We start from the raw sequence: 230,686 nt of genomic DNA, 5'->3' as shown, positions 1-230,686 counted from the left end.
TTTCACTTCACCGTGCAAACGGTCAGTAAAGCCATTGCTGCCTGAACCTATCCATCTGTTGTTAAAGCTGTCTGACAAGCTGAAATACGCTGTGGTATTGCCACCAATCTGGCCTGTGTCAAAACGGGTGTAATAACGGCGGGCATTGTGATCGCCGCCTGTCACACCAATGGACAGGTTTTCTTCGGCCAGTGGGTTAGCTGATACAAAGTTTAAAGTGCCACCTAAAGCGTCCAGTGATGCCGATCCGATATCGGACGTACCCTGACCCACTTCAACATAAGCGGTGTTTTCTGTATCCAGGTAACGGTTGGCTTTACTGCCTCCACCATAACCTGAACCACCATTAGGTAAACCATCGACGGTAATACCCAGCTGCTGTTCACTGCCGTTCACATTAAAACCGCGCATTGAAATAGTGGTTGACCAATCATCACCACCAAAGGCATCACCCTGGCCGATACTGATACCAGGCAGTTGACTGACTAAATCCAGCACGTTGCCTATAGGCGCTTTGGTATGTTTTATGGCTTCGTCTGTGCTGTTATTGGCATAACTAATACGTTTGCCTGTGATGGCCAGTACTTCGACTTCCTGCTCGTCAGCTGCAGCAACTGCGGCTTCTTCTGCTGCCACAGATGCTGATAAACCCAGGGCTGTACTGATCGCCAGAGCGAGCAGATGTTTGTGATGTAATGCCACGTTGAACTCCATTTTGTTGTTTGAATTGAGGAAAACGCGAACATTCTGGAGTGGTCTGATTACAGCCCAGTGAAAGGCAGGTGACAAAATGAAGTAATTAAAGTGTAAGTTTTATGAAAACTCCTTGGCCTGATCTGCAGTTTACGCAAAGAAAAAACTGGAGTTTTCGCATGACTCTGGCCTATGCTGGAATTGAACTGTGGAAGGTGAGTTTGATGCAACAACTGCTGTATCTGGGATTGATTTGTGTTGCCTTATGGGCTGCTCCTGCAAAGGCGCAGCAACTGCAGCTTTTGGTGGGGATGGAAAAACCACCTTATATTCAAGTACAGAGTCAAACGGGCTATGAGCTTGATTTACTTAAAGCTGTGGTTAAACGTATGGGGTTTGACAGCCAGTTTATTCATGTACCAAACGGCAGGTTATTAACTTTATTCAACGATGGCCAGGCTGATTTAGTCTCCTTGCAGCGTGGCACGCCTGCTGGCCTTTATGCCACCCAGCCTTATATCAGTTATCAGAATATTTTGATTGTCCGCCAGGACCTGCACAAAGATATTTTAAGCCTGAGTGATCTTGTCGGGCTTCGCGTTATGGCCTTTCAAAATGCCAGGCAATTTTTGCCACCCGACTACGCCGAAGCCATAACCAGAACCAGCAGCTATCTGGAAGTGGTAGAACAACACCAACTTCCTGCGCTGCTGTTAAAAAACCGGGTCGATGTGCTGGTGATGGACCGAAATATATTTCTGCACTATTACCGTAAAACAGCACCTAGTGACAACAGCCTGAAAATTTTGAGTTTTTTTCAATCAAATCATTACCATATGTTAGCCCGTACTCCGGAAGTGGCAGAGCGCTTTAACAAAGCGCTGGCTGAAATAAAACAGTCGGAGTTATTTAGTCAACTGCAGCTGAAATACTTTGCGGAGTTAAATCAATAGGGGAAAGGCCTGGTACTGTGTTGTTGCGAAAGTGTGGACATGCATTTAGTTGAAAAGGAATGTTGTCGATGTTTAACAAATTTGTTTTTTCGTTAGTGATGATTGCATCACTGTCAGGTTGCAGTGCAACGGGCCCTAAGTTTACTCAAACGGAAGCGGCCGAGGCGAATAAAGCTAAGGTCTATTTCTATCGACCTTGGGCCATGCTGGATGGCGCTGCCGCTCCGACAGTGCAGATCAATGGGGTCGATAGTTTTAGCATCAGCAATGGCGGCTATCATGTTTTGGATCTTACTCCTGGCAATACGGTAATTGCAGTTAAAGAGGGGGGGCTTATGTCTAACTGGCGTGCCGGGCCATTGCAAATAGTGCTCGATGTTCAAGCCAATAACCTCTATTTTGTGCGCTTATCTGCTGAGCTTGCTAACGCAGCTTATGTTGGGAACCTGGCGAGTTTTTCTGGTAAATACTCGCTTGGACTGGTGACTAAGGAAACTGCATTACAAGAGTTGCATGAGACGAAGAAAAATTAACAAGGCAGCAGGTACATTCATGACAGAATTTGCTATGGCTTGCCGCAAAGCACAAGGTTGTGGTGTGTAAAGGAGTTTTTATGTTTGGTCCTAAACTTAAACATAGAGTTTTTTCTTCTCTATTGTTTTGTCTGGCTGCTGCGGTTTTGGGAAATGTCATGTTAGAGATATATGAGCAAGGAACAGTGACATTCAAAACCCTTTCAGGTTTTGGTGCTGTGTTGTTTGTTTTATCTATTGCAATAATTCCTGAGTTTGCTTTTTTGAAACTAGCAGACGCATTCAAAGTAAGGCGTAAAAGCCGTAGGGAGAAGATCTCTGAAAGGTTTTTATATAGCGGCATGGTCATGGTATGTATCGGTTTTATGGGAAGGTTCTTGCTGTAATAAGCGGGTTGCGTCCCTCAAGCTTAGCCCTATGCGCTGGATGTACTATTTCAAGGAGTAGTCTTGAAGATATTCTCTTTTATTTCGTGAGTTGGGATTATGGGTTGTACTTCTGACTTGGATGACTATGCCTTTTTATTAGCCGCCGTGTTAAACCAGTGCAGCACAGGGTTATAGCTTCACTTACGGTCAACTACGGACTTTTTGTAAGGGCAAAGATTGCATGGACAAAAACAAAACTAAAGCCACTGATGCCAGTGTCGGTGACTACATTGCTTCCAGAGCCAAAGCGCAGCAAGGCGACGATTGTCAGGCGTTGATGGCGCTGCTTGAAAAGCTCACAGGGCAGGTTGGTACAATGTGGGGCCCAAGCATAGTGGGTTATGGCTCCTACCGATACACCTACGATACTGGCCGCACTGGCGAAGCGCCTTTAACCGGATTTGCCATTCGTGGTCGGGAACTGGTGCTTTACTTATCGGTGGATAGTGCGCAACAGCAAGCTTTGTTAGTCAGGCTGGGTAAACACAAAATGGGAAAATCTTGCCTGTACTTTAAGCAGCTTGCTGATTTGGATCGCTCAGTGTTGGAGGAGTTGCTGCTTGGTTCTGTTACAGAGATCAAGGGGCGTCACGCTTAGGGCGTTTGTGTTCTTTAGTGGGATGACGTAATGCTGTATCGCGGCGATAGCTGAATCGACCAGACTTTCTTAGACAGTTTGTTGCCTCATAAAGTACTGCTTTTCAAATACAGCAGGAGGCAGATCACCACTGTACCCATGTTTGCGTTTGATGTTATAGAACATTTCGATGTAATTAAAGATATCCGACTTCGCTTCTTCTCTGGTTACATACACTTTTCGCCTGACCCGCTCTCGCTTTAACAACTGGAAAAAGCTTTCTGCACACGCATTGTCATGGCAATTACCGCGACGACTCATACTGGCTTTGAGGTTGTGTTCTTTTAAAAAGCCTTGCCATTCGTAGCCAGTAAACTGGCTGCCTTGGTCGGAATGAACAAGGACTTCCTGCTTGGGTTTTCTGCGCCAGATCGCCATTAGTAACGCTTTGAGCACCACATCCGCATCCATTCTCGGCTGCATCGACCAACCAACAACCTGACGCGAGAACAAGTCCAGTACGACCGCCAGATACAGAAAGCCTTCATGGGTTTTGATGTAAGTTATATCGGTGACCCAAACCCGATTCGGTTCTGTGACATCAAACTCGCGTTGCAACACATTCTGCGCCACCACCGCAGGCTTGCCATGGTAGTGGCCTTTCCGTCTGCGGTATCCCACTTGCGCACTCAGCGTTTCCTGCTTCATCAGCCTGGCCACGCGGTTTTTACTGCATCGTTCGCCTAAATCTTTCAAATCGCTGGTGACTTTGCGATAGCCATAAACACAGCCACTTTCCAGCCACGAATGCTTAATTAACCCTAACAAGCGGTTGTCTTCCAAGGTCCGGCCAGAATGTGGCTGTTTTAACCATGCATACAACCCGCTGCGCTGAATATTCAGCACCTGACACATCAGTTGCACCGGATAGTGAGCCAGTCTGGATTTTATGAACGTGTACTTTTCTTTGACTCCACGGCAAAGTACACGGCGGCCTCCTTTAATATATCGCGTTCCATCGTCACCCGTTTCAGTTGTTTCTCTAACTCACGGATCTTGGCTTCCTGCTCAGAAACCTGTTGATAATGTTCGCTGTTGCTGCCGTATTTTTTAAGCCACAGGTAAAGACTGTTTGTAGAGATGTCTAAACGCTTCGCAACGCTCGCCACAGAATGGCCGCGCTCCGTAATTTGCTTGACTGCTTCAATCTTAAATTCTTCTGGAAACCGTTTTGTCGTCATTTGTCCCCCTTAACACACTGCATTGTAATGCTATTTTGTGTCTAGGAAACTCTGGTCGATTCAAGCTGCCTGCTGCCAGGTATTAAAAAAGGACCCGAAGGTCCTTTTTCACAACGTCAAATCAATACTTAGCCGCCTGATCCGGCTTAGGTAAAGTGGCTTTGATAAAGTCACGTAAGTCTTGGTTCGACTGGCGTAAGTCGTCGTAACGCAGGTACATCATATGACCGCTGCGGTAGCCTTTGAAGCTTAATCTGTCTTTCATTTTGCCACTTGGGTCCAACTGCCACATATTGTATTTGGCATCAAAATAGTTGGTGGCACCGTCGTAGTAACCCGATTGAGTCATCACATGCAGGTAGGGGTTTTGTGCCATGGCCTGACGCAGGTTTTCGCCTGTATTGTCATTGCTTCTGTCCCACGGATGCACATTACCGAACATATTGTATTTCACGTCGGTTTTGTAATTTAACTCGTTTTTCAGGTAGTGATTAATAGCTGGAGTAAATGAGTGCAGCCATGAGGTCAACTCGGCGTTGTAATCCGGCTCTGAGCCTGCATCTTTTTTGTCGATACCTAAATAACGTGAGTCTAAACGGCCCACAGTCTGGCCACGCTCACGCAGCAATTCTTTCCAGAAAAAGTCTGTATTAATATCCAGATTATTCTGCAGCACAGCTTTGACAGATAAACCTGAATACTTCGCCACTTGCTCGGCGATTTGTTGCTTTTCAGCTTGTGGTAAAGAGTTGCCTTTGGCCAAAGCCGGCAGGTAGGTATTGAGCGTGAAGGCTTCTACTTCCGGCAGATAGTCTGTTAAGTCTTTTTGCTGGAACTCACTGCTTAGCGCTTTGTGGTACCAGGCAGTGGCGGCAAAGTAGGGCAGGCGGTTGGCTGCATCAACAGGGCCGTCACGTTTAATACCAATCTCAGTTGGAGACACCAGCACTACGCCGTTTAAATACATCCACTGTTGGTTTTGCAGTGCTAAAGCTAAACCTGAAACCCGTGTTGTGCCGTAGCTTTCGCCGATCAGATACTTAGGCGATTCCCATCTGTTATAGCGACTGACAAAGGTATTCACCCACTCGGCCAGGTATTTGATATCGGCATTCACACCAAAAAACATTTTACCTTGTTCGTCGCGGCTTGGCATTTTGCCATCTTTACCAGGTAAAACGCGGGAATAGGCTGTGTTCACAGGGTTTACAAAGACGATGTCAGCCGTATCTAGCACTGAATACGGGTTTTGTTTTACGCCATAAGGTTGCAATGGGTAGCCTTCGCTATCTACATTCAGCGCTTTAGGACCTGTGTAAGCAATTTGCATCCAGACGGAAGCTGAACCAGGGCCGCCATTAAAGGAAATCAGCAAAGGGCGGCTTTTTCTGTCCTTCACATTCTGACGTTCGTAATAAGTATAAAAAATGGCAGCAGTTGGCTCGCCTTGTTCATTCCAGACGGGCTGAGTGCCAGTGTAGGCTTTATAGTTAAAGCTTTGATCCAGCACTGTCGTTTTGTGTTCTGTAACGACCACTGAGTCAGCGTCTATTTGCACTGTGGCATTTTTTTCGGTTTTGGTTTCTTCGGCCTGAACTGTGAGGTTTAAACTGGTTGCACTCAGACACAGGCTGAGCAACAGAAGTGGACTGATTTTCATAGATTTCCTGCTGGTACTTTTATTGTTTGTTGTTCTTTGGGTGGTCATTCAGTTTACTGTGTAACTCACTAGCAGCAAAATGACCACCAGACTTGAGACTAATTACTAAGATTCAGGTTAAAAGGGCCTATCCCTGACTCTGGCCCATCTATCGAATACAGCTTAGTAACCTTTTGATTCGGCTTCGAACTAAGGCTAGGCGGCCTTTGTCTGTTGCTCCGCACTTCTTGCCTAAAAGTCCAGATGAGCGGTCTGGCAGATGCAGGCCTTGTGCTTTGCTTTTATACTGGGTTTAAATATTTTTTTGGGAGTCAGGGAATGAGCATTTCAATAGAGCAGCAACTTGATCAGCTAAAAACACAGCTTATACCCCACATGCCTGTTTATGGTGGCATAGAAACTCCGATCCCGAATTTGTTTTTGTATCGTACTGAAGTCACCACAGAAGTCACCCCTGTTGTGTATGAGCCTTCTTTATGCCTGATGCTGCAAGGAGAAAAGGAGGTTTATCTGAATAATGACCAGATAGTGTATGACCCTTTAAGTTATTTGCTGGTGCCTGTGACAGTGCCTGTCAGTGGTAAAGTCACAAAGGCCAGCAGCGATAAACCTTATCTTGCGCTTCGTATGACGATCGATTTAAAAGAGCTGGCCGATTTGGTGATAGATATAGGTGGCCGGGTTGAACGGAGTAAGTCGCAGGTCAAGGCGATGAGCGTAGGGCGGGTAGATGAACCTTTATTATCGGCAATGGGCCGTTTGGTGCAGTTGCTGGATAAACCTGCCGATATAGCTGTGCTGTATCCTTTATTGAAGCGAGAAATTTTATACCGCTTATTGTTGGGGGATTTAGGCAGCCAGTTGCGTGATTTTATGCTGCTGGACAGTCAGGGTCATCGTATTAGTAAAGTGATTGAATTGCTGCGGAAAAAGTACAATGAGCCGTTGCGTATTAAAGATCTCGCCGATGAAGTGCATTTAAGCGAGTCGGCTTTATTTCAGGCCTTTAAGGCGGTAACGGCAATGTCACCTTTGCAGTATCAGAAGAAATTACGTTTGAATGAAGCGCGCCGCATTATGTTGCATGAAGGTATAGAAGCGGCTACCGCCAGTTATAAAGTTGGCTACGAAAGCCCGTCGCAGTTTAGTCGTGAATACAGCCGTTTATTTGGTGCACCACCTAAAGCCGATATTGAACGAGTGCGCTTACAGGGCAGTTGAGTCAATTTTGTGAATTTTTGTTATTCAGATCAATATAACGCAACACCGCTGTGCCATAATCGCCACCACAAAAAGCTGACGTCAGCTTTATGACTGCACTTATGCTGCAGTCTTATCCTTTTGCATCAGGTGTTGAACATCCATGTTTAAATCTACCACTATAAGTCTGCGTTTGATTCTGGCTTTTGCTGTTCCATTGCTGTTATTAGTCATTTTGGGCAGCCAGAGTTACTTTTCAGTTCGGGCTATGCATCAGCATATTGATACCTTATATGACGATCGAATAGTGCCTTTAACCGAACTAAAATTGATTGCCGATGCTTATGCGGTGAACGTGATAGATGCAGTGAATAAAGCCAATGCCGGGGTTTTTACCGCTGAACAGGCAGTACAGGAGCTGGAAAAAGCCCAGCAAATTATTAAAGAGCAGTGGACTGTTTATCAGTCACACGCGATGCAAGCCGAAGAGCTGCAACTGATCAGTCAAACCCAGCAATTGTTCAGTGCTGCTGATCAGCAAATTATTGCGGCTATTGAACTGATTTCGTCGAAACAAGGTTCTGTAGTGCGACAACTGGATAGTATGGACGGGCCTTTGTACCAAAGCATAGATCCTATCAGTAACCAGATTTCAGCCTTAATTCAGTACCAGTTGGATCAGTCTGCGGTCATTGATCAGCAAGCCACTGCTTTGTATGACGCAGAGGTTTGGGGTATTTGGATTATTACTTTGCTGGCATTTGCCGGTAGTGCTGTGGCTGGTTATATAGTGAGCCAACGCATTTTACGCCAGTTAGGCGCTGAACCTGTGCATGTTGTGCAACTGGTGAAAGACATTGCGGCAGGGCGTTTGGACTTGAGTATTCAGTTGCAAAAAGCCGATGAACAGAGTTTATTGTTTTCATTAAAACAAATGGTTGAACAGCTGATTAGTGTGTTAACGCAAGTGCGTCTGGCTGGCGATTTAGTCAATCAGAACTCAGTGGCGCTGGAGCAAAACAGTCATCAGGCCTCAGCTCAGCTAACACAGCAAAAAAATGAAGTAATGTCGGTCAGTGCTGCAATGAACGAAATGACCACTACAGTGGCTTCGGTTGCTCACAATGCCCGTCAGGCTTCGTTAAAGGCGGAATTTGCCAGCCAGGAAAGTGTCAGCAGCGGTAAGGTGATGAGTCAGGCGCTGGCTGCTATGCAGCAGTTGCAGCAAAATATTCATCATTCAACCCAGGCTGTACAAAGCCTGTCGGCAGAAAGTGAGCAAATTAGTCAGGTGATTGAGGTGATCCGCGGCGTTGCTGATCAAACCAATTTATTGGCATTAAATGCGGCCATTGAAGCGGCCAGAGCAGGTGAGCAAGGCCGCGGTTTTGCTGTAGTGGCTGATGAAGTTCGCACCCTGGCCAGCCGCACTCAGCAATCGACTCAGGCTATTCAGAAAATTATCGGCACTTTGTTAACTGGGGTGGACGTGTCGTTGCAGTCGATGGAAAAAAGCCGCGATGAAGTGCAACAGGTGGTGGTATTAGTCAATCAGTCCAGCGACAGGTTGCAGCAAATTAACCAAAGCGCGCATTTGGTCTGGGACATGAGTTCAGAAATAGCCAGTGCCGCAGAGCAGCAAAGTGTGGTGGCTGAAGATATTAATAAAAACGTCAGTTTTATTCACCAGGGGGCAGAGCAAAGTTCTGCGGCTGCGGCCACTGTATTGGCATCCGCAGGGCAGCTGCAGCAGTTGTCCGTTCAGCTGAAGCAACAAATTGCCTACTTCCGTTTACCGTCCTGAACGCCATTGCTCTAACCAGTTCCAGACTTGTTGTTGCTGTTGCTGGTTAAATTCGTGGCGGGCTTCACTCCAGAGTTCAGTGCGTAGCGCGGATCCGGCGCCAAAAGCCTGCCAGACTTTTTTCAGTTGTTGTTGACCTTGGATAACTCCTTGCACCGGCATTAATGGGTCTTGTCCGCCATTGATTAAATACAAAGCTTTGGGTGCCATTAAACTGACCTGATCCGGTATATCCAACTGACGGGCCAAGCCTGGATGCAGCATGTAAAAGGACGACTGACCTTTGGTTAAATTAGCACCAGGTTGTAACAGCTGTTGATAGGTGTTAAACCAGCAAATTGCGGCGGCGGCTTGAATATGCTCAGACAGTGCAGCCACTTGCCAGGCGCGGTAAGCGCCCATCGAAAACCCTATGGCGGCAATTTTGCCTTTGGGCACATCAGGCCGTTCTGCTAAAAACTTCGCTAACTGCATATCTTCGTAAGCCGACAAGCCGGAGAGCGAATGGCCTGTTGCTATAAGATTAGCCGCCAGTTGTTGTTGCTGTTCGTATTGAATGGGCCCACGTTCACCAAAACCTAAAGTATCAGCGGCCAGCACCAGATAACCCAAAGCAGCCAGTTCATCACCAATAAAACGGCCACTGTAGTGTTTGTCCACCCAGTTTTTGGCCGCTTTTTTCAAGGTGGAACCGGCAAAAGGCCGGATCATTTTTTCTTTACCAATGACAAAATAAGCACCGTGATCGTGCAGCAATAATACTGCTGCTTTGATCGGCTGATTTTTTGGTACCAGCATTATGGCGTTGCTCTGACTGATGCTGCTGAGTGGAACTTGCCACAGTTCTGCTTTGTAGTTGCCCCTGTCTTCTTGTTGCAGCAGGAATGGAGCAGCCAGATCCGTTGCATCCGGAGCGAGCAGGGCGTCCAGATAGGACTGCTGTTGCTGCTGGTGCCATTGCGCAGGAGTGCTTTTTTCCTGCCAGCTCCCTGAATAGAAAGGCGCAGGGGCCAGGGGTAAAGTGACATCGGCACGGGCAAACCAACTGATACTACAAAGCCACAACACAGCACTGAATCTGAACATGAGGACAAGCTCCAAAGTCTTTGCCTGAGCATAAAGCATGGCCAACATTTAAGTTGAAGTTCTGTCTTAAAATTCCATAAAGCGAACTTTACAGGTAAATAAACTCCTGTTGTGTTCCGTTCGTCGTAAAGGATGCTTTGGGCCAACAGTTTTGTTATGCTCGGCAACGACTTTATTCACACACTACCCAAAGTAATTGAACCATGGTTAACAATGCTGTGGCTTCAATGAAGAAGGGAACAACATCCGGGGAACAGGATCGATGAAATACGCATTAAGCGCAGTGGCTTTGGCTTTATTAACAGCCTGTGGTCAACCAAGTGATACCAGTAAAAGACAAGAAACCGTTATGACAGAATCTCAGGCCGCTCACCCTTTTACTTACCCTGTCACTGCTAAAGGTGACGTGGTTGATAGCTATTTTGACAGCAAAGTAGCGGATCCATACCGCTGGCTGGAAGATGACCGTAGTGTCGAAACCGGCAACTGGGTGAAAGAACAAAACAAAGTTACTTTTTCTTATCTGGATCAGATTGGTTACCGCGACCAAATCAAGCAACGTTTAGAAGCGCTGTGGAATTATGAAAAAGTAGGTGCGCCTTTTATTGAAGGTGAATACACCTATTTCTTTAAAAACGATGGCTTACAAAACCAGTCCGTGTTGTACCGCAAAAAAGGCGAAGGCGAAGCTGAAATCTTTTTAGACCCAAATACCTTCAGTACTGATGCTACAACCTCTCTAGCTGATGTATCTTTTTCAGATGACGGTAAAACTCTGGCCTACTCTATCTCTGAAGGTGGTAGTGACTGGCGCAAAATTATTATCATCGATGTTGAGACGAAAAAACCAATTGAAGAAACATTGGTAGATGTTAAGTTCAGCGGTGTGTCGTGGAAAGGCAACGAAGGTTTCTACTACTCCAGCTATGACAAGCCTGAAGGCAGTGAGCTTTCTGCGAAAACCGATCAGCACAAGCTGTATTACCATAAATTAGGCACGGCACAAAAAGACGACCCAGTGGTGTTTGGTGGTGTTGATGCGGAGAAACACCGTTATGTCGGTGGTGGTGTCACAGATGACGGTAAATACCTGATTGTCTCTGCCGCAAATGCAACCTCTGGCAACAAAGTCTTCCTGAAAGATTTAACTAAAGCCGACAGTGCTTTTATCACCTTATACGCTGAAGGTAATGCCGATTTTGAGTTTGTCGACAGCCGTGACAACGCCTTGTATTTTGTCACCAACTTAAATGCACCTAATAAAAAGCTGATCAAAATTGATGCAACGGCGCCTGCTGCTGATCAATGGACTGATGTGATCCCGGAAACGGCAAACGTGCTGGATGTGAACAAAGGTGCAGGTTTCTTATTCGCCAACTACATGGTGGATGCGATTTCCCAGATCAAGCAATACGATTACGAAGGCAAGCTGGTGCGTGACGTATCTCTGCCGGGTTTAGGTACTGTGTCTGGTTTTGGTGGCAAAACCAAAGACAGCACCTTGTACTTCAGCTTCACTAACTACAATACGGCACCTAGTACTTTTGCTTTTGAGCCAAAATCTGGCGAAACCAGTACGTACTATAAAGCTGCTGTGAAGTTTAACAGCGACGACTACCAGTCTGAACAGGTGTTTTATACCTCTAAAGACGGTACTAAAGTGCCGATGATCATCACCCACAAAAAAGGCATCAAACTGGATGGGTCTAACCCAACCATGTTGTACGGCTATGGTGGCTTTAACGTCAGCCTGACTCCATCATTCAGTGTGGCTAACCTGGTGTGGATGGAAATGGGCGGCGTGTATGCTGTGCCTAACCTGCGTGGTGGTGGCGAATACGGTAAAGCCTGGCACGACGCCGGTATCCAGCTGAAAAAACAAAACGTGTTTGATGATTTTATTGCCGCAGGCGAATACCTGATTGCACAGAAATACACTTCAAGCGACAAACTGGCTATTCGTGGTGGTTCTAACGGCGGTTTGTTAGTGGGCGCTGTGATGACCCAAAGACCTGATCTGATGAAAGTGGCCATTCCGCAAGTGGGTGTTTTGGATATGCTGCGTTACCATACGTTCACAGCAGGTGCTGGTTGGGCGTACGACTATGGTACATCTGAGCAAAGCAAAGAGATGTACGACTACATCAAAGGCTACTCGCCAGTGCATAACGTCAATGAAGGCGTGGCTTATCCGGCAACTCTGGTGACCACTGGCGATCACGATGACCGCGTAGTACCAGCGCATTCCTTTAAGTTTGCAGCTGAACTACAGGCTAAAGCAAGCGGCCCTAACCCACAGATGATCCGTATTGAAACCAATGCAGGTCACGGTGCAGGTGTGCCTGTATCCAAGCAAATTGAATTAGCTGCGGATATTTTTGGTTTCACCTTGTTTAATATGGGTGTCAAAGAGTTACCTAAGCAGTAATAACCAAAAGCCAGCTCAGTTTTGTATTTAAGCCTGAGCTGGCTCTTATTTGGTCGTGGTATTTTTGTCCTCTGTTTTTATATCAGCCGATGCTCTTTTCCGCCTCGTTTTTTCTAGCTCCGCTTTTATTAAAGGTGCCAACTCTGCGTTGGATTTATGCAGCACATGGTACAGCGCTAACTGCGGTGTTTTGATCAGCAGACTGTTGGTTTGAGGCAGCTGACCGGTTTTTAGCCTGTGGCCTTCCAGCCAGAAAAAACGGTCTATCTTTCCTTCATTATATAAATCAATGAGTTGTGACCAATCGCGCACAGTATAGACCTGTGCTTTGTAGTTAAGCTGTAACATTCGGAAAACCTGGTTCTGCGCCGGAATAAAGAGTAGGTTTTCCGGATCTTCTAAATCTGCTTCAGTACAACTCAGGCCTGGTCTGCACTGTAAGGTCAGTTCGAGTTGATCAAATTGATACACCAGCAGCATAGATGGCAACACAGAGGTCAGTTGTCCTAATCTGGCAACATCGCCGTCTACAGCCCCTGATTCAAATTGCCGGATAAATCTATCGCTTGGCATATTTACAAAACGTACCTTATAGCCGAGTTTGCGATAAGCATCTGAGATCCGGGGTTTGAGGTGCAGTTCTATGATTGGATGGCTGACATAGCTGAACACTAATGGCTTTAATCTGGCTGTTTCCTTTGCGTCAGAGAAAAAACAGCAAAACAGCAAACAGTGAACGAAATAAAAAACCATTTTCATAGGTCATCAGCTCTGTAGGCACTGCAGAGGCGCAGAGGGAGATTTTTGTCGCTTTAGTAAAGACTAGTGTGGCACCCCATTCAACCGCTTTGAGCTTTATGCGGAGAAAAATTTTAGGCTTGTGTTTTGTTTCAGCCTAAAAAAAATCAACCAGTTGCCTGATATAAGCTGCGTCTGGCTACCTGCAATACATTCTGCCGTAATTGATACAGCAGTGGGCTTTCGCTTTGCCAATAGTGCCAATACAACTCTGTGTCGAGAAAATAACCCGGCGTTAAATCCACCAGTTCACCGCTTTCCAGCTGCGACTGCATTTGTAGTTCTGGCAATAAACCAAAACCTAATCCGGCCAAGGTCGCTTTTAAAAAACCTTCAGACGATGGGCACAAATGAAAACGTTGAGGTACAGCTTGCGCTACATGCTGCAGATATTGGTGTTGCAACTGATCGTCCTGATTAAACACCAGACAAGGCGCCTGACGGATCCTTTGTTTAAACTGCTGATTTAATTGATAACGCTGAATAAAAGCCGGACTTGCCACAGCTCGGTATCGCAGTGCGCCTAATGCCATCACTGCACCACCATTGACCGGCTGAGGACTGGCACAAATACAGGCCATGACATCGCCTTGTTTCATCCGTTTTAAACCAACGGACTGATCTTCTACCACCATATCAAAACGCACAGCCTGCTGTGCTGGCAACACTAAAGCTTCTGGTAACCAGGTGGCTAATGAGTCGGCATTGGTGGCCAGCCGGACCAACAAATCCTGAGGATCGTCCGACAAGCCCAATGCAGTCTCCATCTGTCGCACTTGCTGTAAATGGTTTAACAAAAGCTGTCCCGCTGCAGTGGGTACTGGCGGGGTGCTGCGCATTAACACTGGTTGTCCCAGCCTTGATTCCAGTTGCTTAATGCGACGACTGACAGCGGATTGAGTTAAATGCAGCGTCGCAGCGGCTTTTTCAAAGCCACCTTGTTCAGTCACAGCGGCAAGGGCCTGCAATAAACGGTAATCCATCATCATTTTTTTTCATGATATATAAAATATATTCGTTGGATTCATAATAAGCCTAGTGGTTATGCTTATACCAGTAGTTTTTGCTGGAGACGGAACTGATGCTGTCGTTTTTTACTGGTTTTACCGTGGGTTTGAGTTTAATAGTAGCGATAGGTGCGCAGAATATCTGGGTGTTAAGTCAGAGTATGGCTGGCGCCAACAGGTTGGTGATAGCTGCGGTCTGTATTTTGTGTGATGCGGCATTAATAGTGACAGGAGTCTACAGTGTGCAGCTGATTCAACAGTGGTTGCCGCCACTGGTACCGGTCCTGACCTGGGCCGGTGTTGCCATGCTGTCATGGTTGGCTTTTGGTGCTGCTCAACGAGCCTGGCAAGGACAGGGTGCTTTACTGGCAAACAGTAGGGTGCAGGTGCATAGCTGGCAAAAAACGGCACTGACAGCTTTGGCTATTACCTTATTAAACCCTCATGTCTATCTGGATACAGTAGTGCTGATTGGCAGTGTTGGCTCAGCACAGTCAGAGCCTTTCTGCTTTACGTTAGGGGCATGTCTGGCGTCTTTGTGTTGGTTTAGTGCCCTAACAGGCCTGGCACCCAAACTGAAAGTCTGGCTTAGTTCGCCTTTACGCTGGCGGTTATTTGATGCTTTGGTGGCTTTGGTGTTGACGGGCATAGCCCTAAAGCTGGCGGTGTAAAGCGATAGCTGGTTGATAAAATCTGCCGTATTGCTCTTGCCTGATCGGCCGTGATCAGGTCTGATAGAACCTTGTTTTTAGCAAAGCACAGATGTCAGGAAGGCACAGATGGCCGATTTTCGCAGTGACACAGTCACCCAACCTACAGAGGCTATGAAAGCCGCTATGCTGGCCGCACCTTTGGGTGATGATGTATTTCAGGACGATCCAACGGTCAATGAGTTACAGCGTTATGCTGCTGAACTGTTAGGTTTTGAAGCTGCATTATTTGCGCCCAGCGGCACCCAAACCAACTTAATAGCACTGATGGCGCATTGTCAGCGGGGTGACGAAGCCATTGTAGGGCAACAATGGCATACCTATCGCTGGGAAGCTGGTGGTATGGCGGTGTTGGGTTCTATTCAGCCGCAACCTATTGAACACCAGCCAGACGGTACTCTGGCGCTTGAGCACATTCGTGCTGCGGTAAAACCGGACGATCCACATTTTGCCCGTACAAAATTGATTGTGATTGAAAACACCACTGGCGGTAAGGTGTTGCCTTTGTCATATATGAATTCAGTGGCAGCTTTGGCCAAAGAGCTGGGGTTAAACTGCCATATAGATGGAGCCCGGCTGATGAATGCTGCTGTGGCTTTGGCTACAACTGATGGTTCAGATCCAATTCAAAAAGCCAGGCAGCTTTGTGCAGGTTTTGATTCCGTATCTTTGTGTTTATCCAAAGGCTTAGGTGCTCCGGTAGGCTCTTTGCTGCTGGGGAGTTTTGCGTTTATTCAGCAGGCAAGACGGCTGCGTAAAATGTTGGGTGGCGGTATGCGCCAGGCTGGAGTGCTGGCAGCAGCAGGTTTATATGCGCTGCAACATCATATAGAACGCCTGGCAGAGGATCATCAGCATGCACAGCAACTGGCTGAAGGTTTGCAGCGGATAGCCGCTGAACATCCGCGACTTAAAGGCAAGCTGGAGCTGGTGTCAGTGCATACCAATATTTTATTTACTGATATTGCCCTTGAGGTCGCAGAGCCTTTATTGGCTCATTTAGCTGCCCATGGTATCCGACTGACCAGCAGTAATTACAACAAGGCTGATCAGCACTACAAGCGGGTACGTTGGGTGACGCATCTGGACATATGCTCCATAGATATTCAGCAAGCGCTCGATACTGTCAGAGGTTTTTAAAGAAGAAAAAATGCGCTGAAGAAGGCGCTTTTTTTTATATCAAAAATACCTCAATAAGGTAAAAGCATAATAAAAATATCACAAATATATAAAGGTGTTGTTATTTTGCGCTTCTATAGTGTGTTGGCCCAATATCGGGCACAATCACAGCTATGGAGAACTGAAATGGAACAACAATCTTTAGTCTGGTCTTTACCTCCACAAAACCTGAGTGCTTGTCATGCCACTATTCAAGGCCTGAAGGATTATCAAAGCCGTTTTTGGGCAATAGGTTTAAATGGTGACACCCTGCAACCTGATGGATTTCTGAAGTTTTTTGAAGACCGCAGCCTGCCTTTTGCGTATTTTGTGCGTAGCCAGGGCGTTTCTGCAGGAAATGAGTCTGCTTATGATGCGAACATCAATACTTTACAGAGCTATATTAATCAGCAAGTCACAGCTGAAACTAATCTGGTGAATGCTATTGTGACTCAGCTTAAAGACTATCAGTCTCGTAACTGGGCTATAGGTTTAAATGGTGATACGCTGCAACCTGATGGTTTTGTTGCATTTTTTGGCCAGCGCCAATTGCCATTTGACTATTATGTGCGCAGTCAGGGCCTGTCTTTAGGTGAACCTACGGCGTATAACAACAACATTCAAACCTTGCAGAAATACTTACAGGCAGTGAAGTAATTCAAGGGGGCTACTAATGCCCCCTTTCTCTTTAGTGTTCCGGAATGTTGGCATGGGATTAACTGTCTGATTTCTGAGGTGGTACCCTCTGCTTTTTTTATGTTGAAGCTGATATGGTAAAAACAAATAAAAACATCCGGGGCTACCATGAAACTCACTTTAATCGCTTGTCTGACGGCCGCTGTTTTTACCAGCGCTTATACAAATGCTGCTTATTACCGCTCTCCTGCTGTGCAACAAAACCAACTGGTGTTTACCGCCGAGGGGGATTTATGGCTCAGTTCAATAAATGGCAGTGAAGCGAAACGCCTAACAACTCATCCTGCTGAAGAAACTCAGGCCTTGTTTACACCAGACGGTAAAGCGGTAGTTTATGTTGCGGCTTATGACGACACAGCGGATGTCTATTATTTAGCCTTAGCCGGTGGGGCTCCAAAGCGTCTGACGGCGCTTAATGCCAAAGTAAAACTACAAGGCTGGAGTCTGGATGGCAAGTTGCTGTACAGCACAGATGCGATGACAGGGCCGGTAAATAGTTGGGTGCTGAAACTACTGGATCTGGAAACTCAACAGACTGAAACTCTGCCGCTTTTAGATGCTGTCGAAGCAGCTCTGGACCCACAGAATGGCTATGTATATTTTATCCGCTATGGTTTGCAACTGACCGGAGATAATGCCCGCCAGTATCAGGGCGGGGCCAAAGGCCAGTTGTGGCGCTGGAAACTGGGGTCGCAACTGGAAGCAGAGCGGTTACTAACCGATCATCAGGGCTCTTTACGCAACCCAATGATGTGGGAAGGGAAACTGGTGTTGGTTAGTGATGCGGGTGGCAATGCAAATTTGTGGTCTTACGATCCGGTCTCAACACAATTAAAAGAGCTGACTACCCACCAGGATTTTCCAGTACGTTCAGCCCGCATTGATCAGGGTAAAGTGACTTATCAGTTGGGTGCTGATATCAAACTGTTAGATTTAAACTCGGGCCAAAACGATAGTCTCGCCCCGGCTTTAATTACAGACTCCCCGCAGCAACGTCAGCGTGTATTGGCAGAACCTATGAAGTATTTAACTGCGGGCTCAGTTGGCTTTGCCAAAGAAAAGCTGGTGCTTACGCTTCGCAGCAAGGTGCTGGTATTATCCCGCGCCCCCCAACGAATTGTGGAATTAGCTGTGCCTGAAACTGCTCGTGCCCGCAGTGCAGTGGTCAGTCAGGATGGCAAATGGGTGTATTTAATTTCCGACCAGTCTGGTGAGCCTGAAATTTGGCAATACGCTGCTGATGGTTCAGATAAAGGCAAGCAACTGACCAAAGATGGCCGTGGGTTTCGTTGGAATTTAGCCTTATCCCCCGATGGTCGTTATCTGGCTCATGATGATAAACAAGGTCAGCTGTGGCTACTTGATGTAAAGAGTGGCAGCAATCAGTTGCTGTATAAAAGTGGTTCTGGTTTAAGCCCATACAGTGACCTGAGCTGGAATAAAACCAGCAGTTTGCTGGCTTTTACCACTGAAAAAGATGGCGTGGGCCGGCAGCAAATTGGCCTGTATTCAGTCAAAGAACAACAAGCCAAATTGCTCACTACAGATAAATACAACTCGTTCAGTCCGGCATTTCATCCGGATGGTGATTGGTTGTATTTTTTGTCACAACGTGAATTAAAACCAACCCCGGGCGGCCCATGGGGGGATCGCAACATGGGACCCGCTTTTGATAAAAGAGCGCAGGTGTTTGCATATGCATTAACCAGTGCCGCACAGTTTCCATTTGCCGCTGAAACTGAATTAACGGCAGGGCTAGACAACCAGGCGAAGCCTGTCTTATTCAAAGACTTGCCTGGCCAGTTATGGCAAGTGCCTGTTGCGGCCGGAAACTATCAGAAATTGCAGGCCGGTTCTGATTACCTCTATCTGCAGGAATTTGAATACAGTGGTCATGCGGCGGCAGCGCGTGCTTTAAAAATTGAACCAGATAACAAAAAACTGTTGAGTTTTGCAGGTAAGGTACGGACCTTAGAAACCAGTACAGACGGTAAGTCGTTGTTTCTGCACTATGAAACCGAACCTGGTCAGCACAGGTTTTTCTTAGGTTCTGCAACAGCTAAAGCTCCGGAAGGGGAAGACTCTGAGCCTTGGGCTATTGATAAAATAAGCCTGACAGTAACGCCCAGAGCAGAATGGCAACAAATGTTCCATGACGCCTGGCTGATGCACCGTGAGTTTTTGTTTGATCCGGCCATGCGTGGAGTGGACTGGGGCAGCACCAAAAGACGATATCAGCCTTTACTCGACAGAGTCACAGACAGATTTGAGCTGGATGATTTGCTGGCACAGTTGATTGGTGAGTTGTCTGTATTGCACTCGCAAGTACGGGGCGGTGATTATGCCAAAGCCAGTGAAAGCAGCAAAGCAGCCAGTCTTGGGGGCGAATTTATCAGCCGCGATGGCAAACTGGTGTTGCAAACCATTTACCAGACCGACCCGGATTTACCTTCTATTGCCAGTCCGCTTAATAGCCCCGGTGTAGAGCTGAAATCGGGAGATACCTTGTTGGCCGTTAATGGCAAGGCTGTGGCTTCAGCGCTGGATTTGCATCAGGTGTTACAGCAGCAACAAGGTCAGCAAGTGTTGTTGCAGTTAGAGCGGGATGGCAAAGCATTTAAAAAAGTGGTGGTGCCAGTCAGCCCACAACAAGAACAGATGTTGCGTTATCAGCATTGGGTGCAACAGAAAAAACATCAGGTGGAGCAGCAGGGTAAACAGCAACTGGGTTATCTGCATTTATACGCCATGACAGCCAATGATATCAGTAACTTTGCCCGCGAGTTTTATGCCAATGTAGATAAACCAGGTTTGATTATTGATGTGCGCCGAAACAGAGGAGGCAATATCGACAGTTGGGTCATTGAAAAACTGTTACGTCGGGTCTGGTCCTTCTGGCAACCCACTCAGGGCAAAGCCTATGGCAATATGCAACAAAGCTTCCGTGGCCAACTGGTGGTACTGACTGATCCGCTGACCTATTCTGATGGCGAAACTTTTGCCGCAGGGGTAAAAAGCTTAGGCTTAGGGCCAGTGATAGGACAGCAAACTGCAGGTGCCGGTGTTTGGTTATCTGGTCGTAATTTGTTAGCTGATATGGGCGTGGCTCGTGTCGCCGAAACCGCGCAGTTTGATAAAGAAGGACGCTGGATCATCGAAGGCCGTGGTGTTAGCCCTGATGTACTGGTCGATAATCTACCCTACGCCAGTTTTAGTGGTCAGGATGCACAGTTATCTTATGCCATCAGTCTGCTACAAAAACAGTTACAGGAAAAAGCAGTGCCACAACTGAAAGCTGAACCTTTAAAACCAGGGATGGCCAAAGACGCTCAAAAGCTGAACTGGTAATATACTCGTCGTACTTGAAGCTGCAGCTTTGTTGACTGCATGCTCTCGCCCCAGTCACATAGTGTACCTATGTGACTGGGGCCTCCCTGCAATTCCAAGTTACTTGGGTATACACTCAAAATGGGGGGAGAGCAGGTTACGAAAAAACGTAATATGCTTTACTTCTACACTTCAATGTAAGCGCTTTACATTTAATGATTAAACTGGTATCCAATTGAAATCACTCATTATTGGATAAAAGCAATGACACTTAAACTCCTGTGTTTTTCTATCGCCTTTTGTAGTTATTCAGCATTGGCAGCGGACTGGCAGCCTTTGCTGGATAAAAATCTGAGCCAGTGGGACACCTATTTAAGTTATAAACATAAAGAGTCTTACGATGGTTCTGTGCCAAAAGACGAACAGGGTAAGCCGATAGCGCCTATAGGTTTTAATACCGGCAACGACAGATACAAAGTCTTTACTATACAGCAAGAAAACAACGAACCTGTACTTAGGGTCAGCGGTGAAATTTATGGCGCAGTCACCAGTAAAAACTCCTACAAAAACTACCATTTAAAACTGCAATTTCGCTGGGGTGATAAAAAGTGGCCACCTCGGCTGAATAAACTGAAAGACAGCGGTATTTTGTATCACGCCATTGGTGAGCATGGGCAGGAGTATTTCCGCTCCTGGATGATGTCGCAGGAATTCCAGATCATGGAAGGTCATAACGGTGACTACTGGCAACAAGCTGGTTCAGCCATTGATATTCGTGCTTTTATGCCTGAGTCTATTATGAATGCTGTCGCTGATGAGAGTCAGCCATTTCTCAAGGTCGGCAAAGGCGAAGAGTTGCAGGGCTTTGTGCTGCGTAAAGAAAATCATGAAAAACCAGCAGGGCAGTGGAATACAGTGGAGCTGATTAGCTTTGAAGGCCAGAGCCTGCATATAGTCAACGGTCATGTAGTGATGGTGCTGAGAAATTCCCGTTATGTGACGCCGGAAGGCAAAACCGAACCTTTAGTCGAAGGTAAAATTCAGCTGCAAAGTGAAGCCGCTGAAGTGTTTTACAAAGATGTGAAAATTAAACCGTTACAGCAGATGCCTGCGCAATACACAAGTTTGTTTTTATAGCATGATGAAGAAAGGCTGCCATCGGCAGCCTTTCTTCATTTGAACTCTGTTGGTCGAACCATCAATCAGAATTTATAACCGACGTTAAATACTGCCACAGTTTTGCTGTCGCCATTCCTGCGGCCTCCATCGTAATCTGCAGTGCCTAAACCACCACCTAAAGTCCAGCCACGGCCACTAAAACCGCTAAAGTGGTAATCATAAGTGGCAAGTATTAAATCTTCACTGTCGAACACATCGGATCCAGAAGCATACTGAGCACCAAATACGTGCTGGCTGTTGGCTGATGGGGCGATGTGAAAACCTACAGCAGCTCCACCTACACCTGCACCCACATAAAGAGCCATATTGTCTTCACGATACATAAACTTAGCGCCTAAGTCGCCGTACTGAGAGCCAAAACCTGCGGCCGGGACAAATACACCAGCCTGAGCAAAGCCTGTTGCCATTGTGGTTGCAAATACGAACGTGGCCAAAGCTAATTTAATTTTCATTATTGTGATCCTTCTTGTAAATCAAGCAGACGTCCAGTGACGATAAGGCGGCAGTCTACCTTTGTTAACTGAACGGCAGCTTACTGTTGTTTAACTGTGCTCTGAGCGGGGATTGGGGGGGGTATTTTGTGGTTAAAAAACAGTTAGCCAGTTCAGCTAGCGCTCATCTTTAGCGGGTTAAACTTCAAATTCGCCTGCTGTTGGGAAGCCCGAATCTTACCCGGCAGTGTCAACCAAAAGAAGACAGGAGTGCATCTTATGAGTGCAATCAAACAACAGCAAAGTGCGCAACCCTTTGGATACAGCGCAAGTAATGGAAAGGACGATTTAACCCAGCAAGAACGCAGAGCGCTAAGCTTGATCTGGCGTGACGATGATTGCGAAGCTGTGAAAGCAAAACGCTTTGACCCGACCATAGAGCATTGTGCAGAACTGGGTTACAACTGATTTTAAAATGGCACCTGTTCGTGATCAGGCAAAGCGGGGGGTAACTATGAACCCGCAACTGTCCCTTGTTTTGCCTGTTCTTTCCATTCCTGCTCAAGCTGAATAAAGTCAGGTCGTTTTAGTTTGCCGCTGCACTGATAGCTGATAAAGACCGCCAGGCATAAGCTAAAACTTATGGCGAAAAGTGCAGGGCCTCCCCACAAGTCCAGTATCACGCCGCCTAATACTGGGGATAACGAATAGCCTATGGCGTACAAACTGGCGGCGCCAAAGTAGCTGCCACGTAACGAAGCCGGTGCCAACTGATCCAAATGCACATTCATATTGGCAAATAAAATAGCTTCGCCAAGACTTAATACAACTACAGCTGCTATCCAGCCCCAAAACCACGCGGGTGGATTGAGCGCGAAACCAAGTTGTGATGCCGCCAGTAACAACAACCCCGCGTAAATACGTGATACCACAGGCCAACTGGCCATTAGCCGTAATAACGGAAACTGAAATAGCACTATGACGCTGGAATTCAGAATAATCATGGCTGAGATCAGTGCTACCAGCTCCGGTACTTCCGCCCGGGTCAGGTATTGGATCAGACTGGAGTCACAGTGCGCATAGATAAAAGTCACTAAAATATTGGCCACAATCACCAGTAAAAACAGCTGGTCTTTTTTTAATAAAAATAAGGTTTGGCCAAAGCGCATCGGATTGTGACTTTGCGAACTTTGTTTCGGTTTACGGCGAAAAAACAGCACGGCCACACCTAATAGAAAATACGAGAAGGCTGTAATAAAAAACGTCAGAGGATTACCCGTCAGACCTGCAGAAAGACCCAACAGGGGCCCAATAGCTGCGCCTGCATTCACCATAAAGTAAAGGCCTTGCAACGCCAGTTCACGATCTTTGGGGTCGGGTAATGAATCGCCCAGCCATGCTTTACTGGGCGCATCCCATAACGCCCGTGGCAAAGTGGATAAGAAAATACAACAAATAAAGCCTTCTTTGCTTTGGGCTAAAGCGAAGCAGCTAAATGTAAAAGTGCCTAGTGCGGCTGCGGCCAGCAATAATGGATAACGACCAAAGCGGTCAGATAAATAACCTGCATAAAAGCCAAGCACCACAGCAAGCATAGCTGCACTGGTAAGCCAGAGGCCTATTTCGGTCGCACTGAGCTTAAACTTTTGATAGAGCAATACAGAGATAAATGGCCAGACCATAAAATAGCTGCCGCGAACAAAAAAATTGCCCAGCAACAATACCCAGGCGGGGCCGGGTAAATTTTTTATACGGGACCAACTGACCAGATCGGACATGATTACAACTCCCAAAGCCCGTAGCTATCCTATATGAAAAACTCAAACTAAGCGTCTGAGTTTTCTGGATAAATTAGCTTGTTTTCGGAAACTCAAGGTTGCTTTAACTGCTTTGATACAGCCCCAGTTGTTGCATTAATTGCCAGACGCTTTTGGATTGCTCTGTCGATTGCAAATAATCCCCAACTTTCTGGCGTTGTGCTGCTGATTTATTCTGCGACAGTTTCATTTTGCCAAGCCAGCTACTGATGTCTATCCGCACCCCACAGATGCCATTGACCAGTTTTTGCTGATAGTCAGCAGATTGCTGCATATCAGGTGCAGAAAAGCGTTCCTGCCTGCGTGCTAAAGCCAGAGTTTGCTCAGTGTTCAGCGTATAGGCTGTGCCTTTGAGTTCAACCAGGCTGTAGTTCCAGGTTGAAACAGCCTGCGCATCACCATAACAGTCGCCTGCGACAAAAGCATGAGGCCCCATAATGACAATTTGCACCTGCTGTTCATTAAGCTGCTTTAATTGCGGATTATTGCGTGCCATATGGCAGTGCGCAGTCAGTTGGCCTTCATGCCAGTCAAACAAAAAAGGCAAAGGAGTGTAAAACAAATCCGGACTGTTGCTGAGCAGTAAACCAAAATAATGCTGCTGCAAAAAAGCACGGATCTGATCAATATCCTGATTTTGAAAGTGTGTTGGTAAATACATAGTTGCTTAACGTTCTCTTTTCAGCACAAAAGCATTGTGGCATAACTGATAACCTACTTTGGGGTAGTAACCCATCGCACTTTCAGCACTGTGTAACAACTGCTGGACTTCAGGGCCCGTAACTTGCTGCACCTGATGCAACAGCTCTTTGCCAATGCCTTGTTGTTGCAGATGTTTATCCACCAGCAAATCGCAAATATACACCACCCAGGCTTTATCCGTCATGCAGCGCGCCAGGCCCACCAGCTTGCCGTTTTGCCGTGCCGTTACCAATAAATTGGCGCTGGCAAGCAGGGTTGCCATCCGGCTTTTATTTTCTATGGGCCTGTTAATACCAGAGGCTTTATACAACGCCAGCATTTCTTCTAAATCAAAACCGGATTCCACTTGATAACTTAGCATATAGACTCCTCTGTGCTTGTGTCTGCTGCAGTTTTATCGCTAAACTGGTTCTGTAGAAAGTGCCAGTTTTATTAAAATGAGAGATCCAGTTTGCGAATTGAGCTTGGAAGTTTTTTTCTGTCCGGTCAAGGGACTTTGCAGCAGCAGTTGTATCAGGCGCTGCGTGAAAAACTATTAACTTCTCAATGGCCTGCTGATGCGTTATTGCCTTCCAGCAGACAGTTGGCTGCGGATTTGGGGCTGAGCCGTAACACCATTAATCAGGTATTGCAGCAGTTGGTGGCTGAAGGTTATCTGCTGGGGCAACAGGGACGGGGTTATCAGATTATATCCACAGCTCCTGATCATTTTTTCCAGGCCAGCACCGAACCACCTTTAGGCGAAGTGCAAACAGAACTGACACTATTTGATTACGGTGTAACCGCCAAAACCGGGCCTGCCTCGGGCTTATTGCAGCCAGGAGTGCCAGATTTATCTGCCTTTCCATTCGCGTTATGGCAAAAATTGACTCAGCGCCATAGCAGCAGAGCAGCTTTGGCTGGAATGGCTGATGCTCTGGGGTATTTACCACTGCGTTTGGCACTGAAAGACTATTTACGTCAGTCCCGTCAGGTGGTCTGTAACGAGGACTGTATTCTGATCACCCCAGGCGCTCAGGCCGCTTTATTTATAGCGGCAAAGCTGGCCAGTAAAGCTGGCGACAAGGTGGCTATGGAATCTCCGGGTTATCCACGTCTACGTCAGGCCTTGCAGCTGGCAGAAGCAGAGATCCATTATATTCATGCCAGCTCAGAGCATGGATTAGCGATTTCAGATCTCCACCAACTGAATGGCTGCAAAGCTTTGTTTGTGACTCCCGCTCATCAGTATCCTATGGGAGGCATTATGCCGCTGTCAGAGCGTCGGCATTTATTGGATTGGGCACGGCAGCAGCACTGTGTTCTGGTGGAGGACGATTACGACAGCGAGTTTCAGTTCAAACACAGGCCCTTCGCCAGTTTGCAAGGTTTAGCACAAGGCCAGGGAGTGCTTTACGTTGGATCTTTTAGTAAAACGCTGTTTCCTGCATTACGTTTAGGCTATCTGGTGTTGCCGAAACCCTGGATGCCCAAAGCTGCAGCTTTGTTGCAGGCTGTGTATGGAGATGTGGCTTTATTGCCTCAGGCAGTAACAGCCGATTTTATGTTGGAGGGCCATTTTGGCCGGCATTTACGTAAAATGCGGCAGTTATACCAGCATAAACAACAGTATTGCCTGCAGCTTATTGCAGAGTACTTGCCAGAGGTGAAGTTGCATGCCCGTTATGCAGGTTTGCACATCAGCATCGAGTTTCCCTACAGCGTTGCCGATCAGCACCTGACTGCCGAATTGTTAAAACAAGGCTATAGAGTGCAGCCGTTAAGCCGTTATGTATTTTCCGGTCCAACGCGTACTGGTTTTGTGATAGGTTTAGCCAATACAACTGAATCGCAGCTTCATGCGGGTGTACAGTTAATTGCGCGCTTATTGCCGCTGTTTGATAAAGGCAGTGAAGCATAAAAAGTTGCTCATTTTGCAAATAGGAATTATTATCATCTAAGTTGAATTTAATAACCTTTGTTAACACCTGATGATTAAATCTAAACCGCAAAAAACGCTATTAAAAACTATTAAAACTGCCCGGCAATGGCTTGGACTCCTTGTTGTGCTGGCGGGGGCTGTGTTGTTACTGCTTGAAAGTACTAAAGTGATCCCCGCCTGAAATCTTTGAAATCCCAACCCTATGTATTGGCATTGCGTAATAGTGATAAAAACGCTAAGTTTGATTGTAGGTATTTATTGATGGACGTTGATCTCAGGGATGGTTCCGCTGAGGACTGTCTGATGCGTTTGTTACTGCTGTTTTTTAGTTTGTTTAGTCTGGCGTGTTTCGTCGGGGCTAGCGCCAGTACTGCAATTCATGTGGCCACGCCACAATCTAAGCTGGAAGCCAGCACTTCGTATTACTTTGATTTACTCCGTTTGGTGTTGCAAAAGACGTCCGCTGATTATGGCCAGGCCCATTTGGTATTTGAACCAATGCCTGCTTCTGGCTCCTTGTGGAAACTGATGCTGAAAAAAAACCGTATCGACGTACACTGGCTAACGCCAACAGCTGAAATAGAGCACAAATTACAGCGTATTCCGGTCGTTATTTTATATGGAGGTTTAGGTTTAAGAGGTCTGATAATCAAAAGCAGCCTGCTACAGGAGTTTCAGCATGTAAAAACTGTAGACGACTTACGCCGCTTTACCGCTTGTCAGGGAGAACATTGGCCTGACGTACAGGTATTGCAATATGCTGGACTTAAAGTTCATACAGCGCAAAAGTTTGATTCGATACTGGATATGCTGCACAAAGGTCGCTGTGACTATTTCCCTCGCAGCATCATTGAAGGCGACGCTGAACTTGCCAGCCAGCCGCAGAATTATCAAGGGTTGATTTTTTTTACATCAGTGCTGCTGTATTACCCTCTGCCTGTACATTTTTATGTAGACCCAGAGAATAAAACACTAGCCAGACGACTGGAACAAGGCTTGACGGCAATGCATGACTCAGGAGAGTTGCTCCGGTTTATGCAGGAACATCCGGTCACCCGACATGTATTTGAACCTCAACGTTACAGTCAGTCTTTAGTGCTAAAACTACATAATCCTGTGTTGCCAGCCTCGCATCAGCAAGACCAATCTAATGTTTGGCTGGAACTGCTGCAGCTGAAACAAAAACCTTCAAGATGAACCCCCTGGTAGAAAAGATCTGACTATACTTAGCTTTTTGTAGGTAATTATTTGATTAAGCAAGAATAAATCTTTGTTTTGGCTCAAAGGTGCAGTGGAAAAGGCAAAGGATCATCACCAAAAGGGAGATACATGATGTTACTGAGTTTAAAAATCCAATTCAGGTTATTGGTGTTAGTTTTGCCTTTGTTTGTATTATTACTTTGGTTTGTTAGTCAGCAGGCGATCGGGCGCTGGCAACAAACCCGGCAAAGTAATGCGGTCACAGAGCAAATGACTGTGCTGGTAAAGGCGGTGGACCTGGTGCATGAACTGCAAAAAGAACGGGGCTTAAGTGCAGGTTTTCTGAATAGTCAGCTGCCGGATTTACCTGCGGAACTTGCTCAGCAACGGGCATTAGTGGATCTGCAACTTCAAATGTTTTTGCAGCAATTAAAGCAAAGCCAACAAAGTTTCCAGAGCACAGATCAATTCACTCTGCTGCAACAAATAGAATCCAGACTTAGCAACTTATCGCAAAACCGGGCGCAAGTAAGCAGTAAAAATCTCACTGTAGCTGCGATGATCCGCTACTACAGTGAGTTAAATCAGCAGCTGTTATCTATAGCACCATCAATCCTGAAGTTTAATACTGACATGCAGCTGAATGGCATTCTGAACTCCCTTTATAGCTGGAGTGAAGCGAAAGAACGTGCCGGATTAGAACGGGCGCAGTTAAATGCGGCGCTGACAAAAGGCAGTTTTACTCCGCAGAGCTTTGCTTCTTATCTGAGCAATAATGCAGAGCAGCAACTGTTTTTCTCACTATTTCAGCAATTTGCTACCAAAGAACAAGTACAGTGGCTGGACAATCAGCAATCGTCATTTAGTGAAATGTTAAGTATCCGCCAGCAGGCGATGCAGCAACAATTGACTGTTGAACCCAGGCGGTGGTTTGAACTATCTACAACCCGTATTAATCAGTTAAAACTGATGGAGCAGCAACTTACAGAGCAAATAATGCAGCTGGCTGGTCAGAGTTATCAGCAAAGCTATCAAAGTTTTATCTGGTTAGTGGGACTGAACCTGCTGGTGCTGATGCTTGTGAGCTTTTTAGCCTGGAAAGTGATCGGGGGGCTAGTGATGCAAGTGAATACGCTGGTGCTGGTGATGCAACAATCTGCTCTGCAAAAAGATTTGCGCGTGACAGCACCGCAATGGGGCCGGGATGAATTCAGCCAGATTGCAGTAGCCTTGAATCAAATGCTGCAGCAATTCAGAAGTACTGTAGATCAACTGTTGCATGCCAGTGTGCAGCTCTCTGCCGTGGCAGAGCAAACAGCTGCTACTGTGGATCATAATGCGGACGCCTTACACAAACAAAATGAAGAAACACTGACAGTGGCTTCTGCTGTTGAACAACTGAGTGTTTCGGTGAAGGATGTGGCCTCTCATGTACACCAGAGCTCAGCAGCGGCAGAAGATACGCATCAACTGACTGCTCATGTGAATGAAAGAGTAGAGCAAAGCCATCAGGCGGTAGTACAGGTGGTCAGCAGGTTAAATCATGTGGCCGCTCAGGTTGGTCAATTGAATCAAAGCAGCCAGAGAATTAATGAAGTGGTGTCAGTGATCCGTGCTATTGCCGAACAAACTAACTTACTGGCGTTAAATGCGGCGATAGAAGCTGCAAGGGCCGGAGAGCAAGGTCGTGGTTTTGCTGTAGTTGCTGACGAAGTGCGATCTTTAGCGCAACGTACTCAGCAATCTACTTCAGAAATTCAGAGTATGGTCAGTCAATTTCAACTGGATATGTCTGCGGTTACAAACTCTATGCAGCAAAGTGAACAACTTGCCAGTTCCAGCCTGGAGCAAAGCGAGTTTGTTAGTCAGGCGATGTCTGGTATTTTTCAGTCTATTGAACAAATCCGCGCTATGGCTATTCAAATCAGTGCTTCAGTGGAAGAACAAGCAACAGTTGCTGAACAAATTGCGCTGAGCGTCCAGCATATCAGCGATCAAACCGAGCATGCAGCCGAAGGCGGCCGACAATTATCTGCGACTGTGTCTGAACAGGCTAAATTGGCCAGTTCGTTACAACAAATGGCTGCAGCCTTTCAGGTGTAAGCTGGTCGATGCAGATAAGGCCTGTACCCCTCTGTAACTGAAATGACAGAGGGGCGCAGGCTTTGTGATCTGCTCTCTTGTTGTTCTTCTGTACACTGATTACAATCGCCGCCATTTCTGCTGTTTGTTTGGAGTTTTGATGAATAAGAGTTTTATAACCAATCTGTTGTCTTTGGTGATAATGGCCTGTGGCTGGTTTTTCGCGCTGCCCTGGTTATGGGCTATGGGATTGTTTGCTTTTTCCGGTGCCGTGACCAACTGGCTGGCTATTCATATGCTGTTTGAAAAAGTACCTTTGCTTTATGGCTCTGGTGTCATTCCTGCGCGTTTTACTGAGTTTAAACAAGGTATTTATGATTTGATCATGGGGCAGTTTTTCAGTAAAGAAAACCTGCAGCGTTTGCTTGCTGAGCAGCATGATCAGGATGCCGTCAGCTTAAAACTGGCTCCGGTTATTCAGGCTATCGACTTATCTCCTGCTTTTGATGCGTTGCTTGAAACAGTGCAAAAATCCTCTTTGGGTGGCATGCTGGCGATGTTTGGCGGAGCGCAGATGCTTGTGCCACTGAAAGAACCTTTTATTGAGAATTTAAGTCGTTCCTTAGCAGAGCTGGCCGATAGTCCTGAAGTACAACAGCACATCAAAAACCAACTGCATCAGGGCGATACTATTGATTTGCTGCAACCTAAAATTGCTGCAGTAGTCGAAGGGCGTTTAGCCGAGCTGACACCAGAGATGGTGAAAGACATAGTGCAACAGATGATCCGCCAGCATTTAGGCTGGCTGGTTGTGTGGGGCGGTGTGTTTGGTGCTCTGATAGGCTTGTTAAGTAGTATTTTGCCCGCGATTTAAACTGACATTCACAGCAGGGCAAAGCCTGTTGCCCTGCTGATTAGCCTGTTACGACAGGTAAATCTCACCGTGCAGATACAACTTAGCCTGACCTGATACCAGTACTCTGTCTTGAGTTAATTCACACGCCAATACACCACCTCTGCTAGACGCCTGATATGCCATCAACTGGTTTTTACCCAATTGCTCTGCCCAATAAGGCACGAGCCCAGCATGGATAGAGCCGGTCACCGGATCTTCATCGCCACCATTGGCTGGCCAGAAATAACGGGAAACGAAGTCATAGTTTGTGCCAGGAGCCGTAGCTACAACATCATAAGGTGCAAGCTTTTTAAGTTCAGCACTCTCTGTAGCTAATTCTTTCACCTGCTGCTCATTTTCATAAATCGCAAAATAAGCCTGAGCGCTTTGCAAAACTGCAGCCGGAGCTATGGATAATCCGGCAAGCAGTGCCTCTGGCGCTATAACGGGGCTGGCAGGGCGTTTGGGGAAATCCATTTGGATCCAGTGATCAGCTTGCTTGCTGACTACCAAGTCACCTACAGCTAAAGTACTGAAGCGAAGCTTTGTACTGTCGCTTTGAGCAAACAACACAAAAGCAGCTGCTAAAGTGGCATGACCACAAAAATCAATTTCAGTGACAGGAGAAAACCAGCGGATCTGATAATGATCTTTAGCAAGCTGCAGTACAAAAGCGGTTTCCGACAGGTTGTTTTCGGTGGCAATCTGTTGCATCAGCTCATTGCTGATGGCCTGTGTTAATGGCACAACTGCGGCATAATTGCCTTTAAAAAGCTGATTGGTAAATGCATCGACCTGATAAATCGGCAGTTTCATCGGTGTCTTTTCTCTGTCTGACTTTAAGTTGCAGCATCATAGCTCAGAAAAGCACTGCACGAGGGCCGAACTTGCTTATAATAAGGCCGTTTTTTTAAGAGGATTCCTGATGAAAGTAGTAATGTCTGTGCTGTTAAGTGGTCTGTTGTTGTGTAGCTCTGTATCTGCAAGTGATGTGGATATGGAAAAAACCATGAAGCAGATGGCGCTGAGTTTTAAACAAGCCAAAGAAGCGCAATCCGTCGAACAAATGACGGCTGCTTTAGCCAGTTTTGAAGGCCAGTTGCAGCAAGCGCAACAAGGTCAATTCCAGCCGGAAAAATCAGAGTTGTATCAGCAAGGACTGAAAGAATTAGCGATAGAGCTTGATCAGACTCAATTGCTGTTGGAGAAAAATGATTTAGCTGGTGCACAACAACAACTGGTAAAAATGGATGATCTGCGAAAAAAATATCATAAACACCGTAGCCCCAGTTTCTGGCAACTGATTTTTGGTTAGGTCCATAAGCTCGATTTTAGAGCTGAACTCAAGTATATTGCACACAATTCAATTGAGTCAGGCAAGGCCATGAATGCAGAGAACGAAGATTATTTAGTGCTGGAAAAGCAACTGTGTTTTTCACTGTACAGCGCCAGCCACCGGCTGGTACGCAGTTATCGTCTGCTGCTGGAACCTCTAGATTTAACCTATCCACAGTATTTGGCTATGCTGGTGTTGTGGCAGCAGAGCGAGCTGAACGTCAAAGAATTAGGTGAAAAACTACATCTGGATTCTGGTACTTTAACCCCTTTATTAAAGCGGCTGGAAAGCAAAGGTTTAGTGAGCAGAACCCGCAGCCAGCAGGATGAACGTGTGGTGCAGATTGCTCTGACCGAGCAGGGAAAAAAACTAAAGGCAGAGGCGAGCCATATTCCTATAAGCATTTTTCAGCAGTCAGGTATGCCTTTAGAGCAGTTACTTCAGTTAAAACAAAGCTGTGATTTATTGTTTCATCAGCTAGAAGCCTTGTAATCCTCTTGTGCACCCCCATTTCAAAGAGCAGATCTTGCAAAGGGCAGGATGGCTTGAATGAGGCAAATAATATGAGTTTATCTTTTTACAGCGCGTCAGTGCCGGTATTTAAACAGTTTCTTACCAGCTTAAAAGACTTGTTAGCTAAAGCTGAAAAGTTCAGCCAACAGAAAGATCTGGCTGACGCTGTATTATTGCAATCACGTTTATACCCTGACATGTTTCCGCTGGTACGTCAGGTGCAAATTGCCGCTGATTTTGCCAAAAGTGTGTCGGCTCGTTTAGCTGGTGTTGAGGTTCCGGGCTATGAAGACAATGAACAGACTTTTGCCGAACTGCAGCAACGTTTGGATAAAACTCTGGTTTTTCTGGATAGTTTAACGGCAGAGCAATTTGCCAACGCTGCGGACAAAGAAATTGTATTGCGCCCAGGTACTCCAAAGGAAAAACGTTTTACCGGTAGTCAGTATTTAGCCCAGTATGGTTTACCTCAGTTTTATTTCCATGTGACCACCAGTTATGCTTTGTTGCGTCACAACGGTGTTGAAGTAGGTAAAAAAGATTACATGGGTCAAATCTGACGCTGTTTGCAGTTGCGAGAAATCCCAACTGCGCCAGCTAGACTAAGAAAGCACAGCTTTGGTTTGCTGATTGAGCAAACCAATCTGTTCTATCAATTCGGTGAGAGCTATTTGCTCTTCTTCGCGCAGATAAGGATTCCAGATATCTGCCAGTATGACGGCTCTGGTGTTGTCACTTTTGTTCCAGGCTTCATGCAGATAGGTGTCGTCAAACGCAAATATTTTGCCTTCCTGCCAACTCAATTCAGCAATACCGGGTAAATTAAGTCTGCAATGATCCGGGATATCCAGACCCAGATGCAATACGGCTCTGCTGTTTGTTGCCCCTCTGTGCGGCAGTATATGAGTATGTGGTTGCATGATAGAAAAACAGACTTCAGGTGCATGTTCCCTGATATGAACTAAGGGAAGTTGGCTCAGGGCCTGAGCAGTAGCAGGGCATTGTGCTAAATGCTCAGTGTAGGTCTTGCCGTGACGGTAGAAGAAGTAGGCATCCCATGCCCCTCCTGCGGTCAATGATTTTCCTTCTTCGCCTTCCTGAAAGGGTTTGAAATCCTTCGATTGCTCTTGCAGTTGTTTCAGTTCAGCTTGAATACTGGTGGTCGCACTTTCGTATTGCTCAGCAAAAGATAGAACATTACGGTCAAAAACAGGAGTCAGAGGTAAATCTGGTACATACAAATAGTTGGGTTGTTGTCTTGGATCAGCCAGCACTAAGGGCCGCTCGCCAGTGTACATTTGTATAGCTTTAGTGACCCGCTCCATCTCGGTTTTGCCGAATCTTTGCCATAAAGGCTCAAGCCACTGGTAACCCAGGTTTACTTTGTATTTATTGATAAAGCCAAGAGCATACGCGACATACTGGCGGCACCAGGGTGCTGTGGATGCCTCATTTAACCAGAATCCTTTAGCCTGAGCTGTTTTAACTGCCTTCAGGTATTGACGGCCAGCGCCAAACATATCTCCCTGTAATTCCAATGCTCTGCCATACAACAAACGACTGGAATAGGCCCCAGGCAGTTTTTCCAGCACTGTGGCTAAAGACGAGCCTGAAGGGTCTGAACTTGATAACTGCTCCAGACTGCGGGCCAAGACTTGATGTAACTGTAGGTTAGCAGGTTGAATGGCCAGTAGTTTTTCACAATAAAAAATAACCTGATTGTAGTTGTTCTGAGTCAAGTCGATTTGGATTAATGTAGTTAATGCATAAATATCATTGGGTTCCTGTCTGAGAAGGTTCTCACAAAGAGGGCGAGCTTCCTCCAATGAATTAGATGACATAAGTTTTTGAATACGAGAGACTAAATCTGATGTGCTTAACATTGCAGCAAAGATCCTGACGGAAATATCGAGCCAGACTGCCATAAAGTTTTGCCAATAACCAGCGCCTGTTTTATAAAAATTGAGCGGGATCAATATTTAAGTTTATTCAACGGCTCCAAGCTTTGTTGATACTAAAGCTCTGCTGGCTAAAGCTTGTATATCGCTGCTATCTGGTATCTTATGGAAAAACCATAACGCCATTTAGTGTTTGAGTTTCAACGCCATGGTAGTGCCGCAGTATCATCTGCCATTTCTCGGCGATAAATTGCTGTTCGCCGCTGGCTTTTAGCTTGTTCGCTGCATGACGCCAGCGTTCCAGCAAAGTTATATCAGTGCCTTTTTTTGACATTAGCAAATAAACATCGGAGCGTTTTAGCTGATAGACGGGTTTGATATCCTGCGGATCGAGCCCTTCTTCTAATAACAAATGCTGAATACCCTGACTTTCGTAAGCTACTAAATCTAACCGGCCAGAGCGTAACCTGTGCATATTCTGCTGGTGATTAACCGATGGGTGTAGATTTCTAAAGCCTTGCTCAGTCAACCATTCTTCCCTTATATCACCGCGAACAACACCAATGGCTTTCACTTTACGTAACTCTTCCAGTGATTGAATTTGTACAGGATTAGAACTTAAAGCATAAACAGACCAGGCTTTAACACTTAACTGCCCAACCCAATAAAACTCATCTTCTCGTTTGGGTGTTCTGGAAAAGCTGAATAGCAGTACGTTAGGTTCAGTGCGGGCAATATGAATAGCGCGGGCTTCAGGCAATACTTCAATCACAGTTTTGTCGTCCAGGTTGCGCTGAATTGCCTGCACCACTTCGACCGAAAAACCTGTCAGTTGACCATGGCTATCCAGATAACTGGCTGGCGGCTCGACTACAGTGATGATCCGTAAATTTTGGCTTTGAAGCTCAAAACTTATACAGAAGAGCAAAAGGCTGACTATCCATCGCATGCTTTGCGTTCTCTGATAAAGAAACACTGCTTTAGGTATAGTCAGATTTAATAACTCTAGCAACACGAAGAGTGGTGACAGCTTATGAAAGCCTGGCAAGGCGTTTTAGTTGCGCGCCAGGCAACAAGATAATTAAATTTCCCAACGCAACAATACAAACACCAATCAGGGCAGACCAGCTCCAGTGGTAATTCTCAAACAGGGTGGATATGCCCAAAGCGACAATAGGGAATAACACCATGGTGTAAGCCGCTTTGGCTGGACCAATACGACCCACCAGCGTCAGGTAAGCACCAAAGGCCAGCACTGAGCCGAATAATGACAAGTACAACAAAGACAAGTTAAAACTAAGACTGCTATCAAAAACCGGCATGATGCCCTGAACTAAGGCCAGTATGGCCATCATAATCGCACCGTAGGTCATACCAAACACATTACTTTGCACCACAGGCAATTGCTGCTGTTGATTTTTTGATGAGAGCATATTGCCAAGTGAGGCGATATAAGTACCGGCAATACTCAGTACTAAACCCCAAAAAGCCGAGCCGTTGCTCTCCAATCCTGCCAGTTCCGGCCAGAATACAAAGGCTATACCGAAGATACCTAACAAAGCTCCCAGCAGTGTTTTAACTTCAATCGGACGACCAAAAAACAAGGCACCGTTGAGTATATTCATCAGCACTATGCTGGAAAACACCACTGCGATCAGACCGCTGGTTAAATCAGAGGTGGCCAGATAAATCAGCAGGTAGTTTAAACAAAATAAAAACAAGCCTTGCAGTGCCATCCAACCATGCTGGTGGCGATTAAATTTCAGTGGCAGCTTACGCCACAGACACCAGAACCAGAGCAACAAAGCTGCTAAACCAAAACGATAGGCAATAGACCACATTTCAGGCACATCACCGAGTTGAAATTTAATAGCAAAAAAGGTCGAGCCCCAAATCAATACTGTGGCCAGATACAAGGTAATGGAATGGGTCAGCATACAGCCTCAGGATAAATAAGAAATTAATCAGCTTGTTTAACAGGTTTTGCCAGTTTTTTCTGGAAATCGCGTTGTACTATGGTCAGAGCAGCCAGCACTATTTCTGTTGGCAAATCCTGTTGCTCAAGCAACAGGATCAGTTCCACTGCAAGTTGCACCTCAAGGGGCGCATCAGATAAAGCCGGAGTCTTATTTTTTGTCACGTTGGGTGTCTAAGAAGCCTTTGGCTTTGGCAACAGCTTCGCGCACTTTCATCACCATTTCAAAACGTTCGGTCTGAGGCAGGTAAAACGCCATATCCACTTCATAACGAATGTACTTAGGCGGTAACTGATTCAGCACTATGCAGCATAAATCGGCCAGATATTCGGTGTCGTACTCATCATCCAGACGTAGCTCAACTAAATGGTCCAACAGAAGTTTTTCGTAATAGTTATGGATATCGTCATCTAACTTCATCTGTTACTCCTTGTGTGCCTGAGCTTTGTGCCCCTGCCGCTGACTACTTAACTGAGCCTAAGCATAATCAGTTCGGTTATAAAACGCTACCAGCAGATGTTAACTTCTGGTCGTGCTGATAGAATAGCGCGGTCAAAATAACAGGCCATGGCCTAAGATTAAAAAAATGCAAAAGAATACAACCCCTTGTTACTACGGTGACTACCTGCAACTGGACAAAATTTTAACAGCCCAGGCCCCTGAAAGCGCAAAGTATGCCAATGAAGCCCATGATGAAACCTTGTTTATCGTGGTGCATCAGGTCTACGAATTATGGTTTAAGCAAGTACTACATGAACTAAAAGCCGTCTTGGCGGTTTTTGCTGGTGATGAAGTCAAAGATCAGCAGTTAACAGGAGTGGTGCATAAGCTGAAGCGGGTCATTACCATTCAACAGTTAATGAACCAGCAAATTGGTGTAATGGAAACCATGACACCTCAGGACTTTATGTCCTTCCGCGACTACTTAGTGCCAGCTTCTGGTTTTCAGAGTGTGCAATTTAAGATGCTGGAAATTGGTCTGGGTTTAAAAAGTGAATACCGCATCGACTTTGATAAAAACTCCTTTTACAGTCGCTTAAATGAAAAAGACCGGCTGTTTTTAGAAGGTTTGGAAACTCAACCGAGCTTATTTGAACAAGTCGAAAAGTGGCTGGAACGTATGCCATTTTTACAGTTCGGCGACTTCAGCTTCTGGCAGATGTACCAAAGCGCAACAGAAAAAATGCTGAACGAAGATGAAAGCACTGTGCTGTCTATTGAACAGATTGCTGAACATGAACGTGAAATGCAGCTGAAAGAAATCATCAATACCAGAGCTAAGTTTGCGGCTTTGCTGGATAAAGACAAATACGCTGAACTACAACAACAGGGGAGCTTCCGCTTAAGCCAGCGCGCTATGTTGGCCGCTTTGTTTATTACCCTGTATCAGGAAGAACCTGTGTTTAACCTGCCGTTTCAGGTGCTAACCTGCCTGACAGAAATAGACGAAAATATGACGATATGGCGCTACAAACACGCCATGATGGTACAGCGTATGCTGGGAACTAAAATTGGTACCGGCGGTTCTTCGGGCCATGATTATTTAAAACGCACCACGGAGAAAAACCGCATTTTTACCGATTTATTCCATATGGCTACTTTCTTACTGCCAAAATCGGATTTACCTGAACTGCCTTTGGCTGTGCGTAAACAGCTGGGGTTTTATTTCTCAGGCGCACAGCAGATTTGAGTTGTAGGGGCGAGGTTTATCCTCGCCCGTCTATGGATACCGCGGGGCCCGTTGATGGGCCGGGACAAGCCGCGGTCCCTACAACCCGCCCGTCTTTCAATTCAGGTTCGAAGGGCATGAAACCAATGGTTTGTATCAGGTAATGGCAGTCCGCTGAGTTGAAAGGCTGCATAAAACAGTTGCAGGTGAATTTGAGTTAAAGCCTCAAGATCTCGCTGATAACCACCCCCTATCACGGCAGCAACCGGAATACCGCGCTTGTGACATTCGTTCAATACATACCAATCGCGCTTGGCCACTCCTGCTGTGCTGATATGTAAAAGCCCTAAATCGTCCTGCTGATGAATGTCAATGCCCGCATCATAAATCACTAAATCCGGCTGATAGATTCGTAACAAATAATCCAGACTTTGTTTTACTGCTGCCAGGTATTCGTCGTCGGCACAGGCCGTGGGCAAACCTAAATCCCAGCTGGATTGCTGTTTGCGGGATGGAAAATTCTTTTCGCCATGCAAAGAGGCGGTAATGATAGCTGGCTCATCAGAAAAAATGGCGGCAGTGCCATCGCCCTGATGCACATCACAATCAAAAATCAGCACTTTATCCACGCCTTGAGTTAAGGCGTAACGTGCTGCCACTGCTAAATCATTAAATAAGCAAAAGCCACTGCCTTCACCAGCAAAAGCATGGTGATAACCGCCACTTAAATGCAAAGCTAAACCTTGCTGTAGTGCAAGCTGAACCGTTTGCACTGTGCCACCAACCGAAGTTAAAGAGCGGGTTACCAATTGTTCCGACCAGGGAAAACCTATACGACGCATCGCCTTAGTATCCAACTGACCGGAGATTAGCTGTTCTGCATAAAAAGCCTGATGTACTGATAATAACTGTTCAACGCTGGCAACTTGAGATGACGTGAACTGCTCGGCCAGCACACCCAGCTCGAGCAAGGCTTGATACAAAGCCTGATATTTACCTATCGGATAGCGGTGTTTAAAGGGCAGTTCGAGCTGACTGTAAATCGGGTGATAGATCAGCCCCGGCGGTTTTGTTCTGACCACTGAATTTCTACCTCTAATTCGCTTAAGGCTTTGCGGCAACGACCTAAACGGGCATGTATGGCCAGTACTCTGTCGGCGCTGGTATCCGCTGAACCTCCGGACAACTGGCGTTGTTCCAGTTCCAGCATATCCAGCAAACGCCTTTCAAAACCCTGATATTCAGAGAGCTGTTGATACAACTCCTGAGTGGAGCGACGTAATTGTCCAACCATAGCCTGAGCTTGTTCTGAAGCATTTGGGGAAACGGCGTGCTTTTTGACTTTACCAGGCAAATAACGTAAGTCTTTGGTTTGAAATGCCCGGCTTAATGCCTGAATTTGGGCGCTAAGTTTAGCGGCCAAGGCTTGGGCTGAGCTGGTGCGCTGCTCTGTGCTTGCCTTCAGGCGTTTGAGCATGGCTTCGGCTTCTAACACATAGTCGGTTAAAAAAGGCGAGTGGGATTGAAATAAGTCGCTATCAAACCAAGCTTTTTGTTGCCAGCTACTTTGTTTGCCATCTATGGTTTTAGCTTGCTGCGTTAGTTGCTTCAGTTGTAGCTCCAATGCAGCCAATAAGTCTTTCATCCATTGCTCCAGGCTTGCCATAACAAGCGGGCGGTAATAGCTAAAACCATAGTTAAAAAAATCGGCCGGATAAACTTACTGCCAAAACGTATCGCTGAACGGGCACCAAAATAGGATCCGAGCATTAAACAAGCACCCATGGCTAAACCCAAAGCCCAATAAATATGACCCAACCAGGCAAATGTCACTAACGCAAAAACATTACTGACACAATTCATCGAACGCGCCACGCCGCTGGTCAAAAGCAAATTGATTTTATACAAGGCCATGGTCGACACCATCCAAAACGAACCTGTGCCAGGGCCCGCCAGACCATCATAAAACCCCAAGGTAAAGCCCTGGGCTCTTTGCTGCCAGAAGTGTTTAGGGGTTTGTTCCGGCAGGGTCAATTGGTCGTCTGGCTGCATTTTTACCACTAAACTGTATAAAGCTGCGATGACGATAAAAAACGGAATGATACGTTCCAGCCATTCTTTGCTAATTAAATCCACCACTAAAGTGCCACAAATGGCACCAATAGCAGTGAATATCAGCGCCGTGCGCCAAAACGCAGGATCAAAAAGTTTGCGTCTGTAATAAGTGATTGAGGCTGTAATGGAACCAAAAGTCGCAGCCAGTTTATTGGTGCCTAACACCAGATGAGGCGGTAAACCTGCGGTCAGTAGTGCAGGGACAGTCAGTAAGCCACCGCCTCCGGCTACAGCGTCAATAAAACCTGCGACTAAAGCGACTGCGCATAAAGCGGCGACTACCCAGAGGTCTAAACCTAATTCCATCTTTACTCTTCAATAGTTTGTGAAAAGGGAGGCAAAGCGTTGAGCATGGCCTTGCCATAAGTTTTGGTCACTAAGCGTCTGTCTAATATAACAATACGGCCATGATCCTTCTCCTGGCGTAGCAGTCTACCACAGGCCTGCACCAGTTTTCGTGCTGTGGCTGGTACTGTCATTTGCAAAAATGGATTGCCGCCTCTTTTAGTAATAGCTTCAGATAAAGCTTCTTCTAAAGGTGAGGAGGGTACAGCAAAAGGTAATTTAGTGATCACCAGATTAGTCAGCAAGGCGCCCGGTAAATCCAAACCTTCAGAAAAACTCTGGGTACCACATAAAATACTGCCTTCGCCTGCTTTTACTTTCAGGGCATGAAGTTCCAGCAGTGACTGGCGGGATGCTTCACCTTGTACTAAAAAAGACCAACCTTTAGCTCTCAGAGCCTCTACTACTTTTTGCATCTGCCAATACGACGCAAACAGCAGTAGGTTACCGGCTTTTTTATCCATATACTGTGGCAGTTTTGCTATTAATTCATCAGTAAAGGCGTCACTGCTGGGGTCTGTCTGCATTTTGGGCAACAGCAAACTGGCTTTGTTTTGATAATCAAAGGGGGAGTCGACTTTGAGGGTTTGCAAACCTTGGTGCAGGGAAAGCCCCAGCTCCTGCTTGATATAGTCAAAACTATTTAGCGTCGTTAAGGTGGCGGAACAAAGTACTGTTGCAAAAGCCTGACTGAATAACAAATCGTCTAACAGAAAACTCACCGACAAGGGGCTAGCATAAGCGCTGCTTTGCTGATGCTCTTTTTGATCTTGTGTGACCCAACGCGCCTGATTGACGTGTTTTTGCTGCGGGACTGAATACAGTCGCCACAGTTCCGATTGCTGCTCAAATCTATGCTCTATCGCGGTTAATTCAAACTGCAGTGGCAGTACCAACTTAGTTGCAACTTTATGTTCAGTAGCAGCTTCAGATAAAAACTGCTGCAGCTTCTCTATAGCGGATAAGGCTTTACCACTTAACTCGGCTAATCGGTTAGCATTAGAAGCAAAGGTTTCCGGCAGTACTGCATCTGCAAAACGGTAATGCGGCTCTTTCGCAAACCAGTGGTGCTGATTCAATTCAATTTGATGTTGCACGGGTTTGAGTTGTTTTAAAAAGTCGCTTGCCAGTTCATCAAGTTTTAATACCTCGGTCATAGCGCCGTGCTGTGGTAATACACCGGCGAGCTGCTGAGTGGTCTTTTTTAGTTTTTCCAGATACTGGGCCGGGAAACTCAGCGGGGCATGGGCTGAAAAGAAATCACGACCACTGTCGGGTAAGTGATGAGCTTCATCTATGACATAAATACAATCAGCAGGCGGCGGAAGTATTTGCGAGCCAGCATCCAAATCTGCCAGTAACAAAGCATGATTGACCACTAGTACTGTGCTGCCTTCTATTTCGGCACGAGCTAAATGAAAAGGGCATTGATGATGCACCGGGTTGGCTTTGCTGCAATGTGCAGGATCAGAAGCGATAGCATACCAGTGTTCATCAGCTACCGGCTCTTTTAAGCTGTCCCTGTCACCTAGCCAATGCCGTTGCTGCCAGTTGCTGAGTAACTGCTGTAACAAAGAAGCAGGCGCTGTACTTTGGAATAAAGGCAATAAATCTGGCTGCTGCAGTTGCTGGCGGATTTTTTCTATACAGGCATAACGCTGCCTGCCTTTCACCAAGCAAAATTCAAATTTCAGACCGCTGTATTTCAGGAAAAAGGGCAAATCTTTTTGCACCAACTGTTCTTGCAAAGCCACAGTCGCTGTTGCTATCACCAGCGTTTTTTTTTGTTTTAATGCAAAAGGAATTGCCGCCATTAAATAAGCCAGCGACTTGCCCGTGCCTGTTCCTGCTTCCACTAATAAGGTTCTGTCATAGCTGTGGTAGCTACCTGCCAGAGTATTGGCAATTTCGGCCACCATTTTATTCTGGCCAGGGCGAGGCTGGTAATTCGTCAGATTGCTTTTTAGCTGCTGGTGAATGTCGCGGATTTGGTTTTTGAGAGCATCAGTAAGCATTAAAACATCTGGATAAAAAAACAGGTGTTCATGATAAGTCAGCTTTCAGTGGATGGCAATATTGGTATTAAGGTTAAAAATTGACATTTTCTTCGTCGGATAAATGAAAAAAATTGACTTATAGGTTGTAGAGTTAAGTTTACAAAAATTAGCGACGAAATGAAGGAGAAAATTAAAATGGTTAAAAATGAGGCCGGTATTGGCTGGTAAATGAACTTTTTGAGGGTTAAATAGAGATAAATTTAAAAAAAACACCCACTCTGTTAACTATATTTACTTAACGCTCTTTGAGTCTTGGCGGCGGTTGACAACACCAATGGCAATTCGTTCCGTAAAAGCTGTTGACCGTGCTGAAAAATTGCGTTTATTATCGGGTCGTTGTTTTCGACGTCTGCCCAGATTGCGAAACGTTCGGAGTTCCAATCGCCGTAAAGGTTGGTCATCGTAAAAATAGAATCACTATATAGTGGTCCAGGGAGAAAAACATGTTTACAAATACTAAGTTGTCCAAAGCAGTGCGTTTAGCAGTTGCTTTTGGTGCTGCCTCTACAGCTGCATTCACGGGATCAGTAAATGCACAAGAAGCTGAAGAAGCTAAAGATGTTGAACGGATTGAAGTTACTGGTTCTCGTATCAAACGTACTGACTTAGAGTCAGCAAGCCCAATCACAGTATTTACTGCTGCTGATATCGAAGCTTCTGGTCACGTTACTCTGGAAAAATTCGTTCAGTCTTTACCAGCAGTAAACGGTGCAGCTCAAGGTTCTAACGTAAACAACGGTAGTGCTGGTAATGCTACTGTGTCTTTACGTGGTTTAGGTTCAGGTCGTACTCTGGTACTGATCAACGGCCGCCGTTTTGCTTCAAGCGATTTAAACTCTATTCCTCTGTCATTTGTTGAACGTGTAGAAGTTCTGCGTGATGGTGCTTCAACTGTATACGGTTCTGATGCTATCGCTGGTGTTGTTAACTTCATCACCAAAACTAACTTCGAAGGTACAGAAGTTAGTGCTCAGACAGATATGACTGGCAAAGGTGACGGTGAAACTTATAAACTTTCTGTTACTACAGGTGCTTCCAGTGAAAAAGGTAACGTTGTTCTTGCTTTAGAATACAGCAAGCGTAATCCTATTTCTCAAGGTGACCGTGACTTCTCAGCTTGTGCTTACGCAGATGATGGCGAAGGCGGTGTTGAATGTGTGGGTTCCGGTACTGGTGCTGACGGTACGTGGCGTTCTAGCGTTCCGGGCAACTACTACACTCAGTCAGGTGCCGGTGGTTCTACAAGCTGGATCGTTGATCCTGTGACTGGTTTAAACCGTAAGCTGACAAGCGCAGACACCTTCAACTATGCAGCTGTAAGCTACATGGTTACTCCACAGGAAGTGTTCAGCATCAACGGTTCTGGCCGTTATGAATTAACTGACAGCACTCGTATTTTCACTGAAGCTGGTTTCACTAACCGCCAATCTAACCAGTTAATGGGCGCTGAAGGTACATTCTGGGGACAAGTTGTTCCTGCGGATCACCCGGACAACCCAACTCGTTTTGATATCAACGGTAATGCAGCAACTCCTACTGCTGTTACAGTAAACCGTCGTTTATTCGAAACTGGTGGTCGAGCCTTTACTCAAGACTTCTCTGATTACCGTATGGTTGTTGGTTTTGAAGGTGACTTCGAAAACAACTGGTCATGGGATACATCTTTTAACTACGCTCGTTATGTAGATTCACGTATTGACTTCGGTCGTGCTAACCCTAAACGTTTCCTGACTTTAACTAACCCTACTGCTTGTGCGGCTGATGCAGCTTGCCCAGGTTTATGGAACCCGTTCAAAGCCGGTACTTTAACTGATGCAATGATCGATTACGCTTTCCTGCCAAACTCACCAGTAGTTCGTGGTGTAACTAAGCAGTTCCAGGCTAACTTAAGCGGTGACTTTGGTGATTTCGAATTACCAGCAGGTCCAGCAGCTTGGGCTTTTGGTGTTGAAAGACGTTGGGAAGATTACCTGAACCAGCCAGACGGCGCTGCTATAATCGGCGAAATCTACTCAGTAGTAGGTGAGAAGACAGAAGGTCAATACGATCTGAACGAAGCTTACTTAGAATTAAGCGCTCCGTTACTGGCTGACTTACCTATGGTCGAAAGCCTGAACTTATCTGCAGCTGTACGTCGCACTGACTACAACTTCCTGAGCGCGGCGTCTAACACCAAGTTAGGTTTAGAGTGGACTCCTTTTGATGGTTTATTAGTACGTGCTACTAAAGCTGACGGTTTCCGTGCTCCAAGCATCTCTGAACTGTATGCTCCTCAAGCTGAGTCAAACCTGAACTACGCAGAACCTTGTACTAACTATGCAACTGGTACTCAGTCTGCAAACGTAAAAGCAAACTGTGCTGCTGAAGGTTTACCAGGTAACTTCACTCTGACGTCTAACCAGGCTAGTGCTTTAACTGGTGGTAACCCAGATTTGACCCCGGAAGAGTCTGAAAGCTTAACTATGGGTTTCGTCTACACGCCATTTGATAACTTCAGCTTTGCACTTGATTATTTCGACATCGAAATTACCAACGGTATAGGTACTGCTGGTACTAACAACATCGTTACCGCATGTTATGAAAGTGCAAACTTCTCTAGCCCGCTGTGTGCTCTGATGGTTGGTCCTGGCGCTTTGCCAACTCCGGCAGCTCCGCACCCAACTTCACCACGTCGTGATGCTTTAGGTGCTATCTCTGGTGTTCTGGTTACAAATGCTAACCTGTCGACTTTCGAAACTTCAGGCGTTGACTTTGATACGTCTTACCAATTCGATTTAGGCGCTGGTCGTTTGAAAGTTCGTTTAGATGGTACTTACTTAGAGAACTACTCCTACGTTCCTTTCGCAGGTGAAGCTGAGCTGAAATATGCTGGTAAGTATGCAGAAGACCAATGGGAAACCAGCCCGGCTGCGTTCTCTAAATTACGTGCTAACTTAACAACGTCTTACACTACAGATGCATGGTCTGCAACCTGGATGATGCGCTCTCTGTCAGGTGTTGATGCGTTAACTCCAACAGAAGGCAACACTAGTGATAGCACTGGTACAGTTGTGTATAACGACCTACAAGGTAGCTACTACTACGAGAATATGACCTTTACATTGGGTGCTCGTAACTTATTTGATAAGAAGCCACCATACGTAACAGATTACGGCGATATGAACACTCTGAACGCGTCATACGATACTGCTGGTCAGTACTGGTATGCTCGTGTGTCAGCTAAGTTCTAAGCTGAACTCTTGAAAAAACCAGCCATATGGCTGGTTTTTTTTACCTTTATGCGGTGGAAAATGATCTGCCGCAATAAGCGGCTTTGTGGTAAAACCTAGACTGATGAAAACAGACTGCGATAATAAGAAGTGATGAAACAGTTAGATTCTGCTCAGTTAATGCAGCAAGCGCTGGGCTTGTATCAGAGCCAACAATACCAGCAATCCATCCGGTTGTTACAGCTATTGGCTTCACGCCACAAAGAGCATGCACAAGTATGGCATTTAAAAGCATTGACAGAACGTAAGTTAGGCCAGGAGTTGGATGCTCTTGCCTCCTTTGAACATGCCTTTAAGCTGCAACCTGATAATCCTGAGTTGTTAAATAACTTTGCAAACTTACTCAAGCGGCATAAACAGGAAGCCAGAGCTATAAGTTTGTTCCATCGCGCTATTGAGCTACAGCCTCAGTATTTTGACGCTTACTATAATGCTGCTTTGCTGCTACAAAAACAGCTCAGATTGCGTGAAGCTATTCCTTTGCTACAGAAAGCACTTAGCTTCAAGCCAAAACATCCTGACGCAATTTTGGCTTTGGCGCAGGCCTTCGAAAAAAGCGGCAGAGTGAATGACGCAGAAGTTTTACTTGAAGCTACCGTGGCCGAACAGCCGGGCCAGCTTAAGTTATGGCTAATGTATTCTTCCATATTAAGACATCAAGGAAAGTATCAGTATGCACTTGAGCAATTAGCTCAGGCTATGGCAAGGAACCCTGCTGATCTGTCGTTAAAACGAGAGTATGCGACCATCCTTTATTTAACAGGTGATACAAAAGCAGCCATAATGCAGGTTAAATACTTACTGCAGCAGTTTCCAACCGATGCTTCTTTGCATCATTTATTATCGGATTTTAGCTGGCTGACTGGCGATGACGATTGTTTTAGTCATTATGAACAGCTGCTGGTGCAGCAACCGCAACTACTGCATTTATATGGACCTTATATTCAAAAGCTGATTAAAGCCAATGCATTGGTCAAAGCTGAACAGATCACAGATTTGTATCTGGCTCAAAAGCAGACAGCTGAAGCTTTAGTATACAAAGGCTTTCTACGCCGTAGCGCCGGAGATGCTGGGCACGCCTTGAGTTTTCTTAGCGCCGCATTTCAGCAACAGCCGACAGACTCGGAAATTCGTAACGAAATGGCACTATGCTATTTGTCTTTGGAAGAAAATGAACATGCATTACTGCAGTTTAAAGCGCTCATCAAGGATTTCCCTCTGAATCAGGCCTGGTATGCGCATTATGCCGCTGCGTTAAAGCACCTCGGCCAAAGCACCGCCTATCGACATTTGTACAATTACGATAGCTTTGTGCAGGTAAGAGCGGTTGAACCTCCTGCTGGTTATGCGTCCATACAGCAGTTTAATCAAAGCTTAGCCTCAGTGATAACCCCTCTTCATCAGACACAGAGACATCCTCTGGATCAATCTCTCCGGCACGGTACTCAAACTGATGATCACTTGTTTTTAAGGCAGGAAGAGCCGATCCAACAGTTGGAACAACAAATTCGTCAACAGGTGTTGTTATATATTCAAAGCTTGCCACAGGACAATTCTCATCCGTTTTTGTGTCGTAAATCCGACAGATTTTTATTTACAGGTGCCTGGTCTGTGCGTTTGAATCAAAGTGGGTTTCATAAGAATCATTACCACAGCGAAGGTTGGATCAGTGGTTGTTATTATGTGGATATACCGCCGGCTGTTGAAGAAAAAGGGCAGGGGTGGATTAAGTTTGGTCAGGCTGAATTGACTGAACAACTTGCAATGCAGCCTGATATTTTAGTTAAACCTCAGGCCGGAACTGTAGTATTGTTTCCATCAATGATGTGGCATGGCACTGAACCTTTTGCAGGCCAGCATTACCGTCTAACAGTGGCGTTTGATTTAATTCCATTGGATTAACTTTTTAAAGGAGGATTTATGTTTTGGGGACGATTTAGTGAGGAGCAAGCTGCAGACAATAAGCTAAAAAATCATGCAGATGCGATCGAAATGCCCAAAGGTGAAATGTATCTTGCTTCATGTATGAATATTTTGCGCAATGTGTATGGTTATGTGTTTTCGGTTGAAAAGGGGGTTGCGGTAGATAAAAGTGGCGGCTATTTACCTCTGTATACCTATCCGACCATTGAATACCTGACGCAGTTCGATTTCAGGAAAAAGCGAGTGTTTGAATTTGGCGCCGGAGCTTCCACTTTTTTCTGGATGGAGAGGGCTGCTGAAGTTGTCAGCGTCGAAAATAATCAGGATTGGTACACCAAACTCAAATCGCAAATCAAACCTAATGTGCAGCTCATTTTTGCACAGAACCGTGACTTTCCTTTGGCGATCAGCAAGCAGGACGGTTTGTTTGATATCATCATCGTTGATGGCTTTGGTTATCGTTATGATTCCGCAGTGCAAGCTTTAAATAAGCTGGCACCTGGAGGCTGTATTGTGCTTGATAATGCAGACTGGCATCCAAATACAGCGGCTTTACTTAAATCGTCTGGCTTGCTGCAGGTCGATATGACTGGTTTTAAGCCTTGCGAATCCCATACTTCGACAACATCAATTTTTTTCCGGCGTGATTTTGACTTTGAGACTTTAGAAAAACGTCAGCCTGTTTATGGCAAAGGCGCTAAATGGATTAATTCTACCGAGTGGGATAAAGCTGTACTCTGATGTCAGGATTTGCGGCACCTGTTGCACCTTTGCTGGGCTGGGTCGAGTTCAAGTAGCTCAGCAGACAATTCGGCTTCACAGTCAGCACAGTAACCGTATAATCCAATTTGAATTTGGCTTAATGACGCTTCCAGTTGCTCTAGTCTGTGCCGGTAATCTTTTAGTTGCTCTGAAAATACACCAGACATCAACTCTGGCCATTTCATAACTGAATCAGCTTGCAGTTTTTTTGCAAGCAGCAAATAGTCAGAATCATGGCTTTGCTGTAAGCAACTGATGATTTTCTGCTGAATTTGAGCAAGCTCAAGTTCTAGTTTTTGCTGATAGTACTGGGTTGTGTGCAAAGGCATGACGAAAGCTCCTGATGAAGCTGTTAGTTTGTACCTGAGTGATGCTGTCTGCCGTGATGTATATCAATAAATTTTGCGTAATGTGAGAAGTATTGAAATTTTTTTGTAGTTAGTCTGGTCTGTTTGAAGCAACTTAATGCAACCACAAGGAACATTGTTATGAAATCAAATAAAACTACTGCTGTTGCCGTCAGTGCTTTAGTACTGGGTTCTTTAGCTACGCTGAGCTTAAGCGCAAATGCGAATCCGTTTTCTGCTGAACAGCTGAATGCAGGTTACCAGTTAGCGTCCGCTGAAGCTTCTTGTGGTGCTGATAAAGCCAAAGATAAAGAAGCTAAATGTGGCGAAGATAAAGCCAAAGCGAAAGACAAAGAAGCCAAGTGTGGTGAAGGTAAATGTGGCGACGAAAAAAAAGACGCTAAAGACAAAGAAAAATCCAAAGAAGCTAAATGTGGTGAAGGTAAGTGCGGTGGTGCTGCGTAGTACCACAGATAGTCAGCCTGCACTCGCGGGCTGACTGCTTTTAAGGAGACTGTATGTCTGATTTTGGTTTAGCTGCTTCTCATGTGGGTTTAGGCTTGCGGCGTGAAATGCTGAATGCTGTGCTGGAGCAGCAACAAACAGATATTGATTTCTTTGAAGTGGCACCGGAAAACTGGTTGCCTTATGGTGGGGGTTACCAGAAAAAATTCCGCCAGCTCACTGAACGTTATCCTTTTATCTGTCATGGTTTATCTTTGTCTTTAGGCAGTCCTGATCCATTAGATTTGGATTTTGTCCGTCAAATCAAAGCCTTTTTAAAAGAGCATCAGATTAAGCTTTACAGCGAGCATTTGAGTTACTGCTCAGCTGCTGGCCATCTGTACGATTTATTACCTATCCCTTTTACCGAAGAAGCTGCTGTTTATGTGGCAGATCGTATTCGTGTAGTGCAGGATATTCTTGAACAGCCATTGGTCGTCGAAAATGTCTCTTATTATGCAGCGCCTGGCCAGGAATTAACGGAGCTTGAATTTACCAATGCGGTGTTAGAGTTGGCCAACTGTAAGCTGCTATTAGATGTGAATAATATTTACGTGAATTCAGTCAATCACGGCTATGATGCTCTGGCGTTCTTAAAAGGACTGCCAACACAACGTATTGCTTATGGTCATGTCGCGGGGCATTACCGCCAACATGACAGCTTACTGATTGATACCCACGGTGCTGATGTGTCTGAACCGGTCTGGTCTTTATTATCTGAAGCTTATCAGCATCATGGCTTATTTCCGACTTTGCTAGAGCGGGATTTTAATATTCCGGATATGCAGCAACTGCAACTTGAGTTGGCGCATATTCGTCGCCTGCAGCCAACTGACTCTATGAAGTTAAGGGCCTGATATGAAGTTTCAACAGGTTCAACATCAGTTTGTTGCTTATTTACGCTCTCCAGAGCAGAGCGAGAAGCCTGCAGATGTCGATCAGGAACGCCTGGATGTGTATCGGGAGTTATTGTTTAACAATGTTTCGGGTTTTGTCAGCAGCGCTTTTCCTGTGCTGAAGTCTCTGTATGCAGATCAGGCATGGCAGCAGCGGTTACAGCTGTTTTTCGCAAGCTATCGCTGCGAGAGTCCGTTCTTTTTATCCATAGCCCAGAGCTTTTTAGATTTTTTACAAGAGCAATACGAGCCCGAGGGCGATGACCCGGTTTTTATGCTGGAGCTGGCCCAGTACGAATGGCTTGAGCTTGAACTTGCAACCCGTAAGGCAGAAGTAGTGCATGCGGTGACGGATCTAAAACAGCAGGCATTGCAATTGTCTGAACTGGCATCTGTTCAGGCCTATCAGTACCCGGTGCATAAAATTTGTGTTGAGTTTCAACCCACTGAAAGCGAAACCAGCTTTTTACTCATTCATCGTAATAGTGACGATGAAGTGAAATTTATTGCCCTCAACCAGCTGACTACTTTATTGTTGCAACTATTAGCGCAGCAACCCGGCTTGACATTGGTAGGGCTGGTTGATGAGTTAGCGCCTTATGTGCCACAACTGGATGCTGAGCAATTATTGTCAGGCGCTGAACAAATACTGTTGAATTTTGCGGCGAAAGGCATAGTGCATGCTTTTCAAGCTGACTAAAATTCATTACCATGTTCCACCTTTTTAGCGAGTGAGCTCCGATCATGGCAGACGAAAATTTTAAAGAATCTTTTGGCATCGGCCAATTAGTGTTATTGGTAGTCGCTTTTCTGGCGTGTTTATGCCTTCCTCCAATTATCAGCTGGGTTCGTTTTTTCAGCTAAACCTTTTGCGAGTGATAAATGAACCGCCTTGTGGCGGTTTTTTTATCTATTTTAGGTCGGTCTGATTGTGCCCGACTTTGGTTACTATTTTAGGATCAGGAAACTGAGAATGACTACAGAATCTCTTTCTGCTTTATTAAGCCAGGTGATCAAAGCCGTACCTGACTATCCAAAACCAGGTATTTTATTTCGTGATGTCACCAGTCTGATGCTGGACGCCGATGCGTTTGCGAAGGTGATTGATGCCTTCAAACTAGAGTATCAGGGCAAAGGTTTTACTAAGATTGTTGGTACTGAATCCCGCGGTTTTATTTTTGGTGCACCTTTAGCTTATGCGATGGGATTACCCTTTGTGCCAGTGCGTAAACCGGGTAAATTGCCACGTGAACGTATTGCCCAGTCTTATCAGCTGGAATACGGCGAAGACACGCTGGAAATTCATAAAGACGCTATAGTGGCCGGAGATAAGGTGCTGTTAGTGGATGACTTATTGGCTACAGGTGGTACTATTGCTGCGACAACCAGTTTAGTCGAGCGTTTGGGTGGCAAAGCAACAGACGCCGCTTTTGTGGTGAATCTGCCGGACTTGGGCGGACAAGCGCGTTTAGAAAAGCTTGGGTTGAACCTTTACAGTCTGGTTGAATTTGCAGGCGATTAATTCCAATAAAACACAGGCGCAGGTGGCATGAGTTATCAGGTACTGGCAAGAAAATGGCGACCTCAACATTTTGGTCAACTGGTTGGTCAGGACCATGTGAAGACTGCGTTGACTAATGCGCTCAATCATAACAGATTACATCATGCCTATTTGTTTACTGGCACCCGTGGTGTCGGTAAAACCACCATAGCCCGTATTTTTGCTAAAAGTTTAAACTGCGAAACTGGCGTGACCTCCACGCCTTGTGGTGTCTGTAGTGCTTGTATTGAAATTGATCAGGGTTTTTTTGTTGATCTGTTAGAAATTGACGCTGCCTCCCGCACTAAAGTGGAAGACACCCGCGATTTACTCGATAACGTGCAGTACGCGCCAAGCCGCGGTCGTTATAAAGTCTACTTAATAGATGAAGTGCATATGCTGTCGCGCCACAGCTTTAATGCGCTTTTGAAAACGCTGGAAGAACCACCACCACATGTGAAGTTTTTGCTGGCGACTACTGATCCACAAAAGCTGCCTGTCACAGTGTTATCCCGTTGTTTACAGTTCAGCTTAAAGGCGTTAAGCCCAGAACAAATTAAACAGCACTTGTCTTATGTATTGGCGCAGGAAGGTATTTCGGCCGCCGAAGAAGCTTTAGCTTTGTTAGCTCGTGCCGCCAAAGGCAGTTTACGCGATTCGTTAAGTCTGACTGATCAGGCCATAGCCCAAAGTAATTCCAATATTACAGTGCCGCTGGTGCGCGATATGTTGGGGTATCTGGAGCAGCAATGGGCTGAGCTTTTATTAGCTGCTGTGATTAACCGCGATTTAGCTGCACTGAAACAGCATCTGGATCAATTAGTGCAGCAGCACAGTCATTTTGCCCATGTGCTGGATGATATGCTGGCCTTACTGCATTTAGCGGCCTTAAGTCAGTTTAATTGGCAGGCGGCTGACTTAGTGACAGATCACAGTGCTTTTGTGCAGCAATTAGCGGAGCAGCAAAGCCCTGAGCAGTTACAGTTGTTTTATCAGTTACTGATTTCCGGCAAAAAGGAACTGGCTTTTGCACCAGAGCCTCGTATTGGTCTGGAAATGGCATTATTACGAGCTGTGGCTTTTGTGCCCGGCGCTGATACTTCTCCAGCGATGCGCGCTTCAACTCCTGTATCGCATGCGGCTGAACTCAAAGCTAAGTTTAATTTACCTGAAACCGCAGCGGCAATTCCGGCTAAAGAGCACGAACCTGCGCCTGAGATGGCAGAATCAATGCCTCAAATGCTTGAAGCCGCAGTCGAAATGCCGCCAGAGCAGAATGTTGCAACAGAAGCTGTGGCCGTTGTTGCGCAGCCAGCTGCTTCAGGTATTGCCGCTTCTATTTTGGCGCGCCGTGGTATTAAAGCTGATAATGTGAGCGTAGATAGAGCTGTGGAGACTCAGACCGAAAAAAAGTCTGAACCCACTCCTGCTGTAGCCAAGGCTGCAGAGCCATTTGTTATGCCAAGAGCACAAGTTGCTCCAGTCGCCGCTTCACAGCCAGCAGTTTTGCAGCCCGTTGTACCGCAACAAGCGCCGATTTTACCTCCAGTCGTGCCTGAACAGTCAGAACCGGCAATGTCTGCTTATCCAGATGAATCTGATTCGTCAGATATACCAACAGAGGATGCTGATTTTGCGGCCGATTGGGCCTGGCAGGAATTTCAGCAACAGCATCAATCTGAAGCTGTGCCGGAACCACAGCCTGTTGCTGCCGTACCAGAAGCGAAAGCACAGTATCGTTTTGATGGTGTGATCACAGCCGAAAACTTCTCTGTGCGTCTTGCCGCTCAGGTGGATGAATGGGCTGCTTTAGTAGACAGCCTGAATTTAGGTGGATTACTGCGTTTGTACTTATTGCATAGCTGCATCAATTGGGCAGGGGATACTGTGCAGTTGCTGGTCTGCCAAAGCCAGCAGCACCTGGATAAAGAAAAATTCCGTGCTGAAATTGTCAAAGAGTTGAGTCAGGCCTTTCATAAGGCGGTTCAGCTGGATATTCAATACCAACCTTGGGTAGAAACTTGCCCTGTGGCTATTCAGCAGCGTATTGAGCAGGAACGTTTGGTTTATGTAGAGCAGTTGTTGCAGCAGGATCCATGGGTGGTGCAACTGCAGAAAGATTTTGGGGCGGAAATAGTCGCTGACAGTATTATTGTCAACTAATTCGTCTTGTATTTTGGGGCTCAAGTCATTATCTTGTCGCCAGTTTAATTGAGTCATTTTTTAAGAGAGTACAGTTATGTTCAAAGGTGGTGGTGGCGGTTTAGGCAATATCATGAAGCAGGCGCAAGCCATGCAGGATAAAATGCAAAAGGCCCAGCAGGAATTGGCTAATCTGGAAGTGACAGGCGAGTCAGGTGCTGGTCTGGTCAAAGTGACTATGACAGGCAACCACAATGTACGCCGTGTCAGCATAGACGACAGTCTGATGCAGGATGACAAAGAGATGGTGGAAGACTTAGTCGCTGCTGCTATTAATGATGCGGTACGTCGGGTGGAAGAAGCCAATAAAGCCAAAATGGCTGCAGTGACCGGTGGTATGCAATTACCTCCTGGTTTTAAGATGCCGTTTTAAGTGGTGATTTGATCCACTATGAGCAAATTTAGCCCATTGTTGCAGCAACTGATCGACGCCTTGCGTATATTGCCAGGCGTAGGTCCTAAGTCGGCACAACGTATTGCCCTGCAGTTGCTGGAACGCAATCGCTCTGGAGCCGTGCAGTTGTCTAAGGCTCTGGCTGTGGCTATGGAGAAAGTAGGGCATTGCCAGCAGTGCCGTACTTTTTGCGAAACTGATTTATGTGCTATTTGCTCAGACCCGAGGCGCAGCGACAGTCAAAGCCTTTGTATTGTCGCTTCGTCTTCTGATCAGTTTGCCATAGAGCAAACCGGCCAGTTTAGAGGTCGTTACTTTGTCTTGCAGGGCCAGTTGTCGCCACTTGATGGCATAGGTCCTTCAGAATTGGGCCTGGATTTACTGCAAAAACAGCTGGGTACAGGTTCGGTGCAGGAAGTGATACTAGCCACTAACCCGACAGTGGAAGGTGATGCCACAGCTTATTACATTGCCGAGCAGTGTAAAAAGTATCAGGTGAATGTCTCCCGTATTGCCCATGGTGTGCCTGTGGGGGGGGATTTAGAGTATGTGGATGGGACTACCTTGTCACACGCCTTTAGTGGCCGCAAACCTATCTGAGCTTCGTCCTTGAAGCTATAGCAGCGTTGCTGCGTTCTTGCTACAACTCCAATGCCTTTGCTCAGAACTTTCGTCCTTGAAGCTGCAGCTTTGTTGGCTGCGCTCTTGCATTACCAAATAACAGCTTATTCTTTATCCAATTGCCTGATGCTCTATTTTTGTTCTCTGTTTTGCCGCTATTGCCCCCTTGATATTTGTGGGTATTAAACCCATATCCTTGCCAGCACAATTGAAAGTCATTCCACGAAAGATAAGGAGCTGTATATGACTGAGACAGTACAAAAACAAAAGCACGGCTTTCAGGCCGAGGTCAAACAACTTCTGCAGCTGATGATCCATTCGCTGTATTCCAATAAAGAAATTTTCCTGCGCGAGCTGGTATCTAATGCTTCAGACGCGGCGGATAAATTGCGCTTTTTAGCTTTGTCAGACAGCAGCCTGTATGACAATGATGGCGAATTACGCGTTCGTATCAGTCTGGATGAAGCTGCCAAAACCATTAGCATCAGCGACAACGGTATTGGTATGACGCAAGATGAAGTGATTAGCCATTTAGGTACTATCGCCAAATCCGGCACTAAAGAATTTTTTGGCCAGCTCTCAGGCGACCAAAGCAAAGACTCTCAGCTGATAGGTCAGTTTGGTGTAGGTTTTTATTCCGCTTTTATCGTGGCCGACAAAGTGACAGTCAAAACCCGTAAAGCCGGTGCGCCAGCTGATTCTGCTGTTGAGTGGGAATCTACAGGCGAAGGTGAATACACTATTACACCTATAGTCAAAGCCAGCCGTGGTACAGAAATTATTCTGCATTTACGTGACGAAGAAACTGAATTTTTAAACCAGTGGAAAGTCGAGTCTATTGTCACTAAATACTCAGACCATATCAGCATTCCTGTTGAAATGTATCAGGAAGGCACGCCAGAGCAGGACGGTGAAGAGGGCGAAAAAATCCCTGCTACTGAAGGGTTCTGGAAAGCAGTCAACAAAGCCACAGCGCTTTGGATGCGTGATAAGTCTGAAGTAACAGAAAATGAATATCAGGAATTCTACAAGCATATTTCGCACGACTGGAGTGAGCCATTAAGCTGGACTCACAACAAAGTCGAAGGCAATACCAACTACACCAGTTTATTGTTTGTGCCGAAAAAAGCACCTTTTGATATGTGGAACCGTGAAGCCCGTCATGGCTTAAAATTGTATGTGCAGCGTGTATTTATTATGGATGACGCTGAACAGTTTATGCCAAGTTACCTGCGTTTTATCAAAGGTGTGTTGGATTCAAGCGATTTACCATTGAACGTGTCCCGCGAGATTCTACAGGATACTAAGGTGACGCAAAGCTTACGCAAAGGCTGTACCTCTCGCGTCTTAAAAATGCTGGAAAAAATGGCCAAAGCTGAAGATCAAACTGAGTACCAGACCTTCTGGAACGAGTTCGGTCAGGTGATGAAAGAAGGCCCGGCTGAAGATGCGGGTAACAAAGACAGCATAGCTAAGCTGCTGCGTTTTGCTTCTACTCATAACGACAATGCCGATCAGACGGTTAGCTTAGAAGCTTATGTCAGCCGGATGAAAGAAGGTCAGGACGAAATTTATTTTATCGTTGCTGACAGTTATGAAGCCGCCAAACACAGCCCACACTTAGAAGTGTTGCGTAAAAAAGGCATAGAAGTGCTGCTGTTATCCGACCGTGTTGACGAGTGGTTAATGCAGCATCTGACTGACTTTGAAGGTAAAAAGCTGCGTTCTATCGCCAAAGGTGGCTTGGATATCAGCAAGTTGGATGACGAAGAAACCAAAAAAGCTCAGGAAGAAACAGAAAAGCAATTTGCTGCTGTGACTGAACGCTTTAAAACAGCTTTAGGTGATCAGGTCAAAGCAGTGAAAACCAGCCATCGCTTAACCGACAGCCCAGCTTGTATCGTCACTGACGAGTTTGACATGAGCACGCAGATGATGAAGCTGATGGAATCTGTTGGTCAGAAAGTACCGGACGTAAAACCTATTTTTGAACTGAACCCGGACCATGCACTGGTGAAGCATATTGCCGATGTGCAGGACGAAACGCAGTTTAAACAGTGGGCTGAAGTCTTGTTTGATCAGGCCTTATTAGCTGAGCGTGGCAGCCTGAAAAATCCTGCAACTTTTGTTAGCCGCTTAAACGCGCTGCTGTTGGATTTATCAAAAAAAGCTTAATCTCTTGATGAGTTAAGTGCGGGTAGAAGAGTCAGCTGTTAAGGCTGACTCTTTTTTTTGCCCCAATTTGAAAGATTATTTCGCACTTTCCTGTCTCTTGTCACAACGGCATTATGCGGAGCCTGCTTGTGATACAACAAGGTATTCTCTTTTATCAAAAACTAGTGAGCCAACTACAGCAGCTGGATTTTATTCCATTGTTGTTACTGCGGTTGTACTTAACGCCTGTGATGATGCAGGCGGGCTGGACTAAGCTACAAAACTTTGACAGCACCTTAAGCTGGTTTGCCAACCCGGACTGGGGCTTAGGTTTACCTGCGCCTGCGCTGTTATTGTCTTTGGTCATACTGCTAGAGCTCGGCGGCGGTTTAGCTCTGCTATTCGGGGTATTCACCCGACTGACTGCTTTGGGATTAAGTATGACCATGCTGGTGGCTATGCTAACAGTGCATGCGAAAAACGGCTGGCTGGCGATAGCGGATGCGTCAAGTTGGTTAGCCGATGGCACTATTTTTCGCAATGACGCTGTGATAGCTGCACCAGAGAAACTAGCCAAAGCCAATCAAATTTTGCAGCAACAGCCAGATTACCACTGGCTTGTCTCCAGCGGAAAATTAGTGGTGCTGAATAACGGTATTGAGTTTGCCGCCACTTACTTTGTTATGTTAGTGGTATTGGTTGTGTATGGGGCTGGGCGCTGGTTAAGTCTGGATTATTGGTTAGGGCGCAAAGTCGTTCAGGTAGCTATACCGCAGGAGACAGAAGCTTGAGTTTTCTTCGCTCTATGTCCTATAGTGAGCAGCCTGAACCGACAGAACCGCCGGATTTAAGGCTCTTGGCTACAAGGACAAAAAAAATAATGTGGTGGTCAACTCTCAAATCAGCACCTAAGAAACAAATAACGGAGAAAGAGCAACGTCAGCATAGCTATATGCAGTTAGTACGTTTATATCATGCGGATTTATACCGTTATAGTTGCTGGATTTGTCGAAATGCCGATGTTGCCGAAGATTTAGTTCAGGATACCTATTTGCGTGCCTGGAAAAGTATTGATTTGCTGCAAAACGAAGCCTCTGCCAAAGCCTGGTTATTTACTATTTTACGGAATGAAAATGCCCGGCGTTTTGAACGTAAACAGTTTCAATACCAGGAAGTAGAGCAGGATTTACTGCTGGATGAACATCAGGTGAGCCCTGAGCAATTGTATTCACAGCAGCAATTATTAAAGCAAATTGAGAGTCTGGAGCCTGAATACAGCGAGCCTTTGATCCTGCAAATTATCGGCGGTTTTAGTGGGGATGAGATAGCACAATTGCTGTCTCTGAATCTTAATACAGTGAACACCCGTTTATTCCGCGCCCGTAAGCAGTTACGGGATTTGTTAAGCCATGAAAGCGTCAGGGAGCAAAGAAATGGATGAGTTAGAAGTTCGTCGTCGTTTGCTGACTGATCCCTATCATTTGACGCCTGAACAACGACAGCAGTTGCAGCAGGATCCGGATAGTCAGCAATTTCATCAGGATGTACTAGAGCTGGACCAGCACATCAAGCAGTTGTTAAGCCCTCCGGTGCCAAAAACGCTGGAAAACACATTGTTGATGCAGCAGCACAAACACAAGCAACAACAGCAAAAGCGCTTTTATCAGAATTTGATTGCGTTAGCGGCTTCAGTGGCGTTTTTAGCTGGTTTTGCGCTGAACTGGTCGTTTTTCCTGTATGGCTCGCAAAGTCTTGGCGAAAATTCGCTGGCTCATGTCTACCATGAAGAGCCATATATCCAGCATATGACGACGGCTTTGTCGTTGTCTGATGTGAATGCAAAACTGGCTGAGTTTGACGCCAGTCTGGTTGAAAGCAGCCATGCTGTTGTTTATGCCAACTTCTGTAACTTCCGCGGCACCCGTTCTTTGCATCTGGTCGTTGAGACTGAGCAAGGATTGATGACGGTTTTTGTGGTGCCCAAAGAGAACTCATTGGATTATGAAGCAGAGTTTCATGATGATAAATATTTGGGACGTAGTATCAATAGCCATAAAGCTATTCTGGTAATGGTGAGTGATAAAGCAAAAGTGCTGCAACAGGGCGAACAGCAACTGCTGCAAAACCTGCAATTTAAAGCCTGAATAAAAGCGGGGTTTCGGGGCGTTTTCTATGCTTCCGGAGCCTTTCTGTATAAAATTCCTGGTTTTATTGATCTCAATCAATTTTGTTGAGGCTTTGCGCGCAACCTGCTGATTTAGTCCTTTAGAATCAATTATTTATTTTGAATTCTCTTTGGTTGTTATTTCGGCAGTTTTACAATTTAATCTTAAATGCCTTGCGATAGCTACTGCGCTGAAACGCAGTAAATATGCACTACCTTAGTCGAATAGCTTACTGTCTTTATTCGACTTTTTTTCCTGTCAGTCCTATTTCCGCTCTCCAGATAGCCCAAAAGGCTATTGTAGCAAGTTATCCTACCAAAGTAGGCTTGACTGCGGCCGATCAGGTAAGACAAGCAGACAAATTCCTTGTCTGATGATGCACATTATGTAAAGATTCACCCCTTATAACAAATGGATCAATCCCAGGTTAATTGAGGATCTTTGTATGCGTATTATTTTGTTGGGTGCCCCGGGTGCTGGTAAAGGAACTCAGGCGCAGTTTCTGATGAACAAGTATGGGATCCCACAAATTTCGACTGGTGACATGCTGCGTGCTGCCATCAAAGAGGGTAGTGCTTTAGGTTTGGCTGCTAAGCAAGTGATGGATGCTGGCCAACTTGTGTCTGACGACCTAATTATTGGTTTAGTGAAAGAACGGATCAGTAAAGAAGATTGTGCCAAAGGCTTCTTATTGGATGGTTTCCCGCGCACTATTCCACAAGCTGATGCCATGAAAGCCAATGGTGTAGTGGTTGATCACGTCATTGAATTTGATGTACCGGATGATGTGATTGTTGAGCGTATGAGCGGCCGTCGTGTGCACCCGGCATCAGGTCGTGTTTATCATGTCAGTTACAATCCACCAAAAGTGGATGGTAAAGACGACTTAACGGGTGAGGATTTAGTGATCCGTGAAGACGACAAGGAAGAAACTGTGCGTAAGCGTTTAGGTATTTATCACGAGCAGACAGAACTGCTGGTCGGTTATTACCGTAAAGAAGCCGAGCAAGGTCGCACTCAGTACCATTATATGGTAGGTACTTTACCAGTTGAGCAAGTCAGTGCAAAACTTGAGGCGTTATTAGGTTAACCCACAGCTGTTTCATCTAAGCCCACCTAGAGTGGGCTTTTTATTAAATTCTGTAGCGATTTCTGTGGTTCTAAGGATTTAATGAGCTTCAGTCTCTTCGGCAGGATATTTCAGTCGATAGTTCTGCAACAACTTTAAGGGCATAAATGTGACTTTAGCTATTACCTCTTTTTACGCTGCGATTCTGGCACTGTTGTACGTCGTCTTGGCTGGTTTTGTGATACGCCAGCGTTTTAAGCACAGAGTTGGGCTGGGTACAGGTAAAGAACCACAGCTGTTACAGACGGTGCGGATGCACGGTAACTTTGCTGAATATGTGCCGTTTTTGCTTATTCTTGTTGCGTTGCTGGAGTTACAACAAAGCCCTGTCTGGCAACTGCATCTGGTGGCTGGATTAACTTTAGCTGGACGAGTACTGCATGCCGTAGGTTTGTGGCGCAGCAGCGGCACGTCGGTGCCTCGTTTTTTAGGTATGATTTCCACTTTCGCTGCACTTATTGTAGGTGCTGTGTTTTTGCTGATGAAATAACTTATGCAAACTACGGTTCTGATGCTGCATAGTTCGCTTTCCAGCGGGCGCCAATGGCAGGGCTTGAAGCTGGCTCTAAAAGCAGATTATCAGGTACTGAATCCTGATCTGCTGGGTTATGGCGGTAATACAGAGAGTTACCCCCGCCCTATGCAACTTGCTGATGAAGCAAAGCAGTTGTGGCCTTTGCTGGAAGGGAAAGCAGCTGCTTCAGTGATTTTAATTGGCCACTCCTTTGGTGGTGCAGTCGCTTTGCATATGGCGCGCTCAAGGCCAGAATTATTTAAAGCCGTGTTAGTGTTTGAACCTGTGGCCTTTCATTTATTTAAAACGGCAGAGGTGTCGTTGTATCAGCAGGTGCAACAGTTAAGTCAGCAGATGCTGAATGTAAGCCCAAAAGACGCGGCAGAGCTTTTTATTGATTATTGGCAAGGTGAAGGTTATTTCCGTCATTTGCCGGATGTTATGCAGCAGAAACTCACAACGCAAGTGGGGAAAGTGGCCGCTGATTTTGAAGCTTTAAGTGCTGAGCCCGCAACGCTTACCGACTATGCCACAGCTATTCACTGTCCTGTGTTGCTGTTAAGTGGCGAGCAAAGCCAGTTATCAGCACAACGTTTGGCTACCATGCTGGCTGGCGCTTTGCCTTGCGTTGAGTTCCAAATAGTAAAAACGGGCCACATGGGGCCCGTTACAGATGCAGAACTGGTGAATTCGGTTCTGCTTGAGTTTATTCAGCGTTTAGCCGTTACTAAACCTAGCCATTATTAAGCTTATCCATTACTCACTTGGGCCAAATGTTCATTCAGCAGTTGAGGTTCAACTTTGGCCGTCGACTGCTGATTAATACTGATTTTGCGTGGTTTTAACGCCTCCGGCACTTCACGTACCAGCTCAATATGCAGCAGGCCATGGCTCATCTGAGCGCCAGTCACTTTAATGTAATCAGACAGCTGGAACTTACGTTCAAAGTTACGCTCTGCTATGCCCTGATGCAGAAAGCGGCGACCTTCGGTTTTATCGGCTTTCTGACCACGTACCACTAAGTTGTTGTGTTCAGTCTCAATCGACAGTTCGTTTTCATCAAAGCCGGCAATAGCCATGGTAATACGGTACTGATCTTCACCTGTCACCTCAATATTGTAAGGGGGATAAGCAGGCTGCTTTTCATTGCGGGCAGCGGCATCCATCAGGTTAGCTAAATGATCAAAACCAATAAATGAGCGGTAAAATGGGGTGAAATCTACGGTATGCATAGTTAAAATCCTCTAAGGCGATTTATCTGTTCTGCTCTTCAAATGAACGAGCAATTGTTCCTATACTTTCCTAAGTAATTGCAGTTGCAAGGCAACTTCAAGTCTTAAGGACACAGCAGGTGCCGGATGGCCACCTGCTGTTTTAATATGTTCGTTTAGAGAATTTTCAAGAGAGGGGCAAGCAAATAATTAGGATTTTTTGCCAGTAATTTGCGCAAGAGCAGCCATGCTGTGGGCGTAATCCGGCTCCTGTGCCAACACGGGAACCAACTGTTGATAGGCCAAATTTCCTTTACTATCAATGATTAATACCGCACGAGCCAGAATGCCCATATCTTTAATTAATAAGCCGTAATTACTGCCAAAATCGCGCCAGACGGCATCAGATAACACCATTAACTGATCTACTTTTTCCTGAGCACAATAGCGCTTTTGTGCAAAGGGCAAGTCAGTAGATATGGTCATCATCACCACATCGTCAGACACCTTACTGACTTCCTGATTAAATCTTTTGGTTTGCAGCGAGCAAATTCCTGTGTCGACACTGGGCACCACACTGATCAATACGGTTTTGCCTTTAAAGTTGCTTAATTTGATGGTTTTAAACTTCTCATCTACTACTTGAAAATCAGGTGCTTGTTGCTGCAACTGCACCTGATGGCCTTGCAATTCAACGGCTTTATTACCGACTTTTACCTCAGACAAACGGCTTGGCAACTGAGCATTTAAATCGACTGCCCAAGCCACAGGACTTAAGCTCAGACAGCAGATGATTGTTTTTATCAGATTAGTTGACATTCGATGTCTCCCAGATTGGTAATAGGGCTGAAAGTGAAAAAATAGTAGGTATTGCTTATTTTTTGTCAGATACTACACGGGGTTAGCGCAGAGCCATCTTTCTGACTACACTGAAAAATAACAATACGTGAAGTGAGCCGTAAATGGTAGCAGCAGTTTTGATATGTGACGATTCCAACCTGGCACGTAAGCAAATGGCGAGAGCTTTGCCATCTGAGTGGCAGCAAAATGTACAGTTTGCTGGTCATGGTGGAGAAGCTTTGGATATTTTGCAGCGCCAGTCGATAGACTTACTTTTCCTCGATTTAAATATGCCGATACTGGATGGTTATCAGGTGCTTGCTGCTATCCAGAAACAACAGCTTTCCGTCAAAACCATAGTGGTATCAGGTGATATTCAGCCGGAAGCCCGGGAACGGGTTTTATCTTATGGCGCATTGGATTTTATTAAAAAGCCAGTTGATCAACAAAAGCTGAATCATGTGCTGGGTTTGGTTGAACAAAAAACAATTCAGCAGCAAGAGCAAGCCAAAAACGAACCCAAAGTAGCAGTAAAAAACAGCGGCTCTTTTGTTCTTTCCAACGATTTACGTGATGTGTTCCAGGAGCTGAGCAATGTGGCTATGGGCCAGGCCGGTGACTTATTAGCACGTTTGTTGAACGTATTTGTCAAACTGCCGATCCCTAACGTCAATGTGATTGAAGTCAGCGAATTGCATATGGCCATCGCCTCGGTGGAGCAAAAAGAAAACACCTCTGCAGTCTGTCAGGGCTTTATTGGCGGCGGTGTTGCTGGTGAAGCGCTGCTGATATTGAATGACTCCAGCTTTGTCGATATAGCAAGATTGATGCAGTTCGATGGTGAGCTGACCACTAAAGTCGAGCTGGAGCTATTGATGGATATCGCCAATATTCTGATTGGTGCTGTGTTAAAAGGCCTGGCCGAACAAATTGATATGACCTTTAGTCAGGGTCACCCTGTGGTATTAGGCCAACATGCGCCTGTCAGTGAGTTAATTAAAGCCAATGCCAGACGCTGGCGCCGTACTTTAGCGATAGAAATCAGTTATGGTATTGAAAACTATAATATCAGCTGCGATTTATTACTGTTGTTTACCGAAGACAGTATTAAAACGCTGAATTATAAAGTCGAGTTCCTTCTGGAAGATTAAATGTCACAAAACAACGTAGATGTATCCGAAATCCATTGGTTGATGGACATGTTCCAAACGGTTGACGTTGGTCTGGTGGTGTTATCTGCTGATTACCGCATTCAGGTGTGGAACGGCTTTATGGAAAACCACAGTGGCCTGACGCCCCGTCAGGTGCGTGACAGATACCTGTTTGATTTATTCTCCGAAATTGATGAAGACTGGCTAAGGCGTAAATGCGATCCGGTGATTTTGTTGAAAAACCGTGCTTTCACTATTTGGGAGCAACGACCTTATATTTTTAAATTCCGTAACTACCGGCCTATTACAGGCTCGGCTGAATACATGTATCAAAACAGCACCATATTCCCGCTGAGCGATACTATGGGCAGAGTGACCCACCTTTGCCTGATTATTTATGACGTCACTGACGTGGCTGTCAGCAGGTTAGAGCTGGAGTCGATGAATGGCCAGCTCCGTACTTTATCCAAAACTGACTTCCTGACCGGTTTAAATAACAGAGGCTTTTGGGAAGAGGCGTTGATTAATGAATACAAACGCATCAAACGCAGTGGCCATCACAGTACTTTGCTGATGTGTGACATTGACCACTTTAAAAGAGTGAACGACACCTTCGGCCATGCAGCCGGTGATGCAGTGATCCAACAGGTTGCTGTTGCTGTGAAAAAAAATCTGCGCAGCACTGATGTGGCTGGCCGTTATGGCGGTGAAGAGTTTGCCGTTTTGTTGCTCGATACCACTGTTGAGCAGGCGATGTTTTTTGCTGAACGTCTGCGTAAAAACGTTGAAGCTATGGCTGTGGAGTACAATCAGCAAGTGTTGAGAGTAACCGTCAGTATAGGCGTGGCTGAATACAGTGAAAATATGGGTGAATATCGGGACTGGCTGGAGGCTGCTGATAAGGCTTTGTATCAATCCAAGGCGGCAGGGCGCAACTGCATTACTAAAGCCAGCGGATCAGACCCACTCTGACCCACTACACAAATTGCTTTGGTTGCTTTCTGGTCCCTCAAGCTATTTTTGTAGTTTAATCTGAATCAGATGTTTCACTCGAATTTTGATATCTGGGTCAGAGCAATCTGACCCAGTCTTACAGCGGGCAACTCCCTAAGAGTTTCACGCTACCATCTTCGTTTTGTTGCTCCAGTTGCACATTAAAACCCCAAAGCCGGTGTACGTGCTTCAGCACCTGCTGGAAATTGTCTGACAGTGGAATACGCTGATTAGGAATAAATCTTAAGGTGAGGCTGCGATCCCCTGTGATATCAGCGCTGTACACCTGAATATTGGGTTCAATATTGCTTAAGTTATACTGAGCTGACAAGGTTTGGCGGATTTGCTGGTAGCCCTCAGCGTTATGAATAGCAGCCACTTCCAGCGTGCTTTCTTTGTCATCATCTGTGATGGCAAACAAATGAAAATCCCTGATAATTTTTGGTGATAAATACTGGCTGATAAAACTCTCATCTTTAAAGTTTTGCATGGCAAAATGCAAAGTTTCCAGCCAGTCCGAGCCCGCAATATCCGGAAACCATTCTTTGTCTTCTTCGGTCGGGTGCTCACAAATGCGGCGTAAGTCGGTAAACATGGCATACCCCAAAGCATAAGGGTTAATTCCTGAATAGTATTTACTGTGGTATTCGGGCTGGAATACTACATTAGTGTGATTGTGCAGCACTTCCAGAATAAACTTGTCTGTGACTAAATTCTCCTGATACATATGTTGCAATATGGTGTAGTGCCAGAAGGTTGCCCAGCCTTCATTCATCACCTGGGTTTGTTTTTGCGGATAAAAATACTGCGAAATTTTCCGTACTATACGCACCACTTCACGTTGCCAGGGTTTGAGCAGTGGCGCATTTTTTTCAATAAAATACAAAATATTTTCCTGAGGCTCGGAAGGAAAACGGTATTCATGTTCGGCAGACAAATCGCCTTTATTCGGAATGGTTTTCCACAGCTGATTGACCTGAGACTGCAGATAAGCCTCTCGATCTTTCTGACGCTTTTGCTCTTCGTCCATTGAGATTTTTTGTGGTCTTTTGTATCTGTCAACACCGTAATTCATCAGTGCATGGCAAGAATCCAGCATATCTTCCACTTCGCCGATACCGTATTTTTCTTCGCAGTGACTTAAGTACTGTTTGGCAAATACCAGATAATCGATAATGGACGATGCATCAGTCCAGGTACGAAATAAGTAATTGTTTTTAAAAAAAGAGTTATGACCATAACAGGCGTGCGCCATCACCAGCGCCTGCATAGTCATGGTATTTTCTTCCATCAGATAGGCGATACAAGGGTTGGAGTTGATCACTATTTCATAGGCCAACCCCATAAAACCTCTTTTGTAGTTTTGCTCGGTCTGGATAAACTTTTTGCCATAGGACCAGTGGTTATAACCAATAGGCATACCGACACTGGAATAAGCATCCATCATTTGTTCGGCGGTAATCACTTCAATCTGATTGGGGTAGGTGTCCAGTTTGTATAGTTTGGCGACCCGTTCAATTTCTGCCTGATACTGGCCTAATAATTCAAAGCTCCAGTCCGGGCCATCGGATAAAGGTTGTTTTTGTTCAACAGAAGACATAAGCAACTCCCTGAAGTCAGTAGCTAAGCAGCCTGTTTTTTGAAGAGCTCACGAAATACAGGATAGATGTCTGCTACTTGCCGTATCGGCTGAATAGCAAAGTTATCAAAACTCTGCTGCAATTTTTCGTACTCCAGCCACAAGCTCTGGTGGGGCCTTGGGGTAATTTCGATATAGGCGTAATAACGCACAAAAGGTAAAATTTGTTGTGCCAGTAAATCGGCACATTGCGGGCTGTCATCGGCCCAGTTATCACCGTCTGAGGCCTGAGCTGCGTATATATTCCATTGTGCCGGGTCATATCTGTCTTTGACTATATCGGCCATCATTTTTAGCGCACTGGATACTATAGTGCCGCCAGTTTCTTGTGAGTAAAAAAACTCTTGCTCGTCCACTTCCTTAGCTTGGGTATGATGGCGGATATAGACTACTTCGACATTTTTATAGCTGCGGCTTAAAAACATATAAAGCAGGATATAAAAACGTTTGGCCATATCTTTTGTCGCCTGATCCATAGAACCTGACACATCCATCAGGCAAAACATCACTGCCTTACTGGTAGGTTCAGGGCGCTTCTGGAAATTGCGAAAGCGTAAATCAAAGCTGTCGATAAAAGGTACTGCGCCTATGCGTTTTTCAAGCAGCTCAATTTGTTCGCGCAGTGCCATGAGTTGATGCTGATCCGGCACAGGTTCAGCTTCGACTAAGGCTAATTTTGCCTCCAGTTCATGCAATTCGCGTTTTTTACCGGCCGTCATAGCGACACGGCGGGCTAGAGAGCCTTGTAAGGAACGCACTATATCAATATTGGTAGGCACGCCTTCAGAGCGAAAACCAGCCCGCACATTTTTGTACTGTACCAGTTTATCCAACTGATTTTTTTTCAGATTAGGAAGTTCCAGATCTTCAAATAACAAATCCAGGTATTCGTCTTTAGAAATCGAGAATACAAATTCGTCTTCGCCTTCGCCATCAGCGCTGGCATCGCCTTGGCCAGAACCTGCCCCTTGTCCGCCCTGAGGGCGTTTGATTTTGTCGCCTGGGCTGAATTGGTCATTGCCAGGATGCACCCGTTCTCTGTGGCCACCCTGACCCTGATGGAAAAAAGGCTCCGTAATGTCTTTGCCCGGAATAGAAACTTTTTCACCGTTGTTGATATCAGTGACGCTGCGTTTGCTGATGGCATCGGACACAGCTTGTTTAATTTGCTGCTTATAGCGGCGAATAAAGCGCTGTCGGTTAACAGCACTTTTGTTTTTGCCATTTAAGCGTCGGTCAATAAAATGCGCCATACAACCTCCAAGGCTCTGACCTTACTGCGATTTACGAACCCGTAAATACCACTCGCTCAGTAAGCGCACTTGTTTACGGGTGTAGCCTTTCTCCATCATCCGGTCGACAAAATCATCATGTTTTTTCTGATCGTCTGTGGAAGTTTTGGCGTTAAAGGAAATCACAGGCAACAGCTCTTCGGTGCTGGAGAACATCTTTTTCTCTATCACAGTGCGAAGTTTTTCATAGCTGGTCCAGGTTGGGTTTTTGCCATTGTTTTTGGCTTTGGCCCTCAGCACAAAATTGACGATTTCATTGCGGAAATCTTTTGGATTGCTAATGCCTGCTGGCTTTTCAATTTTCTCAAGCTCAGCATTCAGCGCAGCTCTGTCAAACAGCTGACCAGTTTCCGGGTCTCGGTATTCCTGATCCTGGATCCAAAAGTCTGCATAAGTGACATAACGGTCAAAAATATTCTGGCCATATTCAGAGTACGACTCTAAGTAGGCCGTCTGAATTTCTTTGCCAATGAACTCGATGTATTTCGGAATTAAATAGCCTTTTAAATGCTCCAGATAACGCTCGGCCACATCGGACGGGAATTGCTCCCGTTCTATTTGTTGCTCCAGCACATAAAACAAATGCACTGGGTTAGCTGCTACTTCGGTGGAATCAAAGTTAAACACCCGTGACAAAATTTTAAAGGCAAAGCGGGTCGATAAGCCCGACATGCCTTCATCCACACCGGCGTAATCACGGTATTCCTGATAAGACTTAGCTTTTGGATCTGTATCCTTTAAGCTTTCGCCGTCATAGACCCGCATTTTTGAATATAAACTGGAATTCTCTGGCGCTTTTAAACGCGACAATACGGCAAACTGTGCCAAGGAGGTTAAAGTCGCCGGAGAGCAAGGTGCGACTTTTAATTCGCTATGCTCCAACAGTTTTTCATAAATTTTGACTTCTTCAGACACCCGCAGGCAATAAGGCACTTTGACAATATAAACCCTGTCTAAAAAGGCCTCGTTGTTTTTGTTGTTGCGAAAGGTCTGCCATTCCGACTCATTACTGTGTGCCAGAATAATGCCTTCAAAGGGCAGGGCGGCTAAACCTTCAGTACCGTTGTAATTACCTTCCTGAGTGGCAGTTAACAGTGGATGCAGCACCTTAATAGGCGCTTTAAACATCTCAACAAACTCCATCAGGCCTTGATTGGCTCGGCATAAAGCGCCTGAGTAGGCGTAGGCATCCGGGTCGTTTTGGGCAAAATGCTCCAACTGGCGGATATCCACTTTACCCACTAAAGATGCGATGTCCTGATTGTTTTCATCACCAGGCTCAGTTTTAGCTATACAGATTTGATCCAGAATAGAGGGGTATTTTTTTACCACTTTAAACTGGCTGATATCGCCGTTAAATTCATGCAGACGTTTACTGGCCCAGGGTGACATAATGGTTTTCAGGTAACGTTTGGGAATGCCGTATTCCTGCTCCAGAATATTGCCATCTTCGTTCACATCAAACAGACACAAAGGACTGTCGTAAACAGGTGAGCCTTTAATGTAATACACAGGAACCTGCTGCATCAGCGATTTTAGCTTTTCAGCTAAGGATGATTTACCGCCCCCGACCGGACCCAATAGGTATAAAATTTGTTTGCGTTCTTCCAGTCCCTGAGCTGAGTGTTTCAGGTAGGAGACAATTTGCTCTATCGCGTCTTCCATGCCATAAAACTCGGCAAAAGCCGGATAACGGCCTATCACACGGTTTGAAAACAGGCGGCTGAGTTTTGAGTCCTGTGCTGTGTCAATCAGCTCAGGTTGACCTATGGCCATTAACAAACGCTCGGCAGCGCTTGCATAACAACTTTTGTCTTTTTTACACAGCTCCAGATATTCCTGGATGCTGTATTCCTCTTCTTTGGCTGCTTCGTATCTAGATTTGTAGTGCTCAAAAATGCCCATAGTGCACCTCCGAAACTGGTCTGTGGGAACTGAATGCAAATAAAGCCACTGATGTAAGGTTAGACAGTAAAAAAGCGCTTCGCTCAACTAATTCACAGAAAAATATGAATTTTTTTTGTAGCGATGGGTGAACAGAACAGTAAGGCAGAACTTTAATTGAGGGCTGGTTTTTAATTCGGAACAAAAGAAAAAGCCCGGCAAGCCGGGCTTAAAGATTTACAACAACAGCAAATTAAGCAGCGAAGTTTTTCGCAGCAAATTCCCAGTTGATTAATGCCCAGAAGGCATTTAAGTAAGTTGGGCGAGCATTGCGGAAATCGATGTAGTAGGCATGTTCCCACAGATCCACTGTCATCAGCGCAGTGACTGAAGTATCAGTCAGTGGCGTGCCAGCGTTGCTGGTGTTAACGATATCTAAAGAACCGTCTGCTTTTTTCACTAACCAGGTCCAGCTTGAACCGAAGTTGTTAACAGCTTTGTCATTAAAAGCTGTCTGGAATGCAGCAAAAGAGCCCCACTGTGCAGTAATTGCAGCAGCTAAAGCGCCAGTTGGTTCACCGCCACCATTTGGTGATAAGCAGTTCCAGTAAAAGGTGTGGTTCCAAATTTGCGCTGCGTTGTTAAATACCGGACCCTGAGAAGTACGGATAATATCTTCTAAAGACTTACCGGCAAATTCAGTACCTTCAACTAATGAATTCAGCTTCACAACATAGGCGTTATGGTGTTTGCCATGGTGATAATCCAGAGTTTCAGGAGAGATGTGAGGTAATAATGCGTCTTTTGCGAAAGGTAATGCTGGTAATTCGAAAGCCATTGTCGTTCTCCGTAGGCGTTGTTTATGGGGTCTGCATCGCGTAGACTACAAAACCCGACTAAATTACTCAAGTTTTAGTCGTAAATTTCACAGCCTGAGCTTATTGCAATGCAAGTGTCTGCTCCCCATATTCTTGGGGCACTTTGTAAAATCTCAAGTGCGAAATAAACGAACTCAGCGTAAAATGAGATAAATTTTTAAACCCAGTAGTGCCAGAGGCTGAAGATGGAAACCATTGAGAAAATTGAACAACAGTTGGCTGATAATCCAATCATTCTTTATATGAAAGGTTCGCCGAAATTCCCGAGTTGCGGTTTTTCAGCTCAGGCTTCTCAAGCCCTGATTGCATGTGGCCAACCTTTTGCGTTTGTCGACATTCTGCAAAACCCGGATATCCGTGCTGAATTACCAAAATATGCCAACTGGCCAACTTTCCCGCAGTTATGGGTTGAAGGTGAGCTGATTGGTGGTTGTGACATTATTCTGGAAATGTTCCAGCGTGGTGAATTGCAGCCGTTAATTAATGAGACTGCAGCTAAACACAACAGCGAAAGCGCAGAGTAATTTTGCGTTTGAAGCAAAAAGGCAGCTCAGGCTGCCTTTTGTATTTCTACATCATTATTTATAAATTCGAATCGATTAAGCCGGATCAGACAGCGTACTTTCTTGTGGTTCACTATCATCCATCAGCATAGGTGGCGGCCAGCCGCCAAGTTGATGCCAACGGTTGACTATGTAGCAAAACAGTTCAGCCGTGCGTTCTGTGTCATACAAAGCGCTGTGCGCTTCTTTGTTATCAAAATCAATACCGGCTTGTTTGCAGGCTTTGGCCAAAACCGTCTGACCTAAAGCCAGGGCTGACAAGGTCGTAGTATCAAAAGACACAAAAGCATGAAAAGGCGATCGTTTTAATTTAATTCGATCAATAGCTGCATTTAAAAAACTTTGATCAAAAGCAGCGTTATGAGCCACAACCACAGCACGCTGGCAGTCGGCATCCTTCTGAGCTTTACGTACAGCACGACAAATTTCAGTCAGGGCTTCCCGCTCTGAAACCGCGCCACGAAGAGGGTTGTAGGGGTCTATACCATTAAAAGCCAAAGAGCTTGCTTCCATGTTGGCACCTTCAAAAGGTTCAATATGAAAATGCAAAGTCTGGCTTGGAACAAGCATGCCTTTTTCGTCTATAGTCAACAAAGTTGCAGCGATTTCTAACAATGCATCTGTTTTTGCATTAAAGCCTGCGGTTTCTACGTCGATAACAACAGGGAAGTAGCCACGAAAACGTTGTGCTAACGGATGTAAAGCTTGAGTCATAAGGCCTGTGTCCTGATAAGATTGGCAGGTATTATGCCAAATAAATTGCGAAGCGTCTTGTTTGAGTACCTTGTTTGTCCTGGTTGAAGTTGAAAAACAACGGGTGTTGAGATGAAAAAAGGGAAACCTATGCGATATAAGCTCTGGCTGGTGCTGTTTTTGCTTTCTGCTACGCAAGCGGAAGCTGGATTGCGTCAGTATTCGGCTACATTGGACCAGTCCACCTGGGCTTTAAAGCAAAATTCGCCTTTAGTCTGTGAGCTCAGCCATCCTGTTCCTCATTTTGGTGAAGCTTTTTTCAGGAGTATGGCTGGCAAAGAGCTGAATATGCAGTTTGAACTGAATATGCTGCGTTTACCTGACCATTACGCTTTGGCAGAAGTGCTGTCAGTACCACCGGTCTGGCGTCCGGGCGAGCAGGCGAAAGCCATCAGCAGCATGAAAATGCTAAAACAGTTTGATGGTGATTTAGGCAAGGCGGAAAGCTGGATTATGCTGACGGAGCTGGAGCAAGGTTATAGCCCAACTTTTTATTTCTCTGATTGGTACAGTCCTTATGACAAGGTCAGCGTATCACTGAATCCTGTGCATTTTATTGAAGCAATGGATCAGTTTACCCAGTGTGTCAGTGCCTTGCTGCCCTACACCTTTGACGATATTGCCTTTACCGTATTGACCTATGAATCAGGTGGCGATGAGCTGACCAAAGCCTCTAAAAAGCGTTTAGAACAAATAGCACAGTATTTAAAGCATGATCAGAGCATCGAGAGTATTGATATTCAGGCTTACAGTGACTCTTTTGGTGGTCGTTGGATGAATGAGCAGCTGTCGATAAAACGCGCTGAAGCCATCAAAACCAAGCTGGTCAGTTTTGGTCTGGAGAAAAGCAGAATACGCACCGAAGGTTTGGGTGAAAAACGTCATGTGGCTTCGAATGAAAGCTCATTAGGCCGCGCCAAAAACCGTCGTGTAGTGATTCAAATGGAAAAGCCCTGATGGTTCAGGGCTTTTGGATCAGGGGTTCGGAAGCAGCTTTTGGTAGCTTGTCGTAGTAACGATCAAACTGTTTTAACACCGCCAGAATTTTATCTGCGGTAAAAGGTTTGACGATAAATGAGGCCGCGCCTGAAGCTATGCTGGTTTTGACATTTTCCAGCGTGCTTACGCCGCTGACCATCACGACAAAACAATCTGGTTTTTGTTCTTTAAAGCGCGTGAGCAATTCAAGACCTGAACCATCAGGTAATTCAATATCCAAAAACACTATATCTGGTAGTTGCTGGCTGAAAGTGAGCAAAGCTGAAGAAGCGTTATGAGCCTGAAAATAGCTGAAGGCTTTGTATTTTAATTTTTCTCTGGAAAATAACGCAGTCAGATTGTTGCGTAACAATTGTCTGTTGTAATCCAGATCGTCCACCAGCAATATTTTTTGTTCCCGCACTTTTACTTTAGTTTGCATGCCTTGCACTGCTCCAGAAAATAGGTGGCGCGCTCTGTCCTTTGCCCTAACGGTATAGTTTCCCATTCACTTTGTAATTGAGCGGCCAACTGACTCAAAGGGGCTAAATCAAAGCTGGCGGCACTGCCTTTAAGTTGATGCACAATTGCCATAAAATCAATCCAATTTTGTTGTTCTGAGAGCACAACCAGTTGCTGCAATAACTGTTTAGCATGTGCCAGATAAGCCTCTTTCAGCTCTGTTGGCAGTTCTAATGTTATCGAAGGAATAGCTTTAAACTTTGTCAGTTGCTGTTGAACCTCTGGCCACAGCAGTGGTTTTTTCAGTACTAAATCAAAGCCAACAGCTGTCACCTCTTCGGCCGACATGGCAACAATAGGCCTGTCGTAGCCCAACTTACGTAGCATCTGCATTGCGCTGACGCCATCCAGTATTGGCATCTGAATATCCATAAAAATCAGATCAAACTGGTAACTTAACGCCTGCTGCACTGCAGCATCACCATTGTCTGCCCAAATAACCTGATGGCCCGCACTTTCAGCTTGTAACTGAAACAACTGGGCCAGTAGTTTATCATCTTCAGCAAAAAGTAAGTTCAAAGGGATTATTCCACAGTGCTGTGGCGAAGATAGCGTTGTATATCAATGCTATCCAGCTGTTGTACCGTTAAAGGTAGTGGCTCTTTCATAATGACACAAGCCAATACTTCAGCCAGTAGTGGGGCCCAGGTTAACCCCCGAGCGCCTAAAGCGCCAAACCTCCATAGCTGTTTTTGCTTACCAAGCACAGGCATATGATCCGGTACAGTGGCACGTAAACCTGCTTTGGCAGACATCACTTCAACATCATCAAACCAATCGGGTTGCCCTAATGTTTGATTGACTAAATCGAGGTTTTGTTGATTGTCTTCTGCCAGAACTTCGCTGTGTCCACTGCTGCGGTCAAAGGTCGCTCCAACGCAATGCAGTTGCTGGTGGGCTGGGGTGATATAACCCTGATGGCACACCACAGTTTTTAGTGGCGTCATAGTCCTGCTTTGCAGATGACTGACCTGGCCACGAATTTGTCGAAGTGGAAAGGACTCCTGCTGCGCAAGAGCATTTAATAGCGCCCCTGTGGCCAAAACCACTGTTGTCGCATGCAATGTTCCAGCGGAGCTTTCCAGTTCACAGTAGTGCTTATGCTCTTTAATTTGATGCACCTGAGTACTGTAAAGAATCTCAACGCCTTGGCTGCTAAGCCAGTGCGCCATCTGCTGGCAATAGTCTTGAGGACATAACCAGCCTGCGGTTGGAAAAAATAAGCCGTCATAAGGCAATTCAAGCCCTGCGATTTGTGAGGCTTGCTCTTTGGTGACAGGACTAAACAAGCCGCTTAAGGCAAAGGCTTGCTGCTGGATTTTATGTTGACGTTTAATAAGATTTTCGTTGCAGGCAAGAGTCAATACACCACACCAATCAGCCGCTACTGCTAATTTTTCCAGCCAGGTCTCATAAAACTGCCTGGCATATAAAAAGCTCTGGCAACTTAAAGACGACATCAGATCGTAAGTCGCATGCAGATTAGGGTAAACAGCGCCCTGGCGGTTGTGGGATGCCCCCATACCCGCTTCTGCATCCGCACACAGCAACTGAACTTTTAATCCTTTTTGCCATAACGCAAAAGCAGCATTAATACCCGCGACACCAGCACCTATCACTGTGATTTGGTTAGGCTGATCTGCAGTCAATTCGGCTGCCTGCTCAGCAGTTGCAATTAGCATTTCGCGTTTTTGGCCATGGCCTTTGGTTTTTCTGGCAAAAAAACCTGCGTCATTTAAACCACGACGGACAAAACCTGCGCAGGTAAAGGTGGAAGCTGTTGTGCCGCTGTGACTCAACCTGAACATCTGATTAAACAAATTTTGTTGCCACATATCCGGGTTTTTACTGGGGGCAAAACCATCTAAATACCAGGCATCAACTTTATTATGCTCCGGCACTTGCGGCAGCAATTCATTCACATCTCCCAGCCATAAATCCAGTACCACAGAGCCATCATCAAAAGTCATTCGATGTGGGCCTGGCAAAGCTACAGGGTAGTTTTGTACTAATAAAGTTGTCAGTTCAGCCAGTTGGGGCCAGGCGGTTAAAGCTTTGGTTAAGTCTGCTTTACTAAAGGGATATTTTTCGAAACTGCTGAAGTATAGACGCTGACAAGTGGTGGACTGCGCTTTGTACTGGCGAAACCGCAACCAGGTCAGCAGAAAGTTTAAGCCTGTGCCAAAACCAGTTTCTGCGATATGAAAAAATGGGCGCGGATGAGTAAACCAACGTTCAGGTAACTGATTTTTATGTAAAAACACATAATCGGTTTCGTCCAGGCCGCCATTGTCGGAAAAATAAATATCGCCAAACAGGTCGGAAACCGGTGTGCCAGCGTCGTTGTAGTGAACTTGAGCCTGTTGCAATGAAGTCAAACCCTATCGAAAAAGAATAAGGTATTGTAACTTAGCCGCAATATAAATAGATAATAGTGTACAGCTGTGCGCTGAAAGCGGACCAGTTTCGAAAAGAAACTCCGTACAATGTGGCGCAATTACTAAAAGACATCCGATTTTTTGTTTGGAGCAAGCATGAAAAGAGCAGTGATCACAGGGTTAGGCATAGTATCCAGTATTGGTAACGATAAACAGCAAGTGCTGGAATCGTTAAAAGCCGGACGCTCAGGTATTAAAGCGTCACAGGAGTTTGCCGACATGGGCCTGAGATCACAGGTCTGGGGCCAGATTGAAATTGATACTGCGGCGTTAATCGACCGCAAAGCCTTACGTTTTATGGGCGATGCAGCAGCTTATGCTTATATCTCTATGCAACAAGCCATTGACGACGCGGGATTAACCCCTGACCAAGTGTCGAATTTTCGCACTGGCTTAGTGGTAGGTTCTGGCGGTGCTTCCTCTAAAACTCAGATTGAAGCAGCAGATACTTTACGTGAAAAAGGCGTAAAACGTGTGGGCCCTTATGCAGTGCCAAAAACTATGTCGAGCACCTGTTCAGCATGTTTAGCTACTCCTTTTGAAATCAAAGGTGTGAACTACTCCATTAGTTCTGCCTGTGCGACCAGCGCCCATTGTATTGGTCATGCTGTTGAGCTGATTCAGTTAGGTAAACAGGATATTATTTTTGCCGGTGGCGGTGAAGAAGTGCACTGGACTTTAGCGATGGAATTCGACGCTATGGGCGCTTTGTCTACTAAATACAACGAAACGCCTGAACTGGCGTCCCGTACTTATGACGCTGACCGTGATGGTTTTGTCATCAGCGGTGGTGGTGGTATTTTAGTGGTTGAAGAGCTGGAACATGCGCTGGCACGTGGCGCTAAAATTTACGCTGAAATCGTAGGCTACGGCGCAACTTCAGATGGGTACGACATGGTAGCGCCAAGTGGTGAAGGCGCAGTGCGTTGCATGGAAATGGCGATGAAAGACGTGAAAGGTCCAATCGACTACGTCAATACTCACGGTACCAGTACTCCGGTTGGCGATGTCAAAGAATTAGGTGCTATCCAGCAGGTGTTTGGTGGCAAATCTCCAGCCATCAGCGCAACCAAAGCCATGACAGGCCATGCCTTAGGCGCTGCTGGTGTGCATGAAGCCATTTATTCGCTGTTGATGATGGAACATAACTTTATTGCACCTTCTATCAACGTCAATACGCTGGACGAAGCTGCTGCTGGTTTAAATATCGTGACTAAAGCGACAGAAGCTCAACTGACAACAGTGATGTCAAACAGCTTCGGTTTTGGTGGTACCAACGCCACCTTAGTGATGCAAAAATACCAGGGCTAATTTTTTCCGCTGTCAAATAACGCTGCCTGGTGCAGCGTTTTTTATTGGCGAGTCAAAAATTAACAAATCCGATAGCTCAAAGGATTGAGCGTAGTTACAATACCGCCATTCTGGCTGTGGACTGATACAGATGAAGATATACGCCGACGAAAATATGCCGTACGTCAAAGACTTCTTTGCCGAATTAGGCGAAGTAACGCTGGTCAATGGCCGCACTTTAACTGCTGAGCAGATTGTTGATGCAGATGTGCTGCTGGTGCGCTCTGTGACCAAGGTCAATCAGCAGCTGTTATCAAAAAGCCCGCAGCTGAAATTCGTCGGCACTGCGACTATCGGCACCGATCACATCGATCAGAGTTATCTGCAACAACGGGGTATTGGTTTTAGCAGTGCGCCTGGTTGTAATGCTCAGTCTGTGGTTGAGTATGTATTGAGTAGCATCTTTGTGCTGGCTGAAAAATACCAATGGAATTTGCAGCAAAAAACTGTGGGTGTAGTAGGGGTTGGCAATATAGGTCGTTTACTGGTGAACGCTCTGGAGGCGTTGTCCATCAAGGTTTTATGCTGCGACCCACAGCGTGCTGCCGCCGAGCCTGATTTTCCGCATATTCCGTTTGAGCAGTTATTACCTCAGGCGGATGTTGTCAGTTTTCATGTGCCTCTAATCAAAACAGGTCCTGACGCCACTGTGGATTTACTGAACAGCCGGACCTTAAAGTTACTTAAGCCTGATTGCGCCGTGATCAATGCCTGTCGTGGTGAAGTGACCAATAATCAGGATTTATTGGTCGAAGCTCAGTCTGGTCTGAAAAGACCGCTGGTGCTGGATGTTTGGGCTAATGAGCCAGAACCGGATCTAAGGCTGATTCCTTATACAGATATAGCCAGCGCTCATATTGCAGGACACAGTATTGAAGGCAAAGCCCGTGGTACAGAAATGCTGTATCAGGCATTTTGCCAGCAGTTGGGGTTAAGCCCGGCAAAGACTCTGGCGCAAGTGCTGCCAGAGCCTCAGGTTTCAGAGCTGAAAATAAATTCAAATTTTGGACTTTTAGATGTCCAAAATCTAAGCCGGCTGTTATATGATGTGCGCCGGGACGATGCTTTGTTTCGTTTCTACATGATGCAAGATAAGAAAACACAAGGTTTTGACTGGCTTAGAAAGTCATACCCACCGCGGCGTGAATACAGCTCGGTGCGGCTGACAGGACAAGAGGTGCCTGAGTTTTTAACAACATTAGGTTTTAACACCCAAATTAATTGACGTTGCAGCGCGGCGACAAGCGAACGAGACCCCAGGAGCATAGTAGTCCTATGTGACTGGGGCGAAGAGCGTAGTCAACAATGCGGCAGCGTCAAGTAAGAAGGGTAAAGCAGCCAGTAACAAATGAAAGGGGAATAACCATGGCTCAGCAATACGACGTCGCTGTGTTAGGTGCTACAGGTTTAGTAGGCCAGCATTTAATTGAAATTTTAGAACAGCGCGATTTTCCGGTAAATAAACTTTATCCTTTAGCCAGCAGCCGCTCTGCCGGTGGTTTTATCACCTTTAAGGGTAAACAAATCGAAGTACTGGATGCTGAGACCTTTGACTGGACTAAGGTGCAGATTGGTTTGTTCTCTGCGGGTGGCAGTGTTTCTGCAACTTATGCACCTCGTGCTGCCGATGCCGGTTGTGTGGTGATCGACAACACCTCACATTTCCGCTACGAAGCCGATATTCCACTGGTGGTGCCAGAAGTGAATGCACACGCTATTGCTGAGTTTCGTAACCGCAATATCATCGCCAACCCAAACTGCTCCACCATTCAAATGCTGGTGGCCTTAAAGCCTATTCATGATGCCGTAGGTATCAGCCGTATTAATGTGGCCACTTATCAGTCGGTTGCTGGTGCTGGTCAACAGGGCGTTGAGGCATTAGCTAAAGAGACAGCTCAGTTGCTCAACGGTCGCCCTCTAGAAGAAGGCGGCAAGTTTGCCCGCCAGATCGCTTTTAACTGTATCCCACAAATTGATGTATTTCTGGACAATGGTTACACCAAAGAAGAAATGAAAATGCACTGGGAAACCCAAAAAATTATGGGTGACGCCAGCATTTCCGTAAATGCTACTGCGGTTCGTGTGCCGGTGTTTTATGGCCATGCCGAAGCTGTGCATCTGGAAACCCGCATGCCAATCAGTGTTGAGCAGGTCAAAGCTTTGTTAGCTAACGCACCTGGTGTCACGCTGATGGAAGACAACGCAGATTATCCAACTCAGGTGGGCAATGCTGCGGGTCAGGATGACGTCTTTGTTGGTCGTATTCGTCAGGACTTCTCGCACGAAAATGGCATTAACTTATGGGTTGTTGCAGATAATATCCGTAAAGGTGCTGCCACCAACAGTATTCAGATCGCTGAGCATCTAATTCGCGATTATCTGTAAACGCAGATTAAAACTAAACAAAGGCTCCTGATGGGGCCTTTGTTGTTTTCTATACGCAAATTAATCTCAACAAAGCTGCAGCTTCAGGTGAGAAGAGGATAAAGCATTTGATTCTGCAGCCGATATAAGCAACAGAGCAGATTATCTATAAGCGTAGCCAGTGGCATCCTTCTGGTTTACTATTCAGGTATGGAACGATGCTTGCAGTGTTTTTGTGTCAGAAAAATAATCTCCGGCCTTAAGGGATCATCGATGCGTTTAGTTGGGCTTCTCATTTTTAGTATTTTGTTGCAGATCTGCAGTGCTAACGCCACTGCGGACACCACTGTGCGTCTGAAGGGCCCTAAAAGCACCGAAAATCCGGATCGCAGCAGGGTCGGTCCTTTAACTCCAAACGACACTTTATGGCGTATTGCCGAAGAAGTTCGCCCTCATCCAGGTTTAAACATTTATCAGGTGATGTACGCCATTTACCTGAAAAACCCGCAGTCTTTTCTTGATGACAACTTTAACCATCTGAATGTTGGATCATTTTTAGCTATTCCTAATGTAGATGAAATACTGCAGGTGGATGCGGTAGATGCGCAGCGCAAATCGGAAGAAGATGATCGGATTTGGGCAGATCGGGTACGCGCAGCAGCTGCGGCTAAAGTGAAACAAGGGGTTAATACAGCACAACAGAAAGATGTTGATAAAGCTAAGCAAGAAATCAAACAGGAGTTAAGCAGAGTTGAAGGGCTGCAAAAAGGGCAGCTGGTTGATCTGCAAAGAAAGCTCGCGGAATCTAAAGTTACGGTTGAAGCTGTTTTAGCTGATAACACAGCCTTAAAAAATAAACTGGATCAACTGGCTGATCAAATGCTGTTGATGAAGTCTCAGGTTGATAAAGACAGTGAAATTCAGCAGCAACTGCAATTACTGGTTGCGCAACAATCCGAAATGCTTGCACAGCAAAAGGCCCAAATTGAGCGGGAACAGCAAGGGATGAATTTTGCCGAACTGTGGCAAAATATTTCCTCCAGTAGCCTGTCCTGGGTGCTGTTGGCTACTTTACCTACTTTGTTTGTGTTGTTTGCTGTAGTGGGCTGGATTAAGCGCCGAACCAGAAAATCGGAGCAGATTGTGAATGCGGCCACTGCTGTACCTCAGCAAGAACCAGGTTATCGCTCACCCTTACCACCTTTGGATGAAAGTCTCGACTTTGACGAAAGCAGCCTGATGACGCTGGATGAATCTTTGTTAGATTCTGGCAGCAAAAGCATACGTCTGGATGACGAGCCGATCGATTTACATGATGATATGTTACTGGATACCAGAGCTGATGAGTTTGACGACATTCTGATGAATGACGATGACCTGCTGGACAGCAAAGATTTGCTCGACGCCAGTTCAATGGATGATGAGTTATTGGATGATTTGCTAGATCAACCGGTAAAAGAATCAAACAAGGATTTTGATCCAAACAATATTTTATCCGGTGCTGATTTATCGGCCTTATTTGACGAAGAACCTGAGCTGGATGACAGCGAAGATATATTCGCTCAGGCGGTGGCTGAGCAGTTAGCTGAAGAGCAAAAACAAAAACAAGCTGAACAGAATGAAGACGAACTGGATGAGCTGCTTGAAGAAATTGAATTAGATGAGCCGGATAGCGATACCTCTGATCTGAGTAACCCGGTTTCTGTCGAAACGGACGAGTTCAACCTGGATGAAATAGAAGAGGTTGAAGAAGTCGACTTTGATTCGTTACTTGATGAACTGGTGGTGACAGAAGATGAGCCTGAAGCCGTGGGCGGGGCAGAAGGTGCATTGGATACCTCATTGGATAAGACATTCGACAGTCAGGCAGAAGACGCAGAAGATGTTGTCGATGTAAATCCTGAACAGCCTCATTTTGACAGTTCAGAATTGGACGAGTTCGCCGAATCGTTGGCTGATGAAGAATTATCAGAACCAGAGGTTCTGTCTCTTGAAGATGAAAGTGATATTGATATTGACGCCTTGCTAGAAGACACAGTGAACAGGCCTGATGCCTCAGACTTTGATGCTGTTAGTGAGCCTGAGCCAGATGAATTTAATGTGCATGAAGATGATGTTGCAATTGACTCTGCTGCATCCTTTGATACCAGTCTCGAATTTGACGAAGATGATTATCCGCTAAGTCCGGATGATGTTGCTTTACTGTTGTCGGATGAGCCGGTACAGGAACAAGCCGTGGATATGCCACCCAATTTTCACGCAGACCATGGTGATTTGGCCGAGTTGATCGACGAAGTTGATTCGCAATCAGAGCAGTTAGCAGAAAACAGTTCCGAGGTTAGTGACGAAGACCGTTATGAGGTTGAGTCAAATGAAGCCTGGCAAGAGCTTGCCGATCAGGCCATTGAGCCAGCTTTAAGCGAGTCGGTTCCCGATCTGGATTTACAGGAAGATTTAACTGTCAGCCGCATATCTGCTGCAACGTTGTCAGTGGAGAACCCAAGCAAAGTACTGGAAGAATACCCAGATCTTGAATTCTCAGACGAAGCCGCACCAAGCGATGAGTCAGAGGATGAGTTGGATGACGACCAGATCCAAAGCTCTGATGTCTTAGCTGTGGATGCGGCAGCTACACAGCAGGCAAATGAAGATATCTCAGCTGAACTTGATGCTTTGGAAGGGACTGATTTTGATGCTTTGTTGGCCGACTATGCGCAAACAGACACTGAAATCAGACTGGCTGACGAGCAGATAGCTGATGCTGTGTTATCTGAGTTAAATCCAGTGGAGCCTCATATTGAGCCTGTGGATAGGACAATTGAAATAGCAGAACAAGAACAAAGTTCAGCGCAAGCGGAGCAGGTTCAGTCGAATGATTTAGAGTTTTCATTACTGGCGCTCGATAAATTACTGGATGATTCTGAAGATGAGTCCGATCAGCATCAAAATCCGGTTCGCAATATAGATGTTGGGCTGGAAGATTATCAGGATTTCATTGCTGCACAACACGAACCGGAACTGGACCCTGCTGAGCAAGGCTATGCTGCTGATCTGGATTTGATCCGTGCTTACATTGAAATTGGTGAACAGGATGGTGCTGAACACCTGATTGACAAAGTACTCAATTCTGCAGCACCAGAGCATATCAAACAAGAAGCTCAAAGCTTAAAAGAGCAGCTTTAAAGCAAAGGGGTAGAGTCTTAGCTCTGCCCTTCAATTCTTGAATTTTTCCACCGCATGATACGAACCAAAGCCAAATTAACCCGCCATTTTTATCGTCGGATGAAGGCTCTGACCGTTAAAACTCGTGAGTTTCTTTCCATGCCTGAGTTATACTTCAGCTCCTAAGAGATAGGAGTCTGAATGCGAATTGCGTTAGGTATCGAATACAACGGTGTAGGTTTATTTGGCTGGCAAAGGCAACGTGAAGTGCCAAGTGTACAAGGTCATCTGGAAGCTGCGTTATCCAAGGTTGCCAATGCAACTATTGAATTATCCTGTGCTGGTCGCACTGATGCCGGTGTTCATGCAACAGGCCAGGTCGTGCATTTTGATACTGATGCCAACCGTGACATGCGCGCCTGGATCATGGGGGCCAACTCCAATCTGCCGGATGGCATTGCAGTGCGCTGGGCAAAACAGGTATCAGATGATTTTCATGCCCGTTTTTCCGCCACAGCCCGCCGTTATAGATACGTTATTTACAATAATAAATTCAGGCCTGCCATTCTGGGTGCAGGTTTAAGTCATTATCATCAGGAATTAAATATTGAACTGATGCAACAAGCTGCTGTCCATCTACTGGGTGAAAATGACTTCACATCCTTTCGTGCAATTCAATGCCAGTCACATAGCCCCTTCCGTAATCTGATGCATCTGCATTTAAGTCGGGTCGGGCAGTTTATTGTGCTGGATATTAAAGCCAATGCTTTTTTACACCATATGGTGCGTAATATCACAGGTAGCTTGCTACAAGTGGGAATGGGCTTAAAAGATCCGGATTGGATTGCAGACTTGCTGGCAGCGAAAGATCGGACTTTAGCCGCTGCAACGGCCAAAGCAGAAGGCTTATATCTGGTGGATGTGGATTACCCCGAACACTTTGGTATTCCTAAAATGCCTCTTGGGCCACTGTTCCTGCCAGACAGTTTTTGCTAACTACTACGACCAGTTAGCTATAGGTTCTATCATAGCTTTGTGCTTTAATAAGCGCCGTTAGCCGCATGATCGGCGCTTTTTTACACAATAAACTAAGTTTGGGCTCAAGCCCTGCTGCGATACCAAGGAACAACTATGAGTTGGTTAGAAAAAATTCTGCCCAGAACTTCGTCTTCATCCCGTCGTAATATTCCTGAAGGGGTCTGGACTAAATGTACCTCTTGTGACGCTGTATTGTACAAGGCAGAACTGGATCGGAACTTAGGTGTTTGTCCTAAATGTGACAACCATATGCGTATCAGTGCCAGAGACAGATTAAACAGTTTCCTTGATACCGGTGGTATGGTGGAACTGGCTGCAGAGCTGGAACCTCAGGATCTGCTGAAATTTAAAGACAGCAAAAAATACAAAGACCGTATTGTTGCTGCACAAAAAGAAACCAATGAAAAAGACGCCATGGTGGTGATGCGCGGCACTTTATTGGGCATGCCAGTGGTTGTGGCTTCGTTTGAATTTGCTTTTATGGGCGGCTCAATGGCGTCTGTAGTAGGTGCCAAGTTTGTCAAAGGTGTTGAATACGCCCTTGAAAACAAAGTGCCTTTTATCTGTTTCTCTGCCAGTGGTGGCGCCCGTATGCAAGAAGCTCTATTGTCTTTAATGCAAATGGCCAAAACCAGCGCTGCTTTGGCTAAGCTGAGTGAAGCAGGTTTACCTTATATTTCTGTGCTGACCGACCCTACTATGGGTGGTGTATCTGCCAGTCTGGCGATGCTGGGCGATTTGAACATTGGAGAGCCAAAAGCTCTGATCGGTTTTGCCGGCCCCCGTGTTATCGAACAGACAGTACGTGAAAAATTACCTGAAGGTTTCCAGCGCAGTGAATTCCTGCTGGAACACGGTGCTATCGACATGATTGTTGACCGCCGCCAAATGCGCGATACAATTGCGCGACTTGTGGCTAAATTCATGCGATGGCCAGCTCCTGCTAAGGAACACCGCGTCGCCTAATAAGGTGTTATGACCAATTTTTTATCGCCTGCAAGCCAATCCTGTCAGACTCTGACGGATTGGCTTTGTTATATAGAACAAAAACATCCTCAACATCAGATCGAATTGGGATTGGGCCGTGTGCTGAAGATTGCACAGCGTGCCGATTTGCATCTGCTGCCGGGCAAAAAAATACTGATCGCCGGTACCAATGGCAAAGGCACTACAGCCCGGACTCTTGAACAGCTCTGCGCTGTGCAGGGATTGTCTGTGGGTGTATACAGTTCTCCCCATTTATTGCAGTTTAACGAGCGCTTACGCATCAATGGCACAGATGTAGCCGACAATCTTTGGTGTGAGGCTTTTGCTTTTATTGAACAATTGCGTGGCGACATTGAACTGACTTATTTTGAGTTCACCACACTGGCATCTTTTTATCTTTTGAAACAACAACAACCGGATTTATGCCTGATTGAAGTGGGGTTAGGCGGTCGACTGGATGCCACCAATATTATTGAGCCGGATTTAAGTATTCTGACCACAGTCGATTTAGACCATCAGGATTATTTAGGGCCAGACCGCGAAAGCATTGGCCGCGAAAAAGCCGGCGTGTTCCGCGCAGACAAGCCCGCCGTGATAGGTGAGACTGATATGCCGCAGTCGGTATTGAAGTACGGCCAGGATATTCAGGCCCAACTGCTCTGCATCAATACGGATTACCTTTATAGCGTCACAGAAGCAGGCTTTCATTGGCAAGGTATAGAGACTCGCCTCGAGGCGTTACCTCTGACAGCAGTGCCACTGCAGAATATAGCCACAGCTCTTACTGCACTTGAAGTTTTGGCTTTATTGCCTTCAAAGCAACAGGTTGCAAAGGTGTTGTCCGCTTTAAGTCTGCCCGGTCGGATGCAGTGGCTGAGTAAAACTCCGGGTATTTTATTGGATGTGGCGCATAACCCGCAGTCGGCCGGTTATTTGGCGGCTCAGCTTCAGTTCATCAAAGGCCGTTATGCTCGGGTTCATCTGTTGGTTGGGATGTTAAAAGATAAAGATATTGAGCACAGCCTGGCACCCTTTCATTCGTTAGCAGACCACTGGCATTTGGTGAATTTACCTGGCGCTCGTGGGGCACAGGCCAACATGTTGCTTGAGCAGTTGCCAGCACAAAGCAGTTATTCATGTTATTCAGATTTGGAGTCGGGTTACCAACAGGCGCTGCTATCGCTGCAGGCTAATGATTTATTGGTGATTTTCGGCTCTTTTGTTACAGTGTCGGCAGTTCTAGCGCTGCAAAAGGAGACAGATGTATGACCAGCGCCTTTAAAAACCGCTTAATTGGCAGCAGCATTTTAATTATTGCTGCCATCGTTTTTTTACCTGATTTGTTGGATGGGCAAAAGCAAGTGGTCAAAGATGAATTTAAGGCCATACCGGAGCGGCCGGAATTTGCCACAGTGCAACAGGAACAGGTGTTTACTAAACAGCAACTAGCGGAAAAACAGCAGGAATTACTAGCGACTCCGGTGAATGATACTGCTGTTGATGCGGGTTTGCCGGATGATAGTTTTGCTGAGGTTACTGCTGGGGCTCCGGGCAGCGAAGCGGCTACAGACAGCGCTGATATGGTTGCAGTAGCTGCAGGCGGAACAAGCACAGACTCCATTCCTGTGCCAACAGAAAATCCTCTGGCTCCAGTTCCTGTTGCTGACAGCTCTGCACAAACCACAGCCTCTACTGCGCCCGTTACAGAAAAAACAGTTGAACCCAAAGGCAACCCGGCTCTGAACGAAACAGCCTGGATAGTACGTGTGGGGAGCTTCAGCAAAACAGATAACGCCACGGCTTTGGTAGCAAAATTAAAAGAAGCGGGTTTTACTACCTTTACCCGTTCAACCACTAATGCGCAGGGCCAGTCTATGGTCAGTGTGGTGGTTGGGCCTGAACTGAAAAAAGAGCGTCTGGAACAAAAACTTCCTCAATTGCAGCAACTGACCGGAATAGCGGGTCTGAAGCTGACTGCTTTTAAGCCTATCGAAAATAATTAGGTGTTCGGGCGCGTGTTTTGGTAGAATGCGCGCCGTCCTTAAGCATCCTTTGGTAGCAAATGGTTTGGATTGATTATGCCATTCTGGCAATTATCGGCCTGTCGACTGTGATCAGTCTGGTCCGGGGATTTGCCAAAGAAGCGGTTTCACTGATTATCTGGATACTGGCCTTTTTTGTTGCCAGTTATTACTACCCCTATCTGGCAACCTATTTCACTGAATTGCAAGACGCACTGGTGCGTAATGCGGTTTCTATCGCTGTTCTGTTTATCTCTACTCTTATTCTTGGTGCCTTAATTAATTACCTGATTGGCCGTTTGGTTGAATCTACAGGTTTGTCTGGCACCGACCGTTTACTTGGTCTGATCTTTGGCGCCCTGCGTGGCGTGTTGGTGGTCAGTGCATTGTTATTTTTCCTGGATGCTTTTACTGGCGCTGATCAAAGCGAGTGGTGGCAAGCGTCCAAACTAATACCCGAATTTGGTTTTATCATTGAATGGTTTTTTGAGTACATCAAAAACCATTCCAGTTTTATGCAGCGACCCTAAGCGTGGCGAGGAAATAATCGATGTGTGGTATTGTTGGAATCGTAGGTAAGTATCCGGTCAATCAGGCGTTGTACGACGGTTTAACTGTGTTGCAGCACCGTGGTCAGGATGCCGCCGGCATAGTGACAGTAGACAACAAAACCTTACGTTTACGCAAAGCCAATGGCTTAGTGAAAGACGTATTTGAAGCCCGCCATATGCAGCGTTTGTCTGGCAATATGGGCATAGGCCACGTGCGTTACCCAACAGCGGGTTCAGCCAGTACGGCCGAAGCTCAGCCATTTTATACCAATAGTCCATTTGGTATAGCCCTGGCGCACAACGGCAACCTGACGAACTCTGAAGAATTAAAAGACGAGTTATTCCGTACCGCTCGTCGTCATGTTAATACCAACTCAGACTCAGAAGCGCTGTTAAACGCTTTTGCCCATGAGCTGGATATTCATGCCGATATGCATGTAAACCCTGACCATATTTTTGGTGCAGTCACTAATTTACATCGTAAAATCCGTGGTGGTTATGCGGTGGTGGCAGTCGTTATTGGCCATGGTTTAGTGGCATTTCGTGATCCAAACGGTATCCGTCCTTTAGTGATGGGGAAACGCGAAACTGCGCTTGGCACTGAGTATATGGTGGCTTCAGAAAGTGTGGCTTTAGATGCGGACGGTTTTACTGTTCTGCGTGATGTAGCGCCTGGTGAAGCTGTGTATATCACCGAAGATGGCGAGTTGTTTAGCCAGCAATGTGCTGAAAACCCAAGTTATGCCCCATGTATTTTTGAATACGTGTATTTTGCCCGTCCGGACTCCACCATAGACAATGTGTCTGTGTATGCATCCCGCGTGGCTATGGGTAAAAAGCTGGGTGAGAAAATCAAAAAAGAATGGGCGCATTTAGATATTGATGTGGTCATTCCAATTCCTGAAACCAGTAACGATGCTGCGTTGCAAATTGCGCATGAGTTAGGTTTGCCATACCGTCAGGGTTATGTGAAAAACCGTTACATTGGCCGTACTTTTATTATGCCGGGTCAAGGGGAGCGTAAAAAGTCAGTCAAACGTAAACTGAACGCGATTTGGCAGGAATTCAAAGGCAAAAACGTCTTGCTGGTGGATGACTCTATAGTTCGTGGTACAACTTCACAGCAAATCATTGATATGGCGCGTGAAGCCGGTGCAAAGAAAGTGTATTTCGCCTCTGCGGCTCCGGAAATTCGTTTCCCGAACGTCTACGGTATTGATATGCCATCGGCCAACGAGCTGATTGCTCATGGTCACGATGTTGAAAGCATCTGCAAAATTATTGGTGCAGATGGTTTGATTTTCCAGTCACTGGAAGATTTAGTGGACGCAGTGCGTTCACAAAATCCGGAACTGAAGCGTTTTGAAACTTCAGTGTTTGATGGTGTTTATGTGACTAACGACATTGATCAGGCTTACCTGAACCGTTTGGATGCACAGCGCAACGAAGCGGCAAAGAAGAAAAAAGAAGCTGAATTATCTGCCAGTTTAGAGTTACATAACGAAGGCAACTAATACTGCTCAGAAGTTGAATAAAAAAGGGCTGTCACAGACATAATGCCGATCAGTTAAGCAAATATCAGATCGGTTGACCGATCCAGTGGTTAATGTATAAAGGCCTGCAACAGAGATGTTGCAGGCCTTTTTCTATGCAATTAGTTACCGCTTTAACCCTTGCCAATCGCTATTTCCCAACGAACCTGAATACAGGTGCGTTACACCAGCTTTTACCCGAAGAATTTATCAGCCAGTGCCTTGAAGAGGCTGGTATCGCGACCGTGCGTCGCCGTCGATTGCCCTTAGAATCCTTAGTGTTGGTTGTACTTGGTATGGCGCTTTATCGTGGTAAAGATGTCTGGAGCATTGCAGATAAAATGCAAATTATGCTACCCGGTCGACGTGAATTGGTGGCCCCAGCGCTGTTGTTCAGGGGAGGCAGCGGTTGGGTTTTGAAGCGATGCGGCAGGTGTTTCATCACACCCAAAGGCTGTGGCACAAGGAAGCCGAACACCCACGCTGGTGCGGTCTGCAGTTACTGGGGGTGGACGGAGTTGTCTGGCGTACACCAGATACAAAGGAAAATACAGAAGCCTTTACGAAGCCAAAAACCACAGCTGGCGAATCGGCCTGGCCCATGGTCAGAATGGTGTGTCAGATGGAGCTGACCAGTCATTTGCTGGTGAATGCAGCCATGGATGGGTACAGCACCAATGAAATGGTGCTGGCAGAGCAATTGGTTGAAAATACGCCGGACAACAGCCTGACGTTATTTGACCGTGGGTTTTATTCGTTAGGGCTGCTGCACGCATGGCAGAGCAAAGGGCAAAGCCGGCACTGGCTTATCCCGCTGAAAAAAGGCACTCAGTATGAAGTGATAGAAAAGCTTGGAAAGCAGGACTACCTGGTACGACTGACAACAAGTCCTCAGGCAAGAAAGAAATGGCAGTGCTTGCCGGAGTATATGGAAGCGCGGTTACTGCAGAAAAAAATCAAAGGCAATGAGTTAATGCCAGTCAGCTTAACTGACTGGCATTACTGTCACAGACAGCCTTTTTTATATTTGTTTGACCAGCTAATGAGTAAAAGCCGGACCGAAGCCGGAACTCCATAAAATAGCTGTAGCTGTCATCACACAAACCAGCAGAATCAGGCCTGTGGTCACCACTGAGCTGGCGTAAATAAAGCCACGTTCTTCAGGTATATGCATCAGGATCGGCACACCCACATACAACAAATACACCGAATAGGTTAAGCCAGCCAACCCTACCAGCATGACAAACCAAAGCTCCGGGAATAATGCAGCAAAACCTACCATAAAAAGTGGCGTCGAAGTATAAGAGGCCAGCTCTAGTGTTTGGGTATAAGTGGGTTCAGAACCAAAAGTATGAGCCATCCAGTGTGCCAGATAGGCCAATGCAAAGACCCCGCCTATTAAAGCCACATACATTGCAACAGAAAGCATCATGGCGCTTTCTGCAGTTAAACGTATAGCTTCACCCACACCAATGCTCCAGCCGATGTGCACCGCCGAATAATAAGCACAGACGGAGGGAATTAAGGCGACAAGCAGGATGTGAATTAAACTGTATCTGAAACTTTCGTGACGTGCGTCTATCGTATGCCATTCTTCTTTGGGATGGGCATACAGCCCCCATAAGTGATTTAAAATCATAGTTGTTATCCTTGGCTACTACGTTGTTCATTACAGGGCCACACAACAAACCCTTACCTTTGTTATGGCTAATAGATACGGGTTCGTCAAGTTTAGGACAAAAAATCTCTGTGGAAGAAAACACGCATGCATCAGGCAGACTGACGCATGCGTCAAATGAGAGAAAAATATCGGTTTAAACGGCAGTCTCAGGGGCGCCGCTGTGGAATTTAAAATCCGGATCCGGGCTTGAAATCAGCTCTGCTTCAAGGTTACCAAAAAAGCGTACCCGCTCTGTAATATCTGATTTGGAGATCACCTGAGCCAGTTCCAGATAGTCGGTAAAATGCCGGGCTTCTGAGCGTAACAAGGAGGTGTAAAAGCTGGCTAACTCCGGGTCAACAAATTCAGCGAGTCTGGCGAAACGCTCACAGGAACGGGCTTCGATGTAAGCACCACAGATCAGTTTATCGATCAGAATTTGTGGTTCATGGGTTTTGCAGTTCTGGATAAGTGTCCTGGCATAACGACTGGCGCTAATATTTTCATAGGGAATGCCGCGAGCCTGCATAATCTCCAACACTTGGCAAAAATGGTGCAACTCTTCGCGAATTAACAACACCATGCGGTCGATAATACGATCGGAGTGTGCAAAATCAGAACGGCCAATAATGCTTTTGTTTAGTTTTTCAGCCTGCTTTAACCCCTGAATATCACCGTCAAAACGATAGGCAAAGTCTTCAAAAGGTTTCAGCCAGTTTAGTAAGGTTAAAGAACTGTCTTTATCGCAAGCATAACGGCGCAGCAGATACATGGCAGTTTGCGCTGCTTTTAATTCACAAATTAAGTGGTCTTGTAAAAGAGCGGGCAGCCTTTCTGGCTTCTTTGCTTCGTTGAGCCAAATCTGGGGGGTTGGACATTTTAAAAACTGATAGACCGGTTGAAGCAGAGTATCAAATGGCATAGTTATAAAACTCGATTTTTTGTTAATTTTAACAGCTCTTGATAAGGCAGGAAAGGACATAACAAATAGGCGGGTAGGTGCGGTAATTAGAGTTTAAGCTATGAAAATTTACTGGAAAGTTAAATTGCGAGGCTGTATGGAGTGTGGCTGGTATCAATTGTTTTACAAAAAGTTAAATTAACCTGAGGTCTCCATTGTTATTTAATGCGCAAAGCAATACATTAGAAAATGAATGTATTGGGAACAAAAAATCAAGGAGATATTTCATGGCGGTACTATTATTCAGAGCTGCGAATTAATGCGTTTTCCAGATGACCTCAGTGGTCATTATGTCATTGAGAGAAATGGCAGTTTTCAGCTGATTCCATAAAAATTAAATCTATTGTTAGATTACATCAGTTACATAGGAGAATAATATGATCACATGGGGTTCTATCTTTATATTGTCAGTTTTGTTAGGTGTTATTATTAGCTATGTACCTTCAAAATGGTCTTGGTTGCTCATCATCCCGATCACACTGCTGACTCTCTTTGTACTGAACTATTACTATGATCGGTTACCTACAACTTCTATTGGTGCTTCAATGAGTGAACTTGCTTATATCTTTGTTGGCATTCCCTCTATTAGTATCGCTCTATGTAGTTATTTTTTTAAGCGAAATTTTAGACGCAGTTAACAGGTTCGTTTATTAAATCATGACGAAATAATCTGAAATCTGGAACCCTCTTCGTGACTGGATTTTTTGACTAGCAAATCATCCAAATCCAACGCAAAGAGGGCTTTTACACAAGCTAGTGGAGTTAAACGGTTGAAAAGGCTGAAGATATAAGGTAAATCCATACGCAGTTCAGTGTAGAGTTCAGTTGGAACCCGGCGGCAGGGCGTTAAAGTGCAGTTGCCAGCCGTCCACTGACACATCCAGATAAGAGCTTTGGCTGTACCAGTCGCCTAACACATAACGTTGTGCTGCACTGCCATCGGCCAGTTGCAATGGGTGCACTGCAGGTCTGTGGGTATGACCATGAATTAAATGCTGCACCTGATGTTGAGCCATCACTTTAGGGACTTCATCTGGCGTTACATCCATAATGTCAGAGGTTTTACCTTTTTTATCCATAGCGCTGACACGGCGTGCTTTGCGTGCCAGATGTTGCCGGTACCATAGCGGTAACGACAATATGAGCTTTTGCCACCATTTTTGGTCCCACCAGGCTCGAAACTTCTGATAGCCAATGTCCAGAGTGCAAAGCGAATCACCATGCATCAATAAAGTGGCAGTGCCGTACAAATCGACGACGGTCAGAGGCGCAAGCAACTGCATGCCTGAGCGCTTAGCAAATTTTTTACCCAGTAAAAAGTCGCGGTTGCCATGGCAAAAATAGATGGGCACAGATTTAGCGGACAGGGCCTTGATAGCGCCAGCAACTTCAGTCAGTAAAGGCGAGGGGTTATCATCACCAATCCAGACTTCAAACAAATCGCCCAGAATATAAAGCGCATCAGCATTGGCAGCCTTTTGCTGTAAAAAAAGCAAAAACGCCGCGGTAATATCCGGGCGTTGTTCGCTTAAATGCAGATCGGCAATAAAAAGGCTGTGGCCTTTAGCCATGGATTTCTGCTTTTTCGATGATTACAGCGTCAGTTGGTACATCAGCATGACCAAACTTACGACCTGTAGACACAGTTTTAATCTTGTTTACAACGTCCATGCCTTCCACTACTTCACCAAACACACAGTAACCCCAGCCCTGAGAAGTTTCTGAGCTGAAATCTAAAAAGTCGTTGTTAGCCACGTTAATAAAGAACTGGCAGGTGGCTGAATGTGGATCGCTGGTGCGGGCCATAGCAATAGTGCCGGCTTTATTAGCCACTTTGTTGTTTGCTTCGTTTTTGATGGGTTTGCCCGGCTCTTTTTGTTCCATTTCAGGAGTGAAACCACCGCCCTGGATCATAAAGCCATTGATCACACGGTGAAAAATGGTGTTGTCATAAAAACCTTCTTTTACGTAGTTCAGAAAGTTTTCTACTGTTGCAGGGGCTTTGTCGGCAAATAATGCCAGTTTAATAACACCAAAATTGGTATGTAAGCTAACCATGATCATCTCCTATGGCTTAAAAACGGCGATAGTGTACCGCAGCTGTGGTAGATAACAAAGCGAGGATAGCTCAAGGCTTTTGCTGATGTTACACTGTTGCACTTTGTGATTGCCGTTTTGATGATTTCCCGAGGAGCCCATGCTACAGATTTTTAACACCCTGACCCGTAAAAAAGAGTCCTTTGTGCCTTTAGTGCCTGGCAAAGTTTCTATGTATGTCTGCGGCATCACTATTTATGATTTCTGTCATGTTGGCCACGCCCGTACTTATGTAGCTTTTGATGTGATGAACCGTTACCTACGTTTCAGCGGCTATGACGTCACTTATGTGCGTAACATCACAGATGTAGACGACAAAATTATCAAAAGAGCCAATGAAAACGGCGAAAGCTGTGATGCTTTAACGGCCCGTTATACTGTGGCTATGCATGATGACTTTAATGCACTGGGGTTAATGCCTGCCGATATTGAACCTCGTGTCACCACGCATATGGCCGAAATCATTGAGCTGATTGAAACTTTAGTGGCTAAAGGCTACGCCTACATCGCCTCTGACGGTGACGTACTGTTTGATGTCAGTAAATACGACGCTTATGGACAGCTTAGTCAGCAGAACCTGGATATGTTGCAATCTGGCGCCCGGGTCGAAATTGATCAGGCCAAAGACGATCCACTGGATTTTGTATTGTGGAAAATGGCCAAGCCTAATGAGCCAAGCTGGTCATCGCCATGGGGCGAAGGCCGTCCTGGCTGGCATATTGAATGTTCGGCTATGAGTGCAAAGCATTTAGGCACACATTTTGATATTCACGGTGGTGGTTCAGATTTACAGTTCCCACACCATGAAAACGAAATTGCTCAGTCTTGCTGTGCGCATGACACGCCGTACGTCAATACCTGGATCCATACAGGTATGGTGCAGGTGGATAAAGAAAAGATGTCTAAATCTTTAGGCAACTTCTTTACTGTCAAAGATGTGCTGGCTGATTACAACGCTGAAGCTGTGCGTTATTTCCTGATCTCCAGTCATTACCGCAGCCAGCTGAACTACTCAGCTGAAAACTTGCTGCAGGCGCATTCAGCTTTAGGCCGTTTGTACACAGCCTTGCGTGAAGTAAAACCTGCGACAGACGTCGATATGAATAACGATTACGTCAAAACCTTCCGTGCTGCTATGGATGACGACTTTAACACGGCCTTGGCTTTGCCTGTATTATTTGAACTGGCCCGTGATATCAACAAAGAAAAAGCCACAGATCCAACCAAAGCTTCACAGCTTGCGGGCTTGTTAATTAAACTCGGCAGTGTGATGGGTATTTTGCAGGGCGATGCAGAGACCTTTTTACAGTCAGGTACAGATTCAGATGATGTGGCTGAGATTGAAGCTTTAATTACACAGCGCAATACAGCACGAGCTAACAAAGACTGGGCTGCGGCTGATGCTGCCCGTGACGCTTTAGTGGCTAAGGGTATTATTCTGGAAGATAAAGCAGGTGTTACCACCTGGCGTCGGGGTTAATAGTCTGCAATAAAAAGGGGCAGAGTTTTAGCTCTGCCCCTTTTCCATTTATGGCTGCATCTGACTATTGATCGTGGAACTGCTCGCAAGCTTCCAAGGTGTTTTCAATCAGGCAGGCCACCGTCATAGGGCCTACACCACCTGGCACTGGTGTAATAAAACGCGCATGCTCTTTGGCTTTATCAAATTCAACGTCACCGACCAGTTTACCGGATTCTAAGCGGTTAATACCTACGTCAATCACCAGCGCACCAGGCTTAATCCAGTCGCCCGGAATAAATTCAGGCTTACCTACGGCCACCACCACTAAATCAGCGCGGCGTACATGCTGTTCCAGCTGCTTGGTGAACTTATGGCAGACTGTGGTAGTGCAACCGGCCAATAACAGCTCCAGTGCCATAGGGCGGCCTACAATGTTTGATGCGCCTACTACCACTGCATCCATACCACGGATTTGAATACCAGTGCTTTGCAGCAGCTTAATGATGCCTTTTGGCGTACAAGGACGAAGGGCAGGCATACGCTGCGCTAAACGGCCAATATTGTAAGGGTGGAAACCATCGACATCTTTCAGTGGATTGATACGTTCCAGAATGGCCGAAGCGTCTAAACCTGCAGGCAAAGGCAATTGCACCAGAATACCGTCTACTTTGTTATCTGCGTTTAAAGTATCGATTAAATCAAATAACTCTTGTTGAGTTGTGCCTGATGGCAAATCGTAAGAGAAGGATTCAAAACCTACTTCTTCACAGGCTTTACGTTTACTGCCTACATAAACCTGAGAGGCTGCATCCATACCTACTAGTACTACCGCAAGGCCTGGGGCTCTTTTTCCTGCTGCAAGGCGTTGCTGAACCCTTAATGCGACCTGTTGACGGGTAGATTGAGCTACCGCTTTGCCATCTATGATTTGTGCTGCCATAAAACTGCTCTGTTGACCTGAAATCTGAGGATTTGTATTTTCGCACAGCTACGCCAAAGAGGCCAAGCAGATCAGTTTAACTGGCGTAAAAAGTTAAAAAATCAGCATATTTTCACCGTATTGGTCGCTTTTATAGCAAATGGGTTCAAATATTAAGCAATCAGTTTTTTAGCTGCAAAAAAGGTTTGACGCTCCAAGGGTTGGGCTGTAATATTCCGCCCCGTTGCAGTAGTGTAGCGAAGTCGGTGATTAGCGCAGCTTGGTAGCGCACTTGGTTTGGGTCCAAGGGGTCGCAAGTTCGAATCTTGCATCACCGACCATTTAAGAGAGCCTAGCGGCCTCGAATTTGGCGCCCGTAGCTCAGCTGGATAGAGCAACGGCCTTCTAAGCCGTGGGTCATAGGTTCGAGTCCTATCGGGCGCGCCATTGCAACAAGTATAGTGTTAAAAGTTCTACCGTGGTGGCTGTAGCTCAGTTGGTAGAGTCCCGGATTGTGATTCCGGTTGTCGTGGGTTCGAGCCCCATCAGCCACCCCATTTTAGACTGGTTTATATGTCGGTGATTAGCGCAGCTTGGTAGCGCACTTGGTTTGGGTCCAAGGGGTCGCAAGTTCGAATCTTGCATCACCGACCATTCTCCCTCTAAAAACAATAACAGCAGCAATGCTGTTTTTTGCTTTCTGGCGTTCTGAAAATCTGTGTTACCACAAACAACAACCTTCCTATTCTTTGTTCCTGTTCAATGATCCTCTTGAGCTTTACCTGATCTCCTTATCAAATCTTTAAGCCATGTATCATTACAGGCAAAAAAAAGCCTGCACAGGGCAGGCTTCTTTGTCGGTTATTGTCGCTTAAGCGGCAACAGACTTCGCTTTTGGCTTTTTATCAAACAGTGACTTATCTGCAGCCAGTTCCAGTGGATCAAAATCATCCACGTTAATGGTATGCAGGCGGCCTTGTTCAGCCACGCGCAGCTTCTCTGCTTCAGCTTCGGTGATCACACCCAGCTCTAAGCCTAAAGCGGCCACTTCGTGTAAGCGGAAGAATGGCAGACGTTTATTTGCTGCATGCACCACTTTGTCGAAGATTGGTTCAGCGGCCAGAATATCCGTCAGGGCTTTTTCAATTAAACCGATCTGGTTGTTTGGTTCCAGTGTCAGATAAACGTTCGTTGCTAAGCGGCTGCGGGCTTCACAAGGGGTTTGCATAATGCGCGACACTTGATGATCCAGCTGATCCGAAGCTTTACGTAAAGTACGACCCCAAGGGAATAACAGCTTGCCTAAGACTGAGCCTACGATACGATTCGGGAAGTTATCCAGCATTTCATCCAGCGCGACCTGAGCTTTGTACATATTGTCTTCACAAGCCCATTGCACTAAAGGTAAATCCTGCGCCGGACGGCCGTCGTCGTTATAACGCTTCAGTACAGCAGAAGTTAGATACAACATGGATAACATATCGCCTAAACGGGCAGAGATACGTTCACGGCGTTTTAAGTCACCACCCATGGTACCCATAGCAACATCAGACATCAGTGCCAACGCAGCGCTGTATCTGTTCATTTGTTTGTAGTACTTAGCTGTTGCATCTGCATAAGGGCTAGAAGAGAAGGCTGAATTGCTTAAACCTAACCATAAAGCACGGAAGAAGTTGCTGATGCTAAAACCAATATGGCCAAACAAAGCACGGTCAAAGGCAGTCACAGCAGCACGTTCGTCTTCTAAACCTGCAGCCTGTAATTCAGCCAATACAAACGGATGGCAACGAATAGCACCCTGACCGTAAATAATCATGTTACGGGTCAGAATGTTTGCACCTTCTACAGTAATAGCCACCGGAGCACCCTGATAACCACGGGCTAAATAGTTGTTCGGGCCCATACAGATGCCTTTACCACCGTGAATATCCATGGCATCAATAATGGCCTGACGCATACGCTCTGTCATATGGAACTTGGTGATAGCAGAAATAACCGAAGGTTTTTCGCCTAAATCGATAGAACCAACCGACATAGTAGTCGAAGCTTCCGCCATATAGGCATAACCACCGATACGGGCTAAGGCTTCTTCTATACCTTCCATTTTACCTATAGGCAGTTTGAACTGACGACGGATGCGGGCATAAGCACCAGTTAACAAGGCGGCAGCTTTGATACCACCAGTACTGTTTGAAGGCAGTGTAATAGCGCGGCCTACTGACAAACATTCCACCAGCATACGCCAGCCCTGACCGGCCATTTTCGGGCCACCTATGATGTAATCCAATGGTACGAAAACATCTTCACCCTGAGTAGGACCATTCTGGAATGGCACGTTCAACGGGAAGTGACGACGACCAATTTTTACACCTGGTGTAGAGACAGGGATTAAAGCACAAGTGATGCCTAAATCTTTTTTGTCACCTAATAAACCATCCGGATCCTGCATCTTAAATGCTAAACCCAATACAGTGGCAATAGGAGCCAAGGTGATATAACGCTTATTCCAGGTCAGGCGCATACCAATAATTTCCTGGCCTTCCCATTCGCCTTTACAGACAATACCCACATCCGGGATAGCGCCCGCATCAGAACCTGCTTCCGGGCTGGTTAATGCAAAACAAGGAATTTCTAAACCTTTGGCTAGGCGAGGCAGGTAGTGGTCCTGTTGCTCGACTGTTCCATAGTGCTGTAACAGCTCGCCTGGGCCTAACGAGTTAGGTACACCAACGACGCTGGATAACACCATACTTTTGCTGGTTAATTTTTGCAGTACACAAGACTGGGCATAAGCAGAGAATTCCAGACCACCGTATTTCTTTTTAATAATCATTGCAAAGAAACCATGATCTTTTAAGTACTGATACACTTCCGGAGATAAATCAGCACGTTCATGTGTGGTGTGCCAGTCATCGACTATGGCCAGTAACTCTTCACAAGGGCCATCTAAAAACGCCTGTTCTTCAGCACTTAAACGTGGTTTTGGATAATTGTGCAGCTTGTGCCAGTCCGGCGTGCCACGGAATAAATCGCCTTCCCACCAGGTGGTACCGGCATCAATGGCTTCTTTTTCTGTGGTCGACATTTCCGGCATAATTTTGCGGTACAGTTTTAACAAAGGTTTGGTTAAATACTGTTGACGTATGCTGGCAATATTCAAAGGTAAAGCGACGACTAAAAACAGTATCCAGCTGACCACACCCACTGTATCAGTGAAAGTTGCAACAGCTAATAAAGCAGCGATCAACGCTGTAAACATAGTTAAACTTGCTCTGTGGTAGGCGAGCACGGCGACTGTGCCAAGCAAGGCTACCCAAAAAATCAACACATCCATAATTTACTCCTGAGAACTAGAGGTCAGACCACTGTGAGCTTAGAGTAGTGTGCCTGTTGCAAAGATGCAAGTAATTCCTTACTTTGCACTCTGGTTTACTGTCAACTTTTGTTGCAGCTTCAGTGCGTCACGTTATCAAGTATAGGAAGCTATCCGATCTATGTGTGAGTTATTAGGGATGTCCGCCAATGTGCCTACCGACATCTGCTTTAGTTTTAAAGGGTTAAGAGAACGTGGTGGCAAAACTGGTCCGCATAAAGATGGCTGGGGTGTAGCTTTTTATCAGGGAAAAGGTGTTAGTACCTTTAAAGATGCTGATCCGAGTTACCAGTCGGAAATTGCACGGCTTATTAGTGATTACCCTATTAAAAGTACCGCTGTGGTGGCGCATATCCGCCAGGCGAACAGTGGTGGAGTAGGGCTTGAAAACACTCATCCTTTTACCCGCACTTTATGGGGGCGCTACTGGACTTATGCCCACAATGGTCAACTGCACGGTTTTGAAACTTTAGACGTAGGGCAGCATCATGTCGTAGGGCAAACCGACAGTGAGCATGCCTTTTGTTATTTACTTCATAAGCTTGAGCAACAGTTTCCGGTTGCACCTTCGGATATGAAACAGGCCTTTGATTACCTCGCTTCATTATGTCCGGCCTTGCAGCAGTTAGGCGTGTTTAACTTGCTGCTGTCTGACGGTGATTATCTGCTGGCCTATTGCAGCACCAAACTGCATTGGATCACCAGAAGAGCACCTTTTGGTGTGGCATTATTGTCGGATATGGATGTAGACATAGATTTTTCAAAAGAAACCACTGAGAAAGATGTGGTGACTATTATTGCCACTTTACCGCTAACCTGTAACGAGCAATGGCAGGTCATGGAAAGTGGGCAGGCCCAACTGTTTAAAGCGGGAGAGCCGCAATAAGCGGCTCTGTCATGGATGTTCTAAAGCTTTAATTGGAAGGCTTGAAAGTCGCCAGCTGAATATCAAACTGCTCAACTTTGTCCTCAGCCTGCCATAAACGCACCAATAAATAATCCAGCTCTGGTGCTACCCAAGCCAGGACTTCTTTATCTGCGCCTGTGCCAGTGCGCTCAATCCGGATAGTTTTTACTTTGCCGTAGGGCAGGGATAACCATTCCTCGCCCGCAACTTTGTAACTGTATTTGCGCTCGTCACCATGGCGGTTTAGCACCTGATACACAAATTCAGTTTTACCAGCTTTTAAATCCAAAGCCAACTGGTTGTGATAACTCAACGGATCTAACCATTGTTCATTCCACTGAATGGCTTTAATTTTTTTAGATTTCTCAACCCGCAACTCTTTGCTGTCCCAGTTCAGATTTAACTCGTAATACCGGTTTGGGCCCGAGCCAGTGCGCTGCATGACATAACGAGTGGGCTGAATGCGGCCCTCTTTAATGGTAAAAAAGGACTGTTCTGAACGTTTATCGGTAAATATCAGCCAACTGATATCGCTGCTGTAACCCAGTTCATAACCTTGTTCTGTGGTTTTCAGATAACGTTTGGCTTCACCATGTTTTTTGCCTGAGCGCAGTACATTGTAACTGGCTTCAAAAGCTGAAAATTGAGCAGCAGGAGCAGCTGTGGGTTCTTCAGCTGATAAGAGGCTTGAAAAGAGTAAAAAAAATGACGCACTAAGGCGCCATTTATTCATCATCCTGGTCATTTGCATATCCATGGTCAGATAATAAAAGGCCGTCTAACAATGCCTTATCTGACTGCTGTTGTAAACGGTTCTGGCAAAACCAGCGTACAACCAATGGATAAATACGATGTTCCTGCTCATGCACACGTTCTGCGACAGTGTCCGCGTCATCACCAGGGAATACCGGCACTTTGGCTTGCAAAATGACCGGGCCACCGTCCAGCTCCGCAGTGACAAAATGCACTGAACAGCCGTGTTCTGTATCACCCGCATCAATAGCGCGCTGGTGAGTATTCAGCCCCTGATATTTGGGTAATAACGAAGGATGAATATTCAGTAAACGGCCCTGATAATGCTGGACAAATTCAGGCGTTAAAATACGCATAAAACCAGCAAGTACCACCAAATCGGGTTGATGCTGGTCGATAGTTGCGATCAAATCTTGATCATAAGCTGCGCGGTCGGCATAGCCTTTATGCTCCAGCACTAAGGCTTTAGCTCCGGCTTTTTTGGCTCGCTCCAATCCAAAAGCTTTGGCTTTGTTTGACAGCACAGCCGTGACTTTTCCGTCGATAAAACCAGCACTGCAGGCATCTAAAATTGCCTGCAGATTGGAGCCGCTGCCTGAAATCAATACCACAATAGATTTCATGTATGGTTTTAGCCTTGGATCACAACTTGAGGTTCGTCCGCGGCAACCTGGTTGATTTCACCTAAATGCCAGGCATTTTCGCCAGCAGCTTTTAACTGGGCTAAGGCCGCATCGAGGTGAGTTGCAGGAACCACCACAATCATACCAACACCACAGTTAAAGGTGCGGTACATTTCGTGACGCTCTACATTACCTTGCTGTTGTAACCAGCTGAAAATAGCAGGCCACTGCCAGCTGCTCTCTTTGATGTTTGCCTGAGTGTTTTCTGGCAGCACCCGTGGGATATTTTCCCAGAAACCGCCACCAGTGATATGACACAAGGCATGGACCGGCATAGATTTAATTAAAGCCAGCAGGTTTTTTACATAAATACGGGTAGGCTCTAACAGATGATCGGCAATAGTTTTGCCTTCCAGCAGGGTTTGAGGATCCTGACCGCTGACTTCCAGTACTTTACGAATTAACGAAAAGCCGTTGGAATGAGGGCCTGAAGCCGCTAATGCAATTAATTGATCGCCGGCTTTTACTTTGCTGCCATCAATAATTTCAGACTTCTCAACCACACCAACGCTAAAACCAGCGATGTCGTAGTCTTCGCCGTGGTACATACCTGGCATTTCAGCAGTTTCACCGCCGACCAGAGCACAGCCAGCCAGCTCACAGCCTTTGGCTATACCTTCAACTACAGTAGCAGCGGTATTTACATCCAGCTTTCCTGTCGCGTAGTAGTCGAGAAAAAATAAAGGTTCAGCACCTGAAACGACAATGTCATTGACACACATAGCTACTAAGTCGATACCGACGCTGTCATGGCGTTTTAAATCCATCGCCAAGCGCAGTTTAGTACCCACACCGTCAGTGCCTGATACCAGTACTGGCTCTTTATAGCCAGCAGGGATTTGACACAAAGCACCAAAGCCGCCTAAACCGCCCATTACTTCTTTACGGGTCGTGCGTTTTACCGCACCTTTAATACGGTCAACCAAGGCCTCACCGGCATCTATATCCACACCAGCGTCTTTGTAACTTAACGACGTTTTTTGCTCGCTCACGGCAATCCCCAAATGGCTAAAAAGTGAAGGTCCAAAAAAATTGGCGGCATTTTACCTTGTAACGCCGCCAGACAAAAGGATTTACTGCTTCGCATTTTTGAATGCTCAGTTGTGCCTTGTTACAAAGCAGTATTATTGCATCGCATTACTCATGGCCTGAGCCACATAATTACGTAAGCTGGCACTTGGTGTTTTGGCAATCTGATGATAAACCAGAGATGCAAAAGGAAACTCTTTGCCGTTGTAACGCACACAAATGTAAGGCGCGTCTGGAGTGGACTCATCGTGATACCACTCACCACCTACATGGTGAATAAAAACCTCACCTGTATAAGCGCCAAACACATTGGACAAAGTAAACAGCAGTTCGTCGGCATGGCGTTGTTCTTGCTGGCGTATATACAGCTCACTGAGGATCTCGTCGACTTTTGTCAGGCTATCCAGACTGAAATCGAGCAAAACCTGATGTTCTTCAGCGGAGTACACCACTGCATCCTGCGCAGTGACTTTCATTAATTCAGTTAACTCTTGCTTGTTCATGCTATTCCCCGGCTATTAAACTTTATGTTCGGCTAGCAGCAGCTCACGTAATTGACGGCTGCCAGGCCCTAATGTTTCTTCTTTAGGTGTAACCAAAGCTAAAGGTACGGCCCGTGCTGAGCTTTGCGCTATTGTAAGTCGCGCCAAAGTACCATTTTGTATTAAATCGCAGATCAGAAATTCAGGTAACCAGCAGAAACCAATACCGTTTTTCAAAATATCTACAGCTTCAAAAAAATTATTCACTGTCCAGCGTTGTTCGGCGCGCAACCAGCCTACATCTTTGGGTTTGCTGGCGGTATCTCGGATCACAATTTGTAAGTATTGGCTTAGTTCATTTAAATCCAATTCTGGTTGCTGCGCCAACTGGTGGTCTTTTCCTACGACCGGTATCATTTGAATCACAGTCAGAGGTTCACCTATATAGCCTTTAGGCACGCTTGGAGAGGCGGCTATGACTAAATCTGCTTTATGCTCCAGTATCATTTCCGTAGAGCCCGTGATCACGGTATCTATAATCTGAATACGACTGCCACGGGATACAGGATGAAATTTTGCCAGGGCGCGGTACAGTATTTGTTTTGGATAGACCAGCTCAACCGCGATGCGAATTTCAGGCTCCCAGCCTACATTAATATTAGAAGCTAACAGCTCCAGATCTTCAATTTGTTGAGTTAACAAGCGCGAGCGGCGTAACATCACTTCGCCAGCTGAAGTTAAAAAGGCTTTACGGCCTTTGACTTCCAGCAGTTCTACACCTAACTGGTACTGCAATTTGGCGACAGCATGATTCAGTGAAGACTGACTTTTATTCAGCAAATCGGCTGCTTGCGCATACCCGCCTGCATCCACAACTGCTTGCAGTATGCGCCATTGTTCCATGGTTGACTTGGGGCGGTATGGCATTGAAAATCCTTTCGATTAAACCTGAGCTACAATCACAGCGCGAAGCGGTGCCGGGTAACCTTCAATGGTTTTACTATGATCAGTTGGGTCAAGAAAATCAATCAGACTTTCGTTTTCCATCCAGCTGGTTTTGCGTTGTTCATCCAGACTGGTCACCGACAAATCCACCACTTTGGCGTCTTTAAATCCAACCCGCTGCAGCCAAAGTAATAAAGCTGCAGTGCTTGGGATAAACCAGACATTCCGCATTTTTGCGTAGCGATCTGTGGGCACTAATACGGCTTGCTCATCGCCTTCAATCACTAAGGTTTCCAGTACCAGTTCGCCACCAGGGCGCAGTTGCTGTTTTAATTGGGCTAAAAAGTCGATGGGGGAGCGACGGTGATACAACACGCCCATTGAAAAAACGGTATCAAAAGCTTTTAGGGCCGGCATATCGTCTATGCCGACCGGCAATAAATGCACTGTAGGATCAGGATTAAAATGTTTAATAGCTTCAAATTGGCAATAAAACAGCTGTGAAGGGTCTATGCCTACAACAAACTCTGCTCCTTCGCCTTTCATGCGCCACAAGTGATAACCACTGCCACAGCCGACATCCAGCACTGTTCTGTGTTGAAGTGGGCTGATATGAGGCAATACTCGGTCCCATTTCCAGTCGGAGCGCCATTCTGTATCTATGCTTAACCCATGCACTGTAAAAGGGCCTTTGCGCCATGGCATTAACTGGCGTAACAAGAATTCCAGGCGTTGTTTTTGGCCATCATTCAGCTCATCTGGCTGGCCAAATTCGACTTTAGTTTTTAGTTCGACACAGCTTTTGGCTGCAACAGGCAAGTGATCCAGTACTTTTTGCCACTGCTTAAAGTCACCATGTAAAGCCTCTTGTTCCCAGCTTTTCAGCTGAGAGGGCAGGGTCTCCAGCCAGTGCAGTAGTTTATTGCCTGCTATTTGTTGATAAAAACTCTGAAAACGGCTCATCGCTGCGCCTCTGCTTTAATGGCCACCATAGAGCAGAAGTTAAAACACTGGAACCATAAACTGATATGTTCAAAACCTGCAGCGGACAGTCGAGCTTTATGTTCGGCCAGGCTGTCAGGGCGCATTACATTTTCAAGTGCTGTGCGTTTTTGACTGATCTCCAGCTCGCTATAGCCATTGGAGCGCTTAAAATCATGGTGCAAATCAATCAACAGCTCATGAGTGGTTTCATCAGTTTCGATAATTTTTTCCGACAATACAAAAATACCACCAGGCTTGAGCGCTTTGTAGATTCGCTCAATCAGGCGGGCTCTGTCTTCTTTAGCTAAAAACTGCAGGGTGAAATTACTGACCACCATCGCAGCGTTTTCCATAGGAATATCGCGGATATCAGCTAGTAGAACAGTAGCCGGTACGTCAGAGCGAAAGGCCTGTAAATGACTGGTGCAACGTTCGACCATAGCGGCACTGTTATCGACGCCAATCAACTGACAACCAGGTTCTGTGATCTGGCGGCGCATGGCTAAACTGGCGGCGCCCAAAGAGCAGCCCAAATCGTAATAGTTGCTGTCAGCTTGCTGAAAACGGCTGGTCAGTTTACCTATGGTCTGAATGATAGTTTGATAGCCAGGCACAGAGCGTTGAATCATGTCCGGAAAGACATCTACCACGGCGGAGTCAAAACAAAAATCCTGAATATGGCCCAGAGGGTCGGCGTAAATATGATCTTTTTGCATCAGTGGAACAACTTCATACCTGTAATTGGCGGATAGTTTAACGTATTTCAACTTCAAGACGAAATCAAAGCAAGCTTAGCTGAGTTTGATCCTGCGCCCAGGGCGCCAGTATTGGGTGTTCTATACCCAAATCCATTACAAACTGCCGCGCCAAAACCGGCGCTGTTAAATTATCCGGGCTATGGAAAAAACAAAAAGGAGTTTTTCCTTCATCCAGCCACTGCCGCACTTTACCCAGCCAGGGCTGATAATAATGCTGATTCACCGCCATATCGTCCGTGCCTACAAAACGCAGCATTGGCTGCTTCGTTAACGCCACCGCATGCACAGGCAGGTAAGGCTTTTTGCGCTGCGCATCCAGCAAAGCTGCATTAGTGGCTGGCACAGAAAATAATGCTCTGCTGTCAAATATCACCCGCTCGGCATCGAAGTCACGTAATAAACGGTTTAGGGTGATTTCATGCTCTGCTTTATCAAAAAATACCGGATGACGCACTTCAACGGCCACAGCAAAAGATGAGCATAAACTGCTGAGCATCTGTTTCAGCCAGCTTAAATTTTGTGGTGAAAAAAAGGCTGGCAGCTGCAAATGCACCAAAGCGAGTTTGTTCGTAAGAGGCGCGATCAAATTCAACCAGAGTTGCAATTCTTCCGCCTGAAACTGCTGGAACTGATGACTTAAACGCTTAGGTACTTTTAAGGTAAAAAGAAAGTTTTCGCTGCTTTGCTCGGCCCATCGTGTCACAGTTTGCGCCGATGGGTCTGCATAAAAACTGGTATTGCCCTCTACAGAGTTGAAATACCTACTATAGTTAGCAAGAAAGTCGGACGGTTGCAGTTTGCTGTTAAATATCAGGTTTTTCCACTGAGGGTTAGCCCAGACCGGGCAGCCAAGATAAAGCATCTGCGATTTCCGTTATAAAAAGTGCTGATATAAATGAATTGCGTATTATCGCTGTATTCGACATCTTAACCCAAGGTAAAAATCACTGTCCTGAACATGATTAAAAAGCTGCTGCTGTTGTTTGTGTTATTTACATGCTGTACTGCTCAGGCCCAAAACTCTGTAGCCGTCAGTCCGCTTCCTGCATCGCTGAAAATCGGTATATCCAGCGACACTTATCCTTACATGTTCATTGACGAGCAGGGCAAACCCGCAGGTTTAGTGGTGGACTACTGGCGCAAAGTCGCTGGGCAACGAGGCGTACAGGTCGAATTTATTGCCGCAGACTGGGCCGATACCTTGAGTATGCTGGATGCAGGGACTATCGATTTGCATGGGGGGTTAGGACGGACAGCAGATAGAGAACAACAGTATTTATTAGGCCAGAGCTATCTGGATATCTTCAGCAATGTGTTTGTGCATCGCGATTTAGTCGGAGTGCATAATCTGGCTGATTTAAGGCCTCATCTGGTGGGGGTTGTTGAGCGTTCTACTCATATTGATAGCCTGACAAAGCAGCAATCCGATTTGGTGTTAAAACACTATGATTCAGTATCGAAGATGTATGACTCGGCCTTAAAGGGAGAAATAAAAGCTTTTACTGGTCTTGACCGATTGCCTCCACGTTACAGCAATTACCGCGAACTGATGTCATTTTATCCGGTGTATAAAAAAGTACCGGTCCGGAAAATAGAGCTCACGTTTGCCGTCAGGCGGGATCAGCCGAAGTTGTTGCAGGCTTTAAAGCAGCTGGCAGAAGCTGTTGATATGAGTTTTCGAGACCAACTGGAACGAAAGTGGCTGAGTGTGGATACCGATCCTAATACCTTACTGATAGGGGTTTCTATTGGCAACCAGCCTTATATGCATGTCAGCGGCATCGGAGATGTACAGGGTATTTTTGTTGATTTATGGCGGTTATGGTCAGAGAAAACCGGTATAGCGATCAGCTTTGTACCTAATCAGTCCGAAGATTCATTAGCTTATTTACGTAAAGGTCGTATTGATGTGCAAATGGCTCAGGTGGAAAACGCTGAAAAATTTACTGGCTTAAAACCAGCGTACCATTTGTACAATATCTATTCTTCGTTATTTTATAATAGCCAATCTGTCCTCACCGATCCGCAACAGCTAAAAGGTGCCACGCTTGGCTTATTGCACACATCCAGCTTTGGTCCGCAGGTTCAACAGCAATTTCCTGATATCCGGCTACAAGTCTTTGATACTGTTGACCAAATGATTGAGGCCGTATTAAAAAAACAGTTAACAGGTTTTTTAGCCTCTGACGTAATAGTGCGCAATCGGCTGGGGCAGAGCAGCAGTCAGCATAGTCTTAAAGTGTTTCCGGGCATTCGTTATGAATCTGCTGTGTATTCTCTGATCCGTATTGATGATAAAGAGCTGTACCAAAATATTCAGCGAGGTTTTGCGCAAATCAGCCTGGATGAAATGGTGGCCATTGAAAAGCGTTGGCTGGACAAAGAGGCTGGCGGCTATTTCCAGACATTCCGTGACAAAGTGCCATTAACTGTGGCAGAACGACAGTGGCTAAACCAGCATCAACAAATTAGAGTTGGCGTCATGAGCAATTGGCGCCCGGTAGAGTTTGTGGATGAAAAAGGCGAAGCCCAGGGCATAACGTCGGATGTATTGAAACTGCTGAATAAACGACTGGAAGTGCAATTTGTACCTCAGCCATACAACGATTGGGAGCTGTTGTTGGCTGACTATAAAGCTGGAAAGTTGCAAATGGTGGCGAATATTTCCGACTTGCCAGAGCGACGCAGTTTCAGCGCCTTCAGTCTGGATTACTGGACTTTGCAGTGGATTATGCTTGGGAAGCATGATGCAAAATTTGATGCAAAAGTTGCTCAGATGTCTTCTCACCGTATCGCCATTATGCGCGAGTATCAATTTGTCAAACAGCTGAAAAAAGATTTCCCGCAACATCAGGTAATTGAAGTCGATAGCTTAGAAGAAGGGCTGGAGATGGTTGTGGAGGGCAAGGCTGACTTTGCACTGGATACTGTGGTTGCTTCAGGAATCGCAGTACGTGACCCCCGTTATGTTAATTTGCGGGCTTATTTGCCAACAGATTTACCGGTATATCCTTCTTATTTTGGAGTCCACAAAGATCTACCCGAATTATTGGTGATCCTAAATAAAGGCATTAAAACTATCAGTGATGCAGACAGAAAAAGCTTACAGGATAAATGGTTAAATCTTGAAATTAAACAAGGGGTGGACCAAAGTCGCGTGGTGACGCTGGTATTGCAAATTGCGGGTTTATTACTGCTGGTCATAATAGGGTTCCTGATCTGGAATTTTTCATTACGTCGTGAAGTTGAGCTACGTCGTAAAGTTGAAGAAAAAATGCGTTTCATGGCTGGCCACGATGACTTGACGCAGCTACCCAATCGCAGTTTGTTGGTTGAGCGACTGCAAACTGCGTTGCATCAACATGCCCGTCACAATGAAATGCTGGCGCTGATGTTTATTGATTTAGACGGCTTTAAACAGGTCAATGATCAATACGGCCACGATTTGGGGGATGAAATGCTAGTGAAGTTGTCGGCTTTACTAAGTCATTGTGTACGAAAAACCGATACTGTGGCACGTTTTGGTGGCGACGAGTTTGTTATTTTATTAACAGGGCTGGTCGACAGAGATGATGCGGCTATAGTGGCTGAGAAAATTTTACTCTATTTGCAGGAACCGCTGACTTTGTCGGTTTGTCAGGCGACAGTAGGTGCCAGTATCGGCATTGCTATTTACCCGCATGATGGTACAGATGCTGCGGCTTTATTAAAGTCTGCCGACAAGCTGATGTATCAGGTCAAGCAGCAGGGCAAAAGCCAATACAGGTTTAGTCGCTAATCGGTGTTTTACGATCCTGGTTTTCCGATTGAAGTACTGTTCAGGCAAATAAAATTTAATCTCGCAACCTCAACAGGCTCTAAGAGCAGTGACATTAATCGTCTTTTCTATATAATTAGCGCTCATTTTCGCAGGCAGATTAAAGTTCGACTGAAAGGATAAGTTAATGCGTAGCCATTATTGCGGTTCATTAAAGGCAGAAAACATTGGTCAACAGGTGTCATTGTGTGGGTGGGTCAACCGTCGCCGTGACTTAGGTGGTTTGATTTTTATTGACCTGCGCGACCGCGAAGGCCTGGTTCAGGTATTCTTTGATCCGGATTTAACTGACTTATTCACTCAGGCTGCCGACTTACGCAATGAGTATTGTGTGCAATTAACTGGGACAGTGCGTGCCCGTCCTGATTCACAGGTCAACAGCGAGATGGCCACAGGTGAAGTGGAAGTGTACGCATCCAGCCTGACTATTCTGAATAAATCTGCGCCAATACCGCTGGATCCAAACCAGAACAACAGCGAAGAACAGCGCTTAAAATATCGTTATATTGATTTACGCCGTCCTTTGATGAGCGACCGTTTAAAATTCCGCGCTAAAGTCACCAGCTTTGTGCGTAATTTTATGGACAGCCAGGGCTTTTTAGATGTTGAAACGCCAATACTAACCAAAGCCACTCCAGAAGGTGCGCGTGACTATTTAGTGCCAAGCCGTACTCATAAAGGTCAATTTTTCGCGTTGCCACAATCGCCTCAGTTGTTTAAACAATTGCTGATGATGGCTGGCCTGGACCGCTATTACCAAATCGTTAAATGTTTCCGCGACGAAGATTTACGTGCTGACCGTCAGCCGGAATTTACTCAGATCGATATCGAAACCTCATTCATGACTTCTGAGCAGGTGATGGAAGTCACTGAGCAGATGGTGCATCAGATGTTCCTCGAGCTGTTGAATGTCGATTTAGGCAAAATGCCACGCATGACCTACAACGAAGCCATGCGTTTATACGGTTCAGACAAACCGGATCTGCGTAACCCTATGCAATTCGTAGACGTGGCAGACTTATTAAAAGATGTTGAATTCAAAGTATTCTCTGGCCCGGCTAATGATAAAAAAGGCCGCGTGGTGGCATTAAAAGTGCCAGGTGCTGCAGAGAAAGTTTCGCGTAAAGACATCGACAATTACACAGCTTTTGTTGGTATTTACGGTGCTAAAGGCCTGGCTTGGTTAAAAGTGAACGACATCAATGCAGGCGTTGAAGGCATTCAGTCTCCTGTTGCCAAGTTTTTAACGCCTGAAATTATCAGCGAAATTTTAAGCCGCACTGAAGCGACCACTGGCGACTTAATTTTCTTCGGCGCTGACAGCTACAAAGTAGTCTGTGAAGCTATGGGCGCTTTACGTTTGAAGTTAGGCGAAGATTTAGGTTTAACAGTACAGGGCTGGAAACCGTTGTGGGTCGTTGACTTCCCAATGTTTGAAGAAAACGATGATGGCAGCTTCTCTGCTGTGCACCACCCATTCACTTCTCCTTTGGACACAGCTGAGTTTTTAGCGACTGAAATGGACAAGCTGGATCACCGAGCGCTGTTATCTAATGCCTACGATATGGTGTTAAACGGTACCGAATTAGGTGGTGGTTCTGTCCGTATCCACACGCCAGATGTACAAGCTAAAGTATTCCAGTTACTGGGCATCAGCGATGAAGAAGCAGCTGAGAAGTTTGGTTTCTTACTGGAAGCCCTACGTTATGGCGCGCCTCCGCATGCTGGTTTAGCATTTGGATTAGACCGTTTGGTGATGTTAATGACAGGCGCTACTTCTATTCGTGATGTAATGGCCTTTCCAAAAACAGCCACAGCTGCTTGTCCGCTGACCGACGCTCCAGGCGAAGCCAATCCGGCTCAATTGGCCGAGCTAGGTATTCAGGTGGTAAAAAAACAATAACTGACGAAGTGCCGCAAGCTGTTATTGCGCGCTTTTGATGAAGTATGTTGAAGCGGCTCAGGCCGCTTCACTTTTATAATAACAATGGAGTTTGATGCTGATGGCTGGTCATAGTAAATGGGCTAACATGAAGCACCGCAAAGCTCGTCAGGATGCCAAGCGGGTCAAGATTTTCACCAAACTGATTCGTGAGCTGACGGTGTCAGCCCGCATCAGCGCTGATGTCGATGCCAATCCACGGTTACGCACAGCAGTAGCAAAAGCACTGTTGAATAATATGACGCGTGATGCGATAGACAGGGCTATTAAACGGGGCGCAGGTGAGCAGGACGGTAGCAATTACGAAGAGTTAGTATATGAAGGCTATGGCCCTTGTGGTGTAGCTATAGTAGTTGAAACGCTGACCGACAATCATAAACGTACAGTGGCTGATGTACGCAGTGCTTTTACTAAATACGGCAATATGGGCACCGCAGGCTCTGTCAGTTATTTATTCAGTAAAAAAGGCATTATTTCTTTTGCGCCGGGTTTATCGGAAGATCAGGTGCTGGACATAGCGTTAGAAGCTGGTGCTGAAGATGTGGTCAGTCATGAAGATGGCAGTATTGAAGTCATCACCAGTCCAGACAGTTTTAACGATGTGCGTGAAGCTTTAGAGGCCGCAAAGTTAGTAGCGGACGACGCTGAAATTACCATGGTGCCTTCAGTGAAAGCTAAAATGGATGCAGAGCATGTCGTGAAGTTTTTTAAGCTGATTGACATGCTGGAAGATTTCGACGATGTGCAAAACGTCTACCACAATGCTGAAATTGCGGATGACGTCATGGCGCTTGTGCCTTAATGGCTATCATCCTTGGTATTGACCCCGGCAGCCGGTTAACAGGCTATGGGGTTGTACGCCAGACAGGGCAAAAATTCGAATACATAGCCAGTGGCTGTATTCGTTTGACACTCAACGATATCCCTGATCGGTTGAAACAAATTTTTGATGGTGTCAGTGAAATTATTCAGCAAACCCAGCCGGATGTTTTTGCAATAGAGCAAGTGTTTATGGCGCGCAACCCGGACTCGGCTTTAAAACTCGGGCAAGCCCGCGGTGCCGCCATAGTTGCCGCTAAAAACGCCGGGCTTGAGGTGTTTGAGTACTCAGCCCGTCAGGTCAAACAAGCTGTTGTAGGTACTGGTGCTGCGGATAAAACTCAGGTGCAGCATATGATCCGCACCTTATTAAAATTACCAGGCAATCCACAAGCCGATGCTGCCGATGCCCTTGCTGTGGCTATGTGTCACGGGCATACTCACCAAAGTTTATTGCATATGGCAGGACAGGCTACTAAAACAGTGCGTGGCCGCCTACGCTGATTTTTTCTGAATACCGGAGCTTTTGACTGTGATTGGATTATTACGTGGTGTTATTTTAGAAAAGCAGGCGCCGGATTTGTTAATCGATGTGGCAGGTGTGGGATACGAAGTACAGCTGCCTTTAACCAGTTTTTATAAGTTGCCTGAAGTTGGCAAAGAAGCAGTGATCTACACCCACTTTGTGGTGCGCGAAGATGCACAGCTGCTATATGGGTTTCACACCAGCACAGAGCGGGCTTTGTTTCGACAATTGATTAAAGCCAATGGCATAGGGCCGAAGTTAGCTCTTACTATCTTATCCGGCTTGTCAGCCCAGCAGTTTGTCCGCTGCGTACAACATGACGATATCAGCACTTTGGTAAAATTACCGGGCGTTGGTAAAAAAACCGCTGAGCGTTTACTGATTGAAATGCGTGACCGCTTAAAAGACTGGGGGCTAAATATCAGCACTCCAGTCACTGATCATTTAGTGCTGGCTGGCGATGAAGTGGACTCGTTTGAACTGGTTGAAAGCGCTGAGCAGGACGCGATCAGTGCGTTAGTGGCATTGGGGTATAGTCAATTACAAGCCAGTAAAGCAGTGCAAAAAATTAAACAAGCCGATATGAGCAGCGAGCAGCTGATCAAACTCGCGCTGCGCAGTATGATTTAAACCAGATTTAAGCAGGAATACTCATGATAGAAGCCGATCGTCTGATCGATAGTAAAGCCAGTCGTGAAGACGAGCTGATTGACCGTGCCATCCGGCCTAAATCTTTGGCTGATTACACAGGGCAGTCTCATGTCAAAGAGCAGATGGCGATTTTTATCGAAGCCGCCCGTGGTCGTGGTGAGCCTCTGGACCATTTGCTGATCTTCGGCCCGCCGGGTTTAGGTAAAACCACCCTTGCAATGGTGGTCGCTAATGAAATGGGGGTGAATATCAAAAACACCTCAGGCCCTGTGCTGGAAAAAGCCGGTGATTTAGCGGCGCTTCTGACCAACCTTGAACCCAACGATGTGCTTTTTATTGATGAGATCCATCGCTTAAGCCCTGTAGTGGAAGAGATATTGTATCCTGCAATGGAAGATTATCAGCTGGATATTATGATAGGCGAGGGGCCTGCGGCCCGTTCTATCAAACTTGAATTGCCACCTTTTACACTCATAGGTGCAACCACCAGAGCTGGCGCTTTAACTTCACCACTGCGTGATCGCTTTGGCATAGTGCAGCGGCTGGAGTTTTATAAAACCGAAGAGCTGGCGCAGATTATTTTACGTTCTGCCCATTATCTGAATTTAGAGCTTGAACTGCCTGCAGCTACTGAGATTGCACGTCGTTCCCGTGGCACGCCCCGTATCGCTAACCGTTTACTGCGAAGAGTCAGGGATTATGCTCAGGTCAAATCCAATGGCCTGGTGCCAGTGGACATAGCCTCTGCTGCTTTGCATATGGTAGACGTAGACGCCAGTGGTTTTGACTATATGGATCGTAAGTTAATGCTGAGCATCATTGAGAAGTTTGCTGGTGGTCCTGTAGGGCTGGATAACCTAGCGGCAGCTATAGGCGAAGAGAAAGAAACCATCGAAGATGTGATAGAGCCATTTTTAATTCAACAAGGTTTTATCCAACGCACACCACGAGGTCGGATAGTTTCCCCTGCAGCCTACAAACATTTTGGTTTTGATTTACCTGAATCTAATTGAGTAATGATCGAAAATCACAGTTAAACACAAATTCGTCAGGAACGAATTTGAACAGCTTCAGCTGGCCTGATAAGGCGAGGGCAAGGATAGCCCGAGTAAAAATGTCAGGAACGAATTTGAACAGCTTCAGCTGGCCTGATAAGGCGAGGGCAAGGATAGCCCGAGTAAAAACGCCGGGAGCGTTTTTCACTCACATCGTCCATGATGTTCACCTTTGGCAGCTAAAGCTGTGAAAAACAGCTATCCTGCTGTTTTTTGAACATCGGAGTGCAACGACGATGGCCCGCAGGGCGAAGCCGGAATTAGCATTGCCAACAGTTTGGCGATGCACGGCTGAGCGCCAGTGGCTCTGTCCACTGGCCGGATGGAGTCATGGGTGCAGGCAAAAAAATCGTCTGGAGCGATTTTTAACACGGGAGCGAAGCGACGGTGGCCCGACCGGGCATTTTGCAGGAAAGCAAAATGTAAAAAAAAGCCCGCTAATTTAGCGGGCGAATGCAACAAGTTGAAGTAAATCTTCAAAATCCAGGGAACATGTTGAGAAGCAACATGACCATCTTCGAACAGATAATCACATCACCAGTATTCATCACTAAAGTTTGGGCACAAGGGCCGAAACTTTTGCGCTAGCTCAGAACACGGGGGCATTTTAGGGAGTTAGTGCATTTACTTCAAACTAGAAAAATTGAGATCTCGCATTATATTTTTTAATCTGAATAAATAGTTAATTTGTTTGAATTTTAATCTTATTTTGTGGTCGATATCTCGGCAACCCTTAAAAATTAAGGGGTGCTGAACAAAGTGATTATTTTCTCCGAATTACTAATTTTTGAGCAAAATTTATCTGACTAAGTAAAATGGTCGTTAGTCGCTATTTTTTCCCCTTCTGTCGTGAAGAGGAAACTTTTTATGAATATCAGACCCTGAGTTTTTTTAATCAGTCAAATTAACCGTAAAAGTAAAATATTTTTAACTCTGGTAAGGGTCGCCCTGTTGAGTTCGGCAATGGCCTCCAATATCATAGCGACCAATTTGGATGGCAAAACAGTATGATGCTTGAGGTGTTCGAGTTTCCGATCCGAGTATATTACGAAGACACCGATGCAGGTGGCGTAGTATATTATGCTAACTATCTGAAATTCTTCGAAAGAGCCAGAACAGAATGGCTTCGAAGTTTAGGCATAGAACAAGACCTATTGCTAAGTCAGGATATTGGTTTTGTAGTGAAAAGTGTTCAGATGGAAAACCATAAGCCGGGAAGGTTTAACCAGCTTTTGTTGGTAAAAAGTGAGATTAGGCAGCTAAAAAAGGCCAGCTTGGTATTTTGGCAGGAAATCTACAACGCAGATGCACAATTGCTTTGTTCAGCGCAGGTTAGTATTGCTTGCGTAAAACTATCATTAATGAAAGCGAGTGCAATACCTCGCGATGTTTTAGGGGTGTTATCAGGTGACAGGCGGACTATCAGTTCTTGATTTAATTCTTCACGCTAGTGTTGTCGTACAGCTGGTTATGCTTATTTTGCTGAGCATGTCTGTGATGTCGTGGGCCATGATCATTCAGCGCAATAAAGCCCTGAGTGAGGCCGTAGAACAAACAAAGCAATTTGAAGATAAGTTTTGGTCAGGCATTGATCTGTCAAAACTTTATAACGAAGTCAGCGCCAAAGTGACGGTAACTGGTGTTGAAGCTTTATTTAAGGCAGGTTTCAAAGAGTTTGCCCGCTTGCATAAAAGCAGCCGCCAATCTGGCGCCGTGATGGAAGGGACCCAACGTGCGATGCGTGTTGGCTTGTCTCGTGAAGTAGAACGTCTGGAAACGCATTTGCCGTTTCTGGCTACTGTAGGCTCCATCAGCCCCTATATCGGCTTATTTGGTACTGTTTGGGGGATCATGAACTCCTTTATTGCTTTAGGTGCAGTGCAACAGGCCACTTTAGCTATGGTCGCGCCTGGTATTGCTGAGGCCCTTATTGCTACGGCTATAGGTTTATTTGCAGCCATACCAGCGGTTATTGCTTACAACAAGTTCTCTCATAAAGTTGAGATGCTGGAAAGTGCGTACGCTAACTTTGTCGAAGAGTTTGCTAACATTCTGCACCGTCAGGCGATGGCCAGCGGAGATAACAACTAATGTACGTCCGTAAAAAACGCCGTATGGTGGCAGAGATCAACGTTGTTCCTTATATCGACGTAATGTTGGTACTGTTGATTATTTTTATGGTGACGACGCCGATCATCACTCAAGGCGTAAAAGTGGAGTTACCTAAGTCAGATGCTGAACCTATAGAGCAAATGAAAGATGGTAAGACTCCGCTGGTTGCTACAGTAGATGAAGGTGGTTTGTATTATTTTGAGAAGGATGGTGTCAATAAAGGCCCATTTAACGCTCAGGAAATGCAAATGGAAGTAGCCGGTACTTTGCAGGTAGAGCCAGGTACTCAAGTGATTATTAAAGGTGATGGCCGCGTGAACTATGCAGCTATTATCCAATTATTAAATCTGTTGAAAGATGCAGGCGCCCCTTCCGTTGGTTTAATGACTGACGATGTGGAGCAAAACTAAGATGGAACCAGCGTTTAAGAAGTCGCTGATCATCTCAGGTGGTTTACACGTTTTTATAGCTGTGTTGCTGTTTGTTAACTTTAATTTCTTTAAAAATGAAGAAATTTTAGTGGTACCTATGGCTGGAGACTTGAGTGCACCTTTAAACGCCACGACAGTCGACCAGTCACAGTTTGATGAACTGAAAGAAAAAAATCAGCAGAAAAAGAAAGCTGATGAAAAGCGCAAAAAAGATTTGGAAAAGAAAAAGCAGCAGGAAGAGCGCGAAAAACGTCTTGAAGCACAGCGCCTGAAAAAACAGGAACAAGAGAAAAAAGAAGCTGAAATAGCAGAAAAGAAAGCTATTGAAGAAAAGAAAAAACAGGCTGTAGAAAAAGAAAAACAGCAAAAACTTGCCGCTGAGAAGAAAAAGAAAGAAGACGAAAAGAAAAAGCAGCAAGAGATAGAGAAGAAGAAAAAGGAAAAATTAGCTAAAGAAAAGGCAGCTAAAGAGAAAGCTGCCAAAGAAAAGGCTGAAAAAGCCAAAGCAGAGCAAGAGAATCGTGAACGCGAAGCTGCAGAAGAAATGTTAGCTGAGCAGTTGGAAGAAGAAGCAGAAGCACGACGTGCAGCGAAAGCTGGTCAGATCCTGACCGAGAAGCAACGCTACCTGGCGATGATTGTTGCGAAAATCCAACAAAATTGGTTTGTAGACGATACAATGCGTGGCAAAGAGTGTCGGGTAAATATTCGTTTGGCCAGCAATGGTTTTGTTACTGCCAGCACTATCTTAGGTGGGGACAGAGCACTTTGTGAATCGGCGATGCGTGCAATACAAAAGGCAGGTAACTTCCCAATGTCACCGGACCCAGATGTATATGATGCATTAAAAGACATCACAACTATTTTACAACCAGAACTGAGATAACAATATGTTGAAGTTGATAGGAAAAAGCCTGGTGGCGTTCGCCCTGGTGCTAAGTGCAAAATCGTATGCCAGTTTAGAAATTGTCATTACAGATGGTGTGGACAGTGCCCGCCCTGTCGCTATAGTGCCATTTAAGTTTGAGGGCAATACACTGCCTAATCAACGTATTGCTGATATTGTGTCTGCAGATTTAATGCGCAGCGGTAAGTTTAACCCTATCGCCACAACACGGATGCCGCAGCAGCCTACCAACAGCAAAGAAATTGATTATCAGCGCTGGATGAAACAAGGCGTGGAAGCAGTAGTTACAGGCACTATTCGCGAGGTTGGAATTAACAGATACGCTGTGCGTTTTGAGTTGGTTGACGTATTTAAAGGTGCTTCAGGTGGTGGTTCGTCTTCTGCCATCATTGGTGGTCAGCTGACAACTGGGTTAACTCACATCCTTGATGCACGCGAAACTACGATCAGTGGCGACCAGTTCAGACAATATGCTCACCGCATCAGTGATATAGTCTATGAAAAATTAACTGGTGAACGTGGTGCTTTTTTAACTAAAATAGCCTATGTCTTAGTACGTGACAAAGCAGACTTTAAATATCAATTAGTTGTAGCTGATTACGATGGTGAAAACGAGCAGGTATTATTAAGAGCGAAAGAGCCTTTGATGTCTCCCGCCTGGTCACCAGACGGAACTAAATTAGCTTATGTGACTTTCGAGAAACGTCAGTCGCAAATTTATATTCAAGATATATATACAGGCCGTCGCAGTATATTAACCAGTTTCAAAGGCATCAATGGTGCGCCTAAATGGTCTCCGGATGGTCGAAAAATGGCCATGGTGTTGTCAAAAGATGGCAATGCAGAAGTTTATGTGATGGATATTGCCACTAAGGTATTGACAAAGCTTACAAATCATAGACGGATTGATACTGAGCCGTCATGGTCACCAGATGGTTCTAAACTTATTTTTAGTTCAGAACGTGGTGGTAATCCACAAATTTACAGCGTAAATGTGGCTTCAGGTGTGACTGAAAGGGTAACATTTGAGGGAGAAATGAATTTAGCTGCATCTTATACTCCAGATGGGCGTGGTATTGTTATGGTCAACAGAACAAATGGCCAGTATAATATCGCCCGCATGGACGTTGAGAGTCGCTATTTGCAGGTGTTGACTCGCACTTATCTGGACGAGTCACCAAGCATTGCGCCAAATGGCTCAATGATAATTTATAGTACTTTGTACGGTTCGTCACAAGTACTGGCACTGGTATCCATGGATGGGCGCTTTAAAGCACGGTTACCGGCGGCAAACGGCAGAGTTAAATCTCCGGCTTGGTCACCATTTTTATAAAAAACGAAAATTTGGTTAATTGATTTACTAAGGACAACAATTATGAACTTAAACAAAGTTTTAAAAGGCTTGTTAGTTGCGGTGCCAGTGTTAACTTTAGCTGCTTGTAGCTCAACTGATGAAGTAGCTGCTACTGATGCAAACACTGGTGCAAACACTAACCAAGTAGTTGAACAAGGCCTGTCAGCTGAAGAATTGCTGCGTCAGCAATTAGAAGCTCTGCGTCAAGACAACACTATTTACTTCGACTTCGACCAGTCAGCTATCCGTTCAGAATTCGCTTCTGTTCTGGAAGCTCACGCTGCATTCTTACGCGCTCGCACTAACATCACTGTAACTGTTGAAGGTCACACTGATGCTCGTGGTACTCCAGAGTACAACATCGCGTTAGGTGAGCGTCGTGGTCAGGCTGTGACTCAATACTTAGCTAACCTGGGCGTTGCTGCTGGCCAAATGTCAGTAGTTAGCTACGGCGAAGAGAAACCAGCTGTTGAAGGTAACGACGAAAGCGCGTTCTCTAAAAACCGTCGCGCTGTTTTAGTTTACTAATAACTGATACGAAGCAAAGCAGTGAAAAAATATTTAGTTACTGCGCTTTCTGTTATCAGCATTGCCTCGTGGGCAGATCCGGCTCCTGTAGCCGATCTGTCCCGCGCAGGCGGTGGCGCTATCCAGACTCCAAAATACGCCTCCACGGCTGACCGTATAGCTGCGCTGGAACGTATTGTTGAGGCCAGAGCCAACGCTCAGGTTGCAATGCAACAGCAAGTGTCCGCTTTATTAGACGAAGTGTCTGAACTGCGTGGCGTGACTGAAATGCATTCCTACAAATTAGAAGAAATATTGCAGCAACAACGCAATATTTATCAGGAAATTGACCGGAGATTAGGCACTGGTGCCACTTCTGGTTCAGCTTCAACCACTCCGACACAACCAAGCACCCCAACAACACCCGCTGAACAGGCGCCTATCGGCAATCCTGCGGCTTTGGTGAATGCTGGAGAGACCCAGACTGCTGAAACTCCAGTTGCAGGCAGTGCTGAAGCGTCTTCCAGTCCATCTGAAAGTGATGCTTACGAAAGTGCGGTGAATTTGGTGCTGAAAGATCGCGCCTATGATGCAGCTATCCCTGCATTCGAGAATTTCGTCCGCTCCTACCCGGATTCCAGTTACGCTCCAAACTCTTACTATTGGTTAGGCCAGTTGTTTTTCACCAAAAACGAACTGTTGAAAGCCAAAGCCCAGTTTGAACGAGTCGTAGCTCAGTATCCGCAGTCTGCAAAAGCAGCTGACTCTTTGGCTAAGTTGGGTCAATTGGCAGAACGAGAAGGGGATACAGCTGCAGCTAAGCAGTTTTATCAGCTTTTAGTCAGCAAATACCCTCAAGCTAAGCCTGCAAAAGCAGCCAAGGCAAAGTTAGAGACTCTGTAAGCGTATTGCTGTGCTGAATAAAGACCCTGGTAAATACCAGGGTTTTTTATAGGCACTACATTTTGTAATCATTCCTAATGAGCCAGAAGCTGTTAAAAAATATTCCATATAATTTGTTATGGAAAAACTGAAAACGAAAAATATGGACGAATGTTTTCCATTTCAGGAAAAAAAGGTGCGGCAATAGCAAAAAGCAAAAACACGCCTCATCATGGCAGTGTCCAAGGCGTAGCAGTTTTTTGTACAGAAATAATACTGTTATTTTTTGATTTCGCCGAAGCGGCCGGCTTTATGCTGTCATTTTAAGCAGTTGAACAAAGAAAATGGCCTTTCTGGTAATTTTTGGTTGCACTGGAAATTTAAATAAGTAAGATATGCGTCCGCGGCAGGGGTCATTAGCTCAGCTGGTAGAGCAGCGGACTTTTAATCCGTTGGTCGATGATTCGAATTCATCATGACCCACCACTCCCGCGCAAACTTTGTATCGAAATGGGTCATTAGCTCAGCTGGTAGAGCAGCGGACTTTTAATCCGTTGGTCGATGGTTCGAATCCATCATGACCCACCACTTCGATGCCCTAGTTTGGGTCATTAGCTCAGCTGGTAGAGCAGCGGACTTTTAATCCGTTGGTCGATGGTTCGAATCCATCATGACCCACCACTTTCTCGATTCTCCTTGCATGGGTCATTAGCTCAGCTGGTAGAGCAGCGGACTTTTAATCCGTTGGTCGATGGTTCGAATCCATCATGACCCACCATGCAATCATCGTCTTCTCAGTGTTTTAAGCTAAGCTTTTTGTGTATAATGCCGCACTTTTTAAAACCGGGTGGCCGTTATGGATCAAGCACTGCACTTCAACGAACTTGACTTTGTATTCCCGAAAAAACCTTTGCCATTAAACGCGGATCAAAAAGCTGCCTACAAAGAACGTATCAAGCTTTTGTTACAGCAACGTGATGCCGTATTAGTAGCGCACTATTACACTGATCCGGAAATTCAGGCCTTAGCCGAAGAGACGGGCGGTTGTGTGTCCGACTCGCTGGAAATGGCGCGTTTTGGCAATAAGCATTCAGCCAAAACTTTGATTGTGGCCGGTGTAAAGTTTATGGGCGAAACGGCCAAAATTCTGAACCCGGAAAAAACCGTCTTAATGCCGACTCTGGATGCGACCTGTTCACTGGATTTAGGTTGCCCTGCTGATGCGTTCAGCGCCTTTTGCGACGAGCATCCTGATCGCGTGGTTGTGGTCTACGCCAATACCTCTGCTGCAGTAAAGGCCCGTGCTGATTGGGTGGTGACATCCTCTATTGCTTTGGATGTGGTCGAGCACTTAGACAGCGAAGGTAAAAAGATCCTGTGGGGCCCAGATCGTCATCTGGGCGCTTATGTACAAAAACAAACAGGAGCAGACATGCTGTTATGGCAGGGCGCTTGTATTGTGCACGACGAGTTTAAAGCCAAAGCGCTGGTTGAACTGAAAAAGCAATATCCAAACGCCGCTGTTCTGGTTCATCCTGAATCACCAGCCAACGTAGTGGATTTAGCTGATGCTGTGGGCTCAACCAGTCAGTTGATTAAAGCCAGTCAGACCATGCCAAACGATACCTTTATAGTGGCCACAGACCGAGGCATTTTTTATAAGATGCAACAGGCTATGCCAGAGAAGACCTTTATCGAGGCTCCAACGGGCGGCAACGGCGCAACGTGCCGCAGCTGCGCACATTGTCCATGGATGGCGATGAACGGTCTGAAGGCGATTGAGGACGCTTTACTGCAGTCTGAAGGCCACGAGATATTTGTTGATGCCGATTTACGCGAACAAGCCTTAATCCCGCTGGACAGAATGCTGAACTTCGCAAAATCAGCGCAAATGCCTGTAAAAGGCAACGCTTAAGGCGTTAACAGCAACTTTTGCTGAAAAATCCAGCAAAAGAACAAGGCTTTGTATTTAACAGTTGCACGGCGCGGTGATTTTCAATAGGATAGCCGCGCTTGCTGTAGCAAGCCTCGGAGAGATGGCTGAGTGGCTGAAGGCGCACGCCTGGAAAGTGTGTTTAGGTTAACCCCTAACGAGGGTTCGAATCCCTCTCTCTCCGCCAGTTTAAATGAAAAAGCCCCGGACGAAAGTCCGGGGCTTTTTCATTTAAACCGGAGAGCGAGGATGTGGTTCGAACCCTTTGTTCGACCGGTTTGCCGGGAGCAAACCGGAACGCGCTTTAGCGCGGCCCCAAAGGGGGGGAGGGCAGGATGCCCGGAATAATCCCGAGGTACTGCTGTCGCGAACTAAAGTGCCGAGCTTTTATCCATAAGTAGCTTTTCTGTATAAATACGTAACAAGTCTTTGAATTTATCTCGGATATCTGAGATTGTCAGCTATGCATATTTAAATATGCACATAGGCCTGATAAGTCGGGATATATAGTTCTGGCATTTACTCCAAGTATATTAAGCTCATATAACAAGAAGCTCTTCTTGGAAGATGGAATTTTATATTCAATGAAACGCTCGAAAACCTTCGACATAGTTAATTCTCTCAATTTCTAGTGGAATAAACTGCTTATCTTTTTCTGAGTATGCATGCAAAGTGAACCAGCCGAATTGAGCTTTGACTCTATCGTTATTGATTCTTGGCTGAAACGCGAGAGTATTCGCTACATCAAATGGAGAAATGTTTATCTCCTCTGTATTACATACACCATGTGTATACAAGGAATACATCCAACCATCAGTATTCTCTGCAGAGTCTGATTGGCATGCAAACCAAAGTGCAATTAAAGGGTTCGTTGTCCAATCTAAAAGACGTGTTTTTAATCCATGATGTTGGGCTAAAACCGTTATTAAACTCCCTGAGTCAACTAAACCATCACTCCGACCAATACCAACTGGTCACGTTATACCTATAGTTGTCTGCAGTTTCACCATTCACAGCTTTCACCCAGTGCTCAGAACCCTCTGACGAAGGGTCAAACAACACACAGCGGTTGTACAAAGGCGGGATAGTTACGGGGTTATCATTCTTTCCCATAAATACCAGTTCACCCCCCTTGTCGTTGTGCCAATCTTTATTTAAATAGAGCAGCATACAAATTTCTCGGCCTGGTGAGTCATCCGCATGTTGGTTAACAAAATCTTTGGCATTTAAGCGAAAATAATTGGTATTAATTTCAGGTTTTGCCACGTTGATATCCGTTATGTGCACACGAAAGATACGTGATAACAAAGACATAAATTCATCGCTACGTAAATACGACAAAAACTCATGAGCTATAGCACAGGGATGTTCGTCAGCACTGGCCCCCGCGGCGCGGTCCCAAATGTCCCGCTGCACAAAACGTTCTGTGTCAGGGGTTTTTTGCCATTTTGCATTATTCACATACAAAGCAGAATAGGTATGCTTTTGCGTTTTCCAGCACTGTTGTTGTTGCAAAATATGGCAGACGGCATCGAGTTTGGCATGATCAAATAAATCATCAATAACGACATAATTCGGATTGGATCCGACTAAAATCTTTCGATAGGCTCGGATCGCAGTATCCGTAACTTGCTGTTGATTCAGCCACATAAAGATGACTCGCTTGTAGAGTTAGATCATGTCTAAAATCGCGATGATACAATATTTTCAGTCGGGTTTATTCAGTTAAATTGCTCTTGTTCAACTACGGCATGTAGAGCATTCGTCAAAAAAACCTCTCGAACAAAGTTATTGAAATAAATCATTTTTTTTATTACTTTAAAACAAGTTAGTTCATTTGAACTGGCTAAGACCCAGATTTTTGCTGCTAGTAAAGGTCGTAGGGTTTTTGGGATAACACAATGTATAAAAGGACTTCGTAATGAAAAGTATATTTTTCTTTGACTCCATGCTGACGCCAAAAATTATCACTGTGGTGTATTGGATCTTGTTGGCCGTTTCGGTCTTCAGCGGCTTAGGCGCGATGTTTTCCGACTATGGTGGTGGTTTTCTGGTTGGTTTAGGTATTCTGATTGGTGGTGCTGTTGGGGCACGTATTTGGTGTGAGCTGTTGATCGTGTTATTTAAGATCAATGCCAACCTGCAAAAAATTGCAGAGAAGAGCGATCAATAATACTCCTGATGCTACGGCAGTACAGCAAGTCAGTGACCGGCTTGCTGTTATTTTTAATCCAGCTCGGTCAGCCTACCCGCCATTCCAAACCATAATGTGCAAAGAGTTCCGCATCTTTAGCAAACCACACCTCAAAGGCCTGTACATCAAAACCTTCTTGTCTGGCTAACCTGAATATTCTGACTGACAGCTCCAGCAAGTCGCGGTAGACCCAGGCTTTGCCCTGATAAATCACAGCTAAATCAGGATGTTCTGCCAAGATCTCTATGGCTTTCATCGTCTGATTTAAACGACGTAATTCTTCTTTGCGCCATGTTGTGTTCATCCTTACGCTCCTTTGGTCAAAATACCGTCAGTATTTGCTGAGTACAGGATGCATTACAATTTTTGTGCCAAGGCTTTTACAGACAACAGAACTTAACGCAGTGCGCGGCCCAGCAAAGAAAAATAGTCAAGCCAGTATTGGGCTAATAGTGCAGACAAAGCGGAGTCCGGGTATAGGCCCGCTTTAGCCGCTTTGCTTTTTAAGGTGCCACTGACTAAAAAGCTGTTTTTAACTTGTTGTTGCTGCAGCATATGCTCAAAAGCCCGTGCTGCCAGTTCTTCCGGTTTGGCGTAATAATAAATGCCATGGTTTTGATCAAAAGCGGCAGAGGTTTTGACATAGCTATTGGGTTCAGATCCATCGGCAGATAGAAACAGCGCGCCAAAGCTCTGATCCAGATATTTATTTAGTGGGTGAGGCGATACAGTCGCATTATTTAGCCAACTGGAGCTGGCAAAAGCGGAAGCAGGAAGCTCATTGCTGAACAATTTACTGCAAATATAATGATCAAACGCATGGAACCACTCATGGGCTAAACTGCCACCCCCGGCATTTTTCGCTAACGCCAGCAAACGGCCTTGCGGCTGATAAAAAGCGCAGCTGCCTTGTTGGCCACCAATACCAAAATTCAGGTTCAGGCTTTGATTTAATGAAATCACTTGCTCTGGTACCTGCAACAGCAGCATCAGATCGGACAAAGCGTCAAAAAACAGATTGGCAGCCAATTGTTGTTCTTCGGCCGTAACCCAACGACCAATTTTAATACTTTGGAAACCAAAAATTTTTACTATGTCCAAAAAGCTGACATCGGCGCCGGATCTGTGCTGCGGACCGTTACGAAAATAGGCTTGCTGGATGCGGGGTACTAAATCGGCCATAGGATAACTGGTTCAAATTTAAACATTTTTTTAAAGGCTTGTGCTGGGAAAACAGAGTTTAAGTCGTATACTGACAAGCGGTATAGTGATTTTCATTAAAACCTTATGGCTTGCGCCACTGCAAAGCCTGTTGAAACAAAGAGTGATTTTATGTCCCTGCTAGAAAATTTGCTGATTATGTTATTGCTGATCAGTGCCAGTGCTTTCTTTTCCATGTCTGAAATAGCTTTAGCTGCTTCACGCAAAATCCGGTTAAAACAGCTGGCGTCAGATGGTGAACCGCGCGCAGCCTTGGTGTTGCAGCTGCAATCTAACCCCGGCAGTTTTTTTACCATAGCCCAAATAGGCTTAAACGCTGTGGCTATTTTAGGTGGTATTTTGGGTGAAGCTGCGTTTACGCCTTATATCCTGAGTTTACTGGATTTAATTTTTAAAAATCCGGCCAATGAAGGCATCGCCTTTGGTTTGTCAGTGTTTTTTGTCACTGCATTATTTATTTTGTTTGCCGATTTAATGCCAAAACGCCTGGCGATGTTAGCACCAGAAAAAGTGGCTATTTCTGTAGTGAACCTGATTTTGCTGATGCTGGTGCTCCTCAAACCTCTGGTCTGGTTATTCAATAGTTTGGCCAATCTGGTGTTCAAACTTTTTAACGTACCCATGCAGCGAATCGATCAAATTACCCCTGAAGATATAGTGGCTATGATGGATGAAGGTGCTCAGGCTGGTGTACTACAGCAACAGGAACGTACCTTGCTGGAGAACGTCTTTGATATGGACTCCCGCACTGTCACGTCCGCCATGACAGCGCGTGAAAGTTTAATTTATTTTAATTTAAAAGAATCGGCCGAGAGTATTAAAAACAAAATTGCCGAACATCCACACGCCAAATTTATTGTCTGTGATGACAGCCTGGATAAAGTGGTGGGTTATGTCGACAGCCGCGATATTTTGATGCAGGTATTGCATCAGCAGCCTATTAATTTACTGAAAGAAGGCATGATCCACACGCCTTTAATAGTGCCTGATTCGTTGTCGCTGTACGAAGTGCTGGCGCATTTTAAATCCAGCGGTATCGATTTTGCTGTGGTGCTGAACGAATACGCTTTAACTGTGGGTATGGTCACTCTGAAAGATGTGATGAGCATAGTGATGGGTGAGCTGGTTAATTCAGACGAAGAGCAAATAGTGCAGCGTGACGAAGCATCCTGGCTGGTCGAAGGCTTAACGCCGCTGGATGACGTGATGCGGGTTTTTGATATCGACAGCTTCCCGGATGATGAAAACTACGAAACCATTGCCGGTTTTATGATGTATATGCTGCGTAAAATTCCAAAACGTACCGACTTTGTCGTCTATCAGGGTTACAAATTTGAAGTGGTCGATATCGACAGCTACAAAATAGACCAACTGTTGGTGACTAAAGTCAAAGTGGCAGAACAAGGTGAGCAGGCTGGTGGTTAAAGGCTTAAAAAGCCAAGAGGTGTGGGGCAGAATCTAACATCTGCCCCCATTTAGTGTTATGCCTTCTGACTGGCCACCCAGTTTTTCACTTTCGTATCCAGCACCGACATTGGCACAGCGCCACCTAACAGCACTAAATCGTGGAAGGCCTTGATATCAAACTTGTCGCCTAACTGCGCTTTGGCATAAGAGCGCAGCTCAACAATTTTCAGCATGCCCAGCTTGTAACCTAAAGCCTGACCTGGCCATGCCATATAACGTTCGATTTCCGAGACTACATCAGATTCTGTGGTGCCTGTGGTTTCTGCCATGTAACTAATTGCTTGTTCACGCGTCCATTTTTTCGCATGCAGGCCGGTGTCAACCACCAAGCGTACTGAGCGGAATAACTCAGCTTTCAGACGGCCTAAATCGCCAAAAGGATCGTCTTTGTACATGCCCATTTCTTTAGCGACCAGCTCTGAATACAAAGCCCAACCTTCGACATAGCTGTTGTATGGCGCGACACGGCGCAGCAGCGGCAAATGCTCCTGAGCTAAATTCAACGCCACCTGCCAGTGGTGGCCTGGGTTGGCCTCATGGTAGGTCAGGGTTTTTAGATCAAATTTTGCGTTGGCTTTAATATCGCGCAGGTTAATCCAATAAATACCAGGCTTGCTGCCATCAATGGCTGGCGAGCTGTATTGGCCGCCCGCAGCGCTGTCCTGAATTTCTACCGGAATACGGCGTACTTCCACCGGATAAGGTGGTTTAGTGGCAAAAAGCTCCGGCATACGCAGATTTATTTCAGCTATGTATTTATTTAAGTCATCCAGCACCTGCTGACGACCCGCGTCTGAGTCTTCGTATAAAAAGCGGGCTTCGCCATTTAATGCCGTCATACGAGCGCCGACAGAGCCGTCTTTATAACCTTGAGCCTTTAAGATACTGTCCATCTCCTGACTGATACGGGCCACTTCATCCAAACCTATCTGGTGAATTTGCTCTGGCGTCAGGTCGGTATCGCCCAGTTGTTTTACTGACCAGGCATAAAACTTATCGCCATTAGGTTGAGCCCAAATGCCGGATTCCATTCTGGCTTTTGGCAGTTCTGAGCGCACTGCAGCAGCGAGTTGCTGATAACCTGTCTGTACTTGCTTTTGTACTAAAAGTGCAGCTGAGGTCAGATACTGCTGCTTTGCTTCTGCAGATAATTCTTTCAGGCCACCCAGTTTTTTCGCAAAATCTTTATACAGCACATGCTCTGTTACTTCACCGCTGGCATAACCATCTAAAATGACTAGAGATTTCTCCAGCAGAACTTTTGGCGCTATCCAACCCGTGGCGGCGTCAGAGACAAAACGCTGTTCAACAGCTTTTAACGCTGCGCCAAATTTTTCCAGCCGGCTTAGGTAGTCTTTTGCATCCTGTTCTGAGCTTATCGGATGCGAATTTTGTAAAGCGCCCGCCATATCTATGGTGGGACCGTTGATTTGATTGACGACAAAAGCTGAATGCCCCATCCAGGAGTCGATATAACCTTGAGGAAACTCATTGCTGCCGGCGTAGTACTGCATAATGTTTAGCATGACGGCCTGATTTTCCGCTTCAACATCATCTGCTGGCACCGGAAGGGTAGCGAGTTGGCTGATTACTGCATTCAGCTGTTTGCGAAGTTCAGCTTCCGCTTCTTCACTATAGTTCTCCAGTTCGGTGTTAAATGCTTTACCTACGACATCTTCAGATAAACCCAAAGCTGAGGCATTTAAAGCGCGAGCCTGAAACAAGAGCTGAGTGGCCTGTTGATACAGTTGTTCAGCTGACTGAGCAGCGGGAGCCTTGGTTACTTCAACTGTTGTTGTTGGTTGAGCAGCAGTGTTCGATTCTGCTTTTGTTGGGGCTTCGTTACAACCTGCCAACAGCACACCGCTGATGGCCAGAGCCAGAAATGACAAACGCATAGTTTTTCCTTTTGGTTTGAGTGCGTAAAGTAGAGCTTATCTTACGCTTTGATCTCAGGTATTTCAGCAGTGCGACAGCCATTTGCGGTAAAGCAAAGTAAAAATTAGCTTATTCGCGGTATACTTAGCCATCTTTTGTGAGCGCTCTTTGGCTCTGCAGTGTTGATGATGGTCGTGATTGAACGATATGACTAAAAGCTATGATTGATAAAAACACCCCTGCATTTTATGCCGCCAGTTTTGCGCTTTGTCTGGCTGCTGTTTTTGTGTTTGCCAACCTGCATATGTTGCAGCCTTTATTGCCGCTGCTAAGCCGTGAATTTCAACTGACACCCCTGCAAACCAGCTGGAGTTATGCCATAGGCACGCTGGCACTGGGCTTGTCTTTACTGGTGTATGGTGCCTTGTCGGATTCTTACGGGCGTCGCACTTTATTGCTCTGGAGCCTGGGCGGTATGGCGCTGAGCACATTGGCGCTGACTCAGGTCGAATCCTATCACTCACTTTTGCTACTGCGTGCTTTGCAGGGCTTTTGTTTAGGTGGTCTGCCCGCTATTGCCATCGCTTATATGGGCGAAGAATTCAGTAAAACGGCCATGGTGGTGGCTGTGGGTTATTACATCAGTGCCAATTCGTTGGGGGGCATCAGCGGGCGTTTGTTGTCAGGCTGGTTTGCAGAAATTAATCACTGGCAATGGGTGTTCTGGCCTATGGGGTTGGGTAGTGCGCTTTGCACTTATCTGGTCTGGCGTTATTTGCCTAAATCCAGCTATTTTCAAAAACAGCCGTTTCAGCTCAAACAAGCCATGTCAGATAACTGGTTCCATTTACGCCAGAAAACTTTGTTGCTGACCTATATGATCGGCGGCCTTAACTTTTTTATCTTTTTAAATCAGTACACTTTTGTCGCTTTCCGCTTGTCTGATAGCCCATATTTATTGTCCAGCGGTTGGATAGGTCTGTTATTTATTACCTATTTAACCGGTACTGTAGGATCGGCTTTATCTGGCAAAGTAGGGCAGCGAATTCATCCTGCGTTGGGCATGGCGCTGGGGATTGCTATTATGATGCTCGGTACAGCCTTGACCGTTTTTAATGCCTTGCCTTTGATTGTGTTTGGTTTTTTTATCAGTGCCTTTGGCTTTTTTCTTTGCCATTCTCTGGCCAGCAGTTGGGTTAATCAACAGGCGGTCAAAGCCAAAGCCAGTGCCAGCGCTTTGTATCTGGTGTTTTATTATCTGGGTGCTAGTTCTGGTGGTTTGTATTTATCGCCATTCTGGCAGCAGTGGGGCTGGAATGGGGTCGTAGCAGGCTCCTTGCTGATGTTTATGCTGACCTTAGTTTTCAGTCTGTGGCTAAAACACAGCGCAGCAAAAGCGCCGTGAAATAACTTGCGTCCACTTTGTTTTGCTTGTTAGCATAACGTCACTTCCACTTCGAGTACCGCTGAAATGAACAACTAAATTCCCGAAAATTTGTAGCCGTTATTTTACAAATCTTCAGGATAGCTGTTGTTTAACAGGTATTTATTTCATTTTCTGTTTGTCTGTGAACACAGCCTTCCTGTATTTCAGGAGTCTGTATGTCTGAATCATCTACTGTGTTGTTATGTCGCCAATTCCAATGGACCCATCCGGGTCTGGAATTATTACACCCAGCTATTGATCTGCAACTTCAGAATAAGGCTCAGGCCTTAGTCGGCTTAAATGGCTGCGGTAAATCGTTATTTTTGCGTTGTTTAGCCGCTCAGGACTCTGGCTTGGCTTACAGTGGTGAATTGCTTTGGCAACAGCCATTTTATTACTTGGCACAGCTAGAGCCGGATCTTAACCAAAGCATCAGCTGTTATCTGGGGTTAGATGCTTTGTTTGACGCTTTAGATCGAGTAGAAGCTGGCAGTCTGGACCACACTGATTTTGATTGCATCGGTGATCGCTGGTTAGCGAAAGCAGAGCTTAGGCAGTGGTTGGTGGATTTAAACTTGCCCGCAGATCCTGCCTTACCACTCAAGGCTTTAAGCGGTGGGCAGTTGATGAAACTGCGGCTGGCGAAGGCTTTTGCAACAAAACAGTTTTTATTGCTCGATGAAGTGTCAAACCATCTGGATCAACAAGCTCGTTTATGGCTTCAGCAGCAGCTAAAGCAGTACAAAGCTGGTTATTTATTGGTGAGCCATGATGTGGAGTTATTGTCGACTGTTGATTGTATTTACCAGTTATCGCCTTTAGGCCTGGAAAAATATCAGGGCAACTACCAGGACTTTTTGCAGCAGAGCCAGAGACTAAAGCAGCAGTTGCAGCAACAAAATGACAAGCTGAAAAAACAGCAAAATCGCCAACAACAGCAGCAACAGCTATTGCTTGAACAACAAGAGCAAAAACATCATCAGGCTAAAAAGAATAAAGCCCATGCCAATCAGGCGCCTATTTTACTGGGCAGAAAAGCTCAGCAGGCTGAACAAAGCCATGGTCGTTTGCAGCTTCAGGTGCAGGCTCAGCAGCAGGAGTTAAGTGCCAGGCGCCAACAGCTGCAACGACAACTGGATTGCCGCGACTTGCCAAAACTACCTTCTGTTGCCGCGGTAAAAGCATGCAGCGGTCCTGTGCTTTATTGTGACGGCTTGGTTTTACCTTATGGCTCAAAAGCGCCTTTATCTTTTCAGCTTGATGTGCAGCAGCGCTGCGTTGTCACTGGAAGCAATGGCAGTGGCAAGTCGACCTTACTTAAAATACTGGCGGGTTTTATTCAGCCAACACAGGGTTTAGTGCAGGTGAAACAACAGCTTTGGTATTTGGATCAGCATTTATCTTTACTGGATGATTTTCCGGACGCTGTAGAGGCGATCAGAACGCTGACGATGTCGCAGCAGGAATCGCAGATCCGAACTTGTTTGTCTGGTATAGGCCTTGGTGCAGAGCGCCTGAAGTTACCAACGCGGCAGCTCAGTGGCGGAGAGCGAATGAAGTTGTTGTTTCTGACTTTGGCATTGCAGCCTTATGCGCCTTTTTTGCTGCTGGATGAGCCGGATAATCATTTGGATTTTCAGGCGTTGGCTGTGCTCAAAAGCTTTTTACAGACTTATCCGGCGGGTTTTATGTTGGTGACTCATCAGGAAGCACAGTGGCAGCAGCTTGGTTTCTCTGCTTTGGTAAGACTGGATTAATCCAGTCTTACCCAGACCTCCTCAATTTTCATTCCATCTTCCATACCACTGTGATGCCAGAGATCGCCTTCGACTTTGGCTTTAAATTCATAGGTTTTATTAAGCATGCTGGCGACTGAACCTGTTTGTGGAGTTTCGTGATAGTCATTGCCTTTCAACTGGTAAGTGCCTGTTAAGGCGCTGCTGAAACTGCCGTCTTTATTGACTGTGACAAAACTGAAATAGCTTTTGGACAAGACTTTCACCGATTTCAAATCCTCGCCTGACACTTTGATCACAGTGCCATCGGCCTTGGTGTAAACCGCAGATTTAAGTGTCCAGCTGCCTTGGAGTGATGTAGGTTCTGACGCTTGTAGAGGTGCTACCGCAAAGCAGAAAGCAGCAAAGATCCCGATAGCTAAGTTCTTCATTTTTGCCCTTTTTTAGTAACTTTATGAATACTTACTCTACAACACAAAAATAGAAATTGATAACAGACATTATTTAACCGGCAGGCAAACAGCTTTAAAACAACCTTCAGCTAAATCAGCGAGATTAAACTCCGCCAATTGAATACGTTTGAGGTGCAGCACTTTAAAGCCCTGACTGCGGCACATATAGCGGATTTGTCGGTTTAAGCCCTGGGTCAGCACAATTTCAAAACGATCGGTGCTAAGTTGGGTCACCTGACAAGGACGGGATTGATAGCTATGAGGGCCAACAGTCCAACTGACACCGGATGCCAGTTGCTTCAAAGCCTGAGTCGTCAGTGTTTTATCTACCGTCACCTGATAGGTTTTTTCATGGTAAAAATCAGGGTGCAACAAACGCTGTGCCAGCTCGCCATCATTGGTCAGCAGCACTAAACCACAAGAGTCTTTATCCAGCCGTCCGACCGGAAACAGCCGCATAGGGAATTGTTGCAGCAAATGGTACAGGCTGTCGGCTTTATCCGGATTGAGGTTACAGTCTATACCCACAGGCTTGTGGTACAGCAGATAATGTTTTTCGGTGGTAGCAGCAAAAGGTTGCTGATCGACCAGAATTTGGTCGTCAGCATCTACATGATCAATATGATTAGCGGGGCGGTAATTTACCAAAACCCGGCCTTCGTCAATCAGCCTTGAGGCGGCTCGTCTTGAACAAAGGCCATGGTCGGCCAGGTATTTGGCTAAACGAATCTTCATCCGCTTTAACCGTTATCTTTTAAGCCGTCGCTTTAGGCTTAGGTTTAAAACGACGGCGCTGGCCATTGCCGCTGTTATGTTCAGCAGCCGGAGTGGCCATATGACCTGCAGCCTGCGTTTGAATACCAGGAGTTTTTGGCGCTTCAAAACGCCGTGGCGGCTTTTGCCCCTGATGTTGGGCTGGTTTTTGTCCTGCATTGGCTTTAGGTTTATTGCCGTCAGCTTTTGGCTTAGCACTGTCCGCTTGCGGCTTACGCACAGGGCGGGGCGGGCGAGGAGCTTTGGCTATAGCCACCATAGCCTCAGGCAAAGGGTTTGGATTCATAGTCTGACTTGGCAGTTTAATACCAATTAAACGCTCCACCAATTTCAGTTGCGGTATTTCATCAGGAGCGACAAAAGATACGGCTAAACCAGATTTACCGGCACGGCCGGTACGGCCTATACGGTGCACGTAATCCGCAGGAGAGCGTGGCAATGCAAAGTTCACTACATAAGGCAGCTGGGATATATCTATGCCCCGGGCGGCCACGTCGGTTGCCACTAACACCCGTAACTCATTGGCTTTAAAATCGGCTAAAGCTTTAGTCCGGGCATTCTGACTTTTATTGCCATGCAAAGCGGCTGACGGAATACCAGCATAGGTCAGCTGTTCACTTAAACGGTTGGCTTCGTGTTTGGTTGGCATAAAAACCAACACTTGTTGCCAGTTGTTTTCGGTGATCAGTTCACACAAAGCAGCCGTTTTCTGGCCTTTGTTCAGCAGGTAGACTTGCTGCTCAATTTTTTCGACTGTGGTATTTTCCGGTGTGACCTGGATCATCAGTGGGTTTTGCAACAAACCTTTAGTCAGAGATTTAATTTCATCGCTGAAGGTTGCTGAAAACAGCAGGTTTTGCCGGACTTTAGGCAGCAGCGCCAGAATTTTTTTCAAATCGCGGATAAAGCCCATGTCCAACATGCGGTCGGCTTCATCCAGAACCAGCATTTGCACCTGATCCAGCTTCAGCGCATTTTGGCTTAATAAATCCAATAAACGGCCAGGAGTGGCAGTTAAAATATCCACACCACCACGTAAAGCCATCATTTGTGGGTTAATACTCACGCCACCAAAGACGACATGGTGTTTTAGTTTTGGGCTTAACTCTTTACCGTATTTCTGAATTTGTTCTTCAATCTGCGCCGCCAGTTCACGGGTCGGCGTTAAAATCAGCGCTTTGACCGGACGAGGTTTCTGAATTGGTTGTGCTGATAAAATTTGCAGTATAGGTAAGACAAAGCTGGCAGTTTTGCCTGTGCCGGTTTGAGCGGCTGCTAACAAGTCACGACGCTGCAATACAGCAGGAATGGCCTGTTGTTGAATAGGGGTTGGTTGGGTATAACCGGCCTGATGTACGGCCTCAACCAAAGCAGGGTTTAAACCCAAAGCAGAAAATGACATTAAATTTCTCAAATAAAAGCGTGAACCCCAATTGGCCCCCGCAAAAAGCCGCGCATTGTAACGGGAAAGCGCCAGTGCGACCAGCGCTATTGTTGGTTTTTTGTGCAACTTAGTGAATTGAGTGAAATTAAAGCTGATTTAGAGCCTTTGTTAGCCAAAACGAAGCGAAGCCAGTTTACTTAATCCCATAGCGACAGAGCCAAACTGGTCGCCGCGGATCACAGGTACATCAGGCAATAACTGCTGCAGCATTTGTTGTACGCCAGGTACAGCAGAAGCGCCCCCTGTAACAAAAATACTGTCTGGTTTTGCGCCAGCACTTTGTAAACACTGCTGAATTAGCTTACTGATGCCGGATAACTCCTGATACAAAGCATCCATCAGTTGTTGTTGCGACAGGTTTTGCAAAAGACCCTGATCAATACGGTCCAGTACTACATCCACAGCAGCATGTTCGGTCAGGCCGATTTTAGCTTGCTCAGCTTTTTGATTCAGGTAATAACTTAAATGTTGCTGGTATACCTGCACAAAGCGGTTTAAAAGTTGTGGTTCAGCCGCTAGATCTTTTAAATCCAGCAGTTCATCGTAGGTTTTCTCAGCGTAAAACCGCTCCTGGGCATGAATGTCGATAATATTGACTGCATCACTGAACAAAGCACCGGGCAAAGGTTTTCCATCCAGCGCCAGACTCTGGCGGCCAAAAAGTTTCATCAAACCATAAATCGTCAGTTTGATATCCATATCCACACCACCAATACGTTTACCGCTGTGGCCTAACAGGTCTCTGCTGCGGTCAAAGGTTTGGCTATGCTCTGGCCCTAACCGGATCAAGCTGATATCGCTGGTACCACCACCAATATCCACCACCAGCACCAGTTGCTCCCGGGTTAAATGCCTTTCGTACTCAATAGCTGCTGCTACCGGCTCATAGGCAAAATCCACTTCTTTAAAACCTACCCGGCTAGCTGCCTGATTTAAAATGGCCAAAGCCCGTTCATCACCTAAGGCTAAATCTATGCCCTGAAAATGGATAGGGCGGCCAATCAATACCCTTTCAACCTGATGACCTAATTTCTGCTCTGCACCTTGTTTGATCCGGCCTAACAATAAAGTGGCTACCTGCGTATAAATTTCAGTTTGAGCTGGCGTCAAACGGCTGCCGAGCATCGACTTCGGTGAACGGATAAACACACCACCTAAGGGATCCATGCTGTAACGTTCGTGTGCGGCTTTACCGACCAGCACTGTGCTGTTTTGTGCTAATAAACGGGTCAGACTAGCTGAAAGGTAAGCATCTTCATCTTCCGGATCACGCTGGCGCTCTATATACAAAGCCGAGCTTAAATAACGGCTGCCGTCCTGCTCCAAAGCTAATAAATGTGGCTGTTGGTCCAGCATAAAACCAGCGGCACAGTTGGACGTACCAAAATCAACAGCAAGATATGGAGCAGACATAAGATCACCTGTCAGAAAAAAGGCCGGCGAGTATAGCTTTAATCGTCAGGCTTGTCAGGCGACAGCGGCAGGATTTTGGCCTCGCCTGCAGGTTGTCTGAGGACCTGCAGTAAAAATTCTAAAGCTTGTGGTGATTGATAAGAGTTGTGGCGCGACGACACAATAATTTCCTGCACAGCTTTGTTTTGATGGGCGCTGAAAAAGGGTACGACACCGTCGCTGATTTGACTGCAGCTTCTTTCGTCTTGACAGGATAAAGGCCCATCGCTGCCGACAATGGAATAGACCGGGCGTTGATAAGTAAGCCTGTTTAAGCCTTGTAGCAATGGATGCCGTGGTGATAACACCTGCACAGAATGCGGGCCTCCACCGCCATTGAGGTATTCCCGCATCGGCAAGGTGATCTTATCCGGCCCCAGTTTCAGGATAAAGTTACTCATCAGCAGGGTGAAATTTTTGGGCAGGTTAATAAACCAACTGGCGATCTTGGCGAGAATAGATTCAGAGGATTCAGAGCCGCCATGGGGAGTATCCATAAACACCACTTTATCGATATAAGGTCTGGTGTTAAAAATAAAAATATCTTTTACCTTTTCCATTTCCTGCTGTGCATATCCCAGTTGTTCCGGGCGTTCTGTAAAACTTAAATCCCAGAGGACAAAGTCTGTATTCTGGACCAGCGTTTTACTGATAATACCGCCCATGCTATGGCCAACCACCAGCATCTGATCCAGTACCTCTGAGTCACCTTTGGCGTTGAGCATGCTATGCAACTCATCCAGTTTTTTACGTAATCGCATCGAATTGTAAAAGGGCGGCGGCCCTGACGGGTAAAAAGCATGCCAAATCTGATAACGCTGTTTGAGCTCTTCATCCTGCAATACCGCCATGGTGAGTTCATACCAGATCAAAGGGCTGGAATTTAAACCATGGATCATTAACAGCGGTTGTTTATTTTTTTGCAGTGGAGTGACGCTGTAAATGCCTAACTTATTGTCAGCCAGTTCCGCATTAAATAAGCCTGGCAGCTCTAAATCGGCCAGCTTCGCCTGCTGTATCAGCCATAAATAGCTGCTGGCCGCGTCATACAGCAGTGGATAAGAGGCTGATGTAAACCTCAGCTCTGTCGCCTCTTGCATCAGATGCCCTTGCAAGGTCAGCTGAATTTGCAGGTCTTTATTAAACTTCAGCTCTTTAAGACTAACAGTGACAGAGCGGAAAATGCCTTCTGGCGGGTAGTTTTTATCCCAGCCTGTGCCGGTGTTTTCCCGCGCAGCCACCAGACTGACACCTAAGCCTGTGCCTTTTATTTTTTGGTGATGACTTTTAATGGCTTGAAAATCACTGGCCAGTACAAAGTTTTCAAAGGGCAAGCCTGTTTCATCCAAAGGCGGCTCCAGCACGATGCGAAGCGCAGGATGACGGTATTTTTGTTTAGGTAGCATCAACTGCAAAAAGTGAGTCAGACTTTGATTGTATAAGGTGGTGGCTTGTTGCAGCTCTGTGTTGGTTAAGTGGGAAGACGACAGCCAAAACTGCGCACAACTGAGTTGTAACAGGCTTTTATTGGCAGTTTCATCCGGTAAGCTCAATAAGTCAGGGCAATACAAAGCCAGTTCAGCGGCGTCCATCTGTTGCATTCGGGCATATTGGTAACTAAACAGCTGGTTCGCTTCCAGCGCCCTTTTGGTGGATGGCAGCAGTTTTAAAAAATGCGGGCTGGTACAGCCGGCAAGCAGAAACAGGCAGAGCAAAAACAAGCTGATTTTTTTAAGCCGTGTTTGCACCTGTAGCTCCCGTTTCACACTAGACAGCACTCAGTTTGTCAGATTTCAGTAGCGTAAGACAAACAAAATTTATATTAAAAATCAGTCACTCAGCTATAGTATGGGCCAATATTATGCTGGGTTTTAAAATATTTATTTTTGTATTTAAACCTTTTGCAGCTGTGCGTTCGACTAACCAGATAACAACAGCAATAAAACAACAGGAATGGGATGTTAAGGTCTGACTTTCCAGAACAATGCGTGCCAGAGCAAAGTGTACGAGCCATGGATGAGCTGGTGTCTTTATCACAGCAGGGCGATCGTGCAGCGTTCAGGCAGCTCTATCAGCAACATTCTGGCCGGGTTTATGCGGTCTGCGTACGTTTGCTTGCCGATCGCAGCAAAGCTGAAGATGCTTGTCAGGAAGTGTTTGTGAAGGTGTGGCAACAATTAACCTTGTTTCGGGGTGACAGCAGTTTCAGCACCTGGCTGCATAGCATTGCCACCCGCACCGCCATCGATTTATGGCGTCAGGATAAGTTGCTTAGGTTGGCTACCGAAGAACTGCCCGAAATAGCAGGAGCAGAATTAGGCCAGAGCCGCGAATTAGAGCAGTTGATTTTACGCTTGCCCCATCAGGCAAGAGCTGTGTTTGTACTGTTTGCTTTAGAAGGCTATCAGCATCAGGAAATTGCAGAATTGCTTGGCATAGCCGAAGGCAGTTCGAAATCGCAGTACCACAGAGCACGGCAGTTATTACGGGAGTGGTTAGATGAAAACTGAACATGAATTAGATGCCTTAATCGCCGGACTTTCCAGTGAATTAACGCCATCCCGCGATTTATGGCCAGAGTTAGAACAGCGCTTAACGGATCGCAATGCAGCCGTAAGTACAGTGGTGCAGTTTAAAACCAGTAGATGGTTGTCCGTGCCTTTTGCCAGTGCCTATGTCGCTAGTGCTGCATCCGTTTTATTCGCCGTCACTTTATTTTGGCAGCCAGAGGTAGCACTACAGCCGCAGGTTTTTAACCCGAAGCTGGCAGATGCCGAAACCGCTATTGTGTACAGCTTTGAACAAGCCAAAGCTGAGCAATTGGCCAGTATGCAAACTGTCGACCCTGTGTATGCCGACTGGCAGCACCAACTTGCGCAATGGCAGCAGGCGATCGGGCAAGTACAACTGGCTTTAAAATACAATCCGAACGAAGCGCTGTTACTGAAACAATTACGTCAATTGTATAGCCAACAGCAGAATTACTTACAAAAAGTGGTCCAGTCGGGCCAGGTTTAATCTGGAGTAACATGATGAAACAACAACTTATTCTAGGCCTTGCCTTGTCTGTATTCTGTCAGTCTTTATGGGCTGCTGAATCGGTCAATGAAAATGTACAGGTGGCCAACAACGAAAAAATTTACATCGAAACTATGCGTGGAGAAGTGGAGATTGTTGCCAGTGGGCAGGGGCGCTTTAAAGTTTCTGGCACTTTAGATGAAAAAGCCGAAGGTTATGATCTTGAATCTAAAAATGGATTTACCAGCTTTAAAGTCAAAATGCCCCGTATGCGCAACTACGGCAATTGGGACGATCAGGAGAAAGAAGGTTCACGTTTGAAAATTGAAGTCCCCTCAGGCGCACAACTGGAGTTTCAGGGGGTGAATGCCAACGTTCGCGTGACTGGTGTGGAGGGGAGTACCAAAATCAGCACGGTGAACGGCTCAGTCTATGGCGAAAAATTACAAAAATTTATTCAACTGGAAACTGTGAACGGAGAAATCACCAGTGTGAACAACAATGGTCGTATCAGTCTGAATACGGTCAATGGTGAAATCGAAGACGCTGGTTCACAAGGCCGGCTTACTATTGAGACGGTGAATGGCAGTATTGACAGCAAATCTTCAGCGTCTGAAGTTGCTGTGTCACTGGTCAATGGTGATGCTGATTTGGAACTGAACAATGTACAACAACTGACCATGAGCTCTGTGAATGGCTCATTAGATGTTGGACTGAAAGGCAGTAAATCGCCCAGAGTGGAAGTCAGTACCGTCAGTGGCAGCGCTGAGCTGAAGCTGGAAAAAGATATTAGTGCCAAATTTAATTTGGTGGCTAATGCTGGCGGTTCTATAAAAAATGAGCTGACCAGTCAGAAAGCTGAAAAAGCAAAATATGGCCCACGTCGTAGCCTTGAATTTAGTACAGGCAATGGTGACGGTAGTATAGAGATGAGCACAGTCAGTGGTTCATTGAAGCTGGAAACACACTAAGCCAAAGGCAGGCGCAAGCCTGCCTGCTTACCGCAGCGCCTTTACATAACTTTGCAATAGCTCAATCGTGTTCAGTTATGTCTGAATTGTTAAAGCCTGTTATTAACTGTTGGATTTGGTAAAAACGCTAGGATTTTCAAAGGGCTATACATAATCTCTTGGCCAACTAACAACCAAGTTACAGGATAGCTTTATGAACATGATACAGCGTGCCAGTCGTCTGGCTTTGCCTTTGTTTTCGCTGATCGCCTTGGCAGCCTGCGGTGGCAGCTCAGGGGATAAAGCAGAAGAAGGGTTTAATCAGGGGTACGTGCAGTTTTACAATGGTGCTGCCAATAGTGCGAACAGTGCTTTTACAGTCAATGATCAGGCCGTTGGCTCAGCTATTTTTGGTGACGCTTCTAATATGCTGGCTATTGAGCCAGGCACTTACAAATATCAGCTAAAAAATGCAACCAGCACAGCCCTGATTAAAGAGGCTGATATCACGCTGAACAAAGGCGAAAAAACGCTGTTGTTAATGGCGGGTGACGCGACTAATCCAAGCATTTTAACTTTAACTCACAAGCGTGAAGAGAAGTTTGATGATGAGTTCCGTATTTTTGTTGCTAACTTATCAGCAAACTACGACAAAGTAGATGTTTACACCGCTGCCGAAACTGATGATTTCAGCAAAGCAACCTTGTTAGAGTCCGTTTCTGCTAAAGAAATTACCAAAACAGGCAAAATGCTGAAGCGTGGTAAGTACAAATTGTTCATCACCACTGCGGGTAGCAAAACGCCATTTTTTGAAGCTGCTGCTTATAACTTCCAGTACACCACCAGCTATGTCATGGTGGTTCGCGATAAGTTAGGCCCTATGGTCAATCAGGTTTCTCTGGATATAGTAGGTAACTCGACCACAGTGGAAGCTTTAGAACACCGTTTAGCTAAAGGCCAGGTTCGTATCTACAACAGTCTGGACAATCAGCAAGGTCAGATTGCTATCAATAATTTACCAGTTGCAGATTTAGTGCAGGATACACTGACGGATTACATCCAATTAGACAAAAACGACTACAGCATCGCTGTACTTGATCAAAATAACCAGCTGTTGTTAAACAACGTACTGTTGACCATCAACGCAGGTCAAAGCAAGTCAGTGCTGTTATTCCGTGATGCTGAACAAAAAGTAGGTTTAGTCAGCTTCACTGAAAAAAATCTGCCACAAATCCACGAACATGAAATTAACGTGGCCAACCTGGTCCCTGATTTCAAAAATCTGCACTTCTATTTTGTTCGTCAAAACGAAACTATTGAAAGTGCTAAATTCCATGTGAAAGCGCTGGATTTCAAAAAGTACGCTACGTTAGTGCTACCAAAAGACTTGTACTCAATTTCTCTGGTACAAGTAGCTGAAAATGGCACTATCAGCTTGTTAGACAAAACTGACATGCTGCAACTGGAAGCTGGTAAAAACTATATTCTGGCGGCTGAGCCATCCACTGTTGCACCAAGTGGTTATAAAATCACCCTGGTAAAATAGTTCACAGGTAGTGAAGTTGTAAAGAAAAAATGGCCACAGGAAGTGGCCATTTTTTTATCCTTAACCGGCTTTTATGTTGCACTGATCTACAGTATTACCCGTGATAGATTTCACCAGTCCGGCCATAGCAGGCGCTAAGTTCTGAGAGGGAATAATGATTTCCTCCAAAGCGGGTGTCTCTTTATTTGCCATTATCTTGTTCAGTGCTTGCTGCAATTCTGCTCCTGTTTGTACTTTGTATTCTTCAACAGCAAAAGCCTTGGCTAAACTCAGGTAATCCAAGCTAAGCCGCAGGTCAAAAGGCGCAAGCTGGTCTCCTTTGGCGAAAGTGCAGATATCGACAAATGATTGTTCTATGGCGCACACCTTATTGCTGCGCACAAAGACTACAGAGTTCAGCTGATGATGGCTGATGGTCGATAAACTCTGACCGATCATCATAAAACCAACGTCTCCGGCTATCGCCTGGGCAGGTTTATCGCTTGCGTAAGCAATGCCAGCTACACAACCTGTTTCCGGTAAAGATCACCCCCAGCGCCAATACCGCATCTGCCTTGTCGACATAATCCCGGGTCGCAGGCAAGGACGCACCATCAGCATAAGTGCCTACAAAAATGCCTTCGTTTTCACTAATCAGGGTTTTAGCCAGACTGGTGGTGCTGTGTTCGTAGGAGTAGGCTTCACCTACTATGTAGATCTCCTGATCTGCAACAGAATGGCGTATCCGGCACATAATTTATTCATGCCAGTCACCGTCCCATAACTCAACTGCTCAGGCGGCAGTACCTATGCTGCACAACCTTAAGTTAACGGTGAGTTCTACATCAATGCAGAGAAAGGTTGAACGCCGCTAGTCCCTTTGGTGTGAACATCATGATGGCTCAGACTGAAAGTCTTGTAACTATATTGGGTGCGTGATTTGTGCGGTTTTATCAAAAATAAAAATCGCGATAAACAATGAAGCGCAGTTGTTCTGGCCAAAAAAAACCACCGTAAAAACGGTGGTTTTGACGAGCAGCTGTAGCACTGTTCCTGCGGATTAGAACTTATAGTTCCATTGGACAGCCAGGATTTGTGCTTTATTGCGGTAGGTAGCCTGTACACCTGAGTTATAGATACGATCGCCATTGGCGTTGTATTCATGCTCATCAATACTGACTTTGTTCATCCACATATAACCGTAAGCAAAATCAATACTTTGCTCTGCAGTCACAGCCCAGTTTGCGCCCCAGGTCCACCAGATGCGGTCGGCGGTTGGAACTCTGGCTGTTTTATGACTGCCACTGATTGGGTTTTCATCATAAGCCATACCTGTTTTCAGCGTCAGTTCTTCGTTGTATTGAACCGTAGTACCTACAGAGAAAGACCAGGTGTCCTGCCAATGCTCAGGGATATACCCAATATAGCCAGCCTGGTTCAGGTTCTGTGGCAGCTGAGTGCTTAATGAAATACTAGGTGTTGCGTCATCGCTGACGATATCAATAGACTCAAAGCTGCTCCAGCCAGTCCAGTTCACACTGGCCTGCACAGATAAAACATCCGTCAGTTTCTGATCAACGCTAAAAGCCAGGTTGGCCGGCGTGGTTAAGTCCAGTTTACTTTGTTCCGACAAGTAGCTGTTTGATGCCAGTTTTCCGGTTGCTAAGCTGATGGCTGGCAGATTGGGAGCCACTGCAATAAAGTTTGGATTTCCTACTACGTTGGCACCAGTGATAGGTGTATTGGTGATTTCAGAATCACCTTTTAAGGTGTATTTCACTTCAGAGTGATACACCAAAGCCAGTTTAGTTGAGCCTAAATCACCGTGAAGACCAAAGCTATAACCCGCAGCTACGTCGTCACCATTTACTTCATAGTGGCTGTCACAGTAAGCCGCGTTATAGACATTGGCGCCATACAAACCATTTATGTTGGTTCCTAACTCACATAAACCGGAATGGTCTTTGTATTTAGATAAGGTGCCTTCGGCGTAATTGATATTTAAGCCTAAGCCAAAAGACCAGTCCTGACTCAACTTGTAAGCCACTGTGGGTTGCATAGCTACTACTTTAATGGAGGTTTCATCTGCAAAATAACGACCTACCCAATCGTTTTGGTAGTCAGATGACAAACCAAAAGGAGCGTACACACCAATACCCCAGCTTAAGTTGTCGGTGAAATGGTCACTGTAAAAGGCAAAAGGCACTAACTCTGACAACGTCAGTTTACCTGAGTCACGGCCTGAAACAGCCATACCATTGGCGCTTTGCGCCGATGCGTCGCTGTAACGTGTGGTGGCGTGGATCAGATTCAGACCACCGGAAAATTGTGCACCTTTGAGTTTTGTTAAAGCTGCAGGGTTAGAATACACCAAAGAGGCGTCGGTGATTTGCGCACCACGGCCAGCATAAGCATTGCCAGCGGCGCTGACAGATTGTTCAAATAATTTGTAGCCTTCAGCAAATGCAGACTGGCTGACTAAGGCAAGACTGATTGCTAGTGGTAATGAAGCTTTTCGTAACATTGTTTTTGTACCCTGTAATAAATTTCGCGGCATTATAGGAGGGTGAGGGCTTAGAGTACATGCTCTAAGACTGGCAAATTTTGCTACTGGTCGGATCTTGCTTTGACTAAAAAGTAGTGGAATTAGCTAAATTCAAATAATGAACAGAAGCTGATTATGTGTTTTATTTTATTAAGTTGTTGTTTTTAAATGGAATTGTTTTTCATTTTCGAAGTGGCACAAGGGATGCAATCCCACTGCAACTGATTCGACTTTGCTTGTTTAAGGATAAATTATGAAAACCCGTTCATTGCTTGCTACTGCTGTAACTACTGCCTTATTGGCCAGCTCTTTGGTATTAACCGGTTGCGGCAGCGCTGAAGGAAGTCCGGATGCTGCAAAAGTGGAGGCTGTGATCAGCATCCCTGTGGAAGCCGCTCTGGTCAGCCGTGGTGAAATCAGCAGTTTGTATCGCACCACCAGTACCTTGGAAGCCAAAGAAGATGCTGAAGTGAATAGCAAATCTACCGGCATAGTACAGCAGCTGTTTGTTGAAGAAGGTGATGTTGTAAAGGCTGGGCAGGTGATGGCTATCTTAGACACTGAGCGTCAGCAATTAAACTTAGCCAAAGGCAAAGCCGAATTAGGTCAATTGAAAAGCGAATTAACCCGATTAGAAGCCATGTACCAGAAAAAACTGGTTAGTTTCGACTTATACGACAAATTAAAATGGCAGGTTGAATCTTTATCTGCTTCTGTGGCTTTGTCCGAACTGGCGTTAAAAGAAACACAGATCATCGCGCCTATCAGCGGTGTGATAGCCCGCCGTCATGTCAAAGTGGGTCAGTTGATCACTGAATATTCATCCAAAGCTTTGTTTGAAATTGTGTCACAAGAACGTTTAGAAGCAGTGATCAATTTGCCTGAGCATCAGTTGCCTCGTGCCAAAGTAGGCCAGGTTGCCTATTTGCACTTCGCTGCTATGCCTGCAAAGGAAGCTAAAATTATCCGTATTTCTCCGGTTGTTGATGCCGCTACAGGTACTGCCCGTGTCACTGTTGCGGTGGATAACAGTGACCTGACATTAAAAGCCGGTATGTTTGCTCAGGTCGAAGTGCAATACGATGCCAAAACCGCTGCGTTGTTAGTGCCAAAACGTGCAGTAATGGCGATGGATAACAGTAGTTCAGTCTTTGTTGTGAACAAAGATGGCAAAGTAGAGCGCAAAACCATCACAACAGGTTATGAATCAGACAGCATGTTTGAAGTGGTTGAAGGTTTAGCTGAAGGTGATCAGGTGGTTACTGCAGGTCAGGCCAGTCTGAAAGAGCAAAGCCCTGTTCAGGTGATTGCGAAGAGTTAATTTAATCTCCCTCCATGGCAGGGTGAAAGCCCTGCCATTACGCCCTAAGTAATTGGAGTTGCAGCGCGACGACAAGCGATAGAGTCCCCTGAGCATAGTTGTCCTATGTGATTGGGGCGAGAGAGTGAAGTCAACAAAGCTGCGGCTTCAAGTACGACGGGCATAAAACAACTAAAAAAATATCTGGAGATCTTCTATGAAATTAGTGGATACAGCCGTTGCACGTCCGGTCACCATGTGGATGTTCACTTTAGGCATTATGTTATTTGGTCTGGTCGCTATGGGCCGACTGGCCGTCAATTTACTTCCTGATTTGTCTTACCCAACTTTAACTATCCGCACTGAATATGCAGGCGCAGCGCCGGCCGAAGTGGAGCAGTTGGTCAGTAAACCAATCGAAGAAGCTGTGGGAATTGTCAAAGGCATTCGTAAAGTGCATTCAGTATCCCGTGCAGGCCGTTCAGACGTGATTATGGAATTTGAATGGGGCTCAGATATGGATCTGGCAGGCCTTGAAGTTCGAGAAAAAATCGATGTACTGTACCTGCCGCTGGATGTGAAAAAACCTTTGTTGCTGCGGTTTAACCCAAATTTAGATCCTGTTGTTCGTTTGGCCTTAAGCCGGGATGAAAAAGCAGGCTTAAGTCCGGCGCAGTTGGTGAGCTTACGTACTTTTGCGGAAGAAGACCTGCGACGTCGTCTGGAGTCTTTAGCTGGCGTGGCAGCAGTGCGGCCTGATGGCGGTTTAACTCAGGAAATTCAAATTCTGATCGACAATGAAAAACTCAGCCAGCTGAAATTGAACATCAGCACTGTCAATCAGCGTTTAAAAGAGCAAAACATTAATCAGGCGGGTGGTCGTTTAGAAACTGGCAGCCATGACTACTTAGTCCGTACCATTAACCAGTTTGCTAGCTTAGACGAAATACGTAATTTGTATATTGCCAAGGTAGGCGAGAGCCAAATTCGCTTGTCTGACATCGCTGAGATCCGCGATGCCTTCGTTGATCGTCAAAGCATTACTTATGTGCATGGCAAAGAAGCCATTGAAATTGCCATCTACAAAGAAGGCGATGCCAATACAGTACAAGTGGCCAAAACTGTGACGGCGAAACTGACAGATTTACAGAAAAACCTGCCTGCAGGTTATCAGTTGACCTTAGTGTATGACCAATCCACTTTTATCAAACAAGCCATAGACGAAGTGAAATCCGCCGCTTTTGAAGGCGGTATTCTGGCGATGCTGGTGCTGTATTTGTTCCTGCGTAATGTCTGGACCACTCTTGTGATCTCCATTTCTATCCCGCTGTCTGTGATTGCCACTTTCAACCTGATGTATGCCCAGGATATTAGCCTAAATATTATGAGTTTAGGTGGTATTGCTCTGGCTATAGGTATGCTGGTGGATAACGCTATAGTCGTATTAGAGAATATTGCCCGTTATAAAGAGCAAGGCATGGCGCCTATGGAGGCGGCGAAAAAAGGTGCCAGCGAAGTCGCTATGGCCATTACAGCTTCTACTTTGACTACTGTGGCGGTATTTTTCCCACTGGTGTTTGTCGAGGGAGTGGCTGGTCAGCTGTTTAAAGATCAGGCGCTAACCGTCACTTACGCTTTATTGGCGTCACTGCTGGTGGCTTTAACTCTGATCCCTGCGATGGCGGCTCGTGAGCGCACAACGTCTGCTGCAACTGTAGCTTCCGACACCACAGCAGCACCACTGTCTATTAAGCCAAGCCGCTGGTATTTATGGCCGCTGGTGCCTTTTCATCTGTTGTATCTGGGCGTACGCTTTCTGTTTTTATGCCTATTTACCTTATTCACTATTGTGTTCCGCGCTGTAGCTAAAGGCTTAAGATTTATCTTTAATCCGCTGCTGAATCTGGTTCAGGCATTTTTACGGGTTTTGGAGTCGGGTTACCGTGCTGTATTAACTGCGGCCTTACAAGCTAAAGCTTTGGTACTGACTGCCACTATAGGCCTGACGGCTCTTATTTATTCACTGATCCCAGGTTTAGGTTTTGATGTGATCCCAAGCATGAGTCAGGGGGAGTTTTATGTCGAAGTGCAACTTCCTGTCGGTAGCGCGATCGATCGTACCGACAAGGTGTTAAAACAATTGGCAGAAATTGCGACGCTGCAGCCGGAAATTGATCGTAGTTATGCTCAGGCCGGTACAGGTCAGCAAATGACTGTGGATCCAAATGTTGGAGGCAGTCATTGGGGCCGCTTAAATATTATTTTAAAAGACAGCGCGACTAAAGCTGATGAAGAACGACTGATCCAGTTGTTCCGTGATGCGGTTAGTACAATGCCTGCGCTTACTGCAAAAATAGACAGACCCCAGTTGTTCAGCTTTAGCACACCGCTGGAAATTGAGCTGTCGGGCCATGATTTAAGCAGCTTAAAAGCAACCTCGGATCAACTGGCAAAACTGTTAGCCGGCAATGACAGATTTACTGATATCAAAAGTTCATTACGTTCAGGTCAGCCTGAAATCACCTTACATTTTCACCACGACAGGTTATCTCAGCTGGGTTTAACAGCGGCGGATGTGTCCAAGCGGGTGGCCAATTATATAGGCGGTGAGATTGCAGGTCAGTATTCCATTAATGATCGTAAAGTAGATATTCGTGTACGTCTGGCGGAAAACTTCCGCAATACCGAACAGCAACTGGCGCAAATTATTATCAACCCAAATAGTGAAAAACCACTGCCATTGTCTGCCGTTGCTGATATTAAGCGCGAAGTAGGCCCAAGCGAAATTACCCGTATAGGCCAGCAACGTGTGGCGTTAGTCAGCGCGAATCTGGCTTATGGTGATTTAGAACAAGGCACTGTGGCTGCTAAAGCTGTGTTGGCACAACTGACGCTGCCTTATGGGGTTGGCGCCACTATTGTCGGTCAAAGTGAAGAGATGGAACGTTCTTTTAATTCCTTGATGATGGCCTTGTTGCTGGCGGTGTTCCTGGTGTACCTGGTGATGGCATCGCAGTTTGAAAACCTGCTGCAACCCCTGTTGATTTTATTCACTGTGCCTTTGGCTGGTGCTGGTGCCGTACTTGGCTTATGGCTGACTGGAACCCGGGTTTCTGTGATTGTGTTTATCGGCTTGATTATGCTGGCCGGTATAGTGGTGAATAACGCCATAGTACTGATAGACCGTATTAACCAGTTGCGTGACGAAGGAATGGCGTTAAATGATGCCATAGTGCAGGCTGGTGCTACTCGTTTACGTCCTGTTCTGATGACGACTTTAACGACAGTGCTTGGTTTATTGCCAATGGTACTGGGTAGCAGTGATGGTGCTGAAATCCGCTCTCCTATGGCCATTACAGTGATTTGGGGCTTAAGCCTGTCGACCTTGCTGACGCTGGTGTTTATCCCTGTGTTGTACCGTCTGACTGCGCGTGATGTGCAAACGGTTCAGGAGTAACGGTATGGATCATAAACCTTTAGCCATCACCCGTTTTGCTTTAACCCGGCCTGTCACTTTATGTATGATGTTTTTGTCCTTGCTGGTGTTTGGCTTAATCGCCAGCCGCATGCTGCCACTGGAGAGATTTCCCGGCATCGACATTCCTGAAATTTATGTGCATGTGCCTTACCCCAATGCCACACCCAGCGAAACCGAACGTTTAATTACCCGACCAGTGGAGGAAGCGCTGGCGACAGTGACTGGCATTAAAAAGATGCGCAGTTTTTCTAAAGAAGATGGTGCAGATGTTTCGCTGGAATTTAACTGGGAAGAAGACATCAATACCAAAAGTATTGAGGTGCGTGAGCGTTTAGACAATATGCGTCATTTGTTACCACGTGATGTGGAGCGGGTGATGGTGTACCAGTTTAATACCTCCGATATGCCGATTTTCCAGCTGCGGATCTCCAGTGATCGTGACTTAGCTATGGCGTACGACTTGCTGGAACGGGTGATTAAACGCCCATTGGAGCGGGTGCCTGGGGTATCCAAAGTTGAGCTATATGGCGTGGATAAACGCCAGGTAACTATTCGCCTTGACCCACAGCGTATGCGTAATTTACAGGTAGACCCGGTGCAATTGGTGCAGCTGCTGCAGGAAAGTAACTTCGCGATGACTGCGGGCGAGCTGCGTAATCCAAACGAAAGTATTCTGGTGAAACCTGTAGGAGAGTTTGCCAGTCTGGATGAAATCCGTGCTTTACCTATACGAGCTGGTTTAACTTTAGGTGCAGTGGCTGATGTAGTGCTTGAATTACCTAAACGTCACGAAGGCCGGCATTTACATCAGGCTTACGCCGTGGGTATGAACGTATTTAAAGAATCCAACGCTAATCTGGTGGATGTATCCCGTGCTGCGATAGCTGTGGTGGATGCAGCAGGAAAAGATCCGGCTTTTAACGGCATTAATTTATTCCTGATGGACGATACGGCTAAAGGGGTAACGGACTCTTTGTCTAACTTGTTAAGTTCCGGAGCTATTGGCGCTTTACTATCTTTTGGCGTGTTGTATTTGTTCTTACGTCATATTCCAACCACATTAGTGGTAGTGTTGTCTGTACCAGTCTCTATCGCGATCACCTTGGGGGCTATGTATTTCCTCGGTTACAGCTTAAATATACTGAGCATGATGGGCCTGATGCTGGCTGTTGGTATGCTGGTAGACAACTCTGTGGTTGTCACTGAAAGTATATTCCGTGAACGTGCCGCTGATCCTGATACGAAAAAAGCCACAGAACTGGGTGTAAACCGGGTCAGTCTGGCTGTACTTGCCGGTACCGCCACAACAGCCATCGTATTTTTGCCTAATATTATTGGCCAAAAAGTGGATGTGACAGTGTTTTTAGAGCACGTCGCCATAGCTATTACCATAGCTCTTGGTGTGTCGCTATTAATCGCTTTAACCCTAATTCCATTCCTGACCACTAAAATCAAACAAATTCACAGCTCTGAAAACGCGGCACCAAGTAAAGTCGATAAGTTTTATGGCCGCTGCTTACGCTGGGTCATGGCATCGCCAAAAGCCGCAACTGGCATCGCCTTTTTATTGTTGTTCAGCGTCGCGATCCCTATAGGCGCTGTATCTGGTGGCGATGATGATGGCGGTGACAGCAACAGGGCTTTTTTGAACTATAACGTGCAGGGCAACTACAACCTGACTGAAGTTGAGCAGGAAGTAAAGAGGATGGAAGCGTATCTGTATCAGCATAAAGAAGAGTATGAAATTGAGTCTGTGTACAGTTATTACACCGCTAATCATGCCATTTCGATCATTATGTTTAACGATCCATTGGTGAAACCCGTTGCAGAAATTAAAGAAAGTATTCGCAAAAACTGGCCACAACTGGTGCGTGCACAGCCCAGCTTTAGCTGGAGTGATAGTGGCGGTGGTATGCAGGTGCATTTATCCGGTCCATCCACTGAAATGCTGACCAAACTCGCGGCCGATATAGTGCCGGTCATCGCACAGGTGAAAGGGCTGGAAGACGTGCGATCTGAAATCGCCGATGGTCAGTTTGAAATGCAAATACAGTTGAATAATGAAGAGTTACAACGTCAGGGCCTGGATGCCAGTGCTGTAGCTCAGGCTGTAACACTGGCGCTGCGCGGCACCAACTTGCGCACTTATCGTTCTGATGAACAGGGAGAAGTACAGCTTAGAGTCTTGTATGACGAAAAAGTTAGTCATTCACCTGCAGAGCTTGCTGCTATTCCTGTGCTGGTAAAAGACAATGTAGTGATCACTTTAGCTCAGGTGGCTGAACTTAAAGTCGAACCTTTGTTGTCAGAGATCCGTCGTTTTAACCGTCAGACCACCCTTGCCATTGGTATGAATATGGGCAAAGAGCTGACGATGGACAAAGCCCGCGAAGAGCTGACCACGAGGTTAAATCAGCTGCAGCTACCCGCTGGTTATGCCTGGTCTTTTGAAGGCAGTTTCCAGTATCAGGATGAAGCTCAGGGCATTATGCAAATTAATATGCTGTTGGCTGTGGCTATGATTTATCTGGTGATGGCGGCGCTGTTTGAGTCCTTGATTATGCCAACAGCTGTAATTGGCTCCCTGCTGTTTTCTTTTGTTGGCGTGTTCTGGGCTTTTTTAATCACCGGCACTTCTATGGGCATTATGGGCATGATAGGGATGCTGGTGCTGATGGGCATAGTGGTGAATAACGGTATTGTATTGGTGGACCGCATTAATCAGTTGCGTAACGAGCAGCCTGATGCAGAGCTGGTGCCACTTATTATCGAAGCCTGTGAAGCAAGGTTACGCCCTATTCTGATGACGGTGTCGACCACAGTTTTAGGTCTGCTGCCTCTGGCCTTTGGTGATGCAACCATAGGCGGGGACGGTCCGGGTTATGCGCCTATGGCTATCGCCATTATTGGCGGGCTGGTGTTTTCTACCTTAACCAGCTTGCTGCTGGTGCCATTAACCTACTGGGGCTTAATCCGCTTTAATATCCGTTGGTCAGGCTTCTTGGGTAAGGCACGGCTGTTGGCAAATAAGGTGATTACGGCGGGTTAGTTGTTAGCTCATTTGCAGAAGGCAAATCTAGTTTGATTTGCCTTCTATTAGGTATGTAAGGCAATGACAACTCAGTACTTTCAATGCGGCTAAAACACCTGAGTATCTAATCAGCCACAGCATTTTTTCATCCTCTTATCCCAGCCGGACAGTGCCGACAGACTTCCTGTTGTTTACTAAAGCTCCAGGGGATGAACCACAGTGTTTTGCTAGTTTGGGGCGGCTTTGTGCCGCTCTTTTTTTTAGATGAACGGTCGAGCCTCACCTTGTAAATCAATATGCTGAATCTATTCTTAGTGTTGATTTCTTCATCTTTTGGTTTCACCATGACTTGTATTTTAAGCTGTGTGATCTGCTGTACACTGATGCTGTTCCCTCTGCAATCCAGAGCTGAAGATATCATCAAAATCCGGCATTATCATTTGCAGCCCCGCCACGATTTTGCTTTAAAACTGCTGGAGCTGGTGCTGTCAAAAAACGGGACTCCCTACCAAATTCTGGCCGTGAAATCCAATGAAGTATTAACAGAGGGCCGGGTCGAAAAAATGGTGGTGGATGGAGAGCTGGACATGTTGTTTATCTCCACCTCTTCAGCACGCGAAAGCGCTATGATCCCGATTAAAGAACCCATTTACCGGGGCTTGCTCGGATTGCGGTTGTTGCTGATTAAACCCAAAAATAATGAAAAGTTTAAACAGATAAAAAACCTGCAGGATTTGAAACCTTATGTAGCTGGTCATAACGTGCACTGGAGTGATTTTGCTGTGTTTAAAGCCAATGGCTTAAAAGTGGTTAGCACGACCAGTTATGACGCCTTATTTGAAATGTTAAAGCACGAAAGGTTCGACTATTTCTCCAGAGGTGTCAATGAAGTCTGGTCTGAATTGGCACAACACTCAGCTCAACTGGTGATAGCCGATAATCTGATGTTGTTTTACCCGCACCCAGTCTATTTTTTTGTCGGTAAACACAGGCCTGAATTAGCTGATTTAGTGGAAAAAGGTCTGAAGATAGCCACGCAGGATGGATCCTACAAAGCCTTGTTCCTGAGTTATTATGCCGACACTATTAAAAAGGCGAATTTAAACAGCAGAACTATGATTTTTTTGCACAATCCGGCTGTGCCAGCAGGCACGGCCCCTATTGATACCAGTTGGTGGTTAACGCCCTGACCCCTGTATAAAAGGAGCAGAGCGTTGTTAGTTTTTTAGCTATCAGGCTAAAAAATACAAGGTTACAGTGCTTTTAAAATCGCATCCACAGTGGCTTTGGCATCGCCAAAACACATTTGGGTATTGTCTTTATAAAACAGTGGGTTATTTACGCCCGAGTAGCCTGTGTTCATAGAACGCTTAAACACCACTACGTTTTGTGCTTTCCAGACCTCCAGCACAGGCATACCGGCGATTGGGCTGGTTGGATCTTCAGCGGCTGCAGGGTTGACTGTATCGTTGGCGCCAATGACCAGCACTGTGTCGGTGTCAGAAAAATCTTCGTTAATTTCATCCATTTCCAACACTATGTCATAAGGCACTTTGGCTTCCGCCAGTAACACATTCATATGACCGGGCATACGACCAGCCACAGGGTGAATGCCAAAGCGAACAGTGATGCCACGCTCTTTCAGTTTCTGGCAAATCTCTGCTACCGGATACTGCGCTTGAGCCACAGCCATACCATAACCTGGGGTGATCACCACAGAGCTTGAGTTTTTCAGCAGCTCTGCCACGTCTTCTGCACTGATTTCGCGGTATTCGCCTTGCTCTTCTTCGCCAGAACTTTGTTTCGCATCGGCCTGACCAAAACCTCCGGCAATGACGGAGATAAAAGAGCGGTTCATCGCTTTGCACATAATGTACGACAAGATAGCGCCGGACGAACCCACCAAAGCACCAGTGACAATCAGTAAGTCGTTGGCCAGCATAAAACCTGCGGCCGCAGCGGCCCAGCCTGAGTAGGAGTTCAGCATGGACACCACAACCGGCATATCAGCACCGCCTATGGAGGCGACCAGATGCAGACCAAAGACTAAGGCTATCAGCGTCATAATCAGCAGTGCTGTTTCACCCGCTTCGAAGCCAACAAAATAAACCAGCAATACGGCTGATGCTAACAAGGCCAGTAAATTTAGTTTATGTTTATGCGGAATGCTCAACGGCTTAGAGCTGGCGATGCCACGTAATTTGGCAAAAGCAACGATAGAACCTGAGAAGGTGACAGCCCCTATAAAGATCCCTAAAAACACTTCGGTTAAATGCACAGTTAAGGCTGCGCCAGCAGCGTGGGTTTCAAAGAAGCTGTTGTAACCCACCAGTACTGCAGCCAATCCGACAAAACTGTGCAGAATGGCCACTAATTCCGGCATTTGGGTCATTTCCACTTTCAGCGCCAGTCGAAGGCCAATAGCGCCGCCTATCGCCAGAGCAATAGCTAATGGCAGCATGGCGTCAAAGCTGACACCAGCAATGGTAGCGAGCAGGGCTATGGTCATGCCCAAAATACCTAACCAGTTGCCTCGACGAGCACTTTCCTGTTGAGAAAGTCCCGCTAAGCTGGCAATAAAAAAAGCGGCGGCCAGCAAATAAGCTGAGGTAATTAATCCTTGTGTCATGGCTGTTACTCCCCGCCTTTGGTAAACATTTTCAGCATGCGCTGCGTCACAGTAAAACCACCTACTATGTTAATACTAGCTATCATCACTGCCACAAAAGCCAGCACTTGCACCAACAGCGAATCGCTGCTGATTTGCAGTAATGCGCCCAGCACTATAATGCCGGATATCGCATTGGTGACGGACATCAGCGGGGTATGCAAGGCATGAGTAACGTTCCAGACTAAGTAGTAACCCACCACGCAGGACAATAAAAATACGGTAAAGTGCGCTAAGAAATCACTGGGAGCTGAGTAGCCAATCCAAAGTAAAAGCAGAGCTGCAACACCAATAAACCAATTGGTGTTGATTGATTTTTTCGGCGTTTTGGCAGCTGGTTTTTCAGGGGCGGCCACAGGCTTTGCTGCGGCAGTGACACTGATAGCCGGGGGCGGGAAAGTTACTTCGCCCTGATGCACCACAGACATGTTACGGATAATCACATCCTGCATATCCAGTACCATCTGGCCATCTTTGGTTTTACATAACAGCTTGGCTAAATTTACCAGATTGGTGCCATAGAGCTGTGAGGACTGAGCGGCTAAACGGCCAGGTAAGTCGGTATAACCTATGACTTTAACGCCTGACGCTGTTTCTGTGATTTGGCCAGTTACTGTGTATTCACAGTTACCGCCAGTGGCTGCGGCCAAGTCAACAATGACAGAGCCGGGTTTCATTGAATCGACCATGGCTTTGGTAATAAGCTTTGGCGCCGGACGTCCTGGGATGAGCGCCGTGGTAATAATAATGTCGACTTCTTTGGCTTGATCAGCAAAAAGCGCCATTTCTGCGGCAATAAACTCTTCCGACATCACTTTGGCGTAACCGCTGGAGGAGGAGCCATCTTCAGCAAATTCGAGTTTTAAAAATTCACCCCCCAACGACTCAATTTGTTCAGCCACTTCAAGCCGGGTATCAAAAGCCCGTACTATCGAGCCCAAAGAGCGGGCCGCACCAATAGCAGCCAGACCAGCCACACCAGCACCAATGACCAGCACTTTAGCGGGCTGCACTTTACCTGCTGCGGTAATTTGACCACTTAAAAACCGGCCAAAACTATGGGCCGCTTCAATCACTGCACGATAGCCTGCAATATTCGACATGGAGGACAAGGCATCCAGCGACTGAGCACGTGAAATCCGCGGCACCATATCCATCGCCAGTACATTAATGCCTTGAGCAGCAAGACGAGCGACTAAATCCGGGTTTTGTGCCGGCCAGATAAAACTGACTAAGGTGCTGCCTTTTTGCAGTAAACTTATTTCCTGATCTGTCGGCGCATTAACCTTATAAATCAGCTCACTGGCCCAGAGTTTTGCACTATCAGCTACGCTGGCGCCTGCCTGAATATAAGCTTCGTCGCTAAAACCTGCAGCAGCACCAGCGCCACTTTCCAGCAGGACACTAAAGCCTAATTTCTGTAGTTGTTCGGTGGTGGCCGGAGTGGCGGCCACTCTGGTTTCGTCTTGCAGTTTTTCTTTGGGGATAGCAATAAACATCCTGACCTCTTGTCCTGTTTTTTTATTTGATCCTGCAAAGCAGAGTGATCGATAGCCCACATCTTCAAGGATGGAGGACATACTTCTCGCACTGGAACTGCAGTACTGCTTGCTTCGGGTTTCCTGAGGGGACTACCACCCCGCCAACACAAAACAATGATGCGGACGGGGGCTCGGTCAGGTGTCTTTGCTCTGCAGCGCCAGACTAAAGCCTTGCTTGCTGCTTGTTTCAGCAAAATTCGGCGTAACGACTATAAAGAAAGGTCAGATCAGTTGACAATGCCTTTTAGTTATAGCTTAGAGGATAGTCGGCAATTTCAGTTTTGCTTTTCAGCAAATAACAGGAAAAAGCTTCGGATAGTCAGTGTAAAAAAGAAAACCCCGGCACAACTGAAGGCTCAGACCGGGGTTTGGGTTGCTAATAAATGCAAGCAGGCTACTTTGGGTTCAGTCCGCCCCATACAAAAAGCCCTGAAACTGGCTCAGGGCTTTTGTGCATTTTCAGTGATCTTAGCCTTACTGTGGCTGAGCTGCCTCAAGGATCAGCTTTGCTACCTGTTGTGGGTTTGATGTCATCACAACATGAGAGGCGTCTTTTATTTCAACAATCTTTTTGGCTCCAGCACGTTCTGCCATAAATTTCATTGCCGCAGCCGGGATGTTTTTATCCGCAGTACCGTAGATGGCCCATGACGGAATTTTTTTCCAGGCTGGAGCCCCTGATGCTTCGTGCAATGCCGCTTCAGTGACAGGGCGCTGAGTTGAGGCCATTAAGGCTGCTTCTGCTGCAGGTACGTCAGCTGCGAACTGGGCGCCGAATTTATCCTGTTGAATATACAAATCTTTGTTCCCATCTTTTAAGACTACAGGGGCAGCAAGAGTGGGGCCTAAAGTACCGCCAGGGTAACGTCCTGATAATTCCGCAATATTTTCACCTTGTTCCGGAGCAAAAGCGGCGACATAGACTAAAGCTTTTACTTTGGTTTGATCTGGTGTGATTTGACTAATTACTGCACCACCGTAAGAGTGACCTACTAAAACAACAGGTCCTTTAGTGTTTGCCACTACATCAGAAAGATAAGCTGCGTCTCCTTTTACGCTGCGCAGTGGGTTAGCAACAGCAATTACAGGGTAACCTTGTTGGTGTAGTTCAGCGACTACGCCATTCCAGCTGGATGATTCAGCAAAGGCGCCGTGTACTAATAAAACCGTTGGTTTCTCTGCGGCAAAAGCTGCGGCACCAAAGGTCAGGCCAAATGTTGCGATAGCTGTGGTTAATAAGCGTGATTTGAAATTAGTCATGTTAGTTTCCTTCTGGGTTTGCAAGCTTAGTGAATGAGCTGCGATCTTTTGGTCGCGCTCAGTTGTTTAATTTTTCGCTCGCTTCAGGCAGGGGGGTGTTGTTTTCCCCTTGTTGGCGGCTGAGATTATAGTAAGTCGCCTTTCTTTTCTTTTGGGCTCAAATAGTCTAATTTATGCAACAGATCGTCTAATTCTGCTTTTTTTAAATAAAAAACTGTCTATCCAAAGCAATTGGAGTTGCAGCAAGGCGACGATAAATCAGGCCGTATACAGGATCGTTCGATAGGATTGGTTGGGGATAAACGCAAGCGCGCGGTCAAGGCCGCTGCCGTTTCTGGAGCGAAGGATATTTATGGATCGGTTATCTACGTTGTTAGCGCAATTTGGCATGCACGCGACCACTATCTTTGGTGGAGTGCTTACGACTGAAATAGGTTTTGATGTCACCGACAGAACGGCCAAGTTGCATTTATTACGCTCTGGTGATGCGGTATTGCTGCTGGGGCAACAAAAACCTGTGCAGATCACAGAGCCAAGCTTGTTATTTATCCCAAGACCTTGTAGCCATTGTCTGAAAGCGGCACAAGGGCAGAACTCAGATCAACAACTGGAGTTGGTATCTGCTGCGCTGAGTTTTGATGGCGGGCTGGATAACCCGCTGACCACAGCCTTGCCTGCTTATGTGCTGATGCCTTTGGCTGACATTTCTATGCTCAGCGGCAATCTGGATTGGTTATTCGACGAAGCCTTTGCCCAGCACTGCGGCAAAAATGCAGTTTTAAATCGCTTATTTGAACTAGTGGTGATCCAGCTACTGCGCTATATGATGGCGAACCGCAGCGTATCAAGTGGCATGATGGCCGGGCTGGCCGATTTACGCTTGTCAAAAGCCGTTACTTTAATGCATGACCAGCCTGCTAAGGCCTGGTCTGTCGCTGAACTTGCTACTGCCGCCAGCATGTCCAGAGCCAGTTTTGCTGCTAAGTTCCATAAAGTAGTAGGCATTACGCCAGCTGATTATCTGGCAAGCTGGCGGGTGAGCCTTACGCAAAAACTATTGCGTGAAGGCCGCCCTGTGGCCCTGATTGCAGATGAAGTCGGGTATGAAAGCCCGTCGGCGCTGGCCCGTACTTTCAGGCGGAAAACCGGCAGCAGCCCAAGAGAGTGGTTGCAATTGCAGGGGTTGCAATAACAGCATTAGCTAATGCTGGCAGACGCCCTGGTGTATAGCTGTTCATAAGATTTTCTGCGTCTGCTGCCAAGGCTGGACTCAAGGGATTCATCTGTTACACCAGTCCATTGTTTTGCTCTGTAAATAGTACCGGCATCCGTTTGTACTTTTGTGTCGTGGTGGAAGCGGTCTGGTAGAGTTGAGTTGTAGTCTTCTATTTGCTGAATGATTTGACTGTCAGATAAACCTTCGGCTTTACCTTCTTTAAAGATAGCGATGCGCTTATCGACATGCTGATCAATCAACTGTTCACTCTTAAGCCATTCGTCGTAGTTGACGATTTCGGTTGAGTCCATCCAGCGCGGCGGATAGGTTTCCGTATTGATGCGCAAACCATCCCGCCGATACACCATATCTTCCAGCGGTGTCGCAGGGTCTGGTGCCAAACGGTGAGGTGCGGACACATATGCATCTTTAATCAAAAAGGCCGGGGTGGCGTTGTAACTTTTTTGCAGCTCCAGTGCTTTGTCAGAAATATGCACAATAGTACTAGGCGCTACGTAAGCTGTTTGTGATGGGTCATCTTCAGTGGATACCGGTACCGCCGGACCTGTTTGTAAAACGTTATTGTAGCGTTCCAGTGCCGGAGCCGCGGCTTTAGCAAAATTTTCTATTTTATTAAACATACCATTCATCATGATCCCTTTGATAGCTGGTGTCCCTGAACCTATGTTGATTGTTGCAGTTTTTATGCCTGAGTTTGAAATAAGTTACAAAAAGGTGAAGTTAAGCGTTGGGATTGACTTCGTAGCCTGCCAGATAGCACAAGGGATAGATGAAAATATGTAGTTGTAACGACAGGGAGGCAATTATTTTCCGTAGAAAAAGGCCAGTGCGGAATTAAACTTCAGCTGCTTGCATAAAAAAGCCCATGTCATTTATGGGCTTCTCTTTTTTAAACAAGAACTAGTGTCAGACAGGATCTGAAACTTTGCTCTGTGTCTGTTTATCTTCATGTTTTTCTTTGTATTTTTGCGCAAAAACTAAAATAGCCATACTAATGCTGCCAAAAATCAAAAAGCCGGCAGTCACAGGAATAACAGTACCGTTGTACAGCAAGCCTATCACTGTGCCGATAATCATCGACATAATGGATGAGGTTGAGCCAATAATAGCGGCAGCTATACCAGCCACATGGCCCATAGGCTCCATCGCCATGGCATTGATATTGCCAAACACCAGGCCAAAGCAGAAAAACAGCAAGGATGCGTACACAACAAACATCCACAGCTGCACTTCAACCACCAGATGCAGCACTAAAAACAGCGCAGAGCTGATAATAATACCCCACACAGCGCGGTTAGATAAATGCTGCATTCCCCATTTCTGCACCAAACGCGAGTTCACCAAAGAGGCCGCACCAAACACAACCGCCAGCAGGCCAAAGTACAACGTGAATAACTCGCCTGTGTTAAACAAGTCCTGGAAAATTTGCTGTGACGAATTCAGATAGCCGATAAAACTACCAAAAAACAACCCCATACACAGCATGTAGCACAGTGTAGGCACGTTACTGACGACTTCTTTAAAGCCTTCCATAAAACCTTTAGTACTCATGGTGATACGGTGCTCTTTTGGCAAGGTTTCTTCTAAGCGGCAGAAAATCCATACCACGATGAGCAGCGCATAAAATACATAAAGCACAAAAATATCGCGCCATGAACCTACCCATAACACCGCCTGACCCAGGCTTGGCGCCAGAGCCGGCACCATGACAAAAATCATCATCACCAGCGACATAATACGTGCCATATCATTGCCTGAGTATTTATCCCTCACTATAGAAATAGCCGAGACATAAGGGCCTGACACGCCTAAGCCCTGCACAAAGCGGCCGAATAATAAGGTGTTGATATCATTGGCGAAATAACAAATCACAGTGCCTACTAAAAACAGCGCTATACCGCCGTTTAATACTTTCTTACGGCCAGCTGCATCGGATAAAGGCCCACAGATCAGCTGGCCTATCGCCATACCAAAAAACAAGGCACTGACCACCAACTGCGCCTGATTTGGATGACTCATGGCAATATCAGCACGAATAGCGTCCAGCGCAGGCAATAAGGCGTCGATGGAGATAGCAACAATCGACATCAACAGCGCCACCAGCAAGGTAAATTCGCCGGTAGAAATACGCGACTTGGACGCATGAGTGGAGTAATCAGACATACAACAGCATTCCTTTTTTATACAGCCCGAAAAAGGCGCGGGTAGTTTACCTTTTTTAGCAGGTTTAGGTGCTGGCAAATCTAAACAAATTCAGGGGCACTAGGTTGGGGGGAGCTTTAATCGACTGGGAGTGAGGTCGTTTTTCTACCAGGTTTGTGCGGTTGCCGGCAATGACTCTGACACCTGCTGCATAAAAGAGCCAATAACCACCACTTATTCATCACCACCTCAAAAGATACAAAAGGTTGCATTAGCCGGATGGTGCGGCTTTGCCAATAACTGTTCTAGTCCTGAATGCTTTCATCTGGTCTACCAAAGGCATGTCTGGTTTGATGTCGCGCTGTTAGTCATTGCGCTGAAAATCATCCGCTAAGCGGGTGAGTTCTTGTAGTTGTGCTGCTTTTTGTTGTTTTTTTAACTGCAAACCTAAGGTCATCAGCAGACAAAGCGGGCATACCACAAGGCTGTATAACTGCAGCAGAACTGTGGGAACCTCTGCAAGTTTCCACCACTGCAACAGCCACAACAAGCCGGAAAATAGTATCAAGGCTACGCAGGATAATTGGGTGTATAGGTAGTAGCGAAGTGTCAACTGACAGGCTCTGGCACGAAATTGTACCAAGCCACTGCTGCTCCAGTTGTCATAAGCAAGTATAGGTCTGTGCACTGTCCAGCCGACATAAGCCGAACTAATAGCACCGAGAGCCAGAAATAAGGCGGACAGGTAGCCGAGCCAGCCTGATATCACAAAGGCAAACCAGCAAGCTGCAACTAGCATCACAATAGCACCAAGCCAGTCGCCGTACATCAACCACTTTTGCTTGTGTTGACGCCGTTTAGCATGGTTCAAATCTGCGGCTTGTGGCAGCTGTTCGGTTGGTGTGTTTTGTTGTTGCCAGCTTTTGGTCAGGGCGGCAAAGTCAAAATTATCTGCCATGCTGCATAATCTCCATCAGTTCTGTTTTAGCGCGATTTAACCGCACTCTTACCGCGCCCTGGCTTAACTGCAGAATATCTGCGATCTCAGGGGCATCCAAATCTTCCATTGCCAGCAAAATAACCTGACGGTTGGCAGGGGATAAGCACCGTATCGCCTGCATCAGTTGGTGGCTTTGTTGTTGCTCTGTGAGCTCAGTTGAAGGGCAATCCTGTACCAACAGTTGTGGCGTATCTTCATCCAACGGTTGCCATTGCTGACGTTTTGCTCTGGCTATGTGATCCACTGTCACGTTATGCACAATACGAAACAGGTAAGCACGTGGCATCTCTGCTGCCTGAATACGGGTTGCCGACTGATGCAGTGCCAGAAAAATATCCTGTTTTAAATCCTGCCTTGCTGCCGGATCCGCCTCAGATGCCATCAGGGTGCGGCTAATCGCCGCCTGATTTTGTTGCCACAGCTCCAGTAAAAACTGCTCCGGCTGCACAAGGCTGGTGCTGGATAGGGTCAAAAAAACCTCCCTGTTCAATGTATTAGAGTTTTTATCGCAGTTATCAATCTGCCATTAGTAAGTCTGCCCTGACTGGCAAAGTGTTACAAAAAAAAAATTAAAAAAATGTGTAACAGCTGGCAAGAAGGCCACGACTTCTTTAGCAAACAGAATAAGTCTGTCTGACATGAAAGCTTAAGCTTTTACAACACTGAGCTGAGATCAACCACGAGGATTATTTTATGGAAACTCTAAACCACTGTCTCTCTGCACTGACAACTGAAGCCCGCTCCAGCGACGCTGAATTCCTGGTGCTTTTTATGGTGTTCTGGCTGGTCGCATCTGTACTGCAAAACAAATTTGAAATGAACACAAACGAGGAGTAAGACATGGAAACTTTACAGCAATTTTTCGACACCTTTATGCAGGCATGGCTACAAGCGGATCTGGTTTTTTTAGTCGTTTTTGGCCTGTTGTTTGTAATAGTCTGGTTTTTGCCAAGCCTGCTGGCGCTATTATTTAATCGCCAACATCTAGCTAAAATTGCCTTACTCAACATTCCGGCAGGCTTTTCATGGATAGCCTGGGTTGCATTAGTGGTGTGGGCTGTAACCGGCAAGCTGGGCGATAAACTAGCTGAAAAAGCCAGTTTAAAGCCGGTCGCCTGATAGTAACGCACCTACAACTGCACGCTGTCGCCTTCATTTAAAATCAGCAGCGGCACCTGGCTATCCAGTTGTTGCTGCATATGCAATAAGCGTAATAGTGGCGAGTGCGAGCTAATGTCGCCCATCTGCCAACTGGCATTGCCATACCCCCAGGGGATCATCACTTTGCAACCAAGTTCATCGGCGGCAATTAAAGCATCTTCAGGTGTGGTATGGACATAGCGATACCAGTCACCTTCGGTTTCATGGTGATAGGAAGCTATCGGCAACAGGCAAATATCAATATCCCCATATTTTTGCTGAATATCTTTAAAATGCTTTGAATAGCCGGTATCCCCGGCAAAAAATAAGGTATTTCCTTTATGTTCTAACAACCAGCCTCCCCACATGGCCTGGTTTTGATCGTTAAACAATTTGCGGCTGTTAAAATGGTGCGCAGGTACCAGATGTATAGCCAATTCACCCCGTTGGCTTTTGCTGTACCAGGCTTGTTCAATAATGTTGTAGCCCGCTTCGGGCATATAGTCGGCCATACCTAAGGGCAGATAATAGGTCGGGCTGTTGCCTAGTTGCTCTATGCTGGCATGGCTAAAATGATCGTAATGCAAGTGCGAATATAAGACGGCGTCTGTAGCGCTCAGTTGCTCTGCAGTCAATGTCGGTGTGTAGGGCCTTTTTATAATACCGGCGAAATGCTGAGCCCAGCTTACAGGCCAGTCAAACTGGCCAAACACAGGGTCAATCAGCATTTGCTGGCCATCCGGTGTCTTGACTAAAAAGCTGGCGTGGCCAAGCCACTGCAGACTAAATCCACTATGTAATACAGGAGCTTGTTGCGCTCCGGTATAGCGGCAATCCTGGCCCGGAGTCTTACACTCCACAGCCTGATGCGCCGGATAGCAGTCAGCCTCACAGTTGGCCGGATACTGGCGCTGCTCCACAGGAGTGCGATACAAATTACGATAAGTGCCTTGATGCTCACCATCAGTAAACTGCTCAATGACTGCATCTTTGCCAACCTGGCGTTGGACCTTATTTGGCGTACTACAAGCGCTGAGCAACAGCGTGCTGCCAAGCAGCACGCTAGCTGAAACCCACCTTAGTTTCATCAATAATCCTTTATATATCGTTATGGTTTCCACTAGTGCTGTCTTAATACCATAGCCGGTTTGCGCCCTGCAACCTGCCAGGCTAAAGCGGCCACTGTACACCAGCAAATAGCGAAGGTTGCTGCTGCCGCCAGCAGGTACCAAAGCGGGTTTTGGCTGATCCGTACGCTGAATTCACTTAACCAGCTGTTCAGCGCCCAGAAAGTGGCCGGTATCGCCAGTACAGCACTGATGGCCATCAGTTTTATATATTCGCTGGCCAGTAAATTCACCAGATTAAAACGTCCGGCGCCCAGTACTTTACGCATTGCCACTTCGCGTGAACGTTGCTCGGCACTAAAAGCGGCCAGACCAAATAAACCAACACAAGTTAAAGCTATGGCCAGTGCGGCGAATATAGCTATCACTTTGCCCTGGCGTTGTTGATTCTGGTAAATCGCATTGTAATCATCACTCAACCAGCTGAGTTTTAAATCCTGACGCTGCAGACGCTCGGTCAGCAACTGCTGTACTTTATCGCGGGCAGTCACAGCTATTTGAGGATCCATGCTAAGCATGATATTGGCATACGTCATAGGCGAGCGGCCGCAAATCAAAATTAAAGGCTCTTGTTGTTTTAAGGCCGATCCCACCTGAATATCTGCAACTACACCCACCACCTGCATCCGTAGCACTGGAACGTCTCCAGGCAGCAGCCATTGCTGACCAATCACATCCTGCAGATTTTCGTAGCCCGCTTTACGTGCCAGCGATTCGGTAATAATCACCGCCGCTGTGGCATGATCGTCATGTTTTTGATACCAGTCGCTTTGATAGGTTTCGCTAAAATCCCGACCTGCCAGCAAAGTCAGACCTGCGGTTTTGGCAATATCAAAGCCTGTGCCCATCTGTGAAATTGGTGGCAGCGCCGTGTCCACATTTTGGCCTGGCAGCTGAATATTCATCGCCTGAGAAATGGTGTCGGTGATTTGCATGTCCAGCATTGATGCTGCATTGACACCTTCTACCTTTTGCAGGCTTTGTAACAGGTTTTGATTTTCAGCATGAAATAGCAGGCTGTTATCCATAGCATTCACTATTAATCTGGCTTCACGCTGATAACCCGTGCTCTGGTTTTGCAGCAGCTGTAATTGCTGCTGCAATACAACGCTTGATACCAGTAAACCTATAGTAATAGCGCCTTGCAGTACCAGTAAGCTTTTACGTAACCACACAGCAGTATTGCCACGTTGAAAATCACCACTCAGTACTTTTTTCGCATCAAAAGCAGAGATAAATACCGCCGGATAGACACCAGCCAGTACACCCACACTGAACACACTCGCCAATAAAATCAGGCCAAAGTCGCCGATATAATCCAGCTGAAGAGGGCGGTTCACCAGCAGGTTAAATTGTGGCAATACCAGCTCTACCATAACAGCTGCCAGTAAACCCGCGCAGCAGGCGATCAGTAAGGACTCCAGCATAAACTGCACAAACAGCTGACTGCGGCTGGCGCCAAGCGCCTTGCGAACACCGACTTCTTTTGCCCGCATAGCGGCACGAGCTGTGCTCATATTGATAAAGTTGATGGCAGCAATCAGCAGCAATAAGGCAGCCAATACCAGACAAATATTAACAGTGCCGGCAGATCCATTAACTTCAAATTCGTAGGCCAGATTGGAGTGCAGATGAATATCGGTCAGGGCACGAAGTTGCAATTCAGTAACTTTGCCACCCTGATAGGCCTGCTGGTTCAATTCTGTGGTTAACTGTTGTAGTAAAACGGCTTGATCTACATCGGTTGGTAAGTGGATATAGCTATAGACGTTATTTATGGCCAGACGGCCAGTTGCCACTTCATCGCTGATCCGGCGTAATGAGCCCGCCTTAAAATGGCTTTGTTCAGGCATGCGATATAAGGCGCTAACGCTGTAACGCTGCTCTCCCAGTTGGAACTGCTGACCAAGTACTTCGGTATGACCAAATAACCGCATGGCCTCCTGCTCAGACAGAGCTATTTGGTTGGGCTGCGTTATAGCCGCAGTTAAATCGCCTCGCAGTACCTCAATCTGGAAAAAATCTGTGATATTGGCATCCACAGCCTGAGCTTTTTCTAAAGTCAGTTGCTGGCTGGACCCCGCCAGGCGCAAAGCTGGTGCACCGCTGTTAATACGACTGACCTGAATTCGTTTATCATAGTTTTCCAGCACGGCTTTCATCGCCGGGCTTGAGACTGGAAAACGCTGATTCACTGGCAGAAAAAACTGCTCCAATCGGTAGCTGCTTTTGGCATTCGGATGCATGCTGTCATAACCCAGTTCATAACTGGCGTAGAGCAATATCAGCAAGGCAGAAGCCAAACCTGTGGTTAAGCCCAAAAGGTTCAGCGCCAAATGCGTTTTATGCCGCAATACAGCCCGTATGCCAGTGGTGAAATAGTTGCCTATCATGCTGAAAGAGTTAAGCATATTTGGCCTCCAGCGCGCGCTCGGTAATGATCTGACCATCCAGCATTCGCACTATACGGCTGGCGTAACGTGATTCATGTTCAGAGTGGGTCACCATCACCACAGTGGTGCCTTCGCGGTTGAGCTGGCGCAACATCTGCATCACTTCTTCACTGTTTTTAGAGTCTAAATTCCCTGTAGGTTCGTCGGCTAAAATAAGCGCTGGGTTAATCACCAAAGCACGGGCGACGGCGACACGTTGTTGCTGACCGCCGGAGAGCTGCAATGGCAAATGATCGGCCCTGTGGTCAATTTGCATGCGTTTTAAGATGGCTTCCACCCGGCTTCTGCGTTCAGAGGCGGCTACGCCCTGATACTGCAGCGGCAGCTCAACATTTTGAAATACTGTTAACTCATCAATCAGGTTAAAGCTTTGAAACACAAAACCCAGCTGGGTTTTACGCAGCTCTGCCAATTGCTTTTCGCTGTAATGAGCAATGTCAGTGCCTTGAAACAAATAAGCACCAGAACTTGGGCTGTCCAGCATGCCCAGAATGCTGAGTAAGGTGGATTTACCGCAGCCGGAAGGGCCCATAATGGCGACGAAGTCGCCTTGTTCTATGTGCAGGTCAATCTGGTTTAATGCTGTGGTTTCAAGCTCCGCAGTACGAAATACGCGGTTTAATTGTTGTAATTGGATCATGGCATAGTCCTTATTGCTCTAATTGAATAGTATCGGCTTGTGCGAAATCGCGATAGCCGGAAATGATCACCTGATCACCGGCACGCAGGCCGCTGACAACTTCAATCTGGTTGGCGCTTTGTTTACCCAAAGTGACGGCTTGTTTGCGCGCAGTGGCTGTTTTGCTGTCGAGCAGATAGACATACTGGCCAGCACTGTCGGTCAGATAAGCGCCACGTGGCAGCACCAGCGTTTCGCGCTGCTGGGCTTCGAGTTGCAGTGTCAGGTTCACCGACTGGCCACGTTTTACCTGCTGCTCGCCCGGCAGAGTAAATTCAAGTTGGAACTGGTTATTGACTACCCGGCTGTCAACCCGACTGACCGTCAGTTGCAAGTCCTGTTGATTCACTCTGGCTTTGGCTTGCATGCCTGTGCTGACGCGGCTTAAATAAAACTCATCGACACTGGCCACTAACTTGTACTTATCGGGGATATCAATTTGCCCCATACGGCTGCCCGGAGCCCGGGATTCACCAGCCTCAACGTTAAACTCGCTTAAATAACCGCTGACCGGAGCCCGCACCAACAGGTTTTGCACGTTCTGGCGGGCAAATTCGAGGTTTTTGGTTAGCATAGCCACACTTTCACTTAACTGGCTTAATTGCTGCTGGCGAATGGCTTCATCTTGTTTTTGCTGTTGATGCGTCAGCGCTAAACGCTGTTGCTGATAGCGCAAATCCTGCTGCAAATTCAGCAGGGTTTCTTTAGCCAATACGCCACTTTTAACCAGTGGCTCTGTCTGGGCCAGGTTGCGTTTCAGAGTCACCAGTTGATGTTCAATATCCAGCACATCACGTTTCAGATTTAATCTGTTGGTTTCAATGGTCATTTGGGTGTTACGCAGAAAATTCATCTGCTCTGTGACCTGAGCTTCACGGCTGATGAGATCCAGCTGCAAGGCTGTGTTGCTTAGCTTGACCAGAGGCTGGCCTTGGATAACAAACTGACCCTGTTCAATCAGTTTTTCTTCAACACGGCCACCTTCAATTACATCCAGATACACCGTCTGCTGCGGCATCACATTGGCGCGCAGCGCTATGCTTTCCTGCAGGCTTTGCTGCTGCACTATGGCTGTGCTGACTGAGCTTAGTGGCAACGCCAATGACATTTGAGCACTGGCTTGCCAGGTACTGCCAAACCAGGCTGTGCCTGCAAGCAGTGCAACCACCATAACTGGCGCGGTCAGGCGACGGCGGGTTGTAGGCGTGATTTTTTTATCCATTGGTATGCTCCCAAAAATCCTGTGTTGTGAGCTTAATAACGCAATGGCTGTGCCAGAAATTAAGTTATTGTTTATCAACGGTTTATCGTTTTTGGTTGTTTGGAACTGTCCGCTGGTGATACAACCCACTGTCCATAAATGGACAGTGTGAAAAGGCCTTAAGCTATTGGATTTAAAAGACTGTTGCGAAGGCATGGCGTTTTCGGTAGGGTTCTGGCATCAACCGCAAGGACGTAGCAATGAAACAGCCCTATAAGATACTGGTACTGGATGATAACCACGACATTCTGATCGCCAGCCGTATTTTTTTGAAGCAGCATTTTGCCCAGGTCGTGACCATACAAGAGCCTGCGCTTTTGCTGACGACATTGAACTCGGAGCACTTTGATTTATTGCTGCTTGATATGAATTTCAGCCGCGATACCCAAAGTGGCGAAGAAGGTTTGTTTTATTTAAAACAGGCATTAAAGGCGCAGCCAGAGCTAAAAGTAGTGATGATGACCGCTTACGCAGCCTTGCCTTTGGCGGTAAAAGCTATGCAAAGTGGGGCGGCCAATTTTATTGCTAAACCCTGGCAGAATGAGCAGCTATTACAAACACTGCAACAGGCGTTGCAACAGTCAAGCCAATATACTTCTGCTCAACAAAACCCAACTTTGCGTGCAGCATCAGAAAACACGGCCACTATTCCACTTTTGGGAGAAAGCCCGGCTATGCAGCAGGTGCTGCGCACCATTGAAAAAGTAGCGGCCACTGATGCCAATGTATTGCTGCTTGGCGAAAGTGGCACAGGTAAAGCTTTGGTTGCTCAGGCTATTCATCAGGCTTCCAAACGTACCGCCGCGCCTTTTGTCAGCGTGGATATGGGCAGTTTAAGCACCAGCTTGCTGGAAAGTGAGTTGTTTGGTCATAAAAAGGGCGCTTTTACCGATGCAAAAAGCGATTATGCCGGCCGTTTTGTTGAGGCCAGTGGCGGCACTCTGTTGCTGGATGAACTGGCGAATTTGGCGTTGCCACAACAAGCCAAGCTACTGACCGCATTGCAAAACCGCACCGTGGTGCCTGTGGGCGCCAGTCAGGCTGTGGCTGTGGATATTCGTTTAATTTGCGCCACCAACGAAAACCTCTATCAGGCGGTGACAGAGGGCAGCTTCCGTCAGGATTTACTCTATCGAATCAATACAGTGGAGATAGTGTTGCCACCCCTTCGGGAGCGCAAAGAAGATATTCCTTTGCTGCTCGATTGGTATCTGGAGCATTATTCTCAGCGCTATCAGCGCGATGCTTTACACATCAGTGCTGCCGATAAGCGTCATCTGCAGAGTTACGACTGGCCAGGTAACGTACGGCAATTAGCGCATGCGGTAGAGCGCGCTGTGGTATTGGCTGAAGCTAATATGCTGGATTTTAGTCAGTTGCAAAGTTCTGCACAGAACGCGCCTGCGACAACTGCATCTGAGCAAGAGGCTGATACCGAGTTTTTCCTCGAATTTGTTGAAGAAAAAACCATTCGCCAAGCGCTGCAGTATTATCAGGGCAATGTCAGTCAGGCAGCGAAAGCGCTGGGGTTAACCCGTGGTGCTTTATACCGGCGGTTGGAAAAATATGGCCTTTAATACTCGTTTGTTGGTACTGCTTAGTAGTTTTGCTGTATTGCTGATTTTAGCCTACAGACAATGGCAAAGCGGAGCATCGGCCTTTGCCGTGGCTTTGACTTTAGCTGCGCTATTGGCGGCCTGGTTGATTTGGCAACACTGCAGCACCCGCCAGCGCCAGACCGCTTTGGTGCTTAAAGCGTTGGCGAATCAGGATACTTCGTTAAATCTGCGCGACCAGCCAGAACTACAACAGTTACTGGGAGTGGTTCAGTTGCAATTAGGCAATAGTCGCCAGCAGGCGGAAGCCAAAGCCCAGTATTTGCAAACTCTGCTGAGCCAGTTGGATGTTGCAGTACTGGAATTTTCAGCTGAAGGGCAACTGTTACAAGCTAACCCGGCAGCACTGCGTTTGTTGTCAAAAGCACAGCAGCAACAGCTGCAACAAGGTCGCTTTGATGAGGTTAACTTAGCGCAACTGGCCGCTATGCTGCACAGCACCACTACGCATTATCAGGGCCAGTTGCAATGGCAGCAGCAAGGCCACACCGACAGGCTGGCGCTGAGCATTGTCTGTAGCCGCATTCAGGGCCAGCTGCGTAAATTGGTGACGCTGCAAAGTATTAATCAGGCACTACTTCAGCAGGAAGTGCAAGCCTATCAGCAACTGACCAGGGTACTGACGCACGAAATTGCTAACTCTGTTACCCCTATGGCGTCTTTGGCGCAAAGCTGCCAGCAGATTTTGCCTACAGCAGGTACTGTGCTAAGTCAGGATGATCATGCTGACCTTTGCGAAGCGCTGACGACCATTCACAGGCGCGGCCAGCATTTGGCCGATTTTATCCTGTCGTTTAAACAGCTAAGCCAGCCGGTACATGCGAATTTACAACAGACCAATCTGGTGGCTATTGTCAAAAATTGTTTGGCCCTACAGCGTGATGCTTTCAGTCAGTCTGGAGTTGAGCTAAAGATGGATTTACCCAACCAAGCCCTGCTTTGGCTGGATGAAGCACTGATGGAGCAAGTACTGATTAACCTGCTGCAAAATGCAATGGATGCGATGCAGCACAGTGAGCAAAAACAAATCAGCGTGAAGCTCGAACGCACCGCACAACAGCAATGGCAATTGGATATCAGCGACAGCGGACCAGGTATACCGCCTGAAGTCGCACAGCAAATTTTTATTCCGTTTTTTACCACTAAGGCTACAGGCTCAGGCATAGGCTTACCTTTATCGCGGGCTCTGTTGCAGGTGCAGGATGCTCAGCTGGAATACAAACCAGGTGATCAAGGCGGCAGTTGTTTTAGTATCCGCTTTGCGCTGTAGATTTGTAGCGTCTGAAAAAGCGGGAGACTGTATTGAATTTTAAAGACTTTAGGTTAAGGCATATAAAATATGATCGGTAAAAATTTGTCGTGGAACCTGTGGGCTTTTATCTTTTGGTGCTGTGCAATGGGCGGATTTACCCTTATTCGAATTGGAGCTCCGGTTCTGGGTGAGGTTATGTTGTCTTTTGGTATTTTCGCTGGTGGTTTTTGTGTGCTTCGTAGCATCCACCATTACTTTTTTGAACGAAAAAAAGTTGAGGGCTAGTGAGAGTAAGAGCTTGGGTTTGATAGCGCAGTTTTGTATTACTATCAATACCTGACAGCTCACTCCGAGTTTACCTTATTTTCCCCCAAGCAAAATCCGGCATAACTGTTGAAAATCCTGTAAACGATGCAAAATGACATGTTCGGTCACGGCCAGTTGCAAGCGTTGATATTCGTGAACAGCGATGTTTCTGAAACCAATCATTTTTTTCAGATTGTCGGCAAGTTCAGCCGGAATAAAATCAGCTGTGGCTAGCAGGCTAAATACATCGCGCGAGCTTTGCGGCACGCCAAGCTTATGCAGACGGATCAGATGCTGACCCATATCAAGTGCCGCTTCACAAGCGCGTTGAATATTCAGAATAGCAGCATCCTGACGGGTAAAGTCGCTAGCAAAAGTTGCAGGGTTTTTATTGTATTCTTCCAAAGCTCGGTGTATGCAGCGCTCTATAGTCGCAGTCTTGTTCAGTAGCACATCATCAGGTTGCGTATCAGAAAGCTGTTTACCAGAAGGCAATCAGTCATTATCAACGGCCATAAACAGACCCATCCTTTTTAATATCTGCTAAGAGTCCGGCGCGGGCTTCGTTGAGTGTGGTCATTGCTGACAGCAGTGTAGCTTCATAACTGCCAACCTGTTGATCAACGGCGTAAATCCGCTGTCCTTTAGTCAAAATTTGGTATTGCATCACAGCGGATGCGGCACGAAAATCCAGCAAATCCACTTCACAATGTAGCAGCTCTGCCAGATCGCTACTGATATCCCATAAATCAATCACATCGGCATAACCTGGCACCAGTACTGCTAAATCCAAATCACTGTGCTTGTCTGCAGTGCCTGCGACCTGACTGCCAAAAGCATACACAGCCATAAGATCTGGCAAGCGCTGTTGCAATAGTTGAACGATAAGAGGAAAGTTCAACATAATCACTTGTTTGCTGCATTTGTTCTGTCAATCATAGTAACTTTTAACCCCCAACACGACAAATAAAAGCACGACAAATAAAGATCTAGCCTGATACCTTTGGAAAGCTTTCCAAACCTTGCTGCAACCAATCCAGCAGTAATCTTACCTTCACTGGTAAATGCCGGTTCAGTGGATACAAAGCCCAGATGCCTTCGTCGGACGGTTGATGCTCTGGCAATAAAGCCACTAAACGGCCATCCTCTAAATAAGGTTGCAAGTAATAATCTGGCAGCTGCGTGATGCCTAAACCTTTGAGTACCGCATCTGTTAACGCCACGCCGCTATTACAGCGCAAATATGGCTGGGGTTTAAATTGCAGTTTTTGGCCTTGCTGTTCAAAACGCCAGAAATCGACAGATCCCACTAAGCATCGATGCTGATGCAATTCGGCCACTGTAGCGGGGTTACCAAATTTTTGCAGGTAGTCGGGGCTGGCGCATAAATACAAAGTGCGTTTGCCTAGGGCCTTGGCCTGCAAGCTCGAATCGTTAAGAGTTCCTAAGCGTATGGCGCAATCAAAACCGCCTTGCACTAAATCCAGTTGATCGTTAGTCAACTGCAAATCCAGCTGCACTTTGGGGTAACGTAATAAAAATTCATGCAGCAAAGGCGCAATAAATTGCTCGCCATAATACACAGGGGCGGTAATTTTTATCGCACCTGAAGGTTCGTGTTGCAGGCTGGTCAACAGCTGATTGGCTTGTTGCAAACCGTTGACCAAAGCCCGGCAATGTTGGTAATACAAAGTGCCTTGTTCAGTCAGTCGTACCTGGCGGGTGGTGCGAAGCACCAGTTTGCAGTTCAGCCGCTGCTCTAATTGCAGTACGGTGCGGCTAACCTGAGCCACTGAAATGCCTAAGACTTTGGCTGCCTTCGAAAAACTGCCAAGTTCTGCTACAGACACAAATTCGCTGATGCCTTGCCATTCTTTCATTTATGCAAAACTCATTTGTTATTTGCAGGGATTATCATCTAATAAGAAAAAATTACAATAAGCTATAGTAACTACTAATCTGGTTTGGAGAACAAAAATGAAAATGATCAAAACACGTGCTGCTGTGGCCTGGGGGCCGGGTCAACCATTAAAAATTGAAGAAGTGGATTTAATGCCACCACAAAAAGGCGAAGTACTGGTACGTATAGTGGCAACAGGTGTTTGCCATACCGACGCTTATACCTTGTCGGGTCAGGATTCTGAAGGCAAATTCCCCTGCATTTTAGGCCACGAAGGTGGTGGTGTGGTTGAAGCTATAGGCGAGGGCGTCACCAGCGTGGCTGTGGGCGATCATGTGATCCCTTTATACACGCCTGAATGCGGCAAATGTAAATTCTGTTTATCTGGCAAAACCAACCTGTGTCAGGCCATTCGAGCCACTCAAGGTCAGGGTTTAATGCCGGATGGCACCACTCGTTTTTCTAAAGATGGCCAGCCTATTTACCATTACATGGGCACTTCTACCTTTTCTGAATACACTGTGCTGCCGGAAATTTCGTTAGCCAAAATTAATAAAGCTGCGCCTTTAGAAAAGGTCTGTTTATTAGGTTGTGGCGTAACCACAGGCATGGGCGCTGTGATGAATACCGCCAAAGTGAAAGAGGGTGATACTGTTGCCGTCTTTGGTTTAGGTGGTATAGGTTTATCTGCCATTATTGGCGCTGTAATGGCCAAAGCAAGCCGTATTATTGCCATCGATATCAACGAGTCTAAGTTTGATATTGCCCGTCAGTTGGGCGCTACTGATGTGATTAACCCAAAGAATTTCGACAAGCCTATTCAGGATGTCATTGTTGAAATGACAGATGGCGGCGTGGATTTTTCCTTTGAATGTATCGGTAATGTCAACGTGATGCGCTCTGCTTTAGAGTGTTGCCATAAAGGCTGGGGTGAGTCAGTCATTATTGGTGTGGCGCCTGCTGGTGCTGAAATCTCTACCCGTCCTTTCCAGTTGGTGACTGGCCGTGTATGGCGTGGCACTGCTTTTGGTGGCGTAAAAGGCCGCACTGAATTGCCGGATTACGTGGAGCGTTATTTAAAAGGTGAGTTTGAACTGGATACCTTTATCACTCACACCATGCCATTGGAGCAAATTAACGAAGCTTTTGATTTGATGCATGAAGGCAAATCCATCCGGACTGTGATCCACTTTTAGTTCATTTTTATTAAAAGCCCGGTTCGCCGGGCTTTCTCTGCACAAGGATAAAGCAATGACGTTAATTCAGTTATCCGAACATAAGCTGTTTGCTGGCCGTCAGATTAAATATCAGCATCACTCAGATTCAGTCAAAGGATTGATGCAATTTTCGGTTTATTTGCCGCCAGCCGCTGAAAAACAAAAAGTACCAGTGTTGTATTGGTTGTCCGGTTTAACCTGCACCGATGAAAACTTTTCGGTCAAAGCTGGTGCGCAGCGTGTCGCTGCAGAGCTGGGCATAGCTTTAGTGATCCCTGACACCAGCCCACGAGGCGAGCAAGTGGCAGACGATGCAGCTTATGATTTAGGTCAGGGCGCTGGTTTTTATGTCAATGCGACACAAGAACCTTGGGCTGCGCACTACCAGATGTATGACTATATCAGCCGTGAATTGCCATCTTTAGTGGAAGCTCATTTACCTGTGACTGCGGCCAAAGCCATCAGTGGTCATTCAATGGGCGGCCATGGTGCTTTGGTGATAGCGCTGCGTGAAGTGGGGGCTTATCGCTCTGTGTCGGCTTTTTCACCTATTTGCCAGCCGACAGAGTGCGATTGGGGTAAAAAGGCCTTTACTGCGTATCTTGGCAATGATCAAAGCCAGTGGTTACAGTACGACGCGAGTTTTTTACTGGCACAAAAACAAAGCAGTTTGCCTATGCTGATTGATCAAGGCGAGGGCGATCAGTTTTACCCGTCACAGCTACGCACTGAAGCTTTAATCGAAGCCAATCAGCGCAGCCAAAGCGGTGCGCAAATTCGTTTGCAGCCTGGTTACGATCACAGCTACTTTTTTATCAGCAGCTTTATTGAAGAACATTTGCGTTTTCATGCAAGGCACTTAAAAGGCTAAAGGAAATTTGGTTGTAACTGAATTTTCTCTTGCCTCAACTCCATGAGCGCGGCTAAAATGCCCCCGCGCTTAGGGGAGTAATTTACAAAACCGCCAGGTTTTGTGTTGTTGTCAACATACTTGTACCTCAATGTACATGGCAACAACGTCCCGTTGATCGTCGCTGATCAGGTATTAATGAGACCTAAGACAACTTACTAACCCCAGGCGGGAGTTGGTTCGTTGTCTTATGTTTAATGATCCCGCCAGGTGCAGTTTATGTTTTTCGATGCCTTTGTTGCCTCCTTTGCTTCTGTAACTGTTGCAGAAATTGGCGATAAAACTCAGCTTTTGTCTTTATTCCTCGCAGCCCGTTTTCGTTCCCGTGGCGCTATCATTGCCGGTATTCTGGTGGCAACCTTATTAAATCATGCTGCGTCGGCCTGGTTTGGTGCCTGGGTGGCGCAATTTATTCCAGAAGGCTGGCATGCCTGGTTGTTAGGCGGCTCTTTTATTGCGGTGGCGCTGTGGTTGCTTATTCCGGATAAAGACGACAGCGAAGAAGTCAGCGTTTTAAAATACGGCGCTTTTTTTGCCAGCTGTATCTTATTTTTCCTGGCAGAAATAGGCGATAAAACACAAGTAGCTACTGTGCTTTTGGCTGCCACTTACCCAGAGACCTGGCAAGTGATTTTAGGTACCACCATAGGCATGTTGGCTGCCAATGTGCCTGTGGTCTACGCCGGTAGCTGGTTGCTGGAACGTATTTCATTAGACTGGGCGCGCCGTGTCGCCTGCGCGATATTTATGTTGCTGGGTGTCGTCACTATTGTGATGTACTAGAAAAACAGCTTTAAGTTCAAATCGGGCTTTATTGCGTCAGTGTGAATTAAAAAACCGCGATGTATTGCTACAACGCGGTTTCATTTTTTCACAGCTGTTTACGTCAGTTATAGGGTGTTATTTTACCTTAAGACATCAGAAAACAGCCCTGACACTTAACGCATAACGACGGTCTGTCGTGAAACTCAGCGCATCAGTTCTGTCACCTGCCTGATTCATTTGATACTGGGTTTTGGTTTCAGTATTAAGCAAATTGCTGCCCTCTATACCTACTTTCCAGTTGTCGTTAATGCTGTAGTACAAGCTGGCGTCCATCATGCCTGAAGCTTTGGCGAAGGCTGGTACGTATTCTTCAGATTCACGTAAGGTTAACAGGTACTCAGAGCGCCAGGTGTAAGCCAGACGGAATGAAATATCCTCGTACTCATACATACCGACGATATTCATATTCTGATCGGAATAACCTTGCAGCGGCAAACCACCAAATACACGGAAGGTATTGCGATTGTCTGCAATAGGATTACCATTTTCATCAAAACCTAAAGTACCTTCTGAAATGGCGTTAGGGTCTTCCAGACCACTTTGGTCTATATAGGTGTAGTTAAACTGCAAACCTAAACCGCGCCATGCGCCTGGCAACATATCGTAGAATTGAGAGTACGAAAATTCAGCCCCACGAATAGTACCTGAGCCTGTGTTCGCCGGACCATAAGCCGATACGTCGTAATCCACACCGTTGTAGCTGACATCCAGATCAAATTGTCTGTTGCGGATTATATTGTCCAGCTTTTTGTGGAATAAGCCGACGTTGATAAAGCCGCCATCAGCGAAATACCATTCTGCAGTTAAATCCAGATTAATAGATTCTTCCGGTTCCAGATAAGGGTTGCCTGCCAATGCAGTCACTTCAATATCGTCGATGGCAACTACAGGGTTATTGACTTCATCCTGATCCGCTCCTGGCGTTTGCAGACGACGGGTGTAATCCAAATCCAGCAGACTGATATTGCGTGCATCCACTAAGCTTGGGTAATACAAGCCCTGAGAGGCACCAAAGCGCATCACTAAATCTTCGGCTACTTCAAAGTTCAGGTTTAAGCTTGGCAATACCGCGCTGTACCCTGTACCGTCCACAGTGCTCAATTGTGAATCACCCGAAGCGAGATCGTAATAACGCTTATATTGTGGTTGCTGCAACACAGTGTTCAGCGAGGTACCTGGCTCACCACGTTTTGTCGTGGATGGCTGCACGAAAGCGCCGGTAGACTCCAACTGGTAGTTAACAAAACGCAAACCAAGGTTACCTTTCACCGGAGTGCTCAGGTCGACCAGCTCAAAATCACCGCGCACGTAAAACTCTGTACGTTGTTCATTGGATGAGCTGATGTTATGTGCCGCATAAGGCCCCTCTACACGGTTAGGTTTATCGGCATAAGGAACATAAGTGCCGGTACAGACGCCGTTATTGGCTGCACTCAGAGTTGCGTTATGCCATCCGTCTTTACAACCCTGACGCAATGAATCTGCATAGTTTCTCACCAGATCCATTTTAGGGAACAGAAAGTTATTCACATTGCCAACAAGAACTTTGCCATTGTAATAATCAGAAAAATCAACACGTTCAAATAACTCAGGTCTGTTGACTGCAGCTGCTGCGTTACGATCATTCATGTCCCATGGCGTACCAATAGCAGACCAACCTTCGTATGCAGTATCGCGTACTGTCAGGTCTTTATTTGTGTAGTAAAAACCTGTTTTAATGCCGGTGAACACACCATCGAGTTCATAACTGGCGTCAAATTTAAAGCTGTCAGCTTTTGCAGTGTTGTGCTCTTCCTGTTCCATACCGCTGCCAAGGAACAGATTAGGCACAGGTCCATTCCAATCACTGTTTGGAGACCAACCTGGTGTCAGAATGTTATCGCTCAAAAACTCCACTGTCGGGCGGTCGCCACGCATATCCAGGAAGTAAGGTGATACCGCATGCACATGGTTGCCACGGGTTTGACCTGACATGCTGTAGTTATGCACCACTTTTTCAGAGTCAATGTGCTGATAATCTAACTCTAGCTTTAATCTGTCCGTAGCTTTTATCTTCAGGTTGAGTGAAGTGTCTTCCACCGTATTTTCGTTGTAGTTCCAACGACTACGATAGAAAAATGGTGTTTCCGGACTGACACCAAGTGCAACACCTGAGGTAACAAATCCATTGTTTGTGGTTAAAGGATGGCCGTTGGCCGCATCGTCCCGCCAGTTTTGGGAGGAGCCCATAAAACCTTTAAAACCCTGAGCCGCCTGACCGATTTGACGTTCGTTCCACTCTAAAGATGCATCAGAATTAATGTGTTCTAAAGTGGCAACTATGGTGTCGTCTGTGTTCGCCCATTGCAAAGACGACGTGAAGCCTGTGCGCTCGCGATCATTATCCGCTGTGCTCATATGAATGGCTACCGGCACATGCCAGACGCTGCCTGCTGGTTGACCCGGAAGTCCCGGACCATCGACAGGGGAGCTAGGGTCAACACCAGTAATGCCTCCCCACTGATCTGTGGTAGGTATAAAAGAGTCTCCACGGGAGTGGAAATTACCTAAACCCACGCCATCACCCCGTGATTTGTATTCTGATTGGGACGCCGCGATCAGAAAGCCAAACTTACCGCTTTTGGTTTCCCAGCTATCAGAAAAAAGGCCTGATAAAGAAGGGGTGACTTCTTCGCGGAAATCACCGTAGTTTGCTTTTGTGCTGAAGGCCACGACTCTTTTGTCAGAATCAAAAGGTTTGCGGGTTACAAGGTTGACAGTGCCGGCTATGCCGCCTGAGATCAAGTCGGCCGTCTGGTTTTTAACCACTTCCACTGAGCCCAGTAGCTCTGCAGGAAAGTCTTCATAGCTCAGACCGCCCCATGGGTTTGCACTGAAAGCACCACGGCCATTTACTTCAGAGCGCACACGATCCAGACCACGCACCAATACACCTGTTCCTTCATCGGCATAGTGTTTTGGGTCGTCAGAAGAAGCAAAGCGCTCAATGGTGACACCAGGAACACGCTGCAAAGCTTCGGTTACGGACTTATCCGGCAGTGCGCCTATGTCTGTTGCAGTGATGACATCTTTCACTGTATCAGCAAAACGCTTAAGATCCTGAGCTGACATAATACTGCCCCGGATCCCTTTTACTTCAATAACTTCTAGTGGTTCAGCCTTTTTTTCGCTAATGACACCGCTGTCATTTTTTGGCAAATCTTGTGCAAGCAGCCACGCAGGGCTCATGCCCAGCAAAGCTGCAGAAATAGCCAGGCTAATTCTGGCTCGTTTAGTGCTTTTGGTGCTGTTGTTATGACAGTTAGCGCTGTAGTGATGATAGTTATTGTTGTGTAATTCAGACATAGTTTAAGTCTCTTCTGTTCTTGTTTTAATTCATGCAACCTGTCAGTCATGGTCCCACTGACATCGCCATGAGATATTGACTCTGCTCTTCCTGTTCAAAGCTGCCATTACTACCATATATGCCAAGCTCTAATGTTACTTTGTACCATGATGATTGAAAAGTAAACATGGGTTGATGAAAAAAAATGCATCAAATCGTGTTGGGTTACAGGCAAGCTGCTCTTTGTTATTGATTATTTATATGTTACCAAGTAACAAAAACGCAGAAGAAATGAGAGTTTTGAGCCGCTGCAACGCTGTTTTCCCTGTGACGAACTTGCGAAGTAAGGAAGGGTCAAGGCGGCAAATCGCCAGAGCATTGCATTCACATTCTGAGCTGCGACAACAGTAATCTCGGGCTTTCGCGCTATGATGTTGCTACGTTGATACAAACAGGCCATAAAATTCAGGTCGTTATATAGGCACTTTTATAGCCACAAGCTAAGTTCTTGGTCTGTGATGGCGCATGGCCAGACTTTCGGCTAAGTTTTATTCGGCAAAAGAGCTGAAGCAGTTCAGCTTAAAGTTAGTAATCCTTCACTTAAACAAGTATAATGCGCGGCCATTTTTGGCAGGCAAAACCGAGTGAAACAACAGATGCAAATGAATCAGGCCCCTTTAAGAAAATCCCCAGCAGTGGACCGCATGGCGGCCGAGCGGGGACTATTTTCTTATCCTAAATACTGGGCTGAGTCCTTTGGTACTGCACCATTTTTGCCAATGAGCCGGGCCGAGATGAAACAACTGGGCTGGGACAGCTGCGATATTATTCTGGTGGTCGGTGACGCTTATGTCGATCACCCAAGCTTTGGCATGGCTGTGGTAGGTCGTATGCTGGAAAGCCAGGGGTTTCGGGTAGGTATGATTGCTCAGCCTGACTGGTCTTCCAAAGATGCTTTTATGACACTTGGCAAACCCAACCTGTTCTTTGGTGTCTCTGCCGGCAATATGGATTCGATGATTAACCGCTACACAGCGGATAAAAAATTACGTCATGACGATGCCTACACGCCTGGCAATGAAGGCGGTAAACGACCTGACCGTGCAGTGCTGGTCTATTCGCAGCGCTGTAAAGAAGCCTACAAAGATGTGCCTGTGATCATCGGTGGTATTGAGGCCAGCCTGCGCCGTATTGCCCATTATGACTACTGGCAGGAAAAAGTTCGTCGCTCCATTATTTTTGATGCCAAAGCCGAGATGCTGATTTACGGCAACGCCGAACGTCCGCTGATTGAAGTGGCACATCGTATTGCCAATGGCGAAGATATCAATACGCTGCATGATATTCGTGGTACTGCGGTGATCCGCAAAGAGCCTTTACCTGGTTGGCGTGGCGTGGATTCTACCGCCATAGATAAAGTTGGCAAAATTGACCCTGTGCCTAATCCTTATGGTGCAGATGATGTAGGTTGTGGCACTTTCTCTGAGTTTGCGCAGCAAGGCATCGACTTAAGCAAAGCGCCAGAAGTGGAAGCCAAGCCGATACTGGTGCAGCCGCCACGGCAAAAACCCTGGGAAAAAACTTATGTCAAACTGCCTGCTTATGAGCAGGTGAGTGTCAACAAAGCTTTATATGCCCATGCTTCACGTATTTTGCATCAGGAAACTAACCCGGGTTGTGCCCGCGCTATTTACCAACGCCATGGCGATCGGCATTTATGGGTCAATCCTCCGGCATTCCCGCTGACTACAGAAGAGATGGACGGTGTATTTGGTCTGCCTTATCAACGTGTGCCTCATCCTGTGTATGGCAAGGCGAAAATTCCTGCGTATGAAATGATCAAAACCTCGGTCAATATTATGCGTGGCTGTTTTGGTGGCTGTTCTTTTTGTTCTATTACGGAACACGAAGGCCGCGTGATCCAAAGCCGTTCGCAGGAATCGATTTTAAATGAAATTAAACAAATTCGTGACAAAGTGCCGGGCTTTACCGGCGTGATCTCGGATTTAGGCGGTCCAACTGCCAATATGTATCGCTTACGTTGTAAAAATCCAAAAGCGGAGCAAACCTGCCGCCGGCCTTCTTGTGTCTATCCGACTATTTGTGAGCATATGGACACAGACCAAAGCCCGACCGTAGATTTATACCGTGCTGCCCGTAAAGTGGATGGTATTAAAAAGATTCTGGTGGCATCCGGCGTTCGTTACGATTTAGCTGTTGAAGATCCAAACTACGTTAAAGAGTTAGTGCAGCATCACGTGGGTGGTTATTTAAAAATAGCCCCAGAGCATACCGAAACAGGCCCATTGTCGAAGATGATGAAACCTGGCATGGGCGCTTATGACAAGTTTAAAGAAATGTTCGACCGCTTCAGCCGTGAAGCAGGTAAAGAGCAATACCTGATCCCGTATTTCATTTCAGCGCATCCGGGAACTACAGACAAAGACATGGTGAATTTAGCACTCTGGCTGAAAGAACGTGATTTTAAACTGGACCAGGTGCAGAACTTCTACCCAAGCCCTATGGCGAACGCGACCACCATCTATCACACCGAGATGAACTCGCTAAAGAACATCAAAGGCAATACCGAAGTAGTGCCAGTGCCTAAAGGTGAACGTCAGCGCCGCTTGCACAAAGCTTTGTTGCGTTACCACGACCCAAAAGGCTGGCCTATGATCCGCGAAGCTTTAGTCAAAATGGGCTTAAAACACCTGATTGGCAGAAGCAAAGGCTGTCTGGTGCCGGAAGAGGGCAAAGAGGACATGTTCCTGCGTAACATCAAAGTACCAGGTAAAAAACCAGGTCAGGTGGCGTTAACCCGCCACACTGGGGTCAATCCTGCGGCCAAAGCGGTGGAGAAAATCAAACGCTCGTCCGGCAAGCCATCTTTTAGCAAAAAAGCTAAGGGTTAAAGCAAGTCGATGAAGGCTGTACTTGAAACTCCACGATTAATCTTGCGCTCTTTTACGCTGGATGATGTGGATGCCATGTATCAACTGATGACAGTGCCAGACGTCATACGTTATGTCGGTAATAAACCAGCACAATCGAAACAGGATGTGCTGGATTATCTGCAACAGCATCCACTGCGGGATTATCAGGTCTATGGGTATGGCCGTTTTGCTTGCGTCTGGAAAGAAACGGGGCAGGTAATAGGTTTTAGTGGCATAAAATTTCTGGAAGAAATTAAAGAAACAGAGCTTGGCTACCGTTTTTTGCCAGAGTTTTGGCGCAAGGGGCTAGCTACTGAAGCCGGGCAGGCTGTTATTCAGTTTGCTCAAGGCTTAAGTTTGGAAAGATTAGTGGCTGTGATCCATCCACAGAATGAAGGTTCACAGCACGTGGCCTTGCGCTTAGGTTTTACTCTGGAAAGTAAAACCAAGCTGTCCTTGATCGAAGAATACGATTTATTACTATTTTCCCGCGCCATTTAAACAAGCCGCTTTAGTACTGATTCAGGCTCTGTTAAACTTTGCCGCCTTTTGATTGGAGTTTGTATGGCGTTGAAGTTTCAGCTCAATTTACAATCTGTTGCAGCACAGTGGCTGATCTGCCTGCTCGTTGTTGTCGCGGCTATCTGTGCCTATCAGGTGAAACCCTGGCTGGCGTTTGTGTTGTTACCTGAGCCTATGACCCAATCCCAGTTAAAACAAGCCAACGACTTTGAAGCAAAGGATCCGGAGGCTGCGCAGCTGATCCATGCTTATTTAGGCATTCGTGCTTTGATGGCTAAAGAGAAAGCGCTGCTGGAACAACATGAAGCCTGGGAAAATCAAGACCGTGACGACGGCTGGGCTGACGCTACTGAATATCTGCTGGCGCATTTAGCTGTCACCACCACCAATAATGAATTACGTATTCTTGACAGCGAATGCCGCAATACCTTGTGTCAGGTCAAATTGATGGCGCCGACACCATTGACCAAAGAATTTACCGCCAAAATTCTCGACTATGCCAAAGTACTGAAAGCGGGTGAGTTGGAATACGCTGATTTGGAAAGTTTACCAGGCGCTGTGTTATTAAAACTGAAAGCCAATAAAAGATATAAGTTTGACGACGCCACCACCAGAGATTTATGGCCTGACGAGCGGAAACAATGGGAACAGGAGCTGAAAACATGGTACACAAAATAAAATATCCGGCAGTTTTTATTCTGGTGTATTTGCTTTGTGCTCTGATAGATTTTGGCACCACCTATTACCGTCAGGCGAAAATCCCGGTGACGCAGCACAGTAGCGCTGAGTTGTCTGAGGCTATGCAACAGCTAATGCAGCAACACCAGTTAACCGGTGCTGATTTGTCTCAAGCCATCAGCGATGTGCAGCAACAGAAAAAGCGTTACCTCGAATAACGCTTTTCTTTTAGTCTGGCGTTTTGTTTCGCAACTGCACTGACAGCATAGCTAAAGCCCCATATAAAATCTCATCATTAAATAAGCTGATCTCATCGCCCTCTAGCATGCTGCCCAGCACATAAAGCAAAGGTAAAAAGTGATCCGGATGGGGCACGGCCAGTCTGGCCGCTTCACCTGAATATTGATATTGAGCTATAGCATCAAAGTTTTTTGTCAGTAAAAACTCTTTGATCTGTTGGTTAAATTGCTCAGCCCACAAAGGCGGTCTGGTGCTTTGCCAGTCCAACATTCGCAAGTTATGCACTACATTGCCAGAGCCGACAATCATCACACCTTGCTGTCGCAGCGGAGCCAGTTTTTTTGCCAGTTGCAGATGTTCAGCAGGGGCTAGATGCTGATCAAGGCTAAGCTGTACTACCGGTATGTTGGCATCGGGAAACATATGCATCAAAACTGACCAGGCACCATGATCCAAACCCCAACTTAAATCCAGAACCACCTGATGCGGTGCTAACAGGCTTTTAATTTCCGCAGCCAGTTCAGGGCTACCTGGGGCAGGGTACTGCACCTGATGCAACTCTTCAGGAAATCCATAAAAATCGTGAATAGTTCTGGGGGCGGGCATGGCTGTGACTGCCGTACCTTTGGTGTACCAGTGAGCCGAAATCATCAAAATGGCTTTGGGCTTGCGACCTTGCGTCAGCGATTGCCACTGTTGCACTAACGCATTGTGTTCCAGTGCATTCATAGGACTACCGTGGCCAATAAAAAAAGCAGGTTCAATCAACATGACACAACTCCAAAGCTACAAAAATGCAGTATAAAAGTTATGGCTTCGATTAAAAATGGCTATATTTGGCCCAATTTATTCGATTATATCGATCTGTCAGTCAATAACAGCAGCGTCCCCCTGATAGATCACCACTTTATTACGACCAGTTTTTTTGCCCTGATACAAGGCTATATCGGCGGCCGATTGCCAGCAAACCAGCTCCAGTTGTACGTCATCTAACTGAGCTAAGCCCAAAGTGGCTGTCACAGCAATTTGTTTATGATCATACTCAATCACCAATTGCATCAGGCTTTGGCGCAGTTCTTCACATACGATGAAGGCGCCTTCTGTTGTGGTTTCCGGTAACAGTAAAATAAACTCTTCGCCACCCCAGCGCGCCAGCACATCACGCTGACGTAAGCGTTGACTCAAGGCCTGCGCCACTTTGGACAACACTACATCCCCCGCATCATGGCCATAGGTATCGTTGATACTTTTAAAGTGATCAATATCCAGTAACGCCAAAGTAAAAGGTAACTTTTGACGTATGGCCTGGCGTTGCAGTAATTCAAACTGCTCAGAGAACGCCAATCTGTTCGGTAACCCGGTTAAAAAATCTGTACGGGCTTGTTGCAACAAAGCGCTGTTGGCTTGTTCCAGCGCCTCGGTACGTTGTTGCACCAATTGATTTAGTCTGATGTTTTGCTGATGCAGATTACGCACTCTGGATTGCCAGAACAGCCAGAGTAACAAAGAGGCAATCAGGCAGAAAAAAAGCCATAAGCGTTTGTCTTGCCATAAAGGCGTGGGAATTACAAAGTCTAGTGTCGCCGTAGCAATCTCAGTGGGTTCGATGGCATTTCTTACTTCAAAACTGTATTGGCCTGCTGGCAAATGAGTAAAGCTAATATGGTTTTTATGGCCGATATAATGCCATTCCTGATCAGTACCTGCACCTGACAAACGGTATTGGTACTGATGTCCTTCAGTGAAGTAGTACTCCAGAAAGCTGAAGTAGATGCTAATTTCTTTGGCCGGAGGGGCTAACTCCAGAGGCGTTTGGGCTGAAGTAACAGGATGAAACCATTGCTGTACCCCGGCTTTCACTTTGCTGATCACCAACGGAGCATTAAATTTATGCTGCTGTATATCATCTGGTTTGAAATTATACAGTCCAGCCGCTGTACCTAACCAGATATCACCTGATGCTGTACTTTGCAGCGCTCGGGTCTCCAGCAGCATGGATGTGATATTGGCCTTTTCGCCAAGAACTTTGAATGATTGTCTGGCCAGATCCATGACAGCCAGGCCTTTTTTAGTGCTGACCCAAACGGTACCGTTTTGAAGCGCCTGAATTGCAATCACTCTGTTATCAGGCAAGCCTTGCTGGCTTTGGTACAAGGTGCCTGATTTTTTTTCAAGGTCCATAAAAAATAGCCCTTGATTTGTGCACAACCAGAATTGATAAGCTGATGCTTTCTCCATGCAAAGCAGGGTGTCAGACGGTAATTGGATCGGACTGTCAGCACCACTGTGGTATCTGGTAATAAGCCCGGTGTTACGCTGCAACTGATATAAACCACTAAAACGGCTAACCAGCCATATAAATTCAGCATCTTCGCTATCAATACTAATAATGGCATCACCCGGCTGAGTGGCTATAGCATGTTGTTCTACTGCGCCAAGAGGATTTTTTTTATCCCATTTCACCAGGCCTTTTTCCCATAAACCAAGCCATAAAGTCCCGTCCGGATCTGTGGCCAGCGCTGTAACAGAAGTAAAGTTGGCGATAGTCGCGGGCAATTTGTCCTGCAAAAATGTATCGTCTTTGCCCTGAGCATGAAATAAGCCTATGTCTGTGCCCGCCCAGTAAACGCCATCTGTATCTTTGACTATGCCGGATACCTGATGATGTTGTCTGTTAGTCTCCAGACTATGTTTTTTCCATAGCTCTGTTTGCAGGTCGTAGCTGAAAATATCCTGATCCAGCCCCAACCAGATCCTATTGTCCACTATGGTCTGGCTGTAGATGCGGCGTAATGCATTGTCAGGCATAGCGGCTTCCAGTGGCAAAGGCAGATAGCGGACCTTATGTTGTAAGGGATTCACCTTGTAAATCCCTCTGTTGCGGGTAGCTACCCAAATGACCCCGGTTTTGTCTCTGAATAACTTTCGAATATCTGCTGTTTGCAGAAAATAGTCTGGTCTGGGTTGGCTTTTGTCATCAGTATTGATCTGAAAAAGCCCTGAACTGCTGCCAACCCAAAGGCGACCAGGTTGTGGACTAAACAAAGCATTGATACTGCCAAGCTCTGCCGGATATCTGTATTGTATTTCAGAGCGCTCAAAACTAAAAAAGAACAATCCAAACTGGGTGCCTAACCAAAGCCCTTGCTCAACCAACAATAATGTTCTGATCTCGTTAGATACTGCAGAGGACATTCCGCCATTGATAGTGTCTAATGTCCAATATTGATGTTCTTTCAAATCGGCCGAAAGTCTGAATAAACCTTTTGAAGTGGCCAGCCATAACACACCATCAGTAGATTCTGATAGTTGCCAGACTCTGACATTTTTCAAAGCATCAACTTGTTGCAAAACAGAAGGTTGAGCCGCCTGTACATAACGCAACCCCTCCACAGCACCTATCCAGATCCGATTTTGGCTGTCTTCAAAGAAACTTTGCACCCGGTCTGAGGGCAGTCGCTGTTCAGGAGCTGCTGTACTGGTGAAGCGCAATTGCACTTGATTGTGTTGGTCCAGCAACGTGACACCTTGACCCCAGGTACTGACCCATAAACGCTGTTCACTGTCGATCAAAAGCTGATTCACATTGGCAAATTTCGGGTTTTTCTCTTGTTTTCTCAAGACGGACCAAGCTTCTAACTCATAACCGTCGAAACGCTGTAAGCCATCCAGCTCACTTGCAAACCAAATATAGCCTTGTTGATCCTGTGTGATGTCATAGCTGACTAAAGGCGCATCGGTGTACTGTTGTGCCAAAGCAGAGAATTGCGGCGGTGCTGCTAAGCAGCAGCAAAGCAGTTGCAGAGTGAACAGGATGAATACTGTAAAGACAGGACGCATATTAAAAAAGTCTCTTGAAAACAACTAAATAGGTCCTGATATGTTGAGAATCCATAACACTGATGATCCTAGCAGTGCAGACAAAATATGCAAAGTAACCCCAGAAAATAAAAAACCGGCCTGAGCCGGTTTTGTGATCAACGAAGCATTTAATGAGTTTTTGGACTAAAAAACCAGGGCGCCCGTTGTTTTTTCTCCGGATACACCTGGTTCATCGATTCAGCGTCATACAAACGGCCGTTGACCATACTGTATTTCACTTTGTCAGTGTCCATAATGTTTTTCAGCGGATCGGCATCCAGGATAATCAGGTCGGCCAGTTTGCCGGCTTTAATAGAACCTAATTGATGATCCATACCAAAGGTTTTGGCCGGGTTAATGGTGGCTGTTCTTAGTGCTTCCAACGGGCTCATGCCGCCTTGGGCAAACATCCAGATTTCCCAATGCGCACCTAAACTTTCGCGCTGACCATGAGCACCAATGTTGGTGACTACGCCTAAGTCGGATAGCTCTTTGGCCATTTTGGCAATAGAAATATGGTTGTAGTGATGATCCGGGGCTTTAGGACGACGCATGCTGCGTGGACGCAGTTCATCTGCTGGCACATACTGGCTTAATCGCGGATGTTTCCAGACATCAGTTTTATCGTACCAGTAGTTCTCACCAAAAATACCGCCATAGGCCACAATCAAGGTGGGCGTATAGGCCGTGTTGCTTTGTTGCCACAGTTGTTTCACATCGTCATATAACACTGCTGCAGGTAAAGAGTGCTCCAGTGTGGTGTGACCATCCACCACCATACTCAGGTTATGCTGCAGTAAAGAGCCGCCTTCAGGCACCACCAGCATTTCCAGTTCACGAGCCGCTTCAATCACCTGTTGGCGCTGATTACGACGAGGCTGGTTGTAGCTTTTCACCGAAAAGGCACCGACTTTTTTCAGCCGCTCTAAGTGAAATTTCGCATCGTCCAGACTGTCGATATGAGAGGTATAGCCTGCGCCATAAGCACCGTACAAAATAGTACCAGTGGAGAATATACGTGGGCCCACAGTGATGCCGGCTTTTTGCAATTCACTGGCGGTGAATATTTCCTGAGTGTCATTGGACGGGTCGTGAATAGAGGTGACACCCAAAGCAAGACTTGCGTAGTTGGCATAGTTTTGTTGTGGGATCAACTGATTGACACCCTGAGCGCCGTGGGCGTGTGCATCAAACAAACCCGGCAATAAGGTTTTGCCTGTGATGTCGATGACTTCAGCCTCTGCCGGAACTTTGACATCAGCCTTAGTGCCAACAGCTTTAATTTTATTGCCTTCAACCAGCACTACAGCATCCTGCAGTACCGTATCGCCTTCCATGGTAATCACCTGACCACCAACAAAAGCGATTTGGCCTTGGGGTTTATCCATAGGCACGCTAAAGCCAATATTGCTGCCGTTTTTGGCATCAACTTTCACTTTGCTGTTTACATCAAACAAACCGGCAATACTGTGATGATACAGCTCTGGCCCTAAGTGCCAGTACAAGCTGCTGCTGTCGGATGTCCAGCTGATATCAGTACCGGCTTTGACGGACAGTTGCTTCACCGGGAATTGTTTATCTGAACCGCTGATATCAATCACTGCACCCCGTTCGGCAAAAGGTGTGACATAAACTTTAAAGCGATCGACAAAAGCTAAGTACTTGCCATCCGGCGATAACTTAAACTCAGTACCATACTTCGCTGTGTATAAAGTGCGTTGCTGCTCTGTGGCCAAATCTATGCTGAGCAGTGTTGGTGATTCGCCATAATCCTGGGCAAAAACTCTTTTACTGTCTTTGCCAAACATAGGGGCAAAGCCATTACGGCTGAGAAGTTTAGGTTTATCAGCGCCACTGACGCTGACCGCATAAAGGCCGGTATTCAGCGACCACTTTTTGTCCAGCAATGAGCCGGCACCAGATTTGCGGTACACCACAGTGCGACCATCAGGGCTGAAAGTCGGTTCGACATATTTGCCCGCTTCAGGTGTTAAATCACGGCTTTGGCCTGTGGCTAAATCCAGCAGTTTGACCCGGCCTTGTGCTGTATCATGCCAGCTGACATACACCAGCTTGCTGCCGTCACGAGAAAACTGCGGGTAAAACTCAAAATGTTCACTTTGGCTGGTCAGACGCTTTGCTGAACCTGATTTTAAGTCTTTGATATATAAATGACCTAAAGCCGAATACACAGCTTTTTTACCGTCAGGCGATATATGCAGGTTACCAAGCACTTTGACGTCTAGCTGGTCTTTATCTAAATCCTGCTTAAATTTAACCGCCTGCTGAATTTTTTTGCTGCGCTCCACAGAAAACGGAATGTCGGTTTTGGTTTTGCTGGCAATATCCAAACTATTGATTTTACCACCTGCCCAGTACACCAGCTTTTTGTTATCCGGTGTCCAGCTTAAGGTTGGATAAACCCCATGAATAGCCCAGGTTTCCTGCATATCGCGGTCTAGTTGGTTATCCAGTTGAATATGCTCGCCACTTTCTAAATCATATAAAAACAAGGTGGTCTGGAAATCGACACGGCGGATATAAGCTAAATATTTGCCATCAGACGAAGGTGTAGGGCGGATAGCGCCACCAGCGCCTTGTAGCAGCACATCAATTTTGCCGGTTTCACGCTCAAAGCGTTTAATGACATAAATGCCTTGTTCTGAGTCTTTGCTGTAATGGAAGGTTTTGCCCGGCGTATCGTCCTGTGAAAAATAAATGTATTTACCGTCAGGTGAAAACGCGGGTTCTCCCAGATCTTTTTGGTCACTGGTTTTGGCTGTCAACATCACACCAGCACCGCCTGATTTATGATATTGCCATACTTCACCGGCACCTAAAGAACGACTGGCGGTAAAGTGTTTGCGGGCGACGATAAACTCGCCATCCGGACTCCAGGCAGGACTGTTTAATAAGCGGAAGGTTTCTTCTGTGACAGCTTTTTGCTCAGAACCATCAGCTTTCATCACCCATATATTGTCGCCACCTCCCTGATCACTGGTAAAAGCAATGTATTTGCCATCAGGGCTAAACACTGGCTGCATTTGCCAGCCTATATCCGAAGTTAAGGCTTTGGCTTTGCCACCGCTTATCGGCATAGTGTAAATATCACCCAATAAATCAAAGGCGATGGTTTTGCCATCCGGGCTGACATTCACATTCATCCAGGTGCCTTGTTGCACGTCGATTTTTATGTCAGTGAATTTGCCTGCGGGTTTATCGACATTCCAGCCTGGTTTTTTATCATCGGCTGCGACTGCCAAAGTGGAACATAAAGCCAGGGCTATCAGACTGTAGTTATAGTTTTTCATCAGTGGACCTCTTGTTGGTTGAACGTACGCTGCCATAAAGCCAAAGCAGCGTAAAGCCTCACAAGCAAAACTGCGGTTAAAGACCCTACATTTCGGACTGATTACAGGTTCAGTGGAGTAAAACTTTGGCCTGCATCAAAAAGTGGTTACACTGGAGTGAGTTAGAATAAATAGCCGGAGCTGAAGTGGAATCTCCTTGTGTTGCCTGTTGCAGGCTCAATGAAGAAAAAGTGTGTGTAGGTTGTTATCGCCATATGGATGAAATTGTCGACTGGCGTAAAAAAACGCCAGAAGAGTATCAACAAATTTCATTGAATATTCAAAAGCGTAAAGCCGTTGCCCGCAGTTTAGGTGAAACAGTGCCTATGACTGAAGCCGAGTGGAAAGCGGCCAGGGCTCGTAACGCACAAAAGTTAATGGCCGGAGGCGCAGTATGATGCTGGATCCAGTCTGGTTTAATATCAGCCCTTTATCCTGGCAGGCCATAGGCATCACCTTATTAAGTGGCAGTATTGTTGGATTAGAGCGGCAGCTGCGGGGTAAACCTGCGGGGATCCGTACTTCTATTCTGATCACTTTGGGCACTTATTTATTTGTCGCCTTGTCGTTGCCTTTAGGCCATGCGGTCCTTGATGCCAATCGTATGGTGGGGAACGTAGTCACAGATCCAAGCCGTATTATAGGTCAGGTGGTGACGGGAATAGGTTTTCTTGGCGCTGGCGTCATGCTGACCCGTGAAGGCATAGTGGTAGGTGTGACTTCTGCTGCGACTATTTGGGTGCTTGCCGCTATAGGGGTTGCTACAGGTTTAGGCCATTATCAGGTAGCAATTTGGTTATCTGTCGTAGTAGTCGCGGTGTTAACAGGGGTAGATATGCTAGAAAATGCCAGTGCAGCCCTACGTCGTGGTGTACACAGAACAACAAAAGACTGGATAGCCCGTAAAGCAGGTGATAGTGCAGGTAATAGCCATGAACAGTCAGAAACAGAGCCTGATCAAGGCAAATAACAAAAGATAAATACAGGATTGTTATGTTAGAAGCGGTATGGATAGGATTTGCCTTTAGTTTAGGTTTGTTGGTGCGCTTAATTGGCTTGCCACCTCTGATTGGCTATTTGGCGGCTGGTTTTATGATCACGGCCTCTGCAACAGAATTGGATTTACCTAAAGAAGGCAATGCCATTATTGCCCATGTTGCACATTTAGGCGTGTTGCTGCTGTTATTTACCGTAGGTTTAAAACTCAATATCCGCAGTTTAGGTAAACCAGAAGTCTTAGGCGGCAGTCTGGCTCATTTTGCCAGCTCAGCTTTGCTCTACACCCCTATTATCTATCTGACCTTTGAACCTGATTGGTATTATGCTCTGATGCTTGCCGCTGCTTTGGCGTTTTCCAGCACAGTGCTGGCGGCTAAAGTACTGGAGGGTAAGCGCGAAATTCGGGCTTTCCACGGCCGTGTCGCCATCGGCATTCTGGTTATGCAGGATTTAATAGCGATGGCGCTTTTGAGTTTTACTCAGGGCATTACGCCTTCGCCTTTTGCTTTACTTGTGCTGTTGGTGCCTTTACTAAGACCGCTGCTGTACAAGTTAATGGATTTAACAGGCCATGACGACTTGCAGATTTTGTTTGGTGTCTTGCTTGCTGTGGTATTAGGCGGCTCAGGCTTTCATGCCATAGGCTTAAGTTCTGAATTAGGGGCTCTGGTATTTGGTGCTTTGCTGGCTGGGCACAACAGAGCAGGGGAGTTGTCTAAAACCTTATGGGGCTTAAAGGAATTTTTCCTGGTAGGCTTTTTCCTGCAAATAGGTTTAGGGGGCTTACCTGATCAACAAGCCTGGCTCTTTGCAGCATTGATGACCGCATTGCTGCCTTTTAAAGCTGTGCTGTTTTTTGCGCTGTTGGTGTTATTCAGGTTACGAGCCCGTAGTGCCTTTTTATCTGGCTTAGCTCTGAGTAACTACAGTGAGTTTGCGCTTATTGTCGCAGCCAGTGTGATGCCGCAATTTCTTATTCCACTGGCTTTAACTGTGGCTTTATCTTTTGTGGTTTCTGCACCTTTAAACCGTTTTGCTCACCCTTTGTATGAACGTTTAGCACATAGGCTCATTCCGTTTGAACGTGATATTCATCACCCGGATGAACAACCTGTGTCTTTGGGCGACGCTGAAGTGTTGATTATGGGCATGGGACGCACAGGCTCTGCTGCCTATCAATATCTGGAGCATAAATGCCATTTGGTTGCATTAGACTCTGACCCAGCCAAAGTGGCAGAGCATCAGGAAAAAGGTAATAACGTGCTGTTTGCGGATGCAGAGGATCAGGTGTTCTGGCAGGGGTTAACATTGGGTGGGATTAAAGCTGTAGTGCTTTGTTTAAACGATGTGGAAGCCAAAGTGATAGCGACCAGAAAGCTGCGGCAAGCAGGCTTTGGTGGTTTGATTGTCTCGCACAGCATGCACAAAGATGAAGCCGCAGCTATTTTGGACGCGGGTGCTGATCATACCTATCTAACTATGTCAGAAGCTGGTGTGGGTTTAGGTGAACGAGTACGGCAGCATATTACGCTTTAACTTTTAGCGGGGCACAACAGTGCCCCTTATATTTCAGAACTAAAACTTAAGAACTGAGTTTTAAACCAATAATACCTAATAAGATCAGGCCAATACTGATTAAGCGTCCTGCAGTTGCCGGCTCACCTAACAAGTAAATTCCGACTATCACAGTGCCGACCGCACCTATGCCAGTCCAGACCGCGTAGGCTGTGCCTACAGGTAAATCCCGCATCGAAAGCCCAAGCATGCTGATACTCAAAAGCATAGCGCCAAGGGTCCAGACCGATGGCCAGAATTTGGTAAAACCTTCAGTGTATTTTAAACCTACAGCCCAACCGACTTCCAATAAGCCAGCCACAACAAGCAATAACCAGTTCATAAGGTATTCCAGTTTTTGAAGTTGGGGTCGTCCCCGAATTATTGATGCGCTATCGGGTCGTCCCGATAGGCCACAGTAGAAAAAGCGCGGAAATTTTAACCATGCGGGCGCTTTAAGGCAAGCTCCAGGATGATATCTAGTCGAGTGTGCCCGCTGCTATTTGTAAATCTTCTGTGCTTTGCAGTGCGACAGGCAAACAGAGTTTTAGTGCGCGCACTACCATATCTACAGGCATTGATGCCACAGCTTTACCAATAGCTTGTTCCGGTGCAAAAGGGATATGTAAAAAACCAGCCCGCACTTTGGGTTTATCTTTCAACTGGTGCATCAGCGCGTAAAACACTGTATTACAGACATAAGTGCCAGCTGTGTAAGACACAGCAGCGGGGATGCCTTGTTGCTTCAGGCTGTTGACCATAGCTTTGATGGGCAAGGTCGTGAAATAAGCTGTAGGGCCATCATTGACCACAGCGGCACCAACCGGCTGCTGTCCGGCATTATCGGCGATACGGGCGTCGATAAAATTAATAGCCACTTTTTCAAAACAAAGTTCGGTGCGACCGCCGGCCTGACCTAGAGCCAACACCAGCACAGGCTTTAATTCTTCGATGGCTGTTTTAAGTTCCTGCTGGCTTTTTTCAAAGACACAAGACAGCTGCCTGCTGACAATCTGCACTTCATCGTCCAGTTGATAACAGTCCAGCTGCTGTACGGCCAGCCAAGACGGATTGCTTTGTTCGCCACCAAAAGGCTCAAAGCCGGTCAGTAAAATAGTCTGCATGTGTGCTCCAGCTTAAAACATTAACAGATACATCAGAATGATATTCACGCCAAGCAGCACCAGGGCTGTTGGCGCCTGAGCTTTAATCACCGCATTTTTATCCGGCAGCTCCAGAAGTGCAGCCGGCACTATATTAAAGTTTGCCGCCATAGGGGTGAGTAAGGTGCCGCAGTAGCCACAAAACATGCCGATAGCCGCCATAATGGCCGGATCGCCGCCATGCTGCAGCACCAATAACGGAATACCAATACCAGCGGTGATCACCGGAAAAGCGGCAAAAGCATTGCCCATAATGACAGTAAATAAGGCCATGCCTATGGCATAACAAGCCACCGCCAGCAAAGGATGGTTTAAATTTAAATACAAAGTTGTCAACTTCGATACGGTTTCACCTACACCGGCCTGATTAAACAATAAACCTAAGGTGGCCAGTAACTGGGGTAATAAAAAAGCCCAGCCTATGGCTTCGATTAAACGCGAAGATTCTTTTAGTGCTTGTTGTGGTTTTTCTTTGGTGAGATACAAAGCTGCCAGTACAGCAAAAAATGCCGCTAAGCCCAAAGCGGAAAGGGTGGCGTTTTTCGGATCCAATAAAGACCAGCCATCGCCCTGAATATGCAGCAGAACCAACGCCGAAAACACCGTAAGCAAAGGGATCATCAAGGCCGGAATAAATAACCTATTGCCAAGACGTTTGACGGATTCTAGCCGCTGTTGCAGCTCTAACGTCTGATAGTTGCCACCTATAACACCGCCAAAACCTGCCACTAAGGCCATCAGCACCACTAAAGCACCGACCAGAGCAGGCGGCATAAAATCACCCAACAAGAAAATCAGGCCATAACTGAACCAGAACAAAGCGCTGCTGTATCTTTTGTCTTGGAAACTAAAAAAAGACACAGCAAAAAACAATATCGCAGCCACGTAATAAAGCAGAGTCATACTAATCATGGCGCGGCTCCTGCGAAGGTGCTTGCTTCAGTTCATCTTTCAGTTGGCGCGCGAGATAGGCGTCAAATCGGATTAAACGGGTCCCGTGAATTAAAAAGGCAGCTATGGCTGTTGGTATGCCCCAGAGCGCTATATGCAAAGGGTCAGTTTCAATACCAGATTCGCGTAAAAAGGTATGCATTAAAATAATAGCGCCAAAAGCGACAAAAATATCCTCACCAAAAAACAGCCCTATATTGTCGGTTGCAGCTGACATAGCGCGGATTTTGTATTTAATTTTGTCCGGCAGGCTCTGGTGCTTTTGCTCAAAAGCCGCTTCTGCCATAGGAGAGAGTAATGGCCGCACCATTTGTGGATGACCACCCAAACTGGTCAGGCCTGCGGCTGCTGTACTTTCACGAAGTGCCAGATACACCAGCAATAAACGCCCGGACGTAGCGGCTTTGATGTTTTGGATCCAGCTTTGGGCTTTTTCGCGCAGGCCATGCCGCTCTAAAAGACCAATAACTGCCAAAGGCAATAACAAGATCAGCGGCAAATTACGGGTTTTTAAAAAGGCTGTGCCCAGGGACTCAAGCCAGCTTATGATTGGCATTTTTACCGCCATGCCTGTAGCAAATGCCGCTACTGTGACCACCAGCACAGGGTTAAATTTTAAAATAAAACCAAGCATCACGACGGCGATGCCTAGTAAAGGCCAAAGGCTGAAATCGATCATAAAGGTCCTGTTGTTTTTGTAATCGAAGTCTATTGCTACACAAAAAGTGGCGCCAAAGCGAGAGCAAAACGCTAAAAATCATCAGAAAAGCGGCGCTTATCCTTTGCTGATTTTTCTTTTCAGGCACTGGTCTTTACACTAAAAAATGAAGTGAAATTAGGCCTCTAAGCCGCGCCACATCTGATGTTTCATCAAAAGCTCGACTCAGCGAAAAACCCTCGCTATAATGCCGCGTCCTATATAACAGGTCTGGATTGTGTGCGTAAAGACAGAGCCCGGACAAGCGAAAAGATGGCGTAGCGAGACGCCCGATTTGATTTTGAGGTAACAAGATGCAAGTTTCTGTTGAGACCACACAGGGTTTAGAACGCCGTTTGACTATTACTGTTCCAGCTGCTGCCATCAGCACTGAAGTAGAAAAAGAATTAAGAAATATCGCGAAAAATCGCCGTATTGACGGTTTCCGTCCAGGCAAAGCGCCTGTTGCGATGATCAAAAAAATGTTTGGTCTGTCTGTATTACAAGACGTGGCTTCACGTCAGATGCAAAACCATTTCTATCAAGCCATCATTGCGAACAAATTAACTCCTGCTGGCGCTCCTACTTTTGCTCCAGGCCAACTGGCTGAAGGCAAAGACTTAGAATTCGCAGCAACTTTCGAAGTGTATCCGGAAGTTCAATTGAACGCTCTGGACAAAGTTGAAGTGACTAAGCCAGTTGTTGAAATCACTGCTGAAGACTTAGAGACCATGTTAGGCACTTTGCGTAAGCAACATGCAACTTGGGCAAAAACTGAAGCTGCAGCAGCTTCAGGTGATCGCGTGATCATCGATTTCGTAGGTTCTATCGATGGTGAAGAGTTCGAAGGCGGCAAAGCCTCTGACTTTCCACTAGAACTGGGCCAGGGTCGTATGATCCCAGGTTTTGAAGACGGAATCGTCGGCAAAAAAGCAGGTGAAGAAGTGACTGTTGAAGTGACTTTCCCTGCTGAATACCACGCTGAAAACTTAAAAGGCAAAGCAGCTAGCTTTGCTGTAACGGTAAAAGCAGTTGAAACTCAGCAGTTACCAGAAGTAAATGACGAGTTCGCGAAGCTGTTCGGTTTAGCTGAAGCTACTGTTGATGCGTTAAAAGTTGAAGTGAAAAAGAACATGGAGCGCGAGCTGAATAACAGTATCAAAGCTCGCGTAAAAGATCAGGTGATCAAAGGTTTGTTAGCAACTCACGAAGTTGAAGTGCCACAAGCTCTGATCGACAGCGAAATCGAAGTATTACGTCGTCAGGCGTTACAGCGTTTTGGCAACAACCTGGATCCGAAACAATTACCAGAACTGCCAGCTAGTCTGTTCACTGAACAAGCCAAAGACCGCGTGAAAGTAGGTCTGTTATTAGGTGAAGTGATCAAAACAAACAGCCTGCAGGTTGAAGATGCCCGCGTACAGTCTCTGATTGAAACTGTTGCTTCTGCGTATGAGGATCCACAAGAAGTGATCCAGTACTACAACAGCAACAAAGAACTGTTACAAGGCATGCGTAATGTTGCTTTAGAGGAGCAGGCTATTGATCTGGTTCTGACTAAAGCGAAAGTAACAGAAGAAAAAGCCAAGTTTGATGAGATCATGAATCCACAAGCTGCAAACTAAGATTTGACATCTGTTTGTCAGGCAGTTTTAATGGCTCGAACATCATAGTTCGGGCCATTTTTATTTGTAGCTGTCGTACTGGACGCTCCAGCATTGTCAACAGTGCGAAGCAACGCCAATGACCAAGGCTACAGAAAGCCCCTCTTTTCAATGAAGGAAATCGCATTATGGCATTTGAGCCGAGAATGAATGAGTTAGTGAATGCCTTAGTTCCTATCGTGATCGAACAAACCGCTAAGGGTGAGCGCTCTTTTGATATTTATTCACGTTTATTAAAAGAAAGGGTGATTTTTTTAACTGGCCAAGTCGAAGACCATATGGCCAATCTGATCGTCGCTCAGCTGTTATTTTTAGAATCTGAGAACCCGGACAAAGATATTTATATCTATATCAATTCACCGGGCGGTTCTGTCACTGCTGGTATGTCGATTTATGACACCATGCAATACATCAAGCCAAATATCGCCACTGTATGTATCGGTCAGGCTTGCAGTATGGGCGCGTTCTTATTATCAGGTGGTACTAAAGGCAAGCGTTACTGCTTACCCAATGCTCGTGTGATGATCCACCAGCCATTAGGTGGTTTCCAGGGCCAGGCCACAGATTTCGAAATTCATGCCCGTGAAATTTTGCATATCAAAGAGAAATTAAACCGTTTGATGGCAGAGCATTGTGGCAAAACTTATGAACAGGTTTGTAAAGATACAGAGCGCGATAACTTCTTAAGTGCGCAGCAAGCCTTGGAATATGGCCTAATCGATGCCATATTAACGCAAAGGGATGCGAAGTAAGTTTAATTCAGAGATGGTAAAGGGCGCGAAGCCGGCCATCTCTATGTAGTGAAAGAGGAAGTTACATGTCTGATCATCGCTCTGATGGCGAGAAAAGCAGCAAGTTGTTGTATTGCTCTTTTTGCGGCAAATCACAACATGAAGTGCGCAAACTGATTGCAGGCCCACAGGTTTATATCTGTGATGAATGCGTCGATTTATGCAACGATATTATTCGCGAAGAAATTAAAGATATTTCGCCAAAACGCGACAGCAATAAATTGCCAGTGCCAAAAGAGATCCGCGCCCACCTGGATGATTACGTCATAGGTCAGGACCATGCGAAGAAAGTTCTGGCGGTAGCAGTCTACAACCACTACAAGCGTTTACGCAGCATGCAGCATAAACAGGACGTTGAGCTGAGCAAAAGTAACATTCTGCTGATTGGCCCTACAGGTAGCGGTAAAACTTTATTGGCCGAGACCTTAGCCCGTTTACTGGATGTGCCTTTTACTATGGCCGATGCCACCACCTTAACCGAAGCGGGTTATGTCGGTGAAGACGTTGAAAACATCATCCAGAAGTTACTGCAGAAATGTGATTACGATGTAGAAAAAGCCCAGCGTGGTATTGTCTATATCGATGAAATCGACAAAATTTCTCGCAAGTCAGACAACCCTTCGATCACGCGCGACGTATCAGGTGAAGGTGTACAACAAGCACTGTTAAAACTGATTGAAGGTACTGTGGCTTCGGTTCCGCCTCAGGGTGGCCGTAAACATCCACAGCAAGAGTTCTTACAGGTCGATACCTCAAAAATTCTATTTATTTGTGGTGGCGCCTTTGCTGGTCTGGATAAAGTGATTGAACAGCGTTGCGCTAAAGGTTCAGGCATAGGTTTTGGTGCTGAAGTGCGTGCAACCTCACAAAGCCGTACTCTGACTGAAAGCTTTAAAGATGTGGAACCTGAAGATTTAGTCAAATACGGTTTAATTCCAGAGTTTATTGGTCGTCTGCCAGTGGTGGCGACTTTAACTGAGCTGGATTTAGCTGCATTAATGCAAATCTTAAGCGAGCCGAAAAACGCTCTGGTGAAACAGTTTGGTGCCTTATTCCAGATGGAAGATGTCGAACTGGAGTTCCGCGAAGATGCGCTCAAAGCCATAGCGCAAAAAGCCATGGAACGTAAAACCGGCGCCCGTGGATTACGCTCTATCGTCGAAAATGTCTTGCTCGATACCATGTACGACTTACCGTCTATGGAACATGTCAGCAAAGTCGTCATTGACGAGACGGTGATCCGCGGCGAGTCTCAGCCGATATTAATATACGAAACAGTAGAAGCTGCTGCTTCTCAGTAAGTGAAAAAGTCTGGCCGATAAGAACGGGGTCAGGTCACATTGGCAACAAATACGTGATCTGCCCCCATTTTACAGACCCATTTTAGAAGTCCATATTTTTTGCTAACTCATTGAAGTGACATAAACAGCCCCCATATACTGTTGAATCATGTCACCTGCAGTAAATAATTCGAGAGAGATTTCATGACAGTAGCAAAGACTGAACGTTTGCATATGCCAGTATTGGCATTAAGAGACGTGGTCGTTTATCCGCATATGGTGATCCCGCTGTTCGTTGGCCGGGCTAAATCCATCAAATGCCTGGATGCCGCGATGGAAAAAGAGAAACAAATCTTTTTAGTTGCGCAAAAAGACGCCACGCTGGATGACCCTAAAGATACTGATCTGTATCGGGTTGGTACTGTCGCCACTATTTTGCAATTGCTCAAGCTTCCTGACGGCACGGTCAAAGTGCTGGTGGAAGGGGGCAAGCGTGCTCAATTGGTTGAGTTTACCGACACAGAAGACACCTTCGCCGCTTATGTTGATTTAATTCCGACACCGGAAATGGACAGCCGCGAGCAGGAAGTGATTCTGCGCTCTGCTGTGAATCAGTTTGAAGGTTATATCAAGCTGAATAAAAAAATCCCGCCTGAGGTGCTGACAGCGCTTTCTGGCATAGATGACGCTGCACGTCTGGCGGATACTATGGCGGCTCATATGCCGTTAAAAGTGGACGACAAGCAGAAGGTATTAGAAATCATTGACGTGACGGAACGATTAGAGTTCCTGATGGCGATGATGGAAAGTGAAATCGACATTCTGCAGGTGGAACGCCGTATTCGCAGCCGTGTCAAAAAGCAAATGGAAAAAAGCCAGCGCGAGTATTACCTGAATGAGCAAATGAAAGCCATTCAGCGTGAACTGGGCGAACTGGAAGATACACCGGATGAATTTGAAACCCTGTCGAAAAAAATCGAACAGGCGCAAATGCCGGAAGAAGCCCGTACTAAAGCTACGGCTGAACTGCAAAAGCTAAAAATGATGTCACCTATGTCGGCCGAAGCCACAGTGGTGCGCAGCTATATCGACTGGCTGACCAATGTGCCATGGAAAAAACGCAGCAAGGTGAAAAAAGATCTGGCTGGCGCAGAGCGTATTCTGGATTCAGACCACTATGGCCTGGATAAAGTCAAAGAACGCATCCTTGAATATCTGGCAGTACAACAGCGCGTTAACAAATTAAAAGGCCCGATCTTATGTTTAGTCGGACCTCCAGGTGTAGGTAAAACTTCACTGGGCCAGTCTGTGGCTAAAGCGACAGGCCGCAAATATGTGCGTATGGCGTTAGGTGGGGTACGTGATGAAGCGGAAATCCGTGGTCACAGACGTACTTACATTGGCTCTATGCCGGGCAAAATTATCCAGAAAATGGCCAAAGTCGGAGTGCGTAACCCGCTGTTCCTACTGGATGAAATTGACAAAATGGCATCAGATTTCCGCGGTGATCCAGCAGCGGCTCTACTTGAGGTGTTAGATCCTGAGCAAAACACAGCCTTCTCTGATCACTATCTGGAAGTAGATTACGATTTATCTGACGTGATGTTTTTTGCCACATCAAACAGCTTAAATATTCCGGCCGCTTTACTGGACCGGATGGAAGTGATTCGTTTGGCGGGCTACACCGAAGATGAGAAGCTGAATATTTCCAAACAGCATCTGATCAACAAACAAATTGAACGCAATGGCTTAAAACCTCATGAAATTGAGATTGAAGACAGCGCTATTATCGGCATTATCCGTTATTACACTCGTGAAGCTGGGGTACGTAGCTTAGAGCGTGAAATCTCCAAGTTATGCCGCAAAGCAGTGAAAAACATTCTGCTAGATAAAAACCTGAAGAAAGTGGTGATCAACCAGGATAACCTGGAAGATTTCTTAGGTGTACAACGTCATGACTACGGTAAAGCGGAAGACAGCAACCGTATCGGTCAGGTCACAGGTTTAGCCTGGACTTCTGTCGGCGGTGATTTGCTGACGATTGAAGCGGCCGCTGTGGTTGGTAAAGGCAAACTGACCTACACAGGCTCTTTAGGCGATGTGATGAAAGAGTCTATTCAGGCGGCTATGACAGTGGTTCGAAGCCGTGCTGAAAAGCTGCGTATCAACGAAGACTTCTATGAAAAACGTGATATTCACGTGCACGTGCCAGAAGGCGCCACACCAAAAGATGGTCCAAGCGCTGGTATAGCTATGGTGACAGCTCTGGTGTCCAGTTTAACGGGCAACCCGGTGCGGGCTGATGTGGCCATGACAGGTGAAATTACCTTACGTGGTGAAGTTCTGCCTATAGGTGGTCTGAAAGAGAAGCTGCTCGCTGCCCACCGTGGTGGTATAAAGCGGGTTCTAATCCCTCATGACAACGTTCGGGACTTAAAAGATATTCCGGACAACGTCAAAGGTGACATTGAAATTCGTGCAGTAAAATGGATTGACGAAGTGCTGGAACTGGCTCTGCAAGAGCCGCCAACAGGCATGTCGGTGCTTGAAGTGGAAAAAAATCCAGCAAAAAGCAAAAAAAGCATAAAAAATCCGGCTTAGGGGCTTTTCAATTGCTCTGGCTGTGTTAAGTTATGGGCAGTTTCGACGCAGCCCTTGCCCAGCAAGGGTTGTGGCCTAACAGAATTTTTTGTAGTGCGTCGTTTTGTGCTTGCAAGCCCACATCAGGCTTGATATAACAAACGCGCTACTACGACAAACCAAATTTACTGTAGTTGTTGAAAATAATAACAATTGAAGGGGATGATATTGTGAACAAGTCTCAACTTATCGACAAAATCGCTGCTGGTGCAGATATTTCTAAAGCGGCAGCTGGTCGTTCTCTGGACGCGTTCATCGACGCTGTTACTGAGGCTCTTAAGGAAGGCGATTCAGTAGCCTTAGTTGGTTTTGGTACATTTGCAGTTCGCGAGCGCGCTGCACGTTCAGGCCGTAATCCACAAACTGGTGAAACTATCCAAATCGCTTCTGCGAAAATTCCTTCGTTCAAGCCAGGTAAAGCGCTGAAAGACAGCGTAAACTAAGCTGAACGCTTGGCTGTTGCGGCCAAGCCTACGAAGCTGATGGTTCTGCGTGGCTCAAGGCCACAGGCAGAGAAAAGCAAAACGCATTAAGCCTGACGCTGCCACAGCTTTTATGAAAAAGGCGTATCTGCTAAGATGCGCTTTTTTTTTAAGACAACCAAAAGTTGCCAAAAGAGACGTAGATATAATGTTAGAAAAGATCAGAGAAGGTTCGCAGGGCATGATCGCCAAGGTCATTCTTGGCTTTGTGATCCTGACGTTCGCTTTAGCCGGGGTTGGCAGTTATCTTGGCAACACCAGAGAAGCACCTGTTGCCACAGTCAACGGCGATGAAATAACTAAAGTTCAGTTCGACACAGCCTATCAAAACGAAAGAGCCAGAATGCAACAGCAGTTTGGTGAAATGTTCGGCATGTTGTCAGCTGACAGCAACTATATGAGCAATTTCCGTAATTCAGTGCTGGAAAAACTGATAGACGAACAATTACAACGTCAATTAGTTAGTCAACTGGATCTGATGGTCAGCGATGATACGTTGCGTGACACTATTCGTGCTATGCCTGAGTTTCAGGTAGACGGCGTATTCAACAATGACCGTTATATAGCGCTGCTGCGTCAAAATGGCTATGAACCAAATCAATTCCGTGATTATTTGCGTGCGCAAATGTCAGCAAACCAGTTGGTGGTTGGTGTAGCGGGTTCAGAATTTGCAACAGTGTCTGAAATGCAGTTGTTGTCTAAATTACAACAACAAAGCCGTGATATTCAGTACGCTGTGTTAAAAGCTGCCGATTTTGCCTCTGCTGTTGAAATTAATGATCAACTGCTGCAGGACTATTATCAAAGCAACACCAATCAGTTTGTATCGCCAGAAACAGTCTCAGTAGATTATGTGCAGTTAACAGCTGCTGATATCGCCAAGTCTGTTGTAGTGGCGGATGCTGACTTGCAGGCTTACTACGATGCGAACCAAGCGCGCTATCAAACCGAAGAACGTCGTCGTGTGTCACATATTTTACTTGAGTCTGCCGAAGACGATGCTGAGATCAAGGCCAAGGCTGATGCTTTAGCTGCTCAGTTACAGCAAGGTGCTGACTTTGCTGAGTTAGCGAAAAAAGAATCTGCCGATACCTTTTCTGCTGAAAAAGGCGGTGATTTAGACTTTATCGAAAAAGGCGTGATGGATGCAGAGTTCGAAAAGGCAGCTTATGCCTTGGCGAAAGCTGGTGATATAAGCCCTGTGGTGAAAACTGAGTTTGGTTACCACATTATCAAACTGACAGAAGTTCAGCCTGGTTTAACCAAAGCTTTTGCTGATGTAAAAGAGCAAATTCTGGCGACAGTAAGAGAAGAAAAAGCGGCTGAGAAGTTTGCCGATCTGCAACAATTGTTAGGCGAGAAAAGCTTTGAAATTGCTGACAGCCTGCAAGAAGCTGCAGAAGCTGTAGGTACTAAAGTCGTATCAGTACCAGCCTTCAGTCGCTCAAATGCTCCAGCTGAGTTAGCCGCACCTAAGGTGCTTGAGACCTTGTTCTCCGAAGACTTTATCAGCGCCGGCGTGAACAGTGACGTGATTGAAGTGGCTCCGCAGCAGGTTGTGGTCGTCAGAGTGAATTCACATCAGCCTGAAACCACGAAGAAGCTTGACGAAGTCAAAGACCAGGTAAAAGCAGCTGTCATCGCAACGAAGAGTTCTGAGCTGGCGAAAGCGAAAGCTGAAGCTTTATTGGCGGAAGTTGTTGCAGGTAAAACGTTATCTGAAGTAGCTGCTGCTGCAAATCTGACACTGGAAACTAAAGCAGCTGTCACTCGTTTTGGTGGTGATATTGATTCAGATATCCGCACTAAAGCCTTTGAACTGGCGAAACCTGCTGAAGGTCAACCTGCTACTGTGGCTATGTTAAATATGGCCAGCGGTGACGCGGCTTTGCTTGCTGTGACTAAAGTTACAGAGATTGAAGTCACCAGCAAACCGTCAGTAGAACAGTTACAACAGTATTCAGATCAGAAAGCACAAAGTAGTTTTGCAGCTTTAGTGGCCGCATTAAAAGCCAATGCTGAAATTACCCGCTCGCTGCCAGCTGCGACAGTAGACGAATAATCCATCTATTTGTCAGCGCATAAAAAAACCAACCAGCGGGTTGGTTTTTTTATGGCCAATAGTACATTTAGCTCTGAGCACTTTTAATTAATTTTCTGCTGTAATCGTGTTGAGGGTTATCAAATACCTGATTGGTTGGACCATAATCCAGCGCTTTGCCCTGATGTAACACCAGCATGCTGTCACTGATATGCCGCACCAAACGCAGGTGGTTGGTGATCAGCAGATAAGACAGGCCTGTGTTCTTTTGCAACTCCAGCAGCAGATTAACAATCTGAGCCCGCAACGATGGGTCCAGCGCTGTTAAAGCTTCATCCAGTATCAGCAGCTTAGGGTCCATAATAAGGGCCCTGGCGAGCGCTACACGCTGTAATTGCCCCCCTGAGAACATATGAGGGTAATAATCGGCGTGTTCTTCCATTAAACCCAGTTGCTCTAAGGTTTGGTGAATTTTGTCCTGGCGTTGTTCTTGGTCCATTTTTGTACTGTAGCGCAATACATCGTCCAGCATTTGTCCTACTTTATGGTGAGGATTTAATGATCGTGCCGGGTCCTGAAAGATGTAACGAATGACGTGGTTGTATTTTTTATAATCACTAATGGTGACGGTATTACCGTCGAGCAGTATTTCGCCACTATCTGGTGTTTCAATACCTACCAACAATTTTGCCAGTGTGCTTTTGCCTGAGCCGGTTTCACCAACAATAGCCAGTGTTTGTCCCGGATAAATCGTAAAGCTGATATCAGACAATGCCTGAATGGTTTTACGACCAAAGATCCCCTGGGCCTTTTGGTAACTTTTATACAGCTGCCGGATCTCCAGCAATGGGGTGGTCATAGCTTTTTACCCTGCAGCGGAAAATGACAACTGAAGTAGTGATTTTGCTGGCGCTCCAGCACAGGTGTTTTGACACACTCCTTGCGGGCATTGGGGCAGCGGGGCCCCAAACGACAGCCTATAGGTAAATGCTGTAGTGTAGGAATGCTGCCATGCAAGGCATACAAAGGTTGCTTACTGGCTAGCTCTGGCTGAAATTCTGGCACGCTTTTGATCAGTGCATCGGTATAAGGATGTAAGGGCGATTTAAGAATAGTGGCCGTTTCGCCTGCTTCAACCAATTGGCCACAATAGAGCACACTTAAGGTTTGAGTATTGCGCGCTACAGTTTCAAGTTCGTGGCTTATTAATAAAATAGACATGCCTTTGAGCTGGTTAAAGCTGGCCAGCAAGCGGAATAACTGTGCCTGAGTGGTGCTTTCCAGTGCCGTTGTTGGCTCGTCGGCGATTAATAACTTTGGTTTTTTCGCTATTGCCATGGCGATCATGATTTTCTGACAAACCCCTTCAGGCAACTGATAAGGATAAGAGTTAAAAATAGCCTGATGGTCGCGAATGCCCACTTTATGCAATAAGGCTATGGCTCTTTTGCGGCGCTCAAAAGGCCGGCTCCACCAACTGCCACCAAGCTCTGAATCCGGTATGGCTTCAAGTAACTGCTCCAGAATCGGGGCTGTAGGGTCCATACTCCGGCTGGGTTCCTGATAGATCATCGCTATATCGCGGCCAATGATTTTGCGCTGTTCTTCATAAGACAAACGCAATAAATCCTGGCCCGCCCAGCTGAATCTGTCTGCGGTGATATGCCATCTTTTATTCAGCACACCTACTATGGCCTTGGCAATTAAGCTTTTACCTGAACCTGATTCGCCAACTAAACCCCGAATTTCGCCTTCACGTATGGTCAGATTGACTCTGTCGACTGCGCGAATTAAGCCTTCCGGAGTTTCCAGCTCTATCGTCATATTTTTTATATCGAGCAGAATCATCAGTTTTCCCGCCGCTTTTTCATCGCTGTGCGCAAGCCATCACCCACCAGATTCACCGACAAGACGGAAGCAAATACCAGAATACCTGGCAGTGCTATGGCCCATGGTGCCAGATAAATTAAGTCCAGCGCGTCTGCTATCATCACACCCCATTCGGATGTCGGTGCCTGAGCACCTAAACCTAAAAAGCCTAAGGCTGCTATATCCAAAATAGCGGTAGAGAGTGCCATGGTCGCCATGACGGTTAAGTGCTCCCAGATATTAGGCAACACCGCATAACGCAATACCTGCCAATTGGAAGCGCCATCCAGCCGATAGGCCGCCACATAATCCTGTTTTAAGGTGTCTTGTATCGCATTACGAATACCGTGCACAAACTGCGGTAACAGTGCCAGCATAATGGCCCAGGTGGTGTTCCACAGGCCAGGGCCCAACACTGCCACTATAATGATGGCCAGTAGCAGGGAAGGGATAGTTAATGCTAAATCCAGTACATGGTTAAAAATGCTTGATTTAACACCTTTGCTCATACCCGCCATGGCGCCTAAGGCCAGACCCATCAGCAAAGATCCAATCACAGTAACCAGGGCAATACCAAAAGTATAAGTAGCACCTTTCATCAGGCGCGACATTAAATCACGGCCTAAATCATCAGTACCAAAAGGGTATTGCACTAACCCCTGATCGCTCCAGGACGGTGCCAGCAGTAACAGATCAGGGTTTTGTAAATAGGGGTTGTGAGGTGTGATCAGTGGCGCTAATAGTGTCAGCAGCAAAAAAAACGAAAACATCACTAAACCAAAAACCGCAGCATGCTGGCGCTGAAATTGTTGCCACAGCTGAGATAATGGTCCGCGGTTATGTTCCTCAAAATACAGCCGGAATTTTCTCATTTTATGCTTTCCTGGCCAGAGGATTAAACAAAGTATGTAGAATTTCAGTCAGCATGTTTACCACTATCACTAAACAGGACACCACTAATAATCCCCCCTGAATAGCCGGATAATTACGCTGATAGATACTGTCCAGCAGCCACTGTCCTATGCCAGGCCATGAAAATATTACTTCAGTAATCATCGCAAGGGTAATCAAGGTGCTGAACTGCAAACCAATCTGGCGTATCACTGGTAATAACGCATTACGCAGACCGTGGTGATACAACACCTGCGCCCGGCTTAAGCCTTTGGCGCGTGCTGTTTTAATATAACTTTGTTCCAGCACAGCCAGCATCGAATCGCGGGTAAAACGGATCATCACAGTCGTAGGGTAGGTAGCAAGCACTATGGCAGGCAATAACAGGTGCCGCAGAGCGTCCTGAATGGCTTCAGACTTATAGCTGATATCGGACAGCCAGATATCCGGTAACATAAAACCTGTAGTTGTCGGGATATCAAACAATACATTAATTCGGCCGGCAGTGGGCAATACACCAAGCGTCAACGAAAACAACATGATAAGCAGCAGCGCCCACCAGAAAATAGGAATGGAATAAGCCACCAGTGTGACCCCAGAGATCAGCTTACCAAAAAAACTATCGGCTTTGACTGCGGCAAATAATCCCAAAGGAATTCCCAGCACAAAAGATAAAATCAGCGCGTAACTTGCCAGCTCTAATGTGGCCGGAAACACCGCGACAATTTCAGATAAAACAGGTTGTTGGCTAGAGAAGGACAGGCCCCATTCACCATCCAGTATACGGTTCACATAGGCAATGTACTGTTGTAACAGCGATTGATCCAAAGCGTAATATTTGATCAGTGCCTGCTGCCGCTCTGGCTGAATGTTGGTCAATCCTGAAACGTTGGTGAGTACATCACCGGGAAACAGGTAACCTAAGCTGAAGGCCAGTACGGTCAGGGCAACAAAAACAAAACCTATTAAAAATACACGGCGTAAAAAGTAATGCAGCATCATAGGGATTTTCTCGCTGCAGCCATTGAAATACCGCCGTAGGGGTTAATGGTCACTCCTGTTACTTTGACACTTTTAGCTTGAAAACGTTTGGAATGTGCAATGCTAACCAAAGGCATTTGTTCATCAAGATACAGTTGAGCTGTTAAATAAAAACTGCGTCGCTGTTTTACATCTGCCGTCAGCAGTGCCTGGTTAATCAGAGTATCAAAGTTAGGATCGCACCAGTTGGCTCTGTTGCTGCCAGACTCTGCTGCACTGCAACTTAATAGCGGGCGGAAGAAGTTATCCGGATCGGCATTATCAGCTGACCAGCCAATCAACACCGAATCATGCTCAAATTCCGAGAGTTTGCGCCTGAAGCTGTTCCATTCAAAAGACACCACAGAAGCCCGTACACCAATTTTTGCGAGGTCAGCCTGCATCAATTCCGCCATTTTAAGCGCGTTTGGGTTGTATAAACGTTGCACTGGCATAGCCCAGATATCCATACGAAAGCCGTTTGGATAACCGGCCTGGGCCAACAGCTCTTTGGCTTTCACCGGGTCGTATTGCTGTTCAGGTAAGTCGTGATAAAAGGCCCAGGACGTTGGCGGCAACAAGGTTTTTGCCTTGTCGGCGTAACCAAAATAGACTGCATCCAAAATGGCGTCTTTATTGATGGCAAAAGCCAGCGCTTTTCGTACCAGCACATTATCAAAAGGAGCTTTTTTGGTGTTAAAGGCCCAAAAACCCACGTTCATACTGGTTTGGCTTTGTACTTCCACATCGGGCCTTTCCGTAATGAGTTTCAGCTCAGCGTTGCGGGGGTAAGCCACTACATCACATTCATGGGTCAGTAGTTTGGCCATACGTTTGGCATTATCCGGCACTAAGTCAAACACCAACTGAGTTAGTTCTGTTTTACCACGCCAGTATTCTGGGTGGCGGTAATAGCGAATAAACTGATCTTTTTTATACTCTTTAAAGAAAAACGGCCCTGTGCCTATAGGTCGTTGATCCAACAGCTCAGGTGTACCTTGTTGCAGTAATTGCTCTGCATATTCAGCAGACAAGATGGCTGCAAAATCAGTGGCGAGATTGGATAAAAAAGAGCTATCAGGACGAGCCAACTCAAAGCGCACTGTCGTGTTGTTTTCGGCGACGACAGCTTTAACCAAAGAACCCCAATCGACACTCTGAAAGTACGGATAGTTTGCACCACCGACCTGGTGGTAAGGATGATCGGATTGCAAAATGCGGTTAAAAGTAAAAGTCACATCCTTGGCATTCAGTGGTCTGGCCGGAGAGAAAAACGCAGTGTGATGGAACTGTACATCAGGACGTAAGGTGAACCAGTAGGTTTTGCCATCATCACTTAAACGCCAGGTTGTAGCCAGAGCTGGCAAAAGCTCACCAGTGAGTGGATCTATGTCCAGCAGGCGGTCATAAAGTTGCTGACTAATCGCATCTATAGTGGTGCCTGAAGTCACACGCTGAGGGTTAAAGCTCTCAGGGGAGCCTTCGGCGCAATACACCATACCTTGTTGAATAGTTTCAGGAATATCAGGCTGGCAGGCACTGAGTATCAACACAGAGCCACAGGGGACCATCAGGCTCAGCAGGGCTTTGATCATTGTTGGCTGTCCAGCAGTTTGTACTTTTTCATATAACCACGTAACTGATGATAGGTCAGATTCAATGCTTCAGCGGTTTTCTTTTGATTGAATTGGCAGGCTGCAAGTGCTTGTTTTATCAAATCCATTTCAAAGTTTTCTGACAAAACTTTAAAATCCTGCACCTGATTAAAATCAAAAGCTGGTGCCGCCTTTACTAAAACGGGAGGATTATCGCTGCTTTGCTCTTTGGATGCTACCACTGCTTTGTCTGGTTGCGGTCTGCGATCTAAAGTACGAACCCGGGTTCTGGGCCTGAACGGTGATTCAAAAGGGTCGAGCTGAATATGATGCACTGGTACATAAGGGTTATTGGTACGGTACACACTACGCTCAACCACGTTTTTCAGCTCCCGCACATTACCGGGCCAATCGTAGTCCAGCAGAACACGTTTGGCTTTTTCGCTGAAACCACTAAAAAGTTCGAACCCTAGTTCGCGTGCCATATTGACGGCAAAATGCTCGGCCAGTACCAGAATGTCTTCCTGCCTTTCCCGCATCGGAGGCAAAGTGATCACATCAAAGGCCAGCCGGTCGAGTAAGTCAGCACGAAATTCACCCAGTTCAGCCATCGAAGGTAAGTCTTCGTTGGTGGCGCAAATTAAACGTACATCCACTTTCACTGAACGACTGCCTCCGACCCGTTCAAACTCGCCGTATTCAATGACGCGCAATAATTTTTCCTGCACCATAGCAGGGGTGTTCGCTAATTCATCTAAAAATAAGGTGCCACCATTGGCCCGTTCAAAACGGCCTTCGTGACGTTTGGCTGCACCGGTAAAGGCACCTGCTTCGTGGCCAAATAATTCACTTTCAAGAAGATTTTCGTTCAGCGCAGCGCAGTTGAGTGTTAAATAATTTTGATCCCAGCGCTGAGACAGGTAATGTAGACGGGCTGCGATCAGCTCCTTACCAGTGCCCCTTTCTCCTATGATCAGCACAGGTTTGTGCAAAGGTGCAATTTGAGAAACCTGATCCAATACGTTTAAAAAACTGTTGGACTGGCCTATTAAGTTATCTTGCTGAAAACTTCTGCTCATCTGGATTCACGAAGTGGTGAAATTAACTAATAAGTAGTGTATTTCATAACGTGAGCTTGGCATAGTCTTTTCGTGGAATAAATAAAATGCATATAAAACAAAGATTTAAAATAGTTTGGCAAGTTGGCAAGAAACCTGAATAGGTAATAGCGAATCCAACAAGTCATTTAGAGGTAAAATAGTATGGGTATCTTCTCTCGCTTTTCAGATATCGTAAACTCCAACATCAATGCTTTATTAGATAAAGCAGAAGATCCGGAAAAAATGGTCCGCCTGATTATTCAGGAAATGGAAGACACTTTAGTTGAAGTACGTTCTACCTCAGCTAAAACCATTGCAGAGAAAAAAGAACTGCAACGTGTAGTGGCTAAATTAGAAGCTGAAGTGGCTGATTGGCAAGCTAAAGCTGAACTGGCTTTAAGCAAAGAACGTGAAGACTTAGCTCGTGCTGCGCTGGTGGAGCGTCAAAAAGCGGCTGACCAGGCTGCGGCAGTAGCCGCCGACATCACTCATTTAGATGAGCATGTCAGCAAGTTACAGGATGAAGTAGGTCAGCTGCAGGATAAATTAGCAGATGCCAAGGCCCGTCAGAAAGCTATGCTGATGCGCCAGAAAACTGTGTCATCCCGTTTGGACGTAAAGCGCACTTTAGACAGCAACCGTTTAAACGATGCCATGTACAAGTTTGAACGTTATGAGCAAAAAATCGATTCGCTGGAAGCTCAGGTTGAATCGTACGATTTAGGTAAAAAGACCTTAAAAGATGAGTTTGCAGAACTTGCCTCATCTGACAAAATCGATAACGAACTGGCTGAATTAAAAGCTAAAATGTCTAAAAAAGATAACGCCTGATTATCAGGCGTTGTAGGAGCTAAAGATGGAAATTACTGAGGTCATTGGTGTACCACTCATTGTATTCATGATTTTTGTGGCGCCACTGTGGGTGTTCATGCACTACAGAAGCAAAAACAAAATTGGTGAAGGTTTGGGTGACAGTGAACTGGCTCAACTGAATGAGTTATCTCATCGCGCTGAAAAAATGGCGGACCGCATCAAAACGCTGGAAGCGATTTTAGATGCAGAGTCACCGAAGTGGAGAGAGAAACATGACTAAAATACGCAAAGAGCTGTTGCGGGATGACCGCAACGGCAAACTGGCCGGGGTCTGTGCAGGTATTGCAGACTACTTCGGTTGGGAAGTGTGGTTAGTACGGTTGATTGTGGTCACTTCGGTATTGTTAGGCTTAGGTGGTTTGTTACCTGTTTTGTACGTTGCAGCCTGGTTTATTCTTGAAAAGAAATCAGTGCATGAATCGAAAAAAGGCCTGACTGAACCGTCTTACGATGAGCGCCCTGTGGAAGTAAAAACCAGGGTATGGCAACGCGGTGAAGTACCAAAGTCGGCCTTACACCATCTGGTCAATCAGTTTAATAGTCTGGAACTGCGATTACGCGACATGGAAACTCATGTCACCTCAGCTAAGTTTCAACTAAACAGAGAAATCAGCAAGTTATAGTCGAAGTAGGGAATAAGTTTATCGACCCGTCGAATAGACGCCATATAGGAACACTGCATGGATTGGTTAAAAAAGGCGCGCTGGCATTCAGAACAACTGACAAAGCGCACCTTTCACCGTCAGCTCAGATTGGGTGTTACTGGCTTAAGTGGCGCAGGAAAAACTGCGCTGTTAACAGCGATAGTGCACCAGCTAACCCAAAGCCACTCTTCACATTTACCCTTTTTTTCCGTGATGCAAAAACGCTGGTTAGGCTGTCGCATTGATGATAATCAATTGCCGCAACTGCCACGTTTTGCGTTTGAAAAAAATTTAAGTTACCTGCAGCAACAACCGGTCTGCTGGCCCCCTTCTACTGTGGGCTGGAGTCAGTTGACCTTAGCTTTGCGTTATCAACCAGAATCCAGCTTAAGGGCGCGTTTTCAGCATTATCAGGAAACCGAACTGGTGCTGGTGGATTATCCGGGGGAGTGGCTGCTGGATTTGCCAATGCTGCAACAAAGTTATCAGCAGTGGTGTGAACAAAGCTGGTTGCTGTTTGCCCAATCACACCGAATTGCCACAGCAGAAAGCTTTAAGCAGCGACTACAAGCCGTTGATTTAAATGATGTGTCAGTGCTTTCTGTACAGGAACTGTGCAGTGATTACAGCACTTTACTGCAGCAGTTTCGTGACGTGGCGGGTGCTTATTTAAATCAGCCGGGTCGGTTATTGGTACCCGGTGAATTTGCCGGCACACCTTTACTGCAGCTCTTGCCTTTGTTACCAGAGCAATTGGCACAGGGAGGTGCTTTGGTGGACTTGATGCAAAAGCATTTTGTCAGTTACCAAAGCAAAGTGATCGAGCCTTTTTACCGTCAATACTTTTCTGGCTTAGACCGTCAGGTGGTGTTGGTTGATATTTTGGGAGCACTGAATGCCGGTGAATCAGCGCTTTTAGAGCTGAAACAAAGTTTGTTGCTAATTTTACAAAGTTTTGATTATGGCCCTGAACACTGGCTGCGACGTATTTTTAAACCACGGATCAGTAAAGTCTTATTCGCGGTTAGTAAAGCTGATCATGTCACACCGGATCAACATCAGGCGCTGACACTGTTATTGCAGCAGTTGCTGTTGCAGCATCTGCAGAGCGTAAAGTTCCAGCTTTGCCCTTATGAAGTGATGGCGATAGCTGCGATTAAAGCCAGTGAAGCTGGTTTTGTGAAACTCAATGGGGCACAGCAGCCCTGTTTACGAGGCTTAAGCGCACAAACAGGAGAGGCGCTGACCTATTATCCTGGAGATGTGCCGCGTTATTGGCCGGATCATCAGCTTTTTACCGAACATCATTTTGAATTTCAGTCCCTTGCGCCTTTGCCATGGCCTAAACAGCACGTACTGGGGCATATCCGTCTGGATCATCTGCTGGAGTACCTGTTAGGAGATAAACTGACATGACAGATTTAAAACAAGCCAAAAGCTTTAAAGAGGCCGATTTTATTGGCTCTGATACGGTTTCAGAACTGCCTATGACGAAAGCTCAACAATTTGCGCAGGCAGATTTTGTGGCTGAACCACAGCTCGAACCAGAACCAGCAAAACCTAAGCCGGTGTCGGCGCTAATGTGGGCCGGGATCAGTAGTGTTGCGCTGTTAGTGGCTGTGGCTTTGTACAGCGCTGTGACTACCATCCAGCAGGCTTTTATAGCGCCAGGTATCAGTACTGTGCTGGAAGCCTTGTTTTGTGCCGCTTTATTAACTTTAGGCAGCTTGTTGCTCGCGCGGGAATGGCGCTTATGGCGACGTTTAGCCAAAACCAGGACCTGGCAGCAGGCCCATCAACGTATTCATGCCAGTATTCAGTACGGTGAAGCCGAACAGCTCTGTCTGGACATCGCCGCCGTATTACCTGAATCAACAAAGCAAGATGTGGCAGACTGGAAAGCGCAAAAACAAGCAGAACACAGTGATCAGGAACTGCTGGATTTGTTTGAACTTAAAGTATTGAGTAAAGCCGATGCAAAAGTGCGTCAGCAAATTCATCAGGCCTCGGCCGACGCCGCCATGGCTGTTGCCGTCAGTCCTTTTGCGCTGGCTGATATGCTGCTGGTGATGTGGCGCACCAGTATATTGTTGCGTCAAATGGCTGAAAGTTATGGTGCTTCTTTGGGGCAGTTGCGCAGTTTGATCCTGATTAAACACTTATTCGCTGCTTTGTTATGGGCAGGCAGTTCGGAGCTGGCGCTTGATCTAGGCTCAGATGTGCTGGGGGCTGAACTGACCAGCAAATTATCGATGCGGGCAGGGCAGGGCTTAATTGCAGGTATGCTGGTGGCGCGTTTAGGTTTAGCTGCACAGCAATTGCTACGTCCTTTGCCATTGGCGAAAAGCCAGAAACTAAGTTTGCTGGATTTAAGCAAAGCCTTAGTGCGGCGTTTGCTCGGTAAGGCAGCTCCTTTGTCAACTTAACGCTACATCTCCTGTTGTTTCTACTCAAACTGACGGTGCTGCTTCAGACCGTCAGATGTCTATATGCCTTGTCGCTGCCTGACCTGCTCGGTATAAAAAACTCATAAAAAATAAAACAATAGTCACAACAGGTGTTTTTTTATGAGTAAGCAGTACAGTCATCCTGATACGGTATGTATCCATGCCGGAAAAACCGGGTTAAACCCCCATGGCGCTTTGGCCACCCCTTTGTATCAGACCTCCACTTTTGTCTTTGACAGCGCCGAACAAGGTGCTGCCCGTTTTGCCGGTGAAGAGCCAGGTTATATTTACACTCGTTTGGGGAATCCGACCACAAGAGAGCTGGAGCTGAAAGTTGCAGCTTTGGAAGGCATGGAAGATGCCGCTGCAACGGCCACTGGTATGGGCGCTGTAGCAGCCGCTACTATGGCCTTTTTGCAACAAGGCGATCATCTGATTGCCAGCAAAGCCATTTATGGTTGTAGTTTTGCGCTGTTTAATCATCAGTTTTCCCGCTATGGCATAGAGGTCAGTTTTGTGGATATGACGGACCACAACGCCATCAAACAAGCGCTTAAACCTAATACCAAAATGCTTTTTGCAGAAACACCCATTAACCCGACTTTGACTGTGCTGGATTTAGATTTTATTGGCCAGTTTGCCAAACAGCACCAATTGATTTCTGTGATCGACAACACCTTCCTGACGCCTTTACTGCAAAAGCCGGCTGATTACGGCGTAGACCTTATTTTGCATAGCGCAACCAAGTACCTGAACGGCCATGGTGATGTGGTGGCAGGTATTATTGTCGGCAGCACTGAGCGCATTACTCAAATTAAACTGACTACCCTAAAAGATATGGGCGCAACCATCAGCCCCCATGATGCCTGGCTAATTATCCGTGGTTTAAAAACCTTGTCGGTGCGGATGGAGCGGCATTGCCAGAATGCGCAAAAAGTAGCGGAATTCCTTGAAGCTCACCCGGCGATAGGCCAGGTCTATTACCCGGGGTTAAAGTCTCATCCGGGTTATAAATTTATCGGCAAACAAATGAAAGCTGCCGGTGGGGTAGTGGCCTTTGAGCTCAACGGTAGTCTGGATGATGGTCGTTATTTTATTAATCAATGCAAATTGTTCAGTCTTGCGGTCAGCCTTGGCGATGCCGAGTCGCTTATTCAGCATCCTGCTTCTATGACTCATAGTCCCTATAGCGCCGAAGAGCGACAGATGGCAGGTATCAGCGATGGCTTAATCCGCATTTCTGTTGGGCTTGAGCATGTTGAAGATATTATTGCGGATCTGACGCAGGCACTGACTCTGATGCAGCAACGTCAGCATAGCTAAGGCTTTGTTGTAACCATAGCTTTACAAAAACAACAGAGTTGACGTTCACGTCAACTCAACCATGGGTTAACAGCTGTTGTCCAATCCTCTAGTATCGGCCGCAACTAAAAGGTTGATAAAACCACTATAAATAGAAAGACAACAGGGTTCTATGAGCAAATCAAGTAAATACGTATCGCACCAGTCGGATGAAGATGGTTTTATTCACTGGTCGGCCGACGAAAATAAAATTTGGTCTGAGTTAATGCAGCGTCAGTTGTCCTGCATTGAAGGTAAGGCCTGTGATGAATATCTGGATGGATTGAAAAAGCTCAATTTGCCACTGGACCGTATTCCACAGCTGGCAGAAATTAATGCGGTGTTAGAGCCAGGCACGGGCTGGAAAGTCACGGAAGTACCAGCACTTATTAGTTTTGACCGCTTTTTTCAGCTATTGGCCAATAAAGAGTTTCCAGTCGCTACTTTTATCCGCAGCAGGGAAGAGTTTGATTACCTGCAGGAACCTGATGTATTCCATGAAATATTTGGTCATTGCGCCATGCTGACTCATCCGGCTTTTGCTGAGTTTACCCACACTTACGGCAAACTGGGCTTAGCGGCCAGCAAGGAAGACCGTGTATACCTGGCTCGTTTGTACTGGTTTACCATCGAATTTGGTTTATTAAACAGTAAAGATGGCTTGCGCATTTATGGCGGCGGTATTTTGTCCTCACCTGGTGAAACACAATACGCTATCGGCTCTGACGTGCCAGAGCGTAAAGCTTTTGATGTGGTTGACGTGCTGCGTACGCCTTACCGTATCGACATTATGCAGCCGGTGTATTTTATGATTAATTCGATTAACGATTTATTTGATGTATCCCAATTGGATTTGATGGCTATGGTACAACAAGCCAAAACCTTGGGTTTACATGCTGCTAAATTTCCGCCTAAAGAAAAAAAGGCAGGCTAAGCCTAGCCTATAACAGAGAACACTCTAATGTCTGAATTAAAACAAGCGAAATGTGAAGCCTGCCGTGCTGATGCACCTAAGGTATCGGATGAAGAATTAGCCCAGTTGATGCACCAGATCCCGGACTGGACCCCAGTGGCCCGCGATGGCATTTTACAACTGGAGCGTGAGTTCAAATTTAAGAACTTTAAGCTGGCATGGGCTTTTCATCAGAAAGTGGCGCAGTTGGCTGAAGATGAAGGCCACCACCCAGCCTTGTTGCTGGAATGGGGCAAGCTGACAGTAACCTGGTGGTCGCATTCGATTAAAGGCCTGCATAAAAACGATTTTATCTGCGCTGCTAAAACTGACGCTTTGTTAGTTTCTTAATACCCGCTGTTGGAGGGGATGGGCTTGTCCCATCCCGTCTTATCCGTAACACAGATCCCTAAAGGTTCGATCCCTGCCATTGGTAACTACCCATGCCTTGCAAATAGTGCAAAGGGTTGTGCATATTTCTTTACAAATAATACTGGTCTGCCCGAGCCTCTTTACCGTATGATTAATGCTAAGCACAGGCTTGAGGTGGTTTTGTATCATGAGGTTAGAAATTCATTGCCAGGACCGACTGGGTATTACCCAGGAAGTGTTAAATATCCTGGTCAGTTATCAGCTGGATTTACGTGGTATCGAAGTGGATCCGGCGCAAGGCAGGATTTTTGTATCCTTCCCGACCGTCGAGTTTGAAAAATTTCAGGAGCTGATGGCAAAAATCCGCCGTATTCCTGGTGTTGACGATGTCAAAACCACTGCTTTTATGCCATCTGAGCGGGAACACAACGAACTAAGCACTTTATTACGCACTTTGCCTGACGGCATTATTGCGATAGACACCCGTGCTAACGTCACCATTATTAATGAAGCAGCGCTTGAAGCCTTGTCTATGGAACGCAATGCCATTGAAGGACAGTCGCTGACCGCTATGGTCAAAGGTTTTAACTTAAGCCGCTGGCTGGAAAGTGATGATGTACTGGCCCAAACCCGCCGGGTAGAAATTCAGAACAAACGTTTTATTGCAGATCTATTGCCTGTGGTTGTGCCGGATGATTCTGGCAAAGATATTCTGGCTGGTGCCGTACTGAACCTGAAATCTGAAAGTCGTTTAGGCGAGCAGATGGTGGTGTTTAAAAAAGGCGATCAGGAGAGTTTTAACAACTTACATGCCCACAGCAATTTAATGCGCAAAGTGGTGCGTGAAGCCAAAAAAATGGCCCAGCTGGATGCTCCTATTTTGATTATGGGCGAAACCGGCACGGGTAAAGAAGTACTGGCCCGTGCTTGTCATGCGGCCAGCAGCAGAACAGGCAAACCTTTTTTGGCAGTCAACGTTGCTGCAATGCCTGATTTAGTAGCTGAGTCTGAGCTTTTTGGTCATGGCCCCAATGCATTCCCTGGTGCCAGCGAAGCGAAAAAAGGCATTTTTGAGCAGGCCAATAAAGGCACTGTGTTTCTCGATGAAGTAGGCGAGATGTCGCGTGAGCTGCAAACTAAGCTGATTCGCTTTTTGCAGGATGGCAGTTTCCGCCGTGTCGGCGATGAAAACGAAGTCAAAGTCGACGTACGGGTGATTTGTACCACGCAAAAAGATTTGCCCGCCATGGTGCAGGAAGGCAAATTCCGTGAAGATTTGTTCTACCGGTTAAATGTGCTGACACTTAACCTGCCGCCACTACGTGAGCGTAAACAGGATGTTGTGCCTTTGGCTGAGTTTTTCATTGCCCGCTTTGCTGCCCGTTTAGGCCGCAAAGCTCCGAAAATGACCGACTCCTGCGCGCATTTTCTGCAACATTACCCTTGGCCTGGCAATGTGCGCCAGTTAGAAAATGCCTTGTACCGCGCTGTTACTTTGCTCGAAGGCTACGAACTGGATAAAGAGCATATGCAGCTGCCAAGTTACACCAGTGACTTTGGTTATCTGGAAAAAGACTTTGACGGCACTTTAGACGAAGCGGTGCGAAATTTTGAAGCGGATTTACTGCGAAAACTCTATCCGGCTTATCCAAGTTCGCGCCAATTAGCGAAAAAACTTGGTTTAAGTCACACAGCAGTGGCGAATAAATTGCGTGAATATGGCATTAACCGCAAGAGCGTAAAAATTTAGATACGCTTTGTGTGATTTGCTCTACAAATGGAAGGCTCTAAAGCTGGTTTTAGGGCCTTTTTGGTTCTTATTTAAGCAAAAATGCGTTTTTGTCAGTTAATCTGTACAAAATCGAGCTTTTATCGCTTTTTTGCCATCCGTTGACCCTCTCTTCCATTTTTTTCCGGCAAGCGCAAGATAAGCACAAACTTGCCTTATTTTTGTCTGGAGACACTCTTATGTTTGACCCTATTAACCCTTTGGGCACCGATGGTTTTGAATTTGTTGAATATACTGCGGCGACAGAGCAGGGCATTGCAGACCTGAAACAACTGTTTAAGTCGTTAGGTTTTACTGAAGTGGCCAAACACCGCTCTAAAGACGCCTGGTTATACAAACAAGGTGATGTGAATTTTATTGTGAACGGTCAGCCAAATTCTCAGGCTGAACAATTTGCTGCCGAACATGGCCCAAGCGTCTGTGCTATGGCCTTTCGTGTCAAAGATGCTGCCGAAGCATTAAAGCATGCTGTAGCCAATGGCGCTAAAGCCTATCAGAATCAGGTAGGCCCTATGGAGCTGAATATTCCTGCTGTGTATGGCATTGGTAGCAGCCTGCTGTATTTTGTCGATCGTTATGGTCAGAATTCTGTTTACGACGTGGATTTCAAATTCCATGACAACTGGCAGGCTGAAATGGAAAAAAACCAGGTCGGTTTAGAAGTCATCGATCACCTGACGCACAACGTCCGTCGTGGCAATATGGCTCTGTGGGCTGGTTTTTATGAGCGTATCGGTAACTTCCGTGAAATCCGTTATTTTGATATCGAAGGCAAGCTGACAGGTCTGGTCTCTAAAGCGATGACGGCACCTTGTGGCAAAATCCGTATTCCAATCAACGAATCTTCTGATGATAAATCTCAGATTGAAGAATTTATCCGTGAATACAAAGGTGAAGGCATCCAGCATATAGCTCTGACAACAGAGGATATTTACGAAACAGTCCGCACTTTGCGTCAACGCGGCATGGACTTTATGCCAACCCCAGATACCTACTACGAACGTGTGAATGCCAGGGTTGAAGGCCATACGGAAGATCTGGACCAGTTGAAAGAGTTACGTATTCTGATCGACGGTGCACCAATGAAGGACGGTATTTTATTGCAGATCTTCACCCAAACTGTGATTGGCCCTGTATTCTTTGAAATCATTCAGCGTAAAGGCAATGAAGGTTTTGGCGAAGGTAACTTCAAAGCCCTGTTTGAATCCATTGAAGAAGATCAAATCCGTCGTGGAGTGATTTAACTATGCGTAAATGGGCGTCTTTTCCGCTAAAAGAAGGTGAAGTTTCCCGTCAGGCTCATGCTGATTTTCCAGACAGGGGCATTTATGAACGTGAAGTGGGCCGCAGTGGCTTTTTTGGCCCAGCGACCCATTTCCACCACACTCATGCGCCGACAGGCTGGAGTGATTGGGAAGGGCCATTAAAGCCCCGTTTGTATAACTTTAACAACATAGCCGGTAATCAAAACGTATCGCCATGGCAAGTGCCAACCTTGCTGCACAATGCATACTGTAAAATGCGTACCTGGCGCTTAACAGAGTCGATGGATTATCTGGTTCGTAATGCTGACGGTGACGAGTTGTTGTTTGTGCACGAAGGTTCGGCCGAGCTTTATTGTGACTATGGTCATTTAACCTTGCGCGATGGTGATTATGTGGTGATCCCACGTTCCACCATGTGGCGGTTAGAAGTGACAGAACCCTTGTTTTTGTTGATGATTGAAGCAACTAATGACTCGTTCCAATTGCCGGAAAAAGGTCTGGTTGGCAATCATGCGATTTTTGATGCGGCTATGATCGACACACCAAAAATTGATGATGCCTTTAAGGCTCAATACAGCGAACAGCAGAGCAGGGTGCAGGTGAAACGTCACGATCAGGTCTCGCAAATCACTTACCCCTACAATCCATTGGATGCTATTGGCTGGCACGGTGATTTGGCGGTGATGCGGATTAACTGGCGTGATATCCGGCCTTTGATGAGCCACAGATATCACTTACCGCCTTCAGCTCATACGACCTTTGTTGCACAGCGTTTTGTGGTTTGTACTTTTGTACCTCGCCCGATTGAAAGCGATCCGGGCGCGCTTAAAGTACCGTTTTACCATAACAATGATGATTACGACGAAGTGCTGTTTTACCATGCAGGCGATTTCTTCAGCCGCGACAATATTGAACGTGGCATGGTGACTTTTCACCCTGCAGGTTTTACCCATGGCCCGCATCCTAAAGCCTTTGCGGCAGGTCGTGAGTACAAAAAGAAATTTACCGACGAAGTGGCTGTGATGCTGGATACCCGCGATGCACTTTATGTGGGCGACGCGGCGTTAGCCACTGAAAACCCGGACTATGTGAATAGCTGGAAAATCAAACCGGCCGCTCTGTAAGGACTAAAAATGAAGTTAGCAAGTTTAAAAAATGGCCAGCGTGATGGCCAGTTAGTGGTGGTCAGCCGTGATTTATCCCGTTGTATGGCAGTGCCAGCTATTGCGGCCACTATGCAACAGGCGTTAGACCACTGGTCGGTAACGGCTCCTCAGTTAGCTGAAGTCTATCAGGCGCTGAACAGTGGCACTGTGCACGGCGAACAAGCCTTTGAGCAGAACCAGTGCGAATCGCCTTTACCACGGGCTTATCAATGGGCGGATGGAAGTGCTTATGTTAATCACGTTGAGCTGGTGCGCCGTGCCCGTAATTCTGAAATGCCTCCAAGCTTCTGGACTGATCCTTTAATGTATCAGGGCGGCTCGGATGATTTTATTGGTCCACGCGATCAGATTGATGTGGTCAGTGAAGACTACGGCATTGACTTTGAAGGTGAAGTCGCAGTGATCACTGACGACGTGCCTATGGCCATCAGCGCAGAAGATGCCAGGCATAAAATCCGTCTGGTGATGCTGGTGAACGACGTATCGTTACGGGGTTTAATTCCAAATGAACTGGCGAAGGGCTTTGGTTTCTTTCAATCAAAACCTGCGTCAGCTTTTAGCCCTGTCGCTGTGACACCGGATGAATTAGGCGCTGATTGGCAGGACGCTAAGCTGCACTTGCCTTTAGTGTCACATTTAAACGGTAAGCTGTTTGGCAAACCTAATGCCGGTGTCGATATGACCTTTGATTTTGGTCAGTTGGTTGCTCATGCGGCTAAAACCCGTAACTTAGGTGCTGGCGCAGTGATAGGCTCTGGTACTGTGTCGAATAAACAAGGCACCGACTATGGCACTTCGATTGATGAAGGTGGTTTGGGCTACAGCTGCATCGCTGAAATCCGTATGATTGAAACCATACGTGATGGCGCACCTAAAACCTCTTTTATGAAGTTTGGTGATAGCATTCGCATTGAAATGCTGGATAAAGCTGGCCAATCTATCTTTGGTGCTATTGAGCAAAAAGTCGTGAAATACGGCGCTTAATTTAGTTAGTTTAAAAAGGCCAGTCGCTTGACCTTAAAAGGGCCGACTGGCTTTTTTGTATCTGCTTCAAATGGATATTCAATAATGAAATTACATGGTTATTGGCGCTCAAGTGCCGCCTACAGAGTGCGTATTGCATTGAATTTAAAAGGCTTACAGCCAGAACATTGTCCTGTGCATCTGATCAATAATGGCGGAGAGCAGCACAGTGCCGGTTATCAGCTGCTAAATCCATCAGAACTGGTGCCTACGCTTGAAGATGGCGAGTTGTGTTTGAATCAATCTCTGGCCATTATTCAGTATCTGGAAGACCAATACCCGCAGCAGCCTTTATACCCTGCAGCTGCCGCATTGAAGGCCAATGTAATGGCTTTTGCGTTGGATATAGCCTGCGACATTCATCCATTAAATAACCTGCGGGTGCTGCAGTATCTGACTGGGCAGCTGGCATTGTCTGAAGCTCAAAAAATGCAGTGGATTAAACACTGGCTGGCAACAGGTTTTAGTGCGCTGGAAAAAAGGTTGCAGTTAACGGCAGGGCGTTATTGCTTTGGCGATACCATCACTGTGGCCGATCTGTGTTTAGTGCCACAAGTCTATAACGCCTTGCGCTTTCAACTGGATATGACGGATTATCCATTAATCAGCACTATTTATCAGCGCTGCAACGAACTGGATGCGTTTCAAAAAGCTGCGCCAGAGCAACAACCTGATGCGGTTTAAGTCGCATCAGTCTGGCGTTTTTGCTAATCTGGTGCAAGTTAAAGCAGTAGGATCTAAAGTATGTTGAAGCTGCCCAAAAAGCCTGTCAATGCTGTGTTTTTTTATGTAGGAACTTTGGGGTTACTCACTCAGGTACTGGTGAGTTTCTACTTGCTGACTCAAGGCCGGACCATGGACTGGCACTGGTGGTTTCACTGGCTGGCACCAACGCTTTGTTTAGTCTGGGGCATTGTTCCCAGGCTACAGTTACAAAAAGAACAATAGTTTACAGCTGTGAATGTTTAACGTCCGGGTGTAAACATACCTTCTATACGTATTTCACTGACCCCGTCTTTGTGAAAGTAAAACTTGATTTGCGCCATATTCTTGTGGAAAAAATACGGTGTATTGTCAAACATCAACACATAACCACCACGTGCTTTGTCTTTGTATTTTGGGTCGGTGTTTTTACGCAATTTAAAGCTGTGTTTGCCAAGCGACCATTCAAATCCCTGCAGAGGTTTATTGACCCAGTCTGTTACCCAAATTTGTTCGTCCTGATGCAATACCACAGCAAGAGTATATTTATCAGGCAATTCAGCAACTTCAACTTCCTGAATACCAGCTTGAAATACTCCTGTACCATTTTGTTGTTTAAAGGAAAAACCAAATTGCAGGCTCTGTTTGGTCCCATCCAGCAATACAAGTTGGCCTTGCCCAGGCACAGTAAAATAGGCCCATGTGCCAGGCACCCATAACAAAAAGAGCAACATCAGGCTCGTTTTAACCATACAACACCTCAACCTCCATTTGCGACTTCAGCCTGTCAGCTCGCCAGATACAAGGTGAGTTCTTGCCCAGGCTGTAAGTACTTATTTGCTTTAATATTATTCCATTTCACGATATCAGCAACCTTTACGTTAAATCGTTGCGCAATGCTGGCTAAAGAGTCGCCAGGTTTCACTTTGTAGGTCATAGTTTTTGCTACAGCGTTTGCTTGTTGCTCTGACATTTTATAGTAAGTGAGTTTCTGGCCAGGCTTTAACTGCGTTTTAGCGTTCAGTTTGTTCCATTTTTTTAGCTGTTCACTACTGACCTTAAGTTTTTGGCTGATCTCCCAAACACTATCACCACTTTTGACTGTATAAGTTTGAGCGCCTGAGGTGGTTTTTTTGTCTGAACTTGCGACTACAGAAGGTTCTGCCGGCTTTGCCAAGCCCGGAATAATCAGCTGTTGGCCTATTTTTAACTGACTATTACTTAACTGATTGGCTTGCTGTATGGCTTTGACTGAAGTTTTGTGCGCGGCTGCAATCTTACTTAAGCTATCACCGGATTTCACTTTATAACGGCCGGTTGACGCAACAGGAGCTACTTTGACTTTAGGCAAGGCTGCCAACTGCTGGTCTATGTCTTCGGCACTGCCAAAAGGCACGACTAACTGATAACTGGCACTTGGTACTGTGGTGCTTTTAAAGCCTGGATTGAGGCGTCTAATTTCAGCCACACTGATATCTAACAGATCCGCCGCTTTGTTTAAATCCAAACCTCTGTTGATTTGGATCACTTTGGTTTGTGGCTGGTTGGCAAGAACAGGCATAGGAATAGCGTACTTTTCAGTATTTTTCAGCAGTTCCGCCAGCGCCAGTAATTTGGGAATATAGCTGGTATTTTGTTTGGGCAGATTCAAGGACCAAAAGTCGGTTGGTTTTCCTCTGTATCTATTGCGCTCAATGGCTTTAAAAACACGGCCTTCACCTGCATTAAAAGCAGCAACTGCACTGAGCCAATCCTGATCAACATTGCTGTATAGATACTGCAGATAGTCCATAGCTGCGCGGCTGGATTCAATTACATCACGGCGACCGTCATACCAGGCGTTTTGCTTTAAGCCAAAATTGCGGCCTGTACCAGCACTAAATTGCCATATACCCAGCACTCCTGAAAAGGAACCTGCTTTAGGGTTATAGGTACTTTCAACTATAGGCAGCAGCGCCAGTTCAAGCGGCATATTGCGCCGTTCGAGCTCGGTGACGATGTGATACAAAAAAGGCGCTGCGTTTTCGGAAGCTGTTTTCAACAATTTTTGATTACGGATAAAAAACCGCTTTTGGCTTTCTATATCGTCATTATCCGGCACAGTTAAGGTCATTTGGTCAGCGACACGTTGCCATAAATTATCGTACTGCGCCAACTTCGCGTCGGGGTGCAACGGAGAGTTATGTTTCAGTAGGGCATTGGCGACCTGTTGTGCTGTTGCGGCTTTATCCTGGATAGGAGCATCTGACGTTTCATATTGTCCATCAGCAGAACCTGCTGTTTTATGCTGTGAGGTTGGAACGGCACAACTGGCCAGTAGTGCAGCCGCTACCGCGACAGATAATTTTTTCAGCATTCGCTTTTTCCAAAATCAAAAAATCCGCCTTATGTTACCTGCTCAGCCTTCAAAAGCAAGGTTGCAAATCAAAATCGATCTTTGGCGGATCGTAATGCGGTGAATAGATCCACTGCATTGTGTTGTTGCCAGCGGTGTTGCAAACCGACATCTTCAGCCCTTAAAAATGGGTTAACTTGTCGTTGCATAGCAAGAGGTGTTGGCAGGGTAGGTCGCTGCTGTTCTCTTTGCTGTTGACACCAGTGTTGGTAGTCGGCCAATACTGTATTGTCTGGATCTGCCCAGCGGGCAAATTCCAGATTGGCCAACGTATATTCGTGGGTGGCGTAAATTAAAGTTTGGTCCGGTAACGTCAGAATACGTGACAGGCTCTGCCACATCTGCGCTGCGGTGCCTTCAAATAAACGACCACAACCTGCATTAAACAACGTATCACCACAAAACAGAACAGGCGCTGAATAGTAGGCTATATGACCTAAGGTATGACCAGGAAGTTGCATCACCTGAAAAGTTAAATTGAAATCGACCAGTTCAACCTGATCCTGGTCCTTTAACCAGATATCTGCATAAGGGATTTTGTCTTGTTCTAAAGCTGGCGCGTACACTCGAACATCAGGCCAGCGTTGTTTTAGCTCTTTAATGCCACCGGTATGATCCGGATGATGATGAGTGATCAGGATCACAGCTAATTGCAGTTGCTGTTGTTGCAGATAGTGCTGGACTACTGTGGCATCACCTGGATCCACGATCAAGGCCAACTTTGCTTGGCGCAGGCACCAAATGTAGTTATCCTTAAATGCCGCTATGGCGGTTATATCTGGCATAAATAATTTCCATGGCTGATGTTCTGATAAGGTGTAGTGTACCGGATGAAACCCGCTTTAAGTTACCACAGTACAACCATACCCCGACAGTGGCAGCAATTGCCGCAAGGGGAACAGATGGCCAAAGCCATAGAGCAGCAGCTGAGTCAGTGGTGGCCAAAAATTTTTGGTTATCATCTGCTCAAAGTTGGCAGTTTAAGCAGTGCATTAGATACCTCAGCATGCAATATCAAACATCAAATCAAGTTAAATGAGCAACAAGAGCAAGCTTCTGTTGTGGCAGACCCTGATGCTTTACCTTTTTTAGAGCTTTCCATTGATGCAGTATTATTGGCGCATTGTCTGGAGTTTTATCCGGACCCACACCACATAGTCCGCGAAGCCCATCGTGTGCTGATGCCTGACGGTTATCTGTTGTTAAGTGGCTACAATCCGATTAGCAGTGCAGGTTTAATGAAACTTTGGCCTGGAGTGAAACAGCAATTGCCATGGGCCGGACGGTTTTTTACCCCGTCCCGTGTCAAAGACTGGCTACATTTATTGGGTTTTGAAGTAATGTACGAACAGCGTTTTTTTTGGTCCAGTTTACTGGGACAGCACAAACCAGAGAGCCGCTGGCAGAAATGGTGTGAAACTTATCTGGGCTATTTTGGCGCTTCGTATCTGCTGGTTGCCCGTAAAAGGGTATTGCCATTAACTCCTATCCGGCCGAAGTGGCAACGGGCTCCGGCCTTTCAAGCAGCAGTCAAAGGCATCAGTGCCCGGCAAGGGCTGTATCACGATTAACAGCGCTGTTTATCCGCTTTTTACCTGCTTTTGCAGCCACTGATCCAGTTGATTAGCGAACTGTTGTTTATCTTGCTGGCCCAGAGGCGCCGGGCCTGATAGCTGCACACCACTGCTGCGCAGTTCTTCCTGCAGATTACGCATAGTCAGTCGGTCACTGATATTGTCAGGCGTTAGCAAACGGCCTTTGCTGGTGATGCAAAGTGCACCTTTGGCAACCACAGCGGCGGCCAGTGGAATATCGTTGCTGATCAGTAGATCACCAGAGCTTATACGTTCTTCGATGTAACGGTCTGCCACATCAAAACCATGTTCAACCTGTACAGTTCTGATGTAAGGGCTGCGTGGAATTTGTAAGCTGTGATTGGCGACCAGATATAAAGGGATTTGTCTTCGTTCTGCAGCCTTATACAACATCTCTTTTAATACTTTGGGGCAGGAATCTGCGTCAACCCAGATTGGCATCCTAATGGTCCTTTAATAGTTGTCGGGCTTGTTTATTGTTGAGTTTCATAAAATACAACAGTGGATCAGATTCACCAGGCTGCTCGGCTTCACTAAAACCCAGCTGTTGATAACACTGCACTGCAATAAGGTTTTTGCGGTAGACAAACAACGAAAAATCCCGTTGTGGATATTGTTGCAGGCCCTGTGCTATCAGTCCTTTAATCAGAGTTTTACTATGACCCTGTCCTCTGCTTTGTGGATGCACCAACAAACGGGCCAGATGATTGCATTCAAAACGATCACAAAGCTGGCCGAATGCAACACGTTGTCTGTGTTGATACAACCAGTAACTTTGAGTTCCTGGCAAATACAGCTGCTGCAAAAATTGTAAGGCTCTGATTGGAAAATGGAAACCTTCACCACCCCACTGATCCAGCTGTTGTTGTGAGTCAAACCAGTTGTGCAGATAAGCTGATTGCTCTGGTGTGACAGGGCTTAACTGATAAGGAGCATGTTTCATAACTGGCCTGCTAATGCTGTAACTTGATAACCCTGTTGTTTTAATTGCGGGATTAAGCCTTGCTCCCCTGCGAGATGCAAAGCACCGACAACAACAAAAAACGGACTCTCGTATTTCGCGGTAACCAATTGTTTTATCCAGGCATTGTTTCTTTTGA

Annotated in this window: 208 protein-coding genes, 9 tRNA genes and 1 pseudogene (2 of these 218 cut by a window edge); 126 read left to right on the top strand and 92 right to left on the bottom strand. The window is 46.2% G+C overall.

All coding sequences use genetic code 11. The features are described 5' to 3' along the window. Nucleotides 1–702, bottom strand: partial view of a TonB-dependent receptor gene (locus EK374_RS13955; protein WP_127024798.1) — the beginning only. Its footprint begins 1,635 nt before the window's first position; 702 of the gene's 2,337 nt are visible here — the first part of the coding sequence; its start codon is at nt 700–702; the stop codon falls past the left edge of the window. A 170-nt stretch (nt 703–872) separates the two neighbouring features. Between EK374_RS13955 and EK374_RS13950 the strand changes: the two genes are divergently transcribed. The 4 genes from EK374_RS13950 to EK374_RS13935 all read left to right on the top strand — a co-directional run bounded on the left by EK374_RS13950 (nt 873) and on the right by EK374_RS13935 (nt 3,205). Further along, the gene (locus EK374_RS13950) at nt 873–1,646 is read left to right on the top strand and encodes a substrate-binding periplasmic protein (RefSeq protein ID WP_206099207.1); all 774 of its coding nucleotides are present in this window, start codon (nt 873–875) and stop codon (nt 1,644–1,646) included. 68 nt (nt 1,647–1,714) lie between these two features. Beyond that, entirely contained in the window at nt 1,715–2,179 is a 465-nt protein-coding gene (locus EK374_RS13945) for a DUF2846 domain-containing protein (protein ID WP_127024792.1), read from the top strand. A gap of 80 nt (nt 2,180–2,259) precedes the next feature. Next, a complete protein-coding gene (locus tag EK374_RS13940; protein WP_127024789.1) occupies nt 2,260–2,565 on the top strand; it encodes a hypothetical protein in 306 nt (101 codons plus the stop codon). Between the two features lie 223 nt (nt 2,566–2,788). Next, the gene (locus tag EK374_RS13935) at nt 2,789–3,205 is read left to right on the top strand and encodes a DUF1801 domain-containing protein (protein WP_127024786.1); all 417 of its coding nucleotides are present in this window, start codon (nt 2,789–2,791) and stop codon (nt 3,203–3,205) included. A 69-nt stretch (nt 3,206–3,274) separates the two neighbouring features. On the opposite strand, the gene EK374_RS13930 is transcribed toward EK374_RS13935, so the two are convergent. Together EK374_RS13930 and EK374_RS13925 are read right to left on the bottom strand one after the other, a co-directional pair. Then, nucleotides 3,275–4,425 (bottom strand): IS3 family transposase gene (locus EK374_RS13930; RefSeq protein WP_127019331.1). Its coding sequence is split into 2 segments (ribosomal slippage): nt 3,275–4,188 and nt 4,188–4,425, totalling 1,152 coding nucleotides; the frame shifts between segments, so codons are not numbered across the junction. Between the two features lie 121 nt (nt 4,426–4,546). After that, entirely contained in the window at nt 4,547–6,085 is a 1,539-nt protein-coding gene (locus EK374_RS13925) for a S10 family peptidase (RefSeq protein ID WP_127024783.1), read from the bottom strand. Nucleotides 6,086–6,403: 318 nt separating this feature from the next. Here EK374_RS13925 and EK374_RS13920 point away from each other — a divergent pair, with 318 nt between their 5' ends. After that, a complete protein-coding gene (locus tag EK374_RS13920) occupies nt 6,404–7,306 on the top strand; it encodes an AraC family transcriptional regulator (RefSeq protein WP_127024779.1) in 903 nt (300 codons plus the stop codon). 142 nt (nt 7,307–7,448) lie between these two features. After that, nucleotides 7,449–9,089 (top strand): methyl-accepting chemotaxis protein, encoded by a 1,641-nt coding sequence (locus EK374_RS13915; protein ID WP_127024776.1) that lies wholly within the window; start codon nt 7,449–7,451, stop codon nt 9,087–9,089. Here EK374_RS13915 and EK374_RS13910 read toward each other — a convergent pair. Further along, nucleotides 9,078–10,175, bottom strand: a complete 1,098-nt coding sequence (locus EK374_RS13910) for a dienelactone hydrolase family protein (RefSeq protein WP_164731883.1) — start codon at nt 10,173–10,175, stop codon at nt 9,078–9,080. The two genes, EK374_RS13915 and EK374_RS13910, sit on opposite strands and share 12 nt — an antisense overlap. Before the next feature lie 262 nt (nt 10,176–10,437). Here EK374_RS13910 and EK374_RS13905 point away from each other — a divergent pair, with 262 nt between their 5' ends. After that, nucleotides 10,438–12,603, top strand: a complete 2,166-nt coding sequence (locus EK374_RS13905; RefSeq protein ID WP_127024770.1) for a prolyl oligopeptidase family serine peptidase — start codon at nt 10,438–10,440, stop codon at nt 12,601–12,603. A 45-nt stretch (nt 12,604–12,648) separates the two neighbouring features. Here the strand turns inward: EK374_RS13905 and EK374_RS13900 are convergent, their stop codons facing one another. Together EK374_RS13900 and EK374_RS13895 are read right to left on the bottom strand one after the other, a co-directional pair. Continuing rightward, the gene (locus tag EK374_RS13900) at nt 12,649–13,362 is read right to left on the bottom strand and encodes a hypothetical protein (RefSeq protein WP_127024767.1); all 714 of its coding nucleotides are present in this window, start codon (nt 13,360–13,362) and stop codon (nt 12,649–12,651) included. Nucleotides 13,363–13,508: 146 nt separating this feature from the next. Further along, nucleotides 13,509–14,390 carry a LysR family transcriptional regulator ArgP gene (locus EK374_RS13895; protein ID WP_233280257.1) on the bottom strand — a complete coding sequence of 294 codons (882 nt, stop codon included), beginning with the start codon at nt 14,388–14,390 and terminating at the stop codon, nt 13,509–13,511. A 92-nt stretch (nt 14,391–14,482) separates the two neighbouring features. Between EK374_RS13895 and EK374_RS13890 the strand changes: the two genes are divergently transcribed. The 5 genes from EK374_RS13890 (at nt 14,483) to EK374_RS13870 (ending at nt 21,436) form a co-directional block, all read left to right on the top strand. Next, entirely contained in the window at nt 14,483–15,079 is a 597-nt protein-coding gene (locus EK374_RS13890; RefSeq protein ID WP_127024764.1) for a LysE/ArgO family amino acid transporter, read from the top strand. Nucleotides 15,080–15,187: 108 nt separating this feature from the next. Next, entirely contained in the window at nt 15,188–16,258 is a 1,071-nt protein-coding gene (gene ltaE, locus EK374_RS13885) for a low-specificity L-threonine aldolase (protein WP_127024761.1), read from the top strand. A gap of 165 nt (nt 16,259–16,423) precedes the next feature. Beyond that, complete coding sequence (locus tag EK374_RS13880; protein WP_127024758.1) at nt 16,424–16,933, top strand: hypothetical protein; 510 nt, start codon at nt 16,424–16,426, stop codon at nt 16,931–16,933. A 147-nt stretch (nt 16,934–17,080) separates the two neighbouring features. Then, a complete protein-coding gene (locus tag EK374_RS13875) occupies nt 17,081–20,320 on the top strand; it encodes a S41 family peptidase (protein ID WP_127024755.1) in 3,240 nt (1,079 codons plus the stop codon). Between the two features lie 243 nt (nt 20,321–20,563). Beyond that, on the top strand, nt 20,564–21,436 hold the full coding sequence (locus tag EK374_RS13870; protein ID WP_127024752.1) for a 3-keto-disaccharide hydrolase: 873 nt from the start codon (nt 20,564–20,566) through the stop codon (nt 21,434–21,436). Between the two features lie 65 nt (nt 21,437–21,501). On the opposite strand, the gene EK374_RS13865 is transcribed toward EK374_RS13870, so the two are convergent. Then, a complete protein-coding gene (locus EK374_RS13865; protein WP_127024749.1) occupies nt 21,502–21,930 on the bottom strand; it encodes a hypothetical protein in 429 nt (142 codons plus the stop codon). Between the two features lie 258 nt (nt 21,931–22,188). Here EK374_RS13865 and EK374_RS13860 point away from each other — a divergent pair, with 258 nt between their 5' ends. Further along, nucleotides 22,189–22,377: a hypothetical protein gene (locus EK374_RS13860; protein ID WP_127024746.1), complete on the top strand. Its 189-nt coding sequence runs from the start codon at nt 22,189–22,191 to the stop codon at nt 22,375–22,377. A 44-nt stretch (nt 22,378–22,421) separates the two neighbouring features. Here EK374_RS13860 and EK374_RS13855 read toward each other — a convergent pair whose 3' ends face one another. The 3 genes from EK374_RS13855 to EK374_RS13845 form a co-directional block, all read right to left on the bottom strand. After that, the gene (locus tag EK374_RS13855; protein WP_127024743.1) at nt 22,422–23,687 is read right to left on the bottom strand and encodes an MDR family MFS transporter; all 1,266 of its coding nucleotides are present in this window, start codon (nt 23,685–23,687) and stop codon (nt 22,422–22,424) included. Nucleotides 23,688–23,790: 103 nt separating this feature from the next. After that, nucleotides 23,791–24,387, bottom strand: a complete 597-nt coding sequence (locus tag EK374_RS13850) for an FMN-binding negative transcriptional regulator (protein WP_127024740.1) — start codon at nt 24,385–24,387, stop codon at nt 23,791–23,793. Between the two features lie 6 nt (nt 24,388–24,393). Beyond that, nucleotides 24,394–24,789, bottom strand: a complete 396-nt coding sequence (locus EK374_RS13845) for a GNAT family N-acetyltransferase (protein WP_127024737.1) — start codon at nt 24,787–24,789, stop codon at nt 24,394–24,396. Nucleotides 24,790–24,924: 135 nt separating this feature from the next. Between EK374_RS13845 and pdxR the strand changes: the two genes are divergently transcribed. The 4 genes from pdxR (at nt 24,925) to EK374_RS13825 (ending at nt 30,505) form a co-directional block, all read left to right on the top strand. Further along, complete coding sequence (pdxR, locus tag EK374_RS13840) at nt 24,925–26,328, top strand: MocR-like pyridoxine biosynthesis transcription factor PdxR (protein ID WP_233280256.1); 1,404 nt, start codon at nt 24,925–24,927, stop codon at nt 26,326–26,328. 324 nt (nt 26,329–26,652) lie between these two features. After that, the gene (locus tag EK374_RS13835; protein ID WP_127024731.1) at nt 26,653–27,546 is read left to right on the top strand and encodes a type 2 periplasmic-binding domain-containing protein; all 894 of its coding nucleotides are present in this window, start codon (nt 26,653–26,655) and stop codon (nt 27,544–27,546) included. 132 nt (nt 27,547–27,678) lie between these two features. Continuing rightward, on the top strand, nt 27,679–29,652 hold the full coding sequence (locus tag EK374_RS13830; protein WP_127024728.1) for a methyl-accepting chemotaxis protein: 1,974 nt from the start codon (nt 27,679–27,681) through the stop codon (nt 29,650–29,652). 139 nt (nt 29,653–29,791) lie between these two features. Continuing rightward, a complete protein-coding gene (locus tag EK374_RS13825) occupies nt 29,792–30,505 on the top strand; it encodes a DUF445 domain-containing protein (protein ID WP_127024726.1) in 714 nt (237 codons plus the stop codon). Nucleotides 30,506–30,553: 48 nt separating this feature from the next. On the opposite strand, the gene EK374_RS13820 is transcribed toward EK374_RS13825, so the two are convergent. Next, nucleotides 30,554–31,342: a PhzF family phenazine biosynthesis protein gene (locus EK374_RS13820; RefSeq protein ID WP_127024723.1), complete on the bottom strand. Its 789-nt coding sequence runs from the start codon at nt 31,340–31,342 to the stop codon at nt 30,554–30,556. A 109-nt stretch (nt 31,343–31,451) separates the two neighbouring features. Between EK374_RS13820 and EK374_RS13815 the strand changes: the two genes are divergently transcribed. The 3 genes from EK374_RS13815 (at nt 31,452) to EK374_RS13805 (ending at nt 32,935) form a co-directional block, all read left to right on the top strand. After that, a complete protein-coding gene (locus EK374_RS13815) occupies nt 31,452–31,841 on the top strand; it encodes a cytochrome b562 (protein WP_127024720.1) in 390 nt (129 codons plus the stop codon). Between the two features lie 69 nt (nt 31,842–31,910). Beyond that, nucleotides 31,911–32,354 carry a MarR family winged helix-turn-helix transcriptional regulator gene (locus tag EK374_RS13810; protein WP_127024717.1) on the top strand — a complete coding sequence of 148 codons (444 nt, stop codon included), beginning with the start codon at nt 31,911–31,913 and terminating at the stop codon, nt 32,352–32,354. Nucleotides 32,355–32,425: 71 nt separating this feature from the next. Continuing rightward, nucleotides 32,426–32,935, top strand: coding sequence for a DUF1993 domain-containing protein (locus EK374_RS13805; protein ID WP_127024713.1), 510 nt, complete (start codon nt 32,426–32,428; stop codon nt 32,933–32,935). Between the two features lie 42 nt (nt 32,936–32,977). Here EK374_RS13805 and EK374_RS13800 read toward each other — a convergent pair whose 3' ends face one another. From EK374_RS13800 to EK374_RS13780, 5 genes are all read right to left on the bottom strand, one after another. Next, nucleotides 32,978–34,258 carry an aspartyl/asparaginyl beta-hydroxylase domain-containing protein gene (locus EK374_RS13800; protein WP_164731882.1) on the bottom strand — a complete coding sequence of 427 codons (1,281 nt, stop codon included), beginning with the start codon at nt 34,256–34,258 and terminating at the stop codon, nt 32,978–32,980. 178 nt (nt 34,259–34,436) lie between these two features. Then, nucleotides 34,437–35,222 carry a substrate-binding periplasmic protein gene (locus tag EK374_RS13795; protein WP_127024707.1) on the bottom strand — a complete coding sequence of 262 codons (786 nt, stop codon included), beginning with the start codon at nt 35,220–35,222 and terminating at the stop codon, nt 34,437–34,439. A gap of 82 nt (nt 35,223–35,304) precedes the next feature. Next, complete coding sequence (locus EK374_RS13790) at nt 35,305–36,210, bottom strand: DMT family transporter (RefSeq protein ID WP_127024703.1); 906 nt, start codon at nt 36,208–36,210, stop codon at nt 35,305–35,307. Nucleotides 36,211–36,233: 23 nt separating this feature from the next. After that, nucleotides 36,234–36,413 carry a DUF2496 domain-containing protein gene (locus EK374_RS13785; protein WP_127024700.1) on the bottom strand — a complete coding sequence of 60 codons (180 nt, stop codon included), beginning with the start codon at nt 36,411–36,413 and terminating at the stop codon, nt 36,234–36,236. After that, nucleotides 36,400–36,669 carry a late competence development ComFB family protein gene (locus tag EK374_RS13780; RefSeq protein WP_127024698.1) on the bottom strand — a complete coding sequence of 90 codons (270 nt, stop codon included), beginning with the start codon at nt 36,667–36,669 and terminating at the stop codon, nt 36,400–36,402. The genes EK374_RS13785 and EK374_RS13780 overlap by 14 nt, the downstream gene beginning before the upstream one ends. A gap of 166 nt (nt 36,670–36,835) precedes the next feature. Between EK374_RS13780 and EK374_RS13775 the strand changes: the two genes are divergently transcribed. After that, entirely contained in the window at nt 36,836–37,939 is a 1,104-nt protein-coding gene (locus EK374_RS13775; protein WP_127024695.1) for a tryptophan 2,3-dioxygenase family protein, read from the top strand. 101 nt (nt 37,940–38,040) lie between these two features. Here EK374_RS13775 and EK374_RS13770 read toward each other — a convergent pair whose 3' ends face one another. From EK374_RS13770 to dinG, 4 genes are read right to left on the bottom strand one after another with little or no spacing between them, the layout of a single operon-like run. Continuing rightward, nucleotides 38,041–39,000 carry a histone deacetylase family protein gene (locus tag EK374_RS13770; protein ID WP_127024692.1) on the bottom strand — a complete coding sequence of 320 codons (960 nt, stop codon included), beginning with the start codon at nt 38,998–39,000 and terminating at the stop codon, nt 38,041–38,043. Then, the gene (gene priC / locus EK374_RS13765) at nt 38,973–39,563 is read right to left on the bottom strand and encodes a primosomal replication protein PriC (RefSeq protein ID WP_164731881.1); all 591 of its coding nucleotides are present in this window, start codon (nt 39,561–39,563) and stop codon (nt 38,973–38,975) included. The genes EK374_RS13770 and priC overlap by 28 nt, the downstream gene beginning before the upstream one ends. Then, nucleotides 39,560–40,339, bottom strand: a complete 780-nt coding sequence (locus EK374_RS13760) for a sulfite exporter TauE/SafE family protein (RefSeq protein ID WP_127024687.1) — start codon at nt 40,337–40,339, stop codon at nt 39,560–39,562. Before EK374_RS13760 ends, priC begins: the two co-directional genes overlap by 4 nt. Nucleotides 40,340–40,341: 2 nt before the next feature. After that, nucleotides 40,342–42,393 carry an ATP-dependent DNA helicase DinG gene (gene dinG, locus EK374_RS13755; RefSeq protein ID WP_127024684.1) on the bottom strand — a complete coding sequence of 684 codons (2,052 nt, stop codon included), beginning with the start codon at nt 42,391–42,393 and terminating at the stop codon, nt 40,342–40,344. A gap of 485 nt (nt 42,394–42,878) precedes the next feature. On the opposite strand from dinG, the gene EK374_RS13750 reads away from it, so the two are divergent. The 3 genes from EK374_RS13750 to EK374_RS13740 all read left to right on the top strand — a co-directional run bounded on the left by EK374_RS13750 (nt 42,879) and on the right by EK374_RS13740 (nt 48,368). Further along, nucleotides 42,879–45,665 (top strand): TonB-dependent receptor, encoded by a 2,787-nt coding sequence (locus tag EK374_RS13750; protein WP_127024682.1) that lies wholly within the window; start codon nt 42,879–42,881, stop codon nt 45,663–45,665. A 132-nt stretch (nt 45,666–45,797) separates the two neighbouring features. Next, nucleotides 45,798–47,606: a tetratricopeptide repeat protein gene (locus EK374_RS13745; RefSeq protein WP_127024679.1), complete on the top strand. Its 1,809-nt coding sequence runs from the start codon at nt 45,798–45,800 to the stop codon at nt 47,604–47,606. An 18-nt stretch (nt 47,607–47,624) separates the two neighbouring features. Continuing rightward, nucleotides 47,625–48,368: an O-methyltransferase gene (locus EK374_RS13740; RefSeq protein ID WP_127024676.1), complete on the top strand. Its 744-nt coding sequence runs from the start codon at nt 47,625–47,627 to the stop codon at nt 48,366–48,368. A 2-nt stretch (nt 48,369–48,370) separates the two neighbouring features. Here the strand turns inward: EK374_RS13740 and EK374_RS13735 are convergent, their stop codons facing one another. Next, complete coding sequence (locus EK374_RS13735; protein ID WP_127024673.1) at nt 48,371–48,718, bottom strand: conjugal transfer protein TraR; 348 nt, start codon at nt 48,716–48,718, stop codon at nt 48,371–48,373. Between the two features lie 159 nt (nt 48,719–48,877). On the opposite strand from EK374_RS13735, the gene EK374_RS13730 reads away from it, so the two are divergent. The 14 genes from EK374_RS13730 to EK374_RS13665 all read left to right on the top strand — a co-directional run bounded on the left by EK374_RS13730 (nt 48,878) and on the right by EK374_RS13665 (nt 61,602). Then, a complete protein-coding gene (locus EK374_RS13730) occupies nt 48,878–49,201 on the top strand; it encodes an HvfA family oxazolone/thioamide-modified RiPP metallophore (protein WP_127024670.1) in 324 nt (107 codons plus the stop codon). A 53-nt stretch (nt 49,202–49,254) separates the two neighbouring features. Next, complete coding sequence (locus EK374_RS13725; protein WP_127024667.1) at nt 49,255–50,097, top strand: HvfB family MNIO-type RiPP peptide maturase; 843 nt, start codon at nt 49,255–49,257, stop codon at nt 50,095–50,097. Nucleotide 50,098: 1 nt separating this feature from the next. After that, nucleotides 50,099–50,836 (top strand): HvfC family RiPP maturation protein, encoded by a 738-nt coding sequence (locus EK374_RS13720; protein WP_127024664.1) that lies wholly within the window; start codon nt 50,099–50,101, stop codon nt 50,834–50,836. Between the two features lie 273 nt (nt 50,837–51,109). Continuing rightward, complete coding sequence (gene apt / locus EK374_RS13715; RefSeq protein ID WP_127024662.1) at nt 51,110–51,658, top strand: adenine phosphoribosyltransferase; 549 nt, start codon at nt 51,110–51,112, stop codon at nt 51,656–51,658. Nucleotides 51,659–51,685: 27 nt separating this feature from the next. After that, nucleotides 51,686–53,839, top strand: a complete 2,154-nt coding sequence (gene dnaX, locus EK374_RS13710) for a DNA polymerase III subunit gamma/tau (RefSeq protein ID WP_127024659.1) — start codon at nt 51,686–51,688, stop codon at nt 53,837–53,839. A gap of 76 nt (nt 53,840–53,915) precedes the next feature. Further along, nucleotides 53,916–54,251, top strand: coding sequence for a YbaB/EbfC family nucleoid-associated protein (locus EK374_RS13705; protein ID WP_046520585.1), 336 nt, complete (start codon nt 53,916–53,918; stop codon nt 54,249–54,251). An 18-nt stretch (nt 54,252–54,269) separates the two neighbouring features. Further along, nucleotides 54,270–54,872, top strand: coding sequence for a recombination mediator RecR (gene recR / locus EK374_RS13700; RefSeq protein ID WP_127024656.1), 603 nt, complete (start codon nt 54,270–54,272; stop codon nt 54,870–54,872). 264 nt (nt 54,873–55,136) lie between these two features. After that, nucleotides 55,137–57,068: a molecular chaperone HtpG gene (htpG, locus tag EK374_RS13695; RefSeq protein WP_127024653.1), complete on the top strand. Its 1,932-nt coding sequence runs from the start codon at nt 55,137–55,139 to the stop codon at nt 57,066–57,068. Nucleotides 57,069–57,196: 128 nt separating this feature from the next. Then, on the top strand, nt 57,197–57,838 hold the full coding sequence (locus tag EK374_RS13690) for an HvfX family Cu-binding RiPP maturation protein (protein WP_233280255.1): 642 nt from the start codon (nt 57,197–57,199) through the stop codon (nt 57,836–57,838). Between the two features lie 89 nt (nt 57,839–57,927). Beyond that, a complete protein-coding gene (locus EK374_RS13685; protein ID WP_127024647.1) occupies nt 57,928–58,488 on the top strand; it encodes a sigma-70 family RNA polymerase sigma factor in 561 nt (186 codons plus the stop codon). Then, nucleotides 58,481–59,191: a DUF3379 family protein gene (locus tag EK374_RS13680; RefSeq protein WP_164731880.1), complete on the top strand. Its 711-nt coding sequence runs from the start codon at nt 58,481–58,483 to the stop codon at nt 59,189–59,191. Before EK374_RS13685 ends, EK374_RS13680 begins: the two co-directional genes overlap by 8 nt. Nucleotides 59,192–59,657: 466 nt before the next feature. Then, nucleotides 59,658–60,302, top strand: coding sequence for an adenylate kinase (adk, locus tag EK374_RS13675; protein ID WP_127024641.1), 645 nt, complete (start codon nt 59,658–59,660; stop codon nt 60,300–60,302). A gap of 148 nt (nt 60,303–60,450) precedes the next feature. After that, complete coding sequence (locus tag EK374_RS13670) at nt 60,451–60,831, top strand: MAPEG family protein (protein ID WP_127024638.1); 381 nt, start codon at nt 60,451–60,453, stop codon at nt 60,829–60,831. A gap of 3 nt (nt 60,832–60,834) precedes the next feature. Then, nucleotides 60,835–61,602, top strand: coding sequence for an alpha/beta fold hydrolase (locus EK374_RS13665; protein ID WP_127024635.1), 768 nt, complete (start codon nt 60,835–60,837; stop codon nt 61,600–61,602). A 2-nt stretch (nt 61,603–61,604) separates the two neighbouring features. On the opposite strand, the gene EK374_RS13660 is transcribed toward EK374_RS13665, so the two are convergent. Both EK374_RS13660 and tpx read right to left on the bottom strand, forming a co-directional pair. Continuing rightward, a complete protein-coding gene (locus EK374_RS13660) occupies nt 61,605–62,087 on the bottom strand; it encodes an Hsp20 family protein (protein ID WP_127024631.1) in 483 nt (160 codons plus the stop codon). A gap of 189 nt (nt 62,088–62,276) precedes the next feature. Next, complete coding sequence (gene tpx, locus EK374_RS13655; protein WP_127024627.1) at nt 62,277–62,885, bottom strand: thiol peroxidase; 609 nt, start codon at nt 62,883–62,885, stop codon at nt 62,277–62,279. 143 nt (nt 62,886–63,028) lie between these two features. On the opposite strand from tpx, the gene EK374_RS13650 reads away from it, so the two are divergent. Beyond that, entirely contained in the window at nt 63,029–64,057 is a 1,029-nt protein-coding gene (locus EK374_RS13650; protein WP_127024624.1) for a response regulator, read from the top strand. Next, the gene (locus EK374_RS13645; RefSeq protein ID WP_127024621.1) at nt 64,058–65,029 is read left to right on the top strand and encodes a sensor domain-containing diguanylate cyclase; all 972 of its coding nucleotides are present in this window, start codon (nt 64,058–64,060) and stop codon (nt 65,027–65,029) included. A 118-nt stretch (nt 65,030–65,147) separates the two neighbouring features. Here the strand turns inward: EK374_RS13645 and EK374_RS13640 are convergent, their stop codons facing one another. The 4 genes from EK374_RS13640 to EK374_RS13625 form a co-directional block, all read right to left on the bottom strand. Further along, the gene (locus tag EK374_RS13640; RefSeq protein ID WP_206099206.1) at nt 65,148–66,650 is read right to left on the bottom strand and encodes a SpoVR family protein; all 1,503 of its coding nucleotides are present in this window, start codon (nt 66,648–66,650) and stop codon (nt 65,148–65,150) included. A gap of 23 nt (nt 66,651–66,673) precedes the next feature. Then, entirely contained in the window at nt 66,674–67,942 is a 1,269-nt protein-coding gene (locus EK374_RS13635; protein ID WP_127024615.1) for a YeaH/YhbH family protein, read from the bottom strand. 21 nt (nt 67,943–67,963) lie between these two features. After that, a complete protein-coding gene (locus EK374_RS13630) occupies nt 67,964–69,886 on the bottom strand; it encodes a PrkA family serine protein kinase (protein ID WP_127024612.1) in 1,923 nt (640 codons plus the stop codon). 232 nt (nt 69,887–70,118) lie between these two features. Then, the gene (locus tag EK374_RS13625; protein WP_127024609.1) at nt 70,119–70,703 is read right to left on the bottom strand and encodes a Fe-Mn family superoxide dismutase; all 585 of its coding nucleotides are present in this window, start codon (nt 70,701–70,703) and stop codon (nt 70,119–70,121) included. A 225-nt stretch (nt 70,704–70,928) separates the two neighbouring features. On the opposite strand from EK374_RS13625, the gene EK374_RS13620 reads away from it, so the two are divergent. Continuing rightward, a complete protein-coding gene (locus tag EK374_RS13620) occupies nt 70,929–71,267 on the top strand; it encodes a Grx4 family monothiol glutaredoxin (RefSeq protein ID WP_127024606.1) in 339 nt (112 codons plus the stop codon). A 75-nt stretch (nt 71,268–71,342) separates the two neighbouring features. Here the strand turns inward: EK374_RS13620 and rnt are convergent, their stop codons facing one another. After that, nucleotides 71,343–72,020, bottom strand: coding sequence for a ribonuclease T (gene rnt / locus EK374_RS13615; protein ID WP_127024603.1), 678 nt, complete (start codon nt 72,018–72,020; stop codon nt 71,343–71,345). Nucleotides 72,021–72,149: 129 nt separating this feature from the next. Between rnt and EK374_RS13610 the strand changes: the two genes are divergently transcribed. Then, nucleotides 72,150–73,016: an OmpA family protein gene (locus tag EK374_RS13610; RefSeq protein WP_127024600.1), complete on the top strand. Its 867-nt coding sequence runs from the start codon at nt 72,150–72,152 to the stop codon at nt 73,014–73,016. A 4-nt stretch (nt 73,017–73,020) separates the two neighbouring features. Here the strand turns inward: EK374_RS13610 and EK374_RS13605 are convergent, their stop codons facing one another. The 3 genes from EK374_RS13605 to mnmC are packed head-to-tail and all read right to left on the bottom strand — an operon-like array spanning nt 73,021 to nt 75,928. Beyond that, on the bottom strand, nt 73,021–73,479 hold the full coding sequence (locus EK374_RS13605; protein WP_127024596.1) for a response regulator: 459 nt from the start codon (nt 73,477–73,479) through the stop codon (nt 73,021–73,023). Then, nucleotides 73,464–74,078, bottom strand: coding sequence for a response regulator (locus EK374_RS21060; protein ID WP_127024593.1), 615 nt, complete (start codon nt 74,076–74,078; stop codon nt 73,464–73,466). Before EK374_RS21060 ends, EK374_RS13605 begins: the two co-directional genes overlap by 16 nt. Nucleotides 74,079–74,083: 5 nt before the next feature. Continuing rightward, nucleotides 74,084–75,928, bottom strand: coding sequence for a bifunctional tRNA (5-methylaminomethyl-2-thiouridine)(34)-methyltransferase MnmD/FAD-dependent 5-carboxymethylaminomethyl-2-thiouridine(34) oxidoreductase MnmC (gene mnmC, locus EK374_RS13595; protein ID WP_233280254.1), 1,845 nt, complete (start codon nt 75,926–75,928; stop codon nt 74,084–74,086). 165 nt (nt 75,929–76,093) lie between these two features. Here mnmC and fabB point away from each other — a divergent pair, with 165 nt between their 5' ends. The 11 genes and pseudogenes from fabB to EK374_RS13535 form a co-directional block, all read left to right on the top strand. Next, nucleotides 76,094–77,308 carry a beta-ketoacyl-ACP synthase I gene (gene fabB, locus EK374_RS13590; RefSeq protein WP_127024587.1) on the top strand — a complete coding sequence of 405 codons (1,215 nt, stop codon included), beginning with the start codon at nt 76,094–76,096 and terminating at the stop codon, nt 77,306–77,308. 130 nt (nt 77,309–77,438) lie between these two features. Beyond that, the gene (locus EK374_RS13585) at nt 77,439–78,572 is read left to right on the top strand and encodes a 4-phosphoerythronate dehydrogenase (protein WP_127024584.1); all 1,134 of its coding nucleotides are present in this window, start codon (nt 77,439–77,441) and stop codon (nt 78,570–78,572) included. A 140-nt stretch (nt 78,573–78,712) separates the two neighbouring features. Further along, nucleotides 78,713–79,732, top strand: a complete 1,020-nt coding sequence (locus EK374_RS13580) for an aspartate-semialdehyde dehydrogenase (protein WP_127024581.1) — start codon at nt 78,713–78,715, stop codon at nt 79,730–79,732. Between the two features lie 252 nt (nt 79,733–79,984). Continuing rightward, nucleotides 79,985–82,894: a FimV/HubP family polar landmark protein gene (locus EK374_RS13575; protein ID WP_164731879.1), complete on the top strand. Its 2,910-nt coding sequence runs from the start codon at nt 79,985–79,987 to the stop codon at nt 82,892–82,894. A 180-nt stretch (nt 82,895–83,074) separates the two neighbouring features. After that, nucleotides 83,075–83,869: a tRNA pseudouridine(38-40) synthase TruA gene (truA, locus tag EK374_RS13570; RefSeq protein WP_127024575.1), complete on the top strand. Its 795-nt coding sequence runs from the start codon at nt 83,075–83,077 to the stop codon at nt 83,867–83,869. 135 nt (nt 83,870–84,004) lie between these two features. Next, nucleotides 84,005–84,877: an acetyl-CoA carboxylase, carboxyltransferase subunit beta gene (gene accD / locus EK374_RS13565; protein ID WP_127024572.1), complete on the top strand. Its 873-nt coding sequence runs from the start codon at nt 84,005–84,007 to the stop codon at nt 84,875–84,877. Nucleotides 84,878–84,886: 9 nt separating this feature from the next. Next, nucleotides 84,887–86,167: a bifunctional tetrahydrofolate synthase/dihydrofolate synthase gene (gene folC, locus EK374_RS13560; RefSeq protein ID WP_127024569.1), complete on the top strand. Its 1,281-nt coding sequence runs from the start codon at nt 84,887–84,889 to the stop codon at nt 86,165–86,167. Continuing rightward, nucleotides 86,164–86,901, top strand: a complete 738-nt coding sequence (locus tag EK374_RS13555) for an SPOR domain-containing protein (RefSeq protein ID WP_127024567.1) — start codon at nt 86,164–86,166, stop codon at nt 86,899–86,901. Before folC ends, EK374_RS13555 begins: the two co-directional genes overlap by 4 nt. A gap of 59 nt (nt 86,902–86,960) precedes the next feature. Beyond that, nucleotides 86,961–87,449 (top strand): CvpA family protein, encoded by a 489-nt coding sequence (locus EK374_RS13550; protein WP_127024564.1) that lies wholly within the window; start codon nt 86,961–86,963, stop codon nt 87,447–87,449. 20 nt (nt 87,450–87,469) lie between these two features. Further along, nucleotides 87,470–88,984, top strand: a complete 1,515-nt coding sequence (gene purF / locus EK374_RS13545; protein WP_127024560.1) for an amidophosphoribosyltransferase — start codon at nt 87,470–87,472, stop codon at nt 88,982–88,984. Between the two features lie 185 nt (nt 88,985–89,169). Further along, nucleotides 89,170–89,966, top strand: a pseudogene (locus EK374_RS13535) (IS4 family transposase); the annotation flags it as partial. A gap of 75 nt (nt 89,967–90,041) precedes the next feature. Here the strand turns inward: EK374_RS13535 and EK374_RS13530 are convergent. The 4 genes from EK374_RS13530 to EK374_RS13515 form a co-directional block, all read right to left on the bottom strand. Continuing rightward, entirely contained in the window at nt 90,042–90,641 is a 600-nt protein-coding gene (locus EK374_RS13530) for a Yip1 family protein (protein WP_127024551.1), read from the bottom strand. 175 nt (nt 90,642–90,816) lie between these two features. Further along, nucleotides 90,817–91,584, bottom strand: a complete 768-nt coding sequence (miaE, locus tag EK374_RS13525) for a tRNA isopentenyl-2-thiomethyl-A-37 hydroxylase MiaE (RefSeq protein WP_127024547.1) — start codon at nt 91,582–91,584, stop codon at nt 90,817–90,819. 860 nt (nt 91,585–92,444) lie between these two features. After that, the gene (gene lpxH / locus EK374_RS13520) at nt 92,445–93,194 is read right to left on the bottom strand and encodes a UDP-2,3-diacylglucosamine diphosphatase (RefSeq protein WP_127024544.1); all 750 of its coding nucleotides are present in this window, start codon (nt 93,192–93,194) and stop codon (nt 92,445–92,447) included. Further along, nucleotides 93,187–93,681, bottom strand: coding sequence for a peptidylprolyl isomerase (locus EK374_RS13515; RefSeq protein ID WP_127024540.1), 495 nt, complete (start codon nt 93,679–93,681; stop codon nt 93,187–93,189). Before EK374_RS13515 ends, lpxH begins: the two co-directional genes overlap by 8 nt. Nucleotides 93,682–93,820: 139 nt before the next feature. On the opposite strand from EK374_RS13515, the gene cysS reads away from it, so the two are divergent. Continuing rightward, nucleotides 93,821–95,200: a cysteine--tRNA ligase gene (gene cysS, locus EK374_RS13510; protein WP_127024538.1), complete on the top strand. Its 1,380-nt coding sequence runs from the start codon at nt 93,821–93,823 to the stop codon at nt 95,198–95,200. A 64-nt stretch (nt 95,201–95,264) separates the two neighbouring features. On the opposite strand, the gene folD is transcribed toward cysS, so the two are convergent. Beyond that, entirely contained in the window at nt 95,265–96,122 is an 858-nt protein-coding gene (gene folD, locus EK374_RS13505; protein WP_127024535.1) for a bifunctional methylenetetrahydrofolate dehydrogenase/methenyltetrahydrofolate cyclohydrolase FolD, read from the bottom strand. A 243-nt stretch (nt 96,123–96,365) separates the two neighbouring features. Here folD and EK374_RS13500 point away from each other — a divergent pair. The 4 genes from EK374_RS13500 to EK374_RS13485 all read left to right on the top strand — a co-directional run bounded on the left by EK374_RS13500 (nt 96,366) and on the right by EK374_RS13485 (nt 96,755). Further along, a tRNA-Pro gene (locus EK374_RS13500) sits at nt 96,366–96,442 on the top strand. A gap of 29 nt (nt 96,443–96,471) precedes the next feature. Next, nucleotides 96,472–96,548: transfer RNA gene (locus EK374_RS13495), tRNA-Arg, on the top strand. A gap of 34 nt (nt 96,549–96,582) precedes the next feature. Further along, nucleotides 96,583–96,658: transfer RNA gene (locus tag EK374_RS13490), tRNA-His, on the top strand. A gap of 20 nt (nt 96,659–96,678) precedes the next feature. After that, nucleotides 96,679–96,755: transfer RNA gene (locus EK374_RS13485), tRNA-Pro, on the top strand. A gap of 217 nt (nt 96,756–96,972) precedes the next feature. Here EK374_RS13485 and fadE read toward each other — a convergent pair. After that, nucleotides 96,973–99,435 carry an acyl-CoA dehydrogenase FadE gene (gene fadE, locus EK374_RS13480; protein WP_127024532.1) on the bottom strand — a complete coding sequence of 821 codons (2,463 nt, stop codon included), beginning with the start codon at nt 99,433–99,435 and terminating at the stop codon, nt 96,973–96,975. Between the two features lie 160 nt (nt 99,436–99,595). On the opposite strand from fadE, the gene EK374_RS13475 reads away from it, so the two are divergent. Further along, nucleotides 99,596–100,360: a class II glutamine amidotransferase gene (locus EK374_RS13475; protein ID WP_127024529.1), complete on the top strand. Its 765-nt coding sequence runs from the start codon at nt 99,596–99,598 to the stop codon at nt 100,358–100,360. 28 nt (nt 100,361–100,388) lie between these two features. Here EK374_RS13475 and EK374_RS13470 read toward each other — a convergent pair whose 3' ends face one another. The 8 genes from EK374_RS13470 to EK374_RS13435 form a co-directional block, all read right to left on the bottom strand. After that, nucleotides 100,389–101,126: a DUF3108 domain-containing protein gene (locus tag EK374_RS13470; RefSeq protein ID WP_233280253.1), complete on the bottom strand. Its 738-nt coding sequence runs from the start codon at nt 101,124–101,126 to the stop codon at nt 100,389–100,391. Further along, entirely contained in the window at nt 101,107–101,757 is a 651-nt protein-coding gene (gene purN / locus EK374_RS13465; protein ID WP_127024527.1) for a phosphoribosylglycinamide formyltransferase, read from the bottom strand. Before purN ends, EK374_RS13470 begins: the two co-directional genes overlap by 20 nt. An 8-nt stretch (nt 101,758–101,765) precedes the next feature. Then, nucleotides 101,766–102,809, bottom strand: a complete 1,044-nt coding sequence (purM, locus tag EK374_RS13460) for a phosphoribosylformylglycinamidine cyclo-ligase (protein WP_127024524.1) — start codon at nt 102,807–102,809, stop codon at nt 101,766–101,768. Between the two features lie 132 nt (nt 102,810–102,941). Continuing rightward, on the bottom strand, nt 102,942–103,349 hold the full coding sequence (locus tag EK374_RS13455; protein WP_127024521.1) for a hypothetical protein: 408 nt from the start codon (nt 103,347–103,349) through the stop codon (nt 102,942–102,944). A gap of 15 nt (nt 103,350–103,364) precedes the next feature. Next, entirely contained in the window at nt 103,365–104,255 is an 891-nt protein-coding gene (locus tag EK374_RS13450; protein WP_127024517.1) for a LysR family transcriptional regulator, read from the bottom strand. 15 nt (nt 104,256–104,270) lie between these two features. Further along, complete coding sequence (gene cmoB / locus EK374_RS13445) at nt 104,271–105,236, bottom strand: tRNA 5-methoxyuridine(34)/uridine 5-oxyacetic acid(34) synthase CmoB (protein ID WP_127024514.1); 966 nt, start codon at nt 105,234–105,236, stop codon at nt 104,271–104,273. Next, entirely contained in the window at nt 105,233–105,973 is a 741-nt protein-coding gene (cmoA, locus tag EK374_RS13440; RefSeq protein ID WP_127024511.1) for a carboxy-S-adenosyl-L-methionine synthase CmoA, read from the bottom strand. Before cmoA ends, cmoB begins: the two co-directional genes overlap by 4 nt. 64 nt (nt 105,974–106,037) lie before the next feature. Continuing rightward, the gene (locus tag EK374_RS13435; RefSeq protein ID WP_127024508.1) at nt 106,038–106,877 is read right to left on the bottom strand and encodes a DUF72 domain-containing protein; all 840 of its coding nucleotides are present in this window, start codon (nt 106,875–106,877) and stop codon (nt 106,038–106,040) included. A gap of 96 nt (nt 106,878–106,973) precedes the next feature. On the opposite strand from EK374_RS13435, the gene EK374_RS13430 reads away from it, so the two are divergent. The 19 genes from EK374_RS13430 to EK374_RS13340 all read left to right on the top strand — a co-directional run bounded on the left by EK374_RS13430 (nt 106,974) and on the right by EK374_RS13340 (nt 123,138). Beyond that, complete coding sequence (locus tag EK374_RS13430; RefSeq protein WP_127024505.1) at nt 106,974–109,793, top strand: transporter substrate-binding domain-containing protein; 2,820 nt, start codon at nt 106,974–106,976, stop codon at nt 109,791–109,793. A gap of 166 nt (nt 109,794–109,959) precedes the next feature. After that, on the top strand, nt 109,960–111,735 hold the full coding sequence (gene aspS, locus EK374_RS13425) for an aspartate--tRNA ligase (protein WP_127024502.1): 1,776 nt from the start codon (nt 109,960–109,962) through the stop codon (nt 111,733–111,735). A 100-nt stretch (nt 111,736–111,835) separates the two neighbouring features. Then, nucleotides 111,836–112,576 carry a YebC/PmpR family DNA-binding transcriptional regulator gene (locus EK374_RS13420; protein ID WP_127024499.1) on the top strand — a complete coding sequence of 247 codons (741 nt, stop codon included), beginning with the start codon at nt 111,836–111,838 and terminating at the stop codon, nt 112,574–112,576. Further along, nucleotides 112,576–113,097: a crossover junction endodeoxyribonuclease RuvC gene (gene ruvC, locus EK374_RS13415; RefSeq protein ID WP_046520634.1), complete on the top strand. Its 522-nt coding sequence runs from the start codon at nt 112,576–112,578 to the stop codon at nt 113,095–113,097. The genes EK374_RS13420 and ruvC overlap by 1 nt, the downstream gene beginning before the upstream one ends. Before the next feature lie 28 nt (nt 113,098–113,125). Next, nucleotides 113,126–113,749, top strand: coding sequence for a Holliday junction branch migration protein RuvA (gene ruvA / locus EK374_RS13410; protein ID WP_127024496.1), 624 nt, complete (start codon nt 113,126–113,128; stop codon nt 113,747–113,749). Nucleotides 113,750–113,772: 23 nt separating this feature from the next. Beyond that, nucleotides 113,773–114,783, top strand: a complete 1,011-nt coding sequence (ruvB, locus tag EK374_RS13405) for a Holliday junction branch migration DNA helicase RuvB (protein WP_127024493.1) — start codon at nt 113,773–113,775, stop codon at nt 114,781–114,783. A 1,049-nt stretch (nt 114,784–115,832) separates the two neighbouring features. Beyond that, nucleotides 115,833–116,258, top strand: coding sequence for a tol-pal system-associated acyl-CoA thioesterase (gene ybgC / locus EK374_RS13400; RefSeq protein WP_127024490.1), 426 nt, complete (start codon nt 115,833–115,835; stop codon nt 116,256–116,258). A gap of 37 nt (nt 116,259–116,295) precedes the next feature. Beyond that, the gene (tolQ, locus tag EK374_RS13395; protein ID WP_325049660.1) at nt 116,296–116,916 is read left to right on the top strand and encodes a protein TolQ; all 621 of its coding nucleotides are present in this window, start codon (nt 116,296–116,298) and stop codon (nt 116,914–116,916) included. Then, nucleotides 116,916–117,347: a protein TolR gene (gene tolR, locus EK374_RS13390; protein ID WP_127024484.1), complete on the top strand. Its 432-nt coding sequence runs from the start codon at nt 116,916–116,918 to the stop codon at nt 117,345–117,347. Before tolQ ends, tolR begins: the two co-directional genes overlap by 1 nt. A 1-nt stretch (nt 117,348) precedes the next feature. Further along, nucleotides 117,349–118,254, top strand: coding sequence for a cell envelope integrity protein TolA (tolA, locus tag EK374_RS13385; RefSeq protein WP_164731876.1), 906 nt, complete (start codon nt 117,349–117,351; stop codon nt 118,252–118,254). Nucleotides 118,255–118,285: 31 nt separating this feature from the next. Beyond that, nucleotides 118,286–119,608, top strand: a complete 1,323-nt coding sequence (gene tolB, locus EK374_RS13380) for a Tol-Pal system beta propeller repeat protein TolB (protein WP_233280252.1) — start codon at nt 118,286–118,288, stop codon at nt 119,606–119,608. Between the two features lie 42 nt (nt 119,609–119,650). Further along, a complete protein-coding gene (gene pal / locus EK374_RS13375; protein ID WP_046520642.1) occupies nt 119,651–120,157 on the top strand; it encodes a peptidoglycan-associated lipoprotein Pal in 507 nt (168 codons plus the stop codon). 21 nt (nt 120,158–120,178) lie between these two features. After that, the gene (ybgF, locus tag EK374_RS13370; RefSeq protein ID WP_127024475.1) at nt 120,179–121,039 is read left to right on the top strand and encodes a tol-pal system protein YbgF; all 861 of its coding nucleotides are present in this window, start codon (nt 120,179–120,181) and stop codon (nt 121,037–121,039) included. Nucleotides 121,040–121,428: 389 nt separating this feature from the next. Beyond that, nucleotides 121,429–121,504 (top strand) — tRNA-Lys (locus tag EK374_RS13365). A gap of 26 nt (nt 121,505–121,530) precedes the next feature. Continuing rightward, a tRNA-Lys gene (locus EK374_RS13360) sits at nt 121,531–121,606 on the top strand. Between the two features lie 17 nt (nt 121,607–121,623). Further along, nucleotides 121,624–121,699 (top strand) — tRNA-Lys (locus EK374_RS13355). 21 nt (nt 121,700–121,720) lie between these two features. Further along, a tRNA-Lys gene (locus EK374_RS13350) sits at nt 121,721–121,796 on the top strand. 78 nt (nt 121,797–121,874) lie between these two features. Then, nucleotides 121,875–122,933, top strand: coding sequence for a quinolinate synthase NadA (gene nadA, locus EK374_RS13345; RefSeq protein WP_127024472.1), 1,059 nt, complete (start codon nt 121,875–121,877; stop codon nt 122,931–122,933). 115 nt (nt 122,934–123,048) lie between these two features. Then, nucleotides 123,049–123,138: transfer RNA gene (locus EK374_RS13340), tRNA-Ser, on the top strand. 394 nt (nt 123,139–123,532) lie between these two features. Here the strand turns inward: EK374_RS13340 and EK374_RS21145 are convergent. Both EK374_RS21145 and EK374_RS13330 read right to left on the bottom strand, forming a co-directional pair. Beyond that, a complete protein-coding gene (locus tag EK374_RS21145; protein ID WP_407691859.1) occupies nt 123,533–123,877 on the bottom strand; it encodes an FRG domain-containing protein in 345 nt (114 codons plus the stop codon). A gap of 25 nt (nt 123,878–123,902) precedes the next feature. Further along, nucleotides 123,903–124,601, bottom strand: coding sequence for a 2OG-Fe(II) oxygenase (locus EK374_RS13330; protein WP_127024469.1), 699 nt, complete (start codon nt 124,599–124,601; stop codon nt 123,903–123,905). Nucleotides 124,602–124,872: 271 nt separating this feature from the next. Between EK374_RS13330 and EK374_RS13325 the strand changes: the two genes are divergently transcribed. Further along, nucleotides 124,873–125,124 carry a DUF4282 domain-containing protein gene (locus EK374_RS13325; protein ID WP_127024466.1) on the top strand — a complete coding sequence of 84 codons (252 nt, stop codon included), beginning with the start codon at nt 124,873–124,875 and terminating at the stop codon, nt 125,122–125,124. A 67-nt stretch (nt 125,125–125,191) separates the two neighbouring features. Here EK374_RS13325 and EK374_RS13320 read toward each other — a convergent pair whose 3' ends face one another. Then, entirely contained in the window at nt 125,192–125,449 is a 258-nt protein-coding gene (locus EK374_RS13320) for a hypothetical protein (protein ID WP_127024462.1), read from the bottom strand. Between the two features lie 92 nt (nt 125,450–125,541). Continuing rightward, entirely contained in the window at nt 125,542–126,327 is a 786-nt protein-coding gene (locus EK374_RS13315; protein WP_127024459.1) for a CLCA_X family protein, read from the bottom strand. A gap of 150 nt (nt 126,328–126,477) precedes the next feature. On the opposite strand from EK374_RS13315, the gene EK374_RS13310 reads away from it, so the two are divergent. Continuing rightward, nucleotides 126,478–127,791 (top strand): hemolysin family protein, encoded by a 1,314-nt coding sequence (locus EK374_RS13310; protein ID WP_127024456.1) that lies wholly within the window; start codon nt 126,478–126,480, stop codon nt 127,789–127,791. A 56-nt stretch (nt 127,792–127,847) separates the two neighbouring features. On the opposite strand, the gene EK374_RS13305 is transcribed toward EK374_RS13310, so the two are convergent. Beyond that, nucleotides 127,848–129,731 carry a DUF885 domain-containing protein gene (locus tag EK374_RS13305; protein WP_127024453.1) on the bottom strand — a complete coding sequence of 628 codons (1,884 nt, stop codon included), beginning with the start codon at nt 129,729–129,731 and terminating at the stop codon, nt 127,848–127,850. A gap of 200 nt (nt 129,732–129,931) precedes the next feature. On the opposite strand from EK374_RS13305, the gene EK374_RS13300 reads away from it, so the two are divergent. Together EK374_RS13300 and EK374_RS13295 are read left to right on the top strand one after the other, a co-directional pair. After that, on the top strand, nt 129,932–131,116 hold the full coding sequence (locus EK374_RS13300) for an MFS transporter (RefSeq protein ID WP_127024450.1): 1,185 nt from the start codon (nt 129,932–129,934) through the stop codon (nt 131,114–131,116). 197 nt (nt 131,117–131,313) lie between these two features. Further along, nucleotides 131,314–132,894, top strand: coding sequence for an ATP-binding cassette domain-containing protein (locus EK374_RS13295; RefSeq protein ID WP_127024447.1), 1,581 nt, complete (start codon nt 131,314–131,316; stop codon nt 132,892–132,894). Here EK374_RS13295 and EK374_RS13290 read toward each other — a convergent pair. The 5 genes from EK374_RS13290 to EK374_RS13270 all read right to left on the bottom strand — a co-directional run bounded on the left by EK374_RS13290 (nt 132,891) and on the right by EK374_RS13270 (nt 138,743). Beyond that, a complete protein-coding gene (locus tag EK374_RS13290; RefSeq protein WP_127024444.1) occupies nt 132,891–133,304 on the bottom strand; it encodes a hypothetical protein in 414 nt (137 codons plus the stop codon). The genes EK374_RS13295 and EK374_RS13290 overlap by 4 nt on opposite strands. A 69-nt stretch (nt 133,305–133,373) precedes the next feature. After that, a complete protein-coding gene (locus tag EK374_RS13285) occupies nt 133,374–134,060 on the bottom strand; it encodes a pseudouridine synthase (RefSeq protein ID WP_127024441.1) in 687 nt (228 codons plus the stop codon). Nucleotides 134,061–134,079: 19 nt separating this feature from the next. After that, nucleotides 134,080–135,501, bottom strand: coding sequence for a DEAD/DEAH box helicase (locus tag EK374_RS13280; protein WP_127024439.1), 1,422 nt, complete (start codon nt 135,499–135,501; stop codon nt 134,080–134,082). A 150-nt stretch (nt 135,502–135,651) separates the two neighbouring features. Next, nucleotides 135,652–136,956, bottom strand: coding sequence for a molecular chaperone (gene yegD / locus EK374_RS13275; RefSeq protein WP_127024435.1), 1,305 nt, complete (start codon nt 136,954–136,956; stop codon nt 135,652–135,654). Nucleotides 136,957–136,994: 38 nt separating this feature from the next. After that, nucleotides 136,995–138,743 carry an esterase/lipase family protein gene (locus EK374_RS13270; protein ID WP_127024432.1) on the bottom strand — a complete coding sequence of 583 codons (1,749 nt, stop codon included), beginning with the start codon at nt 138,741–138,743 and terminating at the stop codon, nt 136,995–136,997. Between the two features lie 210 nt (nt 138,744–138,953). Here EK374_RS13270 and EK374_RS13265 point away from each other — a divergent pair, with 210 nt between their 5' ends. From EK374_RS13265 to EK374_RS13250, 4 genes are all read left to right on the top strand, one after another. Beyond that, on the top strand, nt 138,954–139,505 hold the full coding sequence (locus EK374_RS13265) for an RNA polymerase sigma factor (protein ID WP_206099205.1): 552 nt from the start codon (nt 138,954–138,956) through the stop codon (nt 139,503–139,505). Continuing rightward, nucleotides 139,495–140,013 (top strand): hypothetical protein, encoded by a 519-nt coding sequence (locus EK374_RS13260; protein WP_127024429.1) that lies wholly within the window; start codon nt 139,495–139,497, stop codon nt 140,011–140,013. The genes EK374_RS13265 and EK374_RS13260 overlap by 11 nt, the downstream gene beginning before the upstream one ends. Before the next feature lie 14 nt (nt 140,014–140,027). Then, a complete protein-coding gene (locus EK374_RS13255; RefSeq protein WP_127026547.1) occupies nt 140,028–140,984 on the top strand; it encodes a DUF4097 family beta strand repeat-containing protein in 957 nt (318 codons plus the stop codon). Nucleotides 140,985–141,177: 193 nt separating this feature from the next. After that, nucleotides 141,178–142,509: a DUF4397 domain-containing protein gene (locus tag EK374_RS13250; protein ID WP_127024426.1), complete on the top strand. Its 1,332-nt coding sequence runs from the start codon at nt 141,178–141,180 to the stop codon at nt 142,507–142,509. Nucleotides 142,510–142,569: 60 nt separating this feature from the next. Here EK374_RS13250 and EK374_RS13245 read toward each other — a convergent pair whose 3' ends face one another. From EK374_RS13245 to EK374_RS13235, 3 genes are all read right to left on the bottom strand, one after another. Beyond that, nucleotides 142,570–142,950 carry a thiamine pyrophosphate-dependent enzyme gene (locus EK374_RS13245; RefSeq protein WP_233280251.1) on the bottom strand — a complete coding sequence of 127 codons (381 nt, stop codon included), beginning with the start codon at nt 142,948–142,950 and terminating at the stop codon, nt 142,570–142,572. Nucleotides 142,951–142,984: 34 nt separating this feature from the next. Further along, nucleotides 142,985–143,242: a hypothetical protein gene (locus tag EK374_RS13240; RefSeq protein ID WP_127024420.1), complete on the bottom strand. Its 258-nt coding sequence runs from the start codon at nt 143,240–143,242 to the stop codon at nt 142,985–142,987. A 306-nt stretch (nt 143,243–143,548) separates the two neighbouring features. Further along, complete coding sequence (locus EK374_RS13235) at nt 143,549–145,012, bottom strand: OmpP1/FadL family transporter (RefSeq protein ID WP_127024418.1); 1,464 nt, start codon at nt 145,010–145,012, stop codon at nt 143,549–143,551. Nucleotides 145,013–145,286: 274 nt separating this feature from the next. On the opposite strand from EK374_RS13235, the gene EK374_RS13230 reads away from it, so the two are divergent. The 4 genes from EK374_RS13230 (at nt 145,287) to EK374_RS13215 (ending at nt 154,032) form a co-directional block, all read left to right on the top strand. Continuing rightward, a complete protein-coding gene (locus EK374_RS13230) occupies nt 145,287–146,354 on the top strand; it encodes an efflux RND transporter periplasmic adaptor subunit (RefSeq protein WP_127024415.1) in 1,068 nt (355 codons plus the stop codon). A gap of 196 nt (nt 146,355–146,550) precedes the next feature. Next, nucleotides 146,551–149,790 (top strand): efflux RND transporter permease subunit, encoded by a 3,240-nt coding sequence (locus tag EK374_RS13225; RefSeq protein WP_127024412.1) that lies wholly within the window; start codon nt 146,551–146,553, stop codon nt 149,788–149,790. A 4-nt stretch (nt 149,791–149,794) separates the two neighbouring features. Continuing rightward, nucleotides 149,795–152,860: an efflux RND transporter permease subunit gene (locus EK374_RS13220; protein ID WP_127024409.1), complete on the top strand. Its 3,066-nt coding sequence runs from the start codon at nt 149,795–149,797 to the stop codon at nt 152,858–152,860. 365 nt (nt 152,861–153,225) lie between these two features. Then, complete coding sequence (locus EK374_RS13215) at nt 153,226–154,032, top strand: type 2 periplasmic-binding domain-containing protein (RefSeq protein ID WP_164731875.1); 807 nt, start codon at nt 153,226–153,228, stop codon at nt 154,030–154,032. 62 nt (nt 154,033–154,094) lie between these two features. Here EK374_RS13215 and pntB read toward each other — a convergent pair whose 3' ends face one another. The 3 genes from pntB to EK374_RS13200 all read right to left on the bottom strand — a co-directional run bounded on the left by pntB (nt 154,095) and on the right by EK374_RS13200 (nt 158,311). Continuing rightward, nucleotides 154,095–155,471, bottom strand: a complete 1,377-nt coding sequence (pntB, locus tag EK374_RS13210) for a Re/Si-specific NAD(P)(+) transhydrogenase subunit beta (RefSeq protein ID WP_127024403.1) — start codon at nt 155,469–155,471, stop codon at nt 154,095–154,097. A gap of 5 nt (nt 155,472–155,476) precedes the next feature. Next, nucleotides 155,477–157,009 carry a Re/Si-specific NAD(P)(+) transhydrogenase subunit alpha gene (locus EK374_RS13205; protein WP_127024400.1) on the bottom strand — a complete coding sequence of 511 codons (1,533 nt, stop codon included), beginning with the start codon at nt 157,007–157,009 and terminating at the stop codon, nt 155,477–155,479. 516 nt (nt 157,010–157,525) lie between these two features. Next, complete coding sequence (locus EK374_RS13200) at nt 157,526–158,311, bottom strand: alpha/beta fold hydrolase (RefSeq protein WP_127024398.1); 786 nt, start codon at nt 158,309–158,311, stop codon at nt 157,526–157,528. 352 nt (nt 158,312–158,663) lie between these two features. Here EK374_RS13200 and EK374_RS13195 point away from each other — a divergent pair, with 352 nt between their 5' ends. Further along, entirely contained in the window at nt 158,664–159,503 is an 840-nt protein-coding gene (locus EK374_RS13195) for an AraC family transcriptional regulator (RefSeq protein WP_127024395.1), read from the top strand. A 5-nt stretch (nt 159,504–159,508) separates the two neighbouring features. Here EK374_RS13195 and EK374_RS13190 read toward each other — a convergent pair whose 3' ends face one another. The 4 genes from EK374_RS13190 to EK374_RS13175 all read right to left on the bottom strand — a co-directional run bounded on the left by EK374_RS13190 (nt 159,509) and on the right by EK374_RS13175 (nt 163,162). Beyond that, the gene (locus EK374_RS13190; RefSeq protein ID WP_127024392.1) at nt 159,509–160,168 is read right to left on the bottom strand and encodes a hypothetical protein; all 660 of its coding nucleotides are present in this window, start codon (nt 160,166–160,168) and stop codon (nt 159,509–159,511) included. A 286-nt stretch (nt 160,169–160,454) separates the two neighbouring features. Further along, the gene (locus tag EK374_RS13185; protein WP_127024389.1) at nt 160,455–161,711 is read right to left on the bottom strand and encodes a multidrug effflux MFS transporter; all 1,257 of its coding nucleotides are present in this window, start codon (nt 161,709–161,711) and stop codon (nt 160,455–160,457) included. A 343-nt stretch (nt 161,712–162,054) separates the two neighbouring features. Beyond that, nucleotides 162,055–162,648 (bottom strand): hypothetical protein, encoded by a 594-nt coding sequence (locus EK374_RS13180; protein WP_127024386.1) that lies wholly within the window; start codon nt 162,646–162,648, stop codon nt 162,055–162,057. Further along, the gene (locus EK374_RS13175) at nt 162,638–163,162 is read right to left on the bottom strand and encodes an RNA polymerase sigma factor (protein WP_127024384.1); all 525 of its coding nucleotides are present in this window, start codon (nt 163,160–163,162) and stop codon (nt 162,638–162,640) included. The genes EK374_RS13180 and EK374_RS13175 overlap by 11 nt, the downstream gene beginning before the upstream one ends. A gap of 221 nt (nt 163,163–163,383) precedes the next feature. Here EK374_RS13175 and EK374_RS20690 point away from each other — a divergent pair, with 221 nt between their 5' ends. Both EK374_RS20690 and EK374_RS13170 read left to right on the top strand, forming a co-directional pair. Then, nucleotides 163,384–163,527, top strand: coding sequence for a hypothetical protein (locus EK374_RS20690; RefSeq protein ID WP_164731874.1), 144 nt, complete (start codon nt 163,384–163,386; stop codon nt 163,525–163,527). A 3-nt stretch (nt 163,528–163,530) separates the two neighbouring features. After that, nucleotides 163,531–163,809, top strand: a complete 279-nt coding sequence (locus EK374_RS13170) for a superinfection immunity protein (RefSeq protein ID WP_127024381.1) — start codon at nt 163,531–163,533, stop codon at nt 163,807–163,809. Nucleotides 163,810–163,820: 11 nt separating this feature from the next. Here the strand turns inward: EK374_RS13170 and EK374_RS13165 are convergent, their stop codons facing one another. The 4 genes from EK374_RS13165 to EK374_RS13150 are packed head-to-tail and all read right to left on the bottom strand — an operon-like array spanning nt 163,821 to nt 169,311. Further along, the gene (locus tag EK374_RS13165) at nt 163,821–164,918 is read right to left on the bottom strand and encodes an MBL fold metallo-hydrolase (protein ID WP_127024378.1); all 1,098 of its coding nucleotides are present in this window, start codon (nt 164,916–164,918) and stop codon (nt 163,821–163,823) included. Nucleotides 164,919–164,950: 32 nt separating this feature from the next. Then, nucleotides 164,951–167,368, bottom strand: a complete 2,418-nt coding sequence (locus EK374_RS13160) for an ABC transporter permease (RefSeq protein ID WP_164731873.1) — start codon at nt 167,366–167,368, stop codon at nt 164,951–164,953. Continuing rightward, nucleotides 167,361–168,050, bottom strand: coding sequence for an ABC transporter ATP-binding protein (locus EK374_RS13155; protein ID WP_127024372.1), 690 nt, complete (start codon nt 168,048–168,050; stop codon nt 167,361–167,363). The genes EK374_RS13160 and EK374_RS13155 overlap by 8 nt, the downstream gene beginning before the upstream one ends. 10 nt (nt 168,051–168,060) lie before the next feature. Then, nucleotides 168,061–169,311: an efflux RND transporter periplasmic adaptor subunit gene (locus tag EK374_RS13150; RefSeq protein ID WP_127024369.1), complete on the bottom strand. Its 1,251-nt coding sequence runs from the start codon at nt 169,309–169,311 to the stop codon at nt 168,061–168,063. A 239-nt stretch (nt 169,312–169,550) separates the two neighbouring features. On the opposite strand from EK374_RS13150, the gene EK374_RS13145 reads away from it, so the two are divergent. Both EK374_RS13145 and EK374_RS13140 read left to right on the top strand, forming a co-directional pair. Further along, complete coding sequence (locus tag EK374_RS13145; protein WP_127024366.1) at nt 169,551–170,927, top strand: sigma-54-dependent transcriptional regulator; 1,377 nt, start codon at nt 169,551–169,553, stop codon at nt 170,925–170,927. Next, nucleotides 170,917–172,236: a sensor histidine kinase gene (locus tag EK374_RS13140; RefSeq protein ID WP_127024363.1), complete on the top strand. Its 1,320-nt coding sequence runs from the start codon at nt 170,917–170,919 to the stop codon at nt 172,234–172,236. The genes EK374_RS13145 and EK374_RS13140 overlap by 11 nt, the downstream gene beginning before the upstream one ends. A 342-nt stretch (nt 172,237–172,578) precedes the next feature. On the opposite strand, the gene hepT is transcribed toward EK374_RS13140, so the two are convergent. The 3 genes from hepT to EK374_RS13125 all read right to left on the bottom strand — a co-directional run bounded on the left by hepT (nt 172,579) and on the right by EK374_RS13125 (nt 174,404). After that, entirely contained in the window at nt 172,579–172,977 is a 399-nt protein-coding gene (gene hepT, locus EK374_RS13135) for a type VII toxin-antitoxin system HepT family RNase toxin (protein WP_233280250.1), read from the bottom strand. Nucleotides 172,978–173,029: 52 nt separating this feature from the next. After that, entirely contained in the window at nt 173,030–173,428 is a 399-nt protein-coding gene (gene mntA, locus EK374_RS13130) for a type VII toxin-antitoxin system MntA family adenylyltransferase antitoxin (protein WP_206099204.1), read from the bottom strand. An 85-nt stretch (nt 173,429–173,513) separates the two neighbouring features. Further along, a complete protein-coding gene (locus EK374_RS13125) occupies nt 173,514–174,404 on the bottom strand; it encodes a LysR family transcriptional regulator (protein WP_127024357.1) in 891 nt (296 codons plus the stop codon). Nucleotides 174,405–174,510: 106 nt separating this feature from the next. Here EK374_RS13125 and EK374_RS13120 point away from each other — a divergent pair, with 106 nt between their 5' ends. The 3 genes from EK374_RS13120 to EK374_RS13110 all read left to right on the top strand — a co-directional run bounded on the left by EK374_RS13120 (nt 174,511) and on the right by EK374_RS13110 (nt 177,334). Beyond that, the gene (locus EK374_RS13120) at nt 174,511–175,620 is read left to right on the top strand and encodes an S-(hydroxymethyl)glutathione dehydrogenase/class III alcohol dehydrogenase (RefSeq protein WP_456095385.1); all 1,110 of its coding nucleotides are present in this window, start codon (nt 174,511–174,513) and stop codon (nt 175,618–175,620) included. Nucleotides 175,621–175,675: 55 nt separating this feature from the next. After that, nucleotides 175,676–176,512, top strand: coding sequence for an S-formylglutathione hydrolase (fghA, locus tag EK374_RS13115; protein ID WP_127024351.1), 837 nt, complete (start codon nt 175,676–175,678; stop codon nt 176,510–176,512). 258 nt (nt 176,513–176,770) lie between these two features. Then, nucleotides 176,771–177,334 (top strand): TMEM165/GDT1 family protein, encoded by a 564-nt coding sequence (locus tag EK374_RS13110; protein ID WP_127024348.1) that lies wholly within the window; start codon nt 176,771–176,773, stop codon nt 177,332–177,334. Between the two features lie 135 nt (nt 177,335–177,469). On the opposite strand, the gene EK374_RS13105 is transcribed toward EK374_RS13110, so the two are convergent. Next, nucleotides 177,470–180,721 carry a TonB-dependent receptor gene (locus EK374_RS13105; RefSeq protein ID WP_127024345.1) on the bottom strand — a complete coding sequence of 1,084 codons (3,252 nt, stop codon included), beginning with the start codon at nt 180,719–180,721 and terminating at the stop codon, nt 177,470–177,472. 684 nt (nt 180,722–181,405) lie between these two features. On the opposite strand from EK374_RS13105, the gene EK374_RS13100 reads away from it, so the two are divergent. The 4 genes from EK374_RS13100 (at nt 181,406) to EK374_RS13085 (ending at nt 185,052) form a co-directional block, all read left to right on the top strand. Further along, nucleotides 181,406–183,613, top strand: coding sequence for a YgiQ family radical SAM protein (locus EK374_RS13100; protein WP_127026545.1), 2,208 nt, complete (start codon nt 181,406–181,408; stop codon nt 183,611–183,613). A 9-nt stretch (nt 183,614–183,622) separates the two neighbouring features. Next, a complete protein-coding gene (locus EK374_RS13095; RefSeq protein WP_127024342.1) occupies nt 183,623–184,135 on the top strand; it encodes a GNAT family N-acetyltransferase in 513 nt (170 codons plus the stop codon). A 63-nt stretch (nt 184,136–184,198) separates the two neighbouring features. Next, complete coding sequence (locus EK374_RS13090) at nt 184,199–184,834, top strand: hypothetical protein (protein ID WP_127024339.1); 636 nt, start codon at nt 184,199–184,201, stop codon at nt 184,832–184,834. Next, nucleotides 184,819–185,052 carry a hypothetical protein gene (locus EK374_RS13085; RefSeq protein ID WP_127024337.1) on the top strand — a complete coding sequence of 78 codons (234 nt, stop codon included), beginning with the start codon at nt 184,819–184,821 and terminating at the stop codon, nt 185,050–185,052. Before EK374_RS13090 ends, EK374_RS13085 begins: the two co-directional genes overlap by 16 nt. Before the next feature lie 10 nt (nt 185,053–185,062). Here the strand turns inward: EK374_RS13085 and ygiD are convergent, their stop codons facing one another. The 3 genes from ygiD to EK374_RS13070 form a co-directional block, all read right to left on the bottom strand. After that, on the bottom strand, nt 185,063–185,845 hold the full coding sequence (gene ygiD / locus EK374_RS13080) for a 4,5-DOPA-extradiol-dioxygenase (RefSeq protein WP_127024334.1): 783 nt from the start codon (nt 185,843–185,845) through the stop codon (nt 185,063–185,065). Between the two features lie 96 nt (nt 185,846–185,941). Next, nucleotides 185,942–188,914: a ligand-binding sensor domain-containing diguanylate cyclase gene (locus EK374_RS13075; protein ID WP_127024331.1), complete on the bottom strand. Its 2,973-nt coding sequence runs from the start codon at nt 188,912–188,914 to the stop codon at nt 185,942–185,944. Between the two features lie 149 nt (nt 188,915–189,063). Further along, entirely contained in the window at nt 189,064–192,246 is a 3,183-nt protein-coding gene (locus EK374_RS13070; protein ID WP_127024326.1) for an amidohydrolase family protein, read from the bottom strand. Nucleotides 192,247–192,431: 185 nt separating this feature from the next. Here EK374_RS13070 and EK374_RS13065 point away from each other — a divergent pair, with 185 nt between their 5' ends. From EK374_RS13065 to EK374_RS13055, 3 genes are read left to right on the top strand one after another with little or no spacing between them, the layout of a single operon-like run. After that, on the top strand, nt 192,432–192,683 hold the full coding sequence (locus EK374_RS13065; protein ID WP_127024323.1) for a DUF1289 domain-containing protein: 252 nt from the start codon (nt 192,432–192,434) through the stop codon (nt 192,681–192,683). Beyond that, on the top strand, nt 192,680–193,255 hold the full coding sequence (locus tag EK374_RS13060; RefSeq protein WP_206099203.1) for an MgtC/SapB family protein: 576 nt from the start codon (nt 192,680–192,682) through the stop codon (nt 193,253–193,255). Before EK374_RS13065 ends, EK374_RS13060 begins: the two co-directional genes overlap by 4 nt. A 23-nt stretch (nt 193,256–193,278) precedes the next feature. Then, a complete protein-coding gene (locus EK374_RS13055; protein ID WP_127024320.1) occupies nt 193,279–194,820 on the top strand; it encodes a cation:proton antiporter family protein in 1,542 nt (513 codons plus the stop codon). A gap of 46 nt (nt 194,821–194,866) precedes the next feature. Here EK374_RS13055 and sugE read toward each other — a convergent pair whose 3' ends face one another. From sugE to EK374_RS13035, 4 genes are all read right to left on the bottom strand, one after another. Continuing rightward, nucleotides 194,867–195,181: a quaternary ammonium compound efflux SMR transporter SugE gene (gene sugE / locus EK374_RS13050; protein WP_127024317.1), complete on the bottom strand. Its 315-nt coding sequence runs from the start codon at nt 195,179–195,181 to the stop codon at nt 194,867–194,869. 136 nt (nt 195,182–195,317) lie between these two features. After that, the gene (pcp, locus tag EK374_RS13045) at nt 195,318–195,962 is read right to left on the bottom strand and encodes a pyroglutamyl-peptidase I (protein ID WP_127024314.1); all 645 of its coding nucleotides are present in this window, start codon (nt 195,960–195,962) and stop codon (nt 195,318–195,320) included. Between the two features lie 12 nt (nt 195,963–195,974). Next, a complete protein-coding gene (locus EK374_RS13040; RefSeq protein WP_127024311.1) occupies nt 195,975–196,913 on the bottom strand; it encodes a DUF979 domain-containing protein in 939 nt (312 codons plus the stop codon). Continuing rightward, a complete protein-coding gene (locus tag EK374_RS13035; protein WP_127024308.1) occupies nt 196,906–197,631 on the bottom strand; it encodes a DUF969 domain-containing protein in 726 nt (241 codons plus the stop codon). The genes EK374_RS13040 and EK374_RS13035 overlap by 8 nt, the downstream gene beginning before the upstream one ends. Nucleotides 197,632–197,963: 332 nt before the next feature. Between EK374_RS13035 and tig the strand changes: the two genes are divergently transcribed. From tig to EK374_RS13005, 6 genes are all read left to right on the top strand, one after another. Beyond that, nucleotides 197,964–199,274 carry a trigger factor gene (gene tig / locus EK374_RS13030; RefSeq protein ID WP_127024305.1) on the top strand — a complete coding sequence of 437 codons (1,311 nt, stop codon included), beginning with the start codon at nt 197,964–197,966 and terminating at the stop codon, nt 199,272–199,274. 167 nt (nt 199,275–199,441) lie between these two features. After that, complete coding sequence (gene clpP / locus EK374_RS13025) at nt 199,442–200,065, top strand: ATP-dependent Clp endopeptidase proteolytic subunit ClpP (protein WP_206099202.1); 624 nt, start codon at nt 199,442–199,444, stop codon at nt 200,063–200,065. Nucleotides 200,066–200,130: 65 nt separating this feature from the next. Further along, on the top strand, nt 200,131–201,405 hold the full coding sequence (gene clpX, locus EK374_RS13020) for an ATP-dependent protease ATP-binding subunit ClpX (RefSeq protein WP_127024302.1): 1,275 nt from the start codon (nt 200,131–200,133) through the stop codon (nt 201,403–201,405). Between the two features lie 183 nt (nt 201,406–201,588). Continuing rightward, nucleotides 201,589–203,985 carry an endopeptidase La gene (lon, locus tag EK374_RS13015; protein ID WP_127024299.1) on the top strand — a complete coding sequence of 799 codons (2,397 nt, stop codon included), beginning with the start codon at nt 201,589–201,591 and terminating at the stop codon, nt 203,983–203,985. 209 nt (nt 203,986–204,194) lie between these two features. Next, nucleotides 204,195–204,467: a nucleoid-associated protein HU-beta gene (gene hupB / locus EK374_RS13010; protein ID WP_008898812.1), complete on the top strand. Its 273-nt coding sequence runs from the start codon at nt 204,195–204,197 to the stop codon at nt 204,465–204,467. A 187-nt stretch (nt 204,468–204,654) separates the two neighbouring features. Beyond that, complete coding sequence (locus EK374_RS13005; protein ID WP_127024296.1) at nt 204,655–206,568, top strand: SurA N-terminal domain-containing protein; 1,914 nt, start codon at nt 204,655–204,657, stop codon at nt 206,566–206,568. A 67-nt stretch (nt 206,569–206,635) separates the two neighbouring features. Here the strand turns inward: EK374_RS13005 and EK374_RS13000 are convergent, their stop codons facing one another. From EK374_RS13000 to pspF, 6 genes are read right to left on the bottom strand one after another with little or no spacing between them, the layout of a single operon-like run. Continuing rightward, nucleotides 206,636–207,406 (bottom strand): ATP-binding cassette domain-containing protein, encoded by a 771-nt coding sequence (locus EK374_RS13000; RefSeq protein ID WP_127024293.1) that lies wholly within the window; start codon nt 207,404–207,406, stop codon nt 206,636–206,638. Further along, the gene (locus tag EK374_RS12995) at nt 207,403–208,395 is read right to left on the bottom strand and encodes a peptide ABC transporter ATP-binding protein (protein WP_127024290.1); all 993 of its coding nucleotides are present in this window, start codon (nt 208,393–208,395) and stop codon (nt 207,403–207,405) included. The genes EK374_RS13000 and EK374_RS12995 overlap by 4 nt, the downstream gene beginning before the upstream one ends. Further along, a complete protein-coding gene (locus EK374_RS12990; protein WP_127024288.1) occupies nt 208,395–209,288 on the bottom strand; it encodes an ABC transporter permease subunit in 894 nt (297 codons plus the stop codon). The genes EK374_RS12995 and EK374_RS12990 overlap by 1 nt, the downstream gene beginning before the upstream one ends. 1 nt (nt 209,289) lies before the next feature. Next, nucleotides 209,290–210,309, bottom strand: coding sequence for an ABC transporter permease (locus EK374_RS12985; RefSeq protein WP_206099201.1), 1,020 nt, complete (start codon nt 210,307–210,309; stop codon nt 209,290–209,292). Next, on the bottom strand, nt 210,306–211,922 hold the full coding sequence (sapA, locus tag EK374_RS12980) for an ABC transporter substrate-binding protein SapA (protein ID WP_127024285.1): 1,617 nt from the start codon (nt 211,920–211,922) through the stop codon (nt 210,306–210,308). The genes EK374_RS12985 and sapA overlap by 4 nt, the downstream gene beginning before the upstream one ends. Next, entirely contained in the window at nt 211,919–213,001 is a 1,083-nt protein-coding gene (gene pspF / locus EK374_RS12975) for a phage shock protein operon transcriptional activator (protein WP_127024282.1), read from the bottom strand. Before pspF ends, sapA begins: the two co-directional genes overlap by 4 nt. Nucleotides 213,002–213,184: 183 nt before the next feature. Between pspF and pspA the strand changes: the two genes are divergently transcribed. From pspA to EK374_RS12905, 14 genes are all read left to right on the top strand, one after another. Next, nucleotides 213,185–213,853, top strand: coding sequence for a phage shock protein PspA (gene pspA / locus EK374_RS12970; RefSeq protein ID WP_127024279.1), 669 nt, complete (start codon nt 213,185–213,187; stop codon nt 213,851–213,853). Between the two features lie 25 nt (nt 213,854–213,878). After that, a complete protein-coding gene (gene pspB / locus EK374_RS12965; protein WP_127024275.1) occupies nt 213,879–214,115 on the top strand; it encodes an envelope stress response membrane protein PspB in 237 nt (78 codons plus the stop codon). Then, entirely contained in the window at nt 214,108–214,518 is a 411-nt protein-coding gene (gene pspC, locus EK374_RS12960; protein WP_127024272.1) for an envelope stress response membrane protein PspC, read from the top strand. The genes pspB and pspC overlap by 8 nt, the downstream gene beginning before the upstream one ends. Before the next feature lie 57 nt (nt 214,519–214,575). After that, the gene (locus EK374_RS12955) at nt 214,576–215,955 is read left to right on the top strand and encodes a YcjX family GTP-binding protein (RefSeq protein WP_127024269.1); all 1,380 of its coding nucleotides are present in this window, start codon (nt 214,576–214,578) and stop codon (nt 215,953–215,955) included. Then, the gene (locus EK374_RS12950; protein ID WP_233280249.1) at nt 215,952–216,965 is read left to right on the top strand and encodes a TIGR01620 family protein; all 1,014 of its coding nucleotides are present in this window, start codon (nt 215,952–215,954) and stop codon (nt 216,963–216,965) included. Before EK374_RS12955 ends, EK374_RS12950 begins: the two co-directional genes overlap by 4 nt. A gap of 141 nt (nt 216,966–217,106) precedes the next feature. Next, nucleotides 217,107–218,309: a methionine gamma-lyase gene (gene megL, locus EK374_RS12945; RefSeq protein WP_127024266.1), complete on the top strand. Its 1,203-nt coding sequence runs from the start codon at nt 217,107–217,109 to the stop codon at nt 218,307–218,309. 151 nt (nt 218,310–218,460) lie between these two features. Next, a complete protein-coding gene (phhA, locus tag EK374_RS12940) occupies nt 218,461–219,261 on the top strand; it encodes a phenylalanine 4-monooxygenase (protein ID WP_127024263.1) in 801 nt (266 codons plus the stop codon). A 27-nt stretch (nt 219,262–219,288) separates the two neighbouring features. Beyond that, complete coding sequence (locus EK374_RS12935) at nt 219,289–219,630, top strand: 4a-hydroxytetrahydrobiopterin dehydratase (RefSeq protein ID WP_008898269.1); 342 nt, start codon at nt 219,289–219,291, stop codon at nt 219,628–219,630. 208 nt (nt 219,631–219,838) lie between these two features. Continuing rightward, on the top strand, nt 219,839–221,401 hold the full coding sequence (gene tyrR / locus EK374_RS12930; RefSeq protein ID WP_127024260.1) for a transcriptional regulator TyrR: 1,563 nt from the start codon (nt 219,839–219,841) through the stop codon (nt 221,399–221,401). Nucleotides 221,402–221,619: 218 nt separating this feature from the next. Continuing rightward, nucleotides 221,620–222,684 carry a 4-hydroxyphenylpyruvate dioxygenase gene (gene hppD, locus EK374_RS12925; protein ID WP_127024257.1) on the top strand — a complete coding sequence of 355 codons (1,065 nt, stop codon included), beginning with the start codon at nt 221,620–221,622 and terminating at the stop codon, nt 222,682–222,684. A gap of 2 nt (nt 222,685–222,686) precedes the next feature. After that, nucleotides 222,687–223,829 (top strand): homogentisate 1,2-dioxygenase, encoded by a 1,143-nt coding sequence (locus EK374_RS12920; protein WP_127024254.1) that lies wholly within the window; start codon nt 222,687–222,689, stop codon nt 223,827–223,829. 9 nt (nt 223,830–223,838) lie between these two features. Continuing rightward, nucleotides 223,839–224,855 (top strand): fumarylacetoacetate hydrolase family protein, encoded by a 1,017-nt coding sequence (locus EK374_RS12915; RefSeq protein WP_127024250.1) that lies wholly within the window; start codon nt 223,839–223,841, stop codon nt 224,853–224,855. Between the two features lie 84 nt (nt 224,856–224,939). Beyond that, nucleotides 224,940–225,578, top strand: coding sequence for a maleylacetoacetate isomerase (maiA, locus tag EK374_RS12910; protein ID WP_127024247.1), 639 nt, complete (start codon nt 224,940–224,942; stop codon nt 225,576–225,578). A 60-nt stretch (nt 225,579–225,638) separates the two neighbouring features. Beyond that, the gene (locus EK374_RS12905; protein ID WP_127024244.1) at nt 225,639–225,842 is read left to right on the top strand and encodes a hypothetical protein; all 204 of its coding nucleotides are present in this window, start codon (nt 225,639–225,641) and stop codon (nt 225,840–225,842) included. A gap of 17 nt (nt 225,843–225,859) precedes the next feature. On the opposite strand, the gene EK374_RS12900 is transcribed toward EK374_RS12905, so the two are convergent. The 3 genes from EK374_RS12900 to gloB all read right to left on the bottom strand — a co-directional run bounded on the left by EK374_RS12900 (nt 225,860) and on the right by gloB (nt 228,776). Beyond that, complete coding sequence (locus EK374_RS12900) at nt 225,860–226,348, bottom strand: hypothetical protein (RefSeq protein ID WP_127024241.1); 489 nt, start codon at nt 226,346–226,348, stop codon at nt 225,860–225,862. A gap of 35 nt (nt 226,349–226,383) precedes the next feature. Then, complete coding sequence (locus tag EK374_RS12895) at nt 226,384–227,952, bottom strand: lytic transglycosylase (protein WP_127024239.1); 1,569 nt, start codon at nt 227,950–227,952, stop codon at nt 226,384–226,386. 68 nt (nt 227,953–228,020) lie between these two features. Beyond that, the gene (gene gloB / locus EK374_RS12890) at nt 228,021–228,776 is read right to left on the bottom strand and encodes a hydroxyacylglutathione hydrolase (RefSeq protein ID WP_127024236.1); all 756 of its coding nucleotides are present in this window, start codon (nt 228,774–228,776) and stop codon (nt 228,021–228,023) included. Between the two features lie 45 nt (nt 228,777–228,821). Between gloB and EK374_RS12885 the strand changes: the two genes are divergently transcribed. Then, on the top strand, nt 228,822–229,562 hold the full coding sequence (locus EK374_RS12885) for a class I SAM-dependent methyltransferase (RefSeq protein WP_127024233.1): 741 nt from the start codon (nt 228,822–228,824) through the stop codon (nt 229,560–229,562). Nucleotides 229,563–229,571: 9 nt separating this feature from the next. Here EK374_RS12885 and EK374_RS12880 read toward each other — a convergent pair whose 3' ends face one another. The 3 genes in view from EK374_RS12880 to EK374_RS12870 are tightly spaced (at most 1 nt apart) and all read right to left on the bottom strand, a layout consistent with a single transcriptional unit that may run on beyond the window. Then, a complete protein-coding gene (locus EK374_RS12880) occupies nt 229,572–230,027 on the bottom strand; it encodes a YaiI/YqxD family protein (RefSeq protein ID WP_127024230.1) in 456 nt (151 codons plus the stop codon). Between the two features lies 1 nt (nt 230,028). Further along, the gene (locus tag EK374_RS12875) at nt 230,029–230,529 is read right to left on the bottom strand and encodes a GNAT family N-acetyltransferase (RefSeq protein WP_127024227.1); all 501 of its coding nucleotides are present in this window, start codon (nt 230,527–230,529) and stop codon (nt 230,029–230,031) included. Continuing rightward, a protein-coding gene (locus EK374_RS12870; RefSeq protein ID WP_164731872.1) for a TraB/GumN family protein crosses the window boundary here: on the bottom strand, nt 230,526–230,686 show its final stretch. Its footprint extends 700 nt past the window's final position; only the last 161 of its 861 coding nucleotides appear in the window; its start codon lies beyond the right edge, outside the window — the gene reads right to left on this strand; its stop codon occupies nt 230,526–230,528. Before EK374_RS12870 ends, EK374_RS12875 begins: the two co-directional genes overlap by 4 nt.

Source organism: Rheinheimera mangrovi (assembly GCF_003990335.1).
Lineage (GTDB): Bacteria > Pseudomonadota > Gammaproteobacteria > Enterobacterales > Alteromonadaceae > Pararheinheimera > Pararheinheimera mangrovi.
Note: the sequence above shows the minus strand (reverse complement) of the source record. Positions and strands in the feature narration are given on the sequence as shown.

Excerpts from the sequence above, each read along its gene's own strand:
- EK374_RS12875 (WP_127024227.1), bottom strand. The coding sequence starts at position 230,529 with ATGAAACATGCTCCTTATCAGTTAAGCCCTGTCACACCAGAGCAATCA.
- EK374_RS13820 (WP_127024723.1), bottom strand. The coding sequence starts at position 31,342 with ATGAAACTGCCGATTTATCAGGTCGATGCATTTACCAATCAGCTTTTT.
- recR (WP_127024656.1), top strand. The coding sequence starts at position 54,270 with ATGAGCAAATTTAGCCCATTGTTGCAGCAACTGATCGACGCCTTGCGT.
- cmoA (WP_127024511.1), bottom strand. The coding sequence starts at position 105,973 with ATGCAAAAAGATCATATTTACGCCGACCCTCTGGGCCATATTCAGGAT.
- phhA (WP_127024263.1), top strand. The coding sequence starts at position 218,461 with ATGAGCAAATCAAGTAAATACGTATCGCACCAGTCGGATGAAGATGGT.
- EK374_RS12955 (WP_127024269.1), top strand. The coding sequence starts at position 214,576 with ATGGATTGGTTAAAAAAGGCGCGCTGGCATTCAGAACAACTGACAAAG.
- EK374_RS13890 (WP_127024764.1), top strand. The coding sequence starts at position 14,483 with ATGCTGTCGTTTTTTACTGGTTTTACCGTGGGTTTGAGTTTAATAGTA.
- EK374_RS13305 (WP_127024453.1), bottom strand. The coding sequence starts at position 129,731 with ATGCGTTTGTCATTTCTGGCTCTGGCCATCAGCGGTGTGCTGTTGGCA.
- purN (WP_127024527.1), bottom strand. The coding sequence starts at position 101,757 with ATGAAATCTATTGTGGTATTGATTTCAGGCAGCGGCTCCAATCTGCAG.
- EK374_RS13160 (WP_164731873.1), bottom strand. The coding sequence starts at position 167,368 with ATGCTTAACTCTTTCAGCATGATAGGCAACTATTTCACCACTGGCATA.
- EK374_RS13435 (WP_127024508.1), bottom strand. The coding sequence starts at position 106,877 with ATGCTTTATCTTGGCTGCCCGGTCTGGGCTAACCCTCAGTGGAAAAAC.
- nadA (WP_127024472.1), top strand. The coding sequence starts at position 121,875 with ATGGATCAAGCACTGCACTTCAACGAACTTGACTTTGTATTCCCGAAA.
- dinG (WP_127024684.1), bottom strand. The coding sequence starts at position 42,393 with ATGCTTACTGATGCTCTCAAAAACCAAATCCGCGACATTCACCAGCAG.
- sapA (WP_127024285.1), bottom strand. The coding sequence starts at position 211,922 with ATGATCAAAGCCCTGCTGAGCCTGATGGTCCCCTGTGGCTCTGTGTTG.
- tolQ (WP_325049660.1), top strand. The coding sequence starts at position 116,296 with ATGCTTATTTTGCTGAGCATGTCTGTGATGTCGTGGGCCATGATCATT.
- EK374_RS13140 (WP_127024363.1), top strand. The coding sequence starts at position 170,917 with ATGGCCTTTAATACTCGTTTGTTGGTACTGCTTAGTAGTTTTGCTGTA.
- pal (WP_046520642.1), top strand. The coding sequence starts at position 119,651 with ATGAACTTAAACAAAGTTTTAAAAGGCTTGTTAGTTGCGGTGCCAGTG.
- apt (WP_127024662.1), top strand. The coding sequence starts at position 51,110 with ATGACTACAGAATCTCTTTCTGCTTTATTAAGCCAGGTGATCAAAGCC.
- tyrR (WP_127024260.1), top strand. The coding sequence starts at position 219,839 with ATGAGGTTAGAAATTCATTGCCAGGACCGACTGGGTATTACCCAGGAA.
- EK374_RS13095 (WP_127024342.1), top strand. The coding sequence starts at position 183,623 with ATGAAGGCTGTACTTGAAACTCCACGATTAATCTTGCGCTCTTTTACG.
- EK374_RS12935 (WP_008898269.1), top strand. The coding sequence starts at position 219,289 with ATGTCTGAATTAAAACAAGCGAAATGTGAAGCCTGCCGTGCTGATGCA.
- EK374_RS13190 (WP_127024392.1), bottom strand. The coding sequence starts at position 160,168 with ATGTTTAATAAAATAGAAAATTTTGCTAAAGCCGCGGCTCCGGCACTG.
- pspC (WP_127024272.1), top strand. The coding sequence starts at position 214,108 with ATGACTAAAATACGCAAAGAGCTGTTGCGGGATGACCGCAACGGCAAA.
- hppD (WP_127024257.1), top strand. The coding sequence starts at position 221,620 with ATGTTTGACCCTATTAACCCTTTGGGCACCGATGGTTTTGAATTTGTT.
- EK374_RS12990 (WP_127024288.1), bottom strand. The coding sequence starts at position 209,288 with ATGAGAAAATTCCGGCTGTATTTTGAGGAACATAACCGCGGACCATTA.
- EK374_RS13610 (WP_127024600.1), top strand. The coding sequence starts at position 72,150 with ATGCGATATAAGCTCTGGCTGGTGCTGTTTTTGCTTTCTGCTACGCAA.
- EK374_RS13950 (WP_206099207.1), top strand. The coding sequence starts at position 873 with ATGACTCTGGCCTATGCTGGAATTGAACTGTGGAAGGTGAGTTTGATG.
- tpx (WP_127024627.1), bottom strand. The coding sequence starts at position 62,885 with ATGTCAACTAATCTGATAAAAACAATCATCTGCTGTCTGAGCTTAAGT.
- EK374_RS13860 (WP_127024746.1), top strand. The coding sequence starts at position 22,189 with ATGAGTGCAATCAAACAACAGCAAAGTGCGCAACCCTTTGGATACAGC.
- EK374_RS13795 (WP_127024707.1), bottom strand. The coding sequence starts at position 35,222 with ATGCGATGGATAGTCAGCCTTTTGCTCTTCTGTATAAGTTTTGAGCTT.
- EK374_RS13605 (WP_127024596.1), bottom strand. The coding sequence starts at position 73,479 with ATGCAAACTAAAGTAAAAGTGCGGGAACAAAAAATATTGCTGGTGGAC.
- EK374_RS13165 (WP_127024378.1), bottom strand. The coding sequence starts at position 164,918 with ATGAAACTAAGGTGGGTTTCAGCTAGCGTGCTGCTTGGCAGCACGCTG.
- EK374_RS13475 (WP_127024529.1), top strand. The coding sequence starts at position 99,596 with ATGTGTGAGTTATTAGGGATGTCCGCCAATGTGCCTACCGACATCTGC.
- EK374_RS13235 (WP_127024418.1), bottom strand. The coding sequence starts at position 145,012 with ATGTTACGAAAAGCTTCATTACCACTAGCAATCAGTCTTGCCTTAGTC.
- folD (WP_127024535.1), bottom strand. The coding sequence starts at position 96,122 with ATGGCAGCACAAATCATAGATGGCAAAGCGGTAGCTCAATCTACCCGT.
- EK374_RS13825 (WP_127024726.1), top strand. The coding sequence starts at position 29,792 with ATGAATAAGAGTTTTATAACCAATCTGTTGTCTTTGGTGATAATGGCC.
- EK374_RS13555 (WP_127024567.1), top strand. The coding sequence starts at position 86,164 with ATGACCAGCGCCTTTAAAAACCGCTTAATTGGCAGCAGCATTTTAATT.
- EK374_RS13300 (WP_127024450.1), top strand. The coding sequence starts at position 129,932 with ATGATTGATAAAAACACCCCTGCATTTTATGCCGCCAGTTTTGCGCTT.
- EK374_RS13285 (WP_127024441.1), bottom strand. The coding sequence starts at position 134,060 with ATGAAGATTCGTTTAGCCAAATACCTGGCCGACCATGGCCTTTGTTCA.
- EK374_RS13330 (WP_127024469.1), bottom strand. The coding sequence starts at position 124,601 with ATGTGGCTGAATCAACAGCAAGTTACGGATACTGCGATCCGAGCCTAT.
- EK374_RS13790 (WP_127024703.1), bottom strand. The coding sequence starts at position 36,210 with ATGCTGACCCATTCCATTACCTTGTATCTGGCCACAGTATTGATTTGG.
- purF (WP_127024560.1), top strand. The coding sequence starts at position 87,470 with ATGTGTGGTATTGTTGGAATCGTAGGTAAGTATCCGGTCAATCAGGCG.
- EK374_RS13450 (WP_127024517.1), bottom strand. The coding sequence starts at position 104,255 with ATGCCATACCGCCCCAAGTCAACCATGGAACAATGGCGCATACTGCAA.
- adk (WP_127024641.1), top strand. The coding sequence starts at position 59,658 with ATGCGTATTATTTTGTTGGGTGCCCCGGGTGCTGGTAAAGGAACTCAG.
- EK374_RS13260 (WP_127024429.1), top strand. The coding sequence starts at position 139,495 with ATGAAAACTGAACATGAATTAGATGCCTTAATCGCCGGACTTTCCAGT.
- pspF (WP_127024282.1), bottom strand. The coding sequence starts at position 213,001 with ATGAGCAGAAGTTTTCAGCAAGATAACTTAATAGGCCAGTCCAACAGT.
- priC (WP_164731881.1), bottom strand. The coding sequence starts at position 39,563 with ATGAAAGACTTATTGGCTGCATTGGAGCTACAACTGAAGCAACTAACG.
- sugE (WP_127024317.1), bottom strand. The coding sequence starts at position 195,181 with ATGAACTGGTTATTGCTTGTTGTGGCTGGCTTATTGGAAGTCGGTTGG.
- EK374_RS13280 (WP_127024439.1), bottom strand. The coding sequence starts at position 135,501 with ATGTCATTTTCTGCTTTGGGTTTAAACCCTGCTTTGGTTGAGGCCGTA.
- EK374_RS13035 (WP_127024308.1), bottom strand. The coding sequence starts at position 197,631 with ATGATCGATTTCAGCCTTTGGCCTTTACTAGGCATCGCCGTCGTGATG.
- EK374_RS13180 (WP_127024386.1), bottom strand. The coding sequence starts at position 162,648 with ATGGCAGATAATTTTGACTTTGCCGCCCTGACCAAAAGCTGGCAACAA.
- EK374_RS12995 (WP_127024290.1), bottom strand. The coding sequence starts at position 208,395 with ATGATTCTGCTCGATATAAAAAATATGACGATAGAGCTGGAAACTCCG.
- EK374_RS12920 (WP_127024254.1), top strand. The coding sequence starts at position 222,687 with ATGCGTAAATGGGCGTCTTTTCCGCTAAAAGAAGGTGAAGTTTCCCGT.
- EK374_RS13835 (WP_127024731.1), top strand. The coding sequence starts at position 26,653 with ATGCGTTTGTTACTGCTGTTTTTTAGTTTGTTTAGTCTGGCGTGTTTC.
- EK374_RS13850 (WP_127024740.1), bottom strand. The coding sequence starts at position 24,387 with ATGTATTTACCAACACACTTTCAAAATCAGGATATTGATCAGATCCGT.
- EK374_RS13170 (WP_127024381.1), top strand. The coding sequence starts at position 163,531 with ATGGAAACTTTACAGCAATTTTTCGACACCTTTATGCAGGCATGGCTA.
- EK374_RS13900 (WP_127024767.1), bottom strand. The coding sequence starts at position 13,362 with ATGAAAATGGTTTTTTATTTCGTTCACTGTTTGCTGTTTTGCTGTTTT.
- EK374_RS13315 (WP_127024459.1), bottom strand. The coding sequence starts at position 126,327 with ATGGCCGATTTAGTACCCCGCATCCAGCAAGCCTATTTTCGTAACGGT.
- EK374_RS13515 (WP_127024540.1), bottom strand. The coding sequence starts at position 93,681 with ATGGTTAGCTTACATACCAATTTTGGTGTTATTAAACTGGCATTATTT.
- EK374_RS13075 (WP_127024331.1), bottom strand. The coding sequence starts at position 188,914 with ATGCGTCCTGTCTTTACAGTATTCATCCTGTTCACTCTGCAACTGCTT.
- EK374_RS13935 (WP_127024786.1), top strand. The coding sequence starts at position 2,789 with ATGGACAAAAACAAAACTAAAGCCACTGATGCCAGTGTCGGTGACTAC.
- pspB (WP_127024275.1), top strand. The coding sequence starts at position 213,879 with ATGGAAATTACTGAGGTCATTGGTGTACCACTCATTGTATTCATGATT.
- EK374_RS13620 (WP_127024606.1), top strand. The coding sequence starts at position 70,929 with ATGGAAACCATTGAGAAAATTGAACAACAGTTGGCTGATAATCCAATC.
- ruvC (WP_046520634.1), top strand. The coding sequence starts at position 112,576 with ATGGCTATCATCCTTGGTATTGACCCCGGCAGCCGGTTAACAGGCTAT.
- EK374_RS20690 (WP_164731874.1), top strand. The coding sequence starts at position 163,384 with ATGGAAACTCTAAACCACTGTCTCTCTGCACTGACAACTGAAGCCCGC.
- EK374_RS13530 (WP_127024551.1), bottom strand. The coding sequence starts at position 90,641 with ATGATTTTAAATCACTTATGGGGGCTGTATGCCCATCCCAAAGAAGAA.
- mntA (WP_206099204.1), bottom strand. The coding sequence starts at position 173,428 with ATGTTGAACTTTCCTCTTATCGTTCAACTATTGCAACAGCGCTTGCCA.
- EK374_RS13255 (WP_127026547.1), top strand. The coding sequence starts at position 140,028 with ATGAAACAACAACTTATTCTAGGCCTTGCCTTGTCTGTATTCTGTCAG.
- EK374_RS13870 (WP_127024752.1), top strand. The coding sequence starts at position 20,564 with ATGACACTTAAACTCCTGTGTTTTTCTATCGCCTTTTGTAGTTATTCA.
- EK374_RS13725 (WP_127024667.1), top strand. The coding sequence starts at position 49,255 with ATGTCTGATTTTGGTTTAGCTGCTTCTCATGTGGGTTTAGGCTTGCGG.
- EK374_RS13040 (WP_127024311.1), bottom strand. The coding sequence starts at position 196,913 with ATGATTAGTATGACTCTGCTTTATTACGTGGCTGCGATATTGTTTTTT.
- EK374_RS13295 (WP_127024447.1), top strand. The coding sequence starts at position 131,314 with ATGTCTGAATCATCTACTGTGTTGTTATGTCGCCAATTCCAATGGACC.
- EK374_RS13420 (WP_127024499.1), top strand. The coding sequence starts at position 111,836 with ATGGCTGGTCATAGTAAATGGGCTAACATGAAGCACCGCAAAGCTCGT.
- cmoB (WP_127024514.1), bottom strand. The coding sequence starts at position 105,236 with ATGAGCCGTTTTCAGAGTTTTTATCAACAAATAGCAGGCAATAAACTA.
- gloB (WP_127024236.1), bottom strand. The coding sequence starts at position 228,776 with ATGCCAGATATAACCGCCATAGCGGCATTTAAGGATAACTACATTTGG.
- EK374_RS13430 (WP_127024505.1), top strand. The coding sequence starts at position 106,974 with ATGATTAAAAAGCTGCTGCTGTTGTTTGTGTTATTTACATGCTGTACT.
- EK374_RS13635 (WP_127024615.1), bottom strand. The coding sequence starts at position 67,942 with ATGGCGCATTTTATTGACCGACGCTTAAATGGCAAAAACAAAAGTGCT.
- EK374_RS13680 (WP_164731880.1), top strand. The coding sequence starts at position 58,481 with ATGGATGAGTTAGAAGTTCGTCGTCGTTTGCTGACTGATCCCTATCAT.
- EK374_RS13185 (WP_127024389.1), bottom strand. The coding sequence starts at position 161,711 with ATGTCTGATTACTCCACTCATGCGTCCAAGTCGCGTATTTCTACCGGC.
- yegD (WP_127024435.1), bottom strand. The coding sequence starts at position 136,956 with ATGTCTGCTCCATATCTTGCTGTTGATTTTGGTACGTCCAACTGTGCC.
- EK374_RS13220 (WP_127024409.1), top strand. The coding sequence starts at position 149,795 with ATGGATCATAAACCTTTAGCCATCACCCGTTTTGCTTTAACCCGGCCT.
- EK374_RS13760 (WP_127024687.1), bottom strand. The coding sequence starts at position 40,339 with ATGGAATTAGGTTTAGACCTCTGGGTAGTCGCCGCTTTATGCGCAGTC.
- EK374_RS13780 (WP_127024698.1), bottom strand. The coding sequence starts at position 36,669 with ATGAAGTTAGATGACGATATCCATAACTATTACGAAAAACTTCTGTTG.
- clpX (WP_127024302.1), top strand. The coding sequence starts at position 200,131 with ATGTCTGATCATCGCTCTGATGGCGAGAAAAGCAGCAAGTTGTTGTAT.
- EK374_RS13240 (WP_127024420.1), bottom strand. The coding sequence starts at position 143,242 with ATGTGCCGGATACGCCATTCTGTTGCAGATCAGGAGATCTACATAGTA.
- folC (WP_127024569.1), top strand. The coding sequence starts at position 84,887 with ATGACCAATTTTTTATCGCCTGCAAGCCAATCCTGTCAGACTCTGACG.
- ybgC (WP_127024490.1), top strand. The coding sequence starts at position 115,833 with ATGATGCTTGAGGTGTTCGAGTTTCCGATCCGAGTATATTACGAAGAC.
- EK374_RS13925 (WP_127024783.1), bottom strand. The coding sequence starts at position 6,085 with ATGAAAATCAGTCCACTTCTGTTGCTCAGCCTGTGTCTGAGTGCAACC.
- EK374_RS13750 (WP_127024682.1), top strand. The coding sequence starts at position 42,879 with ATGTTTACAAATACTAAGTTGTCCAAAGCAGTGCGTTTAGCAGTTGCT.
- EK374_RS13945 (WP_127024792.1), top strand. The coding sequence starts at position 1,715 with ATGTTTAACAAATTTGTTTTTTCGTTAGTGATGATTGCATCACTGTCA.
- EK374_RS13070 (WP_127024326.1), bottom strand. The coding sequence starts at position 192,246 with ATGAAAAACTATAACTACAGTCTGATAGCCCTGGCTTTATGTTCCACT.
- EK374_RS13125 (WP_127024357.1), bottom strand. The coding sequence starts at position 174,404 with ATGAAAGAATGGCAAGGCATCAGCGAATTTGTGTCTGTAGCAGAACTT.
- fabB (WP_127024587.1), top strand. The coding sequence starts at position 76,094 with ATGAAAAGAGCAGTGATCACAGGGTTAGGCATAGTATCCAGTATTGGT.
- EK374_RS13195 (WP_127024395.1), top strand. The coding sequence starts at position 158,664 with ATGGATCGGTTATCTACGTTGTTAGCGCAATTTGGCATGCACGCGACC.
- maiA (WP_127024247.1), top strand. The coding sequence starts at position 224,940 with ATGAAATTACATGGTTATTGGCGCTCAAGTGCCGCCTACAGAGTGCGT.
- EK374_RS12895 (WP_127024239.1), bottom strand. The coding sequence starts at position 227,952 with ATGCTGAAAAAATTATCTGTCGCGGTAGCGGCTGCACTACTGGCCAGT.
- rnt (WP_127024603.1), bottom strand. The coding sequence starts at position 72,020 with ATGACTCAAGCTTTACATCCGTTAGCACAACGTTTTCGTGGCTACTTC.
- EK374_RS13550 (WP_127024564.1), top strand. The coding sequence starts at position 86,961 with ATGGTTTGGATTGATTATGCCATTCTGGCAATTATCGGCCTGTCGACT.
- ygiD (WP_127024334.1), bottom strand. The coding sequence starts at position 185,845 with ATGTTGATTGAACCTGCTTTTTTTATTGGCCACGGTAGTCCTATGAAT.
- EK374_RS13230 (WP_127024415.1), top strand. The coding sequence starts at position 145,287 with ATGAAAACCCGTTCATTGCTTGCTACTGCTGTAACTACTGCCTTATTG.
- tig (WP_127024305.1), top strand. The coding sequence starts at position 197,964 with ATGCAAGTTTCTGTTGAGACCACACAGGGTTTAGAACGCCGTTTGACT.
- EK374_RS13880 (WP_127024758.1), top strand. The coding sequence starts at position 16,424 with ATGGAACAACAATCTTTAGTCTGGTCTTTACCTCCACAAAACCTGAGT.
- EK374_RS13320 (WP_127024462.1), bottom strand. The coding sequence starts at position 125,449 with ATGAACACAACATGGCGCAAAGAAGAATTACGTCGTTTAAATCAGACG.
- EK374_RS13855 (WP_127024743.1), bottom strand. The coding sequence starts at position 23,687 with ATGTCCGATCTGGTCAGTTGGTCCCGTATAAAAAATTTACCCGGCCCC.
- pntB (WP_127024403.1), bottom strand. The coding sequence starts at position 155,471 with ATGACACAAGGATTAATTACCTCAGCTTATTTGCTGGCCGCCGCTTTT.
- EK374_RS13740 (WP_127024676.1), top strand. The coding sequence starts at position 47,625 with ATGTTTTGGGGACGATTTAGTGAGGAGCAAGCTGCAGACAATAAGCTA.
- EK374_RS13920 (WP_127024779.1), top strand. The coding sequence starts at position 6,404 with ATGAGCATTTCAATAGAGCAGCAACTTGATCAGCTAAAAACACAGCTT.
- EK374_RS13845 (WP_127024737.1), bottom strand. The coding sequence starts at position 24,789 with ATGCTAAGTTATCAAGTGGAATCCGGTTTTGATTTAGAAGAAATGCTG.
- pspA (WP_127024279.1), top strand. The coding sequence starts at position 213,185 with ATGGGTATCTTCTCTCGCTTTTCAGATATCGTAAACTCCAACATCAAT.
- EK374_RS13005 (WP_127024296.1), top strand. The coding sequence starts at position 204,655 with ATGTTAGAAAAGATCAGAGAAGGTTCGCAGGGCATGATCGCCAAGGTC.
- EK374_RS13145 (WP_127024366.1), top strand. The coding sequence starts at position 169,551 with ATGAAACAGCCCTATAAGATACTGGTACTGGATGATAACCACGACATT.
- EK374_RS13775 (WP_127024695.1), top strand. The coding sequence starts at position 36,836 with ATGCAAAAGAATACAACCCCTTGTTACTACGGTGACTACCTGCAACTG.
- EK374_RS13000 (WP_127024293.1), bottom strand. The coding sequence starts at position 207,406 with ATGACCACCCCATTGCTGGAGATCCGGCAGCTGTATAAAAGTTACCAA.
- EK374_RS13640 (WP_206099206.1), bottom strand. The coding sequence starts at position 66,650 with ATGTCTTCTGTTGAACAAAAACAACCTTTATCCGATGGCCCGGACTGG.
- EK374_RS13215 (WP_164731875.1), top strand. The coding sequence starts at position 153,226 with ATGCTGTTCCCTCTGCAATCCAGAGCTGAAGATATCATCAAAATCCGG.
- pcp (WP_127024314.1), bottom strand. The coding sequence starts at position 195,962 with ATGCAGACTATTTTACTGACCGGCTTTGAGCCTTTTGGTGGCGAACAA.
- EK374_RS12950 (WP_233280249.1), top strand. The coding sequence starts at position 215,952 with ATGACAGATTTAAAACAAGCCAAAAGCTTTAAAGAGGCCGATTTTATT.
- EK374_RS13055 (WP_127024320.1), top strand. The coding sequence starts at position 193,279 with ATGTTAGAAGCGGTATGGATAGGATTTGCCTTTAGTTTAGGTTTGTTG.
- EK374_RS13265 (WP_206099205.1), top strand. The coding sequence starts at position 138,954 with ATGTTAAGGTCTGACTTTCCAGAACAATGCGTGCCAGAGCAAAGTGTA.
- EK374_RS13830 (WP_127024728.1), top strand. The coding sequence starts at position 27,679 with ATGATGTTACTGAGTTTAAAAATCCAATTCAGGTTATTGGTGTTAGTT.
- dnaX (WP_127024659.1), top strand. The coding sequence starts at position 51,686 with ATGAGTTATCAGGTACTGGCAAGAAAATGGCGACCTCAACATTTTGGT.
- EK374_RS13660 (WP_127024631.1), bottom strand. The coding sequence starts at position 62,087 with ATGCATACCGTAGATTTCACCCCATTTTACCGCTCATTTATTGGTTTT.
- EK374_RS13735 (WP_127024673.1), bottom strand. The coding sequence starts at position 48,718 with ATGCCTTTGCACACAACCCAGTACTATCAGCAAAAACTAGAACTTGAG.
- EK374_RS12985 (WP_206099201.1), bottom strand. The coding sequence starts at position 210,309 with ATGATGCTGCATTACTTTTTACGCCGTGTATTTTTAATAGGTTTTGTT.
- EK374_RS13865 (WP_127024749.1), bottom strand. The coding sequence starts at position 21,930 with ATGAAAATTAAATTAGCTTTGGCCACGTTCGTATTTGCAACCACAATG.
- EK374_RS13895 (WP_233280257.1), bottom strand. The coding sequence starts at position 14,390 with ATGATGATGGATTACCGTTTATTGCAGGCCCTTGCCGCTGTGACTGAA.
- EK374_RS13905 (WP_127024770.1), top strand. The coding sequence starts at position 10,438 with ATGAAATACGCATTAAGCGCAGTGGCTTTGGCTTTATTAACAGCCTGT.
- tolR (WP_127024484.1), top strand. The coding sequence starts at position 116,916 with ATGTACGTCCGTAAAAAACGCCGTATGGTGGCAGAGATCAACGTTGTT.
- EK374_RS13745 (WP_127024679.1), top strand. The coding sequence starts at position 45,798 with ATGAAACAGTTAGATTCTGCTCAGTTAATGCAGCAAGCGCTGGGCTTG.
- EK374_RS13085 (WP_127024337.1), top strand. The coding sequence starts at position 184,819 with ATGGTACACAAAATAAAATATCCGGCAGTTTTTATTCTGGTGTATTTG.
- EK374_RS13685 (WP_127024647.1), top strand. The coding sequence starts at position 57,928 with ATGTGGTGGTCAACTCTCAAATCAGCACCTAAGAAACAAATAACGGAG.
- ruvB (WP_127024493.1), top strand. The coding sequence starts at position 113,773 with ATGATAGAAGCCGATCGTCTGATCGATAGTAAAGCCAGTCGTGAAGAC.
- EK374_RS13645 (WP_127024621.1), top strand. The coding sequence starts at position 64,058 with ATGTCACAAAACAACGTAGATGTATCCGAAATCCATTGGTTGATGGAC.
- lon (WP_127024299.1), top strand. The coding sequence starts at position 201,589 with ATGACAGTAGCAAAGACTGAACGTTTGCATATGCCAGTATTGGCATTA.
- EK374_RS13720 (WP_127024664.1), top strand. The coding sequence starts at position 50,099 with ATGAAGTTTCAACAGGTTCAACATCAGTTTGTTGCTTATTTACGCTCT.
- EK374_RS12905 (WP_127024244.1), top strand. The coding sequence starts at position 225,639 with ATGTTGAAGCTGCCCAAAAAGCCTGTCAATGCTGTGTTTTTTTATGTA.
- EK374_RS13155 (WP_127024372.1), bottom strand. The coding sequence starts at position 168,050 with ATGATCCAATTACAACAATTAAACCGCGTATTTCGTACTGCGGAGCTT.
- EK374_RS13470 (WP_233280253.1), bottom strand. The coding sequence starts at position 101,126 with ATGACCAGGATGATGAATAAATGGCGCCTTAGTGCGTCATTTTTTTTA.
- EK374_RS13150 (WP_127024369.1), bottom strand. The coding sequence starts at position 169,311 with ATGGATAAAAAAATCACGCCTACAACCCGCCGTCGCCTGACCGCGCCA.
- EK374_RS13815 (WP_127024720.1), top strand. The coding sequence starts at position 31,452 with ATGAAAGTAGTAATGTCTGTGCTGTTAAGTGGTCTGTTGTTGTGTAGC.
- EK374_RS13245 (WP_233280251.1), bottom strand. The coding sequence starts at position 142,950 with ATGATGATCGGTCAGAGTTTATCGACCATCAGCCATCATCAGCTGAAC.
- EK374_RS13090 (WP_127024339.1), top strand. The coding sequence starts at position 184,199 with ATGGCGTTGAAGTTTCAGCTCAATTTACAATCTGTTGCAGCACAGTGG.
- truA (WP_127024575.1), top strand. The coding sequence starts at position 83,075 with ATGCGAATTGCGTTAGGTATCGAATACAACGGTGTAGGTTTATTTGGC.
- EK374_RS13100 (WP_127026545.1), top strand. The coding sequence starts at position 181,406 with ATGGCGGCCGAGCGGGGACTATTTTCTTATCCTAAATACTGGGCTGAG.
- EK374_RS13225 (WP_127024412.1), top strand. The coding sequence starts at position 146,551 with ATGAAATTAGTGGATACAGCCGTTGCACGTCCGGTCACCATGTGGATG.
- EK374_RS13800 (WP_164731882.1), bottom strand. The coding sequence starts at position 34,258 with ATGTTAAGCACATCAGATTTAGTCTCTCGTATTCAAAAACTTATGTCA.
- EK374_RS13625 (WP_127024609.1), bottom strand. The coding sequence starts at position 70,703 with ATGGCTTTCGAATTACCAGCATTACCTTTCGCAAAAGACGCATTATTA.
- EK374_RS13910 (WP_164731883.1), bottom strand. The coding sequence starts at position 10,175 with ATGTTCAGATTCAGTGCTGTGTTGTGGCTTTGTAGTATCAGTTGGTTT.
- EK374_RS13875 (WP_127024755.1), top strand. The coding sequence starts at position 17,081 with ATGAAACTCACTTTAATCGCTTGTCTGACGGCCGCTGTTTTTACCAGC.
- lpxH (WP_127024544.1), bottom strand. The coding sequence starts at position 93,194 with ATGGCTAAAGGCCACAGCCTTTTTATTGCCGATCTGCATTTAAGCGAA.
- EK374_RS12885 (WP_127024233.1), top strand. The coding sequence starts at position 228,822 with ATGAAACCCGCTTTAAGTTACCACAGTACAACCATACCCCGACAGTGG.
- EK374_RS13200 (WP_127024398.1), bottom strand. The coding sequence starts at position 158,311 with ATGACTAATTTCAAATCACGCTTATTAACCACAGCTATCGCAACATTT.
- fghA (WP_127024351.1), top strand. The coding sequence starts at position 175,676 with ATGACGTTAATTCAGTTATCCGAACATAAGCTGTTTGCTGGCCGTCAG.
- EK374_RS13810 (WP_127024717.1), top strand. The coding sequence starts at position 31,911 with ATGAATGCAGAGAACGAAGATTATTTAGTGCTGGAAAAGCAACTGTGT.
- EK374_RS13060 (WP_206099203.1), top strand. The coding sequence starts at position 192,680 with ATGATGCTGGATCCAGTCTGGTTTAATATCAGCCCTTTATCCTGGCAG.
- accD (WP_127024572.1), top strand. The coding sequence starts at position 84,005 with ATGAGTTGGTTAGAAAAAATTCTGCCCAGAACTTCGTCTTCATCCCGT.
- cysS (WP_127024538.1), top strand. The coding sequence starts at position 93,821 with ATGCTACAGATTTTTAACACCCTGACCCGTAAAAAAGAGTCCTTTGTG.
- EK374_RS13730 (WP_127024670.1), top strand. The coding sequence starts at position 48,878 with ATGAAATCAAATAAAACTACTGCTGTTGCCGTCAGTGCTTTAGTACTG.
- EK374_RS13940 (WP_127024789.1), top strand. The coding sequence starts at position 2,260 with ATGTTTGGTCCTAAACTTAAACATAGAGTTTTTTCTTCTCTATTGTTT.
- EK374_RS13805 (WP_127024713.1), top strand. The coding sequence starts at position 32,426 with ATGAGTTTATCTTTTTACAGCGCGTCAGTGCCGGTATTTAAACAGTTT.
- aspS (WP_127024502.1), top strand. The coding sequence starts at position 109,960 with ATGCGTAGCCATTATTGCGGTTCATTAAAGGCAGAAAACATTGGTCAA.
- EK374_RS13205 (WP_127024400.1), bottom strand. The coding sequence starts at position 157,009 with ATGTTTATTGCTATCCCCAAAGAAAAACTGCAAGACGAAACCAGAGTG.
- clpP (WP_206099202.1), top strand. The coding sequence starts at position 199,442 with ATGGCATTTGAGCCGAGAATGAATGAGTTAGTGAATGCCTTAGTTCCT.
- miaE (WP_127024547.1), bottom strand. The coding sequence starts at position 91,584 with ATGCCATTTGATACTCTGCTTCAACCGGTCTATCAGTTTTTAAAATGT.
- EK374_RS12900 (WP_127024241.1), bottom strand. The coding sequence starts at position 226,348 with ATGGTTAAAACGAGCCTGATGTTGCTCTTTTTGTTATGGGTGCCTGGC.
- EK374_RS13630 (WP_127024612.1), bottom strand. The coding sequence starts at position 69,886 with ATGGGCATTTTTGAGCACTACAAATCTAGATACGAAGCAGCCAAAGAA.
- megL (WP_127024266.1), top strand. The coding sequence starts at position 217,107 with ATGAGTAAGCAGTACAGTCATCCTGATACGGTATGTATCCATGCCGGA.
- EK374_RS13665 (WP_127024635.1), top strand. The coding sequence starts at position 60,835 with ATGCAAACTACGGTTCTGATGCTGCATAGTTCGCTTTCCAGCGGGCGC.
- EK374_RS13110 (WP_127024348.1), top strand. The coding sequence starts at position 176,771 with ATGTTTTTCGATGCCTTTGTTGCCTCCTTTGCTTCTGTAACTGTTGCA.
- EK374_RS13310 (WP_127024456.1), top strand. The coding sequence starts at position 126,478 with ATGTCCCTGCTAGAAAATTTGCTGATTATGTTATTGCTGATCAGTGCC.
- EK374_RS13580 (WP_127024581.1), top strand. The coding sequence starts at position 78,713 with ATGGCTCAGCAATACGACGTCGCTGTGTTAGGTGCTACAGGTTTAGTA.
- EK374_RS13250 (WP_127024426.1), top strand. The coding sequence starts at position 141,178 with ATGAACATGATACAGCGTGCCAGTCGTCTGGCTTTGCCTTTGTTTTCG.
- EK374_RS13705 (WP_046520585.1), top strand. The coding sequence starts at position 53,916 with ATGTTCAAAGGTGGTGGTGGCGGTTTAGGCAATATCATGAAGCAGGCG.
- fadE (WP_127024532.1), bottom strand. The coding sequence starts at position 99,435 with ATGGATGTGTTGATTTTTTGGGTAGCCTTGCTTGGCACAGTCGCCGTG.
- EK374_RS13585 (WP_127024584.1), top strand. The coding sequence starts at position 77,439 with ATGAAGATATACGCCGACGAAAATATGCCGTACGTCAAAGACTTCTTT.
- htpG (WP_127024653.1), top strand. The coding sequence starts at position 55,137 with ATGACTGAGACAGTACAAAAACAAAAGCACGGCTTTCAGGCCGAGGTC.
- EK374_RS13105 (WP_127024345.1), bottom strand. The coding sequence starts at position 180,721 with ATGTCTGAATTACACAACAATAACTATCATCACTACAGCGCTAACTGT.
- EK374_RS12915 (WP_127024250.1), top strand. The coding sequence starts at position 223,839 with ATGAAGTTAGCAAGTTTAAAAAATGGCCAGCGTGATGGCCAGTTAGTG.
- EK374_RS13915 (WP_127024776.1), top strand. The coding sequence starts at position 7,449 with ATGTTTAAATCTACCACTATAAGTCTGCGTTTGATTCTGGCTTTTGCT.
- EK374_RS13575 (WP_164731879.1), top strand. The coding sequence starts at position 79,985 with ATGCGTTTAGTTGGGCTTCTCATTTTTAGTATTTTGTTGCAGATCTGC.
- EK374_RS13325 (WP_127024466.1), top strand. The coding sequence starts at position 124,873 with ATGAAAAGTATATTTTTCTTTGACTCCATGCTGACGCCAAAAATTATC.
- ltaE (WP_127024761.1), top strand. The coding sequence starts at position 15,188 with ATGGCCGATTTTCGCAGTGACACAGTCACCCAACCTACAGAGGCTATG.
- EK374_RS13455 (WP_127024521.1), bottom strand. The coding sequence starts at position 103,349 with ATGAACAAGCAAGAGTTAACTGAATTAATGAAAGTCACTGCGCAGGAT.
- EK374_RS12880 (WP_127024230.1), bottom strand. The coding sequence starts at position 230,027 with ATGCCAATCTGGGTTGACGCAGATTCCTGCCCCAAAGTATTAAAAGAG.
- EK374_RS13290 (WP_127024444.1), bottom strand. The coding sequence starts at position 133,304 with ATGAAGAACTTAGCTATCGGGATCTTTGCTGCTTTCTGCTTTGCGGTA.
- EK374_RS13650 (WP_127024624.1), top strand. The coding sequence starts at position 63,029 with ATGGTAGCAGCAGTTTTGATATGTGACGATTCCAACCTGGCACGTAAG.
- tolA (WP_164731876.1), top strand. The coding sequence starts at position 117,349 with ATGGAACCAGCGTTTAAGAAGTCGCTGATCATCTCAGGTGGTTTACAC.